Source organism: Streptomyces sp. NPDC024632 (assembly GCF_055559175.1).
Genome location: NZ_JBVHLD010000002.1, coordinates 498,888 through 710,292, shown reverse-complemented (window position 1 = coordinate 710,292; position 211,405 = coordinate 498,888). Strand labels below are relative to the sequence as shown.

Sequence of the window (211,405 nt, the reverse complement as noted above, 5' to 3'; positions counted from 1 at the left end):
ACAACCAACCCCCCCACCCGCGGGCTTCCTTTCCCCCCCCTTCCCCCCCCCCCCCCCCCCCCCCACCCCCCCCCCCCCCCCCTTCTCCCCCCCCCCCCCCCCCCGGGCCTGTTTGCGCAGGTAGGGCGAGTGTTAGAGTGCGGTCACTTGCATGGGGGGTACAGCCGGGGGGCTGGGGGGCTTCACCGCAGTGCGCTGACGCGGCCGGACAGGCCGGGGTCCCGCCATGCCGTGTTCTTGATGACCTCAGGAGGAACGGGTGGCACAACGCCCCCGCGCGCACGGTGCTCTCGCCGCGCTCGCCACTTTCGCTCTGGCCGTGTCGTTCGGGGCGGGGACCGGGACGGTGACCACCGCGGCGGCGGCCGACGTACCCGCGGGCGGCGCTCCGACGTCGTTCCAGGCGGCGGTGCCGTGGTCCCCCGACGCCCGGACCGTCTTCGCGGGCGCGTCGGGCGTGCTGCGCAAGTCCCAGGACGGTGAGCACGAGTTCTGGACGCGCTACGCGGACGGCTCGTCCACCGAGGTGCCGCCGGTGGCCAACGACTGGGTCACCGCGAGCCGCGTGTCCATGGGCAGCGACATCCTGACCACACTGAACACGGCGAACGGCGGCAAGCGCCTGCTGCTGCGGGACATGGCCGACGGCGGCACATCGGAGATCGCCATCCCGGCCGGGCAGAATTTCCGGGCGATGGCGGGCAGCGCCGCACTCACCGATTCGGGCGACCGTACGGCGGGGACCTGGCGACTGCACATCCTGCGCGCGGGCGAGCGAGCGGGGGACGCCACGACCGACACCGCGGTGGCCCTGCCGGACGATGTCAACGTCTTCAGCGTGGACGGCGGCGACGACCGGGGCGCGGTGCTCACCTACCGCATGCCGTCGGGCGCGCTCCACATCGGCTACGTCGATCTGGCCGCCGCCGCCTTCCACGCCCTCGGCGACGCTCAGACCGGCACCGCCCACCCCATGCTCCTGCTCACGCCCAACAGGCTTGCCTGGTACTACGGTTCCACCATCCGGTCCGTCGGCCGGGACGACCTCGGCGGCCCGCGGACGACCGCCACGCTTCCCGCCCAGGCGCAGTCGACGCGGCGGTCCGTGAGCCTGGTCGGCGACTCCGCCCTGGTCTCCGACGCCCCGACCGCGACCGCGACGCCGACCGACACCCTCACGCCGTGGGGCGTTCCGGTCGTGGCCGTACCGCTTGCAGGCGGCGCGCCGGTGACCGTACTGCCGCGCTCCACCGGCCGCCTGCTCGCCACCGGCGACGGGCGCGCGCTCGTCGAGGGCGGCGCGGACGCCGCCGACTGGGCGGTACGGGTGCTCGCGGCGGACGGTGGGCCGATCGGCACGGGCGTTCCCGTCCTGCCCATGAGCCCCGCCGCGGTACGGGTCGACGGCATGACGATGGACCGCGGTGTGGTGCGGTACGCCACGGCCGCCGCCCGCTACGACGGCTCGCTCGGCCGGAATCTCTACAGCCAGGAACTCGGCCTCGCCGATGGCCTGCCCACCGGCCCGGCGGTCCCGAAGGGCGCCGTCGCCGCAACCGCCGTCCCCTGCGAGCCCGGCTCGTCCTGCGTCCGGCTCTTCGGCGGCAGTCAGCAACTCAGCTATCTCTCCACCGGTCCCGTCACGGACGGCGGCTACGACAAGATCGGCCCGCGTACGACCCCCGGCAAGGGCGGCCGACTGGTCGACGCCTGGGGCCCTTACGTCGCGTACGCCAGCGGCACTCCCGCGCGGCTCTACGTCTTCGACAACAACAGCTCGAACCACACACCGGTCGACCAGCCGCTTTCCGCCGCCACTGTGCGCGGCGACATCCTCTGGCGGCCCACTGCCGCCAAGGGCGTGCTGACCGCCGATGTGATCCGCGAGTTCGGACACGGCCCGAAGCGGACCGTCGTGACCAACGCCCCTTGCGTTCCGACGGAGTTGCAGAGCGCCGGACGCTGGCTGTACTGGTCCTGCGGCCCGACCGGCCCGGCGGGTGCGTACGACCTGACCGCCAACAAGAACGTCGCGCTCCCGAGCGGCACCGCGCTGCTGGGCGACGGCTACCTGGTGCGCCACATCGGCGACCACCTGGTGCTGAACGACTTCCACGGCGGTACGGCCGCCGGCCCCGACCGGACGATCGCCGACCTTCCGGCGGCCTCGCTCGCCGACGACCGCGGCTGGCACTGGACGGTCGACCGGTTCGGCGGCGGCGTGGCCTGGGCGGACGACGCGGGCACTTTCCACGTCCTCGGGACCGGGGTGCCCGGCTCTCCGCTGGAGAACGTCGGGGCGGGGGGAGCGTGGTACCCGAGCAGGCCGGTCGGCTCGTGGAAGGTCGACTACATACGGAAGGTGACCGGCGCGCGGGTCGCCACCCGCAGCTTCGGGGCGGTACGGGAGTACTACCTCGCGGCGAACTGGGACGAGCGGACCGACGCCGGCGTCCCCGTGCCCGACGGGCTGTACCGCAGCGAGGTGACCGCGAGGCCCGCCGACGGTCAGGGCCCCGGCCTGGCCTTCGACGGGGGAACGCAGTTCGCCCAGCACGGCGCGCCCGTGCCGCACGACTACACCAAGGACGGCTTCCCCGACCTCTTCCTGACAGGCGTCGCAGCGGACCTCGACACCGTCTTCCGGGGCACGGAGAAGGGCGACTTCACGCCGTACCCGCTGCGCATCGCGGGCTGGGGCAAGGGCTCGCTGCTCGTCCCGACCGGTGACGCCGACGGAGACGGGATCAACGACCTGCTGATCCGTACCACCTCCGGTGAACTGCGCCGCCTCCCGGGCCGGTCGGACGGGACCCTTCCCGACATCTCGGGTCCGTCCGTCCTGATCGGTCCCGGCTGGAACATCTACAACGCGATCGTCTCGCCGGGCGACCTGAACCGGGACGGCTTCCCCGACGCGGTGGCCCGGGACGCCGAGGGCGTGCTGTGGCGGTACGACGGCACGTCACGCGGGACCTTCGCCCCGCGGGTCAGGATCGGTCCCGGCTGGAACATCTTCAACAAGATCGTCGGAGCCAACGACCTCAACGGCGACGGCGTGGCGGACCTTCTCGCCCGGGACACCGCGGGCGTGCTGTGGCGCTACGACGGCTCCGGCCGCGGCACCTTCGCGCCGCGCGTGCGGATCGGCGCCGGCTGGCAGATCTACAAGGACATCATCGGCATCGGCGACCTCTCCCAGGACGGCCGCAACGATGTCCTCGCCGCCGACGCCTCCGGCGTTCTGTACCGCTACGACGGCAGCGGCAAGGGGACGTTCGCGCCGAGGAAGAGCCTCGGGGGGCCGAGGAGCATGGTGAAGGCCCTGTACTAGACGACGTGTGCATGTCATGCCCTGGGTGCGGGAAGCCTGGGGCATGACACCTGAGGACGTCCCTGTCTCCGCCTCTTCCGTACCCCCGGATTCCGCTCCCGTCTCCTCGTCCGTCACCTCTCCCGTCTCCTCGCCCGTTACCTCTCCCGTTTCCTCTCCCGTCTCCTCGTCCGTGTCGGACGAGGAGCGGCTCGCGCAGCTCGGCTACACGCAGAATCTGGCGCGCCGGATGTCGGCGTTCTCGAACTACGCGGTCTCGTTCACGATCATCTCGGTGCTGTCCGGCTGTCTGACGCTGTACCTGTTCGGGATGAACACCGGCGGTCCGGCCCTGATCACCTGGGGCTGGGTCGGGGTCGGCCTGATGACGCTGGTCGTCGGGCTGGCGATGGCCGAGATCTGTTCGGCGTACCCGACGTCCGCGGGCCTGTACTTCTGGGCGCACCGGCTGGCCCCGGAGCGCAGCGCCGCCGCGTGGGCGTGGTTCACCGGCTGGTTCAACGTCCTCGGCCAGGTCGCCGTCACCGCGGGCATCGACTTCGGCGCGGCGTCGTTCCTGGGCGCGTATCTGAACCTCCAGTTCGACTTCCGCGTCAGCCCCGGCCGGACGATCCTGCTCTACGCCGCGATCCTGCTCCTGCACGGCCTGCTCAACACCTTCGGCGTACGGATCGTCGCCGTCCTGAACAACGTCAGCGTCTGGTGGCACGTGCTCGGCGTCGGCCTGATCGTCGGCGCGCTCGCCTTCGTGCCCGACCACCACCGCTCGGCGAGCTTCGTGTTCACGCACTACGTGAACAACACCGGCTTCGGCAGCGGCATTTACGTGGTGCTGATCGGCCTGCTGATGGCGCAGTACACCTTCACCGGGTACGACGCCTCCGCGCACATGACCGAGGAGACGCACGACGCCGCCACCGCCGGTCCACGCGGCATCGTCCGTTCCATCTGGACGTCCTGGATCGCGGGCTTCGTTCTGCTGCTCGGCTTCACCTTCGCGATCCAGTCGTACGACGCCGAGTTGGGCTCACCGACCGGCGCGCCGCCCGCGCAGATCCTGCTCGACGCGCTCGGCGCGACCAGCGGCAAACTCCTGCTGCTCGTCGTCATCGGCGCCCAGCTCTTCTGCGGCATGGCGTCCGTGACCGCCAACAGCCGTATGATCTACGCCTTTTCACGCGACGGCGCGCTGCCCTACTCGCGCGTCTGGCGCACCGTCAGCCCGCGCACCCGTACCCCCGTCGCCGCCGTCTGGCTCGCCGCGGCCGGCGCGCTCTGCCTCGGCCTGCCGTACCTCATCAACGCCACCGCCTACGCCGCCGTCACCTCGATCGCCGTCATCGGCCTCTACATCGCCTACGTCATCCCCACCCTGCTCCGCCTCCGCAAAGGCCCCGCCTTCGAGCCCGGCCCCTGGCACCTCGGCCGCTGGTCCCGCCCCATCGGCGTCGTCGCCGTCGCCTGGGTCGCCCTCATCACCGTCCTCTTCATGCTCCCCCAGCTCTCTCCCATCACCTGGAAGACCTTCAACTACGCCCCCATCGCCGTCCTCGTCGTCCTCGGCTTCGCCACCACCTGGTGGCTCGTCTCCGCCCGCCACTGGTTCCTCCGCCGCCCCACGGACACCCCCCAGCCCTAGGGCCTGTCCGGCGCCAGGCGCCGCCTGGACCGCCCATGATCCGCCGGACAGGCCCTAACCGGTTCGGCCTCCCCCGCAGGTCCCAGCTATGCTGCGGGGAGCGGGCCCTTAGCTCAATTGGCAGAGCAGTGGACTTTTAATCCATTGGTTGTGGGTTCAAGTCCCACAGGGCCTACCGTAGATGGCCCTGGTCAGCGAGGTAGCTGGCCAGGGCTGTTGGTATTTTGGGGGGGCTTTGAGGGCGGCGCTCGCACGGCGCTCGCACGAGAATCAGGCTCTCGCCCGGTCGCTGTCGCTGCGTCGAGGTCTCATCGAGCCTCAGCGTGTCCACCGTGCTATCGCCCGCTTGGGTGAATCTGAGTGCTTCACGGTGGACAAACGATCACACAGGGCGTTCAATCAGTGTCACGCCGAACACAATTCGATTCTGTGTTCGAGTTCCGGGGGTGTTTGATGCCGACACGCGACGAGTTACCCGAGCGCTGAGCGGCGCGCCCGCCGCTTCTGTCCGCTGTGCTGCGCCAGCTGCTAGCGGAACGATCGCACGGCGCGGCCCCTGACCCGCGCGGCTGCCGTCCCCCACGGGCGGCCCGCTCAGGCCCCAACGCCACGCACACAGGCCGCTCGACGGTGCTGGTGGCGTGCAACCCCCCCCACCTCCGCAGCGACGGCATAGCCGTTTCCGGCAAGACACTGGAGGACCTTTGCAAACCCGAATTCTCGAAGGACTGGCCCTCGGCCTGTTCGGCGCCGGCTTGGCGGTCGGCGTCGCTGGCTTCCATCCGTCGGTGAACAGCCCCACGGTCACCCGAATCGGTGTGGTGGTCGCCCTGACCTCCCTGCCGCCGTGGATCGTTGTGGCGACACGGCGAGCGGGGCAGCTCAGCCAGGACCAGGTCGCCGACGCCCACCTCGCGGGCTACCAGCAGGCCATGGAGCACATGGAGATGGCCGCCGACACCGGTCCCCAGGCGTCCCCGTCAAGCCGCGTGCCGCGCCCTGTGCGGGGTCAGCACGCAGAGGAGCACGGCCGCTAAGGACCGTGCTCCCCTCGGGTCGTCGGCGATGCTCTTGCCGGAGCGCCGATAACCCAGCTCAAACGGTGGTCAGTTCGGGTGCCCGTTGCGGCAATAGACCACCTCGGCCACCATCTCCATGCCGGTCTCGTCATCGACCTGAGCGGTCCACGCGATCAGAGCACCGCAGGTAGCGCACGAACCGTGCCGGATTTCGGGGTGGGTCGACATTGATGTGCTCCGAAGTGAAGTAGGGAACGCTGGCGGCGGTCTGGTCAGCTAGACCGGGGGTTCTCGCCGATGACCGGGCACGGGAGACTGCGCGTGGAGATGTACAACGCCCACAACTCCTTGCCACGCGGGCAGTTGGTGAGGCGCAGATGACACCACCCGCACTCCTCGACATGTGCGAAGTACGCCTCCAGCAGGTCACCCACGGTCAGTCCTTCGGGCGGCCAGCACGGGGGGCTCACCAACCGGCGTGATCCTGAATCTGTGTGCGCACGCCAAGCACGCGCGCGCTGTCCGGCCGCCGCTGCTCACCGTGGCGACCGAGACCAGAACGGTCGTCTCTTCCGGCACGTCCTCGCCGCACCACTCGCAGCTCGTCATGACGCGGGTTCGGCGGGCTTGTGGCAGGCGCAGCCGCACGGAACCTGCGGCAAGACCGGCGCGCAGCCGTCGGGGGTGCCGGGCAGGTACAGGGCCCCATTACCGCGGCACCGCTTGTGGACCTCGGGCCAGTCCAGTTCCAGGGCGGCGACGCAGTCGACGGAGATCGGGACGGTCGTTGTGCTCATGGTTTCTCCCAGGGGAGTTCGGCCCACAGGCCGCAGTCGTCGGGCGCGGTGCCGTGATGCTCAGCGAGGCCGCGGATGATCGACCGGCCTGGTCCGTGGAGGCTGTGGAGCGGCAGGGGTCGGTCGCCGGAGGCGGTGATCCGCGCCCGTGCTCCGGCCGTCGACAACGTCATCAAGACCTTTCCGGGGCGCGTGGCCAGGACCGCGATGAACAACTCACCGGCGATCTGGTGAGCGTCGGGGTGCGATGTGCGGGCGCTAATCCACCTCCGCGCGACGCGAGCCTGCGCCGCTTCGGCGAGGAAGGCGCGCTGCCAGCTCTGGCCTGTTTCAGGCATGGATTTATCCCAACGTCGCTAGCGTTCTGAGTACGGAAAGCTGCGTTCTGTACTCAGAATCACGCGCGAGTTGGCATAGGTCAAGGCGAGCCAGCAATATGTGTGTACAGAAAAGAAACGATCACCCCGGAGGGTGGTGCACGTGACCGCCGAGCGACCCGAGTACCTCCGTATCGCGGCCGAGATCCGCGAGCAGATCAGCGGCGGCACCTACGGGCCCGGCGACAAGCTCCCCACCCTGCCCGAACTCGGCGACGTCTACGGCGTGTCGGAGACGACGATCCGCAACGCGCTCGCGGTCCTGCGCTCCGAGGGCCTGATCGAGACGCGCACCCGCGCGGGCACGACTGTCCGCAACCGGCCGCCCGTGCACCGCCTCGCTGCCGACCGCTACCGCACCACCCCTGAGAAGCCGTCGACCGCCTTCACCCGAGACCAGGGCATCGGCTGGTCGGAGTACCGGCTCGACAAGCGGTTCGAGAAGGTCCGCGCCGGCGCCAACTTGGCCTCGCTCTTCGAGTGCGAGGTCGGCGAGCCGCTGCTCGCCCGGCACTTCGTGTTCTACGACAACGACGCCCCGACGCAGATGTCCACCAGCTACGTCCGCTGGTCCGACGTCGCGGGCACACCCGTCTCCGACCCGATCAACGAGCCGTGGCCCGGCGGCACCCGCGCCCAGCTCGCCACGCTCGGCATCCGCGTCACCCGCATTCTGGAGTCCTTCACCACCGGCATGCCCACGGAAGAAGAGGCCACAACCCTCCAGCTCGGCGCGGCCGTGCCGGTCCTCCGCTTCACCAGGCGCCACGTCGCCGACGACGGCCGGATCGTCGAGGTTGCCCACCCGATCGTGCGCCGCGGCGACGCCACCGTGGTCGAGTTCGCCATCGACCTGGGCGACTGAGGCCCCTGCTGCTCAACCAGCAGGGGCCTCAGTCGCGCAGTCAGCGAAGGATGGGATCTCAACAGCCTACGGGCGGGGTACGACAACACGGGGAGTTCTCGTCACAGTGACACCGACCTCGAGGTCTGCGCACGAAAAAGGGCCCCCGCCCTCCCGAAGGAGAGCGGGGGCGCAGTCAGTCAGTCGAGTTCGTCCCACGGAGACAGGTCCAGTCCCGCTGGCGGCGGCGGAGGTTCCCCGCCCAGTCTCCGGATCGCCTCCCGCAAGTCCCGTACGTACGAGGCGATCAGGCGCTGTGAGCGCTGCATCCCCCGCATCTCGGTGCGCATCTGCGTGACCTCCTCCTCCCGCCGCTCCCGCTCCCTGTCCTGCCTGTCGTACAGGAGCTGGAAATCATCCCGACGCGCGGTCTCGCGGCCAGCCGCGCGGGACTGGTGCGCGGTGTACGCGGTCCCGAGCAAGGCCAGCAGCGCCACAATCACGGCCGTCCAGCCAGTACCGCTATCCACCCGTCCCCTCCCCTCCCGCCACTGGCGTACGGTCCGGCCAGCCCGCCACGACCATCAGCCGCAGCGCGGCGGACGCCCACGTGGCCGCCCCCGCCCACGCCTGCGGATACTGCCCGCCCAGCCACGCCGCGGCGAACCCCAGCGCCCAGAGCAGCGGGGGGAACTCGGCCATCGTGAAGCCCACCGTGCGCACGGCCGGGCGCGTGCTCACGGAGGCGAGCAGGGCGACAGCCCCGCAGCAGATCCACACCCAGCCCCAGACGCGCAGCGGCGCCAGCTCGGCCAGGACGGCCGCGCCGCGTACCGTCCCCGGCCGCGGATCAGCCGCGACCTGCACGCCGTACAGCACCCACCCGGCCCCGGCGATGGCGAGGTACAGGCCGCGGCGGTCGCGGCGCACCCGCCGGGCCACCGCGGCCCGCATCACACCCCCTTGGCCAGGCTCGCGCTGGACCGGTCGCCGACGAGCAGGGCGATCAGGCCCTTCACGACGGACACTCCGGCTGCGGCGCCCGCCGTCGCGGCGGTGTACCACATGGAGCCGTTCAGCGGCTGGGTGACGACCAGGCCGCCGACGAACCCGCCGAGCGCGGACGACAGGACGCGCTCGGTGAGGTCGCGGGCGAAGGTCTTCGCGTTCTTCTCGATGGTGCCGAGCGGGGGCAGGTTGATGTCGCTCATCAGCTCTCCTTGGTGGTGGTGTCGCCGACGGTGACGTCGACGTGGATGACGGCGTCGGCGATGGCCTTCTGGACGGCGGCCAGGACCTGGGCGGTGTCGACGCCGGGGTGGGCGTCGCTGAGGGCCTTGGCCAGGGCGCTGATCGCGGCGGTCTGCGCGGTCTCGGTCGCCACGAGCCGCTGCACGGTCTCGTATGTGCTGACGAGGTACTGCCGCATGTCGACCTTGTCGGTCGACCCCTTGAAGGCCCAGTTCGTGCGTGCGTCGGTGGCGCTGAAGGTCATCTCGTTGTCCTCCGGGGTGGTGGGATTCCAGCTCGCCGGGTGGGCGAGCCGGGTGGCGACAGCGGCCCGGAAGCCGGGCATGTCGAAGGTCGGGTCGGGCTTCCAGTCGCTCCATTCCTTGTGGCCGATCACGGACTTCGCGGACCAGCCGTGGGCGCGGCAGATCGCGGTCGCCCACCGGATGGCCTGGTCGTACTGGACGTCCGGCCACGGGTCCGCGCCGGTCCCGAGGTTGGAGCACTCCAGGCCGTAGAAGCGGGCGTTGCCGTCGACCGCGCCCGCGCTGCCTTCGTGCTGGTACGGGGCAGGGGGCCGGTCGCCGTACGACTCGTCGATGACGGCCTGGAGTACGTTCCCGTCGCCGCCTCCGGCGTGATTCGCGCGCCCCGCCGAGGTCAGGGTGAGCGTGCCGCCCTTGGCGAGGTAGGCGTGCCCGCACGGGCCCGGCAGATCCGCCCGTCCCGCCCAGACGATCTCCCCGTCCGACGGCGCGGTGCCGCCCGTGTGGTGGATGATCAAGCCGTGCACCGGGCCCCACGCCCCGTGCCCGGCCCGGTCATGCGTGCGCCAGCCCGGATGCTCCACCACGCGCACGCCCTCCGCGCGCAGAGCGGCCAGCATCTGATCAGCGGTCAGTGGTACGGCCATTCGCCCTCCCAGGGCATGACGGAGCCCCCGCCGGTCGGCGAGGGCTCAAGGGGTGGTGGTCAGGTGCCGGGGTCCTCCGGCGGGGCGCCCGGGTCCGGCGCGGGCGGTGCGGGCGGGGATTCCGGCGGCGGGTCGTGCGGGTCGGACGGCGGGACCGGCATCAGCGGCCCGTCCGGCCAGATCAGATCAGGCGGCGGCGTGCTCATTCGTCCTCAGCTCTGCATCGTGTACGCGCTGTAGAAACCGCACCGGAGCGCCCCGGTGCCGGCCGTGCGGCGCCCGGCGACGCTGATGGGCACCTGCTGCATGTGGTCGTAGGCGCCGAGGTCGACCGGCCCGAAGGTGTAGAAGTTCGCGGCCGTCGTGACGTTCTGGGCGGCGCCGGCGGCGGTCCCGCCGAGGGTGAGCTGCACCTGCCCGGTGGTGCCGGAGGAGTCGGTCGCGGCGACCACGACGACCACGAGCCTGGGCTGCTGTTTGTAGATCTGCGTCACCCAGAAATCGGTGAGGGTGCCCGAGGTGGTGCGCGGCCAGTAGTCCCACCCGGCGCCGATCGCGGGGCCCATGTGGACCGGCAGGTACGGGCGGCCCAGGCCGACGCCCGTGGTCGCGTCGTCGGCGAAGACGATATGCCCGGACGCATCGCGGACCGCCAGGAACTGGCGGTCACCGGACCCTTGGGGGTAGGCGTACACGCTCAGGGCGGTCGTGCCGTCGTCGCGGCGCAGGAAAGCCGCCTGCTGCTGGCTGCCGTCCGGCCGGTTGTAGATCGGGTTGGCCATCGCGCCGATGTCGAGCATCCGCGTGCCGTCGGGGCGGTCCATCGCCAGCCTTCCGCCGTTGACGATCCGAAGTCCGCCCGCACCGATGCTGGCTGACTCCAGGCGTTTCGCGGCGCGCAGTTCGCGGACGTCCCGTTCCAGGGCCTGCACCTTGCGGGCGAGGGTGGCGAGGTCGGGCGGGAGCTGTTCGGCGGGCGTCACGGCGGCCATTCAGTCCTCCTCTACGAGGATCGGGGTGAGAGTGTCCGCGGCGGGGTCCAGTTCCCACGACCAGCAGCGGGCTACCGTGCTCGCACCCTTCGGGTGGTACGGGGACTGCTCGACGACCAGGCGCACGCTGTCGCCCAGGCTGATGTCACGGCCCAGGCGCGGGGAGCGGGAGGCGCTGGCCTTGGCCGTCCAGACCTGGCTGCCGGTTTTCATCGCTGCGAGTGCGGCGGCGGCGTGCGCGTTGAGGACGGCGGGATCGGTGATGCCGGAGGCGGGGGTGTAGCGGTGGACCCACCGCGGCCAGCCTGCGGCGATCTGGTCGGCGGCGGCGTAGACCGCTGAGGTGGCGCGGCTGGCGCCCTCGCCCTCGCCGCGGGCGATCACCACCGTGGCGCCCTTCCCGGCCTCGTAGGACTCGATGATGCTGTAGTCGGCGATCGAGCCGGGGAAGTCGAGCGTCGCCTCGGGCTGGTCGGTGATGGTGCCGATCGTCGGGCGGACGCGGACCGGGAGCACGAACCCGGTGTGCGTGTTGTTCCAGGCGACGTCGACCGTCCATTCGGGTCCGCCTGCCTGCCCCATGACCTCCTGCATGCCCGACAGCACCGTGCGGTCGTCGCTGTCGGCTGCGGTGTAGTCCATCAGGACACCGGTCGGCGGGGCGTCCATCACGAAGCACGGCCCGTCGGTCAGGGCGTTGCTCATCAGGGCCGTCATCACGGCGGCCTGGTCCTGCCGGGTGAGGGAGATGTCCCCGGTGTACCGGCGGTCGAGGTACGCCTCCGGGGTGGCCATGGCGAGCTGGGCGGTGCCGGAGCTGCCGCCGGTCCGGTTCAGGATGAAGCCGGGCCACAGCGGGGTGTCAGTGACGGTGTCGACCGGCACGGCCATGCACAGGCCCGGTGTCGTGGCCTCGGCCCACCCGGCGGGCGCCCCGGCCAGCGGCAGATCCGCCGTGCACGACGTGCTGGTGCCGAGCTTGCGGGACAGCGCCTGGGTTGCCTTCAGCGGCAGTTCCTCGATGATCCCGCCGGTCCGCAGATCACACCCGTACCAGGCGAGGGTGTAGGGCTGCTGATCCGGGCCGGTGCCGGTATCCCCGACGAGGTCGGCCCTGGTCAGGTCAGAGGTCATACGACTGGCCGTCCATGCAGAACCACGACGTCTGGGCCGGGGAGGTCGCCCCGAAAACCGACATGATCCCGGTGGTCTTGGCGATCTCGATGCGCGTCGCTCCGCTGCTCGCGGCGGTGAAGTTGCGGGTCACGGTGACGGTGCGCAGCGCTGTGGTCGGCGCCATCCCGGCAGGCACCGTGCAGAAGTTCACCTGACCGACGACGTCGGTGGTGCACGAAAAGCTCCCTCGCAGTTCAACTCTTGGCGTGCCGTCGACCGTCCGGAGCCGCGCCTGCGCTTTCTGCAACGTTCCCTGCGGGCTGGTGAATCCGCTCGCGGGCGTGAGGTCCGTCCACCCGACGCTGATCACCTTCTGGTAGACGTCCCAGGCGGTGCCGGACCAGACCTTCAGGTCGGTGCCGTCGTGCCACGCCTGCCCCACGTAGGGGCTCGCGGGTGCTGTCACGGCGGGCAGAATGCCGCCCGGTGCGACGGTGTACGGGCGGGCTGTCGTGGACACGGAGGCGGCGCCGCCGCCGACCGGCGGCACGGTGATCGTCGCCAACGGCATCCAGATCTGCGTACCGGCCGGGGCAGGAGCGACACCCGCACCGGGGGTGCCCGCGAGGTACACCGGCTCGCCCCCGTACAGCCCGGAGCTGTCCACCGCGTCGTCGTACACCCGCAGATAGACCAGGTCGATCCTGGCCAGCGTCGCGTGGGCGGCGGTCAGTGACGCGGCCGTCGCGGTGGCGCTGGGCATGCCCGCCAGATACACGCCGCGGGTCGACTGGTAGACCGCGGCCACCCCGGCGGACACGTTGATGGTCGATCCGGCGAGGGTGACGGTCAGGCCGGTGTCACCGGGCCGCACCCCGGACCGGCCGGTCAGCGCGCCGCCTGCGGCCATCGTGTGCATCAGGTGCCCCCGCCGGACCTGGGCCGCGGCGTAGGTGAGCTGGTCGACGTACAGCGGGGAGACAGAGTTGGTGGCCACGGCGGCCCCCTTTCAGATCCAGGCGGACCGCCAGCGGACAGTCAGCCGCGCGGCGGGGTCGTAGGCGGCGGCCGTGAAGCGGAAAGACACCAGCGCCTCCGGCGGAATGACGGGCCAGCCCAGCGGCACCGCAAGGAACCGCCGGCGGCTGACGTTGCCGTTGAGCAGCACGCTCTTGGCCGCGACGTCGATGACCAGGCGGTCTCCGGCGGCGAGGTCCTGGGAGTAGACCATCGGCAGCACAGTGCCGTCGGGCATCTGTGCCAGGACGGACGGCGCGCTCACCGGCCCGTCGACGACGAGCACCGGTTTGGTGCCGAACGTCCCGGCGTTGGCGGCGTCGACCTGCCCGGCGACCGTGACCGCGTTGAAGGCCAGCGGGAAGGCCAGCGGGAAAGTGAGGCCGCCGGTCGTCGAGGCCAGAGGTGTGGTGCCGGACTGGAGGTCGACGGAATAGCGGCGCGGGTCGGCCGCCGTCAGCAGCAAGGAGACGTCGGCGTCGTACGGGCCCTGCCGCTTGATCAGAGGCTTGCCCGACCGGCGGACTGTCACCTGGCGGGGGACCGTCTCCCACACGGTCAGTGTCGTATCGGTCAACGAGGCTGCGGCGAGGAGCCGGTCGCGGGCGTCTTCCAGCGCGGCCGGGCTGGAGGCGCCGATCGAGCCGGTCAGCGTGAGCACCCGCGCGCTCAAGTAGCCCGGTCCCGCCCACGATCCGTGGTCGCCCTCGCGGTCGTCGAGCTGGGCGCGCACGTCGGTGCCGTCCCACCCGTCGACGTCGTCCAGCGTCCACCACGTGCCGTCGTCGTCCACCCGGTTGAAAGAGATCCCGCCGAGGTCGACGCGGACCCCCGCCAGCGCAGTCGCCATGCCGCCCCCCTTATCCGACGAGCGTCATGTGCCGCAGCAGGTCCGCGGACTGCTCGGCGAAGGACCGGTCGGCAGCGTTGATCGTCACGTTCTGGACCCGCGCGCCCGCGCCCGCGGTCCCGCGCGCGCCCGCAACACCGAGCTGGGGGGCGGGCGGTACGGCGACCAGTCGCCGCATCGCCGCGTCCACCCGGCCCCGCTCGCGGTCCAGGCCCACGACCGCGCCCTGCCCGACGTACGACATCAGCCGTGCCATCACCGTTGACGGCGACCTGATGCCGAGCGCCTTCCGGATCGCGGTCTGCATGCTCTTGGCGATGGCGAGCATCTGCCGCTCGATCGCGGCCTGCTGGCCCTTGAGCCCGGCCACCAGGCCCTGTGCGGCCTGGATACCCGCCTTGTACATCGCGTCGGCCACCGCGGTCCCGGCTGCGGTCGCGGCCTGGGTGAGGGCCTTCTGCTGGGTGGCGATGGCCCGCAGGTCGGAGTCGGAAGCCCGCGCGAGGGCCGCGGCCGTGGCGCCCCCGCCCTCGACCCCGGCCGCCCCGATCTCGTTGATCAGGTCCGCGGACAGGCCGCGCTTCCGCAGCGTGGCGAGCTGCGCGGCGAAGGCCCGCGCAGCCGCCACGTCGCCCTTGAGGCGGGCGAGGATCGTGGCCGCGGTGACCTCGGTGCCGTCCGGCATCTCCCGCGTGATCGAGGCAGCCGAGGTGATGCCGGACGCGATCTGGTCCCTCAGATCCGTCCAGTCCTTCTGGAGACCCGAGAGCTTGTCCTGCGCCGACTTCAGCTTCGCGGCGACGCCGTCGCGCTGCTTCGCCAGAGATGCCAGCTTCGCGTTGTCCTTGGCCACGATCTTCGCGAGCGCCGTCCCGGCCTGGGCGATTCGGGTCTGCGAGGCGATGTCCTGGCGCAGCGCCCGCGCCTGCTTCTTACTCGCGTCCGGCAGGGCCTTGCGGTCCTTGGCGATCTGCGCGTTCGCCGCCTCGATGCCCTGCCGTACCAGGTCGGCGATCTTCTTGGCCGCCGCGGCGACCTGTGCCGAGGTGCCCGTCAGGCCCTGCACCAGGCCCATGCCTGCGAAGCGGCCCAGCGCCTCCGTCACCTTGGACGGGGAGTGCATGTCGAGCACCTTGCGGATCGGGCCAGGGATCGAGGACTTGACCAGGCCGGAGACCTTCGAGGCGAGCCAGCCGCCCATCGAGGAGATGCCCGACCACAAGCCGGTGATGATGTTCCGGCCCTCGCTCGTCAGCAGGCCGCCCAAGGAGCCCAGCCGGGACTTGATCTGCCCCGGCAGCCCGCTGACGTAGGCCAGCAGTTCGGCAGCCTTCGCCGACGCCCCGGACTTCAGCCGCCCGAAGCCGCTGACGGCCGCGGAGTAGACGCGGGCGCCCAGACTCGCGAGCCCGGAAGCGATCCGGCCGGGCAGCCCGGTCACCCAGGTGACGAGCGCGCGGCCCGTGTTGACCGTGCCCCGGTACGCCGCGCTGAAGGCCCCGGAGATCTGGGACCAGTAGTGGACGATCGCGTAGACCGCGAGCCCGATCGGGCCGGTCAGGATGCCCAACAGCAGCGGCCAGTTGGACCGTACGAACCCGATCACGGCCGAGACGGCGCCGGTCACCCAGGCGGTGATGTCGTGCCAGATCTTCACTGTCCAGGACGACACCTTGGACCAGTTGGCGATGATCAGGGCGACGATCGCGACGACGGCGATCGTGACCCAGCCGATCGGGCCGAGGGCGATCAGCCAGGCCGCGGCCATCTGCGCCGCCCGGAACAGGGACTGCACGCCCATGATCACCCAGCCCGCCACGACCCCGGCGACCGCGATGGCCGTGCCGGCGGCACCCGCGGCCGCGGCCGCGGCACTGAGCACCCACCCGGCAACGACCCGTGCCCCGCCGGCCAGGGCGGCGGCGCCGGAGGCGATCCACCCGCCGACCGTGCGATACGACGCGGCGACCTCCAGGGCGGCCACGCCGACCGCAGTAGTGCCGGTGCTGACCCACGACGCGACCTGCGCGGCCCCGGAAGCGACCGCCGCGGCGGCGGCCGTGGCGTAGGACACGGCCAGCGTGACCAGGACGGGCAGCATCACCGCGGTGATGACACCGCCCGCGATCCCCAGAGCGGTCGCATTGCGGTGCACCCACCCGGCCGAGGCAACCAGGCCCGGCACGAGCGTGCCGGTGATGAAGTGCCCGGTGCGGTCCATGGCCGGGCCGACGTTGCGTGACAGGACGCCGCCGAGCCGGGTGAGCGGCGGCCCGACCTTGGTGCTGACCGTCGTGCCGAGCGCGAACAGCCGCGGCAGCACCTGCCCGCCGATCACCTGGACGAGCCCCTGCTTCAGGCTGCGGGTGAAGGCGGTGAGCCGGGCGCCGGCGTTGTCGCGCAGGTCGGTGCCCATCTGGTTGGCCGCGCCCCGGAAGTCGTCGAAACCCTTGGTGGCCTTGGAGGGGTCCAGGGCCAGCAGTGCTCGCCCGGCGTCCTCGGACTGCGTGCCGAACAGGGCGGTCGCGGCGGCGGCCTGTTTGACCGGGTCCTTCATGGCCCGGAGCCGGTCGAGGACGGTCTGAAGGCCCTTGCTGGCGTTCGTGCCGCCCTTGGCGATCTGCGCGGTCGTCTTCGTCGCGGACAGCCCGAGCAGCTTGTACCCCTCGGCCGACGACGTACTGCCGTCGATCGCCCGGATGGAGAATTCCTTCAGGGCGTCGGTGATGATGTCGGTGTCGCGGGCGCCGCCCTTGAGGCCCTGGCTGATCAGACCGAGCGCGGTCTGCCCGGAAAGCCCCAGCTTCCGCAGCTGGACCGGGTACTCCTGGAACGTCTCGACCAAGTCATCGGCCTGCGGACCGAACTTCTGGAACCCACGTGTGAGCAGGTCGATGGCCTCGGTGCCGTCCTTGGCCAGACCGTTTTTGATCATGGCGCTGACGGCCTGTGCGGTCAGCCCGGAGTCCTGCTCGAACGTCGAGGTAAAGTCGCTGAACTGAGTGGTGATCGATTTGATCTGGGCCTGTGTCGCGCCGGGCGGCAGCAGCCCGGCACCGGCGACCAGGCGGACGTTCTCCGCGGCGGTCTCGACGCTGTCAGTGATCGCCCCGGCGTAGAGACCGCCCGCGATCTTGCCGTACTGCGCGGCGACCGGGGCGGTCGTGCCGAGCTGGGCCTTGAGCTTGCCGGGCATCCCAGACTGCTCGATTGCGGAGCTGAACGCCTCGGACACGCCCTCGGTGATCTTCTCGACGGCGGTCATCACCCCGGCGGCTTCGAGCAGGTGCCGGAAACCCGCGCCGAAGCCGCGCCCGGCCTCGCCGCCCGCGTGCTCGCCCGCGCCCGCGGCGGGGGCGAGCTGGCGGCGGATCTCCTCCGCGATGCCGCGCACGCTAGGGATGATCTGGAGGCTGGCGTAGCCGACGTTCGCTGTCACGAGGGCCCACCCCCCTTCGCGACTAGCCGTCTGCTGTCAGGTGATGCGGCCCGCTGCGATGTCCTGCTCGCGCTGCCGTTTGCGGGCGAGCGCGGCCGTACGGGCGCGCCGCCTGTCGGGAGTCTCGGCGTGCTCGGCGTCCGGCGTGGGCCGGGCCGGGTGCGCGGTGCCCGCGTGCGCGTGAAAGACATCGGACAGCAGGTAGTCGGTGGTGCTCCAACCCGATCCTCCGAGCGCTCGGGCGACGGCCGATGCGGGCGGCAGGTGACGGACGCGGACGGCGATCTGCCGCAGCGTCAGCAGCCGCCGCCCACCTCGGTCTCGTCGCCAGTAGTCCCGCACGTCCAGGTGGTGAAAGGCCGACAGGTCGGCCTCCAGCGCGTCCGGGTGATCCCGGATCAGCCGCCGGAGGCCCCGGATTCCCCCACGCCCTCGAAGCCCGCGGCCTTGCCGACGGCCTCGAACAGCTCGCCCAGGGCGCGGGTGCGGGGCTTGGTGGACTTGAAGCGCTTCCACTGCTTGGGGCCGAGCAGCACCCGCAGCGCGATCACGATCTTGTCGTCGTCGATGGACTCCAGCACTTCCAGCGGCCAGTCCTCGGCGGAAGCGGGCACGGTGTACGTCTGGCCGCCGTACGGGACGGCGACGACCGCGAAGTCCTCGCCCAGGGCGGGCGGGTTGGCCTCGGCCTCCAGCGCAGCGGACGCCACCGCGGCGACCGTCGCCGGGGGCGGCTGCTCGGCCTGCGGCGGCAACGGTGCGGACACGGCCTGGAAGGTGGAAGGCGGCGGAGTGGTCATGGCGCGGTTCTCCTTGCAATGGCTCAGGTGTCGGTGGCGAGGACGTGGCAGGCGCCGACGACGACGGTCAGCCGCACTGTCGTCGGGCCGCCGTGCCGGGCGGTGATCTCGACCGGCTCGGTGGTCACGGGGAGTGAGAACGGCTGGCCGTCGAGCAGAACCCTGTCCCCGGCGATGATCAGGTCACCGCCCGGCACAGGGACGGGCGGCTCGTCGTCGGGCCCGGTGTCGACGGGCTCTTCGGCGGCGAGGGAGGCGACGGCCTGCGAGCGCAGGTGGCGGGGCAGTTCGTCACCGTCGCTGATCAGGCCGAGGCGCAACGCCTCGGCGTGGATCTCGGCATCGGGGAAGGACAGCATGGCGCGGTCTCCTTCGGCGCGGTCAGGTTGGTGCCGGGGCGCGGCCACCGCGCCACGGGGCGCGCCCCGGCGGCTCAGGAGACGGTGACGGCGGACGCCGACGACGTGATGCCGCCGTAGGTCGCGGTCACGTTGGAGGTTCCCGCGGCGACGGCGGTCACGTACCCGTATTCGACGGTCGCCTTGGCCGGGGCCGAGGAGGACCAGGACGCCAGGCCGGTCACGTCCGACGTCGAGGAGTCCGAGTAGGTTGCGGTCGCGACGAGCTTCTTCGCGGCCCCGACCGACAGGGCCAGGGTGCCGGGGGCGACCGCGAGCGCGGTCAGCGTCGGCGCGGCCTGCCTGTCGAAGAGCACGCCGTTGGCGTCGGGGTAGATCACGGCCGCCAGGACCGCCTTCGTCAGGTCGGTCTCGTTGATGTCCCGGTCGCCGTCGAGCGTGATGAGCCCGTAGTTCCGGGTGATCAGGCGCTCGATCTTCCCCGTCGACGGGTCACGCGTTTCGAACCCGATCTTCACCGGGCTCGGCCGCGGCACCACGATCTGCGTCTCGGTCGAGCCGGGCCAGATCAGCGCCCTGGTGGTGACGTTGTCCTCCAAGGCGCTGAACTTTTTGGTCAACTTGAAGTTCTTACGCGACGTCCTCACCAGGATGCCGCCCCAGGCGTACATGTCCGAGACGTCCTCGTCTCGGGACTCGGGCATGCCGTCGTCGCCGGCTAGCAGGCCGGTCTGACCCCAGCCGACGGGCCACGGGGCGGTCACGGTGGCGGGGTTGGCGGTGCCCAGCGGCGATACGTATACGTCCGCGTTGGTCCACAGATTGGTCTTCGTCGGGTCGCCCACGGCGTCCTCCCTCGATGTCGGTTGCTGGTGCTGTGCGGCGCGGTCAGATGGCGCGCGGGCGGATGTTCGCGAGCACGGTCAGGGTGCTCAGGTCCGTCTTCTCGGGCGTGGCGTCGACCGCCGGGATCGGCCCGGTGCCGGGGCGGACGCTGCGGATCACCGGCCCGTTGTGGACGACCAGCAGGGCCTGGCAGAGCTGCGCGAGGTCGTGCGCGGCGTCGGCGTCCTCGTGCCAGACCGTCACTCGGATCGTCACCACCGAGGTGCCCATAGACGGGTGCGGGCTGTCGGTGTCCTTCCGGACCAGGACGTAGGGCAGGTGCGGGGTCTCCGGGCTGCGGTCGCCCGGCACGAGGCTGCCGACGGTGACGCCGTCCGTACAGTCCTCCGACCGCCCGGCCAGCGCCTCCCGCAGCACGATGACCGCGGCGGCCTGCGCGTCGCCGAACACCACCAGTCGGGTTACCGCCACGCCCTCACCTCCACCCCGGCCGCGCCCGCCGCACGGGTCAGCACGCCGTCCCGCGCCTGGTACGCCATGCCGCGCACGTCGGCGATGACGACGGTGGCGGCGCCGCGGTCGGTGGTGTAGGCGCGCACCTGCACGGGCACGCCCGCAGGCAGGCGTCCGCGCACGTGCGTAGCGATCTCGTCGGCGACGCCGTCGACCATCTGCCGCACCTCGGCCCCGCGCAGGATCTGACGGACGCCGGCGTAGTCGAGCCGGAAGTCGACACCGCTCACGCAGTCACCTCCTATCCGGTCGTGCGCCGCATGCTCCACTCCACGTGGTGCGTGCCGCCGTCGAGCGGGTCGGGCCAGGCGGCGACCTCACCGATCACCTCGCACATCAGGCCGCCGAACTCGACGCGGTCCGACGACCGGACATCGGGGCTGGTGCCGGGCGCGGACAGCACGTGCCAGCCGGTGACCACCGCAGTGCGGGTCGCGTCGGCGGCCTCGTCCTGGACGGTCGGCTGCACCGACACGTCGCCGATCACCAGGCGTGTGACAGCGCCGTCGGACCAGTCCGGGACGGTGTTCCCTGCGCGGTCGGTCTTGGTGCCCGCACGGACGCGGGTCACAGACTGGTCGAACACCTCACGTGCCGCCGATGACGCCGCGGGTGCGGAGCCCGGCGAGCAGCGCGTTGTACGCCGCAGTGACGGCCGCGAGGTCCGCGAAGGCGGTCGCCTGGTTGTTGATGGCGGGCTTGGTGCCGGTCATCAGGACGTTGCCGGGGTCGGCGACCACGATCTCGTCGCCGACCGCCTGATTGGGGTTGGCCTGCGTCCCCTTGGTGAGCTTGACGTATCTGGGCATGGGGTGTGTCCTTCCGGGTCAGGGTGAGTCGCCTCGGTTGAGCCGGTACTTCTCGACGGCGGCGGTCCACTGGGAGGTGACACCGACGGCCGCGGTCGCGCCGTACGTGATGGCCTCGCCCCCGGCCTGGATCGTCTGCACTCCGGGCTGCACGCGGAAAATGGTGCGCGCCTGGTCGATGACGACCTCTTGGACGTCGTCGGGGATCGGGTCGTACCCGTGGTCGAGGACGACGACGATCTCCGCCCAGTCCGGCCACACGTCGCCGATCCGCCGCAGGACCCCGGCGTCGCGGCGCACCTTGTACTGGGTGCCGGCCGCGAGCGCGGTGCCGTCGACCGTGACGGACACGACCCGTACGACCGGTGCCACGGGAAGCAGCAGCCGGTCGGTGCAGTCCCCGTACAGCGTCACCTCGGCGTTGGTGACCAGGCGGACCGGGTGCCGGACGGCCCCGGCGAAGCGACTGCTCGCCGCGCGCAGGGCCTCCAGCAGTTTCGGGTCGTCCGGGCCGACGGGCAGCCAGACCGCGAGGCGGGCCGGGTCGGCGAGCAGCCCATCAGGCAGCGGCACCGCCGCCCCCGTCCTCGGCGGCGTCGCGCTCGGCCGCCGCGGCGAGCAGCACGTCGCGCTTGCCGAGGATTCCCGACCGGGCCTTGCCCGCGGCCTCGGCGTCCAGGACCCGCAGCGCCTCGGCGGCACCGACCGTGCCGAGGTACGTCAGCACGTCCTCGGCCTTGGCGGCGGACGGGTCGAGCGGCCCCGCAGGCGCGGGCGCGGGCGTGCTCGCGCGGACGGGGCCGGGTGCGGGCACCTGCGCGCGGTAGCGGTCGGCGTCCTCCGGGCGCACCCGGACGCCGCCGATGATCAGCATCTTGTGCTCGGGCATGGTGTCCTCCGATCAGGCCGCGAGGTCGGCGATGCACAGCTCGGCGGGCTTCCAGATGGCCTGGGCGGCACGCAGCTCGCCGCGCACGTACACCAGGTTGCGGCGGGCGTAGTCGGCGTGCTGGTTGAAGGCCAGGACGGAAAGGCCCTCGCGGTCCATCAGGCTGACGGTGCGCCAGTTGCCGAGGATCGCGGTGCCGGGGTCGATCGCCTGGGACACCACGCGCGGTCGGCCCCACACGGTGCCCGGCCCGGACGACCAGGGGCCCTGGCCCATGTACCGGCCGTCGGCGTCCTGGAGCAGATCGAACGCCTCGTCGTCCTCGGGCGACAGGGCCACCGCGGTGATCGGGGCGCCGATCTTCGTGAGCTTCGTGATGGCCTTGCGGAGCGTGGTCACCATGTTGGTGTCGAACGCCTGCGCCTGCACACCCGTGGTGTGCGTGATGCCGTACGGCTGCCCCGAGGTGCCGGTGCCGTTGAGGATCATCTCCTCGATGACGGCGTTGATGTTGTAGCCGAGCTGCCCGTTGAGGTAGGTGGCCATGCCGGGGGCGTCGGCGAGCATCTGGTTGGTGACGGTGTAGCCGTCGGCGTAGGTGTAGACCTTCGCGGTGGCCAGGTTCGTCGACAGCCCGGACAGCGGCTTGACGGTGCTGTCGGCCGGCAGGATCTCGTCGGGCACGATCGCCGCGCCGCGGGTGACGGCGGTGATCTGGAGGTACTCGAAGCTCGGGCCGCCGATGCTGCCCGAGGTGTCGATCAGGTCCAGCAGCGCCAGCGGCGGCGGCGTGGTCAGGTCGACGGTGGGCAGCCGCACGTTCTGGACGTGCCCGAGGCCGGTCTGGAGCGGCGCCGGGTCGGCCTTGGTTCCGCGGCGGGCGTCCTTGAAGCCGCGCACGAACGCGCGCAGGTTGCCCGCCTTGACCTCGTCGATCGCGATCGGGGTGCCGTTGCCGAAGCCGGACCCGGCCCGCTTGCGCCACGTGGTGTACGCCTCGGACTTGATGTAGGCGTCGCCGAAGGTGGCGGCGTCGACCTGCTCCTGCACGTCGGTCACGCCCTCCAGGACCGGGGCCGGGCGCTGGTCGCCCTTGCCGCCGGCGGGCTGTCCGGCCGTCAGCCGGGCGATGTTCGCCTGTGCGGTGTCGGCGGCCTTGATCTGCTTGTCGAGGTCGTCGGCCTCGGCCGAGAGCTGGTCGACCTCGGCCAGCTCCTCGGTGGTGAAGTCCCGGCCATCGGCCTTGGCCGCGTTGCCGATCTCGGCGAGCCGGTCGAGGGCCTTCTTGTGCTTCTCACGCAGCGTCGCCATGACGCTCTCCTGTCGTCGTGTGCTTCCGGATGAGTGCTTGCGCACGCACCTGGGCGGGCGACAGGCCGGGCGCCTTCGCGGGCACCGGAGCGGTGCGGGCGGGCTCCCCGGCCGGCGGCTGGCCGGTCGTCTGCGCGGAATCCGAGCCCTTGGGCACGGTGGTCTTCTGCGGCTCGGCGGCGGCCAGGACATCGCCGATCGCGGCGTGCGCCTCCTGAAGCCGCTCGTAGTGCTTGGCCGCCAGGACGCGGCCTTCCTTCAGGCCGCGGGCGATGTCGGCCGCCTTCGCGGCCAGCAACTCGGTCTCCTGATTGGCGCCCACCAGGCACGGGCCGACCTCGTAGAGCTTGAGCTTGCGCAGCTCGTAGTAGCCCCAGGAGTCCTCGGGCTCGACCCAGGCGCCCTCGACGACGTCGTACGCGAACGAGAACTGCGTAACGCGCCGGCCCTTGAGCAGCCGGTACACCTGGGCCGCCGTCGGGTTGGTGTCCAGGTCCTCGATCTGCCCGGTCACGAGCAGGCCGTCAGCGGTCTCCTCCGCGGTGACCACGACGCCGATGTGGGAGAAAGGGTCGCCCCAGGAGTGAGACCACAGCACTGGGATCGGGTCGCCCTTGGCCGCCCACTCCGCGAGGGTGTCGGTGAAGGCGCCCTCGATCACGACGTCGCCGACGCTGTCCTCATTGCCGAACACGCTGACGAGGGCGGTGAACTGCCCCTCGGCCAGGCCGTCGGCGGTCCCGGCCGCCTTGACGCGGGCCGGGCATTCCTTGGTACGGGGCACGGTCAGCCCTCCCTCGCGTAGTCGAGTTCGCAGTTGCAGTGCGCGGTCTCTTTGGCCTCGCCGAGCCCGTCGCCGGGCCAGCGCAGTCCGTTGCCGAAGACGTCGTCCAGGCCGACCGCCTCGCCGTTGAGGGCTTTGTGGGACGGCCGCGGGTTCCGGCCGCCGGTCCGCCAGATCTTGCGGGTCAGCCCGGACGCTCCGGCCGCGTCGTGGCCGCCGAAGCTGCGGGCCTCGGTGGCGGCCGTGACCGCCCGCGTGGCCGAGGCGGACACCCAGGCGGCCATGCCGGTACGGAGGTTGTCCTGCCAGGCGCCCTCGTCGGCGACGGCCGCCACGATCACGGCGTGCCCGGCCTGCTCGTACTGCTCGGCATGGGACTCGGCCGCGCGGGCGAGCCACGCCTCCATCACTTCCGGCGACCAGCCGTCGGCGCCTGGGTTCCACGTGTCCAGCACGGACCAGGCGCCGATCTGCGCGAGCCGGTAGCCGTGCGCCTGGATGATCGCGGCGAGCTGCGCCTGCCGCTCCGGTGACTGTGCGGCCCACAGCTCGTAGAAGTCCGGCGGCCCGTCGCCGTCCGCCTTCACTCCGGCGCGGTCGAGCAGCCGGTCCGCCTGGGCCTGCGCCCATGCGGTCAGCGCGTTGGTGAGGGCGTCCCGCTCGACGGAGAAGGTGGCCAGGTCGTCAGGCCGTCCGGCCTTTCCTCCGGACGGCCGGGCGCTTTTGGGACCGGCCCGCCCGCCTTCGGGGCGGTGTCCGTCGGCGACGCGAGGCCGCCCGTGACGACGTTCAGCGGCGTCACCAGCTCGTCGGTGCCGTCGATGTACGGCAGGTTCTGCCTCGCTCGCGCCTCGGCGCGCAGCATGTACGGGGCGCCGACCGCGGTCTGCAACAGCGACGCCTGCTCCTCGAAACTGCCGCGCAGTTTGGCCGCGACGTTCGCCTCGACGTAGAGGGCCGAGCCGGGCGCGAGCAGAGGTACGAGCTGGGCGTTGAGGACGTCCTCCAGGATCGTGATGTCCGGCCCGATGCTGTGCGTGTAGAGCATCTGCCGGAACGCGTCCAAATTGCTGAAGGTGCCCTCCCTCGCGCCGACCAGCTCCGGGGGGATGTGGTAGTGGCTGGCGACCTCAGCGTCCGAGAGCTGTCGGCCCTCGATGTCCGCGGTGTCCTTCGGCGCGAATGCCTGGACCGGCACCAGGCGCATGCCGTCCTCCAGGATCGGCGTACCGCCCGCCTCGGCGCCGCGGCCGACGAAGCGCTTGAACGCCTCCAGGAACCGGGCCTTCGCCCCGTCCGACCAGGACGGTGCGTCGGCCGGCCGCTCGATGACGACCGGGGTGCGCGCGCTGTTCTTCCACACCTGCCGCCGGTACTCCACCGCTTCGCGCTGCTCGTCGAGCAGCTGCCGCAGCGTCTCCATCGGGCTGGTGCCGTCCGCGCCCCATGCCGCATAGCCGGAGTCCCACAGGTACCGCTCGCCTGCGGGCCCGGTGCCGCCGACCGGAACGGCCGCAGACTGGCCGCCGCTGTACGCCACATACAGCGCCACGGGCTGATCGTCGTCGTCTGCCAGGACGTGAAATCGCCGCGCGGGCTTCCTGCGCAGCTCCCAGCCGCTGGCGGTGTCCGCGGACGGCAGCAGCGTTGCCGCCCACCGGTCGTGGATCAGCCAGTCAACGATGATGCTGTGCCACAACCGCGACGGTGCCCGCCCCGGCCCCGGCGCGGACAGCAGTTGCGCCAGCGGATGATCCGTCACCCGCCGCCGGTCGGTGTCCGAGACGCGCTCGTAGACGTGCCACGGGATCGTGCACAGTGCCCTGGCGATGTAGTCGACGACCTTGCGCACGCTCGGCTGGGTGCGCCACACGTCGTACGCCGTCACCCCGGAGTAGGCCGCGAGCGGCACTCCGGGGTCGGGCACGATCAGTCGGCCGTTGTACGTCCACGGCTTGTCCAGGCCCTCGAACGTGGCCAGCACGCCGCTCGGGACCGGCGCGGACTTCGCGGTCACCGGCAGACCCTCGGGGGTGATCACCATGCCTCGCGGCAGACTGCCCTTCCTACGCCACCACGCCACAGCAGCCCCCTCTCAGATGACCTCGAACTCGCCGTCCTCGTAGGCGGACCGGCGCTTGGGCGGCCGGGTCAGAACCTCGGACATCGCGTCACACAGCGCGCTGACCCCGTCGATCTTGTCGCCGCTGTGGGCCTTGTCCGGCTTGACGTTCCCGGCCGAGTCCAGCTCCACGGCGAGGTTGTCGACCATCCACACCATCACCGGGTTGCCGTCGTGCCGGATCATCGGCCGGCCCCCGGCGGCGACCGCCCGCTCGCCCGCGAGCAGGTACCGCTTCACCGCCTTCAGAGCCGGGCTCATGGTCTTGTAGCCCTGGCCGACGCCGACCAGCGGCGCCCGCTCCCCGGCCAGATCGTTCGTCAGCGACGTGGAGTTCCACCGGTCGAAGCCGAGGCTCTTGACGTCGAAGGTGTCGAGGTCGGCCCGGATGACCGCGCCGATCGCGTTGTAGTCGGTGACGTTGCCGGGCGTGGTCTTCAGCCAGCCCTCACGCACCCACCGCGAGGCCGCGCCCGCGGTCCGCTTGTCCAGCGCCCGCAGGTTGTCCTCCGGCGTCCAGAACCGCAGCAGCACATCAAGGCTGTTGTCCTCGTCGTCGGGGAACAGCCAGCACAGCGCGTTGATGTCCGAGACGTTGGCCAGGTCCAGGCCGCCGTACGCCTCGCGCCCGGCGAGCTGTTCCTCCACGACCAGCGCCCCGTTGGCCCGCCACGACTCCAGCGTCAGGAACTTCGTCTTCTGCTTCGTCCTGATCCCGAGGTGCAGGCGCAGGTACTTCGCCAGCTCCGCGGGCGACTGCCGGGCCTCGTCGACCCTCGCGGCCAGGTACGCGCGCGTCGGGGAGATCCCGAAACCGGGATTCGCGGCCCGCTGCGTGGCCTCGGCGAACGGGTCGGCGTCCTTCGGGGCGGCGAACACCACCCCGTACACGCTCGGTGCGGTGAAAACGCCGCGGGCGAGCTGCTCGATCCGGTCGCGCTTGCGGGCGTAGATCGTCTCCGGCTTCCCGTCGTCGGCGGTGGTGATGATGACCACCAGCGGCTGACGGCGCGACCCTGTGCCGGTCTCGATCGTCTCGACCAGCTCGGGCGTCTTGTGCTCGTGCAGCTCGTCGATGATCGCGCCGTGCAAATTTGCACCGTGCTGCGCACCGGCCACCGACGAGATCGGCTTGAAGTACGAGCCGGACTTCGGGTGCAGGATGACCGCGGCCATCGGCTTGACGTGCCGCTTCAGCGCGGGCGCCCGCTCGGCCAGCCGCTTGACCGGCTCGAAAACGAACCCCGCCTGCTCCTTCGTGGTCGCCGCCGTGATGACCTGCGCGGACGGCTCACCGTCCCCGCACGTGAGGTAGATCGCGATGCCGCCCGCGAGGGTGCTCTTGCCGTTCTTGCGGGGCACGTCCACGTACAGCTCGCGGACGATCCGCACGTAGGCGTCAGCGTCCTGATCCCACCGCACCCACCCGAAGACCGGCGCGAGGATGTACGCCACCTGCCACGGGTCCGGCCGCAGCGGCTGACCCGCCCACTGGCCCTGGGTGTGCCGCAGCAGCCCGAACGCCTTCAGCACGCGGTCGACGCGCTCAGGATCGAACACCGCCCCCGGCACGTCACGGGGCTCCGGTGTCTTGACCAGCGGCACGCAGTCCGGCAGCGGGATGCCCCGCTCCGCCAGGTACCAGGCCACCTCGGGCGACAACTTCAGCCGCTCAAGCTCCGCCTCGTCGAGGAACGTTGTCGGCCGCGCCGGGCCCGCCCCCGCCTTACGCGAAGGGGTTCTCTTCCTCGTCGTCGCCATCGTCCGCCCCCCGAGAAAGGGCCTGCTCCGTGCTCGGGGTCAGGCCGAAGTGCGCCGCCCACGCGCGCAGCTCGCGCCCGGCCGCGCGGGCGATGCCGACCGCCGGGTGCGGGAGCGTCCCCTGCTTCGCCTCGATCGTCAGGCCGTCGCGCTGCACGGTCTCGGTCGCCTCGCGGAAGGTCGCCCACGCCTCGCAGTACGCGGCCAGCGCCGCGGCGTCCTCCGGCTTGAGCAGATCGAGGCGGGCCAGGCCGGGAAGGACGCGGTCCCACTCCGCGCGGGCCTCGGGCGTCAGCCACTCCGGCGCCTCAGGGGGCAGCCGCTTGAAGGCGGGCCCGCTGTTCACCGGCCGCCCCGCGCTGTCCTTGCCGGGCGCACGGCCCTTGATCAGCTTCAGCGCCGCGGGCTGGGCGGTACGACCCATTGCCGGTCACCCCCAGTCACCATCACAAAACCGCAGGTCAGGGGCTTGCGGGTCGCTAGACCCCCCTATGGGATTCTGTGCACACGTCTTCCGAGTTGACCGCGCCGGGTCCCCAGAAAAAAATCCTGGAAATCTGGACTCCCTTACCCCCGGAAAAGCCGGAAGACTTCTGGGATTTCGAACCTTGAGGCCACAAACCCGCAGGTCAGAGGCTTGCCGCTCGATCGCCGACCAGGCGAGAGTAACAAAAGCCCAGGTCAGAGCCTTGGAAGGCGGTTTCTCCGTCTCAAGTTCGCCCGCAGTGCCTCGGCGCGGCTCTTGATCCAGTCGCAGGACGGGCAGAGCAGCCCCAGGTTGTCGAGGTCGCGCGGCGAGCCGCCCTCGCTGACGGGGACCTTGTGGTCGAGGACGAACGGCTTGGCGGCCTCGTCGTCGGGGTCGACGTCGTCCGAGTCGGCGCCGCACGCGTAGCAGCAGCCGTGATCGCGCAGGCTGACCCTGCGCTTGAGCTTGCGCCACTCGCCCGAGCTGATGCCGTCGTAGCGGGCCGCCTTGTCGTCCCGGCCTGCCCACGGCACGCGCTGGTGCGTGGGGCATCTGCCCGTGGTGGTGAGCGTGTGGCACCCCGGTTCACCGCACCGGGTGGGGGGACGTGTCGGCACCGGGGGGATCACCTCCCCCGGGGGGCAGTCCAGGGGGCATGGCAGCACCCCCGGCCGGAGTGGGCTCGGGGGCGCTGCCGGGGGTCATTTCTTGGGGCAGATCGTCTGCCGTAGGGCGGCGTTGATCAGCTTGCCCTGGGCGTCGCTGAGGGGGCGCGCGTCGTTGCCGAACCGCTCGGCTGCACTGTGGTCCGGGTTCCTCGCGCCGCCGTCGAGACTCGTGCACTGGTTGCGGCCTGCGGTGATGGCCTTGTCGGGGTCGGCGACGATGGCGGGATCGACGACCCGCAGAGCTGCGAGGTACGCGGTCCGCTTGGCACCGGTCGGCGCATCGGGGAAGCCGGGGATGTGCTTGGTGGTCGTGGTGGGTGCGGCGCCGACCGTAGTGGTAGGAACAGGTGTGGTCGGCGACGCCTGGCCCTTGTCGTCGTTGCTGTCGCTCGACGAGCAGGCGGTCAGGGCCAGGAGCGCGGCGGCGGCGAGGGCCGCGGCGGTGAGTCGGGTACGCATCGGGCCAGCGTGCCGGAGGACCGTCTGCTGTGTGCCCGTTGTGACTGGTCTGTGACAGACCGTCTAGGTCCGCTCGGGCCAGTGCCAGGTGCCGGGCGCGTTGCCTTCCTGCTTGGCGTCGAGCATCGCCTGGGGGCCGAATGGCTGGAACACGGTGAGGAGCGTGGTGGCGCCGTCGGCCTGCGTGATGATCGCGGCGCGGCACGTGCCGTCGTGGTTGTAGTGGACGATGCGGCCGACACTGGGCTGCATGGCGGCTCCCATGGTTCGGGGTACGACGAAGGCCCCGGACCGGTGATGGTCTCGGGGCCTTCGGGGTGTCCGTCGTGCGGACATACGTCTGCGGAAAGATCGTCACACCGCTCTGACCTGGTGTCAAGCGGCAACGCGGGTGGCGAGGATGGCGAGGACGTCGTCGGTGTCGTACCAGGGTTGCCGTGGCGAGCCGCCTGCGCGGACGAGTCGGCCGCGGGCGACGAGCTGGCGGACGCCGCCGAGGGTGATGCCGAGGGTGGTGGCGGCCTGGTGGGCGGACATGTGGCCTGGGGGCACGGACAGCGGTTCCATGGGTCCATGATGCCGCTCCGAGGTGGTTTTCGGGGTCCGCTGCTGGACCCCGAAACCTGAAATCACCGCAGCTCACAGCCCCGTGGGGCCGATGTCACCCCCGAAACCGGTTTCGGGTCGGGGGAAACCGGGCGGGGCCTATTCGGTGTCGTCCTCCGGGCCGTCCGGGGTCTCGGGGAGGTCGGTGAAGCGGACGCCCTTGGCGCCGCCGCAGCAGTCGCGGATGGTGATCTGGGTGGTGGTCACCTTGTACGGCTTGAGGGCGGCGGACAGGGTCGCGGAGCTGGCGGCCTGGATCTCGCGCGGGCTCAGGGCGGGGTCGGTGCTGATCCATGGGGCGTACAGGTCGGGCCGGTAGGCGGCGAGGGCGTCGACCAGGCGGTGGGAGTGGACGGCCGGGGCGCCGTCGGGCCAGATGGCGCGCAGGTGGTCGACGAGCGTTTCGGTGTCGGTGGGCTCGACGGTCTCGCCCGCGGCTTCGCCCGTGAGGGTGCCTGCGGCGATGCGGAGCGCGAGGCCGCGCTTGCCGATCTCGCGGGCCAGTTCCTGGGCGATGTAGTAGGCGCGGACGATGCGGGCGTTCATCGCGGAGCGGGCCAGCCACCCGGTACCGCTGTCCTTGGGGTCGTTGCCTTCGGCGGGCTCGAAGATGTTCGCGCGGATGCCGCGCTTGTACATGCCGGTGCCGAGGATCAGGTCGTTGGGGATGTGGCCGGTGATGGCCAGGCAGAACCGCACGATCGCGTTGTCGGAGACCATCTTCGGGATGCTGTCGGCGTCGGGCTTCTGGGTGGTGAAGACCAGGATGATGCCGTAGGCGCGGGCCTTGCGGATCAGGCGCCCGGCGATCTCGGCGGCTTCTTTGCCGTACTCGGGGTGCTCGAAAAGGGTGTGGACCTCGTCGAAGATGGCGAGCAGCGGGTGGAGTCGCAGCTCGGGGTACTTGTCGGCGAGTTTGCGGGTGACCTTGCGGCCGTTGGGGACGTCCTCCACGGGCAGGTCAGCGACAGCCTTCTTCCGGCGCTTCATCTCCTTCTCCAGGCCCTTGAGGCCGTCGAGGGCGGCTTTGCAGTGCTCGTCGTCGTCACCGCTGACGTACCGGTGGCAGACCGGCTCGACGCTGTCGCAGTCGCCGGAGCCCTTCAGTTCGTAGACCCACATCTCGCAGGTGGGGTCGAGGGCCCCGGCCAGGGCGATGACCAGCACGGCAGAGGTTTTCCCGGAGCCCATGACGCCGCCCATCAGGACGTTGGTGCCGATCAGGGCGAGGGGGACGGTCTCGCCGCGGGGGGTGACGCCGAAGGGGAATTCGCCGTACATGTCGGCCTGCCCGTCGGCGGCCAGCGGCCAGGCCCGTTTGATGGTGCGCGGGTCGGTCTTGGCGACCCACAGGTTCGCCCGGCTGGGGTGCTCGGTGCCGACCGAGGGCCACACGCACTGGAGCGGGCGCCGCATGGCCCCGGCCAGCTCTTTCCGCTTGTCGAGCAGCTTCTCGGCGAGCACGCCGCGCGGAAGGTCGAGTTCGGCGAGCCAGCCGGGCCCGTCGACCTGGATGGGGTTGACGAAGGACGGTTCGCCCCGGACGCCGATGGCCTCCAGGGCGTCGGCGATCTCGCTGCTGTTCAGGGGGCGTTGGAGATGGACCGAGACGTAGCGGGTGAGCAGCGGCTTGTCGTGGGGCGCTCCGGCAAGGCCGAGGGCGGCCATGACCAGGGCGAGGGCGCCGCCGGTCTCCCACAGCGGCAGGACGAATCCGGCGACGGTCGCGGCGAGCGCGGTGGGCGTGGCGACGGCGATGGTGGTGATGCGGCGCGGCCTGATCCGGCGGGAGTGCTCGCGCGACAGGGACAGCCACGCTTCGATGTCGCCTCCGACGGCGGCCTTGGTCTCGACGGGGCGGGCTTCGGCGTCGGTGACCCAGCGGGCCCAGCGGACGGCGAAGCGCCAGGCGCCGCGGGGGGACCGGCCGAGGAGCTTGACCAGGTAGTAGGGGGTGCGGATGGTGTGGAACGAGGTGAGGTGGGCGGCGTAGTTGAGGGTCCAGCGGGTGTGGTCGGCGGCGCTTTTGGTGCTGCGGAGCCAGGCGGGGATGACGGGCGGGGCGGCGGCGAGGTAGGCGCGGCGCTGGCCGATCCAGGTGGTGGTGTCGGCGTTCACCGCGGGGGTGTCGACGACGGCGGCCGGGGCGGGCTCGGCGAAGGTCTCGGTCACGGCCTCGACGACTGCGGCCTCCACGGCGGGCGGCACCTGGTCGGGACTGTCGGGGTCTTTGACGAGGCGGAGGACGGTGTCGGTCATGCTGGTGGTTCCTGCTCTCTGCGGAGGTGCGGGGGCCCGCGGCGGCCGGTTGTCTTGGCGGATGCACGGCCGCCGCGGGGTTGGTCAGTCCGTCGGCAGTGCCCGGCAGATCGCGGCGTGGTCGTTGGCCTCGGCGCGGATCAGGTGCTCGGGCTTGGGGAAGAGCGAGCGGTCACGGCACCCGAGGCACTTCCACTCCTGGTCGCCCTCGGCGGCCGTCGTGACCCGCACGACGGCGCCGCCGAGGGTCGCGAACTGCGAGAAGACGTAGCTGCTCATTTGGTGTTCTCCTTCTGCTCGCGGCGCTGGCGGGCCCGCTCGGCGATGCGGTCGATGGCCTTCTCCTGGCGGGTGGTGAGGACGTCTTTGCGGATCGCGGCCATTCCGGCGATGCGCAGGACGCGGGCGAGGTCGAGCGGGCTGAGGCCGCTGAGTCGGTCTACGGGCACGGTGTCCTCTCCTGGGTCCGGGCTGTCCGGTCCCACCGCTCCGGCCGCGACAGTGCGCGGCCGGACGGAAGGGCAGGTCAGCGCCGTTTGCCCTTGGGCTCGGGGCGGACGCCGGTCACGACGTGGACGATCGCCCAGGCGAGCACGGCGATGGCGAGCGCTCCGGCGAGCACGATGACCGCCATGGTGGTCAGGGAGGCGATGAGCAGCGGCCCGAAGTACACCGCGCCCGCTACCGCTCCGGCGCCGAGACCTGCGCCCAGGGCGAGGCGCTGGATCGTGCGGTCGGGCTGCGCCTGGTGGACGTGGACGATCTGCGGGCCCTGCTGCCGCTGCTCCATCTCGGCGCGGATGGTGGCGAGCAGCGCGGCGTAGTCCTCGGACTGCCGGGCCGCGAGCACCGCGTCGGCGGTGGCCTTCTCGATCTCGCTCACGCGTATCCGCCTCCGCCCTGGCCGATGCCGTCATGCGGGCGGGGGTTTTTCTTGGCCCGTGACAGGACGGTGCGGACGTAGGCGTCGTCGGTGGTGATGCGGTGGATGCGGGCGACGCGGGCGACGACGTCGGCGGCCTTCGCGCCGGGGCCGAGCGCGGAGGCGGCGTCGAGAATCGCCTCGGCCTTCGTCAGCTCCGGACGGCCGCCGACCTGCGGCGCATCAGGGTCCGCATCATCCGTGTCACGGTCGATCTCGACCACGGGGCGGCGCTGGTGGAGGACGAGGGCGACCTGGACGGCGTCGACCGTGACGCCGTAGGTGACGAGCAGCGAGGCCAGTTCGGCGGGCGGCAGCGCGGGTTGCGCATCATGGGCGATGCGGACCGCATCAGCGGGGTCGAGGGCGGCGAAGTGCTCGCGGAGTGCGGCGGTCGCCGTACGGCCGGGGCCGGGCTCCTTCGGCGTGGAGGTCTGTCCGGTGACGTGGGCGGCGGCCTTGTCGACGGTGGCCTGCCACGCCTGACGGTGGGCCAGGAGCCACCCCCAGGTGCCGAACACGGGCAGCGTCATCGGACGCTCGCCGCGGGCAGCCCGCACTCGGGCGCGGGTCGCTGCCCACGACAGGTCGGAGATGAGCAGCAGCGCCACGGTGGGGGAGGCGAAGAGCAGGGCGGCGCCGAAGCCGCCGCCGATGTACCGGGCGTGGCTCACGTTGAGGTAGATCGAGACCGTCGCGAGGGCGAGCGTCGCGGTGCGGGGCCCGGCGGCGGAGCGGGACTCGTCGACGGCGTCGGAGGCGAGGTTCAGGCAGGCCAGGGCGGCGCCGTCGAAGACTGCGGCGACGATGACGGCCAGCGGGCGGGGGACGCCGTACATGTCGTGGGCTACCACGTACAGCGACCAGGACGCCATCGAGGCGGCGGCCAGGTAGATCACGGCGCGGGCCAGGTGGCGCGGAAGCGCGCGGAGGTGCTTCACGCCTGCTCACCCCCGGCAGGCTGCCACACGGTGTACGTGATGGGCGTTTCAGCGGTGCGGCGGCGGATGTACTCGGCGTCGCGGGCGATGATCCGCGGGTCGCGCTCGTCGAGGAGAGCCTTGAGCGTGGCGTATACGGCGCTGCGTCGGCCGTCCATGAGGCAGCAGAAGCGGCGTTCGTCGCGGGCGTCGACACCGGGCAGGGGCACGTCGAGGGCGTCACGGATCGCGGCGAGCAGGTCGACGACATCGCTGGACAACGTGGACTCGGCCGGGTGGCTGTCCTTCGCGGCGGTGTCGTCGACCGTGTAGGGCACGGGCTGGTCGGGGTCGGCAGGCAGCACGATCGGCTCGGCGTCGTTGTCGACGGGCTCGCCCTGGTCGAAGGCGGAGCGGAGTACGGACTCCAGCGGGTCGGGGCGCTCGGTCATCGAGTCACCGCCGGGCGGATGCTGCCGGTGGCTCCGGCCTGGGTGATGGTGACGCGGGTCGTACGGCCGCCGGTCCGGCGGATGACACCGGCGGCGATGATGCGCCGCGGCGGGGGTGCGGGCGTACCCGCGGGCATGGAAAGATCCATGTCAGCCGTCTCCTTGCTGGTCAAGGTGTTCGGTCAGGCCCGTTTCCGGAGGTCAGAGTCCGGAGGCGGGCCGCTTGCTTGGGATCAGAGGTGGTACGAGCAGGCGTCCTTGCCGCGGACCTTCATCCGTCGGCACTTCGCGCCGCCCGTCGTCGGGGCGCCGCACTGGCGGCGAGGGTCGTGGCTGGCGCACACGCTGCGGCCCGTCTGGGCCCGGTTGATGCAGATGTAGCCGCCAGGGCGGACGGCGGTGCACTGGGCCACGTCAGGCCCCCTTCCGGGTCTCGGCCGCCGTGCGGCGCTCCGCGTAGGTGCAGCAGGTCTTGCAGGTGAGCGGGGCGGTAACGGTGCGGAACTTGCTGACCATCTGGTTCATGCCACCCCCGCGGCACAGCGGGTATGGGTGCTCGTCCATGCCGGGCATCATCGTGTGCACCTTGCCGCCCAGGACGCTGACAACGTGCGCGTCAGCGGGCTCCGGCTCGACCGGCCGCAAGTCCGACTCGTGCGCGTAGATCTCTCCGCCCGCGTCCAGTTCCACGTCGTACCCGATGATCCGCGTTCCGTCCCGGCGCGGAACGTCGGTGACCTTGGCCACCCTGCCAAGCCCCTGATCCGTCATAACGAGATCACGGAAGGCGAAGCGCGGGGGGGCCGACTCGGGCTCGTCCACCAGGACTAGGCGGACCTGGCGGCCGTCCTTGTACGTGATGTCGTGGCGGCCGTACTGGGAGGACATCGTCTTGACCTGGCGCTTCCCGCCCATCATCGCGTCGTTCACCTCGGCAAGAGCCTCCTTGACGCCGACGTGAGTGGTGGCGCCGTTCTCGGTGCGCTCGTAGATCTTCATGTCCGGCCTCCCTGCTTGCTCGGTGGTGACTCCACTATGCCCATAAGTCACTGACACTGTCAACAGGTTTTCACGTGCAACGCGTTGACCCTCGCACCTGGAAACCGCGATGATGTACGCATGGCCACACCACCCCGCACGGGCGGGCTCAGCGAGATCGGCGAACTGCTCGGCGTCAGCCGCCAGCGGGCGTACACCCTGGCCAAGCGCGCCGACTTCCCTGCCCCGGTGGCCACCAGTCGCGCTGGCCGCACCTGGGATCTGGCTGCGGTCGAGGCGTGGGAGACGACCTGGGACCGCCAGAACAAGGGCGGCCGACCGCCGGTCACGCCGGAGCCCCCGCAGGGCTGAAGGCGCGCGCCTGCGCCGCCCGGAGCGCTGCCCACACGCCCGGCGGGTACGTGGCGCTGCACCAGGTGCACCGTACGACCTGCTGGCGGTGCGGCAGCAGCAGCTCGGCGCCGCATAGCGCGCCGTCCACGATGGCCGGGCAGCGGCCCATGCGGGCGGGCAGGTCGTCCGCCCCAGTGACCGTACGGGCGCTGTCGTGCAGGTCGCGGATCTCGCGGGCGCAGTCCCCGGCCGCCGGCCACACCCCTGCGATCCACCACACGGCGACGCGCAGGGCGGTGCAGGCCGCGCGGACCCGCGCACCGAGGTCGTCGGCCGTCGGCCTCGCGGCGGGGTCGGCCACGCCCTGATCGGCGGCCAGGGCCCGCGCCCACACCTCCAGCACGACGAAGTCGGCGCGGGCGTCAGCGACTTCGGGCGTGATCGGCAGCGGCGCCTCGACGGCGACGGCCGTACGACCGCTGCCGTCCGCCGCTGGCTCCGGTGCGAGCATGCTGCCGAGTTGCGCGTACAGGGCGGGGAGCCGGTCGAGCCGGTCGGCAAGGTCGGCGGCGCACCGACCGCACAGGTAGGCGTCGGCGGGGCGCTCGCACAGCTCGCAGGCCACGGTCGTTCTCCGTTCGGTGGTGCTGGTCAGGGGTTGCGGTAGTGGCCGACGTGCCAGGTGCCGCAGTGGCGGCAGGGGTAGACGGCGAGTCGGGTGTCGCCGAGGGCCAGGAGTTGGGCGCGGTGGTCGAGGGCGGCGGTCTGGCTGGTGTGCCGGACCTTGCCGCCGCACATCTGCCGCCGCCCGTAGCGGCGCCGCTTCACGACCGTTCGGCGTCCGCCGTGGCAGCCCACTCATCGAGGAGACCGGCGGCGCGCAGGATGCCGTCGGCGGTGCGCTGTCCGGCGTCGTCGTAGACCGCGCGGTGCTCGGCGCGCAGCCGTTCGGCACCCCACCTGAGGTCTGCGCCGAGGCCCGTGGTGGCGGTACCCCTGGCGTGAGCTTCCTGCTGACGCTGGACTTCGGCGCGCAGATCGTCGAAGCGCTGCTCGGCGTCAGCCGCGCGCTGCGCGTGAGAGGCGTTGCTCTCGTTCGTAGACCAGACCACACGGGTGGTGTCCGCGTGTCCGTGGACGTGCACGGCGTCGGCGAGGTCGGTCCAGACGACGGTGGAGGCGTGCTCGCCGCGCCACCGGATGACGACGGTGCCGTCGGGGAACTCGACGCCGTCTGCGACGGTGCCGGTACCGCTGACCCCGGTGAGGTCGAGGTCGCGCTGAAGGACGAAGGCCCGGCCGAAGATCGGCGGAACGCTGGTGGTCATGGCTTCTCCTTGGTGTCGGAGTCGGCGGCCGATGAGCACGCCTGCGGGGATCGAGGCGGCCGTCCAGGTGACGAGGACGGCGGCCAGGGTGGTGATCACGCCGCGTCCGCGGCGGGCGGGGTGGCGCAGCGGGTGGCGTGCACGCGTTTGACGTGCTCGACGAACGACGCGACCGGGTGGGGGCCGGTGACTGGTCCCTCGGTGCCGCCGCACCGGTAGCACTCGTACCTCGCGGACGGCTGGGAGAGCCACCGGCCGTCGCGGGTGCACCGCCCGAAGTCGACGTGCAGCACGGCCGCCAGGGCGCGCGGGCGCGCGTTCCGGGCGGTCACGCGGCACCGACCAAGACGCGATCGAGGATGGCTGAGGCGCGGTGGATGTCCATCGCGTCGGAAACGTCGCCCGCGCTGGCGCCGGGCGAGATCGGGATGCGAAAGCGACGGCAGTAGCCGAGCTGACGGCTACTCGGGTGTCCGGCCCGCCAGCTCGCATGACGGCTGAGCAGCGCTCCGCCGCGCACCTGGGCGCGGGCGTGCATCTCCATCCAGTGCATAGCCTCTTCGAGGTGAAATGCCTGGTCGCGCGGCGGCGCCTGCTCGGTGCCGCCCTCCCACTTCCGGAGCCGGTAGCCGCCCGCAACGTGGTCGGCGACCAGGTACAGCAGCACGTCGCCCGCAGGAATGAACCACGTGCCCCTGCGGGTGCGCAGCCAGCGCACCCTCGACGCGGTGAACATCTCGACGTCCTCGACGCGGAGCACCGGCCGAACGGTGGGCGCAACCACCTCGACGGGCCCGCGCGCCGCAGCCGTCAGCGACTGGCCGTCGCGCGGGGCCGGGATGGACCGCTCGGACAGGTCGACGAGCGAGGCGAGCTTGTGGCGCGTGCTCGCACCGACGACATCGAGGATCAGGGCGTCGGTCTTGCCGGGGTGCAGCCGCAGCGCGCGGCCGGCCATCTGCACGTAGAGGCCGGGGGACTTGGTCGGGCGGGCGATCACGGCGCACGAGGTGTGCGGCGCGTCGAACCCCTCGGTCAGCAGCATGCAGTTGGCGAGCACCTGGAGGTCGCCCGCCTTGTACCGGGCGAGGGCGGCGCGGCGGTCCTCGACGGGCATGTCGCCGTACACGACCCCGGTGGCGATCCCGGCCTGCGTCATCACCTCGGCCATGACGCGGGCGGAGTTGACGGTCGGGGTGAAGACGACGCCGGGGCGGTCGGCGGCGAGCGTGCGGTACGCCTCAGCGACGACGGCGGCCGCGTTGGAGTCCTCCAGGGCCTGGCCGAGCTGCCCGCCGACGAGGTCGCCCGCGGCCGTCTTGACGCGGTCGAGGTCGAGGCCGTCGACCACGACCCGCTTCCCGACGACGTCGACCAGGTGCCCGGCCTCGATCAGGTCGAGGGTGTCCATGCGGTAGACGACCTCGGTCCAGATGTCGGCCAGGCCGCCGTCTGTGCGGGTGAGGGTCGCAGTGAAGCCCACGGTGGGTACGCCGTCCCAGGCACCGAAGTGCCGCAGCACGTCGCGGTAGGTCTGTGCGGCAGCGTGGTGGCACTCGTCCACGATGATCATGCTGACGCCGTCGATGCGGCGGCGGCGCCGCTCGACCGCGAGGGTCTGCACGCTGGCCACGATGACGTCGGCGTAGTGCTCGTCACGGCTGGCCTTGACGATGCCGACCGTACGGCCGGGCACGACGGCCCGGATCTTGTCGGCGGCCTGCTGGATCAGCTCTTCGCGGTGGGCGATGACCAGGACGCGGCCGGGCAGGTCCCCGGCGGTGTCGCGGGCGGCGATCAGGTTGGCGAAGACCACGGTCTTTCCGGCGCCGGTCGGGAGTACGACGGCGAGCCGGTTCGTCTGCTCGGCCCAGCCCGTGAGTACGGATTGGATGGCCTCGGCCTGGTACGGCCGGGGCGCGAAGGTCTCGGTATCGGACAAGGGGTCACCTCGCTTGAGGACGAAGGAGGAGAGAGGGAGGTACGCAGTGCGTACCGGCTGCGTACCGGCTGCGTACCGGGGTGAAAGGGCAGATGACCTGCGGTTATCTCTCTCTAAGAAGGGAGTGGTACGCAGGTACGCAGAAAGACAGGGGTGTGCATGTGCGCGCACAGGCGCGCTCGCGCTCGGGTGCGCACGCACGCGCACCCACACCCGATCGGTGCCAATTCCAGGCAGGTGCGTACCGGCCCCGCTGAGACCGGAAGAACCCCTCTGAGCTGGGGTTACTGGCCGTCTTGGGTGGTACGCAATCGCTGCGTACCACCGTGCTGGCGGCGCTCATGCCGCCTCGTCCTGGTCGCCGAAGTTGATGCCCGCCGGGGTGAAGGCGAGGCACTTGGCGCGAGCGCCGTCGAACCGGCGGGGAACCAGATGGGCGGGCCGCTGGCTCTTGAGCGTCTCCAGATAGCCCGCGTCGACCCAGCTGCCGACTACCGCGTCCAGGGAGTAGCCGGCCTCGGCGAGGATCTTGCGGACGCGCTCAGGCAGTAGCGACACCTTGATGACGCCGCCGTCGCTGGCCATCACGCCCAGCCACCCGGCGTACGGCGGACGCTGCTCGGGAGCCATGTACGTCCGCGAGGTCGAGTACAGCTCGTGCGCGTGGCCCGCCACGTACTCGCGCAGGACGTCGAGGGCCATCTCCGGCCGGTTGTCAGTGGGGTTGTGGGCGGTGAACAGGCCGCGCCATACATCGAAGGCGAGCGGTTCGTAGGGCAGCAGTCCGATCCCGGACGCGAGGGTCTCCGCGAGGACGAGGGCGGCGACCATCGGCGCTCGGCGGTTGGTCATGTCGCCGCCGCCGCGGAACTCTTCGACGAGCTGGCGGTGTCGCTGGCGGAGGGCGTCCTGCCCGTTGGGCTGGGCGAGACCGCTGAGGATGTAGCGGATGAACTCGGGTCCGGCGTGGCCGTGGTTGGCCAGGACGCCCTCGCGGGCCGCTGCGGCGGCCGGGCCGCCGCCGTCGCCGAAGGGCGCGATGGTGGTGCCGAGGATGCGGGCTGCGGCGCCCTGGCTGGTCGTGAAGGACAGGGCGGGCCGCTCGCCGGAGGACAGGAGGATCGTCTCCCAGGGCAGCATGTTGCCGAACGTGCCCCCGCTGCGCGCCTTCCCGTGGTTCATCGGCAGCTGGTACAGCACCTCATCAATGAGGCTGTCGTCGGTGACCGCCATGGTCTCGTCGAAGACGGTCACCAGGCCGCGGACGAGGTTGAGGCGCTTCTCGATGGCGTACAGCGTGGTGCGCCAGTTGGACAGCGCGCTCGCGTGCTCGGACGGGTCTGCCCACACGCTGAGCGCGCACTGAAGGGCAGTCGTCTTGCCCTTGGTAGACCGGCTGGAGATATCCAGCGTGAACGAGTTGAGGCCCAGAGGCCGCAGCAGCGGGGCGGCAAGAGCGGCGGCCACCGCGACGCGCGGGACCGGGAACTCGGCGAGCTGGGCGATGGTCTCTTTCCAGGCGTCGAGGCTGCCCTTCGGGGCGTGCGCGCGGGCCGGGCCGCGCTGCTCCTCGAACGCCACGTCGACCTTGATGCCATCCTCGGGGGACGAGACGAACGTGCCGTCGTCCTGCCAGCCCAGCCAGCGGGCCAGTTGCTCGGACGGGATGCGGTGGACGTTCGCCGCCTCGAACTCGGCGAGCCACTTCTCGACAGCCCTTGCGTCGCCCTCGACGGCGGGCAGCCCGGCAGAGCCGAGAGTCTCGATCAACTTTCGGCCGCGCTTGGCAGTCTCGCGGCTGACGATCCGCGAGATGCGGCGGGGGTGGCCGAGACTCCTGTCGATCCACGACAGCTCGACGTACTGGTCGCCCTCGGGGTCCTCGAACGTCGCGGTCACAGCGAGAGGAGCGAACGTCACCCGGTTCCAGCTCTCGCCGCTCTGGCTGAGCACCTCGACGCCCATGCCGGTGACGCGGTACCCGTACGGAGTGCAGACCGAGCGGGGCAGGTCGAACGCGCGGGAGTAGCTGAACCCCTGCTCGTCGTCCTCGTCGTCGGGTGACGGCGTTACTTCCGCAGACGCGTCGATCTCCGGCTCAGCGTCCGGCTGCCGCGTGGCCGGTTCCGCCCGCGGGCCTGTACTTACGGAGGACAGCCGTCGACTTCCGTACCCGAGGTGGGCCAGTGCCCGCGCTGCTGCCCTGTGGTCCCCGCCGTGTTCGAGCAGGGAGTAGGCGCCAAACTTGGTGTACGGCACCTCGGGAGTGAAGTCGGACCCGGTTGCGAACACGAACAAGCGGTCGTGTTCGTCGCGGCCGGTGGTGGCCTTGACGCCTCCAACGCCGTCCGCCCAGCCCCAGTACGTTTCGCCGCCACGTGTGCCAACTGGTCGGAAGGTGCCGCGGAGAATCTCCGCCCAACTGGCGCGGGTATCGAAGTCGTCGCCGGGACGCAGTGCGCCGTCGGGCCTCGGGGAAGCTTGCCGCGGCGCGGTCCGTGCCGTCTCCACTGCGGGCAGCTTGCAGACCATCCGGCACACGCTCCGGATGGCGTCCATGACGTCGCCGTCGAGGACGGGGATGGTGGCCGGAGATCCGGCGAGCCGGACGTACGGGCGGCCGGAGGCGTGGACGCTGCCGCCGGACGGCTCGACGAGTCCGTAGCCGCCCTCACCGCGCGTCTCGATGAGGACGCGCACGATCTTGGAGCCGGGCTTCTCTGCGACGCGCTGGCGCTCCTCGTCGCTGTACTCGTCCTCGGCCGCCAGCCGTGACGCCAGCTTGCGGTTCGGCGGCACGGCGGCGCCGTCGAGCCGCACCCGGTAGTGCCGGCCACCGCTGGGCGATTCGGTCACCCAGCCGTTCTGGATGGCGGTCCACGGCTCGGCGAGGCCGGAGGCGGTCATGATCTCGGTGACCTCGTCGAGGAGCCCTTCGCGGATGGCGAGGCCCTCGAACTCGATCAGCTCTACGGCGCCCGAGACGGCGCCGTAGACGACCGCGATACCGCGTGGACGGTCGTCGTTGAACCACGAGTCGTGCTGTTCAGGAGTGGTGCGGGTGACCTTGTACTGCATCCAGGACACGGCAGGGGCTTTGCTGCCGTCCGCCTTGATGGGAAGGACGCAGAGACCGGCCGCATCAAGCTCGGCGGCGGCGGCCCGCAGGTTGGGCGACGCGTCAGTGGGGTTCACGGATGTCCTTGGGGTCGTGCTGGCGGTGGTCCGTGACGCGCGGGCCTGTTATTCGGGCGGCAGGGAGCCCAGGAGGACGGTGGTGAGCAGCCGCATGGCGTCGGTGAAGTGCGGGGCACAGACCGGCAACGCCTTGCGCTCGGGGCGCTCGGGCAGGACGCGAAGGATCGCGTCGGCCATGGCCGGGCAGCCGCCGCACCGGTACGTCTCGTCGACGTGCTCGCTGTCCGGGCAGTCGCACCAGGAGCACTGGGCGCCGGTGGGCGCGTCGGCGAGGATGACAGTTTTGCCTCTGGCCGCGAGGTCTCGGGCGGTGGCAAGGGCCTGGTCGTATGCGGCCACTTGGGCCGGGCTCGCGCCGGTCACCGGTTCTCCCCGGACCGCGGGCGCGGGATGCTGCTGAGCAGGTGCCGATGGGCCTCGTCGACGGCACCGGCCGCCACGGACGGGTGCCTACGGCGCGCGCGCTCCAGCTCGGCGCGGGCCTGCTCACGGCGCTCGCGCCGGTCGTCGAGGCCGATCGCGAAGAACAGCAGCACGATGACGGCGGCGACCCACAGCGCGGCCATCACGCCGCACCGCCGATCAGGGCCTGGACCTCGGTCCAGCGGTCGGCGACAGCGTCGAGCAGCGCGCGCTCGGCATCCATGGCCTCGGTCGAGGCCGCCCAGGCGTCGGCGTCACGGACGGACAAGATCTCGTCCTCGATCAGCCGGTCCAGGAGCGACGGCTCAAGGGCGTCGAGTTCCCAACTGCTTTGGCCGTGCTCGGCGATGTACCCGCGGGCCCGCGAGTCGGTGATCTTCGCCGGGTTCGGCGGCGGCCGGTGCTCCTCGACCTGCGGCATGTTCAGCGCGACCCGGCGGATCTCGGTGTCGGCGCCGAACAGGGCCAGGCGGTCGGTGATGTCGCGGGTCATGTCGACGCCGGACGGGTCGTGGTCGCCGAGGTGGATGACGAGGGTCTTCTGCCCGCACGCCTCGTATCCGGCCAGCCGCCGGGCCGCGCCCCACACCTCGGACTGCGACGTGTAGCCGCGGCAGGAGAAGTAGTTGACGTCGTTGCGCTGGCAGACCCCGGTGATCACCCCGACCAGGGCGTCCTTCTCGATCCACACCTCGACCCGGTACGGCTGGTCCGCCCACCGCTCGGTGCGGTACCCGTACGCGGCCGACTGGATCACCGACTCGGGGTTGTCCCAGTGGGACAGGCCGCGCAGGTTCCGAGTGCGGTCGACGATGTAGTTCCAGTCGAGCAGGCCAGCCAGGCGGGCATCGTTGATGACGGAGCCGAGCCGCTTGTACTCGGTCTGCTTGTTGGCGATGTAGCCGCGGGCGACGAACTGGTAGTAGAGCTGCCGCAGCGTGAGGTCGTAGCCCTGCGCGGCGTAGTCCCGGCAGATCGTCTCGGCCGTCTGGATCAAGTCCTGGTGCGCGGAGCTGAAGGTCTTCGGGACGTAAGTGATCCTCGGCATCAGGCACCCCCTGCCGCAGTACCGGCGGCCTGAGGAAGGCTCGCGGCAGTGGTCGACGCAGGCGGCGCCATGGTGGAATTACTCATAGGACGTGCTTCCTTCTACTGGTCAGAGCTGGTGCTGGTGTGCGTCTCGGCAGGCGGCGTCGGGGTGGCAGCCCCGGCGCCGTCGTTGGTGTCCTCGCCGATGGCGCGCAGGATGGCCGCGCGGTAGACCCGGCGGGAGCGGCCGATCGTGAAGGTCGGCACAGGCAGACCGTCCTCGGCGAGGAGCCGAAAAAAAGTCGCGGTCGAGATGCCCCAGACGGCGCAGACGGTGTCCTGGGCGGGGCAGACGGCGGGCAGTGCCCGGATCTCGTCGAGGGTGAGGGTCTGCCGTTCCTCGGTCGTGGCCGTCATGCCGACTCCTGCTCGATCAGCTCGGCGAAGGGCACCCCGTAGGTGTCCGCGAGCGTCAGCAGCGATTTCACCGAAGGCTTGGATTTCCCGTTGTGGAGCCGCGACAGCGTCGACTGAGCCAGGCCGGTCCGCTTGGCGATGGCGTAGCTGGTGGCGTCGCCGTGGGCGCTCGCCGCCTCGCGCAGCCGTGAGCTGCGGAGTCTGTACATGGTCATGGGTGTCTCCTTGCTTGCAAGCATCTTGATCGTGCCTGCGAGCAAGAAACTAACATCGACGCAACGTGCTTGCAAGGAAGCTAAGACTCGCGAGTGCGCCCGGCGCACGACTGAAAACCGCCCTGCGTAGCGTGCATGCTCTCGCGCACGTACTTGCATGCTTGCTACCGTGGAAGGATGACTGACGACGACCCCGGCCCCACTCGGGCAGACCGGGCCGAGAGGTTCGGCCGGGTCACTTCCGAGGCCGCCCGATCAGCGGGCTACGACATCGACTCGCCCCGAGGTGGAGGGAAGCGCGACCTTGCCGCTGCCGCCGGCATGTCCGAGCCGAGCGTCAGCCGCATGCTTGCGGGCAAGACGATCCCCGACCCGAAGGTTTTCGAATCTCTGGCAAACGCCCTCGGGATCAAGCTGGCGACTCTCCTGGTTGAGAGCGGGCTCGCTTCCAAGAAGGCGCTCGGTGGTGCGGTGCCCAAGGCTCCGCTGAGGCCGAAACTCACGATCAGGCGAGCGGCCAAGGAGCTGGGCATTCACAGCGAACGGGGCCTCAAGATGTTTACGGCGATGACGCAAAGCATCATCGAACAGGAGCCGCCCAGAGATTCTGGCGAAGATAGGGGTGTCGCATGACTGATGGGAGACTGCAAACCGGAACGCCCCAACTGAGATAAGCGAGCGAATATTGGTGAAAGCTCAGACGAAGAAGCGAGCTGAAGGAGGGACCGGATGCCCGGATCTCGGCGCGCAGGCGGTGTGACGAAGCGCTGCGAGTGCCGCGAGGGCGGCGGGCGCAGCGGCAAGCGACTCGGCGACAACTGTCCCCAGCTCGCGAAGCCGTCACACGGGACGTACCAGATCGCCATTGAGCTGCCGCCGAACGAAGAGGGACACCGGAGGCAGTTCCGCCGCACCGGCTACGCGAAGGTCAAGGACGCTAACAACGACTTGGCCCGCGTGCAGTCCGTCCTCGAACTCGGCGAGGAAGACGAAGAAGACCTCCGGCGCATCGGCGACTACCTCGCCACCATCGCCCGCGAGCGCGCCGACATCCCGCCGCCCGCCGACGTAGCCCAGAAGCTCGGCGTCGGCGTCCCGCTCGACGGCAAGATGACCGTCGCCCAGTGGCTGACGAAGTGGCTCGCCAACAAGAAGACCCGCGGCACCACCACCGCGTCCTACCGCAGCCACGTCACCTATCACCTGATCCCACGCATCGGCCATATCCGCCTGGACCGGCTCGGCGTCGCGCACCTCGAAGCGCTCTTCGCCGACATCGCCGAGGCCGCCGAGGTCGTCGCCGCAGAGAACGCCGCCCGCCGCGAGCAGGAAGCACGCTGCCGCTGGGACAAGCCGGGCCGGCCGCCCGCCGCTGCCCGCGAGCGGCTGGAGAAGGAGCGCGCCAAGCTCGACGAGATGAAGCCGTACCGGAAGGTGACCGGACTTGGGTCGCTCCACGCGATCCGCCGGACGCTCCGGACCGCGCTGAACGCCGCCATCGGGCAGAAGCTGATCACCTTCAACCCCGCGAAATTCGTCGAGTTGACGCCGCACAGGAGGCCGCAGGGCCTGCTCTGGACGGCGGCCCGCGTCGAGCGCTGGCGGGCCACGGGCGAGATTCCCAGCCCCGTCATGGTCTGGACCCCCACGCAGCTCGGCCATTTCCTGGACGCGGCCGAGCCGCACAGGCTCTACAGCATCTACCACGTCGCGACTCACCACGGCCTGCGCCGAGGTGAGGGCGTAGGTCAGGAGTGGACCGGCGTGGACTGGGGGGGCGAGACGATCTCGGTGGAGAAGGAAATCGTCGTCGAAGACGGGGTGCCGACCGAGACGAAGCCGAAGACCGCCGGATCGCAGGACATCGTCAAGATCGACCGCGAGACCGTGGCCGTCCTCCGTGCACGCCGCGTGCAGCAGCTCGCCGAGCGCGACGCTTGGAACGCCTACGCCAGTGCCGAACGGTCAGCGGGGCGACCATGTCACGACTGGATCGACACCGGAAAGATCTGGACCGCGCTCGACGGGTCACTGCTCCACCCCGACGAAGTGAGTCGGGAGTTCGTACGCATCCGTGACGCCGCCGGACTGCCGCCCGTCAACTTGCGGGACACCCGGCACGGCGCCGCCGGTCTCGTAAAGGCGGGCGGCGGCGACCTGGAGGACGCGAAGCGCAAACTGCGGCATAGCACCATCACGCTGACCGCCGACACGTACATGCCACTGTTCACCGAGTGGTCCGCGGAGCTGGCCGAGCGGTCGGCGGCAGCCGTACCTCGGGCGAGGAAAACGACGGTTGCTGCCGACGCTCAGACCGACGGCAGGGAGCCGAAAGAACCGGCCACGTGATGGCGGTCAGCGGTACGCTGGACGGGCTTGAGGGACGCTGCAAAAGGGCCTCCGACCTGCGGGTCGGGGGCCCTTGTGCTCGCACGGCGCTCGCACGAGCTAGTGAGAGTAACTGAGAGTGACTGAGATTCCATGAGGGCGTGAAGCCCTCATGCTCACCTCAACGGCCGTTCTGACCTGGGGAAATGAGGGCCGTCGAGAGCAACTGATAGAATGTGCAAGTTCGCAAGACAGTGCGGGCCGTTAGCTCAATTGGCAGAGCAGTGGACTTTTAATCCATTGGTTGTGGGTTCAAGTCCCACAGGGCCTACAGGGTCAGGTCTCGTGACGAGGCGCTGACCTGCGAATTCACGGTGCCCCGGCCGCTTCGAGCGGCCGGGGCACCGTCGCGTGCGAGCCTGCCTGCCAGCGTCGTCGCGTGCTGCGCCATCGCCCTTTTCCACGGCCTGGCGTCCTGCTCGGCGATCTCCCGCCACAGAGTCGCGGTCGCCGTGCCGAACGCCGCGAGGGCCTCGGGCGCCGCGCTGCGCCAGGACGGGAAGCGGGCGGCGAATTCGATCGCGGCCTCGGCCGGGTGGCCAGCCTCCATGAGACGCAGGGCCAGAGCGCCCGGGTCGATCCAGGCGGCGCCGCGCGTCGGCCACGCCCAGTCGACGAGCCGCGCCCGCTCTCCGGCGATCAGGACGTTGTCCGGGGCGAAGTCCGTGTACAGCAGCGCGTCACCGTCGAAGTGCTGAACGGTGCCTGGCGGCGCGTACGGCGCCCACCGGTCGACGGCCTGTTTGATCTCGACGTCCACCGGTGCGGTGATCCCTTGCAGTTCGGCGAGCGCCGCTTCCACGAGCGGCAGGTCGGGAGAGCCGGGCGCGTAGTCGGCGTGGCGGCCGTCGATGACCTCGTAGCCGAGGAGGCTCCAGCCGTCCAGCTCCAGGTGCCAGTACAGGTGCGGGCAGGAGGCGGGCAGGTGCGCGGCCACCGCCGCCTCACGGCGCTGCGCACCGACCTGGGGATGGTCGGCCCGGATGCCCTTCACGAAGACGGGGCCGCTGTCCGTGTCGAGCACGCAGGCGACGCCGGAGTTCATGCCGCCGGGCGCGGTCACCGCCTGGCGTAGGAAGCCGGTCTTGTCGGCGACAGCCTGGCGGACGTCGGCGGGAAGCTGCTCGAAGGGGATACGGGACATGGACACGACGCGCGGTTCCTTGGCTGCGGGGGGAATGGGGGGGTGCCGCCCCGGCCAGGGTACGACCGGAGCGGCACAGGGCATCTCCTCCGGGGTTAGTACGGCTGATCGTCGCCTGCCGAGCACGAGCACTCTGCTCCTTCGGCCGCTTCGTCAAGGTCGGCGATGATCTGGAACTCGTCGTCGCCGATCGGAGCGACGGTCAGCGGTACCGGCAGGACGCCCCTCGGTTCGGCAGGCGGTCGCAGGCCGATGGCGACCATCACCGGTTCGCGCGGCGGGGCCGGTGCTGCGGTTGGTGGTGTCATGATCCATAACCTCCATGTTGGCAGTAGAGATCTCTGCGGTCCCCCGCCTCCTGGTAGAGCTTGGCCAGCGGCCGACACGTACGGCACGCGCCGGTCTTCGTACAGCCGGAGTAGCCACCGGTGCGGAGCTGAAGGGACTCGGCGATCGCGCCGAGCCGGGGGAGGGCTTCGACACCCTCGGCGATGAGGTTCACGCTCGGGTCGCGGCCGACCTTGCAGATCGACGCGATGCCGTGCGGATCGACGTGAAAAAAGGTGCGACCGGCGTTGCATCCGGTGAAGACGCTCCGGGGCCGCAGGTGTTCGTACGCCTGGGCCGCCAGAGGGTTCGCCGCGCCGTCGATCGTGGGCGACCGTTGGCGGTGACGCCCCGCAGCTCCTCGTAACGGACTTCGGGGATGCGTATGCCCGCCCCGTGACCGGGCTGGACGAGCAGGTACTGGCCGAGGAACGGACTGGCGACGAGGCGCGGTGTCTGGCTGACGCACGGGTATGCGGTCATGACGACCTCCACGGGTAAGCGAGCGGTTAATCCGGATGGTGGGCGGCCCAGTCCTCGCGGGCGGCGATGAGCGCGGGGCGCACCTTCGTGTCGAGGAAGTCGGCGTGCGCTCGTAACTTCGCGGTGACCTCGGCCAGCCCCTGCGGGTCCAGGGCCGGAATCCAACGTCCGACGGCGACATGAAGGTTGACCACCGGCATGCGGAGGCGGGGGTCCTCGTCGTACGGATCGCAGTCGATGCTCCCCTCGAAGACCGCGTCTTCCTCCACTCCGTCCCATACGTCCGGGGCGGCCAGCGGCAGCATGGGGCCTTCGAAGAGGCTCCGGTGGTTGATCTGCGCCAGCAGCGACGGGAGCAGATCCGGCGGCACGCCGACCTCGGTGGGGTCGTCCTCGGCCCATTCGGGAAGGTACCCGGACACCACGGCGCCGCCCTCGGTGGCGATGGTCCACGTCCCTGGCGCGGTCCACGGCGCGGGCCGGCGCCCGGCACAGGTGTCAGGCTCGCCCACGGCTCCCGGTGATGCGGAGGAGCGTGGCTCGGTCACGGCCGCGCCCTCGGACGGCCAGGCGTCGGCCATGGTGAACGAAACGGCTGTTCCGCCGTACTGACTTGGCCTCACCTGCCAGGAATCCGACAGGGCGTCCACCAGCCACAGGCCGCGGCCATGCTCCGAATCCTCCAGAATCGCCGGGCGCTTGAGCAACTGCACCTTGAAGGGCGATCCCGGGTTGTGCACCTCGACGCGAAGGTCTGTCCTCTCGCGCCACCACTCGATTCGTACACGCCATGCGTCTTCTGACTCGCCGTAGAGGACCGCGTTGGTGACCAGCTCCGAGATCATCAGAACGCAGTCGTCAACGGAACACGCGAGTCCGTGGGGTTCGACGAAGTGCCGGAACCAACGACGCGCCCGACCCACGGACTCCGGGACGGGATAGAGCGTCATCGTCCCGTTCGGCTCCGGGCTTGTGTCGGAGCCGTGGGGATCAGCTGTGACGTCATTCATCGGGTGTGCTCCTTTACGCATGCCGATTCGGCCAAGGCGGCGCTCGGCGCGAGTTCCGCACAAGTGGCCTTAGCCACTTAGTGGATAGTGGCATTAGCCACTTGCGGTGCGCAAGCGGATCGGCACACACGGTGCCGTACGTCAGGTCAGTTCGTAGCCCTGCTCGAACGCCCACCGGTCGGGCGGGTACGTGGCCTCGGCGAACTCCAAGGGCCGGTCCTGTGCGTCATAGACGACGTGATGTACGACGAGAACCGCCGACGCCGCCTCCAGTCCCAGGTCCGCGGCCTCCTCGTCCGTCGCCGCGCGGGCGCACATCCGGTCCTCCGCGTAGCTTCCCCGCCGACCCGTAGCGCGCTCGACGTACAGGAGCGTTCCTTCCCGGATGCGTTCCGGATTCAGGAGCTTCGGGGCCTGCTGCCCGACGTCGGCCGCGAACCAGGACGTGGACAGCGTGATCGGCCCGGTCTCGTTGTTGGTCACGCGCCGACGCTGGACGACTCTGCGGTCGTTCGTCAGCCCCAGCGCCGTCGCGACATGATCCGGGGCCTGCGACCACGCGGCCATGGTGATCACGGCGTATTCGCCGGGTGTGTAGATGTGCCCGGTCTGACGCGCCCGTCCGTACAACTCCCGCGCCCGCCGGTTGACTTCGAGACCCCGCACGTACGTGCCCGAACCCTGCCGCTTCTCGACCAGACCCTGACTGCTCAACGCTTCCAGCGAGCGGGCGGCTGTTGGGCGGGACACGTTCCACGAGGCCGCGAGCTGCCGTTCCGAGGGAACCTCGTCTCCGGGCCGCAAGTCGCCGCGCAAGATCTGGTCGCGGATGTGGTGCGCGATCTGGAGGTACTTCGGCTGAGCCTCCTCGATCTGCGGCATCACGCCTCCTCTTGTTCACAAGTGGCTATTACCTCTGGCCACTATAGGTGAGTGGCCAACCTCCGAGGCTCGTACGCTGGCCGCATGACGCGCTTGATCGTGGCAGCCGGCGGCGGGGGCGACGCGGTCGCCGCCGCGGTGGTGAACGCCGCCCTCTATGGAGGTGACGAGCCTGCCGTGATCCTCACGTACGCGTGGGACCGTCTGATCGTCGATCCCGTGCCGGGGCCCCGCGGGGCGGCGGATTTCAGGGGCCTTCGGCGGCTTACGCACAGCGTCCGGGCGGTTCCCGCCGACGCCAGGCCCGTCGCGCCCGCCGGTTCCACGCTGCCGCGGCTCGCGGCGGAGCTGACCTACACGTTCGCTCTCTTGGACCCGCATCACGGCGTCGAGGGCATGACACGTCAACTGGACGAGCTGATCGCGGAGTTCTCACCGTCGACCGTCGATCTCCTGGACGTCGGGGGCGACATCCTCGCGCGCGGTGACGAGACCGGGTTGAAGAGTCCGCTCGGGGACGCGCTCTCTCTCGCAGCCTGCGCTCGGGCCGACGTGCCGATCCGCCTGTTGGTGGCCGGACCCGGTCTCGACGGCGAGATCCCGGCCGATGTCCTGCGCGATCGCCTGGGCTCTCGCGTTCATACGCTTACGGCCGAGCAGGTCGAGCCCGTCAGCGCCGTCCTGGAGTGGCATCCCTCCGAGGCCACCGCGATGCTGGCCGCCACAGCCCGAGGCATTCGCGGCCTCTGCGAAATCCGGGACTCCGGACTCCCCGTCCCGCTCACCGACGAGGGACCGGCCGTCTACGAGGCCGACTTGAGGAAGGCGGCCGAGCGCAACGCACTGGCTCGCGCGGTCCGCACCACGACGAGCCTGGCTGAAGCCGAGCGGCACAGCCGCGAGGTCTGCGGCTTCTCGGAGATCGACTACGAGCGCGCCAAGGCCCAACGGCTCTCCGACCGGACGTCCGTGGCGTTCGACGATGCCGCCGTCCTGGCCCGCGTCGCCCACATCGCGGCAGCGGCCCGGACCCAGGGCATCACTCATACGACCTTCCGCCGCCTCACCGAAGCCCTCGGACTGCCCGGCACCCAACGCCGCGACCTGCGCGCGCTCCTGATCTCCACCCGCCCGGCGAACTACACGCCACCCCTGTGGCACTTCGGAGGGCAGGGGTAAGCAACAGTCGCCGACCTCACTCGCGCACCCTGCGGAGGGACCGCCCCCATGAAGCCGAGCCCCGCCGACCCCGAAGCCTGGAACGCCTATCTCGCCGAGGGCAATGCCACGCAGGCCCGTAAACGGGTCTCCGCCGACGTTCTCCTGCGCGATGAGGAAGGCCGGGTCCTGCTCGTGAAGCCCACCTACAAGCCGGGTTGGGACCTCCCGGGCGGGATGGCCGAGGCGAACGAAGCCCCTGACGACGCGGCCCGCCGTGAGCTGAGGGAGGAACTGGGCCTCGACGTCACGCTCCACGGCCTTCTCGTCGTCGACTGGGTTCCCCCGCACGGCCCTTGGGACGATCACCTCGCCTTCATCTTCGACGGCGGCACGCTCGGCCGCGAGGAAGCGGCTTTCCTGCGGCCACATGACGACGAACTCGCCGAAGCTCGACTGGTCGCACCGGATCAGGCGGCAGGCATGCTCCGGCGCCGCCTGCGCGAGCGATTCCTGGCGGCTCTCGCACCCCGCGCCGACTCTGCGTCGTGCTTTCTGCGCGGAGACGCGGCCGCAGGTGAAGAAGACGAATGATCACGCTGACCTCAGCCTTCGCGGGCCACTCCGGCGGGCCACACGACGCCGATCACTCGGCCGTCCTCGGTGAGGGGCGGGGCTCGGGGCCTCGCGCCTCGGGGATTAGGGGTGGAAGAGGGAGAAGGGGATGGGGGCCGCGGTGGAGGGTGTGGGGGATGTCGCCCCAGGGACGGGGGCGGGGGGCAGGGGGCGTTGGCGGGAATTGGGGGGAAACCGTCGTCGTACGGGAGGCGTCACATGCCAGGCGTTCCGCCGCCCACGGCGCGGTAGCGGATGAACGCCTCGCGTCCGTCGGGCACGAACTCCGGGCCCTCGGCGAGGGATTCGAGCTCGGAAGCGGTCAGCCAGGTGTGCCAGGGGACTTCGTACGGGTCGGGCCGGATCGCCGTGGTGACGACGGTCTCGTGGAGGCCGAGCCAGTAGGGGCTGATGGCCCCGGCACAGCGGAACTTGAGGACGAAGCGGGGCGCGGCCCGCACGCCCAGCTCCTCCAACAGCTCGCGGGCCGCGGCCTGTTCGTACGACTCGCCGACGTCGGCGGCGCCGCCGAGGAGCCAGTTGTACTGGCCGGGGAACCGCGAGGAGTCCCGCGGGCGGCGGTGCACGAGGAAGCGCCCGGCCGGGTCGCGGCACACGATGGTGGCGACGCGGTGCAGCCAGCCCTCACGGATCGCCTCCGCCCGGTCGACGACGGCCAGGACGCGGTCCTGCTCGTCGACCCGGTCCACCAGTTCACTCATGCGACGTCACGCCTACGCGGTCACGCATGCGACGTCCCCCACCCGGCCCGCGCTCACCGGAGCGTGAAGACGGCCACGTCGTAACGCTCGTCGACCGGGGCCGGCGCGTCGTACGGCTCGCGGTCCGCCGCCGCGGCCAGTCGTTCGAGGCCGGACGCGAACTGAGTCGGCGTCAAGTGGGCGAATTTCGACTGGGGTTGGGTCGTCATACGGGCGTGGTAGTCGCGCAGGCTGCGGGTCACGGGCTGGACGAAGGAGCGGATCTCGCGCAAGTCGAAGCCAGCGGCGGTGAATTCGGCCGTGACGTCGTCCTCGGCGGGGAAGCGGAGGGCGTCGGTGGCGCGCAGGGGAGGCCAGTAGTCGTAGACGACGGCGTCCAGGCGCTCCTTGAACGTGGTGCGGACGACGACCGAGCCGCCGGGGCGCAGGACGCGGGCGAGTTCGCGGGCGGCGGCGGTGCGGTCGGGGAAGTGGTGGATCACCCGGGAGAGCAGGGCGAGGTCGAAGGCGTCGTCGGCGGCGGGCAGCGCTTCGGCGGTGCCGTGCGCGTACCGCACCGACGGGTGCGGGTGGTGCCGCCGGGCCTCGGACAGCATGGCCTCGGAGGCGTCCACACCCAGGACGCTCGCGCCGTCGATCCACCGGGCCATCGCCGCCGCGAACATCCCGGTCCCCGAACCGACTTCGAGCACGTCGGGCGCCGGGCGGTCGACGTAGGAGCCGATCAGGCCGACCCACGCGCGCAGGGCATCGTCGGGCATCTCGTTGCCCGACTCGTAGGAGCGGGCGAGCCGTTCGTCGTCGTAAGCACGCTTCATGCGGAACCGTCCTCAGGGTTGGCGGGCAGCGGCGTCGTACGTGGCCTGGCTCTGTTCGATCGCCGGATTGTTGTCGACCGCCCACTCGGCCAGGGCCACGGCGGGGGCGATGAGCGTGCGGCCCCGCGGGGTCAGCTCGTACTCGACGCGGGGCGGGACCTCGGCGTAGACGGTGCGGGAGACCAGCCCGTCGCGTTCGAGGTGGCGCAGGGTGCGGGTGAGCATGCGCTGGGAGATGCCGGGGACGCGCTGCTGGAGCTCGGTGAAGCGCAGGCGCTCGCCGTCGAGGGTGGCGACGACCAGCAGCGTCCACTTGTCGCCGACACGGTCGAGGATGCCCCGGATCGCACGGCCGCCGTCGCCGCGGATGAGGCAGGAGTGGCGGTACTTCGACATCGGCGCCCCCCGTCGCGTGGTCACACAGCACAAGCCCACAGCGCAAGCCCACAGCACAAGCCCGGAGCACACAGACCGTCGTACAACAGCCGGCACCGCGGCCGGTCCGTGTGCGTAAGGCACACCCATGTGCCTTTTGTAAGCGCCTCCATAGTCACCGATCATGTGCTTACTTACAAGTCGTAACCATGACGGAGGACGCACCCATGGAGACCGCCTACTGGATCCTGGCCGGGCTGCTCGCGGTCTTCTACCTCTACGCGGGCGGCAAGAAGACCGCGCAGAGCAAGGAGCGGCTCGCGCCCATGATGGGCTGGGTCGACACCGTCCCGATGCCCGCGGTCCGCGCCGTCGGCGCCGTCGAGATCCTGGGCGCCGCAGGGCTGCTGCTCCCGCCGCTCACCGGCGTCGCCCCCGTCCTCGCGCTGGTCGCCGCGCTCGGCTTCCTCGTCCTCCAGGTGCTGGCCACCGCCGTCCACCTCTCCCGCGGCGAGGCCAGGGTCACCGGCCTCAACATCGCCCTCATCGCCCTCGCGGCCGTCACCGCCTGGCTCGCCACGGCCTGGTGAGCGACGGCGCGCCGCCGTCCCGGCCGGTGATGTTGGCGAGTTGAAGCGGGTGGGAAATGTGGGCGTCACAGTCCGGGGTTAAGGTGCGCTCACACATGATCGGGGAAAGGCGCGCGGCCTCGGGGTTCCAGGGCCGTCGGCGGCTCGCGCCCGCATGGTCGGACGGCGGGCTCTGGGGGGTTCGCACGGAGGGCGAAGGAGTATCGCGATAGCACTTCGGATATGGCTCAGCAGCGCGGGGGTGGCCACGACCCAGGTGATGGGGATGCTGCGCGACAACCCGGACGCGGTGGACGTACGGATCTACGGGACCAATGTGCTGCGGGACGCGCCGGCGCTCGCGGCGTGCGATGTGGGGGAGTCGGAGCCGCGGTACGTCGGCGACGACGAATACGCCGCCTTCGCGGTCGAATTCTGCCGGCGGCACGCGATCGACGTGCTCATCCCGCCCAGACGGCTGGCGGCGCTCGCCGGGCGGGCGGAGGAATTCGCGGCGGTCGGCACGCGCCTGATGTGTTCACCGCCCGAGGCGGTCGACGTGCTGACGAGCAAGGGCCGTACGTACGAGGCCGCGCGGGCGGCCGGGGTGCCGGTGCCGCCGTGGCGCGTGGTGTCGGACGCCGAGGGGTTCCGGGCGGCGGTCGGGGAGTTGGGGGAGACCGGGGAACGGATTTGCGTCAAACCCGCCGGTGAGTTCTCGGCGTTCGGCTTCCGCATCCTGGAGGACCGGCCGCTGCGGCTCAAGGACCTGCTGGCCGCGCCCGTACCGCTGGCGTCGGTGGCCTCGGTGGCGGGCGCGCTGAAGCGGGCGGCGGACGAGGGCGAGGCCGTACCGGAATTCCTGGTGATGCCGTATCTGGACGGGCCCGAGGTCAGCGTGGACTGCCTGTCGGCTCCGGGCGGCGCCATGCTCACCGGCATCGCCCGCTCCAAGCAGGGGCGTTACCGGCTGCTGTTGGACGATCCCGCGCTGGTCGCCATCGCGCGGCGGCTGGTCGGGCACTTCCGGCTCGCGTATCTGTCCAACGTCCAACTCCGGTACCGCATGGGCCGGCCGGTGCTTCTTGAGGCCAACCCCCGTGCCTCGGCGGGCATTTTCCAGACCGCCTTCACCGGGGTGAACCTGCCGTGGTCGGCGGTACGGCTGCTGCTGCGCGGTGACGCGGGCGCGCTTCCGGCGCCACGGCTCGGCGGGCGGATCGCGATCACGGAGAGCGCGACGGAGATGGCGGCGGCCATCCAACTCCCGGAGCCCGCACCGCCTCTGGAGCCCGCGGCGCTTTTGGAACCGGCGGCGCTTTTGGAACCGGCGGCGCTTTTGGAACCCGCGGCGCCGCTCCCCGAGCCCGTACGCGTCCTCACCGGCATCGACGGCGCCCGCAGCGCCGCCCTGCGCACCGCCGCACGGGACGCCGTCCCGCCGGCACCGCTCCTCGGAGAGACGGCCACAGCGGCGAGCTGAGCCCCCTCCAGGGGCCCGCGCGAGGCCCCGCGCAAAAGGCCCCGCCCAAGACCCCGTGCGAGGGGTCCCGTCCAAGCTCCCCCCAAGGCCCCCCGGGCCCCCCGGCCCCCGACCCCGCCTCAGTCGATCGTCCCGCCCGACCCGTCCGACCGCCACAGCACACCGGGCGCCGTCTCCTTCGGCTCCTCGTACCACCCTTCCGGCCGCTGCGGCCGGGGAATCTCGCCGCCCTGCCGCAGCATCCGCCCGTCCCGCACATGCCGTCCGAGCAGCGCGCCGCCGAAGACGACGAAGCCGACGCCGACCAGCCAGGTGACGACGGTGAGCACGGTCCCGACGGGGCCGTACGTGACGGCGTTGGAGACGATCATCGGGGCGAAGAAGAGGTGCGAGAAGAGCCGGAGGCCCGCGAGGCCGAGCATGGTGAACACGGCGCCGGGCAGGGCGGTGCGGACGTCCACGCCGCCGCCGAGCAGGAAGCGCTGGCCCCAGGCGAAGAAGACGACACCGAGGACGAAGGTGAGGACGATGCGTACGCCGCCGCGCAGCAGCCCGCTGCCCATGAGCGCGGCGCTCTGCGACTCGCAGAACAGATAGGCGGTGAGCACCGCGAGCCACACCGCGCGCCGCACGTCGCGGTGCCAGGGCCCGGACGGCAGGTCCCAGATTTTGCGGTAGCCGGTCTCGACGCTCGCCACGAAGGTGAGGCCGAAGTAGGCGAGCGAGGCCAGGCTCCACGCGCTGGTGGCGCTCAGGATGTTGCGCGGCGCCGCGAACAGGCTGCGGACGCTGTGCGAACCGTCCGCGTTCAGGCCCATGCCGTCGACGACCCACTGGGCGAAGCCGGGCCGGTTCTCCCACGGCGTCGCGGCGGCGACCACGACCAGCAGCGGCATCAGCGTGACGAAGCCGAGCGCGGCGAAGCCCATCGAACGGTGCATCAACTCTATGTGGGTGGCCTGCTTCCACAGCCGTCCCGGCGCGGACCGCTTCCAGGCAGCCGTCAGTCCAGCCATGGCCATGGTGTCACCTTCCCCCGCAGCATCACCGCTTGTGGATACCTGGCGGAGGACCCCGCGCGCAACTCGGGCCCCACAAAGCGCCGTTACAGGACACCGAATCGGGACAAGTGGCAGCGGCGGGCAGGGGGCGGGGGCCGCCGGGGGCTACTCCGGGGCCGCGTCCGCCGCCACCGCGTCGTCGATGGCCTGGTGCACCTTCGACACCAGGGTGTCCGTGTCCAGCGCCGGATTCGCGGTGGCCAGCGCCTGCGCGAGGGTGTTGACGGTGGCGGTGAGCGCGGTCAGGCGCGTGATCAGCGTCTTCACGTCGGCGTTGGTGCCGCGCAGATAGCTGTACGCGTCGTGCGGGTCGGCCTTGCCGTTGATCTGGCCCTTGTAGGCCCACAGGTCCTTGGGATCGGGCATGTCGTCCTCCGGGGTGCCGCTCGCCCACGCGCGCAGGGCGGCGGGGGAGAGATAGGCGAGATTACGGTCGGTGGGAGTGCTTGTGAACTGCCAGAACAGCGGGCGCAGTCCGGACGGCGACGGCTGCGCGCGCTTCTCCGCGTCGGCGTACGACATGGCCCCGGCCGGATACGCCGGGTACCAGAGGAAGGCCGAATTGGCGGGCAGGTGCTTGGCCGCGATGTCGTCGGCGGAGGTGTAGACGCCGACGCGCTGTCCGGGGAACGCCTTCTGTACGGCGGTGATCCAGGTCTGCGCGTAGGCGCGGATCTGGGCGGCGGTCCGGCCCGAGTAGTTGGCGCCGTCCGAACGGCGCTCCAGGTCCAGGACGTGCAGGAAGCCTTTTCTGGCATGGGACTTCACGGCGGCGACGTAATTGGCCGCCTCCGTGGCCGCGTTCTGGTTCGGCCAGCCGAAGTGGTAGGCGCCCGGCACGAGTCCGGCGCCGATGATGCCCGCGATGTGCGTGGCGAAAGCGCTGTCCTTGGTGTGCTCGCCCTCGCTCGCTTTGGCGAAGGCGAAGGTGATGCCGCTCCGGGCCAGGGACTTCCAGTCCTGATTGCCCTGGTACGACGAGACGTCGAGACCGCGAGACGTCGGCATGAGCCCTCCGGGTGGTCGTGGCGGGGCAGGCGTACAGTCCACCGTCACTCGCGGTGTCCGCGCAAGCGGAACGGGAAATGCCGCTCCACCGGCAGGCGTACGCGCAAGGGCTCGCGCCGGGCGCACTCCGCCGGTGACATCGCTCACCGCCTGTCACACCGGATGCCTCAGGTCACGCCCTGCCTCATGCGTCACGGGTACGTACGCCTCAGCCGCCCGGCCGCTCCAACAGCCCGCGCGCCGTGGCGAGTCCGTACGCCGACAGCGTGTAACCGTCCGAGATCGCGCCGTCCACCAGCATGGTGTGGAACGCCTCGGGGGTCAGCGCCAGCCTCCGGGCGATGCCCTCCTCCAGCGCGCCCTCGTCCGGCTCCTCGCTGAAGTCGTCCGCGTCGACGCGCGCGAGGTACAACTGGTCGGCGATCGAGCTGAGTCCGGAGTCGGAGACGAAGGCGCCGAGGTGCACGACCTCGCGCACCTCGCAGCCCAGCTCCTCGCGGGCCTCGCGCCGCGCGGTCGCCTCGCCGCCCTCGCCCGCGTCCCCGAAGCCGCGCGGGATCTCCCAGTGCCAGGCGCGGGTGGCGTGCCGGAAGTGGCGCAGCAGGACGATCCGCCCGTCGCTGAGCACCGGCAGCGCGGCGGCCCCGCCGATCGCGGTGTCGCCCACCGCGCGGATGTACGTACCGAGCCGCCCGCTCCTGAACCGGACCGCGTCGCGCACCAGCCGCAGATACGGGTCCCGGTAGACCACGCCGATGTCCCCGACGTCCTCCGACAGGCCGCAGGCGACCGCCGACTCGGCCGTCCGCCGGGTCACTTCGTCCTGGTCCGCGCTGTCGAGCAGGATCTCGACGGCCGCGCCGGGCGGATTCTCGAACAACTCGGGCCGCAGGGCGCGCAGTTCGTCGTACGCCGCCAGCCGGGCGCGGCGCCGCTCACGGACCCGGTCGGCCTCAGGGCCCCGGTCGGCCTCCCGGCCCCGGTCGGCCTCCCGGGCGGCGTCGGCCCTGTCGGCGGCGGAGGCGGACCCCTCCGCGCCGCTGGAACCGCTCTCCGACGTCTCGTCCTCGGCGATGCCCATCCCCGTCTCCTGCCCCGTCGTCGGTGATCGGCGGCCTCCCGGCCGTCGCCTGGCCCGATCATAGATTCACAAGTACAGCGCCAGCGGCAGGCGTTCGACGCGCGCGGCGAGCCCGTCGTACGTCTCGATGTCCTGCCGGTAGTGCCGGTGCAGGGCCTCGACCACGTCGAAGACGCCGGTGCCGGCCGGACCGGGGCCCAGCACGCGGCGGCTCTCGCGCAGCAGGGCGCGCACGGTGGCGACCATCGTGGTGTCGAGGACCTTCCACAGCGGGACGCCGATCGCGCCCGCGCCGCTGACCATCAGCGACCGCATGAAGCCCAGGACGTCGCCGCCGTCCGAGCGCATGCCCTGGCCCGCGAGGCACGCGCCGAGCACGGTCAGCTTGTTGCGCGGCAGGCTCAGGTGCAGGGCGAGGTCGAACTGCGTGAGGACGTCCTCCTGGCCGAGGTTGAGCAGCGGCCCCGCGCCCTCGGCGGTGTCCACGTACGTGCCGTGCCCGGCGTAGACGAAGAACTCGGGCTTGCACTCCACGAGCGCCGCCACCCCCGACCAGTCGGCCGGGTGCCGCTGCGCGGCGCCGGGGGCCGTCGTGGGGTCGGGGAAGCCGCCGAAGACGTCACCGGCCAGCACGATGTGGTCCGGCGGCCAGCCGGTGCCGACGATCTCGCGGCCCGTCGCGTGCGCGTCGGTCACCAGCAGCGCCGCCAGGTCGTCGTCCCGCTCCGCCAACTGCCGCTTGAGCAGGTGCCGTCCACGGGTCACGAAGGCCGCGACGCTCACCGAGTGCGACAGCGGTACGCGCGCCGCCAGCGGCCGGGCGTCGCCGCGCTCGGTCGCGACATGCAGCGGCATCGCGAAGAGGTCGTCGGTCGGGACGATCGTGAGATGCGTCAACGGGCCGCCGCGCGTGGCGTGTTCCCAGACCGGCGCGATCAGCAGGTCCCAGATCCGGTGGCAGGTCTCGGCACCGGGCGCGCCCGCCTCCAGGTCGGCGGTCACCTCCCGCGCCAGCGCGGTCACGTCGTCGTACGGGACGGCGGGCAGCAGCGTCAGCAGGCCGTCGCGGCACACCATGACCCCGAGCCGGTCCGCGACGGCGGCACCCGCGCCGCCGTCGCGGCGCACCCCGTCCGGCGCCACGTAGCTGAAGTACCGCACCACACAGGACCCTTGGTGGTTGAGGGTGTACTGCACGAGCTGGTGGGCGATGTCCTCGTCGTGCGTGACCGAGGTGAGCGGGTGCTGGAGGAACCACTCCTCGTACTCCTGCTCGCGCCGCACGATCAGGGTCCGCAGCCGCTCCGCCTCCTCGTCCGCCAGGGTGCCGGGAGCGGCGCGCCGCCCCGTGCCAGGCGGCGGCTCCGCACCGGACTCGGCTACCTCGGCCCCCGCCTGACGGTCCGTCGGCGGCGCGAGCAGCGGCGGCCGTGAGGAGCCGAGCAGGTCGAGCAGTTCACGCCCCGAGGACTCCTCGACCAGCGACAGGATCTGCTCCAGATTCTCCCGCGACCCGTCGCCCGTCTCGACCCGCGCCGCGATGGCCTGGAGGTACGCGGGCCGCATGTGCCGCGCGTAGGCCCGCTTGTAGACCGGCAGCGCGACCGCGCCGCGTACGGTCCTGGCCATCGTCAGACGGCGGTCCAGGACGTCGGCGGGACGGCTGTCCTCGGGGAGCTGCCCGGCCACCCGCGCGTAGCCGCGCACCGTGTACGCGTAGAAGTCGACGTCCATCCCGGTCTGCCGGCCGATACCGCTGTCGTCCTGCTCCAACTCGTCCAGCAGCGCCGCCAGTTCGGCCAGCCCCTCGGGGCCGCCCCTCCTGATCGCGAGATTCTGCCGGGCGATCCGGGCACCGCGCGCCCAGGGCTGGTCGAGCAGGTCCTCGTAGTACGCGACGGCGTTCGCGGGGTCGCACTGCGCGCTCAGATTCGCCGACTGGGCGACCCGGTAGGAGTCGCCGAGGGCCCGACTGACGACCAGCGACTCGCCGATGACCTCCAGCGCCCGGCCCGCGTCGCCGTCCTGCCGTACCGCCGTCGCCAGATTGTGCAGGGCGTTCGCGTAGCCGCGCAGGAACTCCCGGTGCCGGGGCGGCGCGTCGGGCGAGGTGGGCAGCGCGATCCCGAACTCCGCCAGACCGGCGCGGACATCGGCGCACAGCGCCTCCAGCTCCGGTACGAGACCGTGCGCGTCGGTGCCTCCCGGGCGGTCGCGCGCGGTCTGGCTGCGCTCCTCGAAGGCGGCGCGCGCCTGATTGCTCCGCAGGTCGGGCAGCACCCACCACAGCCCGGCCGTCACGGCCGTGCGCACGGCCGTGCCGAAGGCGATCCTGGCCGGGGTGAAGTCGCCCAGCCGGTACCGGATACGGCCGACGCCGTCGTACCAGCGGGCCACCGCGTAGGAGGCGAACTCGTCGGGCGCCTGCGCCAGGCGCGCCAGGAGCCCCTCGGCGTCGGCCCTGGACGCGTCGATGAGCTGGAGGCCGGTCAGCGGCTCGTACGCCATGTCCGCCCGGACGATCTCGCACCAGTACGCGCCGACGCGCCGCGCGGTCGTCCGCGTGCCGCCGCCGGGGGCCGGGCTGTGCGCGTCCGCGAGCCGCAGCATGCCGACGGCGTCGGACTGGCGCATGGGGATGTCGAAGTCGACGTCGAAGCGGGTGATCAGGTCCTCGACGTCCAGCGTCTCGACGAAGGCGCGGATGGCGGAGGAGGCGGATCGGCCGCCGGGGGCGGGGGCGGGGCGGGACGCCGGGCCTAAGGCGCCTTCTGGGGAGGGTGACGCGGATGTCATGGGAAACCTCAGTGCCGTCGGGTGAGCCAGCGGGATGCGCCGTACGCGATCAGCCCCGACACCACGGCGCAGGGCAGTGTCACGGCGACGGGGAGCGGTCCGAGATCGAGGTGGCGGCGGACCAGGACGGTCACCAGCCAGCACAGGGACGCGCCGACCAGCCCTGCCGCCCAACTGACCAGCCACGCGTAGGAGGTGGTCGCCCTGACCCCCGCCCAGCGCAGCACGGTCAGCGGCAGCGCCAGGGCGAGCGCGGTGAGCACGGCGATGGTGGGGGACTGGAGGAAGCGGGAGAGCGGTACGTGGTACGAGAACGACTGGACGGCGGCGAGCGCGGTGGCCGCCGCGCCCAGCACCGAGCCCTGGATGAGCGTCAGCTTCCCGCGCCGGTCGTCGAAGGCGCGGTCCACGATGGTGGTCGCCAACGCCCGTGCCGCCTCGGCGCGTTCGCGCGTCGTCTCCAGATACACCTGGTCGCTCTCGGCCTGCGCGATCAGCGCCTCGGCCGCCGCGAGGTCGGCCTCGGGCCAGGACGCGCCCGGGCCCCGGCGGTGGACGACGGGCGCGTGGATGCGCATGTTGGCGGCGGCGATGGCGACCGTACGGCTCAACTGCCGCAGCCCGGTGATCGTCCACGTCATGCCCTGCGCGCCGAGCTGTGTCCCGTCCAGCAGCGCCGCCGCGCGCAGCACCCGGCCGAGCGCGATCGGCTGCCCGGAGGCCGCGGGCTCCAACTCCCGGAGCAGCTCGCGCGTATGACGCTCGCTCACTTCCACCCGTACGTGCACCGGCTCGTCGGCCGCGTACTGCCGTGCCTCGTACCGCAGTTTCGAGGCGTGCAGCAGATAGCGGGTCAGCGGCCGCAGTCCGCTCTCGCCGTCCACGGCCCAGGCCCAGGCGTCCAACTCGGCCTCCAGCGCGGCCGGGGCGAGCACGTAGAGGTGGGAGACGGCGTTGTGCGCCGGGTCCTCGTCGGGCCGCCACACGTCGAAGCCGTGGTCGGTACGGTCGAAGCCGCGCCACCAGGCGCCGTCGCGGCCCGAGCCCGAGGCCGTGCTGCCCGAACCCGTACCGCCGGAGCCCGTACCGCTGACCGACCCCGTACCGCTGACGGAACCCGGTCCCGGCACCGGCGGGCCGTACCGGCGTATCTCCTCGCACACCGTGTGGTCGTTCACGCCGACAGTGCGCCGGCGCAATGCCTCGAAGACGCGGAATTCGCCGAGGATTCCGTCCGGCGGGGGCCCGCCGCCCGGCCGTCCGGTGCTCGCGACCGCCGTGTTCCATTCGGTCAGCAGGTCATTCCACTGTTCGAGGCCGGAATGGGTGTCATTCGGGGCGAGCAGCGCGATCAGGCCAACGGTGTCGTGTTCCGCGAAGACGAAGGCGGAGTGAACGGAGGTCGCGCCCCCGCGTTCGGCCGCCGCGAGGATTTCCAGGTCCTTCGTATGGCCGGGAATGGCCGGTAAGCGGGCCGCGTGAAACGGAAGTCCGGTAATCGGCGATGTCATGCCGAGCGCTCGGCACGCCTGCCAGAGATCGTTGAGATAGGCGTGTGCGGATTCGTCGTCGGCGGAGGCGGTGGGGGCGAAGCAGGCGACGAGCAGGGCCGGTTTGACGATGCCGCGCATCAGGCGGCGGGGCCGGTCGACGAGGGGCCGCCGCCCGTCGAAGGCCCGGCCGCCGGGCCCCGGTCCTCGCTGCTCAGGTCCAACGTGAGCCGCCGCACCAGGATGTTGCGCTGCTCGCGCTGCCGCTGCGGGATGAAGGACTTCACCGGGCCGGGACGCGCCAGCGCGCGCCGCGACTCCTCCAGCCTCTGGAGCGCGCCGAGCGCGTCGCGCACGCCCTCCTCGCTCCCGTCCGCCAGCGCCGTACTCAACGCGTCCAGCGCGGCCCCCACCGCACCCCATTCCTCCGAGGTCAGCAGCCAGTCCTCAATGGCCTCGACCCGCCCGAGAACGCTCCGCACACTGAGCCGGTCCGTCATGGCCCTCCCCCCTGCCCCGAGAATGCGAAAGCCCCCCGGCACGCGCATCCGTTTCGGCGGAAGCGTATACCGGAGGGCTGACGGCGCACCCGGGAAATACCCGGAAGGATCTCTCCGCGGATCTCGGTACGGATCTCGGTACGGATCTCCGTACGCCGATCGCCACGGGTTCAGTGCCGCGACGCCAACGCGCGATTGAGGTCGAGGACATTGACGTGCTTCTGGCCGAGAAAGCCCAGCTCGCGCCCCGACACATGGTCGGCCACCAGCTCGCGTACCGCGTCCGCGGAGAGCCCGCGGGCCTTGGCGACCCGGTTCACCTGCTCGTACGCGTACGCGGGCGAGATGTCCGGGTCCAGGCCGGAGCCGGAGGCGGTCACCGCGTCGACCGGGACCGAGGCCGGGTCGACACCGTCGAAGGCGGCGACGTCCTTGCGGCGCTGCTCGATCGTCTTGACCAGGCCCGGGTCGTTGGGGCCGAGGTTCGACGCGCCCGAGGCCAGCGGGTCGTAGCCGCCGGCCGACGGGCGCGGCTGGAACCACTTGGGGTCCGGACGGGCCGCCTCGTCGGCGTCGTCGGGGTTCTTCTTCGGCAGGTCGAAGCTCTGCCCGATCTGCCGGGACCCGACGACCTGGCCGTTCTGCGTGACCTCGGAGCCGTTCGCCCTGTCGCTGAAGGCGACTTGGGCGACGCCCGTGACGGCCAGCGGGTAGACGATCCCCGCGATCACGGTCATCAGCAGCAGGACGCGGAGCGCCGAGAGGTGCCTGCGGACCGCGCTGGAGTGGAACGTGAACATCGTGTCGCACCTTCCTTTCGTGAAGAGGTGTCGCTCGCCCGGAGGCGGCGGTCAGCGCAGTCCGGGGATGAACTGGATGATCAGGTCGATGAGTTTGATGCCGATGAACGGCAGGGCGAGGCCGCCGAGTCCGTAGACCCAGATGTTGCGGTTGAGCAGGGCGGCGGCGGACGACGGCCGGTAGCGGACACCGCGCAGCGCGAGCGGGATCAGCGCGACGATGATCAGCGCGTTGAAGATGATCGCGGAGGCGATGGCCGACTGCGGGCTGTGCAGGCCCATGACGTTGAGCTTGTCCAGGCCCGGATAGGCGACGGTGAACATCGCGGGGATGATCGCGAAGTACTTCGCCACGTCGTTGGCGATCGAGAAGGTCGTCAACGCGCCACGGGTGATGAGCAGTTGCTTGCCGATCTCGACGATCTCGATCAGCTTGGTCGGGTTGGAGTCCAGGTCCACCATGTTCCCGGCCTCCTTGGCGGCCGAGGTGCCGGTGTTCATGGCCACGCCGACGTCGGCCTGCGCGAGCGCGGGCGCGTCGTTCGTACCGTCGCCGGTCATCGCGACGAGCTTGCCGCCCGCCTGCTCCCGCTTGATGAGCGCCATCTTGTCCTCGGGGGTGGCCTCGGCGAGGAAGTCGTCCACGCCCGCCTCCTCCGCGATGGCCTTGGCCGTCATCGGGTTGTCGCCGGTGATCATCACCGTGCGGATGCCCATCGTCCGCAGCTCTGCGAAGCGTTCGCGCATCCCGGCCTTGACGACGTCCTTGAGGTGGATCACGCCGAGCACGGTCGCGGTCGTCCCGCCGTCGCGGCGCACGATCTCGCCGACGACCAGCGGTGTGCCGCCGCTCGCCGAGATGCCGTCCACGATCTCGCCGACCTCGGGGCCCGGCTGTCCGCCCGCGTCGCGGATCCACCGGATGACGGCGGAGGCCGCGCCCTTGCGCAGCGACCGCTGGCCGCCGTCCTCGACGAGGTCGACGCCGCTCATCCGGGTCTGCGCCGTGAACGGCACGAACTCCGCGTGCGGCAGCTCCCCTTCGGCCCGCGCGCGCAGCGCGTACCGCTCCTTGGCGAGCACCACGACGGACCGTCCCTCGGGCGTCTCGTCCGACAGCGACGAGAGCTGCGCCGCGTCGGCCAGCCGGCCGATGTCGGCGCCGCCCAGCGGCAGGAACTCGGCGGCCTGCCGGTTGCCGAGGGTGATGGTGCCGGTCTTGTCCAGCAGCAGGGTGTTGACGTCGCCCGCCGCCTCGACGGCCCTGCCCGACATGGCCAGCACATTGCGCTGCACCAGCCGGTCCATGCCCGCGATGCCGATCGCCGACAGCAGCGCCCCGATGGTGGTCGGGATGAGCGCCACGACCAGCGCGACGAGGATCACGATGGACTGCTCGGCGCCCGCGTAGATCGCCATCGGCTGGAGCGTGACGACGGCCAGCAGGAACACGACGGTCAGTGAGGCCAGCAGGATGTTCAGCGCGATCTCGTTCGGCGTCTTCTGCCGTGACGCGCCCTCGACCAGGGCGATCATCCGGTCGATGAACGTCTCGCCCGGCTTGGAGGTGATCTTGACGACGATACGGTCGGACAGCACGCGGGTGCCGCCCGTCACCGCCGACCGGTCACCGCCCGACTCCCGGATGACGGGAGCCGATTCACCGGTGATCGCGGACTCGTCCACCGACGCGATGCCCTCGACGACGTCACCGTCGCCGGGGATGATCTGCCCGGCCTCGACCACCACGTGGTCGCCGAGCCGGAGTTCGGCGGCGGGCACCGGCTCCTCGGCGACCGCCCCCGCAGACCCCGCGGCGGAAGTGCCATGCCCGTGACTCCAGTTGGCCAGCCGACGCGCCACGGTCTCGGTCTTCGTACGCCGCAGCGTCTCCGCCTGCGCCTTGCCGCGGCCCTCGGCGACGGCCTCCGCCAGATTGGCGAAGACGGCGGTCAGCCAGAGCCACGCGGTGATCACCCAGGCGAAGATGCTCGGGTCCTTGATCGCGGAGAGCGTGGTCAGCACCGCGCCCGCCTCGACCACGAACATGACCGGGTTCCTGGCCATGACGCGCGGGTCGAGCTTGCGGCACGCGTCGGGCAGCGAGATCAGCAACTGCTTGGGATCGAGCAGCCCGCCGGAGATCCGGTGCGACGGCTGCGCCGCCGCGGCGCCGTGGCCCCCCGAGGGGGACGGCGGCCTGTCAGTGGTGACGGACATCAGTGCAGACCTTCCGCGAGCGGGCCCAGCGAGAGTGCGGGGAAGTAGGTGAGGCCGACGACCACGATGATCACGGCCGTGAGCAGGCCGACGAACTGCGGCCGATGGGTGGGCAGCGTGCCCGCGGTGACGGGCACCGGCTGCTGTCCGGCGAGCGAACCGGCCAGCGCCAGCACGAAGATCATCGGCAGGAAGCGGCCGAAGAGCATCGCCAGACCGAGCGCGGTGTTGTACCACTCGGTGTTGACGCTGAGGCCCGCGAACGCCGAGCCGTTGTTGTTGGCGGCCGAGGTGAAGGCGTACAGCACCTCGGAGAAGCCGTGCGGACCGGAGTTGAGCATCGCGGCGCGCTCGCCGGGCAGCGCCATCGCCGTACCGGTGCCGATCAGGACGACCGCGGGCGTGGCCAGGATGTACAGCGACGCGAATTTCATCTCGCGCGCGCCGAGCTTCTTGCCCAGGTACTCCGGTGTGCGGCCGACCATCAGCCCGGCCACGAACACCGCGATGACCGCGAGGATCAGGATGCCGTAGAGACCGGAGCCGGTACCGCCGGGCGCGATCTCGCCGAGCATCATGTTGAAGATCGTCATGCCGCCGCCGCCCGGCGAGAACGAGTCGTGGAAGGAGTTGACGGCGCCGGTCGAGGTCAGCGTGGTCGAGGCCGCGAAGAGCGTCGACGCCCAGATCCCGAACCGCTGTTCCTTGCCCTCCATCATCCCGCCCGCCGCGTGACCGGCCGAACTGCTCACGCTGTGCAGCTCGTTGACGGTGATGAGCGCCACCGACGCGGCCCAGATCAGACCCATCACGGCGAGGATCGCGTACCCCTGGCGGTGGTCGCCGACCATCTTGCCGAAGGTGCGCGGCAGCGAGAAGGAGATCACCAACAGCAGGTAGATCTCCAGGATGTTGGAGATCCCGTTGGGGTTCTCGAAGGGGTGGGCGGAGTTGGCGTTGTAGAACCCGCCGCCGTTGGTGCCCAGTTCCTTGATGACCTCCTGCGAGGCCACGGGACCGCCGGTGATCGACTGCTTGTCGCCGATCAGCGTGGTGATCTCGTGGACGCCGTGCAGATTCTGCACCGCGCCCGCCGCGACCAGCACGATCGCGAAGACGAACGCCATCGGCACCAGCAGCCGTACGACGATCCGCGTCAGGTCCACCCAGAAGTTGCCGACCCGGTCAGTCCTGCGGCGCGTGAAGCCGCGGATGAGGGCGGCGACCACGGCGATGCCGACGGCGGCCGACACGAAGTTCTGCACCGCCAGACCCGTCATCTGGACCAGGTGACCCATCGTCACCTCGCCCGAGTACGACTGCCAGTTGGTGTTCGTCACGAACGAGGCGGCCGTGTTGAACGCCTGGTCGGCCTTGACCGGCGCGAAGCCCAGCGACAGCAACAGGTGGTTCTGAAGCCGCTGGAAGGCGTAGAGGAAGAGCACGGACACCACGGAGAACGCCAGCACGCCCCGCAGATACGCCGACCACTTCTGGTCCGCGTCGCCGTCGACGCCGCCGAGCCGGTAGATGCCGCGCTCGACGCGCAGGTGCTTGGCGGTGGTGAGGATGCGGGCGATGTAGTCGCCCAGCGGGCGGTAGGACAGCGCCAGTGCCGCGATCAGGACGGTGATCTGGAGCCAGCCCGCGAGAGTGTCGTTCACTAGAACTTCTCCGGGAAGATCAGGGCCAGCACGAGGTAGACGAGCAGGCAGGCAGCCACGACGAGGCCGACGACGTTCTCGGCGCTCACAGCTTCTCGACCCCCTTGACCACCAGGGCGAGCACGGCGAACACCGCGACCGTCACGAGGACGAAGACAACATCGGACATGGGCGAGAACCCCGGATCGTGTGGAGAGGTGAACGGAAGGACATCGCTCATGAGACGGCCTGACCGGGCCCCGTCCGGCGCTGTTAACGCTTCCCTGGCGCGGCGGACGGCCACGTTGACACCGTCTTGACGGCGCAGGCCGTGTCCTGCCGGGCTCTGCCGGGGTGTACGGCCGCGCCGCAGGTCAGCGGCGCGGCGCGCGAACGATTACGGCAGCCGGGTGAGCGGCGGCGGGCCGGCGTCGGGGTCGCGGGGTCGCGGTCGTGTGGGCGCGGCGGGCCGGCGTCGGGGTCTTGGGGTCGCGTCGGGGCCGCGGGGGGCGCGGCGGCGCGGCGTCAGGGTCGCGTCAAGACCGCGGGCGGGGGCGTCAGGGCCACGTCAGCGGTCGGTACGGGGCCGCCGGACGCTCGTAGCGTCGGAGACATGGGATACGGCGAGGCGGTCGAGACGGCGCGGTCGGGGGCTTCCCCGGTGTCGGCCGGGCACGGGTACGGGCCCGCGGCCGGGTACGGGCCCGGTTCGGCGTACGGACGCCCGCGCCCGCGCGGCGCCGCGCACGTATCAGCGCACGTATCCGCGTACGGGCGGCTGCCCGGTCAGGTGCGCGTCCATCGGCCCGCGACGGCGTACGACCACGGGTGGCGTGCCGGATTCCGGGTCGCCCTCGGGGTGGCGGGCGGCCTGCTCGCCGCGCTGACCGCGGCGGACTGGGCGCTGGGCACCCTCGACCCCGTACGGGCCGCGTTCTGGACCGCGCTGGCCGCCGCCGTCTTCGGGGCGCTGTGTCCGCCCCTGGTCACGGCGGGTGACGGCTGGCTCCGGGTGCGGGGCGTGCTGCGCGGCCACCGCGTCCGTACCGACCGCCTGGTCCGTATCCACCTCTTCCCCGGCCGCACCCCCCGGCTCGTCCTCATCGACGCCGAGGGCGGGCGCGCCGCCTTCGACCCGCGCGTGCTCGCGGCCAACCCCGGCCTGTGGCGCCTGCTGGAGGCGGGCGGGCGGCGGTCGTACGGCAGGGGGCTGCTGGTCGCGGGGCTGGCGGTGCTGGACGGACTGGCGGCCGAGGCCGCAGGGGGCGCGGGGCGGGAGCCGGGACCGGAATCGGGCGCGGAATCGGGTCTGGAATCGGGTCCGGAATCGGGGCGGGAGCCGGGTCCGGGGTCGGGCGGCGGGCCGGGCCGGTCGGGTCGCGGCTGATCCGGGGTGCGGACCCGGGGCAGGCGGGGCAGGCTGGTGTCATGGACACTCCGCCGATCACCGTGCACCCGCCGGGCCCCGGCGGCGGGCGGCGGGTCACCATCCGCGGCACCGACGTGGGCCGCGCCCACCGCATAGCCGACCTCGTCGAATTCCTCCGCCGCGCCGGTCTGGACGACATAGAGGTCGAGGAGACCGACCTGATCCAGTGGGTCGGCGGCGACGCGGACACCTGGTCGTAGCCGATGCGAGGCCGTCGGCCGTACGGCCCACGGCGCACGTGTCGGTGCGGGTAGGTTCGGACCCGGCGTAACGCCCAACGGGGGCGTCGGCGACATCCTGGAGGACCGGGCCGGTGTCAGAGCGAGTCGAGCGCAATCAGTTAATCATTGACCAATTCCGCGCCAACGGAGGCCAGTTGGGCGGCGGAGGTCTCCCTCTGCTGCTGCTCACCACCACCGGCGCCCGTACCGGCCGCCGCCTCACCTCGCCGATGGCCTACGCCACGGACGGCCCGGACCTCGTCGTCTTCGCCGCCAACGGGGGCCGTCCCACTCACCCCAACTGGTTCTACAACCTCCGCGCCGACCCCGCCGCCCACGTCGAGGTCGGCACCGAGTCCTTCGACGTCACGGCCACCATCACCGAGGGCGCGGAGCGCGACCGGCTCTGGGCGCAGCAGTTGCGCGCGGCGCCGTTCTTCGCGGACTTCCAGCAGCGTGCGGGGCGGACGATTCCGGTCATCACGTTGAGCCGCTGAGTCGCTAGGACGCTGAGCCGCTGAGCCGTTGGCCCGCTGAGCCGTTGGCCCGCTGGATTTCGGGCCCGCGCCGCCGAGGCCCGACGTGCGTCCTTCGGGGTGTTCCGTGATCGCCGCCGCTGCGTGTCAGTTCCGGCGGTGGCTCGTTGACCAGGGCGTGGCCCCGCGAATATGCGGCGGGCATGGTCGGTGTCAGCGGCGGGACTCGGTCCCGGACCAAGGAGGAACGTGATGGGCGCAGAGGTGCGGGACATGGTCGGCGGCGTGGGCAAGCTGGGTGCGCGGGCCGCCGTGCTGGGCGCGGTCGCGGGAGCGGCGCTGCTCCCGGCCGGTGTCGCGCACGCGAGCGTCCTCGGGGTCGGCGACGCGGTGTTCGGCAACGCCTGCGTCAACCAGGACCACGGCGTACGGTCGGCGGGCGCGACGGTCGCGGGCAGCGGGGTGGGCGGCGGCAACCAGACCGGTCTGCCGCTCAGCCTGCCGCGCAACCACTGCGGCGGCAGCGGGATCGTCTGCACCGCCGTCTTCATGTCGTCCGTCTGACCCGGGCGGGAGCGGCGGAGCGGCGAGCGGCGGCCGGTCGGATGACGGCAACGGCGGGCACAACGGTGGTTACGGTGGCGGGCGTTGGTACGGGCGTTGGTACGGGCGTGGGTACGTGCGCTGCGCCGGGTGTCGGTACGGGTGTGGCCGCGAGTGCCGCGCCCGGCGACCGGGCGGTGGCCGAACTGCTCGCCCTCAGCGGGCAGGCGCTGCCGTCGCTCCGCCGGTGGGCGGCCTCGGAACCGGACTGCGGCCTGGCCCGTGCGCTGCTCACCCTGGCGACCGGCGACGGTCTCGGCGACGCGGAGCTGAAGGCGGAGTTGGCCGTCGCGTATCGCGACGCGCAGGCGGCCGGCGAGCGCGAGGCGAGCGTTGTGTACGGCGTGTTCCTCTTCACGCACCGGCAGTACGCGCTCACCGCGGACCACTTGGTGGCGCACTTCGCCCGGTGGCCGGCCGACGAGGTCGCCGGGCTCATGCTCGGCGCCTTCGCCGCGGACGCGGACCCGGCCGGTCGCGCGCGGGGCGAAGCCCTCGTCGAGGAACAGGCCGCCGTCGCGGGCCCCGGCAACTGGCCCTGGACGAGCTGGCTGGCCGCCGCCCGCGCCGAGCAGGGGCGGGTACGCGACGCCCACCGGCTCGCGGTACGCGCCCTGGAACTCTGCCCGCGCTCGGGCGTCGCCGCCCACGCCCTCGCCCACGCCGAGCACGAGTTGGGCACCGGGCGGGCGGGCACGGAATTCCTCGACGCCTGGCTCGCGGCGGACCCGCGCGCGGTGCAGTCGCGCCATCTCACCTGGCACGCCGCGCTCCACTCCATCGCCTGCGGCGACTTCGCCGACGCCCGTCGCCGCGCGGACGCGGCCCTGTCCAGGTCCGACGTCGGCATGCGGGCCGCGACCAACTGGCGCCTGCTGCTGGCCGGACAGGAACCGGCCGGGCGCAACGAACCCGCGCACGTACGGGAGTTGCTGGCCGGACCGGGCGGCATGGCGGAGGTCTTCCACACCTTCAACCTCGCCCTCGCCCTGGCCGTGGAGGCCGCGACCGACGACCTGCACGCCCTGGCCCGCCGTGCCGCCGCAGACCCGCGCACGGAGTTCCGCGACGTACTGGCCCCGGTGGTACGGGCGTTGGCGGAGATCACCGCGGGCCGCCCCCGGGCGGCGGCCGACCTCCTCACCGACCTGGGCGAGGCGGCGGACCGGATCGGCGGGGTGCGCGTGGAGCGCGAGATCATCCACGACACCCTCGCCCGCGCCCTCGCGGACGCCGGAGAACCCGCCCGCGCCGCCGCCCTGCTCCACGACCGCGTCACGGCCCGCCGCCACCACGTATACGAAGACCTTCTCCTTACGCCGGGCGGCCCGGTCGTCTCCGCTGACCCGGCGGCCGACCGCCGACCGCCACCTACTCCGGCGTGACCGCCACACCGCCGACCGCCACCTACTCCGGCGTGACCGCCACACCGCCGACCGCGGACCCCCGCGCCGTCCGTGGCCGTCCCGTCCGCCCCGGCGGCCGACCGCCCCTCGCCCCGCGCGTCCCCGTGCCCCGCACGCCTGGCCGTGTCCCGGCGGCCTTACGCGTGCGTGCGCGCCACGCCCAGGGTGGCTCCGACCGGGCGGCCGCACCAGCCGCGCGGGTGCGGGCGCGGGCACCACGCGCTACGTACGTCGGTGTGACTCGCGTACGGGTGGCCCGTCGCGGGTGGCGACCCACCGTTTGGCCGCGCACCCGCGTGCACCACGCGCCACGTACGTCGGTGCGGCCCGCATACCGGTCGGCCACACGCGCGTGGTCACGTACCCGCGACCGGGCCCCGTGGCCGTGAGCGCCACGCGCCCACGTACCCCCGCCATGGCGCGCTCATCGCCGGGCATCAAGCCCGGCCCGCCCCGACTTTCTCGGAGAGTTACATGTCCGCTGCCCACTTGATCGTCGTGTCTTTGCCGGGCAGTGGGACGCCGGTGGTGGCCGGGATCACCGGCGCGCTCGGGTATGCCTCGCTCGGCACGATGAGCGGAGATCAGTCGGCCGGGCCGCGGCAGCCCGGTCCTGGCGAGGTGTATTCGCTGCTCACGGCCGCCTACGGTCCCGAGAGGGCCGCCCGCCTGCTGAACCCGAATCCGAGTCCGAACCCGAATGTGGAGCCCGCTTTTCACGAGGCGGTCAGCGCCCTGTGGCGGGTGTGGTGGACGCGCCTGGGCCAGCCGGTCACGCACGGCTCACCCGTGGACCCCGGCGCCGAAGCCCGGCTGGCCCGGCTGCCCGCCGCCGAACTGCTCGATCTGCTGCCGGGCAGGGGCTGTTGGTACGTCACCGGCCTGGACCTGCGCCGGGCCGACGCCGACCTTCTGCGCGTCTGGCACTCCGGCGGACGGCCGCCGATCGTCTTCCACCACCGGGACATCCGCGACCGGATCATCAGCCAGATCCGCGCCCTCACCCGGCCCGAGGGCCAGGTGGGCTCCCTGCCGGAACACCTCGTCTACCGCGACATCCTCACCGCCCTGCCGACGCTGGACGCCCGTATCACCCTCGCGCTGACCGACCCCGGCTTCCCCGGCATGCACGAGGCCCGCCGGAGCCAGTGGCTCCTCCGCCACCCGGCGGTCTGCGTGATCACCGACGAGGAACTCGCGGGCCCCGCGCGCGAAGAGGCACTCGCCCGCCTCCTGCGCGCGACGGGCCACACGTCCCTCCCGGCCACCGCACTCCCCCCGCTGGCCGCCCCCGGCGACGTACCGCCGGACACCGGCCGCGCGCTCTTCACCCCCGCCCACGACCGGCTCCTCCGCCTCCACCACGGCGACCTCCTGCCTCCCCTGGACGCGGCCGCGTCCACGAGGTGAAGGCCGCCGTGCGCTCGGGCACCGTCCCCCGATTCCGCGCCGAATCCGCGCGGATTCCGCGCCGGAGGCGTCAGGTGCCGTTGACCAGGCGGATGTAGCGGACCCAGTCCCAGTTGGGTCCGGGGTCGGTGTGGTCGGTGCCGGGGACCTGGACGTGGCCGATGATGTGGTCGCGGTCCTTGGGGATGCCGTACTTGTCGCAGATCTCGGCGGTGAGGGCGGCCGAGGAGTGGTACATCGCGGTGGTGAAGTAGGCGGGCTGGTCGACCCAGCCCTCGTGCTCGATGCCGATGCTGCGGGTGTTGTAGTCCCAGTTGCCCGCGTGCCAGGCGACATCGCGCTCACGGACGCACTGGGCGACGGCGCCGTCGCCCGAGCGGACGACGTAGTGGGCCGCCGCCGCGTGGGAGGGGTCCTGGAAGAGGCTGATGGTGTCGGTGAAGGACTCCTGGGTGACGTGGATCACCACGAGGTTGATCGGGTAGGTCGAAGTGCGGTTGGACGCCGTGTAGTTGCCGGAACTGGCCGGGGTCCAGGAGGCTGACGGGTAGTCCACGGTGGCGGCCGACGCGCGGCCGATCCCGGACGTCAGGTCCGCCGTGACGCCGACGGTGACGGCGGCCCCGAAGGCGAGGGTGCCGCGCAGCAGCGAGCGCCGGGTGGGCGTCTCCGCCGCGAGCGGGGGCCCGGCGTGGGCGCCGGGTATGCGCCCGGGTGAGCCGGTGGGTTCGGTGCCGGAGACGACCCCGGACGGGACCGGGACCCCGGACACGACCCCGGACGTACCCGTGGACGTCACGCCGGGCGTGCCCGAGACGTCGACTTCGCGCCCAACCTGGCCGGATTCACCGGCCGGGCTCAACGGGCGTGACGGCGGGGGTACTTGGGGGTCGCTGGGGCGTGCCATGAAAAGCTCCCTTGGGCGTCATGGAGAGGACGAGTGCATGACAGAAGTGCGGGGCCTGCTCATGGTGGGGTCCGGGTGCGTGACCTGCCAAGCGATTCGCGAATTGGCAGAGGTCCACACCGGTGGCGAGACCGCGGCGGCCCCGTCGCCGCCCGTTGCTTGGCTGCCGGACCCCGGCCGTCGGTCGACGCCGTACACAGCCGTGCACACGGAATCGGCGCCGCGCCCTGACCGTACGTAATCGAACCATCCCCCTGTGCATAACAACTGACACACACTCACATCACTACCCGGCCACATCCGGTGCCGGGTTTACCCGTATCACGCACTCCGTGACCGTTTGGTTCCCGACGTCAACTCTTTGATTCGGCTTGGAAAACGACCCCGGCTCTATTAACGTTCGATAACGCAGCGCGGTTGTCACCACCGCCACAGAGGCGGCACCGCGCGCTTGCCGAATCCCGTCCGCGGGAACCGGGGACCCGCCCTCCTGCTCGCCACACCCTGGCGTACGGGAGGGGTCCAATGGGGTGAATCGGGCAGCATCCAGGCCCGTAGGAGACCTTCCTGCTCCGAACCCGTCAGCTAACCCGGTAGGCGACAAGGAAGGAAAGGAGTGCGCCCGCGTGGCGTCCAACCAGCCTGCCTACGCTCCCGCCCCGGCGGCCCCAGCGGCCGATCCCCCCGGCGAGTGGGACGACTGGAATTCTCCAGGGGATTCCGCCGCCTCTGCCGAAGCCACTGCTTCTGCCTCTGTCGCTGCCCCTGCCGAAGCCGCCGCGTACGTCGCGGCCCAGGGCGACCCCGGTGCCGCGGGCGCGCAGGGTGGATACGGCGCGTACGGCGTTCAGGGCGCGAACCGTCACCGGCTTCCGCGCCAGCGCTCCGTCGGCTCCGTGGCCCGTGGCTCGACCGTCCTCGGCGTCGCCGCGATGGCCGCCGTAGGGGCCGGGGGCGTGGCCGTCGCGGCCGACGCCGTACCCGCGCCCATAGCGGTCCCGGACCTGCCGGAACTCCCCGACTCCCTTGACCTGCCCCCGAGTTCGACCGGGGTGTCGCCCGCCGGTTCCCCCGGCGTCTCGGCGCTGCCCACAGCCGGTGACTTCTTCGGCGCGGCGGTACGGGACGTGTCGGCCCCCGACATCTCCGTGAGCACGGCCTCCGTGAGCACGGCCGCCGATACGGCCCCCGACTTTGCTCCGGCTACGGACTTGGTTCCGGCCACGGACTCCGCGCCGGTTTCGACCACGGCTCCGACCGCCGTCGTGGCCGCCTCCTCCGTCGACGTCGCGCCGTCCGCCGCCCCCGTGCCCACCGACCCCGGTGAGGCCCTGCGCGCCCGCATCATCGACGAGGCCACGCGGCAGCGGGACGCCGCCGCGCGGGCCGAGCGCGAGGCGGCCGAGAAGGCGGCGGCCCAGCAGGCCGCCCGCGAAGCCGCCGCGCAGAAGGTACGCGAGCAGGCCGCCGCCGCGAAGGCCGCGGCGGAAGCACAGGCCAAGGCCGATGCCGAGGCCGATGCCAAGGCCGAGTCCGAGCGCCTGGCCCACCTCGCGGTCTCGTACCTCAAGCCGCTCGCCTCGTACACGCTCACCGACAGCTTCGGCGAGGCCAGTTCCCTGTGGGCCAACACCCACTCCGGCCAGGACTTCGCCGCTCCCACCGGCACCCCGGTGCACGCCATCCACACCGGTACGGTCACCTCGGCCGGGTGGGCGGGCTCGTACGGCTACCGCGTGATCCTCACCCTCGATGACGGCACCGAGCTGTGGTACTGCCACCTCTCCACCATGGTCGTCACCTCCGGAGAGGTCATCACCGGCGACACCATCGGGCGCGTCGGCGCCACCGGCAACGTCACCAGCCCCCACCTCCACCTGGAGGTCCGCCCCGCCGCCGGGGCCGCCCCCATCGACCCGGCCGTCTGGCTCCGCGCCCACGACATCGCCGTCTGAACCATCCGGGACGGTCCCGCTCCACCCGGGACCGCTCCTCCGGTTAACCCCGACGGCCCTGGCGCTCCCCCCCCGACGCCAGGGCCGTTGGCATGCGGCTCGCTCGGTCAGCCCTTCCGGTCCAGCGTCGCCGACAGCACGGCGATACCCGTCTCGCCCTCGTCGAACTGGCGCAGGACATCCGCCAGCGTGGCGGCGGCATCGGTGTGCTCGATGACGAGCAACGGCTGCGCGCCGTCGTCCTGGACCGCCGGTACGAAGTCGGTGACGATCTCGCCCCGCAGCAGGACCAGACGGTCGGCGTCGAGCGGATCGCGGGCCAGCCCGGCGAGGTGCGTCCGCAACTCGTCCGTCTCGCCCAGATCGGCGTCCAGCACCGCGTGGTGCGACAGCACCGTCACGGCCAACCGCTCGCCGATCCGCTCATAACGCGCCGAGAGGTCGTCCGGCAGCACATAAAAGACGCCCTCCTCGCCCTCGTGCCCCCGGTTCAGCAGCAGACGGATCATCCGCTCCGCCGGGTCGGGCGAGTCCAGACCGAGGTCCAGAATCACTTCCACGCCGTCCGGATCCACCGACGGGATCGCGCCGATCCATATCCGCGCCGACCCGGAACCGGCGGCCCCGCCGCCGCTCGTGACATCGTCGTCGTCCATGCGCGGCATTCAAACACGCGGCTCTCAGCCGCGCGGGCCCGTCACGGCCGGGGCGTGGTCTCAGGGGTGGCGGCGATGTCGGCGTCGGGCCGCGACCGCCCTGGGCGCGTCGCCCGCGTCGGCGTCCGCGTTCAAGCGCGCCGCCTCAGCCGCGTCGGCCTGTCACGGCCCAGGACGCGGCGGCCACGCCACCCGCGACGGTGAAGACGGCGGGCCAGGCGCCGAGCTTGCGGGCGAGAGGGTGCGAACCCGCGAAAGCGGCCACGTAGACGGTGGTCAGCGTCGTGGCGACCGCCGGTCCCGAGCGCGCGTGCCACTCGCGGGCCGCGAGCGTGCCCGCCGCCGCGAGGGCCACGCCCCCAAGGGCCCGCTTCCGCGTCCACCGGGCCACCCCGTAGCCGCCGATCAGCCCGCCCGCCGCCACCACACTCGCCGGAACCCCAGCCATCCCGTCCTCCTCCTCACGCACCAACCCCGAAGCCTTGCCTCCGAGGCTAACCGCCCCTCGTCCGCCGCCTCCGCGAGGGGGTCCGCGACCAGAGGCGGCGAGTCGCCCTGTCCGGTGTTTGGGGACGGGAGCCGAGGCTGGCGGTGTGCCAGGGGCGGTGAGTGAGCCCGTCCGGTGTTTGGGGACGGGAGTCGAGGCTGGCGGTGTGCCGGAGGCCATGAATCAGCCTGTCCGGCGTTTGAGGACGGGAGTCGAGGCTGGCGGTGTGCCAGATGCCATGAGTCAGCCTGTCCGGCGTTTGAGGACGGAGGCCGAGGCTGGCGGTGGGCCAGATGCCATGAATGAGCCCGTCCGGCGTTTGAGGACGGAGGCCGAGGCTGGCGGTGGGCCAGATGCCATGAATCAGCCCGTCCGGCGTTTGAGGACTAGCCCCAGCGGCAATGAGCGCCCACCCGTCGACCACGCCCCGCCGTCCGGCACCCGAGGGCGGATAGGGGACGGTTCCCCGGGCGAGCCCCCCGCCGCCCCTACCCTCGGGGAATGACCGACGCCGACCTCCGTACGGAGGGCCGCCCGGAGGGCCGTACGCCCCGCGACTGGGCCGTGGACGCGGCCGCGCTCTGCTTCGCCGTACTGGTCGGCATGGTGGTCTACGGCGTCGCGGCGAAGCACGAGGACCGGCCGGTGTGGATCCAGGCGGTCGACCTGCCGCTCGGCGCGCTCGCGTGCGTGTCGCTGTGGTGGCGCAGGCGGTACCCGATGGCCGTGGCGCTGCTGGCCGTACCCGCGTTGGCGCTGTCCAACAGCGTGTTCGGCGCCGGGATGGTGATCACGGCGAGCCTGGCGCTGTACGAGCCGCTGCGCCGTTCGCTGCCGGTGCTCGGGCTGTTCGTGGCCGCGTCGGTGCCGGACGCGCTGCTGCTGTCGGACCCGCACGGCACCGACTGGACGGCGGCGGCCTTCTCGGTGGCGTACTACCTCGTCTCCTTCGCCTCGGGCAGCGCCCTGCGCAGCCGACGCCAACTCCTCGTCCGGCTGCGGGAGGACGCGGTACGCGAGCGCGCCGACCACGCGCGGCGGCTCGCCGACACCCGCCGCGCCGAACGGACCGCCATCGCACGGGAGATGCACGATGTGCTGGCGCACCGCATCTCGCTGCTGTCCGTGCACGCGGGCGCGTTGGCGTACCGGACGAGGAGCGCCGGCGGCCCCGCGCTGGACGCCGCCGAGATCGAGGCGAGCGCCCGCGTCATCCGGGACAACGCCCATCAGGCGCTGGAGGAGTTGCGGGAAGTGCTGCTCGTGCTGCGGACGGAGGACGAGGGCACGGCCGCGCCGCAGCCACGGCTAGCGGACGTGGCCGTGCTGGTGGCCGAGGCGCGGGCGGCCGGCCAGGACGTGCAGTTCCACGACGACGTGGACGCCGCGCTCGCGTCCGACCTGCGCCCGCAGGTCCAGCGCACCGCCTACCGCGCGGTGCAGGAGGCGCTGACCAACGCCCGTAAGCACGCGGCCGGTTCACCCGTGACCGTACGGCTGAGCGGCGCGCCCGGCGCGGACCTCACCGTCGAGGTGACCAACCCGCAGGCGTACGAGGCGACTTCGGGGCCGCCGCGCCCGATCCCCGGTTCCGGCACCGGTCTTGTGGGCCTCGGCGAGCGCGTCGCCCTGGACGGCGGGACCCTCGAACACGGCCGTGCCGACGGCGTGTTCACCGTACGGGTACGGCTACCGTGGCCCGCGACATCAGCGCGTGATCCCCGGCAGCGGGGGAAGGGCGAGGCGTGAGGGGCGACGGCATGATCCGGGTACTTCTGGTCGACGACGACCCGCTGGTGCGCGCCGGGCTGAAGATGATGCTGCGCGGCGCCGACGGCATCGAGGTCGTCGGCGAGGTGGGGGACGGCGCGGCCGTACCCGGGGCCGTACGGCAGCACGGTCCCGACGTCGTCCTTATGGACATCCGCATGCCGGTCATGGACGGCATCACCGCCACCCGCGCCCTCACCGGGCGCGACCCCGCGCCCCAGGTCATCGTGCTGACCACCTTCGGCGCCGAGGACACCGTCCTGGAGGCGGTACGCGCGGGCGCGGCGGGCTATCTCCTCAAGCACACCGAGCCGGAGGAGATCGTCGAGGCCGTACGCCGGGCGGCTCGCGGCGAACCCGTCCTGTCGCCGTCCGCCGCCCGTGCCCTCATCGCCCACGCGGCTACCGGGTCCTCTTCCCGCGCCGACGCCGCCCGGCAGCGGCTCGCCGACCTCTCCGAGCGCGAGCGCGACGTCGCCCGGGCCGTCGCGGAAGGGCTCTCCAACACCGAGATCGGCGCGCGGCTGCATGTGTCGGTCGGGACGGTCAAGGCGCATCTGTCCAGCGCGCTGGGGAAGGCCGGGGTCGAGAACCGGATTCAGCTCGCGTTGCTGGCGCATGACGCGGGGGAGGAGTGAGGGGGCGGTGCTCGCGGCGGTCCCGTCCCGTAGCGCCTCCGGCGGGGATGCGGGCCGGTGGGTGTACGGGGCCGGTCGGTGGGTGTACGGCACGGGCCCGGTGGGTGTACGGGGCCGGTCGGTCGGAGTACGGCACGGGCCGGTCGGTGGGTTGACGGGTCTGGCCGGTCGGACGGCGGGTCTGGCCGGTAGGCCGAGGCCGTGAACGGGGCGGGTGCCTAGCGTCGGAGGTATGCCTTCCGATGACGCAGTACGGACGTCTTTGCCGCGGGCCGCCGCTTCCGCCTCGGGCCCGGGGGCCGAGGCCGGCCGGGGGACCGTATCCGACCCTGGGGCCGACTCCCGGCCGGGGACCGTATCCGACCCCCGGACCGTATCCGCGTACCGGCCGCCGGCCGACCCGCGCCCGGCCGACCCGCGCCCGCACGACCCGCGCCCGCACGACCGGCGCCCGCATCACCGTCTCCGGCTCGCGGTGGCCCTCTTCTTCCTCTCTCCCCTGATCGGGGAGTTCCTGCTCGGCAACCAGCCGGTCACCGCGCTGCCGTCCGTCCTGATCCTCGCGCCGATGTACGGCGGCGGCGCCGTACTGATCCGCGAGTGCGCGCGGCGCCTCGGCCGGGGCTGGCCGACGATGATCGTGCTCGCGGCGGCATACGCCCTGGTCGAGGAGGGGCCGATCGACCAGATGCTGTGGAATCCGCACTACGGCGGGTTCGACATGGCGGGCGCGTACGCGGGGACGTACGTGCCGTTCCTCGGGACGAGCGTCGGGATGATCGAGGACGTGCTGTCGATCCACACGGTCTGGAGCGTGTGCGTGCCGATCGCGATCGTGGAGACCTTCGCGTGGGGTGGCGGGCGCGCGGGACGGGAGATCCGGCCGTGGCTGGGCAACATCGGCCTGCCGCTGGTCGCCGCGGCCTTCGTCGCCGACTCGCTCTTCCTCGCCGTCGCGCAGCAGCACAGCGAGCACTTCATGGCCTCGCCCGCGCGGCTCATCGGCTGCGGCGCCGTCATTCTCGTACTGATCGCGCTGGCCTTCACGCTCCCCGCCCGCCCGGCGACCCGCCCGACGGCCCGTACGCCCCGCCCCTGGCTCGTCGGCGCCACGGCCTTCGCCGCCACGTCCCTCTACTGGGCGCGCGGCGGCCTGCTCCCCTCCGGCGTCCCCGACTGGACCGACCCCGCGCTGTGGCTCCTGGCCGTCGCCGCCTTCGTACGCCTCGCGCTCCGCTGGTCCCGCAGCCCGGCGTGGTCCGCCGCCCACCGCTTCGCGCTCGCCGCGGGCGCCGTCCTCACCTACGCCTGGGTCGGCTTCACGCAGTCCTCGACTCTCGACGTCTCCCTGTCCCTGGCCCTGACGGGAAGCGCCGTCTTCGCCCTCGCCGCCCTCGTGCTCCTGGCCGCCGCCGCCCGCGCCCTCACGCGCCGCGCAACTCCCGGTCGCCCCGCCCCCAGAAACGCCGGTACACCCGCCGGGCCAGCAGCGGACCGAGAATCCACAGCACCCACGCGTGCGTCGTCGCAAAGAACACCGGAATGGACAGACCGAACCCGACGATGACCCCGTACGACCCCTCGTTCCCGTCCACCCCGGCGCCCGTCCCCGTGGGGTTCAGCGTCTTCAGGTAATACGTCAGGGCGAGCAGCGTGACATTCGCCAGCACCTGCAACAGCGCGTAGAAGCCCCACCGCAGCGCATGCGTGGCGACGGTGTCGTGCCCCTCCTCGATCAGCATCTTCGTCGCGAACGGATTCAGGATGATCATCATCAGCCACACCATGTTGATCTTCCGCAGCCGCGTATCGACCCGCAGCGCCGTCCTGAACACCCTGTGGTGCTCGCCCCACGCCATCGCGATCACCACGAAACTGATCAAAAACGCCAGGTAATGCCCGTCATCCGCCCGCACCGAGTGCCAGAACTCCGACACGTCGTGCCCCTCCGGCACCGGCAACTCCAACGCGAGCAACGTGATGGCGATCGCCACCACCGCGTCCGAAAACAAAATCAGCCGCTCCGCCGCCCGCGTCTCATGCCCTTGCTCGTTCTCCGAAATATCCGTCTCCCCACACACCGCGACGCCCCAAAGACCCCGCACTCACCACTAAAACCGCCCCAGTAGACCACCCCACCCCACCCCCCACAGTGCGATGCCGCACCTACGCAAGGAGGGTCAGTTCGTCAGAAGTGCGCGGAGAGCCGTCGGGGTCCGCCACGGCTCCTCGGGGCTTGCACTGCGGTGGCACATGCGGTGGCAGTTCGAGCAGAGCAGGGCGAGGTCGTCGAGCGACGTGGTGGTCTCCCCGGAAACGTGGAGAGGGAGCGTGTGATGCACCTCGATGTAGCCGTCGCCAAGGCTGCCGTATGTCTCAGCGAAGCTGAAGTCGCACACTTCGCAGCGCAGGCTGCCGCCGGCTGCGAGCACGGACTTGATCTTCCTGGCCCGGAGCTTCGGATCCCGCTCCCTCGCGTGGTGGAGCCGAGCGAGCAGCCGGCCTTCCGGCGCGGCTTCGTCGTCTGGATCCGGTGGCTCGGCAGGGAGCTGAAACGGACCGTTGACGGCTACGTTCCGAATCCGCTCGGCGGCGGCCAGCATCTCCTCGGGCCGGGCGATGAAGGCGGCCACGACTTCCTTGTCCAGGCGTCCGCCCCGGGTCGGCGGGCCCTGGTAAGACGGGTGAGCCGTGGCCAAGTCCGTCGTCTTGCGGCTGACGCTTCCCGTGGAGCGGAACTTGACGCTGCGGGTCTCGACCGGGTGGAGGGGGAGCACTTGCAGCAGGTCGGACAAGTCCATTACCTGGAGGTCGTTCTCGCGAAGTTCCTTCCAGCCGTTCTGCACGACGAGGGCGCATGCGAGGAGGAGTTCATCCCGCTGCCAAGAAGGGTTCCGCATGCGCCTTATCGTAGGACTGCTCGCTGTGGCGTGACGGGTGCCCGAAGACTGCCGTCCGCTGCGCGACACTTGAGCGGATTGTCAGTGGGGTCTGCCACCCTCTGTGACAGTGAGATGCAAGACGCTCACACGGCGCGACTGGGATGAGGGTGCATGACGAGCATTGAGCCACAGTTCACCTCGGTGGAGATCTGCGCCGGAGCAGGCGGCCAGGCGGTGGGCCTGCACCGGGCGGGGTTCAAGCACCTTGCCCTGATCGAGATCGACCCGAATGCCTGCCAGACGCTCAAGGACAACGTCGAGGGCAATCCGAAGTGGGACGGCTGCAAGGTCATCGAGGCCGATCTCACGAAGTTTGACCCACGCCGGCTGAAGCTCAAGCCAGGAGTACTCGACCTGTTGGCGGGCGGCGTCCCGTGCCCGCCGTTCTCGGCGGCAGGCAAGCAACTGGGCCACGAGGATGAGCGTGACCTCTTTCCTACGATGCTTGACCTGATCGGCTTCCTGCAGCCGAAGGCCGTGATGATTGAAAACGTCCGGGCACTCCTGGAACCGCCTGAGAAGTTCCGTAAGTACCGCGAAGACGTCATCGAGCACCGCCTCAAAGAGGCTGGATACACGATCTGCTACTGGAAAGTGCTGGAAGCACGGGACTACGGGGTTCCGCAGCTTCGGCCGCGGGCGATTCTCGTAGCGATGAAGCCGGAGTATGCGAAGCACTTCGCCTGGACTGAACCGGAGCACACCAAGCTGCTCACGGTTGCGAAAGCCTTGGCGAAGTCCATGCGTGAGCGCTACCAGGCCAGCGGGCAGGACCCTCGCTGGAAGGGTCTTTACACCGCCCGCTGGGAGACCGCTTACAAGAAGTGGCTCAAGGCCGCGAAGACCGGCACCGTGGCGCCCACGCTGGTGGGCGGATCAAAGAAGCACGGCGGAGCGGATCTCGGCCCCAGCCGGGCGAAGGAAGCCTGGCGGAAGCTCGGTGTGTGCGGGCTGGGCGTCGCGAACGATCCGTCGGACCTTCAGGATCCGGAGCGGGACCTCTACGCGGAGCGCGGTCCCAAGCTGACCGTGCTGCAGGCAGCGACCATCCAGGGATTCCCCGAGGACTGGAAATTCTCCGGCCGGAAGACGGCGGCATACCGCCAGGTGGGGAACGCCTTCCCGCCGCCTGTCGCCGAAGCCGTCGGCAAACAGATCGTCGCCGCCTTGGCCGCGGGGAAGCGTGAGAAAGACGCGCAGATCGAGAAGGACTCCGCTCTCTTTGAAGTCTCCGCCCCGTCAGCTCCTGCTCGCACGCATCTTGTCAACCGTGGCGGCGATCGTGAGCGCGCAGGCGTCCGGTGACTCGTGCTCCCAAAAGCGCAGCGCCGTCCAGCCGGCTTCAGCGAGCCGTTCGTTCGTATCCCGGTCCCGCGCCATGTTCCTGGCGACCTTCTCTGACCAGTAGCCCGAATTGGTCTTCGGCGACACATAGTGCTCCGGGCAGCCGTGCCAGTAGCAGCCGTCAATGAAGACGGCGACCTTTGCCGGCCGGAACACCAGATCCGCCGTCCGGCGAAGGTCGGGCAGGGGGCGCGCTGAGACGCGATAGCGCAGCCCCCGCGCATGCACCAGGCGCCGTATCAGCCACTCCGGCCCCGTATCCCGGCTCCGGATAGCCTGCATGTTCCGTCGGCGGCTCTCAGAAGAGGCCCAGGAACCCGGCGGTGGGGACCAGTCGTCCGTCAACCTGCTCTCCCCCCTTGAGGCACGTACGCCCCGGATGCACAGTTCGGCCTTCAGCCGTCCAGAGGCACTCAACGGTACCGAGCCTACGGGTGGGCTGGCCGAAGACATTGCGCTGGCAGTCAGCCCGTTCACTTGGTGTGGGTAGGGAGCAGCGGAGCCGCCTGGGGCGGTTCGCCCGGCAGGGCGCAGGCCCAGCGGCGTTCACTGAGAACGACGGTGGGCCGGAGGGTCTCCGCCGGTCCGACCTCAACGACACGAACGCTGACGAACTCGCCCTCGCGGGGTACCGGTATGTCCAGTTGCTCGGCGATCCGCCTGTGGCTCTCGTAGTCGCCGATGATGAGGATGCCGTCCCTGCGCAGTGCGCTCCGCGAACCCCCATTGCCGCGGACCCGCTTCATGTAGTCCTTCTGCTGCGCTACCGTCCGCACGACGTTCCGTCCGATCCGGCGCTTCTGGACTCTCCGGAAGAGTTCGTTCAAGCGCGCCTGCCCAGATGAGGATGCGAACACTGCTTTCCGGTCGGTCGGATCCATGTGGAGCAGTACATTCTCCGGGAGTTCCGCATCGCGCCATAGCCACGTGATCTTTTCCCGTTGTTTGGAGTTGACCGTCTGCTTGAGGTCCCGGTTGTTGCCCTGGTTCAGCAACTCCGCCCTGATGCGCACCAGGCCGGCGCTCCACCGGCTCTTGTAGTCATCAGCCCAGACGAGCAGGCACAGATGGCCAATTGCCTCCGGCGGAATCATCCAGCCGCCGAAGGTCTGGGAATACTTGCAGTCCACGTCGACGCCCGCGATTTTGTAGTCCATGGCGTCACCGTCAGCAAACCGGAACTCCCGCTGGAGATTGATCTCTACGACCGTGCCCGCATGCGTCTTCTCCGTTTTGAAGAGCGTCTTCCAGTCGTAACGGCCTGTGCTCTCCCCGTCGAGGAGTTGGTCGATGGTGTTCCGGAGCACTGTTGCGAACCGGAAGCCCGAGGGATCCGCCGCCCGGAGCGCTTCCACAACGGCCGCAAGCTCGGGGTCGTCCTGGTCGGCAGACGCGATGTTCGTGGCAGCCGAGTGGTCGAGGGGGAGCAAACGTATACCTCCTTCAGCCTGAGCGGCTTGCGAACGGCCGGGGCCGACGGGGACGTTGCCGTCGCCGAAGGCGCAGTCGTGCTGGGCGCGCTAACGGGGCCGTCAGCCTACCGATGCTCCGGGCCCTGCGGGTAAGGGCGCGAGACGGCGGCGGGCAGCGGCAGGTTGGCGCCTTGGGCGACCACGGTGGAGTTGTCGCCCGTACCCCGCTCGACGATCGCGACGGCCGTCCCCGACGGCGCGGGGTTGACCACGAGGTGCGTGGTGGCGACGCACGCGGCGGCCAGGTCGGCGCGCAGGAACTCACCGGCGTTCGTCGTCCCGCGTGCCGCACAGCAGGACGGCTACGGTGTTCGACGCCTTGCGGGCCGGATCGCCGGCCAGGCTGTTGCGCAGGCTCGCGGACCCGGTGACAACTCGCCGCGAGCGAGGGCAATGCGGGCGCGGTGTGAGCCATGGCGGAGGCTGGGGCGACGCGGTGGGCGCGAGGTGCGGAGATTAACGGTGCTTGCCGGGTCCGGGGGCGCCCCACGTGCCCGGCGCCTGCGCGTGCCATGCGCCGGGCGCACCCCACTGGCCGGGCGCCTGGCCGTCCCACGGCCGGGGGCCCCACATCGGGGCCTGGCGCGGATGCGGGAAGGGCGCCGCCCAGGCGGCGGGCGGGAGGTGCGGCGTCGCGGCCTGGGCGAGCGGGATTCGCACCAGGGACTTGCGCTGCCAGAGGTGATGGAGGAGTTCGGCTTCGCGCGCGGTGAAGTCCGGCGCGGGCATGCCGCGGGTGGCCGCCGCGCGCAGGAAGGCGAGGTGCGTGGCGAAGGCGGTGTAGTCGCGTACCGCGCGCGCCCCGCTCTCGCCGTAGTAGCGGCGCGCGGTGTCGCGGGCCTGGCTGCGGGCCTTCATCGAGGCCAGGGCGGTCGGCTCGGGGAGCGTCAGCCAGCCGGCGGCGGCGTAGACGGGGAGGTTGGTGCGGATGGTGCGCAACTCGCGGGCGCGGGCCCAGAAGGCGAGCCAGACGACGAGGCCGAAGACCGGGATCATGACGGCCACGTAGACGGTCAGGAAGCCGACGGGCGAGAGCATCGAGGAGCTGTTCCACAGGCCGTGCAGCACCATCGCGAGCAGCCAGCCGCCGAGCGGCGCGAGCCAGCGCCACACACTGCGCGGGCGGCTGGTGGCGGCGATGGCGAAACCGATGCCGGTCATCGCCGTGAAGAGCGGGTGCGCGAAGGGCGTCATCAGGACGCGGACGAAGAAGGTCGCGGCGGTCGCCGAGTCGAGTACGGAGGAGCCGAGCGCCTTGTCCTCGCCGAAGGCCGAGCCGATGTACAGGATGTTCTCGGTGAAGGCGAAGCCGGTCGCGGCCAGCCCCGCCAGCACGATGCCGTCCACGACGGACTCGATGTGACGGCGCCGGAAGAGGAAGAGCAGCAGGAGCGCGGCGCCCTTCGCCGTCTCCTCCACCAGCGGCGCGACGAAAGTCGCACCCCAGTGGTCGGTCTGCGTCGGAGTCGCGGAGAAGGTCGTGGCGATCAGCTTGGCGCCGTACTCGTTGGCGAACAGCGCGACGAGGGTCGCCGCGCACGCGCCCCAGGAGAAGGCGAAGACCACGTTCTGCCAGGGGCTCGGCGCCACGTGGTCGAGCCACAGGAACGCCCAGACCAGCAACGGCACCGGCAGGACGGCCAGCACCAGGCCGACCAGGAAGCTCTCGGTGCCTATGTGCTGGCGCACGACCGCGAGGATGATCACACCGCAGACGGCCAACGCCGTGAACAGCGCGCCCGTACGGACCGCCCGGCTCTCCCAGAACGGACGGCGGGGCGCGTACTGCCAGGTCTCGGGAGCGGGCGCGGGCGCGAATCCGGGCGGCGGCCCGGCGGGTGCGGCCTCCGACGCGTCGGGACCGGATACGTCGGGACCGGATACGGCGGCACCGGATACGTCGCGACCGGATACGTCGCGACCGGATACGTCGCGACCGGATACGTCGGCACCGGATACGTCGCGACCGGATACGTCGGAACTCGATCCGGCGGAACCAGATCCGTCGAAGCCCGATCCGGCGGTCCCGGACTGCGGTCCCGGCGCGGCGGACCCGGGCGGCGACCCCGACGCGGGCAGGGCAGCGGCCTCCTGAGGACCCGCGGCCCCGGCAGCCGGGTGCGAAAACATGGACACCCGTCGACAGTACGGGGGCCGGGCGGCCGTACGCGAGGGTGCGTCGGCATCGGTTCGCGCAGGTGACCGACGCTGCCCGGCCCGAACGGGCGGGTCAGGGGCGGTTCCGGCGGCGGCTCAGGGACCGGGCCAGGGACGAGACCAGGGACGGGCCAGGAGACGGTTCCCGGAGCGCGCGCCGGTCGCGTACGCCGGACGTCCCCGCGCCCGTACGCGCCCCGTGCCCGTACGCCGGACGTCCCCGCGCCCGTACGCACGCCGCGCCCCACGCGCCTACGCAGGACGCCCCCCGCCGCCTCCCTCAGATACGGGTGAACAGCAGGTCGCGTACGACGTGCCCCTTCGCCAGCCCCTGCCGCTCGAACTTCGTCATCGGCCGGAAGTCCGGCCGGGGGGCGAAACCTTCCGCCGGGTACCGGTTCGCCAGCCCCGGCTCCGCCGCCAGCACCTCCAGCATCTGCTCGGCGTACGGCTCCCAGTCCGTCGCGCAGTGCACGACCGCGCCGGGCCGCAGCAGCGGCAGCACCATGGCCAGGAAGTCCGGCTGGATCAGCCGCCGCTTGTGGTGCTTGGCCTTCGGCCAGGGGTCGGGGAAGTAGACGCGCAGGCCCGCGAGCGAGGCGGGCGGCAGCATGTCCCGCAGCAGGACGACGGCGTCGCCGTTGGCCACGCGGACGTTCGTCAGGCTGAGGCGGTCGGCGAGCGCCAGCAGATTCCCCTGGCCGGGGGTGTGCACATCGACGGCCAGGATGCCGGTCGCCGGGTCCGCCGCCGCCATCGCGGCGGTCGCGTCCCCCATCCCGAAGCCGATCTCCAGCACCACGGGCGGCTCGGGGTCGCCGAAGAGCGCGCCCGGATCCAGCGGCGCGCCGTCCAGCTCCACCCCCCACGCCTCCCAGTGCCGCTCGATCGCCGCGGCCTGCGCCTGCGTGATCCGCCCCCGCCGGGCATGGAACGACCTGATCCGGTGCTCCTCCCGCGACCCCGCCGGATCGGGCGCGGGCCCGCTGGGAAAGCGCTGCTGCTTGCCGACGCCGGTGACGGCCTTTCCGGCAACGGCTTCCGTGTCGGCTTCCGTGACGGATTCCGCTACGGCGACGGCTACGGCATCGGTCTCGCGTACGGCGGGCGCGCTCGTACGCGTGGCGGGGGGAGTGGGTGACGTGGACACAATGCCGTCGATTCTACGGGGCGCCCGCGGCCCCCCGGAGCGGCTGCCAGCGGCGTACGGGCTCACGTACCGGTGCGCGGACGCGCCGCGTAAGGCCAGGTCCGGGGCCGTACGGCGGCCGGGGGCGCAGGCGCGAACCGTGAACGCCGTCCGCGGGGCTACGCGGCGCGCAGGGCCTCCAGGGCCCGACGGGCGACCTCGCGGCCGATCGGGAGCGAGGCGGTGGCGGCGGGGGAGGGGGCGTTGAGGACGTGGACGAAGGGGGCGGTCCCGGCGAAGAGGAAGTCGTCGACGAGGGTCCCGTCGGGGAGTACGGCCTGGGCGCGGACTCCGGCGGGGGCCGGGACGAGGTCGCCGGGACGCAGCGCGGGCAGCAGGCGGCGGGCGTCGGCGGTGAAGGCGCGCTTGGACAGCGAGCGGTGGATCTCGCCCGCCTCCTGGCGCCAGTGGCGGCGGGCGATCCGCCAGGTGCCGGGGAAGCGGGCGGTCGCGGCGAGGTCGCGCAGCCCCACGGTGCCGCGCCGGTAGCCCTCGCGGGCGAGCGCGGGCACCGCGTTCGGACCGAGGTGGACGCCGCCGTGCACATCGCGGGTCAGGTGGACGCCGAGGAAGGGGAAGTCCGGGTCGGGCACCGGGTAGACAAGACCGCGCACCAGCCCGCGGCGGACCGGGATCAGCTCGTAGAACTCGCCGCGGAAGGGCACGATCCGCATGCCCGGGTCGTCCCCGGCCAGCTCCGCGATCCGGTCGCTGTGCAGCCCCGCGCAGTTGACCAGCACTTTCGTACGGATCTCGGGGCGCGGGCGGCCCTCGGCGTCGCTGCTGCGGACGGCGACCAGGCCGTCGGCGCGGCGCTCGATCGTACGGACCCGCTCGCCGTAGCGGACCCGGCAGCCCGCGTCCCCGGCCAGCCGGGCCAGGGTGGCGGCGACCTCGCGGAAGTCGCAGATGCCGGTGGTGGCGACGTGGATGGCGGCCAGCCCCGCGACCTTCGGCTCGTACTCGGCGATCTGGGCCGGGCCCAACTCCCTGACCGGGATGCCGTGTTCGCGGCCCCGCTGGACCAGGGCGTGCAGCCGCGGGAGTTCGGCCTGGGCGGTGGCGACGATGAGCTTGCCGGTGGTCTCGTGGGGGATGCCGTGCTCGGCGCAGAATTTGCCGATCTCGGCCGAACCCGCCAGCGCGTACTGGGCTTTGAGGGAGCCGGGGCGGTAGTAGATGCCGCTGTGGATCACTCCGCTGTTGCGGCCGGTCTGGTGGCGCGCGGGGCCCGGTTCCTTCTCCAGGACGGTGACGCGGATGCCGGGGGAGGCGCGGGTGAGCGCGTAGGCGGTGGAGAGGCCGATGATGCCCGCGCCCACGACAAGGACATCCTCCGGGCGGGAGGCGGGTGCGGTGCTGCGGGTCATGACGCCTCCTGCCTGTGGGGCCCTCATAGCCCGGCGGCCCGCTCCTCAAACGCCGTACCGGCCGGAAACCGCCGGACGGCCCGGAATTCGCTGCTGGCGCATCCGCGCCGCCGCTACGCCCGTGCTGCCGGCCTTCCCACGCTGCTGGCGCATCCGCGCCGCCGGCCCGCCCGCCCGCGCCGCCGGTCCGCCCGCACGCGCCTGCCCGTCCCGCCCGGCTGAATCGTTTACGCCGGGGCCGCGAGCAAGGGCCTGGCCCGCTCCCGCAGCTCCAGCACCCGCGGCTCGTCGTTGTACGGCTCCAGGCGGTGCAGCAGGTCGCGGACGTACTCCGTGGTGCGGGCCGAGGAGATGCGGCCCGCGACCTCGACGGCCTTGGTGCCCGCGGCGCACGCGGCGTCCAGGTTCCCGGACTCCAGTTCGGCGACGGCGGAGACGACCAGGCGCAGGCCGTGGGAGCGGACGAACTCCTCGGTGGGCCGGGCGAGGGCCTGCTCGGTGAAGCGCTGCACCTGGCGCGGGACGCGCAGGTCGCGGTAGCACTCGGCGGCGTCGGCGGCGAGCCGGTCGTAGGAGTAGAAGCCGAGCCACTGCGGGTCGGCGTCGCCCTCGCGGGAGCGCTCGAGTAACGCCTCCGCGGCGGCCAGCGAGGCCCCGCAGGCGGCAGCCTCGCCCGCCTTGGCGTGCGCGCGGGCCTCCACGAGATGGAAGAAGCTCATCGTGCGGGCGGTCGCCAGACCGCGGTTGCGCTCCAGAGCGGCCTGGGCGAGGTCGACGCCCTCGTCGGAGAAGTTGCGGTACGTGGCCTGGAGCGACATCGAGGCGAGCACGTAACCGCCGAGCGGTACGTCGGCGGCGGCGCGGGCCATCCGCAGCGCCTGGATGTAATACCGCTGGGCGGCCTCCTGTTGGCCGGTGTCGAAGGCCATCCACCCGGCGAGACGGGTGAGTTCGGCGGTCGCGCCGAACAGCGCGCGGCCCACGTCGTCGCTGTAGGAACCGAGCAGCAGGGGCGCCGCCTCGACCCGCAGGCACTCCGGGACCATGCCCGAACGCCAGTCGCCGCCACCGTACTTGGAGTCCCAGCGGCGGGCGTCCTCGGCGGCTTCGCGGAGCTTGGTCACGTCGTTGTGACCGACGTGGTTCATGCCCGGCGCGGGCGCGTCGCGGGCCACGGTGGCGTCCGCGGGGGTGATCAACCAGCGCGACGCGGGGGTCACGTAAGCGCTCACTGCGAAAGATCCGGCCAAGCTCTGCCAGATGCCGGTGCCGCCGGGTCCGCGCCGTCCGGCAAGATCCAACCGCCACAGATCGGTGGCCGATTTCACCGCCTCGCCGACATCGCGCGGGAAGGCGAGGCCGACCTCGGGCGCCGGGTCCGCGTCGGCCAGACCGATCTCGTGCAGCGGCACGGGACGGCCGAGCTTGGCGCCTATCGCCGCCGCGATCAGATGCGGCGCGGCGCCCTGCGGGACCATGCCCTTGGCCACCCACCGGGCGACCGACGTCTTGTCATAACGCAGGGTCAGGCCGCGTTGGGCGCCCAAGTCGTTGACCCTGCGGGCCAGTCCGGCGTTGCTGATGCCCGCCAGAGCGAGAAGGGTGCCGAGCTTCTCGTTCGGCCCGCGGTGTTCTCTGTTCACTGCGGTTCACCTCGTGATGCCGCTGGGGGGCAGGCCGGCCGGCCTGGTCTTGTCGTGGGGTACGGGGGTCACCCTCCCCTGGAGCCCGATTCAGCCACCGCGGTGACCGCTCGGCGGCCGGTGCGGCGCATGCGCCGGACACCCGAGCCGCGCGTACGTGTGCGAACCGGGTACACCCAGCGTAGTTCGCCGCATCCCGACCGTTAAGAGTCTCGTCCCGGATGGCGAGATTCCTGCCCCTTACTCGCCACCTCATTGGACCGTGCTCCCGGTATATGTGGCCGTGCGCCCGGCCGTGCGCTCTGTGCCGTCCGGGACGGCGGCGCTTGCATAGGGTCCGTGGGTCGGCCCGCGGCCCCGGCAGGCGGCTATGGCGGTGGTACGGCGGGCCAGGGGGTTCCGTTGCCACAATCCCCGCGGGCGGCGGACCGGCCCGGGAGGTGCGTCAGCGCCCTCCCGGGCCGTGGACCTCCCCTTGCGCCGAAGCCTCCCCGCGACGGCGCGCCCGCGCCCGGCCCCGCCCGCGCCGCCCGGCGTCCGCGGGAGGTGCTCCACCAGCGGTCCACACCTGCTCCACACCTTCTCCACGGCCCTCACCACTGTCTCCTTCACCACATTCACCGCCCCCGCCCGCGCCGGAACGTGCCCTTAATGTCCCGCATGCCGACCTCGAACGGTCCTCAACCGGTCCCTGGTCGCGTACGTGGCTTTCCGGCATATCAACTCCGGCATGTGCCGCAGACTTTGGCGCGAATCAGACGTTTCGGCTGATGCGTGTTTCACACTCGCCTCGCGGCTGCCCTCAGCGCGCGACCCGGCGCTCCTTGGTGCACCCATGCGCCGCTTTGCGCGCCTTCACGTGGCAGCATGGTCTTTCGGACGTCAGACGTGGCAGCGAAGCGGTAGAGCAGTGGGGCGGCGGCAGAGCGGCCCCCCGCGTACCGGCTGTCCACAGCCTGTGGAGGCGGCGATGCGGTGGTTGGTGGGGTGGAGCAGTGCCACCGCGGGTCCCGTTCCCGGCAGCAGGACCCGTACGCTCCTGCCCGTCGGTGCCCAACTCCTGTGGTCGGAACCGGATCCGCTGTGGGCCGTCGGTGACTGGCGGCCCGACGAGGTCCGTGTCGTCCAGGCCGATCCGGGCGGCGGCGCCGCGTACGCCTTCGGTGGCGGCAAAGGTGCGGCGTACGGCTCCGCGGGCGCGGCCTACGGGGACGGTTACGGCGACACGTACGGCGGGGCGGGTGCCGCGTACGGCGACGGCGGCGCGTACCGCAACGGCGGCCGGGGCGGCGGCGGTTCGAACGGCTCCCACAGCAACGGCTCCCATGGCAACGGGCACGGCGGGGGCGCCCCGCACACCGTCGCCCGGCTCGCCGTACTCGGCCGATGCGGCGCCAGCGACGCCGAGTTGCGGCTCGGCCTGGTCGCCGCCCGCGGCGGCGCGCTGCGCCATCTGACGGCCTGGTCGGGCAGTTACACCGCCGTACTCCAACTCGGCCGCCGCATCACCGTGTTGGGCGACCTCGCCGGTGCCAGGCCGGTCTTCCACACCCGTTGGGCGGGCGGTACGGCGTACGCGACCGCCGCCCTCCCGCTCGCCGACCTCATCGAGGCCGGGCTCGACGTCACCCACCTCGCCGCGCTCCTCGCCTGCCCCGACTCGCCCGAAGCGCTCGGCGACGGCACCCCGTACCTCGGCGTCCGCCGCGTCCCGCCCGGCCACGCGCTCATCCTGCGCGACGGTGCCCCGGAGATCAGCGGCTACGAACAGACCGCCTCGCTGGCCGTCGGCCACCAGCCCACCAACAACGCCGACGCCACCGCGGCCGTCGAGGGCATACGGGACGCGCTCGTCGACGCCGTACGCGCCAGGCTCTCCCAGGCCCGCTTCGTACCCGACCCCGGGGACGGGCCCGCGCCCGGCATCGGCGCCGACCTCTCCGGCGGCAGCGCCTCCGCGACGCTCGCGCTGCTCGCCGCGGGGCTGCCCGGCAACCCCGGCATGCTGCCCGGCGCGCCCGGCTCCCTCGCGGGCGAGCGGCTGCTCGCCGTCACCTTCAACGACCTCGCGGGCGGCGGACCTCCGGGGTCCTCCGGCGGGGAGCCCTCGGGCGGCGGACTCCACTCCAGGGAAGCGCAGTTGGAGCGGGCGCGGATCATGGGCGCCGACCCGCGGCTGCGGCACGTCGTCGTCCCCGGCGGCCCCGAGGCGCTGCCGTACGCCGACCTCGGCGGCGGCGCGCTCACCGACGAGCCGGCTCCCTCCCTCGTCGACGCCGAACGCAACCGGCGGCGGCTCGCCGCGGGCGGCGCCGACCACCTCATCGGATACGGCGCCCGGCAGGTCCTCGACGCGCATCCCGCGCGGCTCGCCGACCTCCTGATGGACCGGCGCCGCCGCCACCTCGTACGGCCGGTGGCCGCGCTCACCCGCGCCGACGGGGCCCTCGGGCACCCCGCGCTCGTGCCCTTCACCGTGCCGATCACCGTCTACCGCGCCGCCCGGCGGCTCGCCCGCACCCCGTATCAACAGGGTGTGGAGGACGCGGCGGCGCGGCTCCAGCGGCACGAGTTCGGCTCCGCCGGCAGTGGGCCGCTGGCCGCGTCCCTCGCCGCGATGACCTGGGTACGGCCGGGGCCCGCCGCCCGCTGGCTCACCGGGGAGGCGCTGGCCGAAGTGTCGGTACGCCTCCAGGACGCCGCGCGGCGGCCGTGGCCGATGGACCGGCCGGGGGAGCGGCGCGCCCGCGCCGTGCTGGCGCGTACCGCCGCGGATTTCCGCGCCTTCGAGCAGGCCGCGGCGGTGCCCAGCCAGCGGCTGCACGCGCCCTTCCTCGACAACCAGGTCGTCCGGGCCTGCCGGGCGCTGCCCGGCGCCCTTCGCGTACGGCCCGGCGCCCGGGCCGACGTCCTGCGCGACGTCCTCGAAGGCGCCGGGGTCCGTGACCTGCCGCCGGGGTGGGGCGCCAACTCCCACTCCACCGCTGCCGCGGCGGCCCGCACGGGGTTGCGCTTGGCGCTGGACGACCTTCTGGACCTTTTTGACGCGCCGCTGCTTGCCGATGCCGGGCTCATCGACGCTCGCGTGGTGCGCTCCGCGCTGGTCGCTGTCGCGGACGGGGGTGGGGTGCCGGCGGATCTCGACGGGTTGGGCGACCTTGTCGCCACTGAGGTCTGGCTGCGGCGGCTGCTTGCGCGGAGGGGGTCGTGCTGGACCGATCCCGCCACTCCCACTGATCCGCGCGCCCTCTCTTCCGGCGTCCAGCGCCTCTCCCTCTGACGTCGCGTTCTCCTTTTCCCGCCCGCCCACCCGTGCGGGTGTTTTTTCGTCTGCGGGTGCCGCCTGTGCCTGGGTCGGTGCCGGTCCGGGGCACCTCCTCGAAATGCGGCTACCTGGTCTCCTGTATCCGGCACCCTCCCTGTCACCGCATTTCTGCGGGGGCACCCCGGCCCGTCCCCTTCCGGTCCGTCGGCGTCCGGCGGTCCGGTGGGGGTGGCCGGGGAGGTTAGGGGGTCTTCTCAGCGTGCCGCCCTGCGCCGGTGACCCCTCCCGGTGGGGGCCCTTCCCCAAGCGCCCCACGACGCCCCTGCGCCCACCCCACTCCGACACCCCTCACCCCTTAGGTCCCGCACCTCCCCCCACCAGGCTGGAGGGGGTGGTGTGAGGCCCCCTTCCGCCCGCCCCGCCGGGAGGTCGGGGGGCGCAGGGGTCGGGCTCCCACCCACCCCCCTGCCCGGCCACCCCCACGGACCGTCTGGCGTACAGGTCCGGCACCCCACCCGCCCCCTCCTCCCGCCCCGGGTGGACGGTCGGTCGCGCGGGGGCCGCACCCCCACCCACCCCCTCCCTCCTCAGCCACAGCGGACAGGCGGGCGCCGACGGGCGGGGAGGGGACGGTGCGGGGTGCCCCCGCAGGGGGACGAACGGGCAAGGGCAGAAGCGAGTGGAAGTGGCCGCAGGTTCGTCGCCCGAGGAGGTGCCCCGGGCCGGGACCGACGAGGCACAGGCGGCACCCGCAGACGAAGAAAGCACTCGCACGGGTGGGCGGGTGGGAAGGCCCAGGCACCGCAAAGGCGCCCACCCCTGTCAGTGGGGTGACGCAGAATGGTCCTCGGGGAACCGACGGGGACACGGCGAAGGGAGGTCGACATGACGGTATGGGACGACGTCGTCGGCCAGCAGCGCGTAGTCGCGGAGCTTTCAGCGGCGGCGGCAGACGCAAACGCCTTGGTGACGGCCCACGAAGAAGGCCGTCCACAACCCGAGGCGTCAAGAATGACGCACGCCTGGCTGTTCACCGGCCCCCCCGGCTCGGGCCGATCCACCGCCGCCAGAGCCTTCGCCGCCGCACTCCAATGCGTCAGCCCCGACCGAGCCCTCGGCGCCGCCCCCGGCTGCGGCTTCTGCGACGGCTGCCACACCACGGCCGTCGGCACCCACGCCGACGTGGAATTCGTCCGCACGGACCTCCTCTCCATCGGCGTCAAAGAAACCCGTGACCTGGTGCGGCGCGCCGCGCTGTCCCCGGCCGGAGGCCGCTGGCAGGTCATCGTCATGGAGGACGCGGACCGCCTGACGGAAGGCGCGGGCAACGTACTGCTGAAAGCCGTCGAGGAGCCCGCCCCCCGCACGGTGTGGCTGCTGTGCGCGCCGTCGGTGGAGGACGCGCTGCCGACGATCCGTTCGCGGTGCAGGCTGCTGAGCCTGCGTACGCCCTCGGCCGAGGCGGTCGCGGACGTACTGATGCGGCGCGACGGCATCGACCCGGCGCTGGCGGAGCGGGTCGCGCGGGCGACCCAGGGCCACATAGGGCGTGCGAGGCGGCTGGCGACGGACGAGCAGGCACGGTCCCGCCGCGCCGCGGTGCTGCGCGTACCGCTGCGGGTCGCGGACATCGGCGGGTGCCTGCGCGCGGCGCAGGAGTTGGTGGACGCGGCGCAGGAGGACGCGAAGGCGGTCGCGGAGGAGGTCGACGGCAAGGAGACCGAGGAGATGCGGGCGGCCCTCGGCGCGGCGGCGGGCGCGGGCAGCCGGATGCCGCGCGGCACGGCGGGCGCGATGAAGGAGCTGGCGGACCGGCAGAAGCGGCGTTCGACGCGTACGCAGCGCGACACCCTCGACCTCGCGCTCACCGACCTCGCCGGTTTCTACCGCGACGTGCTGTCGTTGCAGCTCGGCTCGGCGGTCGGCATCGCGAACACCGAGGTCCGCGAGGGCATCGAGCAGATCGCGTCGTCGTCCCGGCCGGAGAACAGCCTGCGCAGGATCGAGGCCGTGCTCGCCTGCCGCGACGCCCTGGACCGTAACGTCGCCCCGCTGCTGGCGGTGGAGGCCATGACCCTGGCGCTACGAGCGGGCTGAGGGCCGAGCCGCGGCTCGGGGTCCGTCCGCCGGAAGGGTCCCGGCGGCCGGGAGGTTCGTCCGCCGAAAGGGCACCCCGGCGGTCCGGGGTTCGTCCGCCGGAAGGGCACCCCCTTGGTCCGTCCGGGTGATCCCGCCCCCGCCCCCGTAACGTCTCCCACCCCACGGCCCGCAGCCGTTGCAAGGTGCAGACAGCGTTCCCGCGCTTCCGCCGCCGTACGGAATCACCAACCGCCCCGGGGGTCATCCCACCCCGAGGACCGACCCGAGGACCCGACCAGGCCCAAGGGTCCGGCCCAAGGCCCCGGTCCAAGACCAAGGCCCAGGCCCAGGCCCAGGAACCTGGTCCAAGGCCCCGGCCCGAGGACCAGCCCCCCGTACCCGGCCGCACCGTCCCAGCGGGAGCGCACCCGCACCCGAGGGGTTCCGCCGTGGCCGACGTCGTCCTGTCCGTCCTGCTGCTCGCGGCGACCGCCGCCGCCGTACTGCTGGCCCACCGCGCCTTGCGGCACTGGTGGTCAGAGCGCGCCGGGCGGCCGTACGAACTGCCCGCCGACCGCCTCGGCACCGCCCTGCGCGCGGGGGCGGCCGGGGTCGCGGCGCTCACCGCCCTGTCGCTCGCCGTGCCGCTGCTCAGCGACTCCCGCGACACCGGCCGCGCCGACCGGGCCCCCGCCGGGGAGTCGGGCGAGGCCACGGCCACCGTGCCACCCGCCCCCAGCCGTACCCCCGCCCCCGCCCCGCCGGCGCCCGAGATGCGTACGGTCGGCCACCCGGCGGGCGGCACCCTGATGGAACTGCGCGACGGCATCCGCGTCTGGCTGCCGCCGCGTTACGAGTCGACGGGCGCGGCGAGCCTCGCGTACCCCGTCGTCCTCGCGCACCTCCCCGCCACCGGCGCCCCCGACCTCTACGAGGGCTTCGCCGTACAGGCCAAGCGCGGCCTGGCCAATCCGTTCCTGCTGGTCATGCCGCGCGACTGCGGTCAGGACCCGGTCGCCGTCCTGGCGGAGGCCGCCCGCCACTTCCGCGCGCTGCCCGCGAGCGGCGCGCACGCCGTGATCGGCCTCGGCGCGCAGGCGCCCTGCGCGGTGCACGAGGCGCTGAGCCACCCGGGCCGGTACCGCGCCGCCGCCGGGATCTCCGGTACGTATCCGCCGCTCGCCCCGGCAGCGGGCCCGCATCCGGCCCTGCTGCTGGCCGCCACCACCGGCGAACTGGCCCCGCGCGCCTCGGCGTTGCGCCTGCGCGCCGCCCTGCGCCCGCGCGGCGACCAGGTCCGGATCATCGATGGCGTACGGGTGCGGCGCGAGATGTACGCGCTGGTCGCGGGGTATCTGACGGAGAAGCTGGAGGGGCCGAGCCGTAAAGCCGCCTCGGCCGTACCGAAGCCGCGCGGCACCTCGGCCGTACCGGAAGCCCACGCCGCGACCGGGGCGGCGCCCACCCCCACCCCCCTCAAACGCTCATAATCGTGCGTATCACTCGTAAGGGGACAGCTTGAGCGTCTGTCCCCGCCCCCCGGCCGATACGCTCGCAAGCACCCGACGGGAGGATCCGAGCCGCCGATGCACTCCAAGCGCCTGCTCCGCATCCCGGCCACCGTGATCGCGGTGACCGGACTGCTGCTGTCCGCATGCACCTCAGAGGGGGGCGGGCACAAGGCCGCGGCGTCGTCGCCGGTCCCCGCCACCACCTCGCTCACACCGCTGCCGTCCGAGAGTCCCGCGGACCTGGCGCCGTACTACGGACAGAAGCTGTCGTGGCACGACTGCGGCGTCCCCGGCTTCCAGTGCTCGACCATGAAGGTCCCGCTGGACTACGCGCACCCCGTCACCGCCGACGACCTCAAGCTCGCCGTCGCCCGCAAGAAGGCGACAGGCCCCGGCAAACGGCTCGGCTCGCTGCTGGTCAACCCCGGCGGCCCCGGCGGCTCGGCGATCGACTACCTCCAGTACGCGGCCCTCGGCTACCCGACCGCGGTCACCTCGCGGTACGACATGGCCGCCGTCGACCCGCGCGGCGTCGCCCGCAGCGAGCCCGTCGAATGCCTCAGCGACCCGCAGATGGACGCGTTCACGGCCGTCGACACCACGCCCGACGACAACGCCGAGGTCAACAAGCTCGTCACCGCCGACCGCGGCTTCGCCAACGGCTGCGAGAAGCGTTCCGCCAAGATCCTCGGCCACGTCTCGACCGTCGAGTCCGCCCGCGACATGGACATCCTGCGCGCGCTGCTCGGCGACCAGAAACTGACGTACGTCGGAAAGTCGTACGGCACCTTCCTCGGCGCCACCTACGCCGGGCTCTTCCCGCAGCGCGTCGGCCGTCTCGTGCTCGACGGCGCCATGGACCCCTCCGTCGGCGCGCTGGAGAGCAGCCGCGCCCAGGCCGGCGGCTTCGAGGTCGCCTTCAAGGCGTTCGCGGCGGACTGCGTCAAACGCTCCGACTGCCCGCTCGGCACGACGTCCACCGACGACGCGGGCAAGCACCTCGACGCGTTCTTCGCCTCCCTGGACAGCCACCCGCTCTCCACCGGCACCAGCCGCCCGCTCACCGAGGCCCTCGGCACGACCGGCGTCATCGCCGCGATGTACGACGAGGGCGCCTGGCCGACCCTGCGCGGCGCCCTGGCCAGCGCCCTCAAGGACGACGGCGGCCCGCTGCTCAAGCTCTCCGACAGCTACTACGAGCGCGACGACAAGGGCAAGTACAGCAATCTGATGTACGCCAACGCCGCCGTCAACTGCCTCGACCTGCCCCCGGCCCTGTCCTCCCCGGCCGACGTCGAACGCGCCCTCCCCTCCTTCCGCGCCGCCTCCCCGCACTTCGGTACGACCCTGGCCTGGTCCTCCCTCATCTGCGGCTACTGGCCCCTGCCGTCCACCGGCCACGCCCAGCGCATCGAGGCCAAGGGCGCCGCCCCGATCCTCGTCGTCGGCACCATCCGCGACCCCGCCACCCCGTACGCCTGGGCCGTCTCCCTCGCCTCCCAGCTCTCCTCCGGCCACCTCCTCACCTACGACGGCGACGGCCACACCGCCTACGCCCGCGGCTCCGACTGCATCGACACCGCCGTCAACGCCTACCTCCTCGACGACACCGTCCCCCCCAAAGACCAGAAGTGCACCTAACCCCTGACCTGCACCCCCCTTGATCCCCCAACGGTCCGAACCACCCCCCGGAACCCTGTAGACTTGGCGCCGCTGCGCCTGCCACCCTTGGTATCCAGGCGCAGCGCGCCGCCTTAGCTCAGTTGGCCAGAGCAACGCACTCGTAATGCGTAGGTCTCGGGTTCGAATCCCGAAGGCGGCTCCGAAGAACCCCAGGACTCACTCGCCGTGACCTGGGGTTTTTCCTTTTCCGCGCCCCGCCACGTCCGACCGTCCGGACGGCGCTGAGCGGCTTGCGTGAGCGAGGCGTGAGCGGAGCGCTTTTGGATCTAGGTTTTGGGCTTCTTCCGCTGGCCTTCTTCTTGGCCCTGGCCTGGGATTCCTTCGCGGTCTTCCGCGCCTGCTCCGCCTCGGCCTTGCGCTGGAGGGGGACGAGCTTGGCGGTGGCTTCGGCTGCGCTTCTGCCGACCTGGGGGAGGACGCTCTGGTAGATGTCGCGCGTGATCCGGGTGTCGCTGTGCCCGAGGGTGTCGGAGACGACCTTCACGTCGACGCCGGCGGCGAGCATGAGGGTGGCGGCGCCGTGGCGGAGGTCGTGCAGCCGGACCGGTGGCAGGCCGGAGGCGGCCACGGGCCGCTCGAAGAGGTCGGTGACCTTGCCGGGGTGCAGCCAGGAGCCGTCCTCCTGGGCGAAGCTCGGAGGGGTCCACCATGCGGTGGACCCCTCCGAGAGAAGGACTGCTCAGCGGACCTGACCGCAGCCGTTCCATCCGGGCCGGGCGAACAGTTGCCAAGTCAAGCCTGGCGACGTCGGTGCCGCGCGCCACCGGCCCTCACTGGCGAGCGTCCCGGCTCCGGCGGTGGACTGAACCGGGCTGCGCCGGGCCGTCGGTGAGAAGGATTGCCTGCCAGACCCGTTCCTGGAGTTCGTTGATGCAGGGGCCGCAGGCGTACATCGGTGCCTGGGCTCCGGCGACGTTCGCCGGGCCGATCCACAGGACGCGGGTCCACTGCTGGCCGCAGAACAGCCAGCAGTAGCCGTCGGTCCAGTCATTCCCGTCGTCGGTCGTCGCTGGTTCCGGGAGGCCGCCGCGGGCGAAGGCGGCGATCCCGGGGATGACGCGATGCTGGAGGGAGAGTTCCGTCAGCACGGCTGTGCTCCGGCAATCACTGACGTTGCGAGGCCGTCGCGGGCTCGCCGTTCTTCCCGGCGTCCGAGAAGAGGAGGGTCGGTTCGGCGAGGATGTCGCGATCGGCTTCGCTTTTGTAGATGGCGTCGACGCTGCCGAAGCGGGCGTTCGCGTAGTCGAGGCCGAGGCGGGCTGCGGCGTCGCGGACGGAGGGTTCGTCGGGTCCTTCGATCTCCAGGAAGGTGGGGAGGTCGGGCCAGGTGTCGAAGTCGAAGGCGACGTCGCCGAGTTGCCATTCCTCGCGGAAGTTCTCCTGGTAACGGACCTCGCGCAGGCCGAGGTTGGTGAGGATCTCTGCCATGGCGTGGAGGTCACCGACCTCGGTCTCGATCTCGGTAGTGCCGTGGATGGACGTGGCGTCGGTGACCTGCTTGAGGGTGAGGGTCGTGCGGGTGCCCTCGTTGCGCAGGCGGACCCACTGGGAGCCGTCGAGGACGTCGCTCTCGAAGATCTTCCGCGTGAGCAGGGTGCGGGGAAACGCCTGGACCGCGCCCAGGGCCGCAAGCTTGGCCTGGAGCCCGGCGACGTCAACGGCGAGGAACTTCGCTTCGTACTCGTGCTTCATGATCGCTTCATGCCCTTTCAGGGGTCACAGGGTTGGTGCGGGTCGCCAGGAGCAGGCCCATGCGGTGGGTGTGCGGGTGGGGCTGGCCGATGTGCGGGCCTTCGACGTACTCGCCTGACCGCAGGGTCAGTTGGACGTTCCAGCCGTCGGAGAAGAGCGGGCTGAGTCGTTCGGGAGACGTGTAATGCTCACTCAGGTGCTGTCGGGCGGTGACGGGCATCATGAACTCCGCGCCGAACAGACAATGGACGCGCACCAGGCCCTGCATGCGGGTGATGAAGTCGGCCAGGGGGCGGTGGTGGTTGGCACTGTAATGCCAGGAACAGCTCGTCCAAACGGCGTCGTACTGCGCGTCGGCGGGCAGGCCGGCGTCGAGGAAGTCCCCTTCCACGATGTCCACGCGGTCGGACAGCTCTTCCTGTTGAAGCCGCTCGGTCAGGCCCGGGGCGTGGGCCTCGGTGCCGTCGGGCAGGCGGACGAGTCCACCCTGAAGGGCTACCGGGTCTCGTTCGATCGCGGTGACGCGGTGGCCGGCTGCGGCCAGCGGCAGAACCAGCCTGCCGTCGCTCGCTCCGATCACCAGCACGGTGGCGTCAGAGCCAGCGTGTTCCGACAGGGCCGCGCGGAACTGGGGGAAGAAGGTGAGGGTGTGCTCCCACCGGCTCAGGGTCTGCACCGCTGACTCCTTGGGCAGTGACGTCGAGGATGGCGTGGACGACCTGTTCGGGCGTGCGGCCCGTGGTGTCCACGCGGTGCATCGGGAAGGGGGCGTAGGCGTGGGTGATCTGTTCGGCGACCTCTTCGGCGAGGCCGTCCCAGCGTGAGGTCGGCTTGTGGCGGGCGGCGAGCCTGCGGCGGCGTTCGCTCTCGTCGCACACGAGGCTGTACGTGACCGGCTCCGGCAGATCCGGCGGCAGGGTGATGCCGAGGCGGGAGCCGTAGGCGCGGTGGTTGGCGAGGCAGCGGGCGAAGTAGCTGTCCACGACGACCGGGGTGCCGGCGGATAGATGTGCGCGGATGTCGTCGGTGGCCGCGAACAGTGCGGAGAGGTAGAACGCCATCCGGGCTTCTACGTTGTCCCGTGCGTCGATCTCCTGGCGCAGCGACTGGTAGAGCGCGGGCACGGTGGGGATGAGGACGGCGCCTCGGGCTGCCGCGAGTAGCGGTGCGACGGTGGATTTCCCGGTGCCGCGTAAACCTTCGAGGCTCTCGAAGAGCGGCTGCCTAGGCACGGGCGTAGACCACGCCGGGCACGGCGAGGGCGAGTTCATCGGTGGCGGAGGGGCGGTGGACGACGTGCCCGGCTTCCTTGTCGTACCAGAAGGCATGCGCGTCCTTCCCGACCGCCTTGCAGGACATCGTGAGCGCGCCGCGCGGGTCGGCCTCGATCCGGGGGATCGCGGCGGCGCCGCTGAGCGGTTCGCAGACCTCGGGTGGGTCGACCTCCGACAGATCCTCGTCCACGATGACCTCGATGGTGAGGTCGTCGGCGGCGCGGAGCTGCTCACGCAGGCGGCCGTACGCGGCAGTGCCGCTGATGAGGAGTTCGGGGTGATGGGCGGCGTTGCCGACCGGCCGCAGGTGGTGGAGCTTCAACTGCCGCGCGCCGTAGTCCTGGAGGGTGCGGGCGAGCGGCAGGACTTCGTCGATGTTGTGGGCGTTGACCGTCATCGTGGCGCCGGTGGGGATGCCAAGGTCGCGGGCGTGGGCCAGAGCGGACAAGGCTCCCTGGTAGCTGCCGAACTTCCGGATGGCGTCGTTGGTGGTGCCGTTGCCCTCCAGCGAGATCCGCAGCAGGTCGAGGTGCGGGGCGATCTCGGTGAGGCGGCGTTCGATGCGGTAACCGTTGGTGCAGATCTCCACGTGCAGGCCCAGCTCCTGCTTGGCGTAACGGACGACCTCGGGCAGGTCCTTGTAGACGAACGGCTCGCCGCCGAGCAGGTTGACGGCCTCGGTGCCGTACTCCTTGTGCATCAGCCGCATCAGCGTGATGGCCTCTTCGAGCGTGAACGCGTCGGCGTGCTGGAGGCGTTCACCGTGGAAGCAGTGCTGGCAGGCGAAATTGCAGCGGTAGAGCAGTTGCAGGTAGAGCATCCGGATCGTCTTGATGCCGGTGATCTCCGTGATCATTGTGACCTCCCTGGGCGTGGTGCCTGGTTGAGGCCCTGATCGTGGCCGGGCTGCACGGGACCGCGTCACCGCGTAAAGGGACGCGCCCAGGACGTCCTGGGACGTTTTCAGGCCCGCGCGATGTCCTCCAGGAGACGGAGGACGCGGTCGGTGTCCGACAGGTCGGGCAGCACGACGGGGGCGCCGGCGGCTTCGAGTGCGGCGGGGCTGTCGACGCCGGTGGCCACGGCGATGATGTGCGCACCCGAGGTCAAGGCGGCCTCGACGTCCCGGGGCGTGTCGCCGACCAGGACGACGGGAGTCCCGGTGGGGAGGTTGCGGTGAATACGACGGCGGGCGACATCGACCAGGTGCGGCCGTTGTTCGGCGTCGGCGCCGTACGCCCCGACCGGCAGGTCAAGGAGCGCGTCCAGGCCGAAGGCCGAGAGCTTCACGCGGGCGTTGGCGGCGATGTTGCCGGTCAGCACCGAGGAGACCCAACCAGGCTGTGCCGCAGCGGCCTTGAGCACGTCCTGCACTCCGGGCAGCGCCGTCCCACGAGCTTGGAGTGCTCCGAGCCGGTCCGCTCCCGCCTGGACGAGTGCGGCTTCGACGTCCGGCCACTCGGGCTCGGCCACACCGTTCCGGCCGAACATGTCCCGCATGATCAGGCGGTCCGTACGCCCCTCGGTGACGGCCGCCGCGACCGGACGGTTCCCCGTCACCGCCTCGTATGCGGCGGCGTAAATCTCCTTGCTCACACCGGCGTTGTCGATGAGCGTGTGGTCGATGTCCCACAGGACGATGAGCGCCATACGGCCAGCGTAGGTGCCCGTCGGGAATCATCGGTTCCGCCGACGGCCGCCCCATCGGGCTTGCTCACCTGCCTGGCCCTGCACTTGTATGGCTTCTGTGAACGAGCGACTTCACTCCGTACTCGCCCAGCGTGGCGTCACGCCCGAGTTGCTCGCCGAAGCGTGCGAAGTGGATCCCAAGACCGTCGGCCGCTGGCTCGGCGGACGCATCCCCCACCCCCGGCACCGCCACCGCGTCGCCCAACACCTCCGTGTGGAGGAGACCTTCCTCTGGCCCGCCCCGCAGGCTCTGAGCAGGCCGGCGGCCGCCACCCAGGGCACGGAGCTGCTCGGCACGTACCCGAACCGGGCCAGCGTCCCGCGCGAGATATGGCTGGGCCTGCTCCAACAGGCCCAGGAACAGATCGACGTCCTCGTCTTCTCTGGCACCTTCTTCGCCCAGAGCAACCCGCACGTCGCCCGCATGCTCGCCGCCCGAGCCGCCGACGGCGTCCGCGTACGGCTGTGCTTCGGCGACCCAGGCGGACAAGCCGTCACCATCCGGGGCCGCGAAGAAGGCATCGGCGACACCCTGGCCGCCAAAATCCGCGCCTCCCTCACCTACTACCGCTCGCTGTTAACGGTGGCCGGCTGCGAGGTGCGGCTGCACGACACCACGCTCTACACCTCGCTCTTCCGCTACGACGACACCCTGCTGGCCAACCCGCACATCTACGGCCACCCCGCCAGCGCCAATCCCGTCCTCCTCCTCAAGTGGGCAGAGACCAACGGCTGGTTCGACACGTACGCTCACAGCTTCGACGCCGTCTGGGCCGGCGCACGCCCCTGGACGCCCGACCGGGAAGAGGCCACCACACATGGGCAGGACTGAGTACTACAACGACCCCAACGCCCCCAAGGCCAACACCCTCATCCCCGCCAGCAACCTCCTGGTCGTCGACGACTCCGGCGCGATCCTCCTCCAACGCCGCCGCGACACCGGCCAATGGGCCCTGCCCGGCGGAGCCCAGGACATCGGCGAGACCGCCGCCCAGTGCGCGATCCGCGAATGCCTCGAAGAGACCGGCATCATCGCCGAAATCACCGGCTTCCTCGGCGTCTACACCAACCCCAAGCACATCGTCGCCTACACCGACGGCGAGATCCGCCAGCAGTACGAGAACACCTACATCGGCCGCCCGGTCGGCGGCGAGCCGACCATCAACGACGAGGCCGACGGCGTCCGTTGGGTCCAGCCCGACGACCTCGACGCGTACGACATCCACGCGAGCATGCGCCAGCAGATCGGCGACTACCTCGCCGGCACCTACCCCCACCTCGGCTGAGCCTTGAGCGCCGCCTCCACCCGCGCCACCGCCGCGTAGATCTCCGGCTCCGCCCGCCGAATGAACCGCCCCACAATGCTGTCCGCCCCGTACCGGCTGACGATCTCCGCAACCCGCTCCCGCGCGGTCGTCGGCTCGCCGTCGGGCGTCGTCGTCATGTCGCAATACACCAGCGCATCAACCAGCAACTGATCCTCCAGCAGCGGAAACTCGCCCTCCAGAACCGCCCGCAGCCCCCGCTCCTCCGCCTCCAACAACGCGAACGAATGATTCGCCACCAGCCGCGTCACCCGCTCATCAACCCCATGCTCATCCCGCAGAAACCGCGCCCCGTCCAACGGGTGAAACCCGGTAACAGCCAGCCGAGGCGCATACCCGACGTCATGCAGCACCGCCGCCGAATTGATGAGCGCCGCGCGGTCGCCGACGATCTCGGCTAGCGTCCCAGCGCGTGCTGCAACACCCTCAGAGTGCGCCCAGCGCCTCGGTAGTCTGCCTGCAAGCTCGTGCTGAGCAATTAGCTGTTCCCTGGTCAAGCGAGCCTCCAGCCGTAGCTCTGAACTCATACTGCATCGGGGCACGGCACGACCCCAGGCAATGCAGTCTGCCTGGGGTCTGCTGCAGCGTTGGGTGACAGATTGGGTCACGCGGCCTGAAGGGCCGGTGTGGTCATGACGGTCTCGTATTCGACGGGTGTGAGCCGACCGAGGGCGGCTTGTCCAGGTCACGATCGCGATCCGCAGTTCTTCGCGGGTGGCCCAGGTGCGTCGGTCGAGGACGTTCTTCTACAGGAGGCTGAAGAAGGACTCCATGGCGGCGTTGTCCCCGGCTGCCCCAACCCTCCCAATCGATCCGGCCATGCGATGCCGGTCCAGTGCTCGGACGTATTTCCTGGAACGGAACTGGGATCCTCGGTCGCTGTGGACAACACATCCGGCGACGTTTTCACGTCGGGCCACCGCGTTGTCCAGGGCGGCGACGGCCAGGCGGGACTTCATCCGTGAGTCGATGGAGTAGCCCACGATCCTCTTGCTGAAGACGTCCTTGACCGCACAGAGATAAAGCTTTCCTTCTCCCGTGGCGTGTTCGGTGATGTCGGTGAGCCAGAGCCGGTTCGGCGCACTTGCGGTGAAGTCGCGGCGGACGAGGTCGTCGTGAACACGCGGTCCGGCCTTCTTGCACTTGCCCCGCTTCTTGCCGAACACGCTCCACCAGCGGTTGTCCCGGCAGATCCGCCACGCGGTCCGGTCCGCCATGCCGGCTCCCACGGAACGGGCTTCGTCGGCCAGGAAGCGGTAGCCGAACTCCGGGTCCTCGCGATAGGCATCGAACAGCGCGTTCGCGCGAGCGGCCGTCATGAACTCGGCACCGGTGACCGGTTGGTCAAGCCAGCGGTAGTAGGGCGCTCTGGCGAGCTTCAGGACCCGGCACGTGACCGTGACGGGAACACCGTCTCCGGCCAGCTCCTTCACGAGCGGGTAGATCCTTTTCCCGGCAGATGCGCCTGGGAAAGGTAGGCCGCGGCCCGGCGCAGGACCTCGTTCTCCTGCTCCAGCAGCTTGATACGCCGACGTGCCTCCCGCAGTTCCGCGCTCTCCTGGCTGGACGTTCCGGTTTTTGTCCCTCGTCGACGTCCGCATGGCGCATCCACTTGAACAGCGTCATCGGATGGACGCCGAAGTCGGTGGCCACCTGCTCGACCGTCACACCCGGACCGCGGTTCCTCGCGACCCGCACGACGTCCTGGCGGAACTCTTCGGAATAAGGCTTGGGCACAGCGACATCCTTCCCACCTGCCCTACAGGACAAGCCAGTTCAGATGTCACCCGATCGTGCAGCAGCCCCCCCGCCGAACGGGCCAGCCGGTGACCGCGATGCCGGGCCCGCCGTGGGCGGCGTGACGCAGCCGGTTGCGCGGCGCAGCCAGGGTTCAGGACTGCTGGTCGTCGGACTCGCTACCGGGGCGCCGGTCCAGCGCGCGGATCAGGATCTCGGCTCGGATCAGGCGAACGTTGCCTGATGCGGCACTAGCAGTGGGGCAGACCACCAGGCGACATCCAGAACCTCTGGTCACCATCCACGTACGGCCCGTAGGTCCAGCCGGGGCCCCCGGAGGAGGTATATACATCGAGGTAGGTGCCGTTCACCATGATCCCCGAGGTGCGGTACCAGACGTCGCCGGTGGTGCCGACGGTGCCGCCGGACACCCAGCAGTCCACGTAAGCTTGCTGCCCCGGCGCGAGGATGAGGCCGTCGATCTTCTTGGAGTCCGCCCAGGGGGAGCTGTAGACCCCCGCGTGGTACTGGGTGATCAGCGTGGCCATCTGCGGGTTGGAGTCGTGAACGTTCGGATTCGGATCCGCAGACGCCTGCGAGGACGCGCCGAGGATCGATGCCCCAGCCAACACAAGCGCGCCGAGAGCCGTGATCACACGAGCCATTGAGTGTTTCTCCCAGTCCTCATAGTTGTCAGTATCCGGCGATGGGTGATGCATCCCGCTCGGATGCCGTGCGGGGCCGTGGCCCGGCCACCAGGCGGCCCAGCCGACTGTCACCCTGCTAATCGAGGCTAAGAGCTTCCGTCCTGGATCCGTCCTAGATCCGTCCTTGCGCACTCATCTGGCGGGGCTGGTGCTGGCGGGCTGCCAGCCGAAGTCCGATAGCGCGAACGGGAAGGTGCCCGCGCGGAGCGCGGGTGTCGCCGCTCCATCAGCAGCGGGTCGGCACTGGGGGCGCTGGCGAAGCTCGCGGTGAAGCCGGACGGGCCGATCTCCGGCTACGACCGGATCGCCGACTTCGGCGCGGCGTGGACCGACGGCCGAGGCGCGTCCGACGGCCAAGGCGCGTCCGGCGGCCACAACGGCTGCGAGACGAGGGACGACATCCTGCGGCGTGATCTCACCGAGGTGAAGCTCGAGGGCAGGTGCGAGGTCGAGTCCGGTGTCCTGAAGGACCCCTGCACCGGCCGGACGATCCGCTTCACCCGGGGCCGGAAGACGAGTCCGGCGGTGCGGATCGACCATATGGTGGCGCTCGGCAACGCCTGGCAGACCGGCGCGAAGGCGCTGTCGAAGCCGGTGCGCGAGCAGTTGGCCAACGATCCGCTGAACCTGACCACCGCGGACGGCCCGGCGAACGACGACAAGGGCGACGACGACGCCAGCGGTTGGCTGCCGCAGGCAGCGGCCGGATTCCGGTGCGAGTACGTGGCACGGCAGGTCGCGGTGAAGACGAAGTACAAGCTGTGGATCACCTCGGCGGAGAAGACCGCGATGGGCAGGATCCTGGGAGGCTGCCGCGGCCGGGTGCTGCCCACCGAGTCCAGCCACGAGGTCGCGCTGAAATCCTGACCTGCAAGCCCCGGGGCTTCGGTCGACCGGGTCGAGCGCTATGACCCGCCGAAGTCACCCGCCGTCGTCGTGGAACGCGGGCGCGGCGGTCCGGCGCGGCGCCGGTGCCACGTCCGGTTGACGGATCAGGAGCAGGCCTCGCTGCGGCGCCGGGTCGGGCTGGCGCCGACCCCCACGGAAAATTCAGTCTGGTGACCGGGGTGCTCGTAGATTCTGCCGCGGCCCCTCGCCCAGGACGAACCCTCGTGTGCCCTTGGGGAAGGGACGGCAGACTTCCTGCGCGGGCCGGTCGTAGATCCCCACCGACGCCCCGAGCCGCATCTCTTCGCCGTCGAAACCCACGTCGGCGGCGGTCACAATGACGTCGGTGGCGTCGCCGCAGGTGAGCAGGGGCTGAGGTCGGCCCGGGTCGCGGCGTGGACGACCGCGACCCGCTCGCCCGGCAGCCAGCCGCGGGCCAGGGCGTCGCAGACCGCGTCGTCGGCAGCCGCGAACGCGGCCCGCACGTAGCGGGTGTGGCCCACGTCGGGATCTCCACCCTCGGGTACGCGCGCGAACCAGCATGGGTCGGGGAACCGTCCGCCGAGACTGGGATGCAGGCTGGCGCTGGAATGGTGGTGCGCAGGGGTCGGCCGGCCGGTCAGCGGCCGGGGCGGTCCAGGGCGGCGCGGTGGCCGCGGGCGACGGTCACGCCATGGCGGCCGTCTGCGCCGTGCGCGTCGGTGCTGCTCCCGTAGCCGCCGTGCTCGCCGCCGTCATCGGGTGGGCAGCAGGTCACGGTGTTCGTGACGGTGGCGTGCTGGTGGTGTGCCGTGAGGGTGGTCTCGTACGGCAAGGGCAGGTCCACGGGCGTGCCGTCGATCTCGGTGATTTCGGAGCGGGTGAGCGTGCAGGCGTCGTTGCCCAGGTGGACCTGTTCACCGATCGTCACCTGGTCGCCCACTGTGTAGCCGGGGCGGGCGACGCCCCAAGGCTGCGGTGTCGGTGACGCGGTGTCGGGGCCGGTGAGGGTGAGCTGGGCGTCGAGGCCGTCGGGTTGGGTGCCCTCGGGGTAGAGGTGCCCGTCGACGTCCCACTCCTTGTCGACGGTCAGGTCGGCTTCGCCGTCGTCCTCCGCGGGCCGGTTGTAGACGGTGCAGGTGACCGCGTCCTGGCGGGGAGCGTCGACGGCGAAGCCGGGGCCGGCCGCAGACGCGGTGTTCTCCACCGGTACGCGCCGGCCGGTGTCGAGGTCGGTGCACACCGCGTTCTGGCCGCCCTGGGTGACCAGCTGGTATCCGGGGTGCTGGATCTCGTCCACCGTGACGTCAGCAGAGGGGTTGGCGCCGTAGCCGGGGGTGAAGGTGACCGTGCCGGTGCCGTCGGCGGTGGTGGTCTGGGAGTCGGGCAGGCCGGTGACTCCCGGTGTGGTGGTGGAGGCAGCGAAGGTCCACCCCGGACCGGCCGGAACCGAGCCGGTCACGTCTTCGCCGGTGGTGTCGGCCGGTGTGATCTGCTTGACCACGTTGATCGTGCCGGTGCACTTGTCCACTGCCAGGTCGTGCAGTTGGCGGCCGGCCTGGCCGAAGTCAGCGGTCTGGAAGTAGTCCGCGGCCACGGTGTTGGACCCGTCGAACGCGGTCGGTCCGGAGATCGCCCGCAGGTTCAGCCCGGACACCCCCGCGACGCCGCTGCCCACACCCAGCGCGATCACCCGGGTGTCCTTCGCCTTCACGGAGTTGGCGGAGAAGACGCCGTTCTCCACGTCAATGAAGTGGGTGTTCGACCCGTCGCCCCGGCGTTCGCCGAAACGGGTCGGGTTGCCGTCGGTCAGTACCACGGTCGCGTCGTAGTGCTCCGGTGCCTGCGCCACCGCCCACAGCGCCTGGTCCCAGTTCGTGCCCTTGCCCAGCGTCCAGTCGGCGTACAGGTCCTTGAAGGAGTCCGCTCCGGCCTGCGTGGACACCGAACGCAGCTGCGGATAGTTCACGCCCACGCTGGTGGACGGCGACGCCTCGTCGAAGGAGAACAGCGCCATCCGCGAGGGCGTGCCGGTCAGCGCGTCGGTGAAGGCGTCCGTCGCGGCCTTCAGCGCCGGCAGTTGGCTGCCGACCGACGCCGACAGGTCGAGCACGACCGCGACGTCCAGACCGCACGACGGCGGCAGCGGCGGATTGTCCCGCGAGGACTGCCATACCCCGCCCGACCGTGTGGGCAGCCCGTTGTTCGAGCTGTACATGAACTCGTGCGTCGACCGGTAGGTGTTCCCCGCTTGCAGCGGCGGGGTCTGGAACCGGTAGGGCGAGGCCACCGACCCCGAGCCGCTGCCCGGTCCGGTGCGCAGCACCGGGTTGGTGTACCACCCGGTCGGCGCCGCCGTCTGGCGCACCGTCATCACCGCGGAGTGGTTCGCCTGGCCCGCGGCGGTGTCCGGGACGACGAAGCTGCAGTCCCCCTCGGCGTCGGACGTGCACCGGGCCCACGCCTGTCCGATTGGATCGGTCGCGTCCGGACTCGCGTACAGCGCGAGGCCCACTCCTGCCAGCGGCGCCGCCGCGTCCTCAGAGACCCGGTCTCCCCCGGTCCGCACCGTCACCACGCTGCTGTCCGAACCAGGTGCCGGCACAAAACGCGCGGCCTGTGGGCTCGCTGCCGTGGCAGTCACCGGAGCGGCGGCCAGTACCAGCGCGCTCAACGCGATCCAACACAACCTCTGCCTCATCGGCCTCTCCTCGACGACCAGCCACCGCCCACTGCGGCAAACCGGGATCAAAGGCACCCTAGGCACGCCGTCGGTGACCTCCGCCCGGACGCGCCCAGCACACGGGGCACACCAGCCACACGGGTCACACCGGGGACGACGGCTTCCGACTACGCCGAGGGATCCGACCAGCACCGAAGCCCGACTGTGCTCGATCCTGGAGGGCGCCGTGCGCCGGCCGCGATCCGCGCCTCCTGGACCGCCGCCGCACCGGCAGGTGACGGCCCGGCCGCGGCGGTCGTCGATGTGGACCTGGCGGCCGTGGACGTCGCTGCGACCGTCTACATCCACCGCGAGCACCTCCGCCACCGGCGCCTGCTCGCCGAGGCCCGCCGCGACCCCGCCGCGACCCCGGCGCGGCTCCGGCGCGCTCTGGTGCGGAAAATGAGCCGCGTTGCTCGATATGGCCATGTTTCGAGCTATTGTGCTCACGAATGGGACTGGCTAGCCTGCGCTGCGCAGTGATCGGGCCGTCTCAGCGGGGCCCCGCCCGGCCCTGGGATCGGATACTGAAGGCCATGTCCGTTCGACAGCCGCACCATCCAATGCAGCGACTCGACGCTGCTCACCAGGAGGAGCACCATGGCTGAACAAGGGATGCCTCGAAGGCGTTTGCTCGCCGTCGGCGGAGCGGTCGGCGTGTCGGGTGCGCTTTTGACGAGTGGTCAGTCGGCTGCTCGTGGCGAGTCGCGCGCGACCGGGCAGCCGGGGAACGGTGCGACCGGAGCCCCGGCGCCCACGCGGTTCGAGGACACCGTCGACAGCGTCAGACTCATTGTGTCGCCCGCGGCGAAGGCCCCGGGCTACACCGTGGTCGTCACCAAGTCGCCCTTCCAGATCACCACACTGCGCGATCGCAAGGTGGTGTTGCAGACCGACGCGGGCTCGTCCGCGTCGTCGGGGTCCGGCCCCGCGGTCTTCCGCACGGCCCAGGGAGCGTGGGCGACCGCCACGTCCGTGACGAGCGCGCGGTGGAGCGACGGTGTGCTCGTACTGACGCTGGCGACCACCGTACCCGGCAGCACCGTGACCTACCGGATCACTCCGGCCGCTGACCGGTACCGGATGACCTGGTCGGTCCAGGGACATGTCGCCGCGACCAAGGTGGCGAGCCATTATCTGGTCGAGTCGGCCGGTCACTGGTACGGGCAGGGCGAGGCGGTGACCGCGACCGGTGCGCCGTACATCGACCAGCCGTGGCCGTTGGACTCCGGCAAGGTCCGGGACAAGACGATGGCGCCCGCGGAGTATCTGGTCACCGAGCCGTTCTGGTTCACCCAGCGGGGCACCGGCTTGTGGGTCAACACCGAAGACGTCATGGATGTGTCCATCAACGACGCGCAGCAGGGTGTCTTCGGCTACACGCTCACCCAGAGTTCCACGATGGACGCCACCGTCTTCGTGGAACGCAACGCCAGAGACGTCTATGAGAACTACATCGGCATCACCGGCACGCCCGCCAAGAGCGACGCGTCGAGCGCGCAGTACGCCAAGCCGTTGTGGAACTCGTGGGCGCAGTTCTACTCCGCCGTCTCACAGGACTCGCTGCTGGGCTGGGCCAGGAGTCTGCACGACGCGGGAGTGCCGGGGCACACGGTCCAGATGGACGACGGCTGGATGAGCCATTACGGCGACTTCACCTTCAACAGCAAATTCCCGGCGCCGAAGGCGATGTCCGACGAGATCCACGCGATGGGATACGACTTCGGGATCTGGGTCACGCTGTGGATCAACACCGACGCCGACAACTTCTCCTATGCCGCCGACCACGGCTACCTCCTGAAATCGCGGACCGACCCGGCCGAACCGGGCCTGGTCAAGTGGTGGAACGGCACCGCCGGCATCGTCGACATCGCCAATCCCGAGGCCCGCGCCTGGTATGTCGGGAACCTTCAGAGCCTGCGGCAGGACTACGGCGTCGACGGGTTCAAATTCGACACCCGCTTCTACGACGAGACCTGTGCGCCGTATCCCGGTCACACCGCGCTCGACTACCTCAAGCTCGGCGCGGAACTGTGCGACCAGTTCGACCTGCAAGGCGCCGGCGTACGGATCCACTGGACCGGCTCGCAGCGGTACGGCTTCGTCACCCGGCAGATCGACAAGGGAACAAGCTGGGTCTCGCTGCGCGCGGCGGTGGCGCAGAACCTCTCGATCAGCACCGTCGGCTACCCCTTCGTCGAGACGGACATGATCGGCGGTTCCCTCAGCAAGGCCCCGCCTGCCAAGCAGGTGCTCGTGCGGTGGGCGCAGGCGGCGTCGCTGATGCCGCTGATGTACTCCTCCACCTCGCCGCTCGGAGTGTCCAACGCCTACGGCAGCCAGAAGTACGATCAGGAGACGGTCGACCTCTACGTCGCCGCGGTCCAGGCTCACGAACGCCTCGCGCCGTACATCGAGTCGCAGGCCGAGCGGGCGGTGCGCACCGGGGAACCGATCATGAAGCCGCTGTTCTTCAACTACCCGCAGGATGAGGCGGCCTACACGATCGCCGACCAGTGGCTGCTCGGCGACTCGCTGATGGCCGCGCCCGTCCTCACCGATCAGACGCGGCGCGACATCCATGTCCCGCCGGGCCAGTGGTACGACGTCCTGCACCGGAGGACGATCCACGGACCCGCCGAGCTGACGGGCTACGCCGCCGACCTGAGCCGGACCCCGGTGTTCGTCCTGCTGGGCACGCACGACACCGACGCCCTGATGCATGCCGTCTCCCGCTGACGCGTCTCCGCGGGGGGCGCTCATCGGCGCAGTGTGGATGAGGGCCGTGCCGATTCACCACTGGGTTTTCGCATGCAGTTGGCCGTCGGCGTGTGCGAGCGGGTGGCCCGGTGCCGCGCCACGGCAATGAGGCCGGCCCGGAGTCGCGGGTGGGGACTTGGGCGACTCCGGGCCGGCTCGTGCGCGGGGGAGGGGGTCAGCCCTTGGCGCCCTTGGGGATTGCCTTCAGGGTGGAGAGGTCGCTGCGCAGGACGTCCTTGCAGTAGGAGACGTTGCCGGTGTTGTCGACGTACTTCGCCGAGACCCAGTTCGAGTTGTCGCGCAGCAGGTACCAGACGTCGTTGCCCGCGATGTTCTGGGCGCGGACCTTGCAGCGCAGGCCGACCTGCTGGTGGTAGCGCAGCGAGCCCTTGACGGACGAGTCCGTGCTCGGGAACTGGCGCTGGACCACGCCGTCACCGGCGACGACCGTGCCGTACGGGCGGGCCGGGGTGGCGGTCGGGGCGGCGGCCTGGGCGGCCGTCGCGCCGAGCAGCGTGGTGCCGAGTACGACGGCGGTGGTCAGCGCGCTGGCGCCGGTGATGATGCGGCCTCGGAGGGAAGGAAGAGCAGCGAATGTCGCCAAGGGACTTCTCCTGTTCCTGATGTGCAATGACACGCATGGGCACCGCTGAAAATACGCCGGACAATCTCCAACAACTAGGATAAATTGCCACGTTGGGCCGAACGTGCGCAGTCCTCACCCGTCTGCGGGTGCCGCCGCCACCCGGACGGCGGCCTGCTCGCGCAGCGGGTCCGCCGCCAGGGGGCCGGTCCAGAGGTTCTAGAGGTGCTAGAGGCGCTAGAGGTTGTAGCCGCCCGAGACCTCGATGGTCTGGGCGGTGACCCAGCGGGACTCGGGGGAGGTGAGGGCGGCGATCATGGGGCCGATGTCGGCGGGTTCGCCGAGGCGGCCGAGCGCGGTCTTCGCGGCGAGGGCCGGGATGACCTCGGGGAACTGGGTGAAGGCGTCGTTGGCGATGCGGGTGCGGGTGGAGCCGGGGGAGACGGCGTTGACCCGGATGCCGCGCGGGCTGAATTCCTTGGCCATGTAGCGGGTCAGGACGTCGAGGCCGCCCTTCATCGAGGCGTAGACGGAGTAGCCGGGTTCGAGGCCGGCGGACGCGGTCGAGTTGCTGCTCGTGTTGACGATGGCGCCGCCGTCGGCCATCAGGGGGAGCAGCTTCTGCGTCAGGAAGTACGGACCCTTGAGCAGGACGCGCATGAGCCGGTCGAAGGTCTCCTCGGTGGTGTCCTCGATCAGCGAGGTGAGGGAGAGACCGGCGTTGTTGACCAGGGAGTCGAAGGTGTCGCGCTGCCAGGTGTCGTGCAGTACGGCGGCCACGGTGTCGCGGAAGGCGGTGAAGGTGCCGGCCTCGCCGACGTCCAGGGGCAGGGCGACGGCTGTGCCGCCCGCCTTCTCGATGGCGGCGACGGTCTCCCGGCCGCCGGCCGGGTTGTTGGCGTAGGTCAGGATGACGCCGGTTCCGCGTTTGGCGATCTCGATCGCGGCGCTCTGTCCGATGCCGGAGCTGGCCCCGGTGACGATGGCGACGTTCATGGTGGTCCTCCAGATGGGGGTGGGCTTACGTGACCGGGTGGGCCTACGCGGCCGGGTGGGCCTACGCGGCCGGGTGGGCTTACGTGACCGGGCCGGCTTACGTGACCGGGCCGGCTTACGTGACCGGGCCGGATTACGTGACCGGGCGGGATCACCCGGCCGGGTGGGCCTACGCGGACAGGACGCGGGCGAGCCAGTCGGTGCGGGTCCTGCGGGCGGTGGCCGCGATACGGGCCTGCGGGTACAGCGCGTCGAAGCCGTGGAAGCCGCCCGCCCAGACGTGGAGCTCGGCCTGGCCGCCGGCCGCCCAGATCCGGGTGGCGTAGTCGGTGTCCTCGTCGCGGAAGACCTCGGCGGAACCGGTGTCGATGTAGGCGGTCGGCAGATTCGACAGGTCGTCGGCCAGGGCGGGCGATACGTACGCGGGTACGTCGTCGCCGACGAGGCCGCCGAGCAGGCAGCTCCAGCCGAACTCGTTCATCTCGCGGGTCCATACGCCGGGTTCGTTCGCGTACTGGCGGCTGGAGGCGGTGGTGTTGCGGTGGTCGAGCATGGGGCCGATCAGCACCTGGGCGGCGATGGCCGGGGCCTGCCGGTCGCGGGCCGCCAGCGCCACCCCCGCGGCGAGGCCGCCGCCCGCGCTGGCACCCGCGACGACGATACGGGCGGGGTCGATCCCCAGCTCGGCCGCGTGCTCGGCGACCCAGAGCAGCCCCTGGTAGCAGTCCTCGACGGGGATCGTGCCGCCGGACTCCGGCGCGAGCCGGTACTCGACGGTGACCACGACGGCGCCGCACGCGTCGAGCCACTCCAGCGGAATGTCTATCTGGGAGAAGCGGTCGCCCATGACCATCCCGCCGCCGTGCATCCAGTAGACGCAGGGCGCCGCGGTGGCCCGGCCGCCGGTGGCCGCGGGGCTGAAGACCGACAGCGCGATCGGTTCGCCGTCCCGGCTCGGGACGGTCACCTCGCGGCGGTCGATCGCGCGCCCTTCCAGGAGCGGTTCGACGGGCGCCGAGGAGAAGGGGCGGACCTGCGCGAGCACCTCCGGGCTGAGCCCGGACATCAGCGGCAAGTCGGCGAGCAGGTCGTGCAGTTCGGGGTCGAGGCCGGGGCGGGGCGTGGTCATGGGCGGTGCCTTTCTCAAGAGGTGGAGAGGGTGGTGGCGGCGGACTGGCGCATCAGAAAGCGGGAGCCGACGGATGAGCCGGTAAGCGGGAGCCGGCGGATGGGAGGTCGGAGCAGGCGGATCAGAAAGCGGCCTTGCCCCGCACCGGCACGTAATCCGTGTAGTCGGACTCCTTGGCCAGCAGCGGGCCGATCCGCGCCACGATGGCCTGCGCGGCCTCGCCGGCGAAGACGCGGTGGTGGTCCTCCTCGCTGGTCCAGCCCTCGGTGACGTGGACGACGTCCGGGTCGGAGGCGGAGCGGGAGACGAGGTAGACGACGCAGTGCTCGCTCGCGCCGGGGCTGCCCTCGTCCAGACCGGTCAGCAGCAGCTCGACGAGCTGGTCGCTCATTCCGGCCTTGGCGGTCAGCGTGGCGTTGAAGCCATAGTTCGCGTTCATGGAATCCTTCTTCTCTCCGTTGGAGTGCGGTGATTCCATTGAACCGCTCTGACCTGCGAAAACGTTAGAACGTTCCTCGCTCGTACTTGCACGATCCTCGCGGCCACGGGAGCCAGGGCGCGGTGGGGTGGTGCAATGGACGTATGAGCCGTGAAGAACACCTGGACGAGCTGCGCGGCCTGCTGGCACGGCACGCGCCGCGCTCCGGCTGGACCACCGCCATCGACGGCGTCCTCGTCTCGAAGGTCGACCGCCCCGACCCGCCCGCCCCCTCGATGTCCGGCACGGTCCTGGCGGTCATCGCCCAGGGCGCCAAACGCCTGGCCCTGGGGGAGCGGGTCTTCGAGTACGGGGCCGGGCAGTACCTGATCGCGTCCGTGGATCTGCCGGTCACGGGACAGTTCCTCCAAGCCGACGCCGAGGAACCGGCGTTGGGGTTCGGCCTGGTCCTCGAACCGTCCGCCGTCGCCGAACTGCTGCTCCAGGCCGGGCCCGGCAACTCCCCCCGCACCGGGGGCGGTACGCCGTCGGGCATCGTCGTCAGCGACGCGCCGCCCGCGCTGCTCGACGCGGTCGTCCGGCTGCTGCGCCTGCTCGACGAGCCGCACGACCGGGCCGTCCTCGCGCCCCTCGTCAAGCGCGAGATCCTGTGGCGGCTGATCACGGGGGAACAGGGCGCGGCGGTACGGCAGTTCGGTCTGGCCGACAGCAGCCTCAGCCATGTCTCGCGCGCCGTGCGCTGGATCCGCGAGCACTACGCGCAGCCCTTCCGCGTCGAGGACGTGGCGCGGCAGTCCGGTATGAGCGTGTCCGCCTTCTACCGCAACTTCCAGGCGGTGACCGCGATGAGCCCGATCCAGTTCCAGAAGCAGATCCGGCTCCAGGAGGCCCGGCTGCTGCTCACCACCCACCCGGGCGACGTCACGGGGGTCGGGCAGCGCGTCGGCTACGACAACCCCTCGCAGTTCAGCCGCGAGTACCGTCGCCAGTTCGGCGCGCCCCCCAGCCGGGACGCCGCCCGCCTGCGCCGGACCGTCGGTACCGTCCGCACCCCGGCGGGCGTCCTCCCCTGAGCGGGGAAGCCGCCGGGCCGGGGCGCGGCGGGATGACCCCCCGGGTGAGGGCGCTCACCCCAACGGCTGCGGTCAGGGCGCCTGTTGGACCCAGGGCAGCGTGAAGGCGGCGAAGACGATGCCGCCCGTGTCGCCGATTTCGTAGAGGTCGGCGATCGAGCCGCCCTGGAGGACGGCCAGGGTGGAGTAACCGGCGGCCTTGGACTTGATGAGCGCCTGGTGGGGCCAGGTGGCGCCGTCGTCCTGGCTGACGCGGACGGTCAGTTCGGAACGGGCGGTGGAGGCGTTGTTGCTGAGGAGCGCGACCGAGGTGGTCGTGGGGGCTCCGTTCGCGCCGAGTTGGGAGGGCTGGAGGTAGGAGATCTCGTCGGCGTTGCAACCGGGGTCGACCAGGCCGGAGTTCCAGGCCGGGCCGAACGCGCTGGCGACGTCGGTCGCTCCGGCCGGGGAGGCGTCGCCCGCGGTGGCGTACCAGCGGTTGCCGCCCGCGTTGGAGCGGAGGTTCTGGACGACCTTGCCGTTGCCGCGCTGGACGACCTTGCTCTCGTTGACGCCGGTCGCCGCCGCCGGTCCCGCGTGCCAGGTGGCGCCGTGGTCGTCGGAGTAGATGTCGCCCGCGTGGTCCACGCCGTTCTCGCGGTACACGATGGGCTGCACCAGCCGCCCGCTGGCCAGTTGGGTGCCGTGGCCCGAGGAGGCGAAGAGCCCGGCCCAACCGGTGCTCTTGACCTGGGGGTTGAGGTCGACGGGGGCGCTCCAGGTGGCGCCGTTGTTGGTCGAGGCGATGTAGCGGATGTGCATCGCGGTCGTGTCGGTCGCGGAGTTGGAGCCGGCCGCGGAACCGTAGTAGCCGATGCCGGGCGCCGGCGAGTAGTTGATGAAGGCGAACACCTTGCCGTTCGCGCCGACGGACCGGTCGACGAGCAGGCTGCTGTCCCCGTATCCCTCGTGCGTGGTGGGCGCGTGGGCGACGACGGCGGGCGCGGTCCAGGTGGCGCCGCCGTCGGAGCTGCGGCGCAGGGCGACTTGGATGTTGTTGCTCGCGCCGCCGAGGTCGGCGCTGCTGTCGACCCGCGCGTCGGCCATGGCGATGACGGTGCCGCTCCTGGTGACGGCCATGGCCGGGATGCGTACGGAGGCGGCGGTGCCGGTGTACGTCTCGTACGTGCTGCCGTCCGCCGAGAGCCGGTTGAGGCCGCTGATGGGCGTGGCCGGGCTGAACAGCGTCTGGGCGTTCAACCCCGGTGTGCCGGAGGCCAGTCCGCAGGTGGCGGTGCCGGATTCGGTACGGCTGTAGCCGGTCGGCGTGGTCGTGGTGAACGTGTACGGCGTGCCGTTGGCGACCGTCCAGTACAGCGAGTCGTCCGAGGCTCCGGCGGCGACGGTCCTGGTCCAGGGGGAGCCGCCGCGGCCGGGCCAGGCGACGGTGAAGGTCTGCTGGACGGGGGAGCGGTTGACCAGCGTCACGCGCAGGGCGTGAGTGGCGGGCGGTGAACCGTCGGCGGCGCGCGGGCAGTCCATGCCGACCTGGGAGCCCAGGGCTCCGTCGCAGTTCAGCGTGCCGGACAGGGTCGTGTCCAGGCCCTGGGGCGTGGTGACGCGGAAGGAGTACGCCGTGCCGCTCGCCTTGGTGAAGAACAGGTCCGAGCGGTCGCCCGCCGCGACGGCCGGCGTCCAGGTGCCGTTCCCCGGCCACGTCACGGTGAAGGTGGTGCTCGCGGCGGTCGGATTGCCGAGGGCGACCCGTATACGGCTGCTGACGCAGTCCTGGCTGACGACGGCGGTCTGGGCACCCGGGGTGGCCGGGTACCCGGGCGTCGCCGTGGCCAGCGGTGCGGCCGCCGCCGCGACGACGACCGTCAGGGGGAGCAGCGTCCGGCGGACCGCCCGCGCCGCTCCCCTCCGGGCCGATCCCCTCCGGGTCGAACCCCTCCGCGCCGCTCCCCTCCGCGCCGCTCCCCTCCGGGTCGAACCCCTCCGCGCTGATCGGGCGTACGGAGACACGGGCGGCACGACCGGTACGGACGGCACGGATGCCACGGACAGCACGGGTGCCACGGACGGCACGGGCACTTCGGGGGAGGCGGGCGGCAACGGCGGCGGCACAGGGGACTCCTCAGCTCGCGGCGGACACCGCGCTCGACAGGACGTACCTCAGGTATGACACCTGACGAACGACATCAGATGTCTGCTGTCGAGGGACCCTAGGGCCGCGGTCCGACCCCGTCAAGATCCGGAGCGCCGCCTCGGCGCGATGACCGCACGCTCCCGTGCCTCCGGCGTCCCCGCCTTCCCCTCCGCCGCCGCCCGCGCCTCGGCGATCCGCCGCCGGACCGGCGCGTAGTGGTCGGAGACGGCCGCGGCGAAGGCCGCCGCGTCCCGGTCGCGCGCGGCCTCCACGATCCGGTGGTGGTGGTGGACGGTCTCCACCTCCTCCGCCCTGCTGATGCCGGTGAGCTGCGGGGCCACGACGATGTAGACGTCCCAGAACGCCGCGGAGAGCTGGCCGATCAGTTCGTTGCCGAGCGGCGCGACCAGAAGGGCGTGGAAGGCCCGGTCGGCCTCGACGAAACCGGTCCCGTCGCCGCTGCCGGACGCGTTCATGTCGTCCACCAGCGCGGCGAGGGCGTCCAGGTCGGCGGAGTCGAGCGCGGCCACGATGCGGTCGGCCATGCCGCGCTCGAACAGCTCGCGCATGTCGGCCAGCTCCAGCATGAGCTGCATGTCGTCGTCGCGGTCGAGCATGCCACGGAACGTGAGGCTTTCCACGAGCGCGGACAGTCCGAGGCGGCCGACGTAGGTGCCGTGCCCCCGGCGCACCTCCACGATGTCGAGGACGTCGAGGGTCTTCACGGCCTCGCGGACGCTGGAGCGGCTGGCGTCCAGGGCCTCGCACAGCTCGTTCTCGGTGGGCAGGACGTCCCCCGGACGGAGCCCATTGTCCAGGATGTAACGTTTGATGCCCTCGCTGACCTCGTGCATCAGCAGGCGACGACCCCGTCCGTTGCCCGCATCGCGAGTTCCGTCCACCTCTTGACCCCTCTCGTTCCAACGACTACGGTCCAACCCTATCAGCCATCAGACATCTTATGTCTGATGTTGCACAGAGTGGTCGTCCCACCGGCATACTCTGGCCGCCCGCGCCCCACTCCCGCCCGCGGAACCGCCCTCCCGGCGTCCGCGGCGGCCCGGCCGGGCACACACCGCTGGCCGGGCATACGACGGCCGTACCGCTGGCCGGGCACGCGACGGCCGCACCACCGGCCGGGCATACGACGGCCGTACCGCTGGCCGGGCACGCGACGGCCGCACGACCGGCCGGGCACGCGACGGCCGGTCCGCAGTCCGCCGGGCCCCGCGACCGGCTTCCGCTTCGCCCGTCTCCACCGTCCACCTCATTCCTGCTCACCCCTGCCCGGAGGTTCCCCGTGTCTTCTCGACGGACACCCGCCAGAGTCGATCGCCGCGCATTCCTGCGGTACACCGGCGCGGTCGGCGCTGCCGCCGCCTTCACCGGCACCCTCGCCGCGTGCGGCGGACCCTCCTCGACCAACGCCCCCGACTCCGGGTCCAGCAAGGGGACCGGCGGCGGGACCGGCGGCGCCACCATCACGGCGGGGATCTCGTACGCCCTGTCCACCGGCTTCGACCCGATGACCTCCTCCGGCGCCACCCCGGTCGCGGCCAACTGGCACATCTTCGAGGGTCTGGTGGACCTCAACCCGGTCTCGCTCACCGCCCGCCCCGCCCTCGCCACGGCGCTGCCCGTCCAGGTCGGCCCGACGACGTACCGCGCCACCCTGCGCGACGGGGCCACCTTCCACGACGGCTCCCCGGTCACCGCCGATGACGTGGTCTTCAGCTTCGAGCGCATCCTCGACCCGAAGAACGCCTCGCTGATGGCGCAGTTCCTGCCCTTCCTGCGCTCCGCGCGGGCGGTGGACGCCCACACGGTCGAGTTCGCGCTGAAGTACCCCTTCGCGCTCTTCCCCTCCCGCATATCCGTCGTCAAGATCGTGCCGGAGAAGATCGTCCAGGCCGACGAGAAGGGCTTTGACGCGAAGCCGGTCGGCTCCGGACCGTACGCGCTGGTGTCGGCCACCCGCGAGGACAAGATCGTCTTCAAGAAGTACGCGCGGTACAACGGGCGCTACCCGGCCAAGGCCGAGGCGATGACCTGGAATCTGCTCTCGGACGCCTCCGCGCGGGTCAGCGCCGTGCAGTCCGGCCGGGTCGCGGCCATCGAGGACGTGCCGTACATCGACATGGCCGGCCTCAAGCGCAAGGTCACCGTCGAGTCGGCCGCGTCCTTCGGCAACCTCTTCCTGATGTTCAACTGCGCGAAGAAGCCGTTCGACGACCAGCGGGTGCGCCAGGCCCTGCACTACGCGCTGGACACCGACAAGATCATCGCCACCGCCATGTCGGGCCAGGCCACCCCGGCCAGCGGCTACCTCCAGCCCAGCCACCCCGACTACGTCAAGGCCGCCACGGTCTACGGCCACGACCCCGCCAAGGCCAAGGCGCTGCTCCAGGCCGCGGGCGTCAGCGACCTGAAGGTGACCGTCCTGACCACCGACACCTCCTGGGTGCAGGACATCGCCCCGCTGGTCAAGGAGAGCTGGGACGCCGTCGGCGTCAGGACCACGCTCAGCATCGGCCAGTCCTCCGCCCAGTACGCGAAGATCGACACCGGCGACTTCGACCTCCTCGTCGCCCCGGGCGACCCCTCGGTGTTCGGCAACGACGTCGACCTGCTGATGCGCTGGTTCTACGTCGGGACCTGGCCCGAGACCCGCTACCGCTGGTCGGGCACCGCCCAGGGCAAGCAGGTCGTCTCGCTGCTCGACCAGGCCGCCCGCACCACCGACGACGCGACCCGTACGAAGCTGTGGTCCCAGGTCACCGACATCGTCGCCGAGCAGGCGCCGCTCTACCCGATCCTGCACCGCAAGCTCCCGACCGCGTGGGACGGGCACGCGCTGGCCGGCTTCAGCCCCGTGCCCACCACCGGTCTGTCGTTCCTCGGCGTGTCCCCGGCGTGAGCCGCCAGGACCGGGGCCCGCGCGCCCGGTGCGTGAGCGGCTCGTACCTCCCGCGTACGAGCCGCCCGCGCTCCCCGCGCGGGTCCCGGACCCGCCAGTCGTCCAGGACCTACTGCTAGGAACGCCCGATGTTCGCTTTCCTTCGGCTCGCGCTGCGCCGCGTGGCGATCATGCCGGTGATGATCCTCGGCATCACCTTGCTGGTCTTCGTCGTGCTCCAGTTCTCTCCCGTGGACCCCGCCTACAACGCCCTGGGGGAGAACTCGACGGCCGCCGCCCGCGCGGCGTTCGCGCACGCCAACGGGCTCGACGACCCGCTGCCCGTCCGCTACGCGCACTTTCTGAACCAGTTGCTGCACGGCGACCTCGGCGTGACCGTGCCGCCGAGCCAGCCGGTGGTCGACCGGATCACCGTCGCCTTCCCGCTCACCTTGCAACTGACGCTGCTGGGGCTGCTGATCGCGATCGTCCTCGCCGTCGCGCTCGGCGTGGTCGGCGCGGTGTACCGGGACCGCTGGCCCGACCACGTCTTCCGCGTGGTGTCGATGGCCGGTGTCGCGGTGCCCTCCTTCTGGCTGGGCGTGCTGCTGATCCAGCGGTTCGCCCTGGACAGTTCGCTCTTCCCGACCGGCGGATACGTCAACCCCGGTGACTCCTTCACCGGTTGGCTGCGCTGCATGACGCTCCCGGCGGTCTCGCTCGCGGTCCCGGTCGCGGCCTCGCTCGCCCGGCTCATCCGCACCTCGATGGTCACCGAACTCGACCGCGACTACGTCCGCACGGCCACCGGCAACGGCCTGCCACGGCTGCTGGTCATCCGGTCCGTGCTGCGCAACGCGCTGGTCACCCCGCTCACCGTGCTGGGCGTCAAGGTCGGTTACCTGCTCAGCGGCGCCGTCGTCATCGAGACGATCTTCGACCTTCCCGGCATGGGCAAGCTCATCCTGGAGGGCGTCACCGGCGGCGATGTGGCCCTGGTGCAGGGGACCGTCCTGATGATCGCGCTCGCCTTCCTGGTCGTCAACGTCGTCGTCGACCTGCTCTATCTGCTGGTCAACCCGCGCATCAGGACGGTGTGAGATGTTCCTGTTCACTGGCCCCCAACGCGTCGTCGCCAAGCTGTCGCGTCCCGGCATCCGTTTCCGCGCGCTGCCGCTCGCCGCACGGATCTCGCTCGTCGTCCTGGCCGTCGTGGTCCTGGCCGCGGTGTGCGCGCCGCTGGTCGCGGACAATCCGCTGACCACCGGCAGACCCGTCCAACCCCCCGGCCCCCGGCACTGGTTCGGCACCGACCGGATCGGCCGGGACATCTTCGCCCGGGTCGTCTACGGCGCCCGCTACTCGCTGGTGATCGGCCTCGGCTCCACGGCCGTCGCCGTCGTCGTCGGCGCGGTCCTCGGTTCGCTCGCGGCCACCTCGCCCAAGTGGGGCGACGAGTCGGTGATGCGGGTGCTGGACGTCGTCATGTCCTTCCCGCCGATCGCGCTCGCCGCCGTCCTGGTCACCGTCTTCGGCTCCAGCGTGCCCGTCCTGATCTTCACCATCGCCGCGGTGTACGTCCCCTCGCTCGCCCGCGTCGTACGGGCCAACGTCCTCGCGCAGTACGGCGAGGACTACGTCGCCGCGGAGAAGGTCATCGGCGCCCGTCGCGCCTACATCGTGCTGCGGCACGTGGCCGTCAACTGCGCCGCGCCCGTCATGGTCTTCGCCACCGTGCTGGTCGCCGAGGCGATCATCTTCGAGGCGAGCCTGTCCTTCATCGGCGCCGGGGTGAAGGACCCCGAGCCGAGCTGGGGCAACGTGCTCTCGTACGGGCGGCAGATCCTGCTGTCCGGCGGCTGGTGGGCCACCCTCTTCCCCGGCCTGGTGCTGCTCGTCACCGTACTGGCCCTGAACATCCTGTCCGAGGGACTGACCGACGCCTCGGCGGCGCCGGGAGCGGCGGCCGGAGCGGCGCCGGAGGCCGTACCCGCGGCGGCGGCCGTATCGGGGGCGGCCGTACCCGCGGCCGCGGCCGGAGTCGCCCCCGCGGCCACCGCCTCCGGTACGGACCGCCCGGCCGGTGACACCGCGCCGCAGGACACGCCGCTTCCCCGCCGGACGCGGGCGGACGACGACGAACGGGCCGCCGCCGTACAGCGCAGCCTCGTCCTGCTCGCCGAACGCATGACGCGGAATCCGCCGCCGCTCGCGGCGGTGCCCGCCACCGCCGCGGAACTGCTCTCCATCCGGGACCTGTCGATCCGCTTCCCCGACCGCTACGGCGACGTGCCGGTGGTCGACGGCATCTCGCTCACCGTCAGGGAGGGCGAGACCCTCGGTCTGGTCGGGGAGTCCGGCTGCGGCAAGAGCATCACGAGCCTGGCCGTCATGGGCCTGCTGGCCCGCAACGCGCGGGTGAGCGGTGCCATCGACTACCGCGGCGAGGACCTGCTCGGCATGTCGCCCCGCCGCCGCAGGGTGCTGGCGGGGCCCGAGATCGCCATGGTCTACCAGGACGCGATGTCGTCGCTGAACCCGTCGGTCCTCATCGGCCGCCAGCTCAAGCAGCTCACCTCGCGCGGCGGCACGCAGAGCCCGGCGGAACTGCTCGAACTCGTCGGCCTCTCCCCGGACCGCACGCTGCGCAGCTACCCGCACGAGCTGTCCGGAGGCCAGCGGCAGCGCGTACTGATCGCGATGGCGCTGTCCCGCAGCCCCCGGCTGCTCATCGCCGACGAACCCACCACCGCGCTCGACGTCACCGTCCAGGCGCAGGTCGTCGAACTCCTCACCCGGCTGCGCGACGAACTGGGATTCGCGATGATCCTGGTCTCGCACGACCTCGCGCTGGTCAGCGGGCTCGCCCACCGGGTGGCGGTGATGTACGCGGGGCAGGTCGCCGAGACCGGCGACACCCGGGCGCTGCTGTCCGACCCCGCCCACCACTACACGCGCGGCCTGCTCGGCTCGGTCACCTCGCTGGAGGCGGGCGCCGACCGGCTGCACCAGATCAGCGGCGTGGTGCCCGCGCCGCGCCAGTTCGGCGCCGGATGCCGCTTCGCCTCCCGGTGCGGCGCGGCCACCGAGGTGTGCGGGACCCGCGCCCCCGAGCTGACGGGGCGGCCGGCCCCGGCGGCGGACCCGCGCGCCGCAACCGCCGTGTCCCCCCTGCCCGCCGCGGCGCACGGCGTCGCCTGCCACCACGCGGCCGAACCCGTACTGCTGCAAAGGAGCGGACGATGATCCGCGTCGAAGAGGTCCACGTCAGGCACCGGGCGCGCGGCGGCGGTCTGTTCCGGCACGACGCCGTGCACGCGCTGACCGGGGCGTCGCTGACGGTGGAGCGCGGTGAGATCGTCGGCCTGGTCGGTGAGTCCGGCTGCGGCAAGTCGACGCTGGCGCGGGTGCTGACCGGTCTGCAACGGCCGACCGAGGGCCGGGTCATGTTCCGCGACGAGGATCTGTGGGAGCTGCCGGCGGCCAGGCGCCGCCAGGAGTTCGGCGCGTCGGTCGGCGTGGTCTTCCAGGACCCGTCCACCGCCCTCAACCCGCGGATGCCGGTCGGCCGCATCCTGCGCGACCCGCTGGACGTGCACCGGCGCGGCACCCCGCGCGCCCGCGAACAGCGGGTGACGGAACTGCTGGAGCTGGTGGGCCTGCCCGGGCACACCCGGCAGGCGCTGCCGGGACAGCTCTCCGGCGGGCAGCGCCAGCGGGTCGCCATCGCCAGGGCGCTCGCGCTGGAACCCGAGCTGATCGTCGCCGACGAACCGACCAGCGCCCTCGACGTCTCGGTCCGCGCGCAGGTGCTCAACCTGCTGATGGACCTGCGGTCCCGGCTCGGCCTCGGCATGGTCTTCATCTCGCACGACATCCAGACGGTGCGCCACCTGTCGGACCGGCTCGCGGTCCTCTACCTCGGGCGGATCGTGGAGGAGGGCCCGGCCGCCCAGGTGTCGGCCGCGCCCGCCCACCCGTACACCCAGGCGCTGTTCTCCGCCACGCCGAGCCTGCTGGGGACCACCGAGCGGATCGTGCTCAACGGCCCCGTGCCGTCGGCCACCCACCCGCCCTCCGGCTGTCCGTTCCGCACCCGGTGCTGGAAGGCGGACGACACCTGCGCGACCGCCTTCCCCGCCGCCACACGGGACGGCGACCACCAATGGCACTGCGTACACCCCAGGACCACCGCGGCGGCGACCGCCGCGCACCACGGCACAAGGAGCACTTCGTGATTGCCCGTACACCCCGGTTCTCCGGCGTCGTCCCGCCCGTCGTCACCCCGCTGACCGACGACGGCGCGGTGGACGTCGCGTCGCTGGAGCGCGTGGTCGGCCACCTCATCGGCGGCGGTGTCGACGGCCTGTTCGCGCTGGGGAGTTCTGGCGAGGTCGCCTATCTCACCGACGAGCAGCAGGAGACGGTGCTCGACGTGGTGGTGAAGACCGCGGGCGGCCAGGTGCCGGTGCTGGCGGGCGCCATCGAGACCACCACCAACAAGGTGCTGGAGCGCGCCCGTACTGCCGTCGCGCGCGGTGCCAGCGCGGTCGTCACGACTGCCCCCTTCTACACCCGCACCCACCCCACCGAGATCGACCGGCACTTCCGGACGGTCGCGGCCGCGATCGACGTGCCGGTACTCGCCTACGACATCCCGGTCTGCGTCCACAGCAAGCTCTCCCGGCAACTGGTCGGCGCACTGGCCGCCGACGGGGTGCTGGCCGGGGTCAAGGACTCCAGCGGCGACGATGTGACATTCCGTCAACTCATCCTCGACACCAGGGACGTGCCGGACTTCGCGCTGCTCACCGGGCACGAGGTCGTCGTGGACGCGATGCTGCTCGGCGGCGCGCACGGCTCGGTCCCCGGCCTCGGCAACGTCGACCCGCACGGCTACCGGCGGCTGCACGACGCCGCGGCGCGCGGCGACTGGACGGCGGCCCGCGCCGAACAGGACCGGCTGGCCCGGCTCTTCGACATCGTTGCCGTCGCCGACCCGGCCACCGCGTCCGGTACGGCGTCCGGCCTCGGCGCGTTCAAGACCGCGCTGACGCTGCTCGGCGTCATCGCCCGCAACACCGTCAGCCCGCCGATGCGCCCGCTCACCGACGCCGAGACCGGCCGTATCGGCGCGATCCTGGAGCAGGCGGGCCTGCGATGACGCTGCTCGCCGGAGTCGACATCGGCGGGACCAAGACGGCGGCCGCCCTGGTCACCCCCGAGGGCGTGCTGCTCGACCGCGCCACCCTGCCCACCCCGGCGCGGCAGGGCCCGGCCGCCGTGCTGGACACCGCGGCCCGCGCGGTGACCCTGCTCGGCAGGCCCGTGGACGCCGTCGGCGTCGGCAGCGCGGGCGTCATCGACCCCGGTACCGGCCGGGTGCGGTCGGCCACGTCCGCGCTCCCCGGCTGGGGCGGCACCGACCTGCGCGGGCTGCTCGCCGCCCGGCTCGGCCTGCCGGTCGGCGTCGACAACGATGTCAACGCCCATGCGCTCGGCGAGTATTGGCGCGGCGCCGCCGCCGGGCACGCCTGCGTGCTGCTCCTCACGGTCGGCACCGGCGTCGGCGGCTGCGTCCTGATCGACGGACGCGTCCACCACGGCGCCGGTGGCGCGGCGGGCGAGGCCGGTCACCTGCCGGTGCCCGCCGCGGCCGGGCTGCCCTGCCCCTGCGGGGGCGTCGGACACGTGGAGGCCGCGGCGTCCGGACCGGCGATGACGGCGGCCTACCGCGAACTGGCGGGCGCGCGGCCCGGACACGGGACGGGCGCCGCGCCCGCGACCCTTCGCCTTGTCAACTCCCGCGCGCAGGACGGCGATCCGACGGCGCTGACCGTCCTGCGCGCAGGCGCCACCGCGCTCGGCGAAGCCGTCGGCGGCCTCGTCAATGTCCTGGCCCCCGACCTCGTCCTCCTCGGCGGCGGGGTGAGCCGCTGCGGACCCGTCTGGTGGGACACCCTGCGGACGACCGTCGCCTCCCACCTGGTCCCGGCCGTCGCCGGGACCCCGCTGCGGGCGGGCTCGCTCGGCGACGACGCCGCGCTGTACGGGGCCGCGCTCCTGGGACGGGAGGCGCTGGCGTGAACGTCCGTGAAGATCAACCGACTTCGGGCGGTCGGCCCACGTCGGCCGCCGACCCCGGCGGCGTCCTGGAACGGCTGCGCGGCCGGCTCGTCGTCTCGTGCCAGGCGTATCCGGGGGAGCCGCTGCGCGACCCGCTGATCATGCGTCAGATGGCGCTCGCCGTCCGGGAAGGCGGCGCGGCCGGTATCCGGGCGCAGGGCCTCGACGACCTGCGCGCGATCCGCGCGGTCACCGACGTCCCCCTCATCGGCCTCTGGAAGGACGGCACTTCGGGCGTCTACATCACCCCGACCGAGCGGCACGCCCTCGCCGTCGCCGCGACCGGCGCGGATATCGTCGCGGTCGACGCCACCTTCCGCCCGCGCCCCGGCGGCGAGACCCTGGAACGTACCGTCACGGCCGTGCACCGCGCGGGCCGCCTGCTCATGGCCGACGTCTCCAGCTACGAGGAGGGCGTCGCGGCGGCGGACCTCGGCGCGGACCTGGTCGGCACCACGCTGTCCGGCTATACGGGCAGCGGCCCGCACCCGGACGGTCCCGACCTCGCCCTGGTCGCCCGCCTCAGCGCGGACCTGTCGGTCCCCGTCGTCGCCGAGGGCCGTGTCCACACCCCCGCCCAGGCCCGGTCGGCCCTCGCCGCGGGAGCCTTCACGGTCGTGGTCGGCACCGCGATCACCCACCCGACGACGCTGACCCGGTGGTTCGCCGAAGGGCTCGGAGCACAGCGGCAGTTGGGGTGAATGCCCTCTGCCGCGACGGCGCCCCCCGGAACTCTCGGAGGGCGCCGTCGCCGCGTCGGCCGGGCCGGGTGCCTGGAACGGGTACGAGTTCAGCACCAGCGTCGCCGTGTCCGGCTAGTCGGGGCTGGTGAACACGTCGACATCGGCGATGTTCGCCGCCGGGTCGGCCGCGACGGACGGGGAGCTGATGTGAGCGGGACGGTGCGGCCGGACGGTTCAGCGGGCGGCGCGCGCGGGGCGGGGAAGGCGTTCGTACACCGTCAACCGCCGTCCGTGGACGCGGACATCGGCCACCGGGGTGAAGTACGTCAGCAGGACCCGCATCTTCATCCGGTCCTGCGCCGCGGTCAGGGGGCGGGCGATCCAGGGGACGTCGGTGACCAGCAGGATGCGGTCCCGCGCGAGCATCGCCGTACGGATGCGGTCCGGGGCCGCCTCCAGGCCCTTCAGCGTTCCGGAGCGCTCCGGGGTCTCGGTCAGCGCTATGTCGTGCAGGCCGGAGAAGGCGCCGGGGGAGACGGATTCCGTGTCGCGGCGGGCGGAGGGGATGAAGAGGACGGCGTTGCCGGGGCGCTTGAGCCGCTGGACGTCGGAGGCCACGGCCATGACGTCGTCGACCCGGCTCTTCGGCGAGCGCTCGGCGAGCGACTGCGGGATCAGCGCCACCGTCGCGAGGGCGACCGCCACGGGGACGATCCACGCGGACGCGCGCGGGAAACGGGGCCGGGCGGCGCGCACCGCGGCGCCGATCGCCGCGCCGATGAGCAGCGCGAGGCCCAGCATGCTGAAGAGCACATAGCGGTCGAGGAACAGCGGCTGGAACAACGACACGCAGACCAGGCCGAGTTGCGGCACCGCGAGCAACGGCAGCCCCACGGCGGCGGCGGACAGCCGGTCCGTACGGGGCCCGTCCGTACGAGGCGCGTGCGCATGAGGCCCGTCCGTACGAGGCCCGTCCGTACGAGGAGCGTCGGACCGAGGTGGGGCGATACGAGGCGTGCCGGTACGAGGTGGGGCGATACGTAAGACGTCCGTACGGGCGCGGCCCGCGATACGGCGGCCGGACACCGCCGCGCAGACGCCGCCGATCAGCACCAGCACCCCGGGCCCGATCAGCATGTGCCAGGTCAGCGGCGGAATCCAGGACACCTGCGCCGACTGGCCCCGGCTGAAGAGGGCCAGCGGAGTGACGGCCAGGACGGCGACGGCGGAGGCGGCCGTCCAGGCGGCCCACGTACGGCGGTCGGCGGCCCGGGACCAGAGCAGTGTGGCCAGGTGCGCGGGGAGGATCAGGAGCGAGAACCAGTTCAGCAGCCCGCAGACGAGGACGGCGCCGCCGTATCCCGCCCAGCGCCACGCGCGGCGGCGCGGTCCGGTGTCCTCCTGGAGCGCGGCGACCAGCAGCAGGGTCGACACCCCGGCCCCGGCGGCGACCAGCGCGTACGGCCGCCCCTCCTGGAGGTAGAACTGCACGGCGGGCAGCAGCCCGAACGCCAGCCCGCCCGCGAGGCCCGCTGCGGGACCGGCGAGCCGCCGCCCGATGAGCGCGACGCAGGTGGCCGCCACCGCGCCGGCCAGCACCGAAGGCAGCCGCAGCGTGGTCGTGTGGGGTCCGAACACGCTGAACAGGGCGTGCATCAGCAGGTAGTAGAGGCCGTGCACGACGTCCACGTGGTGCAGCATGCGCAGGATCTCGGGGGTCGACCGCCCGGCCACCTGCCAGGTGGCCGCCTCGTCACGCCAGACGGTGTGCTGCCGGGAGAGTCCCCAGAGGCCGAGGGCGAGAGTCCACAGCGGCGGAATCAGCCAGATCAGCATCGCCCGACTCGGTAAAGATGCCCGAGAGGCCGTGATGGTTGCTTTGAATCCCGAACGGCTTTGAATCGAACGGGATTTGCTGTCGGTGGACGTCAAAGAGGCACCTGAGGCAGTTTGTTGAATTGTGAACCGCCTGGAGGAAGCGTGATCGACACCCACTGATGGCGGTGACACGCATCCTACTCCGGCGCGCGCGGCGGACTTTCGGAACGTCATTTCTCCGCGCGCGCACCGCTCGAAATGGCCGTCGGCACGGTGGCCGGAACGTTGTTCGGCGCGTTGTTCGGTACGTTGTTCGGCGCGGCGGCCGATGCGGCGGTCGATGCGGGCGCGGGTACGGCCTGCCGGGGGGATGCCGGTGCGGCCCCTGCCCCTGGTGCCGCCCCTGCCCCTGGTGCGGCCCCCGCCCCAGGTGCGGCCCCCGCGCCCCTCCCCACCGCGAACACGTTGTCGCAGCGGTCCCGCACGCCCGCGTCGTGCGTGGCGATCACCACCGCGCACCCCGACCGGCTCAGCTCCCGCAGAATGTCCACCACCACAGCCGAGTTGGCGTCGTCGAGCGCGCCCGTCGGCTCGTCCGCCAGCACCAGCGCCGAGCGCTGGACGAGCACGCGCGCCAGCGCGACCCGCTGCTGCTCACCGCCGCTGAGGTGATGGACCGTCTCCTTGCCGCGCCCCGCGAGGCCGACCCGCTCCAGGGCCTCGGCGATCGCGGGCCCTGCCTTGCCGCGCAGCAACGGCCTCGGCCTGGCCGCGACTTCGAGATTCTGCTCGACGGTCTCGCTCTCGATGAGCGCGTAGTGCTGGAAGAGATATCCGAGGGTGTCACGGCGGAATTGCCGGATGTCGCGGCGGCCGAAACGCGTGATGTCCTTCCCCTCGTACCGGATGGCACCGGACGTCGGGCGGTCGAGCAGACCGAGGCAGTTGAGGAGGGTCGACTTTCCCGATCCGCTGGGTCCGACGAGAGCCAGCATCTCGCCGCGCTCCACGGTGAGGTTGACGCTGTCCCACAACGTGCGGGAACCATAGGACTTCGAAAGACTCTCGATCTCGATCAGCTTCGTCATGACAGGCACACTCCTGCTCGGTGGAGGAATTCCGTGGGCGCGGCCGGGCTCAGGTCCCGGTCGCGCCCTCCTTCACGATGCGGCGGTGGAAGTAGGCGAGGGCGAGCAGCACGGCGGCCAGTTCGAAGACGACCAGACCGCTGATGACACCGAGGTCGAGCGCGGTCAGCCGGGTCGGCTCGAAGGTCGCGGGCTCACCGGCGGCGGCCAACTGCCGCAGGTGCTGGCGCTGTTGCCACGCCTGGAACGGCACCCGGGTCGCGAAGATCACCGCGATGGCCACCTCGACGGCCAGGAGGAAGCGGTGCGAGGCGACGTACCGCCAGCCGCTGACGTGCTGGGCGAAGATGCTCTGCGCGTTCTTGCGGGCGTAGATGAGGCAGACGCCGACCGCGGCGATGAGGAGCACCATCGCGGCGATGACCAGGTTGAAGATCTGGACCCGGAGTTCGGTGAGCGCCTTCCTGAGGTCGAGGGCGGTCTTCTCGCCCACCGGACTCATGGAGTTCACGTAGTCCTGGAGGTGTTCCGCGCGGATGCCCGCGGTCACGTCGGCGGGGTCGGGGAAGACGACTCCGGCCTGTGTCGCGATGGCGGTGTAGGCGTCGTCGGTGAGGAAGCGCGATCCGTTGGGGACGACGATGACGACCGGGTCGCGCACCATGGATCGGTCCTCGGCCGCGTCGTGGCCCGAACGGTAGGAGTACTCACCGGTGTTGTAGCCGAAGACGCGCTGGCCGCCGCGGGTCGCCGAGACCTTCATGGGGACGCGCCCGGTGAGGTCGGGATCGATGATCGCCTCGGCGGCCTTGGTGATCGCGGGGGCGTCCGACGCGAGCGTGTCGGGGATCAGCAGCCGTACCGCGCGGGCGTCCGCGGCCGTCGCGCTCCCGGCCTGCGACGCGTAGCGCCGCCCCGCCGGGTCGACCATCGGCTGCCGTGCCAGATAGGTGTCGTTGACGACGAGGATCTCGCCGGAGGGCAGGTGCTCACCGGGCGCGGACATCTGGAGGTCCCGCCGCCCGGCCACGATCACCTCGCCCCGCGCGTCGGCTCTGCGCAGCCACGGCCCGACGTGCTGGTCCAACTGGTCCATGTGCATGGCGAATGCGCCGCTGAGCCGGATCGACACGGCGTCGCCCACCGCGTGGTACGCGTCCCGGTTGTCTTCCCGGGTGAGAACGTCGCGGCTCGCGAGCGTGGCGTTGGTGGCGATGCTGAGCGCGAGCAGCAGCGCCGGGACACGGACCAGGTAGACGCTCAAGGACGCGGCTCGGGACGGGAGTTCGCCCTTGAGTGCGGGCAGGACGCCGACCTTGAACGTCAGCGCGAGCGCCGCCGCGTGCGCGGCCAGGACGACGGCGGCCAGCAGGACGGCGAGGACCGCGGCCACGGCGGCGAACAGGCCGAGCCACGCGAGGCCGTTGTAGAGGCCGAGGAAGGTGAGGACCGCGGCCGCGACGACGGCGGCCGACAGCGGCCAGAAGACGGCGAGCCGCCGCAGGTCGCGCAGCAGGATGCCGGTGAAGGACATGCCCTGCATGCGCAGTACGCCGTACGCCCGCGCGTTGAGCAGCACGCTCGCGCCGGTCATCGTCAGCGCCGCGAGGGCGACGACGTAGAAGGAACGGAAGAGCGAGTCGTTCTTGTACCGGTCGATCAACCCCCGTGCGGACAGCGGGTGGCTGACCTCGACCGTCATGCCGAGGTGCGTGAACTCCAGCCGCAGGGCGTCGGCGGCGCCCGCCGGCCCGAAGACGTAGTACGTGCCGCGCGGGTCGAGTTGGCCGACGTCGGCGAGCGGGTGCACGCGGGTGGTGAAGTTCTCGCTGAACGCCGGGTAGCCGTGGTCCAGCCACTTCGCGGTCCGCGTACCGGTGCCGCCGGGCGCGAGGTACAGGTGGCGGACCGTGTCGGGGTTCTTGAGGTCGGGCACCTCGCGCGCGACCCCGACCCCGTGCCGCGCCGCGAACGACTCGACAGCCTGGACGACGTGGGGCGCGCTCGTCGATCCGTCGGTGTCGAGCACGTCGACCATGGCGGAGTTGCCCAGCACCCCGTCCTCGTCGAGTCCGCGCACGAAGAGGAAGGCCAAGACGGCGGAGAAGGCCAGAAGGGCGGCGTGGACGACTCGAATACCGCGATGCAGCATGGTGATTCCTCGGTTGAGGGCGCTCGGGAATTCAGACGGGCGTGACGGCGTGACGGCGACGTACGGTGTACCGGCTGTTCACGGCTTACGGCTTACGGCTTACGGCTTACCGCTTACGGCTACGGCTCACGGCGGGCGCGGGAGTGGCGAGCGGCCGTGGAGGAGGTGACGTCCCCGCCTCCACAACCGCGCCGGATCACCCGGCCGTTACCACCCGGCGGCTACCGCCCGACCGCTACCGCCCGACCGGTACCGCCCGGCCGGTCAGCCATGACCGGCCCTCTCGCTGACGGAGGGTCAGCAGGACGGGTTGTAGTAGTAGCTGACCGAGTTGCCGTTCAGCCCCGCGGAGGCCAGGGACCATACGCCCTTGGCCGTGCAGCCGCTGCCGAACACGACGGTGCCGATCTTCACCGACGACGCGTGCTTGTTCGTCGGGTGCTTGTAGTTCGACCACGCGGTGTTGGCGCCGTGGTCGTAGCTCCACTTGCCGCCGCCGACGTCGACCGAGGTGGCCAGGGCCGGCGTGGCGGCGGCGAAGCTGAGGGCGACAGCGGCGACGGCGACCTTAATTCCGGTTTTCTTGTTCATGAATGAACTCCGCTTTCTCGTGGGCTTGATCGGACGAGGCAGAACCCTGGCACACATTCAGTTGCACTGGCAACCATGAAATTGCGCTCCGGGAATTGCCTGTCGCGGGCGGGTCGGAACGGTCCGCCCATGCCTGAATCCACCGGCGTCAGCGGGCGGCGACGGCGGTGGTCGGCAGGCGAATGGGAAGCGGGAATTCCGCACCGCGCGATGTTCGGCCGCGGGCCGGATTTCGGGCGGTACGGGGTACGTGGACGCCCGGCGCGGGCGGGCGGGCGCCGGTGCGGACGGCGACGCGTCAGGCGGTCGCCGCAGCGGGCCCGTACCGTTTCACGTGCTGCGCTGCGCCGATGGTCGGTCTTCTGATCCCACGCATGTGTGCTCCCCCGTGCCGGTGCCGGGTGGTCCGCGGCAACCCGGCCGACGATAGGCGCGGATCCGGCCGACCTCGAATCCCGTACCGAGGCTTGGCGCGTTCTCGGCGGTATGCGGCTTGAATCAGATCCGGGAAACGGCCCTCCGGCGCGGAATTCCGGATTCAACTTGATTCACGCTGCAAGTAAGGTGTGGCATTCCGTTTTCCGCGAAGTACGGCTATCCGGAACGGCGTTGCGGGAATGTCAGACCGCTCCCGCGGAACGCATTCGGAATCCTCACGGCGCGCTGTGTCGCGGGGGACGAGGCGGGCGGCCTCAGGGCAGGAGGCGGGCGAAGACGACGATGTTGTCGAGGTAGGTGTGGCCGGTGAAACGGCCGCCGCAGGTGATCAGGCGGAGTTGGGGGTCGGGGCGCGGGGCGTAGACGGCCTCGGTGGGGAACGCGTCCTTGGCGTAGCTCCGGACGGACGTCACCTGGAAGCGGACGGTCCGGTTGTCGTCGAGGGTGACGCGGATGACGTCGTTGACCCGCAGGAGTGAGAGACGGGAGAAGACGGCGGGGCCGCCGGGGGAGTCGACGTGGCCGACGAGCACGGCGGGGCCGGGGGCACCGGGGACCGGACCCGCGTCGAACCAGCCCGCCCGGCTCGGCCGCGAGGGGGTGTCCAGGGAGCCGGAAGGGGTCAGGCCGAGCGGTTCGAGCGGGGTGTCGACGTCGATGGCCGGGATGGCGAGCGCGCGGGGCCGGGCGGCGGTCGCCTCCGTCGGGGCCACGGGCCGGCTGACGACCCGGCCCGGCTCCGGGGCGACCGCCCCGACGGCGGCGCGCGCGTGGCCGGAGCCCGGCCGCGTCCCCAGATTCGCGGCGAGGCCGACGGCGCCGCCCGCGACCGTCACCGCTCCGAGGACGGCGAGCGCCCCGGCCGCTCCCCGATGACGCGGCCGGGGCCGTGCGTGTCGCGGCGCCATGACGCCGCTCAGCCGCGCCGCAGTCGGCGTACCGACAGCACCAGCAGGCCGGAGCCGATGACCAAGGCGGCTCCCCAGCCGACCAGTTGGGGCGTACGGGAGCCCTCGGCCGCCGCCTTCCGCTGGTCGAGACCGCCGAAGCCCGCGTCCACGCCGCCGTGGGGCTGACGGCTCGGCCCCGCGGAGTCGGTGAGGTCGAGCAGGCCGGGCGCGGAGCCGGTGGAGGACAGGACGACCAGCGTGTGCGTGCTGCGGCCGGTCAGTTGGACGGTACGGGAGGTCGTCGCGGCCCCGGCCGAGACCCGTACGGTCGTGCTGCCCGCGGACACCGTGCGGTACGGGGTCGAGGCGGGGAAGCGCAGCGAACCCTGGTTCAGCGCGGCCACGTGGACCGCGACGGCGGGCTGGCTCAGCGACGCCTGGATGACCCGTACCGCGGCCTGGCCCTGCGGGGCCGACAACTGGTCGGAGAGCGTGCGCAGTTGCAGCGCCGAGTTGGGGCCGAGCCCGGCGACGGTGTACGCGCGGCCCTGCACGACCCGCACGGTCGAGGAGATGACCGGCGACACCGACGCCGGGTCGCCCGCCTTGCGCATCGCGACCGTGTACTGGCCGGTGGCGACCGACTCGTACGGCGAAGCGTGCCCGTACGACACGCTCTTGAGCACCATCGCGGCCTTCGATCCGCCGAAGGGGTAGAGGTAGACGTCCACCGGCGGCGTACCGGGCGAGAAGTGCGCCAGCCGCAGCCAGCCGCCGGACCAGGCGGGAGCCGCCGACGCACCGGCCGCGGCCGGGCCCGCCAGCACAGCGGCGCTGAGCGTGAGAACGGCGGCGGCGCCGAGCGCGGCGGCCCGCGACGAGGATCTGGACGACGGTCTGGACGACGATCCGGTGCGCGCGGTCGCCCGCGGGAAAAGCCTCATGCGAAGTCCTTCTGACGGGCGGATGCGCCGATTGGTCCGGCGTTCAGGAGCGGGTCGGAGTCGGGGGCGGGGGCGCGGTCTGGGCGTGTGTCGGTGCGGGGCGGGGTCGGGCCGTCTGACGGGCGGGTGTGCCGGCCGGCTCGGGGTTCAGGGGCGGGGTCGGGGTCGGGGCCTGTGTCGGGGCGGCTCGGGGCCGGGCCGCCCAACGGGGTGTGCCGATTGGCCCGGCGTTCACGGTCGAGCCGGGGGCCGGTACGGGGTCGGCTTCGGCGTTCACGGTCGAGGTCCGGGTTCGGGCCGGGCCCGGAGGGCTGCCCGTGCGGGGGCGATGCGGCGTTCACGACGGGGAGTTGGCGCTGACGAGGCCGTCGGGCGCGGGCTGGTCGTACAGCACGGTCAGGACGGCGGGGGTTCCGGCGCCGCCGGTGCGGGCCGCGGTCCGCAGCGGCCGGTAGGGCGGCTGCTGGGCGTCGACGAGGGCGCGCAGCGCGGCGGCCTGCGGTCCGCTCCCCGTGGCCGGGGCGCCGTCCACGCGCGAGATCGCCACGCCGCCGCGCGGGACGTCGGCACCGGCGCCGGGCGCGGGCGCGTCGAAGGACGCGACGGTGAGGGCGTGACCGCTGCTGAGGACGGCGAGCAACGCGCAGACGCGCAGGTCGACATGACCACTCGTCAGAAGCGCGCGCGTGCCGCCTTGGAAGGTGATCCGCTGGTTGGCGGCGAGCGCCGCCCCCGAGAAGCGCCGCTCCGCGCGGTCCGCGGCGGCCACGCGCTCGTACGCCGTACGCCCGGCGTGGGCGATCGGCAGCACCTCGGCGCGCTGCGCACCGGCCGCCGCGTCGGTCCCGCTGCCGCTGCCGCTGCCGGGCCCGCCACCCGCCCCGTCACCCGCCCCGGCCCCGTCACCCTCATCCCCGCCGAACACGGCGAGCGGCTGCGGGCCGGTCAGATCCCGTAGCGCGTCCCCCGCCATCGCGCGCAACGGGCCAGTGACGACGGCGACATCGGCGCCGAGCAGCTGCTGCGGAGAGGAGGTGACGGTGAGCGTGGAGCCCGCGGGGAAGCCGTGCGACACGAGCGCGGCGCAGACGGCGACGTCGCAGGCGACGACGTGGGTGGGGCCGATGTGCCCGGCCACCCAGGCCGCGACGGCGTCGCGGATCGGCGGCGGCGTGGACGGGGAGACCGACGCGGAAGACGACGCGGACGACGACCCGGACGCGGACGCCTTCGGATCGACGGCCGCCGTCGGCCGGTCGGAGCCCTCGGTCCCGGACCCGGTCCCGGAGCCGCCGCGGTCGCGCAGGACGACCACGGCCGCCGCGGACACCACCGCCAGGACGAGCACGGTGACCGCGAGCGCCCGGCCCCGGTGCCGCCGGGCGGCCCGTTCGCCGGGCGCGGCCGGCGCCTTCGGCCTCAGCCCGAGGTGGCGCCGGACGAAGGACCGCAGGGTGTTCCAGTAGATCCGGAGCCAGGACGGCTCGTCGGGGCCGCCGGGTCTGGGAGGTTCACCAGGCCCCGACGGCCCCCCGCCCCCGGACGGTCCCGCGGCCTTCCCCTCCCGGGCCGCGGGTTCGAGCCCCGGCACCAGGCCGGGCGGCAGGCCGAGCGCCGGTCCCGGCGGCCGTGGCCGCCGTACCGGTGTGCGGGGCTCGAAGAAGTTCTGTGACATGGACCGCTCACGGGTTGGAAGGGGAACGGCGCCCGCGCGGCGGTGACGACCGCCGCCCGGACGACCGGGACCGGGGCGTCACGGGCTGGTGCCCGCTTCCGCGAAATCGGCCTCCCCCCTGAGGAAGCCGACTCCGCAGCGCCTCGGAGCGAAAGGAATCCAGCCCGAATATCAGCACACTTGAACGAAACTGACAAGCCCTCTCACTTTCCGTTCAATCTCGGACACGGAGTGAATCCCGAATATGCCCGATGCGATCAAACGTGCTGGTCAGCGCGGCGAGAGTGGTGATGATCATTACGGTGATCCTTTTACTCGCGAGTAATTCACTCACGCACCACAAAGCTCATCGGGAGCGTCCCGGTATTCGGGCACGACAAATTCCGGACGCGGGCTGAATGGGCAGAAATTCAGCAGATCCCGCGGTCCGGAAACGACACCTCCACAGCTCAGTGGAGGTAAGCGGCAGGCCCGGTCCTTCCCGTACGACGACCACACGGAGACGCTCTCCTGCCCCGTATTCGGAGCCGCTCCGGCCGCGGATGGGTCGCCGGCCAGGATCAGTCGGGGAGCACGACGGTTCGCCGTGCGGCGGCGATCAGGGGCCGCCCGATGTCGGCCTCCGGCTCGCTCGCGGCGGTGAACCGGCAGGTCTGGACGCCGTGTACGGCCAGGAACACCGTGTCCACGTGCGGCGACTCGATCGTGGCGAGCGGCAGCGCCCCGCCGTGCACGCGCCGCAGCACCCCCCCGCTCGTGGAGCGAACGCGAACTGCGTCGCCTGTGCCTGCGCCTCCCCGAGATCCGGGCCTCCACGCTCGCCGACGAGGGCGTGGCCCTGCGCGCCCTGCGCCTGGCCCTGGACGAGGTCGACCACCGCCTGTTCGGTACGGGCCTGTCCGCCCCCCTTCCGCCGCGCCGCCACTGACCCCGGAACCCCGGCTCGTGTTGGTCCGAGCCGGGGTCCCCCCGGAGGTCTCGCGCGCCGAAGGTCAGACGCGGTCGGCGACGATCATCAGGTACTGGAAGCTGCCGTTCTTGTACGCGGTCAGGAAGGCGTCCTCGACTCCGGTGACCAAGTGGTCCGCGGATTTGCGCAGTTCCCAGTACGGGATCGTCGCGGCCGTCAGGTCCTCGACGTGGGTGGGCACCAGCCGGTGCTTGGCCATCGCCTGGAAGTACGCCGAGCGCGGGTGGATGTCGCAGATGTAGTGGGCGTTGATCAGGGACACCTCGCGGGACGCGCGCCCGTATGTGTCGTTGTAGCAGCCGGTGATGACGACGTAGCGACCGCCGCGGCGCAGCAGCCGGGCGTGCTCGGCGAAGAGCAGGTCCAACTCCACGTACATCGTCGACTCGTTGTTCCACGACGCGGCGTAACCGCCGGTCTGGAAGCCGGTGTCGAGCATGTTGCGGTGGTGGTAGCGGACCTTGCCGTCGATACCGCGCGCCCGCGCCTGCTCATTGGCGAAGTCGGCCTGCTTGGTGGAGAGCGTGACGCCGTCGGCGTGGCACTGGTAGCGCAGATTCGCGGTGACGCTGCCGCCGCCGCGCCCGCAGCCGGCGTCGAAGACCCGGTCCTCGGGGCTCAGCGGGCCCAGGTGCTTGGCGAGGAGTTCGGCCTGGGCGTGTTCGAGCCGGTGCAGTTCCGTGGTGATCAGATCCCGGCGCCTGGCGGGGTCCGTCTCGTCGAGTACGGACCAGTCCACGTCGCCGACACCGTAGTGGTGGTGGTACAGGTCGTCGATCCTGCCGAGTTCGAGGTTGACCGGATTCTGTTCGGCGTTCCAGTAGTCCGCGACGCGGGTCTGGTACGTGGACTGGGCCGGAACCGGTGCCTTGGCGACGCCGGGGTGCGAAATGGTCAACGCTGACTCCTCTTGGTACTGGGATCGGTCATCGTGCCGTGGAGCGGGTGAAGCAGCCTGCGCCTACCAGTAGTTGGGCAGGCGGTATCGGTGGGTGTTGGTCGCGTGCCATTCGTGGTTGCCGGCCACCCAGTCCGACAGCCCGCGTGCGTACCGCGCGACCAGCGGTGACGTCGCCGACGCGGCGGCGGCCTCCTCCTCGAAGGAGCCCATGATCCGGTTGTGGATCTCGACGCTCTCCAGATAGGCCGCCTTGAGGCCGCATCCCTCGTTGGCGGCCACGACCTGCGGCAGATTGAGGTGCGTCGGGTCGCCCTCCAGCTCCTTGGTGAAGGAGTAGAGGTCGTTGACGATGGTCGTCGCGTTGCAGGCCAGCGCCGTGATCCGCTGGATCTCCGGCCGCGCGTAGACGGCCTCGGGCAGCTCGTACCCGTCGACCGCGTCGATGATCGACAGGCAGGGGCGGAAGTTGTTGAACTGCCGCATCACCAGGTATTCCCACACCTGCGGGACGAAACGCTTCTCCGCCCAGGCCGCTTCGGCGAGATAGCCCAGGTGCAGCCGGGCGATGTCGTGCATGAAGCGGGTGGTCTGGCTCGGGGTGGCGAACTCCGCGTAGTCCCTCATCGCCCAGTGGTACGAGCGCAGGGGCCCGTCCGCCTGCATGCCGAGCCGCCACTGGGCCTCGGACTCGGGCGTGCCGTGGTGCGGGTCGATCGCCGACTGGGCCATGAGCAGCGGCCCGCCGAGGCCCTGGTGGGAACCGCCTCTTCCTTCCTCCTCCTCGCAGTAGCAGGAGTCCACCAGGTTCTCGGCGAGCAGCAACTCGCCCGCGACGGTGAGCCGTTCGAGGTCGGCGGCGCCCGGATGCTGGAGCACCACGGCCCGGCCGAACTGGAATCCCGCGAAGTCCCCGTTCCACGCGGGCGGGAACAGGTCGAGGCCGCGCGCCCACTCCTCGAGCCGCCGGTCCACCTCGTCGACCTTCGCCTGGTCCACGGGCGGCGCGGGCTGGTACCTGAGACCGGGAACGGCCCCGGTGCGCCGGGCCTTGAGCGTCCGGGTGAGATTCTGCGGACCGGGCAGTTGCCGGGGGACGGTGGGGGTGACGGTGGCCACCGTGGTGGCCGCCGCCCGCGACACGTCCGTGTCCGGGGGCGCGCCCGTCGCGTGGTCCACGCTCGGCCCGGTCACTCGACGGTCCTGCCGAGCTGGACGTTCTCCAGGATGCCGACCGCGTCGGGCACGAGGATCGCCATCGAGTAGTAGGCGGTGACCAGATAGCTGATGACCGCCGTCGTGCTCACCCCCATGCGGCGCATGTTCAGGCCCGGTTGGAGCTGATCCGGCAGCGCGGTCGGAAGCAGGCCGACCACGCCCTGGTCGTCCTCACCGGTACGCAGCGCGATGATGCTGCTGGTGTGGTGCGCGGTGACCGGGATCTTGCCGCAGGGCAGCAGCGGCACACCGCGCCAGGCGGGCACCGCGTGCCCGTTGACGTCGGCGAGGCCCGGCATCAGACCGCGCTTGCTCACCTGCCGGAAGAAGGCGGTGATCGCCTTCGGGTGGGCGATGAGGAAGCGGGTGCCGCGCCGCATGGACAGCAGTTCGTCCAGGTCGTCCGGTGTCGGCGGCCCGCTGAAGGTGCTGATCCGCTGGTCGTACTCGGTGTTGTGCAGCAGCCCGAAGTCGCGGTTGTTGACCAGCTCCCACTCCTGGCGCTCGCGGATCTCCTCGATGGTCAGCTTGAGCTGCTGCTGGGTCTGGTCCATCGGGTCGTTGTAGAGGTCCCCGACCCTGCTGTGCACGCGCAGCGTGGTCTGGGTCAGCGACAACTCGTACTCGCGCGGGGCCAGTTCGTAGTCCACGTAGCCGCTGGGGATCGACGGCTCGCCGCGGTGCCCCGCCTGCGTCGGGACGTCCGCCTCGCCGCGCCGGTTCGTCGGCCGTCGCTGCCGCTCGGCGTACGCGGCCAGGTGCGCGGCGAAGGAGGGGACGCGGTCGGCGACTTCGGCCACGACGGTCCAGGGGACGGTGAGCAGGACGGCCGCGGTGTCGGCCCGCGCCGAGGACGTCCACCGCGGCTCGTCCTGGCCGATGGCCTCGTCCCCCAACTGGCCCCCGTCGGTGACGACTCCGGTGACCGCCTCCTCCCCGTACTTGCCCTCGGTGTACCGGGTCAGCCGTCCGCGGACGACGAGGTAGGTGTCGGTGATCGGCTGCCCTGCCGTGAACAGCGCTTCTCCGGCGTGCACTTGGCGGACCTCGTAGCGGCCGGCCAGTTCCCGCAGCACGTCGGTGTCCTGGTAGCCGCGCAGCGCCGGGAGTTCGGTCAGCGTCTCCGGGATCACCCGGACGTCGTCGGCGCCGTTCTGGTCGAAGCTCACCCTGCCCTGGCCGACGTGGAGTTGGAGCCTGCGGTTGACGCGGTAGGTGCCGCTCGGGACGTCCACCCAGGGCAGCATCCTGAGCAGCCAGCGCGAGCTGATCCCGCGCATCTGCGGTTCTGACTTGGTGGTGGTGGCGAGTTGCCGCGCCCCCAGGGTGCTGAGGCTGGTGAGCCGCGCGCCGTCGCCGGGTGCGGCGGGCGGCGGCTCGTCGGTCGTGGGGCTGATGGTGCTTTCCGAAGCGGGCACTTTGCCTCCGGGACGGGGAACAGAGCTGTGCGCACAGGCCGGTTGCGGACCGGACGGCCCGCGGGACCGAACGGCCCCGGGACCGGACGGCCCACCGCACGGGAACCAGCGAAACAGCCCGGGGCGCCGTCCCGGTACGGCGCGCGGGGGGCGACTTCGCGCCGCGAGTGGTGCAAACCTTCCGGCCGGGGCGGGAAGGGGCGCGCGCCCCCGCGATCACCTCAGCCCGCCGCCACAACGCCGCCGCCAGGCGTTTTCCCCACCCTTCACGGGTTCGGGTGATCCCCCCGTCGCAAGGTTTCACCCCGGCGCGCCCCCTGCCCGCGCGCCGTTCGCGGGAGGCGGGAAGGGCCCCCGAGGGACACGTCTCAGACGGTGTGGACCGTGACTCCGGCCGCCGCGAGGGCTTCCGTCTCCTCGGCGGGGGCCGCGCCGTCCGTGACGACGGCGTCGAGGGCGGTCGGCGCGGCGACGAACGCCAGCGCCGTACGGGAGAACTTGGCCGCGTCGGCGACGGCGATGACCCTGCGGGCGGCGGAGATCGCGGCGCGCTTGACGGCGGCGTCGGCGAGGTCGTAGGCGGTGAGGCCGTCGGCCGCGGTGAGGCCGCAGCAGCCGATGACGGCGGTGTCGAAGCGCAGGGAGGCGAGCGACGCCTCGGTGAGCGGTCCGGTGAGGGCGAGTTCGCCGGGGCGGGGCTCGCCTCCCGGCAGCAGCAGCTTGACGTGGGCGGCGCCGGTGAGGGCGTTGGCCGCGTGGAGGGACAGCGGCATGACGGTCAGGCGCCGGTGTTCCAGGGCGCGCGCGACCTCTAGACATGTGGTGCCGCTGTCGAGCACGACGGACTCGCCGTCGGTGAGCATCTGCGCGACGGCGGCGGCGATCCGCCGCTTCGCGTCGCTCCCGTCCTGCGCGCGCAGCGCGAACGGCGGCTCCTCGCCGCGCAGCAGCAGGCTCCGGGCGCCGCCCCGGTAGCGCTCGATGACGCCCTGCTCGGCCAGCGCCTCCAGATCGCGGCGGATCGTCATCTCGGAGGTGTCGGTGAGTTCCGCCAGGTCAGCGACGCTCATCCGGCCCGCCTCGCGCACGGCCTCCGCGATCCGCCGCAGCCGTTCCGCCGCCCCGGCGTGCGCCGCGCCGCCCGTTCCCTCAGTACCGCCCGCCGTACTCGCCATGACGCAATCGAACACCCGAGATGTTCGGATTGCAACTTTACAAACAGAGAATCTGTTCGTTACGTTCGAACCATGGAGAGATCCCTGCGGGCCGGACGGCTGGCCACCTTCGCCTTCTTCGCTCTCAACGGCTTCGTCCTGGGCATGTGGATCGTGCACATTCCCGCCATCGAACACCGCGTGGGCATCAGCCACGCCGTGCTCGGCTGGCTCCTTCTGCTGCTCGGCGGGGGCGCCTTCATCGGCATGCAGCTCGCCGGGCCCCTCACCGACCGGATCGGCTCCCGCAAGGTCGTACCCGCGAGCGCCACGCTGTGCGCCGCGGCCGTCGTCCTGCCGGGCCTGGCCACCAACCCGTGGGCGCTGGCCGCCGCCCTGTTCGTCTTCGGCTTCGGCAACGGCTCCCTCGACGTCAGCATGAACACCCACGCCGTCCAGGTCGAGCACGGATACGCCCGGCCCATCATGTCCGCCTTCCACGCCGTCTTCTCGGTCGGCGGCGTCATCGCCTCCCTGCTCGGCGCGCTCACCTTGAAGCTCGGCTGGAGCCCGGCGGTCACCCTCGGCGCCGCGGCCCTGGTCGGCCTCGCCGTCATGGCCCTGGCCGCCCCGGCGCTGCTCCCCAAGGAAGTGGCCGAGCGGGCGGACGCGAGCGCGGCCACGGATACGGCCACGGGCGCGGCGACGGCCACGGGTACGGATACGGCCACGGATACGCCCAAGGCGGCGGCCAAGTCCGCGCGCAAGACCCCCTCCCGTATCTGGATCCTCGCCGCCCTCGCCCTGATGCTCATGCTCAGCGAAGGCGTCGCCAACGACTGGAGCGTGCTCCACCTGCGCGACGTCCTCGACGCCCCGCAGGCCACCGCCGCCCTCGCGTACGGCGCGTTCGCCACCGCGATGACCGTCGGCCGCTTCCTGACCGACTCGGTCGCCGCCCGCGTCGGCACGGTCGCGGTCCTGCGGTACGGCTCCGCCCTCGGCGCCGTCGGTCTCGCCACGGCCGCGCTGTCCAACAGCGTCCCGCTGGCCCTCATCGGCTGGACGGTCTTCGGTATCGGCCTGTCCGGCTGCATCCCGCAGCTCTTCAGCGCCGCCGGCCACGCGGACAAGGACGCGGCGGGCGCCAACGTCTCCCGCGTGGCGGGCCTCGGCTACCTCGGCATGCTCGCGGGCCCGGCCGTCATCGGCCCGCTCACCCACTTCATGCCGCTGAACGCCACCTTCGCCCTGCCGGTCGCCTTCTGTGTCATCGCGAGCGTCGCGGCGGGCACCCTGAAGCCGGACGCGGAGCCGGACGCGGAGCCGGACGCGGCGGTCGAGACAGGCGCGGCGGCCGAGACGGACACGATGACGGAGACGGACGCCGCCAGTGCGCCGCACGGGGCCTGAGTGTCAGGCGGGGCTGACGAGCCCCCTGCGTTCTTGGACACGATCCGGTCACAATGAGCTGCCCCGCAAAGCGACATCAAATCGGGCATAGAGGACCGATTTAAGCCGTCTTGTTTGCGCTGCGTGTGACCTCGGGTAGGCGGCGACGCGGAGTCGGAAGGTTCGGCTCCGCTCTGTCCCCTGCCCCGAAAGGCCACCGTGACACAGCTCGTCGTCGAGCACGTAAGCAAGATCTTCGGCAGAAGGCCGAAGGAAGGAGTACGTCGGCTTCAGGAAGGCGCCGACCGCGAGAAACTGAGGGAGGAAGGGACGACCGCGGCGGTCGTCGACGCCTCCTTCACCGTGGAACCCGGCGAGATATTCGTCGTGATGGGCCTGTCGGGATCGGGCAAGTCCACCCTGCTGCGCATGCTGAACGGTCTGCTGGAGCCCACCTCGGGCAGGGTGCTGTTCGACGGGCGGGACCTCACGGCCCTGTCCGCGAAGGCCCTGCGCGACCTGCGCTCCCGCAGGATCAGCATGGTCTTCCAGCACTTCGCGCTCTTCCCGCACCGCAGCGTGCTGGAGAACGCCGCCTACGGCCTCGAAGTCCAGGGCCGCCCGCGCGAGGAGCGCGAGGCCAAGGCCGCCGAGGCGCTGGCGATGACCGGCCTCAGCGGCTGGGAGAAGTCCTGGCCCGACGAGCTGTCCGGCGGTATGCAGCAGCGCGTCGGCCTGGCCCGCGCGCTGGCCACCGACGCCGAACTGCTGCTGATGGACGAGTCGTTCTCCGCGCTGGACCCGCTGATCCGCCGCGACATGCAGGACCAGCTCCTCGAACTCCAGCAGCGGCTGCGCAAGACCATCGTCTTCATCACCCACGACCTGAACGAGGCCATGCGGCTCGGCGACCGTATCGCCGTCATGCGCGACGGCCGGATCGTCCAGATCGGCACCGCGCAGGACATCCTCACCGAACCGGCCGACGACTACGTGGCCAGCTTCGTGCAGGACGTCGACCGCTCCCGTGTGCTCACCGCCGCCTCGATCATGGAGGAACCGCGCGTGATGGTCAGCCCGGACGACGGGCCGCGCGCCGCGATGAGCGTCCTGCGCGACGACCACGCGTCCGCCGCCTTCGTCGTCGAGGGCGGGGCCGAGGGCGGTCGCAAGCTGGTCGGCACGGTCACCGAGGTCAGCTGCACGCAGGCTGACAACGATGGCACCGTGCGCGACCTCATGGACACCGACTGCGTGACGACCCAGGCCGACACCCCGCTGTCCGGCCTGCTCACGCCCGCCTCGCGGACGAAGCTGCCGCTGGCCGTCGTGGACGACGACGGGCGGCTCACCGGAGTGATCCCGCGCGTGGCGCTGCTCGCGGCGCTCGGCGACCACGAGGACGAGACCGCGCCCGAATCCGGGACCGTCGATTCCGCGCCCGAATCCGGCTCCGTCGAGTCCGGCTCCGTCGAATCCGGGTCCTTCGAAGGGAAGGAGGCCGCCCGTGCCTAGGATCCACCTCGGTAACTGGGCGGAGGACGCCGTCAATTGGCTGACGGACCACCTCTCCTGGCTCTTCGACGCGATCAGCAGCGTCGTCAACCACATGTACGACGGCGTGGAATGGGTGCTCGGCGGCCCGCCGCCGCTGCTCATGGCGGCCATCCTCGCGGTGATCGCGCTGTGGATGCGCGGCCTCCCGGCGGGCGTACTCGCCTTCCTCGGCTTCGCGTTGATCGACTCCATCGCGCAGTGGGACGAGGCGATGCAGTCGCTGTCCCTGGTCGTCGTCTCCGGTGTCGTGGCCCTGCTGCTCGCGGTGCCGCTGGGCATCTGGGCGGCACGCAGCCGGACCGCGAGCATGGTCGTCCGGCCGGTGCTCGACGTCATGCAGACGCTGCCCGCCTTCGTGTACCTGATCCCGGCGATCATCTTCTTCAGCCTCGGCACGGTCCCGGCCGTCATCGCCTGCATCGTCTTCGCGATGCCGGTCGGCGTCCGGATGACCGAGCTGGGCATCCGGCAGGTGGACGAGGAACTGGTCGAGGCCGCCGACGCGTTCGGTACGTCGCCGGGCCGCACGCTGATGCGCGTGCAGTTGCCGCTGGCGCTGCCGACCATCATGGCGGGCGTCAACCAGGTCATCATGCTGACGCTGTCGATGGTCGTCATCGGCGGCATGGTCGGCGCCGAAGGGCTCGGCTCGACCGTCTTCGGCGCGATCAGCCAGGTCAACATCGGCCTCGGCTTCGAGGGCGGCATCGCGGTGGTCATCCTGGCCATCTACCTCGACCGGATCACCGGCGCGCTCGGCGACCAGGTCTCGCCGCTGGGCCGCCGCGCCCTCGCGCTGGCCCGCGCGAAGCTCCCGACGCGCGGCCTGAGCGTGCTGCGCTACCGCCCGCGCCCCGCCGTCGGCCTGTCCGCCGTCGTCGCGCTCGCCCTGATCGCCTGCGGCACCGGCATCTTCGGCGGCGACTCCGACGACGGCCCCGCGACGGCCGGTTCGGCGGACGTCGGCAAGGGCCGGACGGTCAAGATCGGCTCCTTCAACTGGGACGAGTCCATCGCGTCGGCCAACCTGTGGAAGGAAGTCCTGGACTCGCGCGGCTACAAGGCCCAGGTCAACACCTACGACCCCGGCGCCGCCTTCACCGGCCTGTCCACCGGCAACTTCGACTACCTCACCGACGCCTGGCTGCCCACCACGCACGCGTCCTACCTCCAGCAGTACGGCAAGGACTACGCCGACCTCGGCAAGTGGTACGACCAGACGTCCCTGGAGGTCTCCGTCCCGTCCTACGTCAAGGGCGTCTCGTCCATGGCCGATCTCAAGGGCCGGGGCAAGGAGTTCGGCGGCAAGATCATCGGCATCGAGCCGGGCGCGGGCGAGATGAAGCTGCTCAACTCCACGGTGCTCAAGGGCTACGGCCTCGACAGCGAGTACAAGGTCGTCAGCAGCTCCACCTCCGCCATGCTCGCCGAGCTGAAGCGGGACTACGCGCAGCACAAGCCGGTCGCCGTCGTCCTGTGGTCCCCGCACTGGGCCTACAGCACGTACGAGCTGACCAAGCTCGCCGACCCCAAGGGCCTGTGGGGCAAGGCGGACTCCATCCACAATCTGGCCAACAAGGGCCGGGCGGACAAGCTGCCGCAGGTCACCGCCTGGATGAAGGACTTCCACCTCACCGAGGAGCAGCTCAGCTCCCTGGAGGCCGACATCCAGTCCGCCGGCCAGGACAACACGGCGGCGGGCGTCAAGAAGTGGCTCGCGAAGAATCCGGGGATCGCCGACAAGATGGCGCCGGTGACCGCCACCGGCTGACCCCCCGTCAAGCCGACGACGCGGAAGAGGGGTTCGCAGAATCCGTACCGCATCGCGCCCGGACAGCCGGGGGCGCTCCAGCCGGGCGCCGAGCCGGTCGACCGGGGCGGACGGCCCGGCGGGACGACCGTACGGGTACTCCGCTGTCCACCGAACGGTGGACGGGGAGCCCGCGGGGTCGTCCCGCCGGGCCGTCAACACACCCTAGGGAAGCGCCAGATGGACGAACGCGCCGTCGTGGTGGATCAACGGCCGGGCGGGGGAGGGGGCGTGGGTGGCCTCGACGACCCGGCCGATGGCCAGGGCGTGGTCGCCGACCGGCACGAGCTGGACGAGGGAGACGATCAGCGCGGCGAGGACGTCGTCCAGCACGGGCAGGCCGCGCGGCCCCCGGTGCCAGGCGGTGGCCGCCCCGAATTTCGCGGCCCCGCCGTGGGCGAAGCGCCGGGCGGTGTCCTCCTGGCCCTCGGCGAGCAGGTGGACGGCGACATGGCGGGCGCTCTCCACAGCGGTGAAGGACGCCGCGTGCAGGCCGACGGTGAAGGAGACCAGCGGCGGGTCGAGGGAGACCGACGTCAGCGAGGTGGCGCAGAAGCCGACCGGCGGCCCGGCGTCCTCGCCCGCGGTGATGACGGCGACGCCCTTCGCGTGCTGCCGCATCACCGCCCGGTAGAGCCCGGGCCCCACACCGGCCTCCAACTCCGGTACGGAGGCGGGCGCCTCGGCGGACGCGGTCACGCCGCGCCCTCCCGGCCGCTCGGTACGGACTCCCGGCCGACCGCTGCCGACTCCCCGTCGCCCGGCACGAACTCCCGCATCCGCTCGGCGATCTCCTCCACGAAGGGCGACGCCTCGCCCTCCCCGTAGGCCGCCAGGTGGTCGCGCCAGTCGGCGAAGGCGCCGTCCGTCTCGCCGAGCGCGAGGCGTACGGCGCCGCGCCGGTAGAGCAGGTCGGGGTCCTCGTCGGCGAGCGCCGGGATCGCGATGTCCAGGTCGGCCAGGGCCCGTTCGTACGCGCCCAGGTCGTACAGCGCCAGCGCCCGGTTGCCGCGCAGCACCGGGTCGTCGGCCAGCTCGATCGCGTGGTCCAGATCGTCCACGGCCTCCGGCAGCCGCCCGGCGGAGTACGAGAGCACGGCCCGGTTGACCCAGGCGGCGACGAACGACGGGTCGGACTCCAGGGCGGCGGTGAAACTGGTGAAGGCCGCGTCGACCTGCTCGGACTCGGCGAGCAGAGTCCCCTGCGCGCACAGCAGGTTGGCGTTCTTGGAGTCCAGCGCGAGACCCGCCTCGACGTCCGCCGTCGCCTGCTCGATCTCCCCGAGCGCCATCAGCAGGTCGGCCCGGTTGACGAGGGTGTCGACGTGGCCGGGGTCGAGGATCGCCGCGTAGTCCAGATCGCGCAGCGCGGCTTCCTCGTCGCCCAACTCCCGCAGCAGATCGGCCCGGTTGAAGTGCGCCTCGTGGAACGGCGGGCTGAGCCGGATCGCCTCGGCGTAGTCGGCGAGCGCCGCGTCGAACTGCCCGTTGGCGCGCCGCCCTCCGGCCCGCTCGAAGTAGTAGTCGCCGTAGTCGGGGTCGCGGCTGATCACCAGGTCGTAGTCGGCGAGCGAGCCCTCGTGGTCGCCGCGCGCGGCCAGGATCTGCGCGCGGTTGTAGCGCAGCACCGAGCGGTGCAGAAGCTGCTCGTCCGGGCCGAGATCCTCGTCCGTCATCGCGATGGCGTCGTTGACCAGCGCCAGCGCCGCGTCCAGGTCGGCGCGGTGCAGCTCGACCAGCGCCTTCGCGTTCCGCATGAAAGCGCCCACGAAGACCCGGCGGTGCGGGTCCGGGTTCCAGTCCGCGATGGCGATCGCGGTGTTGACCCACTCCAGCGCCCGCATCTCGTCGTGCATGCCCTTGGGCAGGTGGCGGGTGTAGAGCATCGCCATCATGTAGCAGCTATTCATGTGGATCTCGGGCTCGGTGCTGCCCGACCGCAGCTCGGCGAAGTACGAGAAGCCCTTCTCGCCGCGCCGCAGATACGACAGGCACGCGCCGATCTTGTTGGTGAGGTTCCAGTACGGCTTGGGCCGCGCGTCGCCGAACAGCGCCCGCCCGCGCTGCGAGATCTCCAGCGCCGCCTCGTAGAAGCCGCTGTCGAAGCAGGACTCGCAGGCGTCCACGAAGGCGGTGCCCGCCCCGGCCGCCGGGTCGGTGCCGTGCTCCAGGTGGTACAGGTGCGCGCCCAACGACACACCCGGCTCGGCGCGTTCGGCCAGCAGCTCCGCGCGGGCGCTGTGCCGGGCGGCCCGCTCGGCCGGGTCCAACGCCTCGTAGGCGGCGATCAGTCGCGGGTCCTTGCTGGTGCCGTCCGCGTCGATGTAGAGCTGCGCGAGATCGGCGCCCGCCAGGTGCTCGTCCAGGTGCTCGTCCGGCCGCTCGTCCGGCCGCTCGTCCGGGGTCCCGGCCGATTCCGGCGCGGCCCGGTCGGCGTACGTGCGCAGCGCCTGCCCCAACTCGTCGTCGGCGAGACCGTCCGTCTCCACGACCAGCCGCAGGACGGTCGGGTCGCAGCGCCGCAGCAGGACGGAGACCAGCTCACGGTCGGTGGGGTCGGCGTCGTCCAGCTCACGGAAGCGGATCACCGTACCGCCGGGGCGGACGGTACGCGCCCAGTCCGTCAGCAGCTCGGCGACGCCGTGCGAGACGCGCAGCGTACGGGCGACGGAGTAGAAGCGGGTGCGCTCGGCGCGGCTGGCGAGCGCGGTCAGCGTCTGCGGCGCGATCGGCACCCGGGGTGCCAGGTCGGGTGCCAGCGAGATCACCTCGGTGGCCCGCGCGGCAATGAACTCGTCGTGCTCGCCCGCCAGTTCGGGGATCACCGCGCGCAGCAGGGCCCCGCCCCCGGTGTACGGGCCCCGCAGCCGGCGGTGACAGCGCACGTCGATGTCGGGCTCGGGCGCGGGCGGGAGGTCGCCGTACGTGACGGAACCGGCCGGGTCGGCGGGGTCGGCGGCGGTGCAGGTGGCGGCGACCCAGCAGTGCCGAGGCGGGGACGAGGTCATGAAGTGCTCCTTGTGGTCCTGGAGTTCCTGGGAGTTCCTGAGGTTCGTGGGGTTCATGCGAGCTGAGCGGGGCGAGCGAACAAAGCGGGGTGAGCGAACAAAGCGGGGGAAGCGAGCTGAGCGGGGGAAGCGAGCCGAGCGCTCCAAGAGGAAAGGCGTGCTTTAAGCGACGCCTGCGATTTCCGGCTCCTGGCCGTTCGGGCCCTGCTCCTCTTCCCGTTCCGAATCCCCACGGGATTCCTTCGCGGCGCGCCGGTCCCGTACTGTCACGTAAAGCAGCAGCCCGAACTGGAGTGCGGTGAGGCCGACGAAGCTGATCGCGTCGAGAATCCCGCTGGTGGCCGTCCCGGAATCGCTGAAGCGGTTGTTGATCTGCGACCAGAAGTGCACGGTGGTCGGAATCCCCGCCCACAGCAGGCTGCCGAGCGAGAATCCGTAACCGACCACCAGCATCGGCGCGTACCAGCGCGCCATCCGCCGGTCGCGGTCGGACCATTCGGCGTCGGGGTCGGCCACCGGGGGCGGCCTGCGCGTCCAGCGGCGGAAGAGCGTACGCACCTGGAAGCGGGCGGCGTTCTGGAGGTCGGAGCAGCGCAGGGCGTTGGTGAGGACGTAGTAGAGGTCGGTCTCCAGGTAGAACATGAACTGCCACAGCAGCCGCATCACACACGTGAAGGAGATCGCCAGCATCAGGGCGGAGAGCCACGCGGGGCCGTGTCCGCGCAGCGCCACGGCCAGCAGCGTCAGGCCCGAGATCAGCACGGCGTCGGCCAGCATCCCGGCCACGAACGGCAGATAGCGCCGCTTGCGCTCCACGCTGAACAGCGAGTCCAGCCGGGTCTCGGCGACCAGGTAGTACAGCCGGCGGCTGATCGTGAGCGTGGACGGCAGCCCCAACCGCCGCCCGGACAGGGCGTGATAGCCCTCGTGCACGAGGATGCAGGGGATCTGAACGACCGTCAGGGCGATCGGGATGAGCGCGAGATGGTCGGTGAAGAACACGTCGTGGTACGAGGGCCGCAGCGACGAGTCCCTGATCATCCAGGCGGCGGCGGTCACCATCAGCGCGAGGTAGACCAGCCAGGCGGGCCAGGAGAACGTCCAGGCGCCGAGCCGCTGCCAGCGCACCGGGCCGGCCGGCTCGTCCTCGCCGTCCCCGCGCAGGAACCCCAGATCGGCCAGGACGTCGAGGAAGTCGTCCACGTCCAGCGGCTCGCCGCAGGTCCGTTCGTACCAGGCGGCCACCTCGGCCACCGGCACCCCGGCCTCCAGCATCCGCAGCGCCTCAGCGCCCTCCTCGGGGAAGACGGCGTACGAGGCGGTGTCCGGACGGCCGACCATCACGCCGTCGTCCTCGGGGATCATCGTGAGCTTGTGCAGCAGGACCGCGCCGCCGCCGCCGTCCGGCGCGGTCGTGGTGCCGTCCGACGAGGTCACGGTCATGCGGGGTGCCTCTCTACGGGGAAGTCGGTGACCGGAGCCGGTCACCGGAGCCGGGGCCTGCGCGAAGTGGTCAACAGGGCCCGGCTCCGGCGGTGTTGCTAGAGGGCCGAGCAGCAGTAGTACGCGGAGCTGGTCAGGCGGATGGTGCCGGCCTTGCGGATCGACATCTTCTTCATGGGGTTTCCTCCTCCCGGTTCCGTCGAGCGGTCTTCGGCCGCGGCTGGCCGCCGGGCCGAACCGGGCCAACTATGCGGTGGTAAAGCGCTCGCGCACGTCTGCAACATGACGTAGGCGCGTATGTGGGAATTGACTAGATGTACTCGTCCACGACCGCCGGGTGACCCCTTTTCGGCGTATACCCGTGTACGGCCGGGGACTTCACGGATTTCTGTTTGCGACAGATACGAGACCGCCGCCGGGGCGCGGCGCGGGGAATCACGCCGGGTTCCCGCCGCGTCCGGTGAGCGAACACCGTCCGCCACCAGGCACCAAACCTTCACGCGGCCTTTGCGGAACGCCCGTACCGGCCACGATGAAAATGGGCCGGTTTCGCTCCGCCCCCGATGGCAGCTTCTTCGCTTCGCCGTCGACACACCGCTGCCGCGTGCTCACACTGCGCACATGACCAAGTCAGCGCCCTTCGTCGGGCGGTACCCCGAGAAGCGCGCCGCCGTCGCCGCCTTCGACCGCGCGGCGGCCGGCCAGGCCCAACTCCTCCTCGTCACCGGCGAGGCGGGTCTCGGCAAGACCCGCCTCGTCCAAGAGCTCGCCACCCTCGTCACCACCGCCCCCCGCCACGCCCGCCTCCGCACCGGCGACTCCGTCCCCCTCACCGGCCCCACCCTCGCCTACGGCCCCTTCATCGCCGCCCTCCGCGACCTCTTCGCCTCCGGCGCGGCCCCCCACCCCGCCCCCGGTGCCGCTCCACACGAGCGCGAACCCTCGCCGGACGGCGGCGCGCGTTCGCCGGGGAGCTTCGGGGGTGCGGCCGGTCCGTCGGACGGCGGTCCGCTGGCGGACGGCGTGGCCGGTGGGTCCGGCCGTTCCGGCGCGGGGAGGGGGTTCGGCGATGCCGGGGTCGGCCCCGCGCCCGTAGCCGGGGGTGCTGCGCGAGGGCGCGGGGGCTTTGACGGGTGGGCTGAGACCGGGCCGGCCGGTGGACGGGGCGCGGCGTACGCGTTCGGTGGGGGGCGGCCGGCCACGCGGCAGCGGGTGTTCGAGCGGGTGCTGGGGGTGCTGGGGGAGATGTCGGCGCGAACGACGCTGGTGCTGGTGCTGGAGGACCTGCATTGGGCGGACGCGTCGACGCGCGATCTGCTGGCGTTTCTGGCGGTGCGGCTGAGACGACAGCCGGTGCTGATCGTGGCCACGGTGAGGGAGGAGGAGCTGACGGCGGACGCGCGGCGCTGGTTCGCGGAGCTGGGCCGATGTCCGAGGGTGACGCGGCTGCGGCTGAGCGGCTTGGCGGACGCGGAGGTCGCCGAGCTGGTGACCGCGCTGCTCCCCGCCGACGCGGACGCCGCCGACGTGGCGGCGGCCGTATCGGCGGCGGAGGGAAACCCGCTGTACGCACAGGAGTTGGCGCGGGCGGCCCGCCCCTGGCCGCCCGCGTCCATCGCGGAAGTGGTCCTCGCCCGCGTGAGCTGCGTGGACGCCGACGTCCGCGAGGTCATCGACCAGATATCCGTGACCGACGACGGCATGACGCACGAACTCCTCGCCGCCACCGTCCCCTTACCCGAGCGAACGCTGCTGGCCGCCGTGCGCCGGGCCGTCGAGCAGCGCCTGCTCACCTCCACCGAGGACGGTTACGCCCTCCCGCACGGCCTGATCCGCCAGATCCTGTACGCCGACCTGCTCCCGGGCGAGCGCCGCCGCCTGCACCGCCGTTACGCGCACGCCCTCGCCGCCCGTACCGCCTCGGACCCCGCCCTCCTGGCCCGGCACTGGCACCTCGCCGACTGCCCCGCCCGCGCGGCCACTTCGGCCCTGACAGCCGCCCGCCTGGCCGTCAACGCCCGCGCGTACCCCGAGGCCCACCGCCTCTACGCCCTCGCCGTCACCCTCTCCGACCACCTCTCCGAGGCCGCCGCCACCTCTCTCTGGCCGGAGGCCGCCCGCGCGGCCAGCTACGCGGGCGAGCCCCAGAGCGCCACGGAGTACGTCACCCGCGCGCTGGCCCTGTCGGCGGGCGGCGGCCCGGCCACCCTCAACACACCACGCCACGGCCCGCGTTCCGCCGAGGCGTACCGCGCCGACGGAAGCCACGCGGCAGCCGCCGTACAAGGGCAGGCACACGCACAAGCACACGCAGAAGCGCAGGCACAGGCACACGCACAAGACCGCGCCCGCCTGCTCGAACGCCTCGGCGCCTACCGCCGCGAGGCCGGAGACCCCTGGGGCGCCATCGCCGCACTGGAAGAGGCGCAAGGGCTCCTGGCCACGGCGCCCGAGGCGACCGGCGCCCTCGAAGCCAGAGTCCTGGCGGCGGCGGCCGACATGCGCGTCCAGGTCGGCGACCCGGACGGCGCGCTGCCGCTGGCGCAACGGGCCTTACGGATGGCCGAGCGCATCGGCGCCCTCGCCGAGCACGCCCACGCCCTCACCACCCTCGGCATCGTCCGCGCCCAGCGCGGCGACCTGGAGGCGGGCCTCGAAGCCCTGTGCGCCGCACGCGACTTGGCCCGCCGTACGGACTCCGTCGAGGATGTCCTGCGCGCGGCCAGCAACCACATGTACCTGCTCTGTACGGGGGGCCGCTTCGCGGAGGCGCGCGAAGTGGCCCTGACCGGACGCCGCGCGGCCAGCGAACTCGGCGCGCCGCCCCCGCTCACCGCCGTCCTGGACTTCAACACGGCCGCGGTCCTCGTCGCCACCGGCCGCTGGCCGGAGGCCGACCAGCTCCTGGCCGAACTCGTCGGCCAGTCCAGCGCCCACATCACCCGCTATCTGCACCTGCTCCAACTGGAGTTGGCCGTCGCCCGCGGCGACCGCCGCCGCACCGCGGAACTCACCGCCGTACTCGCCGAAGCCCCCGACGACCCCCGCCTGCTCGGCCCCTGCCACGCCTGCCAGGCCGAACAGGCTCTGGACGCGGGGGAGTTGGCGACGGCCGCCGACCACGTCCTGCACGGCCTGCGGGCCGTCGGCGGCGGCGCTCTCGCCGAGGAGGAGATCCGGCTGCTCGCCGACGGCGCCCGCCTCGCCGCCGAACTCGCCCTGCTGCCGGGCCCGGTACGCCCCCACGGCCTGCCCGCCGCCTGGGACGGCTCCGCCGTGACCTTCGCCGAACGCGCCGCCGCCATCGCCGCCCGCCACTGCGGCGAACCCGTCGTCGCCGCCTTCGGCGCCCTCGCCGCGGCCGAACACTCCCGCGCCGACGGCTCCGACGACCGGGCGACCTGGCGGCAGGTCGCCGACGCCTGGCGCGCCGCCGACCAGCCCTACCGCGAGGCGTACGCACGCCTGCGCGAGGCCGGGACCGCGATCCGCGCGGGCCGCCGCGAACAGGCGGGCCGCGCCCTGGCCGCCTGCCTCGGCCTGGCCGAACCCCTGTCCGCAGCACCGCTGTTGCGCCTCGCCCACGAACTGGCCACCCGCGGCCGTCTCACCCGGCCGCCCGACCCCACGACCCGGTCCGTCGCCGCCCAGGCCCGCCTCGACCTCACCGAACGCGAGGCCCAGGTCCTCGCCCTGCTCTCCCGCGGCGAGAGCAACCGCCAGATCGCCCGCTCCCTCTACATCAGCGACCGCACCGTCGCCGTCCACGTTTCCCACATCCTGGAGAAGCTCGGCGTCCGCAACCGCACCGAAGCCGCCCTGGTCTACGCGCGTACGGACCGCCCCCGCCCCGAGCCCGCCCCGTAACCAATCGCGCCCGGAACAAACACACCTTCGCTCGATCGAGTCAAAAACCGACGACATCGCTCCGCTTGCCGCATTTGCCAGAGGCATCACACCAAGATCGGCGGCGGGCCGCCTCCTGGCCCGGAGAAGCGAGCGAGCCGGGCCGGGTGCCGGGCTCCGTGTGAAGGGGATTTGCGTGATCTCGAAAGCCAAGAAGGTCATCGGCTCGATGACCATGGCGCTGGCCGCCGCCGCCGCGCTGACCGTCGCCGTGCCGAGCGGCCCCGCCTTCGCCATCGACCACGTCGAGTGCGTCGGCGGCGCGGACTACCTGAAGATCTACTCGCACCTCAACGGCCGTGACAGCGTAGACTGTTACGCGAATTCGGGCCGGACCGACTTCGGCGGCTGGTGGGTCGACCGGATCGTCACGGGCAACAACGACCTGATCTACTACGACGTCAACGGCGACTCGGTGCGGATCAACCGCTGGACCGACATCACGTTCCCGAACCGCCCTCCGCGGGTCAAGAGCATCCAGATCCTCTGAGCCCGCGAGTCTGCGAGTCCGCGGGCCCGCGAGGGTACGAACCGGCGGCCGGGCGACGTACGGCGCCCGGCCGGGGTACCGGCTCCTCGGATCAGCCCGCGCGGACGCCGTCGAGTATCGCCAAGGCCCGCTCCACGGACTGGTCGACGCCCGCGTCGCTGTACATCGTGTCGACCATCACATGGTCGATGCCGGTACGTTCGCCCGCGGCCTTGATCACCGTCACCACCTGCTCCGTGGACGTGCCCGCCTCGATGTTGACGCGCAAGACCGCGTCGATGACGCGCGGATCGCGGCCCGCCGTCCGCGCCGCCTCGTCCACCCGCGCCCGCTGCCGGACGATGCCGTCGAAGTCCACGAAGCCCGGCACCACGCACACCGGCAGCCAGCCGTCGGCGCGTTCCCCGATCCGGCGCAGCGCCCGCCCCGAGCGCGCGCCCAGGTACACGGGCGGCCGGGGCCGCCGCGCGGGCTTCAGCGGCGCGTGGTGCAGCGGCACCGACAACCGCGCCCCGCTGTACCCGGCCGGGTCCTTCGTCCAGATCTCTTCGAGTACGTCCAGGGTCTCGTCCATCCTGGCGCCCCGCGTGGCGAAGTCCACGCCCGCGGCCTCGTACTCTTCCGGCGACCAGCCCACGCCGAACCCCGCGAGCAGGCGTCCCCCGCTGATCAGGTCAACGGTCGTGAGCGACCGGGCCAGTTGGACCGGCGGATACAGCGGCGCCACCAGTACGTGGCTGCCGAGCAGGACACGCTCGGTGGCGCTCGCGGCCACGCCGAGCAGGACGAACGGATCGGCCGCCGCGTTCAACTCCGGCGGAATCGTGCTCCCGCCGCCGTACCCGACGCTCGGATCGATGGCGGCCAGATTCCGGTCGCCCACCCACAGGCTGGCTCCGCCCGCCGACTCGATCCCGCGCGCGAACTCGGCGGCCCGCGCGACCTCGAAAGCCTGCTTGTTGAACTGCGGCAGTGCGAATCCGACCTTCATGGCCTCCTCCTACCCCGCCAGCCTCAGAGTTGGCTCGCAAAGCTCAGGAAGTCCGCCCACTGGGCGGGGGAGAAGGCGAGTTGGGGCCCTTCCTTGTCCTTCGAGTCCCGCACGTGGACGGTGCTCGGGCAGGCCGAGACCTCTACGCAGTTGTCGCCGCTGCCACTGCTGTGGCTGGACTTGTGCCAGGTGGCGGCCACTTCGATGCAATTGTCACCCTGAGCACTGCTGTAGCTGCTCTTGAACCAGGCCAGTTCGGGGGTGCTCATAGTTCTCCTCGAAATCGCTCCAGCAGGCTCCGGGTGTCCTCGGGAGTGAGAGCCTGCGCGCGTAGTTTTGCATACCGCTGCTGGAGGATGCTGACCACTTTCGGATCGGAGATCAACTGGCCGGTCTCCTGCCCCTCACCGTAGGCAAGCCACCGATTGTCCGGGGTCTCCTGCATGACGATAGGGCCGATCAATCCCGAGTGAACGCCTGTGGACAATGGCAGGATCTGGATCTCGATGTTCCGCCGCTGGCTCAAATCCAGGATGTGATCGATCAGTTCGCGCGTGACGTCGACGCCGCCCGTCCTGCGTAGGAACAGGTGCTCGTCGAGGACGAAGCTGAAGGCGGTGTTAGGTCGCTCCGTGAGTAGCCGCTTCCGCTTGGCTCGTTCGGCCCATTGCGCCTCCATCTGTTCGTCACTCAGCGGCGGCAGCAAGTCCGCGAACATCGTTTGGGCGTACGCCTCGGTCTGCAACAGGCCCGGGATCATGCGGCACTCGTACGTGTACAGGGTGATCGCGCTCTTCTCCAGCCGCGCCCACTGGCGGAACCAACTGGCCAATCCGCGCTGCCGCCCGAGGTGTTGGTGGGCCTTGCGTAAGGCCCCGGTGTTGCCGAGAACGGGTTCGGCGCGGTCCACGAAGTCGGCGTCGGGCATGCGTCGCCCCTGCTCGATCGAGGCGATCGTGTGTTTGGAGAAGCGCACCTGGTTGCCGAACTCCTCGCGGCTGAGGCGCGCGTGTTCCCGGAGCGCCTGGACAAACGCACCGAAGGTGCGCAAGCTGTCCGAGGTCTCGGGCTCGCTGCCGGGAGTGCCGGCACCCGTACCGGCGGAAGTTTCCGCCTCTCCCGCACCGTCCATGCCATCGGCCATCCTTGGCCACCTCCCGCGCGCCCGCTCGTTTGACCACATCGAGTCGGACAATGCTCACAGGGGGTGACGGGTACTGTCTACGTTTTGTGCGCGTACGCTGGCGCAGCGTACGCGGCGGGACCCTGGTGGGAGGGGCGGGGCCGGGGTCACATTGGGCGGTATGACAGCACCAACGATGCACGAACTCCCCGTGACCGAACGTGAGTTCAGCCAGCGGTTCAGCGCCACGCGGCGCGGGGCCCGGCTGGCGCGGCACGCGGCGTCGAACGAGCTCCACCTGTGGGGTGTCGCGCACGGCACCGAACTGGCCGAGACGGCCGCCCTGTTGGTGGCCGAGCTGGCGACCAACGCCGCCACCCACGGCCGCGTGGCCGGGCGCGACTTCGAACTCCGTATCCGCCTCACGGCGACCCTGCTCCGTATCGACGTCTCCGACGCCCGCGGGGAACGCCGTCCCCCGGACCCCGGCCAGCTCCGTCCCGCCTCCCCGCTCTCCGACTCCGGCCGGGGGCTCCTCCTGGTCGAAGCCCTCGCCACCCGCTGGTCGGTCCTCCCCCGCGACCCCGTCGGCAAGACGCTCCGCGCCGAACTCGACCTCCCCCTTCCCCTGGAAGCGGCCCCGTAGCGAGAGCGTGCCAAAGTGGGCGTTATGACGGCTGACGCAACAGACGTAACAGCGGATGAGGTCGAGGAGTTGTCGGCGGACGCGCTGCGCTGGCTGCTCGGGAACGCGCGGGAGGGCGAGGACGGCGGGCTCGCCTGGACCACCACGCCCTCGGACGACGAGCCGAACGCCTCGCTCTACAGCGGTACGGCCGGTGTGATCCCCGTACTCCTCGAAGCGCGGCGGCACTTCGGGGACGACCGGTACGGCGACGCGGCCGTGCGCGCCGCCCGCAGTGTGGCCGCCGCCGTCGACGGCTGGGACGGCAGCTCGCTGTACTTCGGCCTGACCGGCATGGCGTTCGCGCTGCGGGCCGTCCACGACGAACTGGGCGCCCCGGAGGCTGCGGCAGGCGCCGCGCGGGCCCTGGACCTGGTGCGCTCCCGTTTCGACGGGACGCGCTGGGGCGTGCTGTTCGAACTGCTCGGCGGCAACGCCGGTATCGGCCTGGGCGCGTTGGCGATGGGCGACGCCGACCTGGCCGTGCTCGCCGTGGAGCCGTATCTGCGGACGGCCGAGGAGACCCCGGCGGGCGTCCACTGGGAGGTGCGCACCGACGCGGCCCCGCGCCTGCACCACATCTCGCACGGCACGCTCGGCATCGTGTACGCGCTGGCCCGCGTCGGCTCGGCGACCGGCCGCACCGACCTGGTCGAGCTGGCGCGGGCGGGCGCCGCCGACGTCGTGGCGCGCGACGAGGACGGGCCGGACGGTTTCCTCGTACCCCACTCCGACCCGCAGGACCGTCCCGAACTCATCGAGCGCTACAGCTACGGCTGGTGTCACGGACCGGCCGGTGACGCCCAGGTCTTCCGGCTGCTCCGGGACGTCCTCGACGAGCCCGCCGCCTGGCAGGCGCTCGCCGACCGCTGCTGGCACACCGTGACCCACTCCGGCCTGCCCCGCCGCCTGCGGCCCCGCTTCTGGGACAACAACGGCCGCTGCTGCGGCACCGCGGGCGTCCTCGCCCTCGCCTGCGACCGGCTGGCGGAACAGGGCGACCCCCCGGACTTCGCCCGACTCCTCGCCGCCGACCTCTCCTCCCGCGCCACCCGCGACCGCGACGGCGCCCGCTGGTCCAACATCGAGCACCGCGCCACCCCCAGCACCCTCGAACCCCACCCCGGCTGGGCCATGGGCACCGCCGGCATCGTCCGCGAACTCCTCCGCTTCACCCGCCTCACCCGCCCCCGCCCCGCCGCCACCTCCGCCTACGCCCTCCCCTGGCCCGACCACCACCCCACCACCCCGGCCCGCTGAGGCGGGGTTATGTCGGGGGGTGGAAGCCGCCGGTCAGTGGTTCGAGCAGTTCGGCCAGGCGCAGCGGGGTGCGGTCCTCGAACATCGGGCCGACGAGCTGGACGCCCACCGGCAGGCCCTCGGGGGACCGGCCCGCCGGGATGGCGGTGGCGGGCAGGCCGGGCATGGTGGGCAGACCGGCCCAGACGAGCTGGTCGAAGTACGGGTACCCGGCGCCGTCGATGTCGATCCGGCGTCGCCTCGGATCGGGGCCGTGGTCGTGCGGGAAGGCGGGAGTGGGCGTGATCGGGCAGACCACGGCGTCGAACTCGGCGAAGAACCGCCGCCAGCCGTGCCGGTGGAGCTCGCGGCGGCCGTTCGCGCCGAGCCAGTCGCGGTGGCTCAACACCATGGCGCGCAGCCGCGTCGCCTCCAGGCTCTGGTCGTCCGGGCTCAAGTCGGCGGCGAGGGACCGCAGTTGCTCCTGCGCCTCGACCGGGAAGTGCGCCGTGGAACTCGACATCAGGAGCTGTGTGTAGACCACCGCGGCTTCGGCCAGATCGGGCAGCAGCGGGCTGTGCCGTTCGACGCGGGCGCCGCCGTCGGCCAGGGCGTCGGCCACCCGGCCCACGGCCGCCCGTACCGCGGCCCCGGTCGGAATGTGCGGGTGCTGGTCGAGGACCAGGACCCGGAAGTCGCCGAGCCGCTCGTGGCGCGCGGGCGGCAGCCTCACCTCGTACGCCACACCGGACGTCAGCGGGTCGGGCCCTGCCATGACGTCGAGCAGGAGCGTGAGGTCGCGCGCGGAGCGCGCCATCGGGCCGACGACGGCGAGGTCGAGGTCGACCGGCAGCGCCGGTGCGGGCGGCTGGGCCATGCCGCGGTTCGCCGCCAGCCCGAGCGTCGGCTTGTGCGCGTAGATCCCGCAGAAATGCGCGGGGGTGCGCAGCGAACCGGCGATGTCCGAGCCGATGGACAGCGCGCCGAAGCCGGACGCGAGGGCCGCCGCCGATCCGCCGGAGGAGCCACCCGACGTGCGGCCGTGGTCCCACGGGTTGTTGGTGGTGCCGTAGATCTCGTTGAAGCTCTGGATGTCCTGGAGCCCGACCGGCACATTGGTCTTGCCGAGCACCACCGCGCCCGCGGCCCTGAGCCGCGACACCTGCACCGCGTCCTCGGCCGGCAGGTGGTTCCGGTGCTGCGGCATGCCCCAGGTCGTGGGGAGCCCGGCCACGTCGTACGACTCCTTGACCGTCACGGGAATGCCGAGCAGCGGCCGGTCCTCGCCGCGGGCCCGCGCCGCGTCGGCCTCCCGCGCGGCGGCCCGAGCGCGGTCGAAGTCCGGCACACAGATCGCGTTGACCGCCTCGTCATCCCGCTCGATACGGGCTATCGCCTCGTCGGTCAGTTCCGCCGAGGTCACGTCACCGGCGCGCAGGGCGGTACTGAGTTCTTCCGCCGTCTGAAAGCTTCTGTCCATGCCAGGGACCGTACGGGCGGTCGGCTGGAGCCACGAAATGTCGATTCGGGCAAGGGAAAGCCGCCCCGATCTCCGGGGTCCGGGGGCCACTTCGCGGCTGGCCCCGGCGCGCCCGGAGCCGTAGCCTCCGCAATTGTCGCAGCGCTGTTATATTAGCGCTGTGACAACTTCTGATCCCACCGCGCTCCCCGACCCCTGGCACACCCTGCACGAGCTGCTGGCGGCCATGGACGCCGAGATCGAGCAGCTCTACGTCGAACGCGGCATCACGGGCGTACGGCCCCGGTTCGCGTATCCGCTGATCCGGCTCGCGCACACCGGCCCGCTGACCATCCGCGAGCTGGCGAAGTCCCTGAACCGCTCGCACTCCGCGATCAGCCAGACCGTCGCCGCCATGCGCAAGGAGGACCTGGTCACCTCGGAGCCCGGCCCCGACGCCCGCACCCGGCGGATCGACCTGACCGAACGCGGCCGGTCGCTCGTACCGTTCCTGGAGGCGGAGTGGCGCGCCACCCACGAGACCGTCGCCGAACTGGACGCCGAGGTGCCGTACGCCATGACCGCCGTCGTCGAGGAGGTGCGGCGCGCGCTGGAACACCGGTCGATGCGGCAGCGCATCCTCAACCGCCTTGTCGAGCCGCCGAAGTGAGCGGGCCGAAGTGAGCGGGCCGAAGTGAGCGGGTCGAAGTGAGCGGACCGAAAGTGAGTGAGCGGGTCGAAGTGAGCGGGACGACGTGAGCGGACGGATACGCGTCCGGTTCCTCGACACCCGTCCGCTGCGCGGCAGTCAGCCCTTCCGCGACCTGTGGATCGGCACGTCCGTCTCCCAACTCGGCGGCCAGATAGCCAATGTGGCCGTCCTCGCCCAGGTCTGGGACCTCACCGGCAGCCCGGTCGGCACCGGCGCGATCGGGCTCGCCACCGGCGTGCCGATGCTGCTCTTCGGGCTGCTCGGCGGCGCGTTGGCCGACACCGTCGACCGCCGCGCGCTCGTACGCGCCACCACCACGGGCCAACTCCTGGTCGCCGCCGCCCTGTGCGCCCAGGCCCTGGCCCACAACAGGAACGTCCTGCTCCTGCTCGCCCTCGTCGCCCTGGCCACCGTCTTCAGCGCGCTCGGCGCTCCCGCCCGGCGCACCTTTCCCGTCCGGCTGCTGCCCGGCGACCAGGTCGCGGCCGGTCTCGCCCTCACCAACGTCTCCTTCCAGGCCGCGATGCTGGCCGGGCCCGCCGCGGCCGGACTGATCATCGCCCGCTGGGATTTCCCCGCCGCGTACGGGATTCAGGCCGTGGCCATGGCGGTCTCGATGCTCGCGGTGATTCGCCTGCCGGCGATGCGGCCGGAGGGGGGTGAGGGGACGGCGTCCGAGAGGGGCGGTGGCTGGCGTCGGCGCGCGAAGTGCGGTGGGCTTGGGCGCGCGCTCGGGAAGGGCGGTGGGCTTGGGCGCGCGCTCGGGAAGGGCGGCGGGCGGCGGCGTGCCGAGCGCGGTGGGTGGCGGATCGTCCTGCGCCGACCCACCCTCTGGGGCTCGATGGCCACCGACCTGGCCGCGACGCTCCTCGCCATGCCCGTGGCGCTCTTCCCCCTCGTCAACGAGATCCGCTTCGGCGGCAACCCGCGGACCCTCGGCCTGTTCCTCTCGGCCGTCGCGGTCGGGGGCATCACGGCCGGTCTGCTCTCCGGCACGGTGACCCGCTGGCGGCGCGGCGGCCTCGTACAGCTCTCCGCAGCCGTGGTCTGGGGCCTGGCGCTGGCCGGGTTCGGGCTGGCGGGGCCTTTGTGGCTGGCGCTCGGCTGCCTGGCCGCGGCGGGGGCCGCCGACACCGTGTCCGTCGTCACGCGCAGCGCCCTGGTCCAGTTGGAGACGCCGGACGCGTACCGGGGGCGGGTCTCCTCCGTGGAGCACGTGATCGGTGTCGCGGGGCCCGAACTCGGCAACTTCCGGGGCGGTCTGCTGGCCTCGGCCACCTCCGCCCCGTTCTCCCTGGTCCTCGGCGGGGTGTCCGCGGTCCTGGCGGTGCTGGCCGTGGCCGCGACGAACGCGCCGCTCCGGGCGTACCGCACGCCGTCCCACGGCGGTGCGGACACCGACGCCGGGCCGGTCCCGGACGCCGACCTGGCGGTGGCCTCCGGCCAGGTCCCGTGAATTCTCCGAATTCGATCCGGCCGCCGTGTCGATCCGCTCCCGCGCCGTTCGACCTTGGGGGTGAGAGGGTCGGAAAACGGCCCCCGGAGCGCGTCAGCGCTGGACGCACGGAACAGAACAGAGTGGAGACAGCCGTCATGGCGAAGTACATGCTGATCATGCGTGGTACGGACGAGTCCGTCGCGAAGATGATGGAGACCCCGTTCGACGAGATGCTGGAGACGGTCGGCCGGTTCAACGAAGAGCTGATCCGGGCCGGGGTCCTGGTGGCGGCGGAGGGGCTCGACGACCCGGGCCAGGGGGTCGTGGTCGACTTCAGCGGTGAGGCGCCGGTGGTCACCGACGGCCCGTACGGCGAGACGAAGGAGCTGTTCGGCGGCTTCTACCTGATCGACGTGGCCTCGAAGGAGGAAGCGGTCGAGTGGGCGAAGCGGCTGCCCGCCGTCGCCGGTTCGAAGTGCGAGGTGCGCCGGGTGCCGAGCATCGAGGAGTTCCCGCAGGACAACGAGTGGATCACCAAGGAGCGGGCGTGGCGCGAGCGGACGGGCCAGATCTGAGCGGGCCGGATCTGAGCGGACCGGTTCCTGACGGGCCGGATCTGAGCGGACCGGTTCCTGACGGGGTGGCTCGGGGCGGGTCGGTTCCGGGCGGGTCGGCTCCCGGCGGACCGGCTCCCGGCGGGTCGGCCCCCGGCGGGTCGGCTCCCGGCGGGTCGGCTCCCGACAGGCCGGCTCCCCGCAGTACGGAGGCCGCGCGCCGCGCCGTCGAGGCCGTCTGGCGGATCGAGTCGGCCCGCGTCGTCGCGGCCCTGGCCCGTTACACCGGGGACTTCGAACTGGCCGAGGACGTGGCGCAGGAGGCCCTGGCCGAGGCGCTGGTCGGCTGGTCACGCGACGGCACACCGGCGAACCCGGTGGGCTGGCTGCTCGCGACCGGGCGGCGGCGGGCGATCGACGCCTTCCGCCGCCGCTCGGCGCTGGACCAGCGGTACGCGCTGCTCGCGGGGGAGGCGGCCGAGGACGCGGGTACGGGCGTCGCCACGGGAAGGGCCGCGGGCCCGGATACGGGTGTGGGCTCGGCGGCCGACGCCGACCTGCCCTGGGACCCGGACTGTATCGATGACGACATCCTGGCCCTGATGTTCATCTCCTGCCATCCGGTCCTCTCGCCCGAGGCCCGCGTGGCCCTGACCCTGCGCGCGGTCGGCGGCCTGGCCAGCGAGGAGATCGCGCGCGCCTTCCTGGTGCCGGTGCCGACCGTCCAGGCGCGGATCACCCGTGCGAAACGTACGATCGCCGCCGCCGAGGTCCCGTTCGCCCTGCCCCCGGCCGAGGAACGGCGGGAACGGCTCGGCGGCGTCCTCAGCGTGCTCTACGTCATCTTCACCGAGGGGTCGACCGCGACGTCCGGCGACGACCTCCTCCGCCCCGACCTGGCCTACGAGGCGATCCGGCTCACCCGCGTACTGGCCGCCCTGCTGCCGCGCGAGCCCGAGGTGCACGGTCTGCTCGCCCTCTGCGAACTGACCGCCGCCCGCTTCCCCGCCCGCACCGGTCCCGACGGCGAGGCCGTACTCCTGGAGGACCAGAACCGGCGCCTGTGGGACCGCTCGGCGATCCGCCGTGGCCGGGCGGCTCTCGAACGCGCCTCCACCGTCGGGCGCGGCCTCGGCCCGTACGGCCTCCAGGCGGCCATCGCGGCCTGCCACGCCTCCGCGCCCTCCGTCGCCGCGACCGACTGGGAACGGATCGTCGTGCTCTACGAAGCCCTCGGCCGTATCGCCCCCTCGCCGGTCGTGGACCTCAACCGCGCGGTCGCCGTCGCGATGGCCCACGGGCCGCAGGCCGCCCTCGACCTCGTCGACGAACTCGCCGCCGCCGGTCACCTCTCCCATTCCCATCTCCTCCCCACCGTGCGCGGTGAACTCCTCGCCCGCCTCGGCCGCACCGCCGAAGCCCGCGCCGCACTCCAGCTCGCCGCCCGCCACTGCCCCAACACCCGCGAACGCGCCTTGCTGCTCCGCAAGGCCGATGCCCTGCCGATGCCGTGACCCCGTCCGGGCGTCAGCGGTGCGTCGGTGGCGGTGGCGGTGCGTCGGTGGCGGTGGCGGTGGCGGGGTCGGGGTGGGTGCCGGTGCCGGGGTTGAGGGGCGGTGCCGGTGTCGGACCGGCCGGGCCCGTGCTCGACCGGGGCGGCGGGCGCGTCACGCCGTGAGGACGACCTTCCCGGCGACCGTCCCCGACTCGGCCAGCCGGACCGCCTCCGCCACGCGTGCCAGCGGCAGTTGGGCCGCCACCCGGGCGGTGACGTCGCCGCGCTGGAGCGCGGCGAAGACCTCGGTGAGGTCGGCGCGCAGCCGGGCCCGGAAGCGGTCCTTGGCCAGGGCCTTTCCGGCCCAGAGGTTGTAGAAGTAGGCGCGGCGGCCGTTGGGTAGCGTGTTCCAGACCCAGACGCGGGCGATGATCTTGAGCACGGGCCACTGCTTGGAGCCCTCGTCGTTGAGCGTGGACGCGGTGCCGTAGGAGACGAGCGTGCCGCCGGGCGCGAGCAGCCGCCACGAGTCGACGACGCCCCGGCCGCCGACGTGGTCGAAGACGGCGTCCACCCCGCCGGGCGCGAGGGCGCGGACCTGAGCGGCGACGTCACCCGCGCGGTAGTCGACCGGTGTGACGCCGCGCTCCCTGAGCGCGTCGTGGTGCCGTACGGACGCCGTGCCGATCACCTTGACGCCCGCGACCCGCGCCAGTTCGACCAGGACGGAGCCGACGCCGCCGTTCGCGCCGAGCACGAGGACGGTCTGTCCTGCGCGGACGCGCGCCTTGCGGTGCAGCATCTGCCAGGCGGTGGCGCCGTTGACCACCATCGCCTCGGCCTCCGCCGCGCCGACCCCCTCGGGCACCGGGACGGTGTCGGCGGCGTCGACCACGACGTGGCTGGCCCAGCCGCCGGTCTTGGTGAGCGCGGCGACCCGCGTGCCGACCAGGTCCGTGCCGACGCCCTCGCCCGCCGCCTGCACGGTGCCGACCAGGTCGTAACCCGGCACGAAGGGGAACGGCGGCTGGTCGTAGTAGCGGCCCCTGCGCATCTGCTGCTCGGCGAAGGAGACGCCGGTGGCCTCCATCCGCACCACGACCTGGCCGGGGCCCGGCGTGGGGACGGTGCCGTGCCTGACCTGGAGGCCCTCCGGCTCGACCTTGCCGGGCAGGACGACCTCGGTGAGTTCTTCGGTGGTGTTCATGGCGGCCTCCGCTGCGAGCTGCTCGTTACTGATGTTTGCGTTCGTTAGAAGTTCTAACACCTCACGATCGGGAGTGTCAATAGCGTTCGTGATAGCCTCTAACTAAAGGGAACACGGGCACGTCGTACGGGCACGACGTACGGGAAGGAGGCAAGGCCAGTGGCTGAACCGGGTACGACCACCAGCACTCCGCGCGAGCGGTACCGGGCCCAGGTCCGCGAGGAGGTCAAGAAACACGCGTGGGAGCAGATCGCGACGGCGGGCGCCTCAGCGCTCTCCCTCAACGCCATCGCCAAACAGATGGGCATGAGCGGCCCCGCGCTCTACCGCTACTTCGCCGGGCGCGACGAACTCATCACCGAGCTGGTCAGGGACGGCTACCGCAGCCTCGCCGACACCTTCCTCAGCGTCCACGCCGCCGCCTCGGCCTACGACTCCCGGCCCGAGCTGGCCGCCCTCGCCCACGCCCTGCGCGGCTGGGCCCTGGAGGACCCGCACCGCTACTTCCTCCTCTACGGCACGCCCGTCCCCGGCTACCACGCCCCCGACGACATCACCGGCATCGCGTCCGAGATCATGGCCGTCCTCCTGGACGCCTGCGTCGCCCTCGACCCCGACGCCACCGCCCCCGTCACCCCCTTCGACGCCCACCTCGCCACCCACCGCGCATGGGCCGACCCCCACCCGGCCCCCACCACCGCCCTCCACCGCGCCCTCACCTGCTGGACCCGCCTCCACGGCGTCCTCTCCCTCGAAGCCGCCGGCCACTTCACCGGCATGTCCCTCGACCCCGCCCAGCTCTACGAAGCCGAACTCCACGCCCTCCTCAAACCCTGAGCTCACCGCCGCGCCAAGGCAGTTGGACCTATTCTGGGAATCGGCAGAGGCGCGACACGAAGACGCGATACGGACGGGGGGCCGGATGTCTTTTCTGCGGTTCGCGGGCGACGAGGTCAAGGACATGGCACGCAAGCTGGAGACCAGCGGCGACCAGATGAAGAGCGCTTCGAAGGAGATGAAGCACGCCAACACCAAGGAGATCGGCCACTCCGGTCTGGAATCGGCGTGTGACGACTTTGCCGACTCCTGGGACTTCGGATTCGGCCAGCTCTCCAAACTCACCCAGGGCGTCTCGGAGTTCGCGAATCAGGCCGCCGAGGAGTTCGCCAAGATCGATCAGAAGCTCCTCGACGAACTCAAGAAGGCGGGCGAGGGCGGCGGCGAGTAATCCGTCCGCCGCTCGCCCCGCGGGCTCACTCCCCGCGCCTCGGCCTCAACCCTCGTGCTCCTGGGACGGATTGAAGGTGAACGTCCGCCCGATGTGTGCGAGCCGCCCGCTGTAGGAGTCCAGCAGGAAGAGCGACGGCGTCGAGATCGTCACGTAGACGCAGTAGTCGCGGGGCGCCGGGACGATCAGTTGCAGCGCCGCCACGGGCAGCGTCGGCCGTATTGTCGCCGCGGCGCCGGTAGGATCCTCGACTCCGGCCGCGGCGGCCATGCCCGCGGGGAGCGTCAGCAGCCGCAGCGAGGTCGACATCACGCCGGGCCCCGCGGGCAGCTTCGCGGCGATCAGGATGTCCTGCCTGCCCTGCACACCCTTGCCCAGAGGGAAGTTCAGCTCTTGAAGCCGGCCCTCGCGTGCGAAGAGCTTGCGCTGCTCCGCCTGGAAGATCGCCTCGGCGGCGAGCAGTCGGTCCCGGTGCGTGCTGGGCCGTACCGTCACGGCCAGCAGGCCCATCGACAGGCGTTCGTCACCCTCCACGTCCTCCGTACCCAGACACATCGCGGTAAGGACGACGGTGTCCCCGCTGCCCGCGGCCAGACCCGGCAGACTGGCACGCATCTGCGCTCCCGCAGAAGCCAGTTGCTCCTCGTCGGCGTCGGGCATCAACGTGGCCAGCGCCTCGTGCCAGCCTTCGGACTCAGTGGGTTCCGGCAGCCGGATGAACTCGTCGGGTACCTGGTATCCGAACGCGTACGGGATCTCCCGCCCCGCGCCCTTTGCCGTGCCTTGGGCAGTCGGGCCGCTCACGCCGCTGTCCCGTACTGCCCCTGCTCCAGCCCCTTGGCGAAGCTGTTGCCCGCTGACGTCAAGGTCGTGGGCCCGTCGAACGTCGGGCCGAGCGGGCCGGGCGCCATGACCGTGGGATTGTTGTCGGGCGCCTTGTAGTTGACGAATCCGGCGATCGGCCCGACTACGGGGATGTCGGAGATGTTCCAGTCGCCGTCGGTCCACCGGCCGTCGTTCGCGTTGGACCCGAGCGCGAAGCCCGCGCCGGTGACGGTGCCCACGAAGTCGAACACCTTGCCCGTGGCCACATACGTCCAGCCCTGCCCTGCCATGCTGAAACCGCGCAGGGTGTTGGCGACACCGCTGGGTATCTTGGCGATGTTGCCCAGCGCGCCGGGCCGGATCTTGCCGAGCGTCGCCACGATGCCTTCCGCGACCCGCAGTTCACGCCCCGCCTGTACCATCGCGCGCCCGGCCTTCATCATGCTGCCGCCCGCCAGACCGATACCGCCCGCGATCACACCCGCGGCGTCCCAGGCCAGAGTCTGCCAGGTCACACCTTCGGCGCCGCCGATCATCGCGGCGCTGTGCGCGGCGAGCGCGCCCACGCCGACGATGAAGCCGATCAGGCCGAGCGCCCCCACTCCGGTGCCGAGAGCGAGGGCGACCAGGCAGATCACGCCGATGACCATCGCGATGTCGGCGAGTATGTCGCCGACCAGTTTCCAGAAGTTCGGATCGGACAGGACGTTCCACGCGTCGGCGAGGAAGTCGGTGACGCTGTCGACCAGATTGTCGAACCAACCCGGCTTCGGCGGGGCGTCGTCGGTGGCGTCCTTCAGCGCGCGCGCCGTCGAGTCGGCCGCGGTGGTGTACTCGACGTGCAGAGTACGGGCGCGCCCCCGGACCGACTCCAGTTCGCCGTGCGCCGTGTCGTACGCCTGCTGCTTGCCCTTCTTGTCCCGCTCGTGCGCTTCCTTCTCCGTGTCGGACATCGTGGAGGTGTCCGCGGGAAGACCGGTCAAGGAACTCTTGGTCGAGTCGACCTTCCGCGCCGCGGCAGCCGCCTCTTCCTCCAGCCCGCGGGCCCGCGACTGGAAGCCGTCCAGACTGGTCTCCCAGCCCGCCAGGGCCCGGTGCGCCGAATTCACCGCGTCAAGGGCCTTCTTGAGATATGGCGGAATCTTTTCCACGGACTCCGTGAAGGCATCGGCGGACTTCCCCACCCATACACCGTCCGAGGTGCCGATCTTGCTCAGTTGGCTCTGGGCGCTGCCGCTATTGTGGGCCACTTGCCCCACCGCGGAGACCATCAGACGGACGGTTTCCAGATCCCCCGGAGCCGGATCGAAGCCAAGGTTCGGATACTTCAACGAGCCCACGCTCGCCCCCCATCCGCATGACGAACTCATGCCGCTTCGTTCAGAGATGACTTTTTCTTGACCAAGCTATAAGAAGATCCTTGCGGTATGGATGGTTCCGCCGAGTCCCGGATGCGGGTCCGCCGGCGGGGACCGGACAAAAGGTCATGCCAGACCACGGAGGCCGGAGGTCGTGATGTTCGTGGAGGCTCAGCTCAAGGCGCTGATGCGGGACGGGGCGCGGGGGGCGGCGCGGCATGAGGCGCGGAATCTGGTGGGGTCGTGGCGGAGATTCGCGGCGTTCGCCTTTGTCGCCGAGCAGTACGGCTACCGGTACGAGGGGATGGCGGCGACGTCGCCGAAGGGGAGTCCGAATCCGTATTTCGGGTTCCGGCGGGAGGCGGACGCGGCGGAACGGGCGACCCTGGCCGCCGCGCGGTATCCCGAGGGACTGCGCGGCGGCCAGTTGCCGGGAATGCGGCCGGGACGGCGGCGGCTGCGGCCGTCGCCGGAGGTGCGAGAAGCGGTCGAGCTGCTGCACGCGCGTATTCAGGTGGACTACGCGCGAGGTCATCGCAGGCGCGGCCTGATCCAAGTAGTGGTGCTGCCGCTGGCGTTGCTGATCCCGCTGTCCCAGTTCGGGTTCACGGCGGGGCCGTTGCTCGTCTGCGGCGGTGTCTGGGCGTTCTTCGTCGGGTTGTGGGGGCTGGGGGTGCTGCTGTCCCGGCGGCGGTTGGTGAAGTACGGCGCCGTGTTGCGGGCCGCTGACCGGGCCTAGGAGGTGGGGGCGGGGAGGGCTATGCGGGTGGTGGCGGGGGTGTGGGGGAGGGGGTGGCGGCCGGTGAGGACGGGGAGGCCCGTGGGGTCGGCGTACAGCTCGTAGCGGTAGAAGGCGACGGCGTACGCGGTGAGGGCGTCCTGCTGGTGGGCGGGGGTCAACTCCTGCGCGGGGCAGGTGCTGTCGTCCTCGCCGAGCGAGGCCGGCGGGGTCCAGGACCGGTTGTAGTAGTTGTGGTTGGCGTGCTGGAGCGAGACGGAGAAGTCCGTCACGGTGTTCAGGCCCGCGATGTCGTCCAGATACTCCTGGCCCTGCTCGTGGACGGCTCCGTCACAGGTACTGGTGACGACCGCGAACGGCACCTTCGTGTCGAGGGTGTCGCTGTTCTCGCCCTCGGGGTAGTCGAACTTGACCGGCGCCAGCGCGAGAACGGCCTTCACCCGTACGCCCGTCGGCCACTCGGCGCGGTGCTTGTCGGACGCCTGCCACATGGCGCCCTTGCCGCCGCGCGAGTGCCCCAGGGTGCCGACGCGCGTCATGTCGACGTGGCCGGTGAACGCGGGCGCGACCGCGCGGCCGGTCGCCGGGTCGGTGAAGCGGCCCTTCAGGGCGCCGCCGCCATTGGCCAAGTCCCGCCACAGCCGCAGGTGTTCATTGATCAGGCGGGCGCGGTCGCCGTAGTCGAAGGACGTCATGTTGATGGCGTCGGCGCTGAGCGAGACCACGACGAAGCCGCGCTCGGCCAGTGCGCGGCCGAGGTAGTCGTAGCCCCGGTAGCTCGGGTACGGGTGCGAGCCCGCCGGGCACGGCCAGGTCTGCGCGTCCGCGTCGTCGCAGGCGTACCAGGAGCCGTGCGACATGACGACCAGCGGCAGCCGCCCGGTCAGATGACGCGGGTAGTGCACCACGGCCCGCACCTCGCTGACCGTGCCGGACTCCGGATCGGTGAACGCCGTGTCCCCGAGGTCGTATTCGGCGGTCTCGACGCCGGCGGCGGTCGTGGCGGCGGTCTCGGCGGTCGCATGCGGTACGGCGGCGACGGCCGGTGTCTGCGTGCCCGCCGCCAGGAGCCCGGCGGCCAGCAGCAGCGAGGCCGCCGCCGTGCGGACGGTGGATCGAAGAGGAGATCTCATACTCCGGTCAACACGCTGGAGCACCGCCCGAGTTGCCTCACCGGCCCCAGGCGTGTCAAAGACGGTCGCCAGCGCCCTACTTGCCCTTCAGGATCTTCGCCAGCGACCGGTCGAGGGAGTCGGCGAGCGGCCCCGGATCGATGGACGAACCGCCGCCGCTGAACGGACCGGTGTCGGAGATCCAGTCGTGCAACTGCGCCTGGAGAAGCTGCGTGAGAGCGCCGTAGTACGGAGTGCGGGGGCGCTGCACCGCCTGGGTCAGCGCGGGCAGCAGCGTGGAAGCGGCGTACGCGGGGCGGCCGTCGGCGTCGCGCGGCATGTCGAGCGACTCCGACGACGCCGAGGCCCCCGGACTCGGAGAGCCGCCGGAACCCCCGGACCCGCCGGAACCCCCGGACCCGCCGGAACCCCCGGACCCCTTCGTGCCCGGCGCGAGCGTGCACCGCACCTTCGCGTCCTTGTACGCCGACTCCCGCGTCGCCGCGAATCCGGCGTCCAGCAGGCACCGCTCCGACTGCGCGTCCGTCAGGTACTTGACCAGGTCCAGCGCGTACTTCGCGCGCGGCGACCCCGCCGCCACGGCCAGATTCTGCCCGCCGAGCACGGCCTTCCCCGGCAGCCGCGCCACCTGCATCTGCGACGGGCCGAAGGTCCGCGACAGCGCGCCGTACGCGTACGGCCAGTGCCGCAGGAAGACGGTGTGCCCGGCCGCGAAGTCGCCGAGGGATGTCGACTCGTCGGAGGTGAGCGCCTCGGGCAGCGTCTCGTCATGGCCCGCGCGGGACTTCAACTCGCTCAAAGCCGCCCGCAGTTTTGCCGGGTCGGCCGTGTAATGACCTTCGGTGTCCGCGAGTTGGACCCCCACCGAGGCGAACGCCTCAATGGCGTTGACCGTCAGCCCCTCGTACGCGCCGAGTTGGCTCGTCCACCCCGCCATGTAGCCCTTGGGCTGGTGGTCCTTGTCGGCGTCGACATCGCTGATGAGCGTCTGGAGCTCCTGCCAGGTGGTGTCGGCCTTCGGGAAGCTCGCCGGATCGATGCCGATGGCCTTGATGGTGTCGGCGCGGTAATAGAGCAGCCCCACATCGCTGTTGAAGGGCGCCGCGTAGGTGTGGCCGTCCCACCGCGCGGTGCCCGCGACGGACGGGATGACGTCCCCGTCGTCGAGATTCATCTGGTGGTCGAGCGGGCTGATCAGCCCGGCCTGCGCGAACTCCGGCACCCAGGTGACGTCCAGATTCACCACGTCGTACGCGGAACTGCCGGACTGGAGCGCGCCGAGCAACTGGCTGCGCTGCTGGTCGGCCTCGCCGGGCAGCTCGACCAGCCGCGCCGGGTGCCGCCTGCCCTCCGGCGTCCCGTTCCACTGCTCGATGAGCTGCTGGCGCACCCCGTCGCTGCCGGTCACGTCCAGACCGCTGGCCACGATGATCTCGCCGCCGCCGGTCGTCGTGGGCTGCGCGGCACGGCCCCCGCCGCCCCCGCCGGTGCACGCGGCGGCGGCGAGCGCGAGCAGGCACAGGGCGGCGGCGGTCGCCGCGCGACGCCGCCTCACCGGGCGTTCCCCGTTCCCGCGCGGGCGACGTCGTCGCGCAGCTCCGAGACCTGGCTGCTCGACGCGTTCAGACAGCGCCCGCCGCTGGTCCTGGCGATCTGCGCGCCGACCGAACCGGCAGCGCAGCCGCCGCCCGGCGCCAGGGACACCCACTCCACCGGTACGGGACGGGCGGCGATCCGCGCCAGCAGGTCGGGGAGATCCCGGCCCTTGAAGTGCTCGTCGTCCTCGTCGTCGGTGATGTAGACGATCAACTGCGCCCCGCCGGTGGCCTTCTGGCGCTCCGTCATCTCGGTGAGCGCGGCGTCCAGCGCGGGTCCCGGGTAGGACTCCTCGTCCACCAGCTTCGTCGCCTTGACCTCGCGGCGGATACCGGCGAGGTCGGAATGCCTGCCCAGCGGCACCAGTTGCTGCGTCGGCGGCTTGTCGACCACCGTCCACACGCCGTACGCGTCGTCCGGCCCGAAGGTGTCGAGCGACTGCGACAGCAGGTCGAGGGCGCCCGCGGAATTGCTCCAGTAGGTGTCCATCGAGCTGGACTTGTCCAGCAGATACAGCACCCGGCCGGGGCCGAGCGCGTGCCGGTAGCGGTCCAGCGCACTGCCCACGGCGGCGGCGTACCTCGCCAGCCACTGGGCGTCGGGCGGGTAGGTGCCGGGCATGACCGTACTGCCGGGAACGACGGCCCCGGAGCCCGTGTCCGTCGCCGTGCCGCTCGCGGAACCGCTGGTGGTGCCGGTCGCGCCCCCGACCGTCCGGTAGCCGTCGTCGGTGAAGACCTTCTGCCCGGCCGCGCCGGTCAGCCAGGTGTGGAAACGGTCGACGGCGTCCTTCCTGGCCGTCGCGTCGCGGTCCGCGCCCTTCCATGTGACGTGCACGAACGGCAGGTCGAGCGGCGCGACATCGGCCGGATACTGCGGCGCGCGGGGATGGAGCCTGTTGTTGTCGCAGCCCACCCGCGCCTTGGCGTCCGCGTGCGTGTTGAACTGCGTCATCACCTGCTCGGGCACCAACACCGCCGCGTTGTCCTTGAGTTCGGGGTCCGCCCCGGCCAGCGCGCACATCAGCGCGTACGAGTCGGGCTGCGCGGGCCGCAGTTGGGCCGCCTGCCGCTCGAACTGCCCCACGACCGCGTCGCTCACGGGCGAGACGCCGTTCTGCCCGTACACCCCGACCGTCGCGAGCTGCGCCGAATCCGTGGACTCGGGATCGGCGCGGAGCACCGGCACCGTCTTGGGGTTGTTGCGCTTGAGCTGGTCGAGGAGCTGACCGAGCGGGGTGCCCGTGACCGAGGCCGGGGTACTGGCCAGGGTCGTCGGGATGGCCAGCACGACCGGGGTGTACGCGACCGCGCCGAGCGAGCCGAGCTCCACGTCGTCGCTTTTGCCGACAAGGGACTTGGCGCGGGCCAGGGTGACGTCGGAGCCCGGTATCCAGATGTCCGGCTGCGCGCCGATGTCGCGCTGCGGGCGCAGTTCACCGGTCGAGCGCGGCGTACGCCAGTCGGCCGCGTGCTGGAAACCGGTCACCGCGTCGGCGGACTTGGGGTCGACCAGGCTGATCCCGGAGCGGCGGCAGCCGCTCCCCGTATGGTTGGCGCCCGAGGTCAGATACGCGGCCACGGCCTTCTTCACGGTCGGCGCCGCGTCCGGGTCGGTGAGCAGCCGCAGTTCGACCGGCGGCGCGCAGGCCGTACTCCCGCCGACCCAGGTGTAGACGCCGTAGCCGCCTCCGGCGAGGAGCACCGCGAAGGCGGTGAACAGCGGGATCAGGACCTTGAGGTTGTGGCCCTTGCCGGGACCGGCTGTGCCCGAACTCTCCTTACGGGGACGGCCCTTGCGCTGCTCGCGCTCCCCAGGACGGCCGCGCTCCCCACGGCTTCCCCGTTCCCCGCGACCACCCCGTTCCCCACGGCTTCCGCGCTCTCCGCGACGGCCCCGCCCCGTACGCGCCTCGCCCGCGCCGATCCCGGCCGCCGCGAGCGCCGCCCGCCACCAGGCCGCCCGGCCCGCGGCGTTCCGCCGGTCGATCTCCTCCAGCAGCCGCGGCGAGAGCCCGAGCAGTACGTCCTGCCGGGACTCGGCGGCGTGGTGACGCGGCACCCACGGGTCGTCGCCGCCTTCCGTGAACTTGTGCCGCATCGCCTCGTACAGCGCGGCCGACAGCGGGATCAGCTCGATCCGCGCGGCCTCTTCCGGCCCGATGTCCTCATCGGTCCTCGGCAGCCCGTCGCGCAGCAGCCGGATGAGCTGTTTGGTGTACGGCGTCGGCTCGTGCCCGTTGCCCCCCGGTATCCGGCGGTTGATCTGGACGGCGGTCAGCACCGAGATACGGTCCCTGCCGCGGTGCAGCGTGCCCGGCTTGAATTCGAGCAGCGCGTTGCCCGCGTAGCAGCAGTCCAGGATCACCACGATCCGGTCGACCAGCCGGCGTTCGGCGATGTCCCTGAGCCTGGGCAGCACATGGCTGCTCCAGGACACCGCCTCCGCGTAGTCGTCGCGGCCGATCCTGCGGGACTCGCCGACCAGCAGGTGGAAGTTGTCGCCGTTGCGGTCCACTCCGCCGTGTCCGGCGAAGTAGAGCAGGAACAGGCCCTCGGCGGCCTTGGCCTCGTTCTCCAGGTGCGAGAGGAATTCGAGCTGGGTCCTGGGGAGCACCTGCCGGACCTCGTTGGCCCCGAACACCCCTCCGGCCATCAGGGTTTCGACCAACTGGCCGAGGTTGTGCCGCACGCCCGGCAGGTCGTCCAAGTGGTCGTACCGGTACACCCCGAAGAGCAGTGCGCGATTGGCCTTGCCGCGTGGGTCGTAAGCATGCGAGGACACGATGGCTAGGTGTTCCTTCCGCCTTCGTCGTCCTCCGGCTCCTCGTCGGCGTCGTCCGTGTCGTCCGCCCCGTTGCCCCCGTTGGCTGCGCCGTCCCCGTCCCCGGCCCCGTCGCCGCCGTCGACCCCGTCGCCCGCGCCGTCCGCCTGGACGTCGGTCACCATGGGGTGGTCGTCGCTGCTGCTGTTGGCCGCCCACGCGTGGGCGGCGACCTTCGCGCGGTTGTAGAGGTCCTCGAAGACCGGGGTGATGGCCGCGCCCGCGATCACCAGCACCAGTTCGACGAGGCCGCCGCTCATCGGCGGGCCGTCCCGCCGCTCCTCCGGGTCATGCCGCCCGCCGTCGTACTCGCGGACCTCCGCCGTGAGCTGATGCGCGGCCTCGGCCTGCGCGAACCAGTCCTCCAGGCTCAGCCAGCGGTACAGCGCTTCCAGATCCTGCGCGTCGTCGCCAGTGACCCGAATCCGGATCCTGCGGCCCGGCTCCCCGTCCCCATGAGTCATAACTCACTACTCTTGCACGGACGCTGACACTCCGTCACTACCTTGCGCCGACGCGCCCCCACGGGTGATCCGCCGGCCCCCACGGGCGATCCGCCGGCCTCCACGGGTCGCCCGCCGGCCCCCGCGGGGCCGGTGCCCTGGGCGCGACGGCGAGCCGGCCCTTTCGGGGGCGCGGGGAACCGCGCGCTCAGCCACGGTGTTCGCGCAGGTCACCACCGGCCCCAGCGGGGTAGTCCGGCTGTCGTCGGGCCACCGGCCCGGCGGTGGGCTGCTCGCGCGGTTCCCCGCGCTCCTTCGGGGCGCGCGCGGCCGTGACGCTTCCCGGCCGTCGGCCGGAGGGGGCGGAGCCGCGGCCGAGGGCGGCCGAGGTCACGGCCAGCGCCAGCGCCGCCGCGGCGAGGGCCGCGCCGAGCCAGTTCGGGGCGGTGTAGCCGAGCCCGGCCGAGAGAAGGAGCCCGCCGAGCCACGCGGCCAGCGCGTTGCCGAGGTTGAAGGCGCCGATGTTGACGGCGGAGGCGAGCGTCGGGGCGCCGGACGCCTGGTCGAGCACCCGCTTCTGGAGCGGCGGGACGGTCGCGAAGCCGAGCGCGCCGATCAGGAAGACGGTCACGGCGGCGGCCACCTTGTTGTGCGCGGTGACGGTGAAGAGCGCGAGGACGAGCGAGAGCCCGCCGAGCGTGGCGTAGAGCATCGGCATCAGCCGCCGGTCGGCGTACCGGCCGCCGAGCAGATTCCCGCCGACCATGCCGAGCCCGAAGAGCACCAGCAGCCAGGTGACGGACGAGTCCGCGTAACCGGTCACGTTCGTCATCATCGGCGCGAGATACGTGATCGCGGCGAAGACGCCGCCGAAGCCGAGCACGGTCATGGCCATGGCGAGCAGCACCTGGACGTTGCGGAAGGCGGCCAGCTCGTGCCCGAGGCGTACGCCCTCGGGCCGGGGGATCTCGGGGACGAGCTTCGCGATGCCCGCGAGGCCGAGGACGCCGAAACCGGCGACGACGAAGAAGGTGACGCGCCACCCGGCGGACTGCCCGACGAAGGTGCCCAGCGGTACGCCGACCACGTTGGCCACGGTCAGGCCGGTGAACATCATCGCGATGGCCCCGGCCTTCTTCTCCGCGGCGACCAGACCGGCCGCGACGACCGAGCCGATGCCGAAGAAGGCGCCGTGCGCGAGGGAGGCCACGATGCGGCCCGCCAGCATGAGGGCGAAGGTGGGCGCGACCGCGGAGACGAGGTTCCCGGCGATGAAGAGCCCCATCAGGAGCATCAGCATCCGCTTGCGGGAGATCTTGGTGCCGAGCACGGTCATGAGCGGCGCGCCGACGACGACGCCGAGCGCGTAGCCGGTCACCAGGAAGCCCGCGGTCGGGATGGACACCCCGAAGTCCCCGGCGATGTCGGGCAGCAGCCCGATGATCACGAATTCGGTCGTGCCGATGCCGAAGGCCCCGAGGGCCAGGGCGAGCAGCGCGAGCGGCATGGGAAACACCTTCCGGAGGAGAGGGGACGGAACCGGCGGTACGGACGGGTACGGGACCGGTGCGCGGTTAACCAGCGCCCACAATAATTGCAGACGCGGGATAAGTGCAAACGCCGCCTATTGCGGAAGCGGGCTATCCTGAAGACGCGGCCGACGACGACCGCGGGACCGACCGGTGCGAACCGGCCGGTCGGGGACGAGGGTGGTGCGAGCCGCCGCGAGGCCGGTGGAGGAGCCGAGGATGACCGAGACCGTGGCGCTGGCCCAGGGCTGGTGCGCGCTGTCCCTGCTGCACGGCAGGATCGAGGCGCACATCGAGCGCGCGCTCCAGGCGGGGCACGAGCTGAGCGTGCGCGAGTTCTCGCTGCTCGACGTGCTCAGCAAGCAGCACAACGGCCCCGGCGGCCACCTCCAGATGAAGAAGGTCGCCGACGCGGTCGTGCTCAGCCAGAGCGCCACGACCCGGCTGGTCAGCCGCCTGGAGGACCGCGGCCTGCTGGTCCGCTACCTCTGCGACACCGACCGCCGCGGCATCTACACCGACGTCACGGAGACCGGGCTCGTCCTGCTCGCCGAGGCCCGCCCCACCAACGACCGCGCCCTGCGCGAGGCCCTCGACGAGGCCGCCCGCGAGCCCGAACTCGCGCCGCTGGTCCGTACGGTGGAGGCGCTCGGCGCCCGCTGAGCCCTGACCGCCTGACGCGTACGGCCGGGGCGACGAGCCATCAGCCGAGCCGGGCCGGGCCGAGGCCGTGCGCCCCGGCCACCCCTCGCCCGCACCCCCCGCCCGTGATCCGCCGGGTCCGAGGCCGTGCCGCCCCCGCCCGCACCCCTGCCCCGTGATTCGGTGAGGAAATCAGCGAGGAACGCCCTTGGGCGGTCGTCGCAAGGGTCCGGCGGGGGGCGGCAGGGCGATATGAGGAGATATGTACGCCATCCGAGTGGCCTGAGTGGTATCAGGCGATTTACGCTGTGTGAGGATGCGGCAGCTTCGGGGCGGAGACCCGAAGGACATCCGGTGGTAGAAGCGACTGCACTCAGCAAAGGAGGTGGCTGGAATGGCCACCGAATCGACCAACCCGACGACGGGAATCGATACCCACCCGGACCTGATGGCCCTTCGGGGCCGGTACGAGGAAGCGGCGGCGAAGCCATGGGCCGGTCTCGTTGAAGGTCTGGCCCTGCTGGCCGGGCTTTACCTGGCGATCTCGCCGTGGGTGGCCGGATTCACCGGCTTCCACGCTCTCACCGTGACCAACCTGATCCTCGGCATCGCCCTGGCCGTCCTGGCCCTGGGCTTCGGCTCCGTCCTGGAACGTACGCACGGACTGGGCTGGGCCGCCGTGGTGATCGGCGCGTTCACGATCGTCGCACCCTGGGTGGTGTCCGGTAGCCCCCACGTGCACAAGACCATCCTCAGCAACGTGATCACCGGAGCGGTGATCTGCCTGGTCGGACTCGCCACGATGGGCATGGGCATGCTCGGCCGTAACCGGTCCAGGAGCCGCGGGCTCCCGGCCGGCGGCGGCCGGATGGGCTCGGACCGCGCGGAGCGCGGCTTCAGCTCGGACCGCGCGATGAGCACGGACCGCGGTGCGCGTTCCGACCGTGGGCTGGGCGCCGAGCGGAGGATCGACCCCGAGCGAAGGATCGATCCCGAGCGCTGATCCGGTACTGAGTCCGGAGCACCGACTCCGGAACCCGGTGGTACGGACGACCGCGAGGCCGCCCGTACCACCTTCACGTACCATCCGCCCCACCTACCACTCCTGAGCGCTGTTGTGAAGGGCTCGGGGAACTGAGATGCCGTGCGCTGTCCGTATGAGTGACAATGCGCCGTATGAAGATCGGCACCGACGGTGAACTCCCCGCCCCCGAGCGGGATTTGGGCTCGGACCCGGCTGTCTCAGGCCCGGCCGCCCCGGACCCGGCCGCCTCGGACTCGGCCCCCGACGTGATCGTGCGCCGCGCGACGGCCGCCGACGCGGACGCCCTCGTACGCCTCAGAGCCGTGATGCTCGACGCGATGGGCACGCGGGTCGGCGGGGACGACGCGCCGTGGCGGGCGCGGGCCCGTACGTGGTTCACCGAACGCCTCGCCGCCACGGGCGAGTTCGCCGCCTTCGTCGTGGACGACCCCGAACTGGGCGTGGTGAGCAACGCGGTGGGCGCCTGCGACCGGCACGCGCCGGGCCCGACCAACCTCAGCGGTCTGCACGGCCACATCTCCAACGTCTGCACCGACCCGCGCCGCCTGCGCCGCGGTTACGCGCGGGCCTGCATGGAGGCGGTGCTCGACTGGTTCGCCGACGAGACCCAGGCGCGGGTGATCAACCTCAACGCGACCGCGGACGGCGCCGGTCTCTACACCGGCCTCGGCTTCGCGACCCCGCCGCACCCCGCCCTCCAGGTCCGCCTCGACGGCACCATCGCGCCGGTCCCTGTCATTCGTCAGGAGCGGACCGGGCCCGGCGTCTCCTAGCGTCAGGCGGTGACGGCGGCCGGCGGGACCCGGCCGCCGACGCGACGGCCGGCGGGGGTCCGGCCGCGGACGGAGGGACATCACCATGCGCAGGATCACGCGGGGCGCCGCCGCGCTCGCAGCTCTGCTGGCAGTACAACGGCGGCGACTGCCGGATCACCCTGGAGCTGAACGACCACTGGTCTTACAACCTCACCCCGGTCAACTCGATCGTCTTGAACCGGCCCTGACCTGGGGCGGCGTGGCCTCGGCCGTCACCGCCCGCGTCGCGGGTCCACCGCGCAGCAGCGACGCGGTGGCGGCCAGCAGGCCCATCCCGGCCGCCGTCGCGAAGACGATCACCAGCCCGTGGTGGAAGGGCGCGGAGATCAGGTGCGGGAAGAACTCCTTCCCGGTCAGCACCGCCCTGTTGTGCGCGGGCAGCGTGTCCAGCACACCGGTCGGCCCGAGCAGCGTCTGCACCGGGTTGACCCCGAGGAAGGCCGAGAAGACCGTCGAGACCGGCGGCAGCGACGCCGCGTGGTGGGCCACGTCCGGCGGCACGCCCTGCGCCCGCAGCCCGCTGTCCAGCGCCGACGGCAGCCGGTCGGCCAGGCCCGCGATCAGCAGCGAGAAGAACACCCCGATCGACAGCGACATCCCGGAGTTCTGGAACGTCGAGCGCATCCCGGACGCCGCGCCGCGGTCGGTGGCGGGCACGCTGCTCATGATCGCCGAGGTGTTCGGCGCGGAGAACATCCCCGAGCCGATCCCGTTGCACATGATCAGCAGCGCGAACGCCCAGTACGAGAACGTGATCGGCAGCAGGAGCAGGCCGACGAAGCTGAGCGAGAAGACCAGCAGGCCGCCGGTGGTGAACGCCCGTACGCCGTACCGGTCGGACAGCCACCCGCACAGCGGCCCCGCGATCAGGAACCCGGCGGTCAGCGGCAGCAGGAAGATCCCGGCCCACAGCGGCGCGTCGTCGAACGCGTAGCCGTGCAGCGGCAGCCAGATGCCCTGGAGCCAGATGATCAGCATGAACTGGAGGCCGCCGCGGGCGACCGCCGCCAGCAGCGAGGCCGCGTTCCCCGCGGCGAAGGCGCGGCTGCGGAACAGCGCGAGCCGGAACATCGGCTGCGCCACCCGCGTCTCGACGACCACGAAGACGATGAGCAGCACGACGCCGGAGATCAGCCCGGTCAGCACCTTCGGGCTCAGCCAGCCCATGGTGTGGCCGCCGTAGGGCTGGATGCCGTAGGTGATGGAGACCAGCAGCAGACCGAGGCCGACGGCGAAGGTGAGATTGCCCCACCAGTCGATACGGGACTGCCTGCGCGTGGAGGTCTCGCGCAGCGAGCGGTAGGCCCACACGGTGCCGAGGATGCCGAACGGCAGATTGACCCAGAACACCGCCCGCCAGTCCCACGCCGACAGCAGCCCGCCCAGCACCAGGCCGACGAACTGGCCGGACAGCGCCGAGATCTGGTTGATGCCCAGCGCCATGCCGCGCTGCTCGGCGGGGAAGGCGTCGGTGATGATCGCGGCGGAGTTCGCCATCAGCATGGAGCCGCCCACGGCCTGGACGATCCGCCAGCAGATCAGCCACATCGCGCCCGCGCCGCCGTGCGCGGGGTCGAAGGAGAGCGCGACCGAGGCGAGGGTGAAGACGACGAAGCCGAGGTTGTAGATCCGCACCCGGCCGACGATGTCGCCGAGCCGCCCGAGGGTGACCACCAGGACCGCGGTGACCAGCAGATACCCCATGATCATCCACAGCAGGTAGCTGATGTTCCCGGCCGCGAACGGGTCCAGGTGGATGCCGCGGAAGATCGCGGGCATCGAGATGATCACGATCGAGGAGTCCACGGTCGCCATGAACATCCCGAGGCTGGTGTTCGACAGCGCGATCCACTTGTAGCGGTCGGGGCGGGGGCCCGCGGGGCCGGGACCGGGCGGGGCGGCGCGGGCGGGTATGTCCGAGGGGTCGGGCTCCGCGGGGTCAGACACGGCGGGTGATCCTCTCCAGCAGGGGAATCGCGTCGGCCAGCAGCCGCTGCTCCTCGGGGGTCAGCTCCTCGTCGATCGCGCGGGCCAGACGGCGGGCGCGCTCGGCGCGGGCGCCGTGCAGGCCGTCGAGACCGGCCTGGCTGAGGGAGACGACGATGCGGCGGCCGTCGGAGGGGTCGGGGTCGCGGACGACCAGGCCGCGCTCCTGGAGCACGCCGATGATCGTGCACATCGACTGCGGCCTGATGCCCTCGCCCGCGGCCAGCTCCGTCGCGGTGGCCGGGCCCTCCCGGTCCAGCCGGACCATGGCCGAAATCTGCGAGAAGGTCAGCTCCCCGTCCGGCTTCACCTGCCGCAGCCGCCGCACCAGCGGGCTCAGTGCCACGCGCAGGTCCACCGCGATGCGTCCGGCCTCGGCCGGACTGCCCGTACCGGCCGGGTCGTCCGGGCTCGCCGCCGTGCCGGTCGCGTCGGCCGCGGTGCCAGCCGCGTCGCTGCTGGTCGTCATGATGATCAGTATAAACTTATCAGTCCAGGCTTATGGTATAGCTGGCGCATGACTGTTTCCCCCAGCGGTTCGCTGACCGCCACCACCGTCACGATCACCGGCCACGGCGGCGACGAGATCGAGGCGTACGTGGCCCGACCGGAGGGCGACCACCGCCGCGGCGGTGTCGTCGTCATCCACCACCTGCCCGGATACGACCGCCCGACCAAGGAGATGACGCGGCGGTTCGCCGAGATGGGCTACGACGCCGTCTGCCCCAACCTCTTCCACCGCGAGGCCCCCGGCGCGGCCCCCGACGACGCCGCCGCGGTCGGCCGCGCCAACGGCGGGGTCCCGGACGAGCGGCTGGTCGGCGACGTCGAGGGCGCGGTCGCGTACCTGCGCGCCCTGCCCACCTCCAACGGCAAGGCCGGCGTCATCGGCCACTGCTCGGGCGGCCGTCAGGCCGTGCTCAGCGCCTGCCACCTCGACGTGGACGCCGCCGTCGACTGCTACGGCGCCTTCGTCACCGGCACCGTCCCCGAGGGCTTCGTCCTGCGCATCACCAACCTCGTCGACCAGCTCCCCAGCCTCCGCGCCCCGCTGCTCGGCCTGTTCGGCGCCGCCGACAGCCACCCCAGCCCCGCCGAGGTCGCCGAGCTGGAGCGCATCCTCACCGACCTCGGCAAGGAGTACGAGTTCCACAGCTACGAGGGCGCCGGGCACGGCTTCTTCGCCGTCGACCGCCCCAACTACAACGTGCCCGCCGTCCAGGACGGCTGGGAGCGCATCGCGGACTTCTACGGCAAGCACCTGGAGGGCTGACCATGTGCACGTACTCCACCGTCAAGGCCGAGGTCGAGGGCAGCGCCAAGGGGCCGGGCGGCTCCTGGTTCCACGTCACCGACGTGACCGTCTACTTCGACCACCCCGTGCACGCGCTGGCCGAGCACACCCTGAACATCGACTTCGCCGCCCCCGCCAAGGGGCCCTCGGCCCGCGTCGCTCTGGAGCTGACCGCGGACTCCGCGCGGGCGCTGATCACCGCGATCCAGGACGCGCTGGCGGCCGTGCCGCGCGAGATGGCCGTCTGACCACCGGGCCCGCGGGCCCAAGGCCCTTGCCGCGCGGCGGAGTTCGGGCCGGAGGCCCGGTCCCGCCGTTACGCGACCCCGTCCTCGCTCTGCCGCACGCACGCCGACTCGCACGCGTCCAGTCGCGCCAGGCCCGCCAGTATCGTCCGCGCCTTCGCCTCCAGGCGGTAGGTGCGGGCGAGTTCCAGGGCCCGGTCCCAGTGCTTGCGGGCGGAGGCGGGGTCGCCGCGCTCGAAGTGCGTACGGGCCAGCACCTCCAGGGTGTCGGCCGCCGTACCGCGGTCCCCGAGCCGGTCCAGGATCGCGACCGTCTCCTCCAGCGCGGCGACCGCCTCGTCGTACCGGCCCACCGTGCGCAGCGCCTCGCCGAGGCTGGTGAGGCTGCGCGCCGTGCTGGTCAGCAGCCCGCGCTCGCGCCACATCCCCAACGCCCGCCGGTAGCAGGCGATCGCGGCGGCCGGGTCGCCCGCGCCCAGGTGCGCGTCACCGAGATTGCCCAGCACGGTCGCGACCCGGTCGGCGTCGCCCACCGCGTAATGCAGGTCGAGCGACTGCCTGCCGTACTCCAGCGCGAGATCGTGGTCACCCAGCGCGTGGTGCAGCCCCGAGAGGTTGTTGAGGATCGCCGCCTGCCCCTGGAGGTCGCCCGCCGCCTCGAAGTACCGCCGGGCGACGCCCAGATGCTCAAGGCACGGGTCCACCCGGTCGGCCATGCCGTGCGCGACGCCGAGCCTGCTGTGCATCCACGCCCGGCCCTGGACGTCCCCGGTCTCCTCCACGCAGGCCATCGCCTCCTGGAGGCACAGGTCCCACTCACCGGTCCACCAGTACGCCTGCGCGTAGCCGAACAGACCCGCCGCCAGCCGCCACGCCACGTCGGGCCAGCGGCGCGCCGCCGCCAGCCGTATCGCCTCCTTGATCGCGGGCAGCTCCTTGACGCACCACCGCAGCGCGGCCTCCTCGCTGTCGAACTCCAGCGGGGGCACGGCCGGTTGCTCGTGCAGCGGCGGTATCGGATGGCCCTCGGGCGCGAGCAGGGCCGCGGTCCCGGCGACCGTGACCGTGTACCAGACCAGCAGGCGGCGCAGGCCGTTCTCGCGGACCCGCGGCGGCACCTCCTCGGCGGCGCGGGTCGCCGCGTACTCGCCCAGCAGATCGTGGAAGGAGTAGTGGCCGGCCCGCGGAGTCTGCAACAGGTGCGTGTCGACCAGCGCTTCGAGCAGGTCCTCGGCCGGGGCGGGGTCGCGGCCGATCAGCGCGGCGGCCGGGACGAGGTCCAGCGGATGGCCCGGCCACAGGCCCAACAGCCGGAAGGCGCGGGCCGCTTCGCGCTCGGCGGCCTGCGGGCTGTCGCGCATCGCGAGATAGCTCATCGCGAAGGTGTCCTGCACGGCGAGGCCGCCCGCGGACAGCGCGTGCAGCCGGTCGCCCGCGCCGTCCAGCCGCTCCGCCAGCGCGGTCAGCGGCCAGTTGGGGCGGGCCGCCAACCGGGCGCCCGCTATGCGCAGCGCCAGCGGCAGTCCGCCGCAGGCCGCCAACACACCTGCCGCCGCGGCAGGTTCGGCCGCCACCCGCTGCTGCCCGCACACCGCGACCAGCAGCCGGTGCTGCTCCTCCGCGCCCAGCGGCTCCAGCGGCAGCCGTACCGCTCCGGGCAGATCCGCCAGCGTCCTGCGGCTCGTCACGATCACCGCGCTGTCGCCGCGGCCCGGCAGCAGCGGCACCACCTGCGCCGCGTCGCCCGCGTTGTCCAGCACCAGCAGCACCCGGCGGCCGTGCAGCGCCTGCCGCAGCAGCGCCGACAGGTCGTCCGGGTCGTCCGGCAGCGGCAGCGCGCCGCCGGTGCCCGGCGCGCCGCCGTCGGCCAGATCGCCCAGGAACCGGGCCAGCAGGTCGCGCGGGCGGCGCGCGTCACCCGCGCCGAAGCCGCGCAGGTCGGCGTAGAGCACGCCGTCGGGGAAGTCGCGGCGCGCCCGGTGCGCCGCGTGCACCGCGAGCGCCGTCTTGCCTATGCCGCCCATGCCGGTGACGACCGCCACGCGCGGGGCGTCCGGGTCGCAGGGGCGTATCACCCCGAGCAGCGCGGCCAGTTCGTCCGTACGGCCGGTGAAGTCGCCGGTGTCGGCCGGGAGTTGAGCCGGGGGAGTGGACGGCTGGGATTCCTGCGGGGCCGCTTCGTCCTCGGGGGCCGCCAGGATCTCGCGGTACGCGGCCTGCACCGAGGGGCCCGGCTCCACGCCCAACTCGTCGACCAGCGTGCGGCGCAGGTCGTGGAAGGCGGCAAGTGCCTCCGCCTGCCGGTGCGTTCGGTGCAGGGCCAGCATCCACTGGCGGTGGAACGGCTCGCGCAGCGGATGCGCCGCCGTCAGCGCCGCCAATTCCGCCGCCATTCCCTGATGGCGGCCCAGCGCCAACTCCGCGTCGAACCGCCACTCCAGGGTCTGGAGCCGGGCTTCCGCCAAATGCGCCGCGTACGCCCGCAGCGGGTCCGACAGCGCCGGTACGTCCGCCAGCGGGTCGCCGCGCCACAGCGCCAGCGCCGCCCGGCACTCGGCCAGCACCGCCGGCCAGTCCCCGTCCCGGTGCGCCGCCCGCGCCGCCGCGTGATGCCGTACGAACACCTCGGCGTCCAGCTCGCCGACCGCCACGTCCAGTACGTAGCCCTGCGGGACCGCCCGCAGGCGCGAACCCGGGCGGTCGTCCTCGGCCAACAGCCGTCGTAGCCGGGCCACATGATTGTGCAGCGACGCCGTCGCCGTCGGCGGGGGCTCCTCGCCCCACATCGCCGCCTTCAGGGCCTCCGGGCGCACCGCCCGGCCCGGACTGCTCAACAGCGCGGCCAGCAGTGCCCGCGCCTTCGCCGAGCCGACGCCGCCACCCTCCACGGTCACAGCTCCGAGCAGCTCGAACCGCATCCGTGGCCCTCTCTGGCCGTTCCCCCGAACGGCGCGTTAGCCCCATGTTAGCGGCCGGTTGGCGCCCCCCTCCATGCTTGACCTCCGGGTCCGGCCCGGCGGCGCGGGTGGGTCCATCCACCGCCGCAACGGGGGCGCGGCACGCCGCGGCCGGACCCGACCACTTCGCCCCCTCCCGCCCTCCGGGCGCGGGAAGACCGCCTCGCCTCTCCGCAAGGCCGTGCCCCTGCGCACGCCGCCGATGGGGTCGCCTTCGGGCCGGCAGCCCGGTGGGAGCTTGTCGCGCAGTTCCCCGCGCCCCTGAAATGCCCCGCCTCGCGCACGGCCAGCGGCCCTCGTCCTCATCCGCGAGGGCCCGCGCCCCAGGCGGTGAGCCGATCTTTTAGGGGCGCGGGGCTGTGTTTGATGTGCGGCTGCCGCCGCGTGGGCGTGCTCAGCCCGCGCGGTGGCGCGCCTCTGAAATACCGACCCCAGCGGGGCAGATGCGGTTGTTTTCGGGCTGGCAGCCCGGTGGGGGCTTGTCGCGCAGTTCCCCGCGCCCCTCAAAAGATCGGTGTGCCGCCCTGGGCAAAGGGCGCTGTTCGGGGGCGCGGGCCGGGAAAGATCGGGGGGCCCACAGCGGGAGCGTGTCAGTGGGGTGTGGGCGGCGTGTCAGTGGGCGGGGGGAGGGTGGGGGCATGGAGAAGACGGTGGGCGGGGAGAGAGCGGCAGCGAAGTCGGCGGCGTTCGGGAAATTCGTGGTGTGCGGCGGAGGCGTCGGCTTGCTGTCGAGCGCCGTGCTGGTGGCGGCGGCGGGCCACGCCCCGTTCGCGTTGGTGAACGCGGTGGTCACCGTGGTGTCGACCCTGCTGGCGACGGAGCTGCACCACCGGATCACGTTCAGGTCCGCCGAAGGCGGATGGGCGGGGTGGCGGGTGCACAGCAAGTCGGCGCTGACGCTGCTCGGGGCATACCTGTTCACGACGGCGGCCGTCCTGACGCTGGACCACGCGCACCCGCACCCGGGCGCCCTGCTGGCGCAGGCCGTGTACCTGGGGGCCTCCGCCCTGGCGGGCATCGCCCGCTTCGCGACGCTGCGCCTTCTGGTCTTCCCCACCCGGAACCCGGCCCGCGAGGCCGCCCGCGAGGCCGCCCGCGAGGGCACCCGCGAGGCCGCGAAGCCGCTGGACCGGGACGGTGTGGCGGCAGCCGCGTAACGGCCCGGAGACGTCCCCGGGCGCCCCGTAACATTCCCCGTTCCCCGCCGCGTCGAAGAGGTGAAGGGTCGGACGGGGGAAGGGGAGCGGGATGCGAGAGGGGGAGACGGCGGCGTATCTGGAGTTCGCGGCGGTCCGCGCGAGCCACCTGTACCGGTCGGCCTGTCTGCTCGCCAGCGGCGACACGCACCTGGCGGAGGACCTGGTCCAGGAGACGCTGGGCCGGATGTTCGTCGTCTGGGGCCGGATGGCGAAGGTGGGGAATCCGGCCGCGTACGCCCAGACGGTTCTGGTCCGCGCCTTCCTGACCCACCAGCGGCGGCGCAGCAGCAAGGAACGTCCGAGCGCGGAGCTGCCGGACAGCCCCACGCGGCACGGCGACGACGCGACGCTAAGGATCACGCTGCTCGACGCGCTCGGCCGGCTCTCGCCGAAGGACCGGGCGGTCCTGGTGCTGCGGTACTGGGAGGACCGCAGCATCGAGGAGACCGCCGAGGCCCTGCGCTCCACACCGGGCGCCATAAGGACCCGCACGGTACGCGCGCTCGCCCGGCTCAGGGCGGACCTCGGCGGCAGCCTCGCCGATCTCATCGCCCGCTGAGCCGCGTCGGCTGCAACCGATTCCCGTCGACAGACAGACAGACAGACAGACCAACCGGCCGCACCCGTGGCCGTACCCCCCACGTAGACCGCATCCGTACACACCAAACCGAGACGGTGGTTCCGCCATGCCCATCGAACCGATCGAATTCGAAGACGAGCTGGGCGACGCGCTGCGCCGCACCGCCGACACGTTCCAGCCGGACGACTCCCGCGGCCTGGTCGCGGAGGGGCACGCGCACGGCCGCAGACTGCGCCGCAGGCGTACGGCCGCGATCACCGCGGGCGTCGCGGCCTTCGCCCTGGTCGGGGTGGGCGGCGCGCTGGTCGGCGGCCTGGCCAAGGGCGACGGGGGCAGCGGGGTCGCGTCGGCGCCCACGAAGCCCGCGGTGTCGTCCGCGGCCTCGGACAAGGCGAGTTCCGCGGCGAAGCCGGCCAGGCCCGCGATGACGGCCAAGCAGGTGATGGACCTGTTCCTGGCGACGCTGCCCAAGGGGCATGTCACGAAGTCCACCTGGCCCAGCCGCGGCACCGAGGAGGGCATTCCGCTGGCGGCGGTCGTCTTCAACAAGGGGCTGGTGACGCTCGGCATCGGCGCGGGCGAGGCGGTGCCGTCGTGCCCGGACTTCCCCTCGCAGGACCCGGACACCTCGTGCACGTCGACGCACGTGCACGGCGGCACGCTGACGATCTCCAAGGGCTTCGAGTACTCCGACCACCGGGCCGAGACCAAGGAGTGGTACGCGACCCTCGTCACACCCTCCGGCGCCGTGATCAGCCTGAGCGAGTGGAATTCCAGGGATGAGAAGGACGCCCCGATCTCACGTCCGAATCCGCCGCTCAGCTCGGCCCAGCTCGCCAAGATCGTCACCGACCCGCGCTGGCAGCGGGTGATCGACGCGCTGCCCGACCCGGACAAGGCGACCAGGGACAACGCGGCCACGGACCCGTCGGCGAAGGACAAGGCGTCCGCCCGCCTGGCGGGCACGTACGGCGGCTGACACCGCCCCCGGCCCGGACGTCCCCCCGGCACGTCCCCCGGCCCGTCCCCCGGCGCCTCGCAGGGCCTTCCCCCCGCCCCCTCCTCCGGTCCGCCGCCGACCGGACCGGGGGAAGGGGGGCTTCCCGTTCACAAGCTTTTTGCGCATGCTTTGAGTACCCGGGTGCCGTCGGCGACGGCTTTCGGGTGACAATGCGACAGTCGAAGCTGAAGTATTCGGCACAGTTGGCCCCCTGAAAGAAGCGAGGATCTCCATGTTGCGAAACGGGCTGGAGCCGTGGCACCTGATCGTGGTGGCGATCGTCGTCATCGTGCTGTTCGGTTCCAAGAAGCTGCCGGAGGCGGCCCGCGGACTCGGTAAGTCGATGCGCATCCTCAAGTCCGAGGCGAAGGCGATGAAGAGCGACGACACGGGGCCCGCGAGCCCCGAGCCGACCGCCACCGCCACCCCGGCGCCCGAGGCCATCACCCCGAGCGACGTCGTGACCGCGAGCGAGACGACCCCGACTCCGCAGCCGACGACCACGGCCAAGTAGCCGCCCCGCGCGCGGCGTTCACCGCCGCGTCCGCCGGGTATCCGGCCGAATCACCGCGAAGCGCCCGTCGGCCCCCCGCCGGACGCCGCTGGGACGCGGCCTGCCCCCGCCCCCCGTTTCCGGGATCCGGCAGCCTTGATACGTTCCTGATGTCCAGGAACCGGAAGGCCGGATCCGGTGGAGTGACGGGGGGCCAGGGGTGACCACGGGTACGGGCAGCGCCGCGGAAGCCGTACCGCCGGAGTTTCTGACCGGTTTTCCCGAAACGCTCGCCGAGGTCTCCCGCAGTTGCCGCCCGCTCAGCCGCGCCGAGCGCGAGAGCCGCCGCGCGCTGGGCGAGCAGGCAGCGGACTCCGGCATAGCCCTGCCGTCGCTGATCGGCACCCACCTCACCGCCGTCCGCGAGACCTGGCCCGTACTGCCCGGCGTGGCGGACGCCAGGAGCACCGCCGAGCTGCGGCAGGTCGGCGCCGCCGTACTGGCCGCCCTGGAGACCGGTGTCGCCGCCCTCGCCGAGGGCCACAGCCGGGCGCAGCGGCACTCGGTACGCCGCGCGGCCCTCGCCCGCCGCGCCTTCGTCGACGACCTGCTCTACGGCCGCAGCGACCCCGGCCGCCTCGCGGAACAGGCCGAGGGCTTCGGACTGCGGCTCGCGGGCCAGCACGTCGTGGCGGTCGCCGCGGCGCCCGAGGACGGGCCGTACGACGAGACGCACCCCGCGCTCAGCCGGGTCGAGCGCGAACTGGCGGGCCGCTTCGGTGACCACGACGCGCTGGTCGCGCCCAAGGACGGCCGGATGGTCTGCGTCGTGCCCGGCACGCAGCGCCAGGTGCTCGACGCCTTCGTGAAGACCGTCGCCGCGCCCAGGACCGCCGTCGGGCGCTCGCACAGCGGCGCCTCCGGCGTGGTCCGCTCGTACGAGGAAGCGCTCAGCGCCCTGGACCTCGCCGACCGGCTCGGCCTGGAGGCGACCGTGCTCAACGCGGCCGACCTGCTGGTCTTTCCGGTGCTGATGCGGGACCGCGCGGCGATGCTCGACCTGGTCAAGACGGTGCTCGGCCCGCTGGAGGAGGCGCGCGGCGGGGCGCTGCCGCTGCTGGAGACGATCACCGCGTACGCCGCCGCCGGGTACGTGAACGCCGAGGCCGCCCGGCGGCTCGACCTGAGCGTGCGCGCGCTGTCGTACCGGCTGGAACGTATCGCCGCCGTGACCGGCTTCGACCCGGACGACGCCTTGCAGCGCTACACCCTGGAGACGGCCGCGATGGGCGCGAGGCTGCTGGACTGGCCGACCAAACCGCTGTGAGCCGCGCGCCGACGCGGCGCGTGCGCTGACGTGGACGGGCGCGCCCGAGCCAGGGCGCTGTCCACGCGGCGGGCGGGACGGTTCGGCGGGGACGCTGACGGGGACGGGCGCGCCCGAGCCAGGGCCCTGCCCACGCGGCGGGCGGGACGGCTCGGCGGGTGCGCTGACGTGGCTGGTGTGCCGACGCGGCGGCCGGGGCTACGCGGCCGGCGGGGGCGGTGTCGCGCCGGTGGGTATCGCGGTCGCTCCGGCGGCGCGGGCGGCGGCCACTTCGGCGGCTTCCGCCTCCTGCGTCGGGCAGCTCCGGTCCTCCTCCGAGCGGGCCTCCTCGCACTCCGTCTTGAGCCCGGCGCTGATCGCCCGGCCCGCGTCGCGCAGCGTGGCCAGCTGCTCGGGGGTCAGCACGTCGAAAAGGTGCTCGCGGACGGCCGTCACATGCCCGGGGGCCGCCGCTTCCAGCGCGGCGAACCCGGCGTCGGTGAGCGTCGCCACCCAGCCGCGCCGGTCGCAGTCGGCGGGGCTGCGTACCACCCAGCCCTGTTTCTCCAGCGCGGACACCGCGTGCGAGAGGCGGCTGCGCGAGGACTGCGAGGCTTCCGCCAGCTCGCTCATCCGCAGGCTGCGCCCGGACGCCTCCGAGAGCCGCACCAGAATCTCGTAGTAGGCCATGGGCATGCCGGACTCGCGGCGGAGCTGGCGGTCGATATACGCCGAGAACTCCACGCTCGCGGTCATATACGCACGCCAGATCTCCTGCTCGTCGTCGCTCAGCCAGCGCACATCGTCCATGCCCACCAGCATACGGGTGGTTGAACTCTCAACACCATGGCGTTATGGTGGGTGAGCGCTCAACCAAATACCCCGGTTCACCGCTCAAGGAGCCCCACATGTCCTCCCAGACCGAAGTGATCGACGGCTACGTCGCCGGCAAGTGGACGATCGACGCGGTCCACTCCGATGTCTCCTTCTACGTCCGTCACCTCGGTGTCTCCAAGGTCCGCGGCAGCTTCGACAGCTTCGAGGGCACCATCGAGACCGCCGAGAACCCGGTGGACTCGAAGGTCTCCGCGGTGATCAAGACCACCTCGGTGAGCACCAACAACGAGATGCGCGACAACCACGTCCGCAGCGCGGACTTCCTGGACGTGGAGAAGTTCCCGGAGCTGACCTTCACCTCCACCGCGATCCGCCCCAAGACCTCCGAGCTGTTCGAGGTCGACGGCGACCTGACGCTGCACGGCGTCACCAAGACCGTCACCCTCCAGCTCGAACTGAACGGCTTCGGCACGGCCCCCCAGGGCCACGCCATCGCCGGTTTCTCGGCCGCCACCGAGATCAGCCGCAGCGACTTCGGCGTGACCGGCGGCGCCGCCGGCGCGGCCGTCAGCGACAAGATCCGCATCGCGCTGGAGATCGAGGCCGCCCAGGGCTGAGGCCCCCGCGCCCCGCCCTTCCACGGCACCGCAGATCACGCGTTCTCCCGCCTTCGCGCGGCGTACTCCACGGCTCCGGCCGCCCTCCGTACGGGTCACTCCGCGCGGACGGCGGCCGGAGCCGTTTCGGTTGCGGTCGGTTCAGGACGTGTAGACGCGGTGAAGACTGCCGGGAACCGGCAATGCGACAAAGGTTCCCGGACTGCGACAATCATCGCGGGGCGGGGGAGAGCCGCACAGGGGGGAGGTGTTGGGGATGGGGGAGTTCACCAGCATCGTTCTCGGCTTTCCGACCGTCCTGTTCGGCGGGGCCCTGGTGGTCGTGGTCTGCTTCTGGCTCGTTGTGCTCCTCGGGGGGGCCGATGCCAACGGACCCGGACACCACGGCCCCGACGCCGACTTCGGGGGCGCCGGACACGGCGGTCACGGCGGACTCGACGCGCACGCGCACGACGCCCCGGACGGCGGCCACGAGGGCCACGGCGGACTCGGCGGCCTGCTGGCCGCCACGGGACTGGACGGCGTGCCCGTCACCGTCGTCTTCTCGCTGCTCACCGCGCTCGCCTGGTTCCTGAGCCTGGCCGGCTCCGCGGCGCTCGACGGCGCCGGCCCGCCGGGCCTGGTGCGCACGCTGCTGTCCTTCGCCGTCCTGTGCGGCGCCGTGATCGGCTCCTGGTCGCTGACCTGGGTGCTGGTCCGCCCGCTGCGACGGCTCTTCCCGCACGAACGGCCGCCCTCACGCGAGGACTTCGTCGGGCAGCCCTGCGTGATCCGCACCGGACGCGTCACCGGCGCCTTCGGCCAGGCCGAGGTCACCTCGCCGGACGGCTCCACCGCGGTGGTCCAGGTCCGGCAGAGCGGCGAGGACAGGTACGCGGCGGGCAGCACCGCGCTGATCTACGCGTACGAGCCCGACGGCGAGTTCTTCTGGGTCGCGCCGTTCGACCCTTACGAACGCATCGGCCCCGCGACGGTCTGAGCGGTTCAACCCCTGAAGGCCGCGACGCCCGAAGGCTTCACCGCCTCGGGGCCGCGACGCCTCGCCGCGCCCGCCCGTCCGCACCCCCACTGAACGTCCCCACTGAACGTCCCCGCCGGCCGGACCACTCCGGCCGGTCCGCCTCGCCGCGCGGCACCACCCCGCCGTACGGCGGCACATCGTCCCCGCACCACCAGACCCGTAGAACCTGAGGATCTGCCATGGATGCCACCGCCATCGGAATCGGCGTGCTCTTCGGAGTGCTTCTGCTCATCGCCCTCGGAACGCTGTTCACCGTGAGCCGGCTGTTCCGAAAAGTCGCCCAGGGCCAGGCGTTGATCATCTCCAAGGCGAAGCATGTCGACGTCACCTTCACCGGCGCCGTCGTGCTGCCCGTCCTGCACAAGTCCGAGCAGATGGACATCTCGGTGAAGACCATCGAGATCCAGCGGACCGGCCGCGAGGGCCTGATCTGCCAGGACAACATCCGCGCCGACATCCACCTGACCTTCTTCGTCCGCGTCAACAAGACGAAGGAGGACGTGATCAAGGTCGCGCAGGCGATCGGCACCGAACGGGCCAGCCACCAGGGGACGTTGCAGACGCTGTTCAACGCGAAGTTCTCCGAGGCGCTGAAGACCGTCGGCAAGCAGCTCGACTTCGTCGACCTCTACACCCACCGCGAGAACTTCCGCGACCGGATCATCCAGGTCATCGGCACCGACCTCAACGGTTACCACCTGGAAGACTGCGCGATCGACTTCCTCGAGCAGACCCCGATGACGCAGCTCGACCCGGCCAACATCCTGGACGCGCAGGGCATCCGGAAGATCACCGAGCTGACGGCGATCGAGCACGTGCGCACCAACGAGTTCCAGCGCACCGAGCAGAAGGAGATCACCCGGCAGAACGTCGACGCGCGCGAGACCATCCTGGAGCTCGAACGCCGTCAGGCCGAGGCCGAGATCAAGCAGCGCCGCGAGGTCGAGACGCTGCGCGCCAAGGAAGAGGCGGCCACCGCCCGCGTGCAGGAGGAGGAACGCCTGGGCGCGCAGGGCGCGTTCATCCGCACCGAGGAAGTGCTCGGCGTCCAGCGCGAGAACCAGCAGCGCGAGATAGCGGTCGCGCAGAAGAACCGCGAGCGGGTCATCGCCGTGGAGAACGAGCGGATCGAGAAGGACCGCGTCCTCGAAGTCATCGCCCGCGAGCGGGAGACGGAGCTGTCCCGGATCTCCAAGGAGAAGGAGGTCGAGTCCGAGCGCCGCGAGGTCGCCGACGTCATCCGGGAGCGGATCGCGGTCGACCGCACGGTGGCCGAGCAGGAGGAGTCGATCAAGGCGCTGCGGCTGGTGCAGGAGGCCGAGCGCGAGCGGCAGGCGCTCATCATCACCGCGGAGGCGCAGGCGCAGGAGCAGCTCGTCAAGGACATCAAGGCGGCGGAGGCGTCCGAGCAGGCCGCGCACCACAAGGCACGCGAGTCGCTGACCATGGCCGAGGCCCGCAAGCAGGCCGCCGAGCTGGACGCCGCCGCCAAGATCCGGCTGGCCGAGGGCATCCGGGCGGAGGCCGCGGCGGCCGGGCTCGCCGACGTCGAGGTGCGCGAGCGCAGCGCGGAGGCGATCACCAAGGTCGGTCACGCCGAGGCCGAGGCCACCGAGGCCCGGCTCAAGGCGGAGGCGGAGGGCTCGCGGCTGCTGGCGCTCGCCAACGCCGAGGGCACGACCGCGCAGGCGAAGGCCGACGCGGCGATGATCGGCGAGAAGCTGAAGGCGGAGGCCGAGGGCCTGACGGAGAAGGCCGCCGCGATGGCGGCGCTCGACGACGCCTCGCGCGGCCACGAGGAGTACCGGCTGCGGCTCGCCGCGGAGAAGGACATCCGGATGGCCGGGCTCGACACGCAGCGCTCCATCGCGGAGGCGCAGGCGACGGTGCTGGCCACCGGCCTGGAGCACGCCGACATCCAGATCGTCGGCGGCGACAGCGTCTTCTTCGACAAGCTGCTCGGCGCGGTCTCGGCCGGGCGCAGCGTCGACAACTTCGTGGCGAACTCCGACACCGTCAAGACGCTCGCGGGCAGCTGGCTCGACGGTTCGGGCAACAGCTTCACCGAGGACGCCACGCGCGTGCTGTCCTCGCTCGGGTCCGGTGACGTCGCCAACCTCACCGTCTCCGCGGTGCTCGGCCGCCTGATCGCCGAGGGCGGCCCCCAGGCGGGTTCGCTGAACAAACTCCTCGACCAGGCACGGTCGTTGGGCCTGGCCGACGCGCCGCTGAGCGCCCTGCGCGGTGCCGCGCCCGACGCCCAGCCCGCGGCCTCCTCGGCCAACGGCCTCGTCAAGAAGTGAGGGGGCCGGGCGTGAGCGGGGCGCAGGAGTCGCGGGGCACGGCACCCGAGGGTTCGCCTGGCGCGGCCTCAGGGGGGCCGCGCCCGGCGGGCGGATCAGCCGCGGGCGGGCTGGACGGGGACGCGTACGAGGTGCTGCGCGCACGGCTCACCGCGTCCGCGCGGCTGCTCGCGGACCGGGCGGGGGCGCTCAACTCCCGCCGCCAGGAGGTGTTCGGCACCACCGAGCTGCGCCTGGACGGCACCGAGCGGCTGCGCACCGCCCACCCCGCGCAGGCGGCGGACGTGGCCGCCGTCGGCCCCTATCTGCTCTTCGCCTCGAACCCGCCGGAGGTCACCTCGGTCGGCGACGTCTTCCAGGCGCTCCCGGCGGCGTCGGTCGGCGAGGGCGGTGGGGGCGGGCAGAGCCGTGCGGGCGGCGAGGGCGGGGCCGACGCGGGTCCCGCCGGGCTGCTCGACGACCCCGTGTTCGTACGGGAGTTCGGCGAGCTGTACCGCTACTACCGGCAGACGCGGCTGCTGCGGCTGCGCGTCGCCGAGGGGCGGCTGCTCGCGGTCTTCAGCACCGGGCCCGGCGTCGGCGACGTCCGCGTGGTCGGCTGGCGGGTCGCGCCCGACGGGAGCTGCGCGTACGAGGGGACCGCGCGCGAGGAGTGGGCCGACTCCGACGGCGGCGTCTACACCGTCACCTGGGCGGCCGTCACCCGCGAGGACCAGGTGGCGGGGCGCGACCCGCACCTCGCGCTGACCGCGGCCGACGGCGGCACCGTCACCGTCGCCACCTCCGGCGGCACGCTCGCCATCGGCGCCGACGAGGCGTCGTACGAGGAGCCCGTCGAGGACGCGCTCCAGGCCCTCGCGGACGCCGACGTCGCCTACGCCACCGTCGGCCCGCTGGTGCTGCTGCGCGTCCGGCCGTACCGCGAGAACGCCGACCGGCACTTCGCGGTCAACACCAGGACCGGCGAGATCGAACGGCTCGACGCCCTCGGCCAGGCGTGCCTGCGGCTCCCCGACGACCAGGGCGTGGTCTTCCCCGGCGGCTACGCGCTCGCCACCGGCGGCACCCGCGCGTACGAAACCGGCCCGGAGGAGCTGGAGTTCGAGCGGATCGTGCGGTCCGCGAACGGCGAGGACGTGCTGTACGTCTTCCTCGCCGCCGACGGCCGCCGCCTGCTGCTGCCGTACAACCTCATCCGCAAGGAGGCCGCGGCGCCGCTGCACGTCCAGGGCGCCGCGCTCTACGAGGACGGCACGCTGCTGACGCTGCGCCCGGCCGACGGCGGCGAGGCGGCCCGCGTGCACATGGTGCAGCGCTGGGAGACGCCGTTCCTGTCCGACGCCTACGCCGCCGCGCAGCCGGTCGGCGGCGGACCGCTGGAGCGGATCGGCAACCCGGACCTGGTGCGGGCCGTCGCGGACACGCTGTCGGTGGCCCGTACCGCCCTGGCCCTGGAGGCCGCGCCCGCGCTGCCGGGCTACGAGGCGCTGGTCGGCGAGTGCGAGCGGGTGCTCGACCGCTACCACTGGCTCGGCGACATCGAGGAGGACGCCGCTTCGACGGACGCGGCCTCCGGCGACCTGGTCGCGCCGCTGGCCCAGGTCCGCGACACCGGACGGCAGGTGCTCGCCGAGTACGCGCGGGTACGCGACCTGACCGCGCGCGCCGCGACCGCAGTCGACGAGAGCGCCGCCCGTATCGCCGTCCTCGTCCGGCAGGCGCGCGGCGAGGCCGTGAAGTCCGCGGACGAGTGGGTCGAACGGCTCACCGAACTGCGGCGCGCACAGGGCCACTTGATGTCCCTGCGCGAGATGCGGTACGTCGACGCCGAGCGCCTGGACGCGCTCACCGCGAGCCTGGCCAAGGACCTGGCGGACGCCGCGCGCCGCGCGGCGGGGTACTTCGCCGACGAGCACGCCTTCGACGGCTACCGGGACCGGGTCGCCGCGACCGCCGCCGACGCCGAGGCCATCGCGGCCGCGGCGGACGCGGCCGAGGTCGCCGCCGTCCTGGACGAGCAGGCCACCGGGCTCGCCACCGTCACCGAGATCGTCGGCACCCTGGAGATCGACGACGCGACCGTCCGCACCCGCATCCTGGCCGCCGTCGCCGACGTGCTCGGCGCCGTCAACCAGGCGCGGGCCGTGCTCGACGGCCGCCGCAGGGAGCTGGCAGCCGCCGAGACCGAAGGCGAATTCGCCGCCGAGAGCGCGCTGTTGGCGCAGAGCGTCAGCGGGGCGCTGGCCGCCGCCGACACCCCGGAGAGCTGCGAGGAACAGCTCGGCCGGCTGCTGGTCAGGATCGAGAACCTGACCACGCGCTTCGCCGCCGACGACACCCGGCTCGCGGCCCTGGACGAGCGCCGCGAGGAGATCCACCAGACCTTCGCCGCCCGCAAGCAGGCGCTCGCCGACGAACGCGCCCAGCGGGCCCAGCGGTTGGCGGCCTCCGCCGAGCGCGTCCTGGCCGGGGTGCGCCGCCGCGCCGCCGCGCTGCCCAGCCTTGACGACGTCAACACCTACTTCGCGTCCGACCCGATGGCCGCCCAGCACCGGCGGATCGCCGCGCAGTTGCGGGACCTCGGCGACCCGGCGCGGGCGGCGGAGGCCGAGGCGGCACTGGCCGCGGCCCGGCAGGACGCCGGCCGCTCGCTGCGCGACCGGCTCGACCTCTACGACGCCGACGGCACGGTGATCCGGCTCGGCCGCCACCGCTTCGCCGTCAATACCCAGCCGCTGGAACTCGCCCTCGTCCCGCACGCGGACGGCCTCGCCTTCACCATCTCGGGCACCGACTACCTCGTGCCGGTCGCCGACCCCGCCTTCGCGGCCACCCGCCGCTTCTGGGACCGCCCGGTCGTCTCGGAGTCGCCCGACCTGTACCGCGCCGAATACCTCGCCGCGACCCTGCTGCTCGACGCCCCCGGCGCTCTGACCGACATCCCCGCGCTGGTCAAGGAGGCCGCCGCGGCCCGGCTCGACGAGGGTTACGAGCGCGGTGTCCACGACCACGACGCGACGCTGCTGCTGACCGCGCTGCACGAGCTGGACACGGCCGCGGGCCTGCTCCGCCACCCCGCGGCCGACCGCGCCCTGGCCCAGCTCTTCTGGACCCATGGCGCCGCCCCGGCCGCCCGGCCGGCCTGGACCACCAGGGCCCGCTCACTGAGCAGGGCCGCGTCCGCCTTCGGGGACTCCGCCGCCGCCGTGCCCGCGCTGACCGAGCTGGCCGCCGAACTCGACTCCGCCGTACGGGACTTCGCCGCCCGTGCCGGACTCGGCCGGATCGGCGCGGTGGGGGAGGGGACGCCCGTCGGCGACTACCTGGTGGCCGAACTGGCCGCCGACCGGACCGGTTTCGTCGGCGGCGCCGAGGCGCGGGCGCTGCGGGAGCGGTTCGTCTCCGCGCTCGGCGGCGCGCAGGGCGTGCCGTACAAGGAGTTCCTCGACGACCTCGGGGCGCTCGGCGACGACCTGGGCGCGCGCTGGCAGCTCGTGACGGGCTGGCTCGGCGCGCATGCCACGAGCTCCTCGGTCTCTTCGGCCTCTTCGGCCTCTTCCGTCTCTTCCGTCTCTTCCGCGGACGGTGAACTCGCCGAGGCCGCCGCCGCGTTCGTCTGCGGTCCCGACCTCGCGGTCTACGCCTCCGAGGCCGCCGTCGGCACCACCGTGACCGGTCTGCTGGGCACCCACCCCCGGATCACCGCCCGGCGGATGGCCGTACGCCTGGACGAAACCCTCACCCGCGTACGGCGGTTCAGGGCCGAGGACGTCCCCGCCTACCGCACCTACCAGCGGCACCGCACCTCCGTGGTGGCCGCCGAGCGCGACCGCCTCGACCTGGACGCCTACCGCCCGCGGCCGTTGACCGGCTTCGTCCGCAACCGGCTGCTCGACGAGGTGTCGCTGCCGCTCATCGGCGACAACCTCGCCCGCCAATTCGGCCCGTCCGGCGGCCTGTTGATGCTGATGTCGCCGCCCGGCTACGGCAAGACCTCGCTCGTGCAGTACGTGGCCGCCCGGCTCGGCCTCGCCCTGGTGACCATCGACGGGCCCGCGCTCGGCACCGGCGTCACCTCGCTCGACCCCGAGCGCGCCCCCGACGCCACCTCGCGCCGCGAGGTCGAGAAGATCAACTTCGCGCTGGAGCTGGGCTCCAACGTGCTGCTCTACCTGGACGACATCCAGCACACCTCGCCCGAGCTCCTTCAGAAGTTCATCACGCTGTGCGACGCGCAGCGCCGCGTCGAGGGCGCGGCGGGCACGTACGACCTGCGGGGCAAGCGGTTCGCGGTCTGCATGGCGGGCAACCCGTACACCGAGTCCGGCCGCCTCTTCCGCGTCCCGGACATGCTCGCCAACCGCGCCGACGTCTGGAACCTCGGTGACGTCCTGACCGGCAGGGAGGCGCTCTTCGCGCTGAGCTACGTGGAGAACGCGCTCACCGCCAACGAGACGCTCGCGCCGCTGGCCGGGCGCGAGCGCGGCGACCTCGAACTCCTCATCCGGCTCGCCGAGGACGACCCCACCGCCCGCGCGGACGACCTCGCCCACCCCTATCCGGCCGCCGAGCGCGAGGACATCGTGGCCGTCCTGCGCCATCTGCTGCGCGCCCGCGCCACCGTGCTGGCCGTCAACGCCGCCTATATCGCGTCCGCGGCCCGCACCGACGCCTCGCGCACCGAGCCGCCGTTCCTCCTCCAGGGCTCCTACCGCACGATGTCCCGCCTCGCCGCCCGTATCCAACCCGCCATGAACGAGGCCGAGTTGGAGGCCGTCATCGACGACCACTACCGCGCGGAGGCGCAGACCCTCGCCTCCGGCGCCGAATCCGCCCTCCTCCACCTCGCCGCCCTCCGCGACCGGCTCACCCCCGCCGAGGCGGCCCGGTGGTCCGCCATCAGGTCCGCCTACGCGGGGGGCGGTACGGCCGCGGGGTAGCGGGACACGGCCGGCCGCGTCGGCCCACGCGGCAAATCCGGTGACGCCGGGGCCCTCCCCCCGGATACTGCCGCCCATGGACGAGGTCAATGTGGTGGTCGCCCACTCCGAGCGCGCGACCCTGCGCGTCGGCGACGTGTTCTTGAAGGTGGACGCCGATCAGGCGCGTATCGACGTCGAGGTCGAGGCGATGGCCCTGGCGCCGGTCCCGACCCCGGAGATCCTGTGGCGCGAGCCGCCCGTGCTCGCGCTCGCCGCGGTCCGGGGCACGGCGCTCGGCCGCCTCGGTGAGCCGTCGCCCGCGTCCCCGGCGGCGTGGGCCGCGGCGGGCGCCGCCGTCCGGCGGCTGCACGACGCGCCGTTGCCGCCCTGGGCAGGCCGGCGCCGCCGCGACCCCGACGAGTTGGCGGTGGAACTCGACGGCGAGTGCGAGGCGCTGGTGACCAGCGGTGTCCTGCCCGCCGCCCTGGTCACCCGCAACCGCCGGGTCGCCGAGGCCGCGCTCCGGGCGTGGACGCCGGTGTTCGCGCACGGCGACCTCCAGATCGATCACGTCTTCGTCGACAGCGCCGAGGTCACCGGCGTCATCGACTGGTCGGAGGCGGGCCGGGGCGACGCCCTCTTCGACCTCGCCACCTTGACCCTCGGCCACGAGGAGCGCCTCGGCGACCTCCTCACCGGCTACGGCGCCGACGTCGACCTCGACGCCCTGCGCGCCTGGTGGTCCCTGCGCGCCCTCCTGGGCGTCCGCTGGCTGACCGAACACGGCTTCGACCCGTTCGCCCCGGGCTGCGAGGTCGACGTCCTGAAATCCCGCATGTAGCCCGTACGCAGACCCGTACGCAGACCCGTACGCAGACCCGTACGCAGACCCCCGAGCCCCGAGCCCCGAGCCCCGAGCCCCGGGCCGCGCCACAGCGCGGCGCGGTCAACCGACCGGGCCCGCACCCCGGAAGGCTATTCGGCGGCGGGACGCAGGGCGTGCACCAGGGGGCGGAGTCTGGTGGCGCGGAGGCGGTCGACGGCGGGGGCGGCGCGGGGGGCCAGGAGGGAGACGGGCCAGGCGACGAGGGCGCCGACGAAAAGGCCGACGACGACGTCGTGCGGGTAGTGGACGCCGATCCAGACGCGCGAGGCGGCCATGAGGAGGGCGAGGGGGACGGCGAGGCGCGGTCCCAGGCGCCGGTCGGCGAAGAGCAGGCCGACGGCGGCGGCCGCGGCGATGGCGGAGTGGTTGCTGGGGAAGGACCAGTCGCCGAGCGCCGGACACGTCTCGACCGTGACGGTGTGCAGCGTCTGACAGGGCCGCTGCTCGTCGAAGACCGCCTTGACCCCGTCGTTGACGAGGAAGGCGACCACGACGGTGAACGGCACGGCCAGCGCCGCCGCCATCGCGGCGGACCCGGCGGGGCGGGCCCGCCACCAGACGATCAGCATCAGGACGGCGAAGAGGCCGAGCCCGTAGTCGCTGAAGAAGCGGACGGTGTCGTCCACGGGCTGCGGGGTGCGCCCCGCGAGGTCGGTGATCCAGCGGTACAGGCCCGCGTCGAATTGCGAGGTCACGGGCGCTCCGGGTCAGAGGCGGCGGGGGTCGTCACGGCGGGGGCGGACGCGGCGGGTACGGGCTCGGCGTCGGCCGCCTTCGCGCCGTCGCGGCGGCTGCGCCGTACCTCCAGGACCAGCGGCGCCAGCGAGACGACCACGATCACCGCGACGATCGGCAGCAGGTACGTGTCCACGTGCGGGATCGACGAGCCGAGCCCGTAGCCGCCGAGCACCAGGCCGACGGTCCAGACGGCGCCGCCCGCGATCTGCCAGACGGTGAAGGTGCGGACCGGCACGTTCAGCGTCCCGGCGAGCGGGTTGAGCACCGTGCGCACGATGGGGATGAAGCGGGCCAGGACGACGGCCTTGGCGTGGCCGTACCGTTCGAGGAGTTCCGCGGCTCTGGCCGCGCCCTGGTGCAGCTTGGCGTTCTTCGTGCGGTTCAGCAGCGCGGGGCCGCCGCGCCGTCCGATCACGTAACCGGTCTGCGCCCCCAGCAGCGCCCCGGCCACGGCGGCGAGCAGCACCTGCCACAGCGAGAGATGCACCACATCGGAGGCGCCGGGCACGCACAGCAGCCCGGCGGTGAAGAGCAGCGAGTCGCCGGGCAGGAAGAAGCCGATGAGCAGGCCGGTTTCGGCGAACATGATGACCGCGATGCCGATGGCCCCGAAGGACGACAGCAGGGAGGTCGCGTCCAGGACGTTCACGGCCTGATCGAGCGCGGGCAGGGGCATGACGGTGGGGCCCTCCCATAATGGGTCCTGGGGTGCCGCGCGGCACCCTCCCCGACTACAGTCGTGTAGTCGGTCTACAGAACTGTAGACGAACGAGCCGGAAGGGGCGATCCATGACGGAGGCCAACGCGTCGGCCCGGCGGCCTTCGGGTGAACTCGAGGCGAGCGTGCTGGCCGCGCTGTGGGCGGCCGACGGCCGCGCCCTGACCCCCGCCGACGTCCAGCGCGACCTGGGCACCGCCCTCGCGCGCACCACCGTCACCACGATCCTCGCGCGCCTCTACGAGAAGGGGTCCGTCAGCCGCACCCGTTCGGGGCGCGGCTACGCGTACCTGCCGGTCCAGGACTCGCCGGGCCTGGCCGCCCGCCGCATGCGCACCGAGCTGGACAAGTCCGGTGAGGACGACCGCGGTACGGTCCTGGCCCGCTTCGTCTCCCAGCTCGACCCGGACGACGAACGGCTGCTGCGCGAGCTGCTGGTCCAGGCGGAGGACGACGGGCCGTCCCCGGCCCCCGGCCCCGCCGGTCCCGCCCCGGAGGGCCGCCGCCCGTGAACCTCGCCGTCTGGGCGCCGCTGCTGCTCCCGCTGCTCGCCGTGCCCGCCGCGCGGCGGCTGGCGGACGCGCTGCCGCCGCGCGCCGCGGCCTGGCTGCTCGCCGGGTCCGCCGTCGCGCTCGCCGCGTGCAGCACCACCGCGCTGCTGCTGCTCGCCGGGGCGGGCGCCCTGCGGCTCCCGCCGGTCGCCGCCTTCGCGCACTTCGTGCTGCCGGTGGTCGGCGACCAGGTGACGGTGGCCGCCGCGTGCGTCGCCGCCGTGCTGCTGGCCGCCGTCGTCACGGCGCTGGTCCGCACCTCGCGCCGCCACCTCGTGCTCGCCGCGCGGGCCCGCAGGCGCGCCGTCGCGGCCGGTACGGCGGCCGGTGACCTCACCGTCCTCCAGGACCCCGGCCCCGACGCGTACGCGCTGCCCGGACGGCCCGGCCGGATCGTCGTCACCACCGGCATGCTGCGCGCCCTCGGTCCCGCCGAGCGCGAGGCGCTGCTCGCCCACGAGCGGGCCCACCTCGCCGGGCGCCACCACCTCTTCCTCGCCGCCTTCGCCCTCGCCTCCTCCTGCCACCCCGCCCTGCGCGGCCTGCGCGGGCCGCTGTCCTACGCCCTCGAACGCTGGGCCGACGAGTCCGCCGCCCTCGCCGTCGGCGACCGCCGCCTCGCCGCCCGCGCCATCGGGCGCGCCGCCCTGGCCTCCCGGCCCGGCGTCCGGCCGCACGCCGCGCTCCCGGCCGCCACCGGGCCCGTGCCGCGCCGCGTCGCCGCCCTCCTGGCCCACCCCCCGACCACCCCCCACCTCCGCGCCCGCGCCCCCCGCGCCATAGCCCTCGTCCTGGCCTCCTGCCTCGCCCTGTCCGCCGCCAGCGCCCTCCAGGCGGCCCACGACCTCCACGGCTCCATCGAGGTCGCCCAGGGCGAACGCTGACCCCGTCGCCCGTCGCCCGTCGCCCGTCGCCCGTCGCCCGAGGCCCCCGGTCCCGGGAGGGGGCCGATGTCGCGCGGCGCCGGCGCGCGCTGACCCGTGCCTTCCGCGTTCACGCGAACGGCACCCCGGCCGGAGGAGCGCGGCCGGGGTGCCGTACCGGGATCGCGGGCGGTGCCGCTGTCCGGTCAGGGTGTGCCGAGGGTCAGGAGACCAGGGCCTGCCAGGTGTTCGGGCCGACGATCCCGTCGGCGGTGAGGCCGTGGGCGGACTGGAAGGAGCGGACGGCGGTGTTGGTGCCCGCGCCGAAGGCACCGTCCACCGCCAGGGACGAACCGTGCGCGTTGAGCTGGCTCTGCGCGGCCTGGACCGCGGCGCCCGACGAGCCCTGCTGCACGGTGACGATCAGGGCCTGCCAGGTGTTGGGGCCGACGATCCCGTCGGCGGTGAGGCCGTGGGCGGACTGGAAGGAGCGGACGGCGGTGTTGGTGCCCGCGCCGAAGGCACCGTCCACCGCCAG

The 211,405-nt window shown here is 72.0% G+C and carries 201 protein-coding genes, 3 tRNA genes, 4 pseudogenes and 1 riboswitch; of the genes and pseudogenes, 72 read left to right on the top strand and 136 right to left on the bottom strand.

Annotated elements, in window-relative coordinates:
- Nucleotides 1-259: 259 nt before the first annotated feature.
- From ACZ37P_RS06595 to ACZ37P_RS06580, 4 genes are all read left to right on the top strand, one after another.
- Nucleotides 260-3,334: an FG-GAP-like repeat-containing protein gene (locus ACZ37P_RS06595; protein ID WP_467345182.1), complete on the top strand. Its 3,075-nt coding sequence runs from the start codon at nt 260-262 to the stop codon at nt 3,332-3,334.
- 229 nt (nt 3,335-3,563) lie between these two features.
- On the top strand, nt 3,564-4,973 hold the full coding sequence (locus ACZ37P_RS06590) for an amino acid permease (protein WP_355336431.1): 1,410 nt from the start codon (nt 3,564-3,566) through the stop codon (nt 4,971-4,973).
- 102 nt (nt 4,974-5,075) lie between these two features.
- Nucleotides 5,076-5,148, top strand: a tRNA-Lys gene (locus ACZ37P_RS06585).
- A 529-nt stretch (nt 5,149-5,677) separates the two neighbouring features.
- Nucleotides 5,678-6,010, top strand: a complete 333-nt coding sequence (locus ACZ37P_RS06580) for a hypothetical protein (protein ID WP_467345180.1) — start codon at nt 5,678-5,680, stop codon at nt 6,008-6,010.
- A gap of 69 nt (nt 6,011-6,079) precedes the next feature.
- Here ACZ37P_RS06580 and ACZ37P_RS06575 read toward each other — a convergent pair whose 3' ends face one another.
- The 3 genes from ACZ37P_RS06575 to ACZ37P_RS06565 form a co-directional block, all read right to left on the bottom strand.
- On the bottom strand, nt 6,080-6,220 hold the full coding sequence (locus ACZ37P_RS06575) for a hypothetical protein (protein WP_401850792.1): 141 nt from the start codon (nt 6,218-6,220) through the stop codon (nt 6,080-6,082).
- Between the two features lie 377 nt (nt 6,221-6,597).
- Entirely contained in the window at nt 6,598-6,789 is a 192-nt protein-coding gene (locus tag ACZ37P_RS06570; RefSeq protein ID WP_467345178.1) for a hypothetical protein, read from the bottom strand.
- Nucleotides 6,786-7,127 (bottom strand): hypothetical protein, encoded by a 342-nt coding sequence (locus tag ACZ37P_RS06565; RefSeq protein ID WP_467345177.1) that lies wholly within the window; start codon nt 7,125-7,127, stop codon nt 6,786-6,788. Before ACZ37P_RS06565 ends, ACZ37P_RS06570 begins: the two co-directional genes overlap by 4 nt.
- A 142-nt stretch (nt 7,128-7,269) precedes the next feature.
- Here ACZ37P_RS06565 and ACZ37P_RS06560 point away from each other — a divergent pair, with 142 nt between their 5' ends.
- Nucleotides 7,270-8,031: a GntR family transcriptional regulator gene (locus ACZ37P_RS06560; protein ID WP_401850784.1), complete on the top strand. Its 762-nt coding sequence runs from the start codon at nt 7,270-7,272 to the stop codon at nt 8,029-8,031.
- A gap of 179 nt (nt 8,032-8,210) precedes the next feature.
- On the opposite strand, the gene ACZ37P_RS06555 is transcribed toward ACZ37P_RS06560, so the two are convergent.
- The 39 genes from ACZ37P_RS06555 to ACZ37P_RS06365 form a co-directional block, all read right to left on the bottom strand.
- Complete coding sequence (locus ACZ37P_RS06555; RefSeq protein ID WP_401715277.1) at nt 8,211-8,540, bottom strand: hypothetical protein; 330 nt, start codon at nt 8,538-8,540, stop codon at nt 8,211-8,213.
- On the bottom strand, nt 8,533-8,964 hold the full coding sequence (locus ACZ37P_RS06550; RefSeq protein WP_401715279.1) for a hypothetical protein: 432 nt from the start codon (nt 8,962-8,964) through the stop codon (nt 8,533-8,535). The genes ACZ37P_RS06555 and ACZ37P_RS06550 overlap by 8 nt, the downstream gene beginning before the upstream one ends.
- A complete protein-coding gene (locus tag ACZ37P_RS06545; RefSeq protein WP_401715281.1) occupies nt 8,964-9,221 on the bottom strand; it encodes a hypothetical protein in 258 nt (85 codons plus the stop codon). The genes ACZ37P_RS06550 and ACZ37P_RS06545 overlap by 1 nt, the downstream gene beginning before the upstream one ends.
- Complete coding sequence (locus tag ACZ37P_RS06540; RefSeq protein ID WP_467345174.1) at nt 9,221-10,153, bottom strand: N-acetylmuramoyl-L-alanine amidase; 933 nt, start codon at nt 10,151-10,153, stop codon at nt 9,221-9,223. The genes ACZ37P_RS06545 and ACZ37P_RS06540 overlap by 1 nt, the downstream gene beginning before the upstream one ends.
- Before the next feature lie 59 nt (nt 10,154-10,212).
- Complete coding sequence (locus tag ACZ37P_RS06535) at nt 10,213-10,359, bottom strand: hypothetical protein (RefSeq protein WP_467345172.1); 147 nt, start codon at nt 10,357-10,359, stop codon at nt 10,213-10,215.
- 6 nt (nt 10,360-10,365) lie between these two features.
- Nucleotides 10,366-11,145: a hypothetical protein gene (locus ACZ37P_RS06530; protein ID WP_467345170.1), complete on the bottom strand. Its 780-nt coding sequence runs from the start codon at nt 11,143-11,145 to the stop codon at nt 10,366-10,368.
- Nucleotides 11,146-12,279 (bottom strand): hypothetical protein, encoded by a 1,134-nt coding sequence (locus tag ACZ37P_RS06525; protein WP_467345169.1) that lies wholly within the window; start codon nt 12,277-12,279, stop codon nt 11,146-11,148.
- Nucleotides 12,269-13,258, bottom strand: coding sequence for a hypothetical protein (locus ACZ37P_RS06520; RefSeq protein WP_467345168.1), 990 nt, complete (start codon nt 13,256-13,258; stop codon nt 12,269-12,271). Before ACZ37P_RS06520 ends, ACZ37P_RS06525 begins: the two co-directional genes overlap by 11 nt.
- A gap of 12 nt (nt 13,259-13,270) precedes the next feature.
- Nucleotides 13,271-14,128 carry a phage tail family protein gene (locus ACZ37P_RS06515; protein ID WP_467345166.1) on the bottom strand — a complete coding sequence of 286 codons (858 nt, stop codon included), beginning with the start codon at nt 14,126-14,128 and terminating at the stop codon, nt 13,271-13,273.
- Nucleotides 14,129-14,138: 10 nt separating this feature from the next.
- Nucleotides 14,139-17,567 carry a phage tail tape measure protein gene (locus tag ACZ37P_RS06510; RefSeq protein ID WP_467345165.1) on the bottom strand — a complete coding sequence of 1,143 codons (3,429 nt, stop codon included), beginning with the start codon at nt 17,565-17,567 and terminating at the stop codon, nt 14,139-14,141.
- A 36-nt stretch (nt 17,568-17,603) separates the two neighbouring features.
- On the bottom strand, nt 17,604-17,909 hold the full coding sequence (locus tag ACZ37P_RS06505) for a hypothetical protein (protein WP_467345163.1): 306 nt from the start codon (nt 17,907-17,909) through the stop codon (nt 17,604-17,606).
- Between the two features lie 56 nt (nt 17,910-17,965).
- A complete protein-coding gene (locus ACZ37P_RS06500) occupies nt 17,966-18,367 on the bottom strand; it encodes a hypothetical protein (protein WP_401850759.1) in 402 nt (133 codons plus the stop codon).
- 23 nt (nt 18,368-18,390) lie between these two features.
- Nucleotides 18,391-18,726, bottom strand: a complete 336-nt coding sequence (locus ACZ37P_RS06495) for a hypothetical protein (protein ID WP_401850757.1) — start codon at nt 18,724-18,726, stop codon at nt 18,391-18,393.
- A gap of 74 nt (nt 18,727-18,800) precedes the next feature.
- On the bottom strand, nt 18,801-19,571 hold the full coding sequence (locus ACZ37P_RS06490; RefSeq protein WP_401850754.1) for a phage tail tube protein: 771 nt from the start codon (nt 19,569-19,571) through the stop codon (nt 18,801-18,803).
- 43 nt (nt 19,572-19,614) lie between these two features.
- Nucleotides 19,615-20,043, bottom strand: a complete 429-nt coding sequence (locus ACZ37P_RS06485) for a hypothetical protein (RefSeq protein WP_467345162.1) — start codon at nt 20,041-20,043, stop codon at nt 19,615-19,617.
- Nucleotides 20,034-20,315, bottom strand: coding sequence for a hypothetical protein (locus ACZ37P_RS06480; protein WP_401850749.1), 282 nt, complete (start codon nt 20,313-20,315; stop codon nt 20,034-20,036). Before ACZ37P_RS06480 ends, ACZ37P_RS06485 begins: the two co-directional genes overlap by 10 nt.
- An 11-nt stretch (nt 20,316-20,326) precedes the next feature.
- Entirely contained in the window at nt 20,327-20,656 is a 330-nt protein-coding gene (locus ACZ37P_RS06475; RefSeq protein ID WP_467345160.1) for a hypothetical protein, read from the bottom strand.
- A gap of 16 nt (nt 20,657-20,672) precedes the next feature.
- Nucleotides 20,673-20,894: a hypothetical protein gene (locus ACZ37P_RS06470; protein WP_467345159.1), complete on the bottom strand. Its 222-nt coding sequence runs from the start codon at nt 20,892-20,894 to the stop codon at nt 20,673-20,675.
- Nucleotides 20,895-20,912: 18 nt separating this feature from the next.
- A complete protein-coding gene (locus tag ACZ37P_RS06465; RefSeq protein ID WP_467345157.1) occupies nt 20,913-21,467 on the bottom strand; it encodes a mobile element protein in 555 nt (184 codons plus the stop codon).
- Complete coding sequence (locus ACZ37P_RS06460; RefSeq protein ID WP_467345155.1) at nt 21,454-21,783, bottom strand: hypothetical protein; 330 nt, start codon at nt 21,781-21,783, stop codon at nt 21,454-21,456. Before ACZ37P_RS06460 ends, ACZ37P_RS06465 begins: the two co-directional genes overlap by 14 nt.
- Nucleotides 21,784-21,795: 12 nt before the next feature.
- Complete coding sequence (locus tag ACZ37P_RS06455) at nt 21,796-23,094, bottom strand: phage major capsid protein (RefSeq protein ID WP_467345154.1); 1,299 nt, start codon at nt 23,092-23,094, stop codon at nt 21,796-21,798.
- Nucleotides 23,078-23,878, bottom strand: coding sequence for an HK97 family phage prohead protease (locus ACZ37P_RS06450; RefSeq protein ID WP_467345153.1), 801 nt, complete (start codon nt 23,876-23,878; stop codon nt 23,078-23,080). The genes ACZ37P_RS06455 and ACZ37P_RS06450 overlap by 17 nt, the downstream gene beginning before the upstream one ends.
- A gap of 2 nt (nt 23,879-23,880) precedes the next feature.
- Nucleotides 23,881-24,465, bottom strand: coding sequence for a hypothetical protein (locus tag ACZ37P_RS06445; protein WP_467345152.1), 585 nt, complete (start codon nt 24,463-24,465; stop codon nt 23,881-23,883).
- A 47-nt stretch (nt 24,466-24,512) separates the two neighbouring features.
- Complete coding sequence (locus tag ACZ37P_RS06440; protein WP_467345150.1) at nt 24,513-25,922, bottom strand: phage portal protein; 1,410 nt, start codon at nt 25,920-25,922, stop codon at nt 24,513-24,515.
- A gap of 51 nt (nt 25,923-25,973) precedes the next feature.
- The gene (locus ACZ37P_RS06435) at nt 25,974-27,761 is read right to left on the bottom strand and encodes a terminase large subunit (RefSeq protein WP_401850729.1); all 1,788 of its coding nucleotides are present in this window, start codon (nt 27,759-27,761) and stop codon (nt 25,974-25,976) included.
- The gene (locus tag ACZ37P_RS06430) at nt 27,727-28,185 is read right to left on the bottom strand and encodes a phage terminase small subunit P27 family (RefSeq protein WP_467345148.1); all 459 of its coding nucleotides are present in this window, start codon (nt 28,183-28,185) and stop codon (nt 27,727-27,729) included. The genes ACZ37P_RS06435 and ACZ37P_RS06430 overlap by 35 nt, the downstream gene beginning before the upstream one ends.
- Before the next feature lie 257 nt (nt 28,186-28,442).
- Entirely contained in the window at nt 28,443-28,763 is a 321-nt protein-coding gene (locus ACZ37P_RS06425) for an HNH endonuclease (protein WP_467345147.1), read from the bottom strand.
- Between the two features lie 168 nt (nt 28,764-28,931).
- Nucleotides 28,932-29,357, bottom strand: coding sequence for a DUF732 domain-containing protein (locus ACZ37P_RS06420; protein WP_401850723.1), 426 nt, complete (start codon nt 29,355-29,357; stop codon nt 28,932-28,934).
- Between the two features lie 63 nt (nt 29,358-29,420).
- Nucleotides 29,421-29,609: a hypothetical protein gene (locus ACZ37P_RS06415; protein WP_401850721.1), complete on the bottom strand. Its 189-nt coding sequence runs from the start codon at nt 29,607-29,609 to the stop codon at nt 29,421-29,423.
- A 123-nt stretch (nt 29,610-29,732) separates the two neighbouring features.
- Nucleotides 29,733-29,924 carry a hypothetical protein gene (locus tag ACZ37P_RS06410; RefSeq protein WP_401850718.1) on the bottom strand — a complete coding sequence of 64 codons (192 nt, stop codon included), beginning with the start codon at nt 29,922-29,924 and terminating at the stop codon, nt 29,733-29,735.
- A gap of 138 nt (nt 29,925-30,062) precedes the next feature.
- Nucleotides 30,063-32,222, bottom strand: a complete 2,160-nt coding sequence (locus ACZ37P_RS06405) for an FtsK/SpoIIIE domain-containing protein (protein WP_467345144.1) — start codon at nt 32,220-32,222, stop codon at nt 30,063-30,065.
- An 84-nt stretch (nt 32,223-32,306) separates the two neighbouring features.
- On the bottom strand, nt 32,307-32,501 hold the full coding sequence (locus ACZ37P_RS06400) for a hypothetical protein (RefSeq protein ID WP_401715334.1): 195 nt from the start codon (nt 32,499-32,501) through the stop codon (nt 32,307-32,309).
- Nucleotides 32,498-32,671 carry a hypothetical protein gene (locus ACZ37P_RS06395; RefSeq protein WP_401715336.1) on the bottom strand — a complete coding sequence of 58 codons (174 nt, stop codon included), beginning with the start codon at nt 32,669-32,671 and terminating at the stop codon, nt 32,498-32,500. Before ACZ37P_RS06395 ends, ACZ37P_RS06400 begins: the two co-directional genes overlap by 4 nt.
- A 77-nt stretch (nt 32,672-32,748) precedes the next feature.
- A complete protein-coding gene (locus ACZ37P_RS06390) occupies nt 32,749-33,105 on the bottom strand; it encodes a DUF6251 family protein (protein WP_401850712.1) in 357 nt (118 codons plus the stop codon).
- Nucleotides 33,102-34,085: a hypothetical protein gene (locus tag ACZ37P_RS06385; protein ID WP_467345141.1), complete on the bottom strand. Its 984-nt coding sequence runs from the start codon at nt 34,083-34,085 to the stop codon at nt 33,102-33,104. Before ACZ37P_RS06385 ends, ACZ37P_RS06390 begins: the two co-directional genes overlap by 4 nt.
- Nucleotides 34,082-34,516, bottom strand: coding sequence for a hypothetical protein (locus tag ACZ37P_RS06380; protein ID WP_467345140.1), 435 nt, complete (start codon nt 34,514-34,516; stop codon nt 34,082-34,084). Before ACZ37P_RS06380 ends, ACZ37P_RS06385 begins: the two co-directional genes overlap by 4 nt.
- Entirely contained in the window at nt 34,513-34,665 is a 153-nt protein-coding gene (locus tag ACZ37P_RS06375) for a hypothetical protein (RefSeq protein WP_467345138.1), read from the bottom strand. The genes ACZ37P_RS06380 and ACZ37P_RS06375 overlap by 4 nt, the downstream gene beginning before the upstream one ends.
- An 84-nt stretch (nt 34,666-34,749) precedes the next feature.
- Entirely contained in the window at nt 34,750-34,929 is a 180-nt protein-coding gene (locus ACZ37P_RS06370; RefSeq protein WP_467345137.1) for a hypothetical protein, read from the bottom strand.
- Between the two features lies 1 nt (nt 34,930).
- Nucleotides 34,931-35,515, bottom strand: a complete 585-nt coding sequence (locus ACZ37P_RS06365) for a hypothetical protein (RefSeq protein ID WP_467345136.1) — start codon at nt 35,513-35,515, stop codon at nt 34,931-34,933.
- Between the two features lie 120 nt (nt 35,516-35,635).
- Between ACZ37P_RS06365 and ACZ37P_RS06360 the strand changes: the two genes are divergently transcribed.
- A complete protein-coding gene (locus tag ACZ37P_RS06360; RefSeq protein WP_467345135.1) occupies nt 35,636-35,866 on the top strand; it encodes a helix-turn-helix transcriptional regulator in 231 nt (76 codons plus the stop codon).
- Here the strand turns inward: ACZ37P_RS06360 and ACZ37P_RS06355 are convergent.
- The 11 genes from ACZ37P_RS06355 to ACZ37P_RS06305 all read right to left on the bottom strand — a co-directional run bounded on the left by ACZ37P_RS06355 (nt 35,841) and on the right by ACZ37P_RS06305 (nt 44,400).
- Nucleotides 35,841-36,473, bottom strand: a complete 633-nt coding sequence (locus tag ACZ37P_RS06355) for a hypothetical protein (RefSeq protein WP_467345134.1) — start codon at nt 36,471-36,473, stop codon at nt 35,841-35,843. The two genes, ACZ37P_RS06360 and ACZ37P_RS06355, sit on opposite strands and share 26 nt — an antisense overlap.
- A 26-nt stretch (nt 36,474-36,499) precedes the next feature.
- Nucleotides 36,500-36,676, bottom strand: coding sequence for a hypothetical protein (locus ACZ37P_RS06350; protein ID WP_467345132.1), 177 nt, complete (start codon nt 36,674-36,676; stop codon nt 36,500-36,502).
- Complete coding sequence (locus tag ACZ37P_RS06345; RefSeq protein WP_467345131.1) at nt 36,673-37,275, bottom strand: hypothetical protein; 603 nt, start codon at nt 37,273-37,275, stop codon at nt 36,673-36,675. Before ACZ37P_RS06345 ends, ACZ37P_RS06350 begins: the two co-directional genes overlap by 4 nt.
- Nucleotides 37,272-37,508 carry a hypothetical protein gene (locus ACZ37P_RS06340; protein ID WP_467345129.1) on the bottom strand — a complete coding sequence of 79 codons (237 nt, stop codon included), beginning with the start codon at nt 37,506-37,508 and terminating at the stop codon, nt 37,272-37,274. The genes ACZ37P_RS06345 and ACZ37P_RS06340 overlap by 4 nt, the downstream gene beginning before the upstream one ends.
- Nucleotides 37,505-39,118 carry a DEAD/DEAH box helicase gene (locus ACZ37P_RS06335; RefSeq protein ID WP_467345127.1) on the bottom strand — a complete coding sequence of 538 codons (1,614 nt, stop codon included), beginning with the start codon at nt 39,116-39,118 and terminating at the stop codon, nt 37,505-37,507. Before ACZ37P_RS06335 ends, ACZ37P_RS06340 begins: the two co-directional genes overlap by 4 nt.
- Nucleotides 39,119-39,457: 339 nt before the next feature.
- Nucleotides 39,458-42,313, bottom strand: coding sequence for a DUF927 domain-containing protein (locus ACZ37P_RS06330; protein ID WP_467345125.1), 2,856 nt, complete (start codon nt 42,311-42,313; stop codon nt 39,458-39,460).
- A gap of 48 nt (nt 42,314-42,361) precedes the next feature.
- Nucleotides 42,362-42,679 carry a hypothetical protein gene (locus tag ACZ37P_RS06325; RefSeq protein WP_401850687.1) on the bottom strand — a complete coding sequence of 106 codons (318 nt, stop codon included), beginning with the start codon at nt 42,677-42,679 and terminating at the stop codon, nt 42,362-42,364.
- Nucleotides 42,676-42,882, bottom strand: coding sequence for a hypothetical protein (locus ACZ37P_RS06320; protein ID WP_467345124.1), 207 nt, complete (start codon nt 42,880-42,882; stop codon nt 42,676-42,678). The genes ACZ37P_RS06325 and ACZ37P_RS06320 overlap by 4 nt, the downstream gene beginning before the upstream one ends.
- The gene (locus ACZ37P_RS06315) at nt 42,882-43,787 is read right to left on the bottom strand and encodes a hypothetical protein (protein ID WP_467345123.1); all 906 of its coding nucleotides are present in this window, start codon (nt 43,785-43,787) and stop codon (nt 42,882-42,884) included. Before ACZ37P_RS06315 ends, ACZ37P_RS06320 begins: the two co-directional genes overlap by 1 nt.
- Before the next feature lie 101 nt (nt 43,788-43,888).
- Nucleotides 43,889-44,185 (bottom strand): hypothetical protein, encoded by a 297-nt coding sequence (locus tag ACZ37P_RS06310; RefSeq protein WP_467345121.1) that lies wholly within the window; start codon nt 44,183-44,185, stop codon nt 43,889-43,891.
- Nucleotides 44,182-44,400 (bottom strand): helix-turn-helix domain-containing protein, encoded by a 219-nt coding sequence (locus tag ACZ37P_RS06305; protein ID WP_401850678.1) that lies wholly within the window; start codon nt 44,398-44,400, stop codon nt 44,182-44,184. The genes ACZ37P_RS06310 and ACZ37P_RS06305 overlap by 4 nt, the downstream gene beginning before the upstream one ends.
- Before the next feature lie 177 nt (nt 44,401-44,577).
- Here ACZ37P_RS06305 and ACZ37P_RS06300 point away from each other — a divergent pair, with 177 nt between their 5' ends.
- From ACZ37P_RS06300 to ACZ37P_RS06290, 3 genes are all read left to right on the top strand, one after another.
- On the top strand, nt 44,578-45,033 hold the full coding sequence (locus ACZ37P_RS06300) for a helix-turn-helix domain-containing protein (protein ID WP_401850675.1): 456 nt from the start codon (nt 44,578-44,580) through the stop codon (nt 45,031-45,033).
- Nucleotides 45,034-45,129: 96 nt separating this feature from the next.
- Nucleotides 45,130-46,749: a site-specific integrase gene (locus ACZ37P_RS06295; protein WP_467345120.1), complete on the top strand. Its 1,620-nt coding sequence runs from the start codon at nt 45,130-45,132 to the stop codon at nt 46,747-46,749.
- A gap of 237 nt (nt 46,750-46,986) precedes the next feature.
- Nucleotides 46,987-47,059 (top strand) — tRNA-Lys (locus ACZ37P_RS06290).
- On the opposite strand, the gene ACZ37P_RS06285 is transcribed toward ACZ37P_RS06290, so the two are convergent.
- The 5 genes and pseudogenes from ACZ37P_RS06285 to ACZ37P_RS06265 form a co-directional block, all read right to left on the bottom strand.
- Complete coding sequence (locus ACZ37P_RS06285) at nt 47,057-47,932, bottom strand: protein kinase family protein (protein WP_467345240.1); 876 nt, start codon at nt 47,930-47,932, stop codon at nt 47,057-47,059. The genes ACZ37P_RS06290 and ACZ37P_RS06285 overlap by 3 nt on opposite strands.
- Before the next feature lie 95 nt (nt 47,933-48,027).
- The gene (locus tag ACZ37P_RS06280; protein WP_401716901.1) at nt 48,028-48,240 is read right to left on the bottom strand and encodes a hypothetical protein; all 213 of its coding nucleotides are present in this window, start codon (nt 48,238-48,240) and stop codon (nt 48,028-48,030) included.
- Nucleotides 48,237-48,593 (bottom strand): annotated as a pseudogene (locus tag ACZ37P_RS06275) (radical SAM protein); the annotation flags it as partial. The pseudogene ACZ37P_RS06275 and the gene ACZ37P_RS06280, both read right to left, overlap by 4 nt.
- A gap of 175 nt (nt 48,594-48,768) precedes the next feature.
- Nucleotides 48,769-49,692, bottom strand: a complete 924-nt coding sequence (locus ACZ37P_RS06270) for an ATP-binding protein (protein ID WP_467345238.1) — start codon at nt 49,690-49,692, stop codon at nt 48,769-48,771.
- A gap of 201 nt (nt 49,693-49,893) precedes the next feature.
- Nucleotides 49,894-50,634, bottom strand: coding sequence for a GntR family transcriptional regulator (locus tag ACZ37P_RS06265; protein WP_401309558.1), 741 nt, complete (start codon nt 50,632-50,634; stop codon nt 49,894-49,896).
- Nucleotides 50,635-50,718: 84 nt separating this feature from the next.
- Here ACZ37P_RS06265 and ACZ37P_RS06260 point away from each other — a divergent pair, with 84 nt between their 5' ends.
- On the top strand, nt 50,719-51,813 hold the full coding sequence (locus ACZ37P_RS06260; protein WP_467345118.1) for a DUF1152 domain-containing protein: 1,095 nt from the start codon (nt 50,719-50,721) through the stop codon (nt 51,811-51,813).
- A 48-nt stretch (nt 51,814-51,861) separates the two neighbouring features.
- Nucleotides 51,862-52,386, top strand: coding sequence for an NUDIX domain-containing protein (locus ACZ37P_RS06255; protein WP_467345116.1), 525 nt, complete (start codon nt 51,862-51,864; stop codon nt 52,384-52,386).
- A gap of 236 nt (nt 52,387-52,622) precedes the next feature.
- Here ACZ37P_RS06255 and ACZ37P_RS06250 read toward each other — a convergent pair whose 3' ends face one another.
- Genes ACZ37P_RS06250 through ACZ37P_RS06240 form a run of 3 tightly spaced genes read right to left on the bottom strand, consistent with a single transcriptional unit; the run spans nt 52,623 to nt 54,343 of the window.
- Nucleotides 52,623-53,129 (bottom strand): NUDIX hydrolase, encoded by a 507-nt coding sequence (locus ACZ37P_RS06250; protein ID WP_467345114.1) that lies wholly within the window; start codon nt 53,127-53,129, stop codon nt 52,623-52,625.
- Between the two features lie 53 nt (nt 53,130-53,182).
- On the bottom strand, nt 53,183-53,947 hold the full coding sequence (locus ACZ37P_RS06245; RefSeq protein ID WP_467345112.1) for a class I SAM-dependent methyltransferase: 765 nt from the start codon (nt 53,945-53,947) through the stop codon (nt 53,183-53,185).
- 12 nt (nt 53,948-53,959) lie between these two features.
- Nucleotides 53,960-54,343, bottom strand: a complete 384-nt coding sequence (locus ACZ37P_RS06240) for a winged helix-turn-helix transcriptional regulator (RefSeq protein WP_355336221.1) — start codon at nt 54,341-54,343, stop codon at nt 53,960-53,962.
- Between the two features lie 206 nt (nt 54,344-54,549).
- Between ACZ37P_RS06240 and ACZ37P_RS06235 the strand changes: the two genes are divergently transcribed.
- Nucleotides 54,550-54,912, top strand: coding sequence for a DoxX family protein (locus tag ACZ37P_RS06235; protein ID WP_467345236.1), 363 nt, complete (start codon nt 54,550-54,552; stop codon nt 54,910-54,912).
- Nucleotides 54,913-55,153: 241 nt separating this feature from the next.
- Nucleotides 55,154-56,374, top strand: coding sequence for an ATP-grasp domain-containing protein (locus tag ACZ37P_RS06230; RefSeq protein ID WP_467345110.1), 1,221 nt, complete (start codon nt 55,154-55,156; stop codon nt 56,372-56,374).
- 119 nt (nt 56,375-56,493) lie between these two features.
- On the opposite strand, the gene ACZ37P_RS06225 is transcribed toward ACZ37P_RS06230, so the two are convergent.
- The 11 genes from ACZ37P_RS06225 to ACZ37P_RS06175 form a co-directional block, all read right to left on the bottom strand.
- Entirely contained in the window at nt 56,494-57,396 is a 903-nt protein-coding gene (locus ACZ37P_RS06225) for a YhjD/YihY/BrkB family envelope integrity protein (protein WP_355336225.1), read from the bottom strand.
- A gap of 144 nt (nt 57,397-57,540) precedes the next feature.
- A complete protein-coding gene (locus ACZ37P_RS06220; protein ID WP_467345108.1) occupies nt 57,541-58,443 on the bottom strand; it encodes a glycoside hydrolase family 25 protein in 903 nt (300 codons plus the stop codon).
- Between the two features lie 208 nt (nt 58,444-58,651).
- A complete protein-coding gene (locus ACZ37P_RS06215) occupies nt 58,652-59,524 on the bottom strand; it encodes an NUDIX hydrolase (protein ID WP_467345106.1) in 873 nt (290 codons plus the stop codon).
- A gap of 66 nt (nt 59,525-59,590) precedes the next feature.
- Nucleotides 59,591-62,320 (bottom strand): CHAT domain-containing protein, encoded by a 2,730-nt coding sequence (locus ACZ37P_RS06210; RefSeq protein ID WP_467345104.1) that lies wholly within the window; start codon nt 62,318-62,320, stop codon nt 59,591-59,593.
- Nucleotides 62,321-62,328: 8 nt separating this feature from the next.
- On the bottom strand, nt 62,329-63,951 hold the full coding sequence (locus ACZ37P_RS06205) for a CATRA conflict system CASPASE/TPR repeat-associated protein (protein ID WP_467345102.1): 1,623 nt from the start codon (nt 63,949-63,951) through the stop codon (nt 62,329-62,331).
- Entirely contained in the window at nt 63,951-64,310 is a 360-nt protein-coding gene (locus ACZ37P_RS06200) for a CATRA system-associated protein (RefSeq protein WP_391159444.1), read from the bottom strand. Before ACZ37P_RS06200 ends, ACZ37P_RS06205 begins: the two co-directional genes overlap by 1 nt.
- A gap of 170 nt (nt 64,311-64,480) precedes the next feature.
- A complete protein-coding gene (gene kdpC / locus ACZ37P_RS06195; protein ID WP_355336237.1) occupies nt 64,481-65,110 on the bottom strand; it encodes a potassium-transporting ATPase subunit KdpC in 630 nt (209 codons plus the stop codon).
- A gap of 51 nt (nt 65,111-65,161) precedes the next feature.
- Nucleotides 65,162-67,330: a potassium-transporting ATPase subunit KdpB gene (kdpB, locus tag ACZ37P_RS06190; protein WP_467345099.1), complete on the bottom strand. Its 2,169-nt coding sequence runs from the start codon at nt 67,328-67,330 to the stop codon at nt 65,162-65,164.
- Nucleotides 67,330-68,994, bottom strand: coding sequence for a potassium-transporting ATPase subunit KdpA (gene kdpA, locus ACZ37P_RS06185; RefSeq protein WP_355336241.1), 1,665 nt, complete (start codon nt 68,992-68,994; stop codon nt 67,330-67,332). Before kdpA ends, kdpB begins: the two co-directional genes overlap by 1 nt.
- A complete protein-coding gene (kdpF, locus tag ACZ37P_RS06180) occupies nt 68,994-69,083 on the bottom strand; it encodes a K(+)-transporting ATPase subunit F (RefSeq protein WP_188283652.1) in 90 nt (29 codons plus the stop codon). Before kdpF ends, kdpA begins: the two co-directional genes overlap by 1 nt.
- Complete coding sequence (locus ACZ37P_RS06175; RefSeq protein ID WP_355336243.1) at nt 69,080-69,214, bottom strand: hypothetical protein; 135 nt, start codon at nt 69,212-69,214, stop codon at nt 69,080-69,082. Before ACZ37P_RS06175 ends, kdpF begins: the two co-directional genes overlap by 4 nt.
- A 372-nt stretch (nt 69,215-69,586) precedes the next feature.
- On the opposite strand from ACZ37P_RS06175, the gene ACZ37P_RS06170 reads away from it, so the two are divergent.
- The 6 genes from ACZ37P_RS06170 to ACZ37P_RS06145 all read left to right on the top strand — a co-directional run bounded on the left by ACZ37P_RS06170 (nt 69,587) and on the right by ACZ37P_RS06145 (nt 74,518).
- Nucleotides 69,587-70,360: a hypothetical protein gene (locus ACZ37P_RS06170; RefSeq protein WP_467345098.1), complete on the top strand. Its 774-nt coding sequence runs from the start codon at nt 69,587-69,589 to the stop codon at nt 70,358-70,360.
- 41 nt (nt 70,361-70,401) lie between these two features.
- Nucleotides 70,402-70,602 (top strand): hypothetical protein, encoded by a 201-nt coding sequence (locus ACZ37P_RS06165; RefSeq protein WP_355336247.1) that lies wholly within the window; start codon nt 70,402-70,404, stop codon nt 70,600-70,602.
- A 113-nt stretch (nt 70,603-70,715) separates the two neighbouring features.
- A complete protein-coding gene (locus tag ACZ37P_RS06160) occupies nt 70,716-71,120 on the top strand; it encodes a nitroreductase/quinone reductase family protein (RefSeq protein WP_391042774.1) in 405 nt (134 codons plus the stop codon).
- A 231-nt stretch (nt 71,121-71,351) separates the two neighbouring features.
- The gene (locus ACZ37P_RS06155) at nt 71,352-71,663 is read left to right on the top strand and encodes a hypothetical protein (RefSeq protein WP_355336251.1); all 312 of its coding nucleotides are present in this window, start codon (nt 71,352-71,354) and stop codon (nt 71,661-71,663) included.
- Between the two features lie 143 nt (nt 71,664-71,806).
- Nucleotides 71,807-73,087 (top strand): tetratricopeptide repeat protein, encoded by a 1,281-nt coding sequence (locus ACZ37P_RS06150; RefSeq protein ID WP_467345095.1) that lies wholly within the window; start codon nt 71,807-71,809, stop codon nt 73,085-73,087.
- A gap of 495 nt (nt 73,088-73,582) precedes the next feature.
- On the top strand, nt 73,583-74,518 hold the full coding sequence (locus tag ACZ37P_RS06145; protein ID WP_467345094.1) for a hypothetical protein: 936 nt from the start codon (nt 73,583-73,585) through the stop codon (nt 74,516-74,518).
- 70 nt (nt 74,519-74,588) lie between these two features.
- Here ACZ37P_RS06145 and ACZ37P_RS06140 read toward each other — a convergent pair whose 3' ends face one another.
- Nucleotides 74,589-75,224 (bottom strand): N-acetylmuramoyl-L-alanine amidase, encoded by a 636-nt coding sequence (locus tag ACZ37P_RS06140; protein WP_467345235.1) that lies wholly within the window; start codon nt 75,222-75,224, stop codon nt 74,589-74,591.
- Nucleotides 75,225-75,867: 643 nt separating this feature from the next.
- Nucleotides 75,868-76,040: riboswitch (cyclic di-AMP (ydaO/yuaA leader) on the top strand.
- A gap of 11 nt (nt 76,041-76,051) precedes the next feature.
- Between ACZ37P_RS06140 and ACZ37P_RS06135 the strand changes: the two genes are divergently transcribed.
- On the top strand, nt 76,052-77,380 hold the full coding sequence (locus ACZ37P_RS06135) for a M23 family metallopeptidase (protein ID WP_467345092.1): 1,329 nt from the start codon (nt 76,052-76,054) through the stop codon (nt 77,378-77,380).
- 107 nt (nt 77,381-77,487) lie between these two features.
- Here ACZ37P_RS06135 and ACZ37P_RS06130 read toward each other — a convergent pair whose 3' ends face one another.
- Both ACZ37P_RS06130 and ACZ37P_RS06125 read right to left on the bottom strand, forming a co-directional pair.
- Entirely contained in the window at nt 77,488-78,036 is a 549-nt protein-coding gene (locus tag ACZ37P_RS06130) for a hypothetical protein (protein ID WP_467345090.1), read from the bottom strand.
- 145 nt (nt 78,037-78,181) lie between these two features.
- Entirely contained in the window at nt 78,182-78,484 is a 303-nt protein-coding gene (locus ACZ37P_RS06125) for a hypothetical protein (protein ID WP_355336261.1), read from the bottom strand.
- Nucleotides 78,485-79,024: 540 nt separating this feature from the next.
- Between ACZ37P_RS06125 and ACZ37P_RS06120 the strand changes: the two genes are divergently transcribed.
- From ACZ37P_RS06120 to ACZ37P_RS06110, 3 genes are all read left to right on the top strand, one after another.
- A complete protein-coding gene (locus tag ACZ37P_RS06120; protein ID WP_467345089.1) occupies nt 79,025-80,272 on the top strand; it encodes a sensor histidine kinase in 1,248 nt (415 codons plus the stop codon).
- 11 nt (nt 80,273-80,283) lie between these two features.
- Complete coding sequence (locus ACZ37P_RS06115; protein WP_391042790.1) at nt 80,284-80,931, top strand: response regulator transcription factor; 648 nt, start codon at nt 80,284-80,286, stop codon at nt 80,929-80,931.
- Between the two features lie 475 nt (nt 80,932-81,406).
- A complete protein-coding gene (locus ACZ37P_RS06110; RefSeq protein WP_467345087.1) occupies nt 81,407-82,498 on the top strand; it encodes a hypothetical protein in 1,092 nt (363 codons plus the stop codon).
- 199 nt (nt 82,499-82,697) lie between these two features.
- Here the strand turns inward: ACZ37P_RS06110 and ACZ37P_RS06105 are convergent.
- Both ACZ37P_RS06105 and ACZ37P_RS06100 read right to left on the bottom strand, forming a co-directional pair.
- Nucleotides 82,698-83,012 (bottom strand): annotated as a pseudogene (locus tag ACZ37P_RS06105) (TMEM175 family protein); the annotation flags it as partial.
- A 99-nt stretch (nt 83,013-83,111) separates the two neighbouring features.
- Entirely contained in the window at nt 83,112-83,831 is a 720-nt protein-coding gene (locus tag ACZ37P_RS06100; RefSeq protein ID WP_467345086.1) for an HNH endonuclease, read from the bottom strand.
- Nucleotides 83,832-83,984: 153 nt separating this feature from the next.
- Here ACZ37P_RS06100 and ACZ37P_RS06095 point away from each other — a divergent pair, with 153 nt between their 5' ends.
- Nucleotides 83,985-85,178, top strand: a complete 1,194-nt coding sequence (locus tag ACZ37P_RS06095) for a DNA cytosine methyltransferase (protein ID WP_401309627.1) — start codon at nt 83,985-83,987, stop codon at nt 85,176-85,178.
- Here the strand turns inward: ACZ37P_RS06095 and ACZ37P_RS06090 are convergent.
- The 7 genes from ACZ37P_RS06090 to ACZ37P_RS06060 all read right to left on the bottom strand — a co-directional run bounded on the left by ACZ37P_RS06090 (nt 85,113) and on the right by ACZ37P_RS06060 (nt 93,048).
- A complete protein-coding gene (locus ACZ37P_RS06090; RefSeq protein ID WP_355336271.1) occupies nt 85,113-85,562 on the bottom strand; it encodes a very short patch repair endonuclease in 450 nt (149 codons plus the stop codon). The two genes, ACZ37P_RS06095 and ACZ37P_RS06090, sit on opposite strands and share 66 nt — an antisense overlap.
- Before the next feature lie 128 nt (nt 85,563-85,690).
- Entirely contained in the window at nt 85,691-86,647 is a 957-nt protein-coding gene (locus ACZ37P_RS06085; protein WP_467345083.1) for a NaeI family type II restriction endonuclease, read from the bottom strand.
- A 107-nt stretch (nt 86,648-86,754) separates the two neighbouring features.
- Nucleotides 86,755-86,901, bottom strand: a complete 147-nt coding sequence (locus ACZ37P_RS06080) for a hypothetical protein (protein WP_467345081.1) — start codon at nt 86,899-86,901, stop codon at nt 86,755-86,757.
- 244 nt (nt 86,902-87,145) lie between these two features.
- Nucleotides 87,146-88,819: a PrsW family intramembrane metalloprotease gene (locus tag ACZ37P_RS06075; protein ID WP_467345233.1), complete on the bottom strand. Its 1,674-nt coding sequence runs from the start codon at nt 88,817-88,819 to the stop codon at nt 87,146-87,148.
- Nucleotides 88,820-89,126: 307 nt separating this feature from the next.
- Nucleotides 89,127-89,996, bottom strand: coding sequence for a tRNA (guanosine(46)-N7)-methyltransferase TrmB (gene trmB, locus ACZ37P_RS06070; protein WP_467345079.1), 870 nt, complete (start codon nt 89,994-89,996; stop codon nt 89,127-89,129).
- Between the two features lie 158 nt (nt 89,997-90,154).
- Nucleotides 90,155-91,405: an L-2-hydroxyglutarate oxidase gene (lhgO, locus tag ACZ37P_RS06065; RefSeq protein WP_355336277.1), complete on the bottom strand. Its 1,251-nt coding sequence runs from the start codon at nt 91,403-91,405 to the stop codon at nt 90,155-90,157.
- 227 nt (nt 91,406-91,632) lie between these two features.
- Nucleotides 91,633-93,048, bottom strand: a complete 1,416-nt coding sequence (locus ACZ37P_RS06060; protein ID WP_188283634.1) for an MFS transporter — start codon at nt 93,046-93,048, stop codon at nt 91,633-91,635.
- Nucleotides 93,049-94,018: 970 nt separating this feature from the next.
- On the opposite strand from ACZ37P_RS06060, the gene ACZ37P_RS06055 reads away from it, so the two are divergent.
- The 5 genes from ACZ37P_RS06055 (at nt 94,019) to ACZ37P_RS06035 (ending at nt 101,725) form a co-directional block, all read left to right on the top strand.
- A complete protein-coding gene (locus ACZ37P_RS06055) occupies nt 94,019-96,328 on the top strand; it encodes an asparagine synthase-related protein (protein ID WP_467345078.1) in 2,310 nt (769 codons plus the stop codon).
- A gap of 870 nt (nt 96,329-97,198) precedes the next feature.
- Nucleotides 97,199-98,410 carry a DNA polymerase III subunit delta' gene (locus tag ACZ37P_RS06050; protein ID WP_391042814.1) on the top strand — a complete coding sequence of 404 codons (1,212 nt, stop codon included), beginning with the start codon at nt 97,199-97,201 and terminating at the stop codon, nt 98,408-98,410.
- Nucleotides 98,411-98,841: 431 nt separating this feature from the next.
- Nucleotides 98,842-99,882: an alpha/beta hydrolase gene (locus ACZ37P_RS06045; RefSeq protein WP_467345077.1), complete on the top strand. Its 1,041-nt coding sequence runs from the start codon at nt 98,842-98,844 to the stop codon at nt 99,880-99,882.
- Between the two features lie 96 nt (nt 99,883-99,978).
- Entirely contained in the window at nt 99,979-101,544 is a 1,566-nt protein-coding gene (locus ACZ37P_RS06040) for an alpha/beta hydrolase (RefSeq protein ID WP_401716804.1), read from the top strand.
- A gap of 107 nt (nt 101,545-101,651) precedes the next feature.
- Nucleotides 101,652-101,725 (top strand) — tRNA-Thr (locus ACZ37P_RS06035).
- 336 nt (nt 101,726-102,061) lie between these two features.
- Here ACZ37P_RS06035 and ACZ37P_RS06030 read toward each other — a convergent pair.
- The 7 genes and pseudogenes from ACZ37P_RS06030 to ACZ37P_RS06000 form a co-directional block, all read right to left on the bottom strand.
- Nucleotides 102,062-102,193 (bottom strand): annotated as a pseudogene (locus tag ACZ37P_RS06030) (tyrosine-type recombinase/integrase); the annotation flags it as partial.
- 163 nt (nt 102,194-102,356) lie between these two features.
- Nucleotides 102,357-102,674 (bottom strand): hypothetical protein, encoded by a 318-nt coding sequence (locus tag ACZ37P_RS06025; RefSeq protein ID WP_401309654.1) that lies wholly within the window; start codon nt 102,672-102,674, stop codon nt 102,357-102,359.
- 16 nt (nt 102,675-102,690) lie between these two features.
- Nucleotides 102,691-103,278, bottom strand: a complete 588-nt coding sequence (locus ACZ37P_RS06020) for a class IV adenylate cyclase (RefSeq protein ID WP_467345074.1) — start codon at nt 103,276-103,278, stop codon at nt 102,691-102,693.
- A gap of 7 nt (nt 103,279-103,285) precedes the next feature.
- Nucleotides 103,286-103,954, bottom strand: a complete 669-nt coding sequence (locus tag ACZ37P_RS06015; protein ID WP_467345073.1) for a class I SAM-dependent methyltransferase — start codon at nt 103,952-103,954, stop codon at nt 103,286-103,288.
- On the bottom strand, nt 103,872-104,510 hold the full coding sequence (locus ACZ37P_RS06010; protein WP_467345071.1) for a P-loop nucleotide/nucleoside kinase family protein: 639 nt from the start codon (nt 104,508-104,510) through the stop codon (nt 103,872-103,874). Before ACZ37P_RS06010 ends, ACZ37P_RS06015 begins: the two co-directional genes overlap by 83 nt.
- Complete coding sequence (locus tag ACZ37P_RS06005; protein ID WP_467345069.1) at nt 104,503-105,408, bottom strand: radical SAM protein; 906 nt, start codon at nt 105,406-105,408, stop codon at nt 104,503-104,505. Before ACZ37P_RS06005 ends, ACZ37P_RS06010 begins: the two co-directional genes overlap by 8 nt.
- A 107-nt stretch (nt 105,409-105,515) precedes the next feature.
- The gene (locus ACZ37P_RS06000; protein ID WP_467345067.1) at nt 105,516-106,202 is read right to left on the bottom strand and encodes an HAD family hydrolase; all 687 of its coding nucleotides are present in this window, start codon (nt 106,200-106,202) and stop codon (nt 105,516-105,518) included.
- A 97-nt stretch (nt 106,203-106,299) separates the two neighbouring features.
- Here ACZ37P_RS06000 and ACZ37P_RS05995 point away from each other — a divergent pair, with 97 nt between their 5' ends.
- Both ACZ37P_RS05995 and ACZ37P_RS05990 read left to right on the top strand, forming a co-directional pair.
- Entirely contained in the window at nt 106,300-107,073 is a 774-nt protein-coding gene (locus ACZ37P_RS05995) for an XRE family transcriptional regulator (protein ID WP_467345066.1), read from the top strand.
- Nucleotides 107,060-107,527 carry an NUDIX hydrolase gene (locus tag ACZ37P_RS05990; RefSeq protein WP_467345064.1) on the top strand — a complete coding sequence of 156 codons (468 nt, stop codon included), beginning with the start codon at nt 107,060-107,062 and terminating at the stop codon, nt 107,525-107,527. The genes ACZ37P_RS05995 and ACZ37P_RS05990 overlap by 14 nt, the downstream gene beginning before the upstream one ends.
- On the opposite strand, the gene ACZ37P_RS05985 is transcribed toward ACZ37P_RS05990, so the two are convergent.
- From ACZ37P_RS05985 to ACZ37P_RS05975, 3 genes and pseudogenes are all read right to left on the bottom strand, one after another.
- Complete coding sequence (locus ACZ37P_RS05985; RefSeq protein ID WP_467345062.1) at nt 107,509-108,093, bottom strand: HD domain-containing protein; 585 nt, start codon at nt 108,091-108,093, stop codon at nt 107,509-107,511. The two genes, ACZ37P_RS05990 and ACZ37P_RS05985, sit on opposite strands and share 19 nt — an antisense overlap.
- A 77-nt stretch (nt 108,094-108,170) precedes the next feature.
- Nucleotides 108,171-109,303: pseudogene (locus tag ACZ37P_RS05980) on the bottom strand (IS3 family transposase).
- Nucleotides 109,304-109,554: 251 nt separating this feature from the next.
- Nucleotides 109,555-109,968, bottom strand: a complete 414-nt coding sequence (locus tag ACZ37P_RS05975) for a hypothetical protein (RefSeq protein ID WP_467345061.1) — start codon at nt 109,966-109,968, stop codon at nt 109,555-109,557.
- Nucleotides 109,969-110,277: 309 nt separating this feature from the next.
- Here ACZ37P_RS05975 and ACZ37P_RS05970 point away from each other — a divergent pair, with 309 nt between their 5' ends.
- The gene (locus ACZ37P_RS05970) at nt 110,278-110,877 is read left to right on the top strand and encodes an HNH endonuclease family protein (protein WP_467345060.1); all 600 of its coding nucleotides are present in this window, start codon (nt 110,278-110,280) and stop codon (nt 110,875-110,877) included.
- Nucleotides 110,878-111,230: 353 nt separating this feature from the next.
- Here ACZ37P_RS05970 and ACZ37P_RS05965 read toward each other — a convergent pair whose 3' ends face one another.
- Both ACZ37P_RS05965 and ACZ37P_RS05960 read right to left on the bottom strand, forming a co-directional pair.
- The gene (locus ACZ37P_RS05965; RefSeq protein ID WP_391159500.1) at nt 111,231-111,401 is read right to left on the bottom strand and encodes a hypothetical protein; all 171 of its coding nucleotides are present in this window, start codon (nt 111,399-111,401) and stop codon (nt 111,231-111,233) included.
- A gap of 116 nt (nt 111,402-111,517) precedes the next feature.
- Entirely contained in the window at nt 111,518-113,446 is a 1,929-nt protein-coding gene (locus ACZ37P_RS05960; protein ID WP_467345057.1) for a vWA domain-containing protein, read from the bottom strand.
- 753 nt (nt 113,447-114,199) lie between these two features.
- Between ACZ37P_RS05960 and ACZ37P_RS05955 the strand changes: the two genes are divergently transcribed.
- Nucleotides 114,200-116,338, top strand: a complete 2,139-nt coding sequence (locus ACZ37P_RS05955; RefSeq protein WP_467345055.1) for a glycoside hydrolase family 31 protein — start codon at nt 114,200-114,202, stop codon at nt 116,336-116,338.
- A gap of 196 nt (nt 116,339-116,534) precedes the next feature.
- Here the strand turns inward: ACZ37P_RS05955 and ACZ37P_RS05950 are convergent, their stop codons facing one another.
- The 4 genes from ACZ37P_RS05950 to ACZ37P_RS05935 all read right to left on the bottom strand — a co-directional run bounded on the left by ACZ37P_RS05950 (nt 116,535) and on the right by ACZ37P_RS05935 (nt 119,506).
- Complete coding sequence (locus ACZ37P_RS05950) at nt 116,535-116,963, bottom strand: SH3 domain-containing protein (protein WP_355336303.1); 429 nt, start codon at nt 116,961-116,963, stop codon at nt 116,535-116,537.
- A gap of 216 nt (nt 116,964-117,179) precedes the next feature.
- Nucleotides 117,180-117,938 carry an SDR family NAD(P)-dependent oxidoreductase gene (locus ACZ37P_RS05945; RefSeq protein WP_355336305.1) on the bottom strand — a complete coding sequence of 253 codons (759 nt, stop codon included), beginning with the start codon at nt 117,936-117,938 and terminating at the stop codon, nt 117,180-117,182.
- A 169-nt stretch (nt 117,939-118,107) separates the two neighbouring features.
- The gene (locus tag ACZ37P_RS05940; protein ID WP_467345054.1) at nt 118,108-119,067 is read right to left on the bottom strand and encodes an alpha/beta hydrolase; all 960 of its coding nucleotides are present in this window, start codon (nt 119,065-119,067) and stop codon (nt 118,108-118,110) included.
- A gap of 121 nt (nt 119,068-119,188) precedes the next feature.
- Complete coding sequence (locus tag ACZ37P_RS05935; protein WP_355336309.1) at nt 119,189-119,506, bottom strand: putative quinol monooxygenase; 318 nt, start codon at nt 119,504-119,506, stop codon at nt 119,189-119,191.
- 143 nt (nt 119,507-119,649) lie between these two features.
- On the opposite strand from ACZ37P_RS05935, the gene ACZ37P_RS05930 reads away from it, so the two are divergent.
- The gene (locus ACZ37P_RS05930; protein ID WP_467345051.1) at nt 119,650-120,579 is read left to right on the top strand and encodes an AraC family transcriptional regulator; all 930 of its coding nucleotides are present in this window, start codon (nt 119,650-119,652) and stop codon (nt 120,577-120,579) included.
- Between the two features lie 72 nt (nt 120,580-120,651).
- Here the strand turns inward: ACZ37P_RS05930 and ACZ37P_RS05925 are convergent, their stop codons facing one another.
- Together ACZ37P_RS05925 and ACZ37P_RS05920 are read right to left on the bottom strand one after the other, a co-directional pair.
- Complete coding sequence (locus ACZ37P_RS05925; protein ID WP_467345232.1) at nt 120,652-122,583, bottom strand: exo-alpha-sialidase; 1,932 nt, start codon at nt 122,581-122,583, stop codon at nt 120,652-120,654.
- Between the two features lie 222 nt (nt 122,584-122,805).
- Nucleotides 122,806-123,561 (bottom strand): FadR/GntR family transcriptional regulator, encoded by a 756-nt coding sequence (locus tag ACZ37P_RS05920; protein ID WP_355336437.1) that lies wholly within the window; start codon nt 123,559-123,561, stop codon nt 122,806-122,808.
- Nucleotides 123,562-124,007: 446 nt separating this feature from the next.
- On the opposite strand from ACZ37P_RS05920, the gene ACZ37P_RS05915 reads away from it, so the two are divergent.
- The 7 genes from ACZ37P_RS05915 to ACZ37P_RS05885 all read left to right on the top strand — a co-directional run bounded on the left by ACZ37P_RS05915 (nt 124,008) and on the right by ACZ37P_RS05885 (nt 132,430).
- Complete coding sequence (locus ACZ37P_RS05915) at nt 124,008-125,624, top strand: ABC transporter substrate-binding protein (RefSeq protein WP_467345049.1); 1,617 nt, start codon at nt 124,008-124,010, stop codon at nt 125,622-125,624.
- Nucleotides 125,625-125,752: 128 nt separating this feature from the next.
- Entirely contained in the window at nt 125,753-126,703 is a 951-nt protein-coding gene (locus tag ACZ37P_RS05910) for an ABC transporter permease (RefSeq protein WP_355336316.1), read from the top strand.
- 1 nt (nt 126,704) lies between these two features.
- Nucleotides 126,705-128,849, top strand: coding sequence for a dipeptide/oligopeptide/nickel ABC transporter permease/ATP-binding protein (locus ACZ37P_RS05905; RefSeq protein ID WP_467345047.1), 2,145 nt, complete (start codon nt 126,705-126,707; stop codon nt 128,847-128,849).
- Nucleotides 128,846-129,841 carry an oligopeptide/dipeptide ABC transporter ATP-binding protein gene (locus tag ACZ37P_RS05900; RefSeq protein ID WP_401309772.1) on the top strand — a complete coding sequence of 332 codons (996 nt, stop codon included), beginning with the start codon at nt 128,846-128,848 and terminating at the stop codon, nt 129,839-129,841. The genes ACZ37P_RS05905 and ACZ37P_RS05900 overlap by 4 nt, the downstream gene beginning before the upstream one ends.
- Nucleotides 129,838-130,767, top strand: a complete 930-nt coding sequence (locus tag ACZ37P_RS05895; protein ID WP_467345045.1) for a dihydrodipicolinate synthase family protein — start codon at nt 129,838-129,840, stop codon at nt 130,765-130,767. Before ACZ37P_RS05900 ends, ACZ37P_RS05895 begins: the two co-directional genes overlap by 4 nt.
- Nucleotides 130,764-131,690, top strand: coding sequence for an ROK family protein (locus ACZ37P_RS05890; protein WP_401856129.1), 927 nt, complete (start codon nt 130,764-130,766; stop codon nt 131,688-131,690). The genes ACZ37P_RS05895 and ACZ37P_RS05890 overlap by 4 nt, the downstream gene beginning before the upstream one ends.
- Nucleotides 131,687-132,430 (top strand): N-acetylmannosamine-6-phosphate 2-epimerase, encoded by a 744-nt coding sequence (locus tag ACZ37P_RS05885; protein ID WP_402710584.1) that lies wholly within the window; start codon nt 131,687-131,689, stop codon nt 132,428-132,430. The genes ACZ37P_RS05890 and ACZ37P_RS05885 overlap by 4 nt, the downstream gene beginning before the upstream one ends.
- Nucleotides 132,431-132,646: 216 nt before the next feature.
- Here ACZ37P_RS05885 and ACZ37P_RS05880 read toward each other — a convergent pair whose 3' ends face one another.
- From ACZ37P_RS05880 to ACZ37P_RS05825, 12 genes are all read right to left on the bottom strand, one after another.
- The gene (locus tag ACZ37P_RS05880; protein ID WP_467345043.1) at nt 132,647-134,248 is read right to left on the bottom strand and encodes a glycosyltransferase family 39 protein; all 1,602 of its coding nucleotides are present in this window, start codon (nt 134,246-134,248) and stop codon (nt 132,647-132,649) included.
- Between the two features lie 212 nt (nt 134,249-134,460).
- Nucleotides 134,461-135,318 carry an ABC transporter ATP-binding protein gene (locus ACZ37P_RS05875; protein WP_467345041.1) on the bottom strand — a complete coding sequence of 286 codons (858 nt, stop codon included), beginning with the start codon at nt 135,316-135,318 and terminating at the stop codon, nt 134,461-134,463.
- Nucleotides 135,319-135,367: 49 nt separating this feature from the next.
- A complete protein-coding gene (locus ACZ37P_RS05870; protein ID WP_467345039.1) occupies nt 135,368-137,470 on the bottom strand; it encodes a hypothetical protein in 2,103 nt (700 codons plus the stop codon).
- Nucleotides 137,471-137,767: 297 nt separating this feature from the next.
- A complete protein-coding gene (locus ACZ37P_RS05865; protein ID WP_355336333.1) occupies nt 137,768-138,061 on the bottom strand; it encodes a lactococcin 972 family bacteriocin in 294 nt (97 codons plus the stop codon).
- Between the two features lie 692 nt (nt 138,062-138,753).
- A complete protein-coding gene (locus ACZ37P_RS05860) occupies nt 138,754-139,407 on the bottom strand; it encodes a class F sortase (RefSeq protein WP_467345038.1) in 654 nt (217 codons plus the stop codon).
- An 8-nt stretch (nt 139,408-139,415) separates the two neighbouring features.
- On the bottom strand, nt 139,416-140,333 hold the full coding sequence (locus ACZ37P_RS05855) for a DUF4397 domain-containing protein (protein WP_391042900.1): 918 nt from the start codon (nt 140,331-140,333) through the stop codon (nt 139,416-139,418).
- Between the two features lie 337 nt (nt 140,334-140,670).
- Nucleotides 140,671-142,008, bottom strand: coding sequence for a hypothetical protein (locus ACZ37P_RS05850; RefSeq protein ID WP_467345035.1), 1,338 nt, complete (start codon nt 142,006-142,008; stop codon nt 140,671-140,673).
- A 560-nt stretch (nt 142,009-142,568) separates the two neighbouring features.
- Nucleotides 142,569-142,754 (bottom strand): hypothetical protein, encoded by a 186-nt coding sequence (locus ACZ37P_RS05845; protein ID WP_467345034.1) that lies wholly within the window; start codon nt 142,752-142,754, stop codon nt 142,569-142,571.
- 246 nt (nt 142,755-143,000) lie between these two features.
- On the bottom strand, nt 143,001-143,876 hold the full coding sequence (locus ACZ37P_RS05840) for a geranyl diphosphate 2-C-methyltransferase (protein ID WP_355336343.1): 876 nt from the start codon (nt 143,874-143,876) through the stop codon (nt 143,001-143,003).
- A gap of 63 nt (nt 143,877-143,939) precedes the next feature.
- A complete protein-coding gene (locus tag ACZ37P_RS05835; protein ID WP_401310128.1) occupies nt 143,940-144,995 on the bottom strand; it encodes a family 2 encapsulin nanocompartment cargo protein terpene cyclase in 1,056 nt (351 codons plus the stop codon).
- A 71-nt stretch (nt 144,996-145,066) separates the two neighbouring features.
- Complete coding sequence (locus ACZ37P_RS05830) at nt 145,067-146,512, bottom strand: family 2B encapsulin nanocompartment shell protein (protein ID WP_467345033.1); 1,446 nt, start codon at nt 146,510-146,512, stop codon at nt 145,067-145,069.
- A 368-nt stretch (nt 146,513-146,880) separates the two neighbouring features.
- A complete protein-coding gene (locus ACZ37P_RS05825) occupies nt 146,881-147,687 on the bottom strand; it encodes a DeoR/GlpR family DNA-binding transcription regulator (RefSeq protein WP_355336345.1) in 807 nt (268 codons plus the stop codon).
- 72 nt (nt 147,688-147,759) lie between these two features.
- Here ACZ37P_RS05825 and ACZ37P_RS05820 point away from each other — a divergent pair, with 72 nt between their 5' ends.
- The 3 genes from ACZ37P_RS05820 to ACZ37P_RS05810 all read left to right on the top strand — a co-directional run bounded on the left by ACZ37P_RS05820 (nt 147,760) and on the right by ACZ37P_RS05810 (nt 152,386).
- Nucleotides 147,760-149,079 (top strand): MFS transporter, encoded by a 1,320-nt coding sequence (locus tag ACZ37P_RS05820; RefSeq protein ID WP_467345032.1) that lies wholly within the window; start codon nt 147,760-147,762, stop codon nt 149,077-149,079.
- A 198-nt stretch (nt 149,080-149,277) separates the two neighbouring features.
- Complete coding sequence (locus tag ACZ37P_RS05815; protein ID WP_467345030.1) at nt 149,278-150,573, top strand: quaternary amine ABC transporter ATP-binding protein; 1,296 nt, start codon at nt 149,278-149,280, stop codon at nt 150,571-150,573.
- A complete protein-coding gene (locus tag ACZ37P_RS05810; protein WP_391162545.1) occupies nt 150,566-152,386 on the top strand; it encodes an ABC transporter permease/substrate binding protein in 1,821 nt (606 codons plus the stop codon). Before ACZ37P_RS05815 ends, ACZ37P_RS05810 begins: the two co-directional genes overlap by 8 nt.
- A 204-nt stretch (nt 152,387-152,590) precedes the next feature.
- On the opposite strand, the gene ACZ37P_RS05805 is transcribed toward ACZ37P_RS05810, so the two are convergent.
- The 3 genes from ACZ37P_RS05805 to ACZ37P_RS05795 form a co-directional block, all read right to left on the bottom strand.
- Entirely contained in the window at nt 152,591-153,046 is a 456-nt protein-coding gene (locus ACZ37P_RS05805) for a flavin reductase family protein (RefSeq protein ID WP_355336440.1), read from the bottom strand.
- Between the two features lie 74 nt (nt 153,047-153,120).
- On the bottom strand, nt 153,121-155,490 hold the full coding sequence (locus tag ACZ37P_RS05800; protein WP_467345027.1) for a tetratricopeptide repeat protein: 2,370 nt from the start codon (nt 155,488-155,490) through the stop codon (nt 153,121-153,123).
- Between the two features lie 105 nt (nt 155,491-155,595).
- Nucleotides 155,596-156,876 carry a hypothetical protein gene (locus ACZ37P_RS05795; RefSeq protein WP_355336355.1) on the bottom strand — a complete coding sequence of 427 codons (1,281 nt, stop codon included), beginning with the start codon at nt 156,874-156,876 and terminating at the stop codon, nt 155,596-155,598.
- A gap of 621 nt (nt 156,877-157,497) precedes the next feature.
- Between ACZ37P_RS05795 and ACZ37P_RS05790 the strand changes: the two genes are divergently transcribed.
- Both ACZ37P_RS05790 and ACZ37P_RS05785 read left to right on the top strand, forming a co-directional pair.
- Nucleotides 157,498-160,743, top strand: a complete 3,246-nt coding sequence (locus ACZ37P_RS05790; RefSeq protein ID WP_467345025.1) for a helix-turn-helix transcriptional regulator — start codon at nt 157,498-157,500, stop codon at nt 160,741-160,743.
- Between the two features lie 175 nt (nt 160,744-160,918).
- Nucleotides 160,919-161,272, top strand: a complete 354-nt coding sequence (locus ACZ37P_RS05785) for a beta/gamma crystallin domain-containing protein (protein WP_355336359.1) — start codon at nt 160,919-160,921, stop codon at nt 161,270-161,272.
- A 91-nt stretch (nt 161,273-161,363) separates the two neighbouring features.
- On the opposite strand, the gene ACZ37P_RS05780 is transcribed toward ACZ37P_RS05785, so the two are convergent.
- Genes ACZ37P_RS05780 through ACZ37P_RS05770 form a run of 3 tightly spaced genes read right to left on the bottom strand, consistent with a single transcriptional unit; the run spans nt 161,364 to nt 163,407 of the window.
- Nucleotides 161,364-162,263, bottom strand: coding sequence for a TIGR03619 family F420-dependent LLM class oxidoreductase (locus ACZ37P_RS05780; RefSeq protein ID WP_467345023.1), 900 nt, complete (start codon nt 162,261-162,263; stop codon nt 161,364-161,366).
- Between the two features lie 23 nt (nt 162,264-162,286).
- Nucleotides 162,287-162,532, bottom strand: a complete 246-nt coding sequence (locus ACZ37P_RS05775) for a DUF397 domain-containing protein (RefSeq protein ID WP_391120399.1) — start codon at nt 162,530-162,532, stop codon at nt 162,287-162,289.
- On the bottom strand, nt 162,529-163,407 hold the full coding sequence (locus ACZ37P_RS05770; RefSeq protein WP_391120401.1) for a helix-turn-helix domain-containing protein: 879 nt from the start codon (nt 163,405-163,407) through the stop codon (nt 162,529-162,531). Before ACZ37P_RS05770 ends, ACZ37P_RS05775 begins: the two co-directional genes overlap by 4 nt.
- Nucleotides 163,408-163,567: 160 nt before the next feature.
- Between ACZ37P_RS05770 and ACZ37P_RS05765 the strand changes: the two genes are divergently transcribed.
- Together ACZ37P_RS05765 and ACZ37P_RS05760 are read left to right on the top strand one after the other, a co-directional pair.
- The gene (locus ACZ37P_RS05765; RefSeq protein WP_355336365.1) at nt 163,568-164,032 is read left to right on the top strand and encodes an ATP-binding protein; all 465 of its coding nucleotides are present in this window, start codon (nt 163,568-163,570) and stop codon (nt 164,030-164,032) included.
- 24 nt (nt 164,033-164,056) lie between these two features.
- Nucleotides 164,057-165,331, top strand: coding sequence for a lanthionine synthetase LanC family protein (locus ACZ37P_RS05760; RefSeq protein WP_467345019.1), 1,275 nt, complete (start codon nt 164,057-164,059; stop codon nt 165,329-165,331).
- Nucleotides 165,332-165,338: 7 nt separating this feature from the next.
- On the opposite strand, the gene ACZ37P_RS05755 is transcribed toward ACZ37P_RS05760, so the two are convergent.
- Complete coding sequence (locus ACZ37P_RS05755; protein WP_467345017.1) at nt 165,339-166,790, bottom strand: amidase; 1,452 nt, start codon at nt 166,788-166,790, stop codon at nt 165,339-165,341.
- Between the two features lie 160 nt (nt 166,791-166,950).
- Between ACZ37P_RS05755 and ACZ37P_RS05750 the strand changes: the two genes are divergently transcribed.
- The 4 genes from ACZ37P_RS05750 (at nt 166,951) to ACZ37P_RS05735 (ending at nt 170,987) form a co-directional block, all read left to right on the top strand.
- Complete coding sequence (locus ACZ37P_RS05750) at nt 166,951-167,439, top strand: MarR family winged helix-turn-helix transcriptional regulator (protein ID WP_355336369.1); 489 nt, start codon at nt 166,951-166,953, stop codon at nt 167,437-167,439.
- Nucleotides 167,440-167,524: 85 nt separating this feature from the next.
- Nucleotides 167,525-168,937 (top strand): MFS transporter, encoded by a 1,413-nt coding sequence (locus ACZ37P_RS05745; protein ID WP_467345015.1) that lies wholly within the window; start codon nt 167,525-167,527, stop codon nt 168,935-168,937.
- A 137-nt stretch (nt 168,938-169,074) separates the two neighbouring features.
- Nucleotides 169,075-169,494, top strand: coding sequence for a YciI family protein (locus tag ACZ37P_RS05740; protein WP_188285869.1), 420 nt, complete (start codon nt 169,075-169,077; stop codon nt 169,492-169,494).
- 65 nt (nt 169,495-169,559) lie between these two features.
- Complete coding sequence (locus ACZ37P_RS05735; protein WP_467345013.1) at nt 169,560-170,987, top strand: RNA polymerase sigma factor; 1,428 nt, start codon at nt 169,560-169,562, stop codon at nt 170,985-170,987.
- A gap of 153 nt (nt 170,988-171,140) precedes the next feature.
- Here the strand turns inward: ACZ37P_RS05735 and ACZ37P_RS05730 are convergent, their stop codons facing one another.
- The gene (locus ACZ37P_RS05730) at nt 171,141-172,175 is read right to left on the bottom strand and encodes a medium chain dehydrogenase/reductase family protein (RefSeq protein ID WP_391042944.1); all 1,035 of its coding nucleotides are present in this window, start codon (nt 172,173-172,175) and stop codon (nt 171,141-171,143) included.
- Nucleotides 172,176-172,334: 159 nt separating this feature from the next.
- Here ACZ37P_RS05730 and ACZ37P_RS05725 point away from each other — a divergent pair, with 159 nt between their 5' ends.
- Both ACZ37P_RS05725 and ACZ37P_RS05720 read left to right on the top strand, forming a co-directional pair.
- On the top strand, nt 172,335-173,012 hold the full coding sequence (locus ACZ37P_RS05725) for a TetR/AcrR family transcriptional regulator (RefSeq protein ID WP_467345011.1): 678 nt from the start codon (nt 172,335-172,337) through the stop codon (nt 173,010-173,012).
- 85 nt (nt 173,013-173,097) lie between these two features.
- Nucleotides 173,098-173,403, top strand: a complete 306-nt coding sequence (locus ACZ37P_RS05720; RefSeq protein ID WP_467345009.1) for a hypothetical protein — start codon at nt 173,098-173,100, stop codon at nt 173,401-173,403.
- Between the two features lie 45 nt (nt 173,404-173,448).
- On the opposite strand, the gene ACZ37P_RS05715 is transcribed toward ACZ37P_RS05720, so the two are convergent.
- Both ACZ37P_RS05715 and ACZ37P_RS05710 read right to left on the bottom strand, forming a co-directional pair.
- On the bottom strand, nt 173,449-174,207 hold the full coding sequence (locus tag ACZ37P_RS05715) for a hypothetical protein (RefSeq protein ID WP_467345008.1): 759 nt from the start codon (nt 174,205-174,207) through the stop codon (nt 173,449-173,451).
- The gene (locus ACZ37P_RS05710) at nt 174,204-175,598 is read right to left on the bottom strand and encodes a putative T7SS-secreted protein (RefSeq protein ID WP_467345004.1); all 1,395 of its coding nucleotides are present in this window, start codon (nt 175,596-175,598) and stop codon (nt 174,204-174,206) included. The genes ACZ37P_RS05715 and ACZ37P_RS05710 overlap by 4 nt, the downstream gene beginning before the upstream one ends.
- A 145-nt stretch (nt 175,599-175,743) precedes the next feature.
- On the opposite strand from ACZ37P_RS05710, the gene ACZ37P_RS05705 reads away from it, so the two are divergent.
- Complete coding sequence (locus ACZ37P_RS05705; RefSeq protein WP_467345002.1) at nt 175,744-176,325, top strand: hypothetical protein; 582 nt, start codon at nt 175,744-175,746, stop codon at nt 176,323-176,325.
- Here ACZ37P_RS05705 and ACZ37P_RS05700 read toward each other — a convergent pair.
- From ACZ37P_RS05700 to ACZ37P_RS05680, 5 genes are all read right to left on the bottom strand, one after another.
- Entirely contained in the window at nt 176,322-177,458 is a 1,137-nt protein-coding gene (locus ACZ37P_RS05700) for an alpha/beta hydrolase (protein ID WP_467345001.1), read from the bottom strand. The two genes, ACZ37P_RS05705 and ACZ37P_RS05700, sit on opposite strands and share 4 nt — an antisense overlap.
- A 76-nt stretch (nt 177,459-177,534) precedes the next feature.
- On the bottom strand, nt 177,535-179,013 hold the full coding sequence (locus ACZ37P_RS05695) for an extracellular solute-binding protein (protein ID WP_467344999.1): 1,479 nt from the start codon (nt 179,011-179,013) through the stop codon (nt 177,535-177,537).
- Nucleotides 179,010-181,838 (bottom strand): substrate-binding domain-containing protein, encoded by a 2,829-nt coding sequence (locus tag ACZ37P_RS05690; protein WP_467344998.1) that lies wholly within the window; start codon nt 181,836-181,838, stop codon nt 179,010-179,012. The genes ACZ37P_RS05695 and ACZ37P_RS05690 overlap by 4 nt, the downstream gene beginning before the upstream one ends.
- A gap of 5 nt (nt 181,839-181,843) precedes the next feature.
- Nucleotides 181,844-182,341 (bottom strand): hypothetical protein, encoded by a 498-nt coding sequence (locus ACZ37P_RS05685; RefSeq protein WP_467344996.1) that lies wholly within the window; start codon nt 182,339-182,341, stop codon nt 181,844-181,846.
- Nucleotides 182,342-182,528: 187 nt separating this feature from the next.
- Nucleotides 182,529-183,827: an MFS transporter gene (locus tag ACZ37P_RS05680; RefSeq protein ID WP_467344995.1), complete on the bottom strand. Its 1,299-nt coding sequence runs from the start codon at nt 183,825-183,827 to the stop codon at nt 182,529-182,531.
- A gap of 241 nt (nt 183,828-184,068) precedes the next feature.
- Between ACZ37P_RS05680 and ACZ37P_RS05675 the strand changes: the two genes are divergently transcribed.
- From ACZ37P_RS05675 to ACZ37P_RS05665, 3 genes are all read left to right on the top strand, one after another.
- On the top strand, nt 184,069-184,512 hold the full coding sequence (locus ACZ37P_RS05675) for a MarR family winged helix-turn-helix transcriptional regulator (protein ID WP_467344993.1): 444 nt from the start codon (nt 184,069-184,071) through the stop codon (nt 184,510-184,512).
- 373 nt (nt 184,513-184,885) lie between these two features.
- On the top strand, nt 184,886-185,494 hold the full coding sequence (locus ACZ37P_RS05670; protein ID WP_355336383.1) for an SPW repeat protein: 609 nt from the start codon (nt 184,886-184,888) through the stop codon (nt 185,492-185,494).
- A gap of 173 nt (nt 185,495-185,667) precedes the next feature.
- The gene (locus tag ACZ37P_RS05665; RefSeq protein ID WP_467344991.1) at nt 185,668-186,309 is read left to right on the top strand and encodes a GNAT family N-acetyltransferase; all 642 of its coding nucleotides are present in this window, start codon (nt 185,668-185,670) and stop codon (nt 186,307-186,309) included.
- A 201-nt stretch (nt 186,310-186,510) separates the two neighbouring features.
- Here ACZ37P_RS05665 and ACZ37P_RS05660 read toward each other — a convergent pair whose 3' ends face one another.
- Nucleotides 186,511-188,172 (bottom strand): MFS transporter, encoded by a 1,662-nt coding sequence (locus tag ACZ37P_RS05660; protein ID WP_391162574.1) that lies wholly within the window; start codon nt 188,170-188,172, stop codon nt 186,511-186,513.
- Nucleotides 188,173-188,290: 118 nt separating this feature from the next.
- Nucleotides 188,291-188,806: a MarR family winged helix-turn-helix transcriptional regulator gene (locus ACZ37P_RS05655; RefSeq protein WP_402710615.1), complete on the bottom strand. Its 516-nt coding sequence runs from the start codon at nt 188,804-188,806 to the stop codon at nt 188,291-188,293.
- Between the two features lie 48 nt (nt 188,807-188,854).
- On the opposite strand from ACZ37P_RS05655, the gene ACZ37P_RS05650 reads away from it, so the two are divergent.
- Both ACZ37P_RS05650 and ACZ37P_RS05645 read left to right on the top strand, forming a co-directional pair.
- Entirely contained in the window at nt 188,855-189,610 is a 756-nt protein-coding gene (locus ACZ37P_RS05650; RefSeq protein WP_355336386.1) for a dienelactone hydrolase family protein, read from the top strand.
- Nucleotides 189,611-189,612: 2 nt separating this feature from the next.
- Nucleotides 189,613-189,879 (top strand): DUF6295 family protein, encoded by a 267-nt coding sequence (locus ACZ37P_RS05645; RefSeq protein ID WP_355336387.1) that lies wholly within the window; start codon nt 189,613-189,615, stop codon nt 189,877-189,879.
- A 68-nt stretch (nt 189,880-189,947) separates the two neighbouring features.
- Here ACZ37P_RS05645 and ACZ37P_RS05640 read toward each other — a convergent pair whose 3' ends face one another.
- A complete protein-coding gene (locus ACZ37P_RS05640) occupies nt 189,948-192,794 on the bottom strand; it encodes an AfsR/SARP family transcriptional regulator (RefSeq protein WP_355336388.1) in 2,847 nt (948 codons plus the stop codon).
- Between the two features lie 677 nt (nt 192,795-193,471).
- Between ACZ37P_RS05640 and ACZ37P_RS05635 the strand changes: the two genes are divergently transcribed.
- The 5 genes from ACZ37P_RS05635 (at nt 193,472) to ACZ37P_RS05615 (ending at nt 197,432) form a co-directional block, all read left to right on the top strand.
- Nucleotides 193,472-193,990, top strand: coding sequence for a GtrA domain-containing protein (locus ACZ37P_RS05635; protein ID WP_402710617.1), 519 nt, complete (start codon nt 193,472-193,474; stop codon nt 193,988-193,990).
- Nucleotides 193,991-194,081: 91 nt separating this feature from the next.
- Nucleotides 194,082-194,591 (top strand): SigE family RNA polymerase sigma factor, encoded by a 510-nt coding sequence (locus ACZ37P_RS05630; protein ID WP_355336390.1) that lies wholly within the window; start codon nt 194,082-194,084, stop codon nt 194,589-194,591.
- A gap of 127 nt (nt 194,592-194,718) precedes the next feature.
- Entirely contained in the window at nt 194,719-195,591 is an 873-nt protein-coding gene (locus ACZ37P_RS05625; RefSeq protein ID WP_402710619.1) for a hypothetical protein, read from the top strand.
- A 253-nt stretch (nt 195,592-195,844) separates the two neighbouring features.
- A complete protein-coding gene (gene tatA / locus ACZ37P_RS05620) occupies nt 195,845-196,126 on the top strand; it encodes a Sec-independent protein translocase subunit TatA (RefSeq protein WP_355336392.1) in 282 nt (93 codons plus the stop codon).
- A 199-nt stretch (nt 196,127-196,325) separates the two neighbouring features.
- Complete coding sequence (locus ACZ37P_RS05615; RefSeq protein ID WP_355336393.1) at nt 196,326-197,432, top strand: PucR family transcriptional regulator; 1,107 nt, start codon at nt 196,326-196,328, stop codon at nt 197,430-197,432.
- 198 nt (nt 197,433-197,630) lie between these two features.
- On the opposite strand, the gene ACZ37P_RS05610 is transcribed toward ACZ37P_RS05615, so the two are convergent.
- Nucleotides 197,631-198,221 carry a MarR family winged helix-turn-helix transcriptional regulator gene (locus ACZ37P_RS05610; RefSeq protein ID WP_401309888.1) on the bottom strand — a complete coding sequence of 197 codons (591 nt, stop codon included), beginning with the start codon at nt 198,219-198,221 and terminating at the stop codon, nt 197,631-197,633.
- A gap of 98 nt (nt 198,222-198,319) precedes the next feature.
- Between ACZ37P_RS05610 and ACZ37P_RS05605 the strand changes: the two genes are divergently transcribed.
- The 5 genes from ACZ37P_RS05605 (at nt 198,320) to ACZ37P_RS05585 (ending at nt 207,952) form a co-directional block, all read left to right on the top strand.
- Nucleotides 198,320-198,865 carry a YceI family protein gene (locus ACZ37P_RS05605; RefSeq protein WP_355336395.1) on the top strand — a complete coding sequence of 182 codons (546 nt, stop codon included), beginning with the start codon at nt 198,320-198,322 and terminating at the stop codon, nt 198,863-198,865.
- Between the two features lie 256 nt (nt 198,866-199,121).
- Nucleotides 199,122-199,844 carry a hypothetical protein gene (locus tag ACZ37P_RS05600; protein WP_355336396.1) on the top strand — a complete coding sequence of 241 codons (723 nt, stop codon included), beginning with the start codon at nt 199,122-199,124 and terminating at the stop codon, nt 199,842-199,844.
- A 221-nt stretch (nt 199,845-200,065) separates the two neighbouring features.
- Nucleotides 200,066-202,189: a flotillin family protein gene (locus ACZ37P_RS05595; RefSeq protein WP_467344986.1), complete on the top strand. Its 2,124-nt coding sequence runs from the start codon at nt 200,066-200,068 to the stop codon at nt 202,187-202,189.
- Between the two features lie 11 nt (nt 202,190-202,200).
- Nucleotides 202,201-207,129 (top strand): DNA repair ATPase, encoded by a 4,929-nt coding sequence (locus tag ACZ37P_RS05590; RefSeq protein ID WP_467344984.1) that lies wholly within the window; start codon nt 202,201-202,203, stop codon nt 207,127-207,129.
- A 76-nt stretch (nt 207,130-207,205) separates the two neighbouring features.
- The gene (locus ACZ37P_RS05585) at nt 207,206-207,952 is read left to right on the top strand and encodes a phosphotransferase family protein (protein WP_467344982.1); all 747 of its coding nucleotides are present in this window, start codon (nt 207,206-207,208) and stop codon (nt 207,950-207,952) included.
- Between the two features lie 134 nt (nt 207,953-208,086).
- Here ACZ37P_RS05585 and ACZ37P_RS05580 read toward each other — a convergent pair whose 3' ends face one another.
- Nucleotides 208,087-208,692, bottom strand: a complete 606-nt coding sequence (locus ACZ37P_RS05580; protein ID WP_401309900.1) for a phosphatase PAP2 family protein — start codon at nt 208,690-208,692, stop codon at nt 208,087-208,089.
- Nucleotides 208,689-209,411 (bottom strand): DedA family protein, encoded by a 723-nt coding sequence (locus tag ACZ37P_RS05575; RefSeq protein WP_355336401.1) that lies wholly within the window; start codon nt 209,409-209,411, stop codon nt 208,689-208,691. The genes ACZ37P_RS05580 and ACZ37P_RS05575 overlap by 4 nt, the downstream gene beginning before the upstream one ends.
- Before the next feature lie 113 nt (nt 209,412-209,524).
- Between ACZ37P_RS05575 and ACZ37P_RS05570 the strand changes: the two genes are divergently transcribed.
- A complete protein-coding gene (locus ACZ37P_RS05570) occupies nt 209,525-209,965 on the top strand; it encodes a BlaI/MecI/CopY family transcriptional regulator (protein ID WP_355336402.1) in 441 nt (146 codons plus the stop codon).
- Nucleotides 209,962-210,888 (top strand): M56 family metallopeptidase, encoded by a 927-nt coding sequence (locus ACZ37P_RS05565; RefSeq protein ID WP_355336403.1) that lies wholly within the window; start codon nt 209,962-209,964, stop codon nt 210,886-210,888. The genes ACZ37P_RS05570 and ACZ37P_RS05565 overlap by 4 nt, the downstream gene beginning before the upstream one ends.
- Before the next feature lie 202 nt (nt 210,889-211,090).
- Here ACZ37P_RS05565 and ACZ37P_RS05560 read toward each other — a convergent pair.
- On the bottom strand, nt 211,091-211,405 hold a 315-nt coding region (locus ACZ37P_RS05560; RefSeq protein WP_467344978.1), incomplete at its 5' end, for a peptidoglycan-binding domain-containing protein.

What these genes read in the sequence shown, in the direction of transcription:
- ACZ37P_RS06405 (WP_467345144.1), bottom strand. Translation starts at nt 32,222, where the DNA reads ATGACCGACACCGTCCTCCGCCTCGTCAAAGACCCCGACAGTCCCGAC.
- ACZ37P_RS05710 (WP_467345004.1), bottom strand. Translation starts at nt 175,598, where the DNA reads ATGAGTTCGTCATGCGGATGGGGGGCGAGCGTGGGCTCGTTGAAGTAT.
- ACZ37P_RS05730 (WP_391042944.1), bottom strand. Translation starts at nt 172,175, where the DNA reads ATGAACACCACCGAAGAACTCACCGAGGTCGTCCTGCCCGGCAAGGTC.
- ACZ37P_RS06590 (WP_355336431.1), top strand. Translation starts at nt 3,564, where the DNA reads ATGTCGGCGTTCTCGAACTACGCGGTCTCGTTCACGATCATCTCGGTG.
- ACZ37P_RS06285 (WP_467345240.1), bottom strand. Translation starts at nt 47,932, where the DNA reads ATGTCCCGTATCCCCTTCGAGCAGCTTCCCGCCGACGTCCGCCAGGCT.
- ACZ37P_RS06200 (WP_391159444.1), bottom strand. Translation starts at nt 64,310, where the DNA reads ATGACGGACCGGCTCAGTGTGCGGAGCGTTCTCGGGCGGGTCGAGGCC.
- ACZ37P_RS06380 (WP_467345140.1), bottom strand. Translation starts at nt 34,516, where the DNA reads ATGACCGAGCGCCCCGACCCGCTGGAGTCCGTACTCCGCTCCGCCTTC.
- ACZ37P_RS06205 (WP_467345102.1), bottom strand. Translation starts at nt 63,951, where the DNA reads ATGCGCGGCATCGTCAAACCGGCCCTGCTCGTCGCCTGCTTCGCCCCC.
- ACZ37P_RS05920 (WP_355336437.1), bottom strand. Translation starts at nt 123,561, where the DNA reads ATGCACGAGGTCAGCGAGGGCATCAAACGTTACATCCTGGACAATGGG.
- ACZ37P_RS06500 (WP_401850759.1), bottom strand. Translation starts at nt 18,367, where the DNA reads ATGACCACTCCGCCGCCTTCCACCTTCCAGGCCGTGTCCGCACCGTTG.
- ACZ37P_RS05985 (WP_467345062.1), bottom strand. Translation starts at nt 108,093, where the DNA reads ATGAGTTCAGAGCTACGGCTGGAGGCTCGCTTGACCAGGGAACAGCTA.
- ACZ37P_RS06055 (WP_467345078.1), top strand. Translation starts at nt 94,019, where the DNA reads ATGCGGTGGTTGGTGGGGTGGAGCAGTGCCACCGCGGGTCCCGTTCCC.
- ACZ37P_RS05935 (WP_355336309.1), bottom strand. Translation starts at nt 119,506, where the DNA reads ATGAACGCGAACTATGGCTTCAACGCCACGCTGACCGCCAAGGCCGGA.
- ACZ37P_RS05910 (WP_355336316.1), top strand. Translation starts at nt 125,753, where the DNA reads ATGTTCGCTTTCCTTCGGCTCGCGCTGCGCCGCGTGGCGATCATGCCG.
- ACZ37P_RS06415 (WP_401850721.1), bottom strand. Translation starts at nt 29,609, where the DNA reads ATGCAGCCCAGTGTCGGCCGCATCGTCCACTACAACCACGACGGCACG.
- ACZ37P_RS06210 (WP_467345104.1), bottom strand. Translation starts at nt 62,320, where the DNA reads ATGACATCCGCGTCACCCTCCCCAGAAGGCGCCTTAGGCCCGGCGTCC.
- ACZ37P_RS06130 (WP_467345090.1), bottom strand. Translation starts at nt 78,036, where the DNA reads ATGGACGACGACGATGTCACGAGCGGCGGCGGGGCCGCCGGTTCCGGG.
- ACZ37P_RS06175 (WP_355336243.1), bottom strand. Translation starts at nt 69,214, where the DNA reads ATGAGCGATGTCCTTCCGTTCACCTCTCCACACGATCCGGGGTTCTCG.
- ACZ37P_RS05800 (WP_467345027.1), bottom strand. Translation starts at nt 155,490, where the DNA reads ATGAACCCCACGAACCTCAGGAACTCCCAGGAACTCCAGGACCACAAG.
- ACZ37P_RS05870 (WP_467345039.1), bottom strand. Translation starts at nt 137,470, where the DNA reads ATGCTGCATCGCGGTATTCGAGTCGTCCACGCCGCCCTTCTGGCCTTC.
- ACZ37P_RS05585 (WP_467344982.1), top strand. Translation starts at nt 207,206, where the DNA reads ATGGACGAGGTCAATGTGGTGGTCGCCCACTCCGAGCGCGCGACCCTG.
- ACZ37P_RS05990 (WP_467345064.1), top strand. Translation starts at nt 107,060, where the DNA reads ATGGGCAGGACTGAGTACTACAACGACCCCAACGCCCCCAAGGCCAAC.
- ACZ37P_RS05675 (WP_467344993.1), top strand. Translation starts at nt 184,069, where the DNA reads ATGACCGAGACCGTGGCGCTGGCCCAGGGCTGGTGCGCGCTGTCCCTG.
- ACZ37P_RS05660 (WP_391162574.1), bottom strand. Translation starts at nt 188,172, where the DNA reads ATGTTCATGGCGACCGTGGACTCCTCGATCGTGATCATCTCGATGCCC.
- ACZ37P_RS06075 (WP_467345233.1), bottom strand. Translation starts at nt 88,819, where the DNA reads ATGTTTTCGCACCCGGCTGCCGGGGCCGCGGGTCCTCAGGAGGCCGCT.
- ACZ37P_RS06020 (WP_467345074.1), bottom strand. Translation starts at nt 103,278, where the DNA reads ATGAAGCACGAGTACGAAGCGAAGTTCCTCGCCGTTGACGTCGCCGGG.
- ACZ37P_RS05640 (WP_355336388.1), bottom strand. Translation starts at nt 192,794, where the DNA reads ATGCGGTTCGAGCTGCTCGGAGCTGTGACCGTGGAGGGTGGCGGCGTC.
- ACZ37P_RS05790 (WP_467345025.1), top strand. Translation starts at nt 157,498, where the DNA reads ATGACCAAGTCAGCGCCCTTCGTCGGGCGGTACCCCGAGAAGCGCGCC.
- ACZ37P_RS05665 (WP_467344991.1), top strand. Translation starts at nt 185,668, where the DNA reads ATGAAGATCGGCACCGACGGTGAACTCCCCGCCCCCGAGCGGGATTTG.
- ACZ37P_RS06460 (WP_467345155.1), bottom strand. Translation starts at nt 21,783, where the DNA reads ATGCCCGAGCACAAGATGCTGATCATCGGCGGCGTCCGGGTGCGCCCG.
- ACZ37P_RS05680 (WP_467344995.1), bottom strand. Translation starts at nt 183,827, where the DNA reads ATGCCGCTCGCGCTGCTCGCCCTGGCCCTCGGGGCCTTCGGCATCGGC.
- ACZ37P_RS05720 (WP_467345009.1), top strand. Translation starts at nt 173,098, where the DNA reads ATGTCTTTTCTGCGGTTCGCGGGCGACGAGGTCAAGGACATGGCACGC.
- ACZ37P_RS05610 (WP_401309888.1), bottom strand. Translation starts at nt 198,221, where the DNA reads ATGGACGATGTGCGCTGGCTGAGCGACGACGAGCAGGAGATCTGGCGT.
- ACZ37P_RS06305 (WP_401850678.1), bottom strand. Translation starts at nt 44,400, where the DNA reads ATGACCATGTACAGACTCCGCAGCTCACGGCTGCGCGAGGCGGCGAGC.
- ACZ37P_RS05880 (WP_467345043.1), bottom strand. Translation starts at nt 134,248, where the DNA reads ATGCTGATCTGGCTGATTCCGCCGCTGTGGACTCTCGCCCTCGGCCTC.
- ACZ37P_RS05600 (WP_355336396.1), top strand. Translation starts at nt 199,122, where the DNA reads ATGGGGGAGTTCACCAGCATCGTTCTCGGCTTTCCGACCGTCCTGTTC.
- ACZ37P_RS06400 (WP_401715334.1), bottom strand. Translation starts at nt 32,501, where the DNA reads ATGAGCAGCTACGTCTTCTCGCAGTTCGCGACCCTCGGCGGCGCCGTC.
- ACZ37P_RS06255 (WP_467345116.1), top strand. Translation starts at nt 51,862, where the DNA reads ATGAAGCCGAGCCCCGCCGACCCCGAAGCCTGGAACGCCTATCTCGCC.
- ACZ37P_RS06535 (WP_467345172.1), bottom strand. Translation starts at nt 10,359, where the DNA reads ATGAGCACGCCGCCGCCTGATCTGATCTGGCCGGACGGGCCGCTGATG.
- ACZ37P_RS06250 (WP_467345114.1), bottom strand. Translation starts at nt 53,129, where the DNA reads ATGAGTGAACTGGTGGACCGGGTCGACGAGCAGGACCGCGTCCTGGCC.
- ACZ37P_RS06455 (WP_467345154.1), bottom strand. Translation starts at nt 23,094, where the DNA reads ATGGCGACGCTGCGTGAGAAGCACAAGAAGGCCCTCGACCGGCTCGCC.
- ACZ37P_RS05595 (WP_467344986.1), top strand. Translation starts at nt 200,066, where the DNA reads ATGGATGCCACCGCCATCGGAATCGGCGTGCTCTTCGGAGTGCTTCTG.
- ACZ37P_RS06280 (WP_401716901.1), bottom strand. Translation starts at nt 48,240, where the DNA reads ATGACACCACCAACCGCAGCACCGGCCCCGCCGCGCGAACCGGTGATG.
- ACZ37P_RS05760 (WP_467345019.1), top strand. Translation starts at nt 164,057, where the DNA reads ATGACGGCTGACGCAACAGACGTAACAGCGGATGAGGTCGAGGAGTTG.
- ACZ37P_RS06375 (WP_467345138.1), bottom strand. Translation starts at nt 34,665, where the DNA reads ATGGATCTTTCCATGCCCGCGGGTACGCCCGCACCCCCGCCGCGGCGC.
- ACZ37P_RS06495 (WP_401850757.1), bottom strand. Translation starts at nt 18,726, where the DNA reads ATGCTGTCCTTCCCCGATGCCGAGATCCACGCCGAGGCGTTGCGCCTC.
- ACZ37P_RS05635 (WP_402710617.1), top strand. Translation starts at nt 193,472, where the DNA reads ATGGAGAAGACGGTGGGCGGGGAGAGAGCGGCAGCGAAGTCGGCGGCG.
- ACZ37P_RS06240 (WP_355336221.1), bottom strand. Translation starts at nt 54,343, where the DNA reads ATGTCGAAGTACCGCCACTCCTGCCTCATCCGCGGCGACGGCGGCCGT.
- ACZ37P_RS06115 (WP_391042790.1), top strand. Translation starts at nt 80,284, where the DNA reads ATGATCCGGGTACTTCTGGTCGACGACGACCCGCTGGTGCGCGCCGGG.
- ACZ37P_RS05685 (WP_467344996.1), bottom strand. Translation starts at nt 182,341, where the DNA reads ATGACTCATGGGGACGGGGAGCCGGGCCGCAGGATCCGGATTCGGGTC.
- ACZ37P_RS05700 (WP_467345001.1), bottom strand. Translation starts at nt 177,458, where the DNA reads ATGAGATCTCCTCTTCGATCCACCGTCCGCACGGCGGCGGCCTCGCTG.
- ACZ37P_RS05625 (WP_402710619.1), top strand. Translation starts at nt 194,719, where the DNA reads ATGCCCATCGAACCGATCGAATTCGAAGACGAGCTGGGCGACGCGCTG.
- lhgO (WP_355336277.1), bottom strand. Translation starts at nt 91,405, where the DNA reads ATGACCCGCAGCACCGCACCCGCCTCCCGCCCGGAGGATGTCCTTGTC.
- ACZ37P_RS05940 (WP_467345054.1), bottom strand. Translation starts at nt 119,067, where the DNA reads ATGACCACGCCCCGCCCCGGCCTCGACCCCGAACTGCACGACCTGCTC.
- ACZ37P_RS05670 (WP_355336383.1), top strand. Translation starts at nt 184,886, where the DNA reads ATGGCCACCGAATCGACCAACCCGACGACGGGAATCGATACCCACCCG.
- ACZ37P_RS06575 (WP_401850792.1), bottom strand. Translation starts at nt 6,220, where the DNA reads ATGTCGACCCACCCCGAAATCCGGCACGGTTCGTGCGCTACCTGCGGT.
- ACZ37P_RS06165 (WP_355336247.1), top strand. Translation starts at nt 70,402, where the DNA reads ATGGACACTCCGCCGATCACCGTGCACCCGCCGGGCCCCGGCGGCGGG.
- ACZ37P_RS05825 (WP_355336345.1), bottom strand. Translation starts at nt 147,687, where the DNA reads ATGGCGAGTACGGCGGGCGGTACTGAGGGAACGGGCGGCGCGGCGCAC.
- kdpB (WP_467345099.1), bottom strand. Translation starts at nt 67,330, where the DNA reads ATGTCCGTCACCACTGACAGGCCGCCGTCCCCCTCGGGGGGCCACGGC.
- ACZ37P_RS06145 (WP_467345094.1), top strand. Translation starts at nt 73,583, where the DNA reads ATGTCCGCTGCCCACTTGATCGTCGTGTCTTTGCCGGGCAGTGGGACG.
- ACZ37P_RS05570 (WP_355336402.1), top strand. Translation starts at nt 209,525, where the DNA reads ATGACGGAGGCCAACGCGTCGGCCCGGCGGCCTTCGGGTGAACTCGAG.
- ACZ37P_RS05650 (WP_355336386.1), top strand. Translation starts at nt 188,855, where the DNA reads ATGACTGTTTCCCCCAGCGGTTCGCTGACCGCCACCACCGTCACGATC.
- ACZ37P_RS06430 (WP_467345148.1), bottom strand. Translation starts at nt 28,185, where the DNA reads ATGGGTCGTACCGCCCAGCCCGCGGCGCTGAAGCTGATCAAGGGCCGT.
- ACZ37P_RS05955 (WP_467345055.1), top strand. Translation starts at nt 114,200, where the DNA reads ATGGCTGAACAAGGGATGCCTCGAAGGCGTTTGCTCGCCGTCGGCGGA.
- ACZ37P_RS06530 (WP_467345170.1), bottom strand. Translation starts at nt 11,145, where the DNA reads ATGGCCGCCGTGACGCCCGCCGAACAGCTCCCGCCCGACCTCGCCACC.
- ACZ37P_RS05820 (WP_467345032.1), top strand. Translation starts at nt 147,760, where the DNA reads ATGGAGAGATCCCTGCGGGCCGGACGGCTGGCCACCTTCGCCTTCTTC.
- ACZ37P_RS06550 (WP_401715279.1), bottom strand. Translation starts at nt 8,964, where the DNA reads ATGCGGGCCGCGGTGGCCCGGCGGGTGCGCCGCGACCGCCGCGGCCTG.
- ACZ37P_RS06235 (WP_467345236.1), top strand. Translation starts at nt 54,550, where the DNA reads ATGGAGACCGCCTACTGGATCCTGGCCGGGCTGCTCGCGGTCTTCTAC.
- ACZ37P_RS06100 (WP_467345086.1), bottom strand. Translation starts at nt 83,831, where the DNA reads ATGCGGAACCCTTCTTGGCAGCGGGATGAACTCCTCCTCGCATGCGCC.
- ACZ37P_RS06260 (WP_467345118.1), top strand. Translation starts at nt 50,719, where the DNA reads ATGACGCGCTTGATCGTGGCAGCCGGCGGCGGGGGCGACGCGGTCGCC.
- ACZ37P_RS06170 (WP_467345098.1), top strand. Translation starts at nt 69,587, where the DNA reads ATGGGATACGGCGAGGCGGTCGAGACGGCGCGGTCGGGGGCTTCCCCG.
- ACZ37P_RS05645 (WP_355336387.1), top strand. Translation starts at nt 189,613, where the DNA reads ATGTGCACGTACTCCACCGTCAAGGCCGAGGTCGAGGGCAGCGCCAAG.
- ACZ37P_RS05860 (WP_467345038.1), bottom strand. Translation starts at nt 139,407, where the DNA reads ATGGCGCCGCGACACGCACGGCCCCGGCCGCGTCATCGGGGAGCGGCC.
- ACZ37P_RS06220 (WP_467345108.1), bottom strand. Translation starts at nt 58,443, where the DNA reads ATGCCGACGTCTCGCGGTCTCGACGTCTCGTCGTACCAGGGCAATCAG.
- ACZ37P_RS06120 (WP_467345089.1), top strand. Translation starts at nt 79,025, where the DNA reads ATGACCGACGCCGACCTCCGTACGGAGGGCCGCCCGGAGGGCCGTACG.
- ACZ37P_RS05865 (WP_355336333.1), bottom strand. Translation starts at nt 138,061, where the DNA reads ATGAACAAGAAAACCGGAATTAAGGTCGCCGTCGCCGCTGTCGCCCTC.
- ACZ37P_RS06125 (WP_355336261.1), bottom strand. Translation starts at nt 78,484, where the DNA reads ATGGCTGGGGTTCCGGCGAGTGTGGTGGCGGCGGGCGGGCTGATCGGC.
- ACZ37P_RS05900 (WP_401309772.1), top strand. Translation starts at nt 128,846, where the DNA reads ATGATCCGCGTCGAAGAGGTCCACGTCAGGCACCGGGCGCGCGGCGGC.
- ACZ37P_RS06310 (WP_467345121.1), bottom strand. Translation starts at nt 44,185, where the DNA reads ATGACGGCCACGACCGAGGAACGGCAGACCCTCACCCTCGACGAGATC.
- ACZ37P_RS06545 (WP_401715281.1), bottom strand. Translation starts at nt 9,221, where the DNA reads ATGAGCGACATCAACCTGCCCCCGCTCGGCACCATCGAGAAGAACGCG.
- ACZ37P_RS05705 (WP_467345002.1), top strand. Translation starts at nt 175,744, where the DNA reads ATGTTCGTGGAGGCTCAGCTCAAGGCGCTGATGCGGGACGGGGCGCGG.
- ACZ37P_RS06040 (WP_401716804.1), top strand. Translation starts at nt 99,979, where the DNA reads ATGCACTCCAAGCGCCTGCTCCGCATCCCGGCCACCGTGATCGCGGTG.
- ACZ37P_RS05905 (WP_467345047.1), top strand. Translation starts at nt 126,705, where the DNA reads ATGTTCCTGTTCACTGGCCCCCAACGCGTCGTCGCCAAGCTGTCGCGT.
- ACZ37P_RS05575 (WP_355336401.1), bottom strand. Translation starts at nt 209,411, where the DNA reads ATGCCCCTGCCCGCGCTCGATCAGGCCGTGAACGTCCTGGACGCGACC.
- ACZ37P_RS05775 (WP_391120399.1), bottom strand. Translation starts at nt 162,532, where the DNA reads ATGAGCACCCCCGAACTGGCCTGGTTCAAGAGCAGCTACAGCAGTGCT.
- ACZ37P_RS06295 (WP_467345120.1), top strand. Translation starts at nt 45,130, where the DNA reads ATGCCCGGATCTCGGCGCGCAGGCGGTGTGACGAAGCGCTGCGAGTGC.
- ACZ37P_RS06095 (WP_401309627.1), top strand. Translation starts at nt 83,985, where the DNA reads ATGACGAGCATTGAGCCACAGTTCACCTCGGTGGAGATCTGCGCCGGA.
- ACZ37P_RS05605 (WP_355336395.1), top strand. Translation starts at nt 198,320, where the DNA reads ATGTCCTCCCAGACCGAAGTGATCGACGGCTACGTCGCCGGCAAGTGG.
- ACZ37P_RS06245 (WP_467345112.1), bottom strand. Translation starts at nt 53,947, where the DNA reads ATGAAGCGTGCTTACGACGACGAACGGCTCGCCCGCTCCTACGAGTCG.
- ACZ37P_RS05630 (WP_355336390.1), top strand. Translation starts at nt 194,082, where the DNA reads ATGCGAGAGGGGGAGACGGCGGCGTATCTGGAGTTCGCGGCGGTCCGC.
- ACZ37P_RS06565 (WP_467345177.1), bottom strand. Translation starts at nt 7,127, where the DNA reads ATGCCTGAAACAGGCCAGAGCTGGCAGCGCGCCTTCCTCGCCGAAGCG.
- ACZ37P_RS05855 (WP_391042900.1), bottom strand. Translation starts at nt 140,333, where the DNA reads ATGAGGCTTTTCCCGCGGGCGACCGCGCGCACCGGATCGTCGTCCAGA.
- ACZ37P_RS05795 (WP_355336355.1), bottom strand. Translation starts at nt 156,876, where the DNA reads ATGACCGTGACCTCGTCGGACGGCACCACGACCGCGCCGGACGGCGGC.
- ACZ37P_RS06155 (WP_355336251.1), top strand. Translation starts at nt 71,352, where the DNA reads ATGGGCGCAGAGGTGCGGGACATGGTCGGCGGCGTGGGCAAGCTGGGT.
- ACZ37P_RS06440 (WP_467345150.1), bottom strand. Translation starts at nt 25,922, where the DNA reads ATGGTGATCACCCCCGAGGGTCTGCCGGTGACCGCGAAGTCCGCGCCG.
- ACZ37P_RS06470 (WP_467345159.1), bottom strand. Translation starts at nt 20,894, where the DNA reads ATGCCCAGATACGTCAAGCTCACCAAGGGGACGCAGGCCAACCCCAAT.
- ACZ37P_RS06000 (WP_467345067.1), bottom strand. Translation starts at nt 106,202, where the DNA reads ATGGCGCTCATCGTCCTGTGGGACATCGACCACACGCTCATCGACAAC.
- kdpC (WP_355336237.1), bottom strand. Translation starts at nt 65,110, where the DNA reads ATGTTCACGTTCCACTCCAGCGCGGTCCGCAGGCACCTCTCGGCGCTC.
- ACZ37P_RS06515 (WP_467345166.1), bottom strand. Translation starts at nt 14,128, where the DNA reads ATGGCGACTGCGCTGGCGGGGGTCCGCGTCGACCTCGGCGGGATCTCT.
- ACZ37P_RS06320 (WP_467345124.1), bottom strand. Translation starts at nt 42,882, where the DNA reads ATGGCCGCGCTGTGGGTCGCCGCCGTCATCGTGCTGCTGTTCTTCGCG.
- ACZ37P_RS06050 (WP_391042814.1), top strand. Translation starts at nt 97,199, where the DNA reads ATGACGGTATGGGACGACGTCGTCGGCCAGCAGCGCGTAGTCGCGGAG.
- ACZ37P_RS05850 (WP_467345035.1), bottom strand. Translation starts at nt 142,008, where the DNA reads ATGTCACAGAACTTCTTCGAGCCCCGCACACCGGTACGGCGGCCACGG.
- tatA (WP_355336392.1), top strand. Translation starts at nt 195,845, where the DNA reads ATGTTGCGAAACGGGCTGGAGCCGTGGCACCTGATCGTGGTGGCGATC.
- ACZ37P_RS05945 (WP_355336305.1), bottom strand. Translation starts at nt 117,938, where the DNA reads ATGAACGTCGCCATCGTCACCGGGGCCAGCTCCGGCATCGGACAGAGC.
- ACZ37P_RS06365 (WP_467345136.1), bottom strand. Translation starts at nt 35,515, where the DNA reads ATGAAGATCTACGAGCGCACCGAGAACGGCGCCACCACTCACGTCGGC.
- ACZ37P_RS05890 (WP_401856129.1), top strand. Translation starts at nt 130,764, where the DNA reads ATGACGCTGCTCGCCGGAGTCGACATCGGCGGGACCAAGACGGCGGCC.
- ACZ37P_RS06315 (WP_467345123.1), bottom strand. Translation starts at nt 43,787, where the DNA reads ATGCCGAGGATCACTTACGTCCCGAAGACCTTCAGCTCCGCGCACCAG.
- ACZ37P_RS05930 (WP_467345051.1), top strand. Translation starts at nt 119,650, where the DNA reads ATGAGCCGTGAAGAACACCTGGACGAGCTGCGCGGCCTGCTGGCACGG.
- ACZ37P_RS06540 (WP_467345174.1), bottom strand. Translation starts at nt 10,153, where the DNA reads ATGGCCGTACCACTGACCGCTGATCAGATGCTGGCCGCTCTGCGCGCG.
- ACZ37P_RS06360 (WP_467345135.1), top strand. Translation starts at nt 35,636, where the DNA reads ATGGCCACACCACCCCGCACGGGCGGGCTCAGCGAGATCGGCGAACTG.
- ACZ37P_RS05655 (WP_402710615.1), bottom strand. Translation starts at nt 188,806, where the DNA reads ATGACGACCAGCAGCGACGCGGCTGGCACCGCGGCCGACGCGACCGGC.
- ACZ37P_RS06410 (WP_401850718.1), bottom strand. Translation starts at nt 29,924, where the DNA reads ATGGAACCGCTGTCCGTGCCCCCAGGCCACATGTCCGCCCACCAGGCC.
- ACZ37P_RS06265 (WP_401309558.1), bottom strand. Translation starts at nt 50,634, where the DNA reads ATGCCGCAGATCGAGGAGGCTCAGCCGAAGTACCTCCAGATCGCGCAC.
- ACZ37P_RS05740 (WP_188285869.1), top strand. Translation starts at nt 169,075, where the DNA reads ATGGCGAAGTACATGCTGATCATGCGTGGTACGGACGAGTCCGTCGCG.
- ACZ37P_RS06570 (WP_467345178.1), bottom strand. Translation starts at nt 6,789, where the DNA reads ATGAGCACAACGACCGTCCCGATCTCCGTCGACTGCGTCGCCGCCCTG.
- ACZ37P_RS05875 (WP_467345041.1), bottom strand. Translation starts at nt 135,318, where the DNA reads ATGACGAAGCTGATCGAGATCGAGAGTCTTTCGAAGTCCTATGGTTCC.
- ACZ37P_RS05755 (WP_467345017.1), bottom strand. Translation starts at nt 166,790, where the DNA reads ATGGACAGAAGCTTTCAGACGGCGGAAGAACTCAGTACCGCCCTGCGC.
- ACZ37P_RS06215 (WP_467345106.1), bottom strand. Translation starts at nt 59,524, where the DNA reads ATGGGCATCGCCGAGGACGAGACGTCGGAGAGCGGTTCCAGCGGCGCG.
- ACZ37P_RS05780 (WP_467345023.1), bottom strand. Translation starts at nt 162,263, where the DNA reads ATGAAGGTCGGATTCGCACTGCCGCAGTTCAACAAGCAGGCTTTCGAG.
- ACZ37P_RS06435 (WP_401850729.1), bottom strand. Translation starts at nt 27,761, where the DNA reads ATGGCGACGACGAGGAAGAGAACCCCTTCGCGTAAGGCGGGGGCGGGC.
- ACZ37P_RS05770 (WP_391120401.1), bottom strand. Translation starts at nt 163,407, where the DNA reads ATGGCCGATGGCATGGACGGTGCGGGAGAGGCGGAAACTTCCGCCGGT.
- ACZ37P_RS06300 (WP_401850675.1), top strand. Translation starts at nt 44,578, where the DNA reads ATGACTGACGACGACCCCGGCCCCACTCGGGCAGACCGGGCCGAGAGG.
- ACZ37P_RS06270 (WP_467345238.1), bottom strand. Translation starts at nt 49,692, where the DNA reads ATGACGCTCTATCCCGTCCCGGAGTCCGTGGGTCGGGCGCGTCGTTGG.
- ACZ37P_RS05975 (WP_467345061.1), bottom strand. Translation starts at nt 109,968, where the DNA reads ATGGCTCGTGTGATCACGGCTCTCGGCGCGCTTGTGTTGGCTGGGGCA.
- ACZ37P_RS05805 (WP_355336440.1), bottom strand. Translation starts at nt 153,046, where the DNA reads ATGCGGCAGCACGCGAAGGGCGTCGCCGTCATCACCGCGGGCGAGGAC.
- ACZ37P_RS05765 (WP_355336365.1), top strand. Translation starts at nt 163,568, where the DNA reads ATGACAGCACCAACGATGCACGAACTCCCCGTGACCGAACGTGAGTTC.
- ACZ37P_RS06005 (WP_467345069.1), bottom strand. Translation starts at nt 105,408, where the DNA reads ATGATCACGGAGATCACCGGCATCAAGACGATCCGGATGCTCTACCTG.
- ACZ37P_RS06420 (WP_401850723.1), bottom strand. Translation starts at nt 29,357, where the DNA reads ATGCGTACCCGACTCACCGCCGCGGCCCTCGCCGCCGCCGCGCTCCTG.
- ACZ37P_RS06225 (WP_355336225.1), bottom strand. Translation starts at nt 57,396, where the DNA reads ATGGCCATGGCTGGACTGACGGCTGCCTGGAAGCGGTCCGCGCCGGGA.
- ACZ37P_RS06525 (WP_467345169.1), bottom strand. Translation starts at nt 12,279, where the DNA reads ATGACCTCTGACCTGACCAGGGCCGACCTCGTCGGGGATACCGGCACC.